Origin of the sequence: Roseiflexus sp. RS-1, assembly GCF_000016665.1 — a bacterium.
Taxonomy (GTDB): Bacteria; Chloroflexota; Chloroflexia; order Chloroflexales; family Roseiflexaceae; genus Roseiflexus.
This window is the reverse complement of record NC_009523.1, coordinates 2996799-3227484: the sequence shown is the minus strand read 5'-3', so window position 1 is coordinate 3227484 and position 230686 is coordinate 2996799. Positions and strand designations below refer to the sequence as shown.

General features: G+C 61.5%; 182 protein-coding genes, 1 pseudogene and 1 CRISPR repeat array (2 of these 184 only partly in view). Of the genes and pseudogenes, 85 read left to right on the top strand and 98 right to left on the bottom strand.

The genetic code is table 11. The features are described 5' to 3' along the window. Window positions 1–41, top strand: partial view of a YgaP family membrane protein gene (locus ROSERS_RS13410; protein ID WP_011957318.1) — the final stretch only. Its footprint begins 181 nt before the window's first position; only the last 41 of its 222 coding nucleotides appear in the window; the start codon falls outside the window, past its left edge; it ends in the stop codon at window positions 39–41. Window positions 42–202: 161 nt separating this feature from the next. On the opposite strand, the gene ROSERS_RS13405 is transcribed toward ROSERS_RS13410, so the two are convergent. The 4 genes from ROSERS_RS13405 to ROSERS_RS13390 are packed head-to-tail and all read right to left on the bottom strand — an operon-like array spanning window position 203 to window position 5349. After that, window positions 203–1699, bottom strand: a complete 1497-nt coding sequence (locus ROSERS_RS13405) for an aminotransferase class V-fold PLP-dependent enzyme (protein ID WP_011957317.1) — start codon at window positions 1697–1699, stop codon at window positions 203–205. A gap of 1 nt (window position 1700) precedes the next feature. Next, window positions 1701–3263 carry a xylulokinase gene (locus tag ROSERS_RS13400; protein ID WP_011957316.1) on the bottom strand — a complete coding sequence of 521 codons (1563 nt, stop codon included), beginning with the start codon at window positions 3261–3263 and terminating at the stop codon, window positions 1701–1703. Between the two features lie 20 nt (window positions 3264–3283). Further along, window positions 3284–3901, bottom strand: a complete 618-nt coding sequence (locus ROSERS_RS13395; protein ID WP_011957315.1) for a Uma2 family endonuclease — start codon at window positions 3899–3901, stop codon at window positions 3284–3286. Window positions 3902–3912: 11 nt separating this feature from the next. Continuing rightward, window positions 3913–5349, bottom strand: coding sequence for a flavin monoamine oxidase family protein (locus ROSERS_RS13390; RefSeq protein WP_011957314.1), 1437 nt, complete (start codon window positions 5347–5349; stop codon window positions 3913–3915). A gap of 707 nt (window positions 5350–6056) precedes the next feature. On the opposite strand from ROSERS_RS13390, the gene cmr1 reads away from it, so the two are divergent. From cmr1 to ROSERS_RS13340, 10 genes are all read left to right on the top strand, one after another. Next, entirely contained in the window at window positions 6057–7127 is a 1071-nt protein-coding gene (gene cmr1, locus ROSERS_RS24225; RefSeq protein WP_011957313.1) for a type III-B CRISPR module RAMP protein Cmr1, read from the top strand. Next, window positions 7124–8413, top strand: coding sequence for an AAA family ATPase (locus ROSERS_RS13380; protein ID WP_011957312.1), 1290 nt, complete (start codon window positions 7124–7126; stop codon window positions 8411–8413). Before cmr1 ends, ROSERS_RS13380 begins: the two co-directional genes overlap by 4 nt. After that, window positions 8391–9098: a hypothetical protein gene (locus ROSERS_RS13375; protein WP_041333675.1), complete on the top strand. Its 708-nt coding sequence runs from the start codon at window positions 8391–8393 to the stop codon at window positions 9096–9098. The genes ROSERS_RS13380 and ROSERS_RS13375 overlap by 23 nt, the downstream gene beginning before the upstream one ends. Beyond that, window positions 9098–10093: an RAMP superfamily CRISPR-associated protein gene (locus tag ROSERS_RS13370; RefSeq protein WP_011957311.1), complete on the top strand. Its 996-nt coding sequence runs from the start codon at window positions 9098–9100 to the stop codon at window positions 10091–10093. Before ROSERS_RS13375 ends, ROSERS_RS13370 begins: the two co-directional genes overlap by 1 nt. A 184-nt stretch (window positions 10094–10277) precedes the next feature. Then, window positions 10278–13109, top strand: coding sequence for a CRISPR-associated protein Csx11 (locus ROSERS_RS13365; protein WP_011957310.1), 2832 nt, complete (start codon window positions 10278–10280; stop codon window positions 13107–13109). A gap of 6 nt (window positions 13110–13115) precedes the next feature. Continuing rightward, on the top strand, window positions 13116–14108 hold the full coding sequence (gene cmr4 / locus ROSERS_RS13360) for a type III-B CRISPR module RAMP protein Cmr4 (RefSeq protein WP_011957309.1): 993 nt from the start codon (window positions 13116–13118) through the stop codon (window positions 14106–14108). Window positions 14109–14122: 14 nt separating this feature from the next. After that, window positions 14123–14539, top strand: a complete 417-nt coding sequence (locus ROSERS_RS13355) for a hypothetical protein (RefSeq protein WP_011957308.1) — start codon at window positions 14123–14125, stop codon at window positions 14537–14539. Further along, on the top strand, window positions 14536–15369 hold the full coding sequence (locus ROSERS_RS13350; protein WP_011957307.1) for a hypothetical protein: 834 nt from the start codon (window positions 14536–14538) through the stop codon (window positions 15367–15369). The genes ROSERS_RS13355 and ROSERS_RS13350 overlap by 4 nt, the downstream gene beginning before the upstream one ends. Beyond that, entirely contained in the window at window positions 15366–16979 is a 1614-nt protein-coding gene (locus tag ROSERS_RS13345) for an amidohydrolase (RefSeq protein ID WP_011957306.1), read from the top strand. The genes ROSERS_RS13350 and ROSERS_RS13345 overlap by 4 nt, the downstream gene beginning before the upstream one ends. A gap of 16 nt (window positions 16980–16995) precedes the next feature. Beyond that, window positions 16996–19596, top strand: a complete 2601-nt coding sequence (locus ROSERS_RS13340; RefSeq protein ID WP_011957305.1) for an FtsX-like permease family protein — start codon at window positions 16996–16998, stop codon at window positions 19594–19596. A gap of 661 nt (window positions 19597–20257) precedes the next feature. Here ROSERS_RS13340 and ROSERS_RS13335 read toward each other — a convergent pair. The 17 genes from ROSERS_RS13335 to ROSERS_RS13255 form a co-directional block, all read right to left on the bottom strand. Continuing rightward, window positions 20258–20686 (bottom strand): hypothetical protein, encoded by a 429-nt coding sequence (locus ROSERS_RS13335; protein ID WP_011957304.1) that lies wholly within the window; start codon window positions 20684–20686, stop codon window positions 20258–20260. Window positions 20687–20688: 2 nt separating this feature from the next. Next, on the bottom strand, window positions 20689–20886 hold the full coding sequence (locus ROSERS_RS13330) for a hypothetical protein (protein ID WP_041333670.1): 198 nt from the start codon (window positions 20884–20886) through the stop codon (window positions 20689–20691). Then, window positions 20879–26023: a tetratricopeptide repeat protein gene (locus ROSERS_RS13325; RefSeq protein ID WP_011957303.1), complete on the bottom strand. Its 5145-nt coding sequence runs from the start codon at window positions 26021–26023 to the stop codon at window positions 20879–20881. Before ROSERS_RS13325 ends, ROSERS_RS13330 begins: the two co-directional genes overlap by 8 nt. Before the next feature lie 570 nt (window positions 26024–26593). Beyond that, the gene (locus ROSERS_RS13320) at window positions 26594–27637 is read right to left on the bottom strand and encodes a hypothetical protein (protein ID WP_011957302.1); all 1044 of its coding nucleotides are present in this window, start codon (window positions 27635–27637) and stop codon (window positions 26594–26596) included. A 761-nt stretch (window positions 27638–28398) separates the two neighbouring features. Next, window positions 28399–31950: an ATP-binding protein gene (locus tag ROSERS_RS13315; RefSeq protein WP_011957301.1), complete on the bottom strand. Its 3552-nt coding sequence runs from the start codon at window positions 31948–31950 to the stop codon at window positions 28399–28401. Window positions 31951–32063: 113 nt separating this feature from the next. Next, on the bottom strand, window positions 32064–32588 hold the full coding sequence (locus ROSERS_RS13310; protein WP_011957300.1) for a type 1 glutamine amidotransferase domain-containing protein: 525 nt from the start codon (window positions 32586–32588) through the stop codon (window positions 32064–32066). A 630-nt stretch (window positions 32589–33218) separates the two neighbouring features. Continuing rightward, window positions 33219–33434: a tautomerase family protein gene (locus ROSERS_RS13305; RefSeq protein WP_011957299.1), complete on the bottom strand. Its 216-nt coding sequence runs from the start codon at window positions 33432–33434 to the stop codon at window positions 33219–33221. Beyond that, window positions 33421–34251 (bottom strand): 2-keto-4-pentenoate hydratase, encoded by an 831-nt coding sequence (locus ROSERS_RS13300; RefSeq protein ID WP_011957298.1) that lies wholly within the window; start codon window positions 34249–34251, stop codon window positions 33421–33423. Before ROSERS_RS13300 ends, ROSERS_RS13305 begins: the two co-directional genes overlap by 14 nt. Continuing rightward, window positions 34233–35687, bottom strand: a complete 1455-nt coding sequence (locus ROSERS_RS13295) for an aldehyde dehydrogenase (protein WP_011957297.1) — start codon at window positions 35685–35687, stop codon at window positions 34233–34235. Before ROSERS_RS13295 ends, ROSERS_RS13300 begins: the two co-directional genes overlap by 19 nt. Beyond that, on the bottom strand, window positions 35687–36421 hold the full coding sequence (locus ROSERS_RS13290) for a 2-keto-4-pentenoate hydratase (protein WP_011957296.1): 735 nt from the start codon (window positions 36419–36421) through the stop codon (window positions 35687–35689). The genes ROSERS_RS13295 and ROSERS_RS13290 overlap by 1 nt, the downstream gene beginning before the upstream one ends. Continuing rightward, window positions 36405–36617, bottom strand: a complete 213-nt coding sequence (locus ROSERS_RS13285; protein ID WP_011957295.1) for a tautomerase family protein — start codon at window positions 36615–36617, stop codon at window positions 36405–36407. The genes ROSERS_RS13290 and ROSERS_RS13285 overlap by 17 nt, the downstream gene beginning before the upstream one ends. A 12-nt stretch (window positions 36618–36629) precedes the next feature. Then, entirely contained in the window at window positions 36630–37175 is a 546-nt protein-coding gene (locus ROSERS_RS13280; RefSeq protein ID WP_011957294.1) for a flavin reductase family protein, read from the bottom strand. Between the two features lie 16 nt (window positions 37176–37191). Further along, window positions 37192–38208 carry a 4-hydroxy-2-oxovalerate aldolase gene (gene dmpG, locus ROSERS_RS13275; protein WP_011957293.1) on the bottom strand — a complete coding sequence of 339 codons (1017 nt, stop codon included), beginning with the start codon at window positions 38206–38208 and terminating at the stop codon, window positions 37192–37194. Further along, a complete protein-coding gene (locus ROSERS_RS13270) occupies window positions 38205–39122 on the bottom strand; it encodes an acetaldehyde dehydrogenase (acetylating) (RefSeq protein ID WP_011957292.1) in 918 nt (305 codons plus the stop codon). The genes dmpG and ROSERS_RS13270 overlap by 4 nt, the downstream gene beginning before the upstream one ends. Next, entirely contained in the window at window positions 39104–39880 is a 777-nt protein-coding gene (locus tag ROSERS_RS13265; protein ID WP_011957291.1) for an IclR family transcriptional regulator, read from the bottom strand. The genes ROSERS_RS13270 and ROSERS_RS13265 overlap by 19 nt, the downstream gene beginning before the upstream one ends. 156 nt (window positions 39881–40036) lie before the next feature. After that, entirely contained in the window at window positions 40037–41044 is a 1008-nt protein-coding gene (locus tag ROSERS_RS13260; RefSeq protein ID WP_011957290.1) for a catechol 2,3-dioxygenase, read from the bottom strand. Between the two features lie 28 nt (window positions 41045–41072). Continuing rightward, a complete protein-coding gene (locus tag ROSERS_RS13255) occupies window positions 41073–42638 on the bottom strand; it encodes a 4-hydroxyphenylacetate 3-hydroxylase N-terminal domain-containing protein (RefSeq protein WP_011957289.1) in 1566 nt (521 codons plus the stop codon). Between the two features lie 349 nt (window positions 42639–42987). On the opposite strand from ROSERS_RS13255, the pseudogene ROSERS_RS27420 reads away from it, so the two are divergent. Beyond that, window positions 42988–43116: pseudogene (locus ROSERS_RS27420) on the top strand (nucleotidyltransferase family protein); the annotation flags it as partial. Window positions 43117–43168: 52 nt separating this feature from the next. Continuing rightward, complete coding sequence (locus ROSERS_RS13245; RefSeq protein WP_011957287.1) at window positions 43169–44278, top strand: DNA double-strand break repair nuclease NurA; 1110 nt, start codon at window positions 43169–43171, stop codon at window positions 44276–44278. A 119-nt stretch (window positions 44279–44397) separates the two neighbouring features. Here the strand turns inward: ROSERS_RS13245 and ROSERS_RS13240 are convergent, their stop codons facing one another. Beyond that, window positions 44398–45486, bottom strand: coding sequence for an STAS domain-containing protein (locus ROSERS_RS13240; RefSeq protein ID WP_011957286.1), 1089 nt, complete (start codon window positions 45484–45486; stop codon window positions 44398–44400). Window positions 45487–45638: 152 nt separating this feature from the next. Between ROSERS_RS13240 and ROSERS_RS13235 the strand changes: the two genes are divergently transcribed. Continuing rightward, window positions 45639–46340 carry a LutC/YkgG family protein gene (locus tag ROSERS_RS13235; RefSeq protein WP_011957285.1) on the top strand — a complete coding sequence of 234 codons (702 nt, stop codon included), beginning with the start codon at window positions 45639–45641 and terminating at the stop codon, window positions 46338–46340. 154 nt (window positions 46341–46494) lie between these two features. Here the strand turns inward: ROSERS_RS13235 and ROSERS_RS13230 are convergent, their stop codons facing one another. Next, window positions 46495–46779: a DUF427 domain-containing protein gene (locus ROSERS_RS13230; protein WP_011957284.1), complete on the bottom strand. Its 285-nt coding sequence runs from the start codon at window positions 46777–46779 to the stop codon at window positions 46495–46497. Window positions 46780–46858: 79 nt separating this feature from the next. Between ROSERS_RS13230 and ROSERS_RS13225 the strand changes: the two genes are divergently transcribed. Genes ROSERS_RS13225 through ROSERS_RS13215 form a run of 3 tightly spaced genes read left to right on the top strand, consistent with a single transcriptional unit; the run spans window position 46859 to window position 52143 of the window. Continuing rightward, on the top strand, window positions 46859–49462 hold the full coding sequence (locus ROSERS_RS13225; RefSeq protein WP_011957283.1) for a hypothetical protein: 2604 nt from the start codon (window positions 46859–46861) through the stop codon (window positions 49460–49462). Window positions 49463–49483: 21 nt separating this feature from the next. Beyond that, window positions 49484–51025, top strand: a complete 1542-nt coding sequence (zwf, locus tag ROSERS_RS13220; RefSeq protein ID WP_011957282.1) for a glucose-6-phosphate dehydrogenase — start codon at window positions 49484–49486, stop codon at window positions 51023–51025. Then, on the top strand, window positions 51022–52143 hold the full coding sequence (locus tag ROSERS_RS13215) for a glucose-6-phosphate dehydrogenase assembly protein OpcA (RefSeq protein ID WP_157041083.1): 1122 nt from the start codon (window positions 51022–51024) through the stop codon (window positions 52141–52143). The genes zwf and ROSERS_RS13215 overlap by 4 nt, the downstream gene beginning before the upstream one ends. Here the strand turns inward: ROSERS_RS13215 and ROSERS_RS13210 are convergent. Both ROSERS_RS13210 and ROSERS_RS13205 read right to left on the bottom strand, forming a co-directional pair. Beyond that, complete coding sequence (locus ROSERS_RS13210) at window positions 52124–52375, bottom strand: hypothetical protein (RefSeq protein ID WP_011957280.1); 252 nt, start codon at window positions 52373–52375, stop codon at window positions 52124–52126. The genes ROSERS_RS13215 and ROSERS_RS13210 overlap by 20 nt on opposite strands. A 12-nt stretch (window positions 52376–52387) precedes the next feature. Continuing rightward, entirely contained in the window at window positions 52388–53464 is a 1077-nt protein-coding gene (locus ROSERS_RS13205) for a LacI family DNA-binding transcriptional regulator (protein ID WP_011957279.1), read from the bottom strand. Between the two features lie 757 nt (window positions 53465–54221). Here ROSERS_RS13205 and ROSERS_RS13200 point away from each other — a divergent pair. After that, a complete protein-coding gene (locus ROSERS_RS13200; protein WP_011957278.1) occupies window positions 54222–55184 on the top strand; it encodes an IS110 family transposase in 963 nt (320 codons plus the stop codon). Window positions 55185–55385: 201 nt separating this feature from the next. Here the strand turns inward: ROSERS_RS13200 and pyrC are convergent, their stop codons facing one another. From pyrC to ROSERS_RS13185, 3 genes are read right to left on the bottom strand one after another with little or no spacing between them, the layout of a single operon-like run. After that, complete coding sequence (gene pyrC / locus ROSERS_RS13195; RefSeq protein ID WP_011957277.1) at window positions 55386–56405, bottom strand: dihydroorotase; 1020 nt, start codon at window positions 56403–56405, stop codon at window positions 55386–55388. Between the two features lie 26 nt (window positions 56406–56431). Next, window positions 56432–58762 (bottom strand): carbamoyltransferase HypF, encoded by a 2331-nt coding sequence (hypF, locus tag ROSERS_RS13190; protein WP_011957276.1) that lies wholly within the window; start codon window positions 58760–58762, stop codon window positions 56432–56434. Window positions 58763–58771: 9 nt separating this feature from the next. Continuing rightward, window positions 58772–59428 (bottom strand): hypothetical protein, encoded by a 657-nt coding sequence (locus ROSERS_RS13185; RefSeq protein WP_011957275.1) that lies wholly within the window; start codon window positions 59426–59428, stop codon window positions 58772–58774. A 113-nt stretch (window positions 59429–59541) separates the two neighbouring features. Between ROSERS_RS13185 and purM the strand changes: the two genes are divergently transcribed. From purM to ROSERS_RS13165, 4 genes are all read left to right on the top strand, one after another. Then, window positions 59542–60567: a phosphoribosylformylglycinamidine cyclo-ligase gene (purM, locus tag ROSERS_RS13180; protein ID WP_011957274.1), complete on the top strand. Its 1026-nt coding sequence runs from the start codon at window positions 59542–59544 to the stop codon at window positions 60565–60567. 80 nt (window positions 60568–60647) lie between these two features. Further along, window positions 60648–61394 (top strand): Uma2 family endonuclease, encoded by a 747-nt coding sequence (locus ROSERS_RS13175; protein ID WP_011957273.1) that lies wholly within the window; start codon window positions 60648–60650, stop codon window positions 61392–61394. Next, window positions 61391–62140 (top strand): phosphoribosylaminoimidazolesuccinocarboxamide synthase, encoded by a 750-nt coding sequence (locus ROSERS_RS13170; protein ID WP_011957272.1) that lies wholly within the window; start codon window positions 61391–61393, stop codon window positions 62138–62140. Before ROSERS_RS13175 ends, ROSERS_RS13170 begins: the two co-directional genes overlap by 4 nt. Beyond that, window positions 62137–63267 carry a hypothetical protein gene (locus tag ROSERS_RS13165; RefSeq protein WP_011957271.1) on the top strand — a complete coding sequence of 377 codons (1131 nt, stop codon included), beginning with the start codon at window positions 62137–62139 and terminating at the stop codon, window positions 63265–63267. The genes ROSERS_RS13170 and ROSERS_RS13165 overlap by 4 nt, the downstream gene beginning before the upstream one ends. Window positions 63268–63605: 338 nt before the next feature. Here the strand turns inward: ROSERS_RS13165 and ROSERS_RS13160 are convergent, their stop codons facing one another. Continuing rightward, a complete protein-coding gene (locus ROSERS_RS13160) occupies window positions 63606–64664 on the bottom strand; it encodes a CehA/McbA family metallohydrolase (RefSeq protein ID WP_011957270.1) in 1059 nt (352 codons plus the stop codon). Window positions 64665–64844: 180 nt separating this feature from the next. On the opposite strand from ROSERS_RS13160, the gene ROSERS_RS13155 reads away from it, so the two are divergent. Both ROSERS_RS13155 and ROSERS_RS13150 read left to right on the top strand, forming a co-directional pair. Next, complete coding sequence (locus tag ROSERS_RS13155) at window positions 64845–66191, top strand: M20 family metallopeptidase (RefSeq protein ID WP_011957269.1); 1347 nt, start codon at window positions 64845–64847, stop codon at window positions 66189–66191. Window positions 66192–66193: 2 nt separating this feature from the next. Next, a complete protein-coding gene (locus ROSERS_RS13150; RefSeq protein WP_011957268.1) occupies window positions 66194–67297 on the top strand; it encodes a glycosyltransferase in 1104 nt (367 codons plus the stop codon). 542 nt (window positions 67298–67839) lie between these two features. On the opposite strand, the gene ROSERS_RS13145 is transcribed toward ROSERS_RS13150, so the two are convergent. Then, the gene (locus tag ROSERS_RS13145) at window positions 67840–69093 is read right to left on the bottom strand and encodes a hypothetical protein (RefSeq protein WP_011957267.1); all 1254 of its coding nucleotides are present in this window, start codon (window positions 69091–69093) and stop codon (window positions 67840–67842) included. A 339-nt stretch (window positions 69094–69432) separates the two neighbouring features. After that, window positions 69433–75870: a CRISPR direct-repeat array (repeat unit 37 nt; unit sequence GTTTCAATCCCCTTCATTGCGGGGCAGTGGTCGCTTC). Window positions 75871–75928: 58 nt separating this feature from the next. Between ROSERS_RS13145 and ROSERS_RS13140 the strand changes: the two genes are divergently transcribed. Next, complete coding sequence (locus ROSERS_RS13140) at window positions 75929–78058, top strand: WYL domain-containing protein (RefSeq protein ID WP_232282603.1); 2130 nt, start codon at window positions 75929–75931, stop codon at window positions 78056–78058. Window positions 78059–78841: 783 nt separating this feature from the next. Here ROSERS_RS13140 and ROSERS_RS13135 read toward each other — a convergent pair. Then, window positions 78842–79999 (bottom strand): thiolase family protein, encoded by a 1158-nt coding sequence (locus ROSERS_RS13135; protein ID WP_011957265.1) that lies wholly within the window; start codon window positions 79997–79999, stop codon window positions 78842–78844. 12 nt (window positions 80000–80011) lie between these two features. Beyond that, window positions 80012–80938, bottom strand: coding sequence for a branched-chain amino acid transaminase (locus tag ROSERS_RS13130; protein WP_011957264.1), 927 nt, complete (start codon window positions 80936–80938; stop codon window positions 80012–80014). A 169-nt stretch (window positions 80939–81107) separates the two neighbouring features. Between ROSERS_RS13130 and ROSERS_RS13125 the strand changes: the two genes are divergently transcribed. From ROSERS_RS13125 to ROSERS_RS27415, 13 genes are all read left to right on the top strand, one after another. After that, a complete protein-coding gene (locus ROSERS_RS13125) occupies window positions 81108–81524 on the top strand; it encodes a hypothetical protein (RefSeq protein WP_011957263.1) in 417 nt (138 codons plus the stop codon). Then, window positions 81521–81796 carry a hypothetical protein gene (locus tag ROSERS_RS13120; RefSeq protein WP_041333661.1) on the top strand — a complete coding sequence of 92 codons (276 nt, stop codon included), beginning with the start codon at window positions 81521–81523 and terminating at the stop codon, window positions 81794–81796. The genes ROSERS_RS13125 and ROSERS_RS13120 overlap by 4 nt, the downstream gene beginning before the upstream one ends. A gap of 21 nt (window positions 81797–81817) precedes the next feature. Then, a complete protein-coding gene (locus ROSERS_RS13115; protein WP_011957262.1) occupies window positions 81818–83941 on the top strand; it encodes a hypothetical protein in 2124 nt (707 codons plus the stop codon). Window positions 83942–84559: 618 nt separating this feature from the next. Then, a complete protein-coding gene (locus ROSERS_RS13110; RefSeq protein WP_198136308.1) occupies window positions 84560–86365 on the top strand; it encodes an ABC transporter ATP-binding protein in 1806 nt (601 codons plus the stop codon). A gap of 146 nt (window positions 86366–86511) precedes the next feature. Further along, window positions 86512–86889, top strand: coding sequence for a hypothetical protein (locus ROSERS_RS24220; protein WP_049767519.1), 378 nt, complete (start codon window positions 86512–86514; stop codon window positions 86887–86889). After that, complete coding sequence (locus ROSERS_RS24215; protein WP_198136307.1) at window positions 86816–87310, top strand: hypothetical protein; 495 nt, start codon at window positions 86816–86818, stop codon at window positions 87308–87310. Before ROSERS_RS24220 ends, ROSERS_RS24215 begins: the two co-directional genes overlap by 74 nt. Continuing rightward, window positions 87307–87699 (top strand): hypothetical protein, encoded by a 393-nt coding sequence (locus ROSERS_RS24210; protein WP_049767517.1) that lies wholly within the window; start codon window positions 87307–87309, stop codon window positions 87697–87699. The genes ROSERS_RS24215 and ROSERS_RS24210 overlap by 4 nt, the downstream gene beginning before the upstream one ends. A gap of 55 nt (window positions 87700–87754) precedes the next feature. Further along, complete coding sequence (locus ROSERS_RS26475; protein WP_198136306.1) at window positions 87755–87904, top strand: hypothetical protein; 150 nt, start codon at window positions 87755–87757, stop codon at window positions 87902–87904. An 11-nt stretch (window positions 87905–87915) separates the two neighbouring features. Continuing rightward, the gene (locus ROSERS_RS26065; protein ID WP_157041080.1) at window positions 87916–88230 is read left to right on the top strand and encodes a hypothetical protein; all 315 of its coding nucleotides are present in this window, start codon (window positions 87916–87918) and stop codon (window positions 88228–88230) included. A gap of 218 nt (window positions 88231–88448) precedes the next feature. Continuing rightward, the gene (tnpA, locus tag ROSERS_RS13095; RefSeq protein ID WP_041333652.1) at window positions 88449–88880 is read left to right on the top strand and encodes an IS200/IS605 family transposase; all 432 of its coding nucleotides are present in this window, start codon (window positions 88449–88451) and stop codon (window positions 88878–88880) included. Window positions 88881–90136: 1256 nt separating this feature from the next. Beyond that, window positions 90137–93046 carry a helicase-related protein gene (locus ROSERS_RS13090; protein WP_011957259.1) on the top strand — a complete coding sequence of 970 codons (2910 nt, stop codon included), beginning with the start codon at window positions 90137–90139 and terminating at the stop codon, window positions 93044–93046. Further along, complete coding sequence (locus ROSERS_RS24205) at window positions 93043–96774, top strand: Eco57I restriction-modification methylase domain-containing protein (protein ID WP_011957258.1); 3732 nt, start codon at window positions 93043–93045, stop codon at window positions 96772–96774. The genes ROSERS_RS13090 and ROSERS_RS24205 overlap by 4 nt, the downstream gene beginning before the upstream one ends. Window positions 96775–96979: 205 nt before the next feature. Then, window positions 96980–97102: a DUF3644 domain-containing protein gene (locus tag ROSERS_RS27415; protein WP_442969646.1), complete on the top strand. Its 123-nt coding sequence runs from the start codon at window positions 96980–96982 to the stop codon at window positions 97100–97102. Window positions 97103–97138: 36 nt separating this feature from the next. On the opposite strand, the gene ROSERS_RS26060 is transcribed toward ROSERS_RS27415, so the two are convergent. From ROSERS_RS26060 to ROSERS_RS25045, 8 genes are all read right to left on the bottom strand, one after another. Continuing rightward, window positions 97139–97294, bottom strand: coding sequence for a YLP-box putative sorting motif-containing protein (locus tag ROSERS_RS26060; protein WP_011957257.1), 156 nt, complete (start codon window positions 97292–97294; stop codon window positions 97139–97141). Between the two features lie 191 nt (window positions 97295–97485). Further along, window positions 97486–97698: a DUF2283 domain-containing protein gene (locus tag ROSERS_RS13080; protein WP_011957256.1), complete on the bottom strand. Its 213-nt coding sequence runs from the start codon at window positions 97696–97698 to the stop codon at window positions 97486–97488. A gap of 567 nt (window positions 97699–98265) precedes the next feature. Then, a complete protein-coding gene (locus ROSERS_RS13070; protein ID WP_041333648.1) occupies window positions 98266–98712 on the bottom strand; it encodes a hypothetical protein in 447 nt (148 codons plus the stop codon). After that, on the bottom strand, window positions 98712–99062 hold the full coding sequence (locus ROSERS_RS13065) for a HepT-like ribonuclease domain-containing protein (protein ID WP_011957253.1): 351 nt from the start codon (window positions 99060–99062) through the stop codon (window positions 98712–98714). The genes ROSERS_RS13070 and ROSERS_RS13065 overlap by 1 nt, the downstream gene beginning before the upstream one ends. Beyond that, complete coding sequence (locus tag ROSERS_RS25050; protein ID WP_011957252.1) at window positions 99059–99373, bottom strand: nucleotidyltransferase family protein; 315 nt, start codon at window positions 99371–99373, stop codon at window positions 99059–99061. Before ROSERS_RS25050 ends, ROSERS_RS13065 begins: the two co-directional genes overlap by 4 nt. 51 nt (window positions 99374–99424) lie before the next feature. Continuing rightward, complete coding sequence (locus ROSERS_RS13060) at window positions 99425–99817, bottom strand: hypothetical protein (RefSeq protein WP_041333644.1); 393 nt, start codon at window positions 99815–99817, stop codon at window positions 99425–99427. Window positions 99818–100048: 231 nt separating this feature from the next. Beyond that, on the bottom strand, window positions 100049–100351 hold the full coding sequence (locus tag ROSERS_RS13055; RefSeq protein WP_049767515.1) for a helix-turn-helix transcriptional regulator: 303 nt from the start codon (window positions 100349–100351) through the stop codon (window positions 100049–100051). A 386-nt stretch (window positions 100352–100737) separates the two neighbouring features. Next, window positions 100738–101052, bottom strand: a complete 315-nt coding sequence (locus ROSERS_RS25045) for a nucleotidyltransferase family protein (protein ID WP_011957250.1) — start codon at window positions 101050–101052, stop codon at window positions 100738–100740. Window positions 101053–101216: 164 nt separating this feature from the next. Here ROSERS_RS25045 and solA point away from each other — a divergent pair, with 164 nt between their 5' ends. The 3 genes from solA (at window position 101217) to bchH (ending at window position 108388) form a co-directional block, all read left to right on the top strand. Then, entirely contained in the window at window positions 101217–102356 is a 1140-nt protein-coding gene (gene solA, locus ROSERS_RS13050) for an N-methyl-L-tryptophan oxidase (RefSeq protein WP_011957249.1), read from the top strand. Window positions 102357–102780: 424 nt separating this feature from the next. Next, complete coding sequence (locus ROSERS_RS13045) at window positions 102781–104229, top strand: MGDG synthase family glycosyltransferase (RefSeq protein WP_011957248.1); 1449 nt, start codon at window positions 102781–102783, stop codon at window positions 104227–104229. Between the two features lie 406 nt (window positions 104230–104635). Next, window positions 104636–108388, top strand: a complete 3753-nt coding sequence (gene bchH, locus ROSERS_RS13040; protein WP_011957246.1) for a magnesium chelatase subunit H — start codon at window positions 104636–104638, stop codon at window positions 108386–108388. Window positions 108389–108469: 81 nt separating this feature from the next. Here the strand turns inward: bchH and ROSERS_RS13035 are convergent, their stop codons facing one another. The 5 genes from ROSERS_RS13035 to ROSERS_RS13015 form a co-directional block, all read right to left on the bottom strand. After that, window positions 108470–108892 (bottom strand): hypothetical protein, encoded by a 423-nt coding sequence (locus tag ROSERS_RS13035; protein ID WP_011957245.1) that lies wholly within the window; start codon window positions 108890–108892, stop codon window positions 108470–108472. Between the two features lie 114 nt (window positions 108893–109006). Next, window positions 109007–109666, bottom strand: coding sequence for an endonuclease III domain-containing protein (locus tag ROSERS_RS13030; protein WP_011957244.1), 660 nt, complete (start codon window positions 109664–109666; stop codon window positions 109007–109009). Continuing rightward, window positions 109663–110004: a hypothetical protein gene (locus tag ROSERS_RS13025; RefSeq protein WP_041333640.1), complete on the bottom strand. Its 342-nt coding sequence runs from the start codon at window positions 110002–110004 to the stop codon at window positions 109663–109665. The genes ROSERS_RS13030 and ROSERS_RS13025 overlap by 4 nt, the downstream gene beginning before the upstream one ends. 307 nt (window positions 110005–110311) lie before the next feature. Beyond that, window positions 110312–111532, bottom strand: a complete 1221-nt coding sequence (trpB, locus tag ROSERS_RS13020) for a tryptophan synthase subunit beta (protein WP_011957242.1) — start codon at window positions 111530–111532, stop codon at window positions 110312–110314. Window positions 111533–111552: 20 nt separating this feature from the next. Next, on the bottom strand, window positions 111553–112902 hold the full coding sequence (locus ROSERS_RS13015) for a vWA domain-containing protein (RefSeq protein ID WP_232282602.1): 1350 nt from the start codon (window positions 112900–112902) through the stop codon (window positions 111553–111555). Window positions 112903–112959: 57 nt separating this feature from the next. Between ROSERS_RS13015 and ROSERS_RS13010 the strand changes: the two genes are divergently transcribed. Beyond that, window positions 112960–113916: a DMT family transporter gene (locus ROSERS_RS13010; protein ID WP_011957240.1), complete on the top strand. Its 957-nt coding sequence runs from the start codon at window positions 112960–112962 to the stop codon at window positions 113914–113916. A gap of 5 nt (window positions 113917–113921) precedes the next feature. Here ROSERS_RS13010 and ROSERS_RS13005 read toward each other — a convergent pair whose 3' ends face one another. After that, a complete protein-coding gene (locus ROSERS_RS13005) occupies window positions 113922–114836 on the bottom strand; it encodes a diacylglycerol/lipid kinase family protein (protein WP_011957239.1) in 915 nt (304 codons plus the stop codon). Between the two features lie 204 nt (window positions 114837–115040). On the opposite strand from ROSERS_RS13005, the gene ROSERS_RS13000 reads away from it, so the two are divergent. Beyond that, the gene (locus ROSERS_RS13000; protein ID WP_232282601.1) at window positions 115041–115199 is read left to right on the top strand and encodes a hypothetical protein; all 159 of its coding nucleotides are present in this window, start codon (window positions 115041–115043) and stop codon (window positions 115197–115199) included. Between the two features lie 76 nt (window positions 115200–115275). Here the strand turns inward: ROSERS_RS13000 and ROSERS_RS12995 are convergent, their stop codons facing one another. The 8 genes from ROSERS_RS12995 to ROSERS_RS12960 form a co-directional block, all read right to left on the bottom strand. Continuing rightward, window positions 115276–116298: a methionine synthase gene (locus tag ROSERS_RS12995; protein ID WP_011957237.1), complete on the bottom strand. Its 1023-nt coding sequence runs from the start codon at window positions 116296–116298 to the stop codon at window positions 115276–115278. 26 nt (window positions 116299–116324) lie between these two features. Continuing rightward, window positions 116325–117116 (bottom strand): SDR family NAD(P)-dependent oxidoreductase, encoded by a 792-nt coding sequence (locus ROSERS_RS12990; RefSeq protein WP_011957236.1) that lies wholly within the window; start codon window positions 117114–117116, stop codon window positions 116325–116327. Next, window positions 117110–117922, bottom strand: a complete 813-nt coding sequence (locus ROSERS_RS12985) for a sugar isomerase domain-containing protein (protein WP_041333637.1) — start codon at window positions 117920–117922, stop codon at window positions 117110–117112. Before ROSERS_RS12985 ends, ROSERS_RS12990 begins: the two co-directional genes overlap by 7 nt. A gap of 20 nt (window positions 117923–117942) precedes the next feature. After that, window positions 117943–119142, bottom strand: coding sequence for a Gfo/Idh/MocA family protein (locus tag ROSERS_RS12980; protein WP_011957234.1), 1200 nt, complete (start codon window positions 119140–119142; stop codon window positions 117943–117945). Window positions 119143–119166: 24 nt separating this feature from the next. Next, window positions 119167–120156, bottom strand: coding sequence for an ROK family protein (locus ROSERS_RS12975; protein ID WP_041333635.1), 990 nt, complete (start codon window positions 120154–120156; stop codon window positions 119167–119169). An 83-nt stretch (window positions 120157–120239) separates the two neighbouring features. After that, window positions 120240–122624, bottom strand: coding sequence for an FG-GAP repeat domain-containing protein (locus ROSERS_RS12970; protein WP_232282600.1), 2385 nt, complete (start codon window positions 122622–122624; stop codon window positions 120240–120242). An 11-nt stretch (window positions 122625–122635) separates the two neighbouring features. After that, complete coding sequence (locus ROSERS_RS12965; RefSeq protein WP_011957231.1) at window positions 122636–123673, bottom strand: glycosyltransferase family 4 protein; 1038 nt, start codon at window positions 123671–123673, stop codon at window positions 122636–122638. Window positions 123674–123697: 24 nt separating this feature from the next. Beyond that, window positions 123698–124771: an STAS domain-containing protein gene (locus tag ROSERS_RS12960; protein WP_041333629.1), complete on the bottom strand. Its 1074-nt coding sequence runs from the start codon at window positions 124769–124771 to the stop codon at window positions 123698–123700. A 237-nt stretch (window positions 124772–125008) separates the two neighbouring features. Between ROSERS_RS12960 and ROSERS_RS12955 the strand changes: the two genes are divergently transcribed. Next, a complete protein-coding gene (locus ROSERS_RS12955; RefSeq protein WP_157041079.1) occupies window positions 125009–126139 on the top strand; it encodes a GGDEF domain-containing protein in 1131 nt (376 codons plus the stop codon). A 389-nt stretch (window positions 126140–126528) separates the two neighbouring features. Then, window positions 126529–128385: a glycosyltransferase family 39 protein gene (locus ROSERS_RS12950; protein ID WP_011957228.1), complete on the top strand. Its 1857-nt coding sequence runs from the start codon at window positions 126529–126531 to the stop codon at window positions 128383–128385. 124 nt (window positions 128386–128509) lie between these two features. Here ROSERS_RS12950 and ROSERS_RS12945 read toward each other — a convergent pair whose 3' ends face one another. Beyond that, window positions 128510–129805: an MFS transporter gene (locus ROSERS_RS12945; protein ID WP_011957227.1), complete on the bottom strand. Its 1296-nt coding sequence runs from the start codon at window positions 129803–129805 to the stop codon at window positions 128510–128512. Between the two features lie 277 nt (window positions 129806–130082). Between ROSERS_RS12945 and ROSERS_RS12940 the strand changes: the two genes are divergently transcribed. After that, window positions 130083–130646 carry a Uma2 family endonuclease gene (locus tag ROSERS_RS12940; RefSeq protein WP_011957226.1) on the top strand — a complete coding sequence of 188 codons (564 nt, stop codon included), beginning with the start codon at window positions 130083–130085 and terminating at the stop codon, window positions 130644–130646. A 92-nt stretch (window positions 130647–130738) separates the two neighbouring features. Here ROSERS_RS12940 and ROSERS_RS12935 read toward each other — a convergent pair whose 3' ends face one another. Further along, the gene (locus ROSERS_RS12935; RefSeq protein WP_011957225.1) at window positions 130739–132244 is read right to left on the bottom strand and encodes an MDR family MFS transporter; all 1506 of its coding nucleotides are present in this window, start codon (window positions 132242–132244) and stop codon (window positions 130739–130741) included. Window positions 132245–132535: 291 nt separating this feature from the next. Between ROSERS_RS12935 and ROSERS_RS12930 the strand changes: the two genes are divergently transcribed. From ROSERS_RS12930 to ROSERS_RS12915, 4 genes are all read left to right on the top strand, one after another. Beyond that, complete coding sequence (locus ROSERS_RS12930) at window positions 132536–133480, top strand: STAS domain-containing protein (protein ID WP_011957224.1); 945 nt, start codon at window positions 132536–132538, stop codon at window positions 133478–133480. A gap of 45 nt (window positions 133481–133525) precedes the next feature. Next, the gene (locus ROSERS_RS12925; protein WP_011957223.1) at window positions 133526–134689 is read left to right on the top strand and encodes a glycosyltransferase family 4 protein; all 1164 of its coding nucleotides are present in this window, start codon (window positions 133526–133528) and stop codon (window positions 134687–134689) included. Then, window positions 134686–135435: a hypothetical protein gene (locus ROSERS_RS12920; RefSeq protein ID WP_011957222.1), complete on the top strand. Its 750-nt coding sequence runs from the start codon at window positions 134686–134688 to the stop codon at window positions 135433–135435. Before ROSERS_RS12925 ends, ROSERS_RS12920 begins: the two co-directional genes overlap by 4 nt. Window positions 135436–135512: 77 nt before the next feature. Continuing rightward, complete coding sequence (locus ROSERS_RS12915) at window positions 135513–136085, top strand: nucleoside deaminase (RefSeq protein WP_011957221.1); 573 nt, start codon at window positions 135513–135515, stop codon at window positions 136083–136085. 12 nt (window positions 136086–136097) lie between these two features. Here ROSERS_RS12915 and ROSERS_RS12910 read toward each other — a convergent pair whose 3' ends face one another. Further along, window positions 136098–138971, bottom strand: a complete 2874-nt coding sequence (locus tag ROSERS_RS12910) for a GAF domain-containing protein (protein ID WP_011957220.1) — start codon at window positions 138969–138971, stop codon at window positions 136098–136100. Window positions 138972–139161: 190 nt separating this feature from the next. Between ROSERS_RS12910 and ROSERS_RS12905 the strand changes: the two genes are divergently transcribed. Continuing rightward, a complete protein-coding gene (locus tag ROSERS_RS12905; protein WP_011957219.1) occupies window positions 139162–140025 on the top strand; it encodes an SMP-30/gluconolactonase/LRE family protein in 864 nt (287 codons plus the stop codon). Window positions 140026–140404: 379 nt separating this feature from the next. Here ROSERS_RS12905 and ROSERS_RS12900 read toward each other — a convergent pair whose 3' ends face one another. The 6 genes from ROSERS_RS12900 to ROSERS_RS12875 all read right to left on the bottom strand — a co-directional run bounded on the left by ROSERS_RS12900 (window position 140405) and on the right by ROSERS_RS12875 (window position 147604). Then, window positions 140405–141523 carry a Gfo/Idh/MocA family protein gene (locus ROSERS_RS12900; protein WP_011957218.1) on the bottom strand — a complete coding sequence of 373 codons (1119 nt, stop codon included), beginning with the start codon at window positions 141521–141523 and terminating at the stop codon, window positions 140405–140407. Between the two features lie 160 nt (window positions 141524–141683). Beyond that, complete coding sequence (locus tag ROSERS_RS12895) at window positions 141684–143543, bottom strand: phosphoenolpyruvate carboxykinase (GTP) (RefSeq protein ID WP_011957217.1); 1860 nt, start codon at window positions 143541–143543, stop codon at window positions 141684–141686. 132 nt (window positions 143544–143675) lie between these two features. Then, window positions 143676–145352, bottom strand: coding sequence for an energy-dependent translational throttle protein EttA (ettA, locus tag ROSERS_RS12890; RefSeq protein ID WP_011957216.1), 1677 nt, complete (start codon window positions 145350–145352; stop codon window positions 143676–143678). A gap of 123 nt (window positions 145353–145475) precedes the next feature. Then, a complete protein-coding gene (locus ROSERS_RS12885; protein WP_011957215.1) occupies window positions 145476–146759 on the bottom strand; it encodes a DUF190 domain-containing protein in 1284 nt (427 codons plus the stop codon). A 15-nt stretch (window positions 146760–146774) separates the two neighbouring features. Further along, window positions 146775–147149, bottom strand: coding sequence for a fluoride efflux transporter CrcB (crcB, locus tag ROSERS_RS12880; protein ID WP_011957214.1), 375 nt, complete (start codon window positions 147147–147149; stop codon window positions 146775–146777). Between the two features lie 191 nt (window positions 147150–147340). Beyond that, on the bottom strand, window positions 147341–147604 hold the full coding sequence (locus ROSERS_RS12875) for a DUF433 domain-containing protein (RefSeq protein ID WP_011957213.1): 264 nt from the start codon (window positions 147602–147604) through the stop codon (window positions 147341–147343). Window positions 147605–148078: 474 nt separating this feature from the next. Here ROSERS_RS12875 and ROSERS_RS12870 point away from each other — a divergent pair, with 474 nt between their 5' ends. After that, window positions 148079–149620, top strand: a complete 1542-nt coding sequence (locus ROSERS_RS12870) for a hypothetical protein (RefSeq protein ID WP_011957211.1) — start codon at window positions 148079–148081, stop codon at window positions 149618–149620. Here the strand turns inward: ROSERS_RS12870 and ROSERS_RS12865 are convergent, their stop codons facing one another. After that, window positions 149621–150049 (bottom strand): EVE domain-containing protein, encoded by a 429-nt coding sequence (locus tag ROSERS_RS12865; RefSeq protein WP_011957210.1) that lies wholly within the window; start codon window positions 150047–150049, stop codon window positions 149621–149623. Then, complete coding sequence (locus ROSERS_RS12860) at window positions 150046–151029, bottom strand: FHA domain-containing protein (RefSeq protein WP_011957209.1); 984 nt, start codon at window positions 151027–151029, stop codon at window positions 150046–150048. Before ROSERS_RS12860 ends, ROSERS_RS12865 begins: the two co-directional genes overlap by 4 nt. A 180-nt stretch (window positions 151030–151209) precedes the next feature. Here ROSERS_RS12860 and ROSERS_RS12855 point away from each other — a divergent pair, with 180 nt between their 5' ends. The 3 genes from ROSERS_RS12855 to ROSERS_RS12845 all read left to right on the top strand — a co-directional run bounded on the left by ROSERS_RS12855 (window position 151210) and on the right by ROSERS_RS12845 (window position 153736). Next, complete coding sequence (locus ROSERS_RS12855) at window positions 151210–151821, top strand: flavin reductase family protein (RefSeq protein WP_011957208.1); 612 nt, start codon at window positions 151210–151212, stop codon at window positions 151819–151821. An 81-nt stretch (window positions 151822–151902) separates the two neighbouring features. Continuing rightward, complete coding sequence (locus tag ROSERS_RS12850; RefSeq protein ID WP_011957207.1) at window positions 151903–152667, top strand: ParA family protein; 765 nt, start codon at window positions 151903–151905, stop codon at window positions 152665–152667. Between the two features lie 7 nt (window positions 152668–152674). Next, the gene (locus ROSERS_RS12845; protein ID WP_011957206.1) at window positions 152675–153736 is read left to right on the top strand and encodes an alpha/beta fold hydrolase; all 1062 of its coding nucleotides are present in this window, start codon (window positions 152675–152677) and stop codon (window positions 153734–153736) included. A 38-nt stretch (window positions 153737–153774) separates the two neighbouring features. On the opposite strand, the gene ROSERS_RS12840 is transcribed toward ROSERS_RS12845, so the two are convergent. The 3 genes from ROSERS_RS12840 to ROSERS_RS12830 form a co-directional block, all read right to left on the bottom strand. After that, window positions 153775–154191: a c-type cytochrome gene (locus ROSERS_RS12840; RefSeq protein WP_011957205.1), complete on the bottom strand. Its 417-nt coding sequence runs from the start codon at window positions 154189–154191 to the stop codon at window positions 153775–153777. 4 nt (window positions 154192–154195) lie between these two features. Next, the gene (locus tag ROSERS_RS12835) at window positions 154196–156382 is read right to left on the bottom strand and encodes a serine carboxypeptidase (RefSeq protein ID WP_011957204.1); all 2187 of its coding nucleotides are present in this window, start codon (window positions 156380–156382) and stop codon (window positions 154196–154198) included. Between the two features lie 124 nt (window positions 156383–156506). Beyond that, window positions 156507–157427 (bottom strand): hypothetical protein, encoded by a 921-nt coding sequence (locus ROSERS_RS12830; RefSeq protein WP_011957203.1) that lies wholly within the window; start codon window positions 157425–157427, stop codon window positions 156507–156509. Between the two features lie 278 nt (window positions 157428–157705). On the opposite strand from ROSERS_RS12830, the gene ROSERS_RS12825 reads away from it, so the two are divergent. The 3 genes from ROSERS_RS12825 to ROSERS_RS12815 all read left to right on the top strand — a co-directional run bounded on the left by ROSERS_RS12825 (window position 157706) and on the right by ROSERS_RS12815 (window position 161306). Next, window positions 157706–158704 (top strand): PAS domain-containing protein, encoded by a 999-nt coding sequence (locus ROSERS_RS12825; RefSeq protein ID WP_011957202.1) that lies wholly within the window; start codon window positions 157706–157708, stop codon window positions 158702–158704. Between the two features lie 222 nt (window positions 158705–158926). Next, a complete protein-coding gene (locus tag ROSERS_RS12820) occupies window positions 158927–160162 on the top strand; it encodes a serine hydrolase domain-containing protein (RefSeq protein ID WP_011957201.1) in 1236 nt (411 codons plus the stop codon). A gap of 13 nt (window positions 160163–160175) precedes the next feature. After that, window positions 160176–161306 carry an ABC transporter permease gene (locus tag ROSERS_RS12815; RefSeq protein ID WP_011957200.1) on the top strand — a complete coding sequence of 377 codons (1131 nt, stop codon included), beginning with the start codon at window positions 160176–160178 and terminating at the stop codon, window positions 161304–161306. 45 nt (window positions 161307–161351) lie between these two features. Here the strand turns inward: ROSERS_RS12815 and ROSERS_RS12810 are convergent, their stop codons facing one another. The 7 genes from ROSERS_RS12810 to ROSERS_RS12780 all read right to left on the bottom strand — a co-directional run bounded on the left by ROSERS_RS12810 (window position 161352) and on the right by ROSERS_RS12780 (window position 168170). Further along, complete coding sequence (locus tag ROSERS_RS12810) at window positions 161352–162713, bottom strand: GNAT family N-acetyltransferase (protein WP_011957199.1); 1362 nt, start codon at window positions 162711–162713, stop codon at window positions 161352–161354. A gap of 314 nt (window positions 162714–163027) precedes the next feature. Then, window positions 163028–163888: an ABC transporter permease gene (locus tag ROSERS_RS12805; protein ID WP_011957198.1), complete on the bottom strand. Its 861-nt coding sequence runs from the start codon at window positions 163886–163888 to the stop codon at window positions 163028–163030. Further along, entirely contained in the window at window positions 163885–164496 is a 612-nt protein-coding gene (locus ROSERS_RS12800; protein ID WP_041335347.1) for a GNAT family N-acetyltransferase, read from the bottom strand. The genes ROSERS_RS12805 and ROSERS_RS12800 overlap by 4 nt, the downstream gene beginning before the upstream one ends. 30 nt (window positions 164497–164526) lie before the next feature. Continuing rightward, window positions 164527–165501, bottom strand: coding sequence for a ribosome small subunit-dependent GTPase A (gene rsgA / locus ROSERS_RS12795; RefSeq protein WP_049767514.1), 975 nt, complete (start codon window positions 165499–165501; stop codon window positions 164527–164529). Then, a complete protein-coding gene (locus ROSERS_RS12790) occupies window positions 165464–166363 on the bottom strand; it encodes an ABC transporter ATP-binding protein (RefSeq protein ID WP_011957195.1) in 900 nt (299 codons plus the stop codon). Before ROSERS_RS12790 ends, rsgA begins: the two co-directional genes overlap by 38 nt. Window positions 166364–166401: 38 nt before the next feature. Continuing rightward, a complete protein-coding gene (locus ROSERS_RS12785; RefSeq protein ID WP_041333620.1) occupies window positions 166402–166617 on the bottom strand; it encodes a hypothetical protein in 216 nt (71 codons plus the stop codon). A 521-nt stretch (window positions 166618–167138) separates the two neighbouring features. After that, on the bottom strand, window positions 167139–168170 hold the full coding sequence (locus tag ROSERS_RS12780; RefSeq protein ID WP_011957194.1) for a GNAT family N-acetyltransferase: 1032 nt from the start codon (window positions 168168–168170) through the stop codon (window positions 167139–167141). A 346-nt stretch (window positions 168171–168516) separates the two neighbouring features. On the opposite strand from ROSERS_RS12780, the gene ROSERS_RS12775 reads away from it, so the two are divergent. The 8 genes from ROSERS_RS12775 (at window position 168517) to ROSERS_RS12735 (ending at window position 177264) form a co-directional block, all read left to right on the top strand. After that, window positions 168517–169620, top strand: coding sequence for a class I SAM-dependent methyltransferase (locus ROSERS_RS12775; RefSeq protein WP_011957193.1), 1104 nt, complete (start codon window positions 168517–168519; stop codon window positions 169618–169620). Continuing rightward, window positions 169617–170822: a GNAT family N-acetyltransferase gene (locus ROSERS_RS12770; RefSeq protein ID WP_011957192.1), complete on the top strand. Its 1206-nt coding sequence runs from the start codon at window positions 169617–169619 to the stop codon at window positions 170820–170822. Before ROSERS_RS12775 ends, ROSERS_RS12770 begins: the two co-directional genes overlap by 4 nt. Window positions 170823–170824: 2 nt before the next feature. Beyond that, the gene (locus ROSERS_RS12765; protein WP_011957191.1) at window positions 170825–171862 is read left to right on the top strand and encodes a glycosyltransferase family 4 protein; all 1038 of its coding nucleotides are present in this window, start codon (window positions 170825–170827) and stop codon (window positions 171860–171862) included. A 140-nt stretch (window positions 171863–172002) separates the two neighbouring features. After that, window positions 172003–172782 carry a DUF4397 domain-containing protein gene (locus ROSERS_RS12760; RefSeq protein WP_011957190.1) on the top strand — a complete coding sequence of 260 codons (780 nt, stop codon included), beginning with the start codon at window positions 172003–172005 and terminating at the stop codon, window positions 172780–172782. 621 nt (window positions 172783–173403) lie between these two features. Next, window positions 173404–174306, top strand: coding sequence for a hypothetical protein (locus tag ROSERS_RS12750; RefSeq protein WP_011957189.1), 903 nt, complete (start codon window positions 173404–173406; stop codon window positions 174304–174306). A 248-nt stretch (window positions 174307–174554) separates the two neighbouring features. After that, window positions 174555–174896: a LapA family protein gene (locus ROSERS_RS12745; protein WP_011957188.1), complete on the top strand. Its 342-nt coding sequence runs from the start codon at window positions 174555–174557 to the stop codon at window positions 174894–174896. A 108-nt stretch (window positions 174897–175004) separates the two neighbouring features. Then, complete coding sequence (locus tag ROSERS_RS12740) at window positions 175005–175532, top strand: Dps family protein (protein WP_011957187.1); 528 nt, start codon at window positions 175005–175007, stop codon at window positions 175530–175532. Window positions 175533–176325: 793 nt separating this feature from the next. After that, a complete protein-coding gene (locus ROSERS_RS12735) occupies window positions 176326–177264 on the top strand; it encodes a hypothetical protein (RefSeq protein ID WP_011957186.1) in 939 nt (312 codons plus the stop codon). A 338-nt stretch (window positions 177265–177602) separates the two neighbouring features. Here ROSERS_RS12735 and ROSERS_RS12730 read toward each other — a convergent pair whose 3' ends face one another. The 9 genes from ROSERS_RS12730 to ROSERS_RS12695 form a co-directional block, all read right to left on the bottom strand. Then, a complete protein-coding gene (locus tag ROSERS_RS12730; protein WP_011957185.1) occupies window positions 177603–178004 on the bottom strand; it encodes a hypothetical protein in 402 nt (133 codons plus the stop codon). 71 nt (window positions 178005–178075) lie between these two features. Next, on the bottom strand, window positions 178076–178246 hold the full coding sequence (locus ROSERS_RS26055) for a hypothetical protein (RefSeq protein ID WP_157041077.1): 171 nt from the start codon (window positions 178244–178246) through the stop codon (window positions 178076–178078). A gap of 18 nt (window positions 178247–178264) precedes the next feature. After that, on the bottom strand, window positions 178265–178477 hold the full coding sequence (locus ROSERS_RS12725) for a DUF2283 domain-containing protein (protein ID WP_011957184.1): 213 nt from the start codon (window positions 178475–178477) through the stop codon (window positions 178265–178267). 31 nt (window positions 178478–178508) lie between these two features. Continuing rightward, entirely contained in the window at window positions 178509–178721 is a 213-nt protein-coding gene (locus tag ROSERS_RS12720) for a DUF4258 domain-containing protein (RefSeq protein ID WP_041333616.1), read from the bottom strand. Window positions 178722–178837: 116 nt separating this feature from the next. Further along, entirely contained in the window at window positions 178838–180334 is a 1497-nt protein-coding gene (asnB, locus tag ROSERS_RS12715) for an asparagine synthase B (RefSeq protein WP_011957182.1), read from the bottom strand. A 27-nt stretch (window positions 180335–180361) separates the two neighbouring features. Further along, window positions 180362–181468, bottom strand: coding sequence for an NAD/NADP-dependent octopine/nopaline dehydrogenase family protein (locus tag ROSERS_RS12710; protein WP_011957181.1), 1107 nt, complete (start codon window positions 181466–181468; stop codon window positions 180362–180364). 19 nt (window positions 181469–181487) lie between these two features. Beyond that, window positions 181488–183152, bottom strand: a complete 1665-nt coding sequence (locus ROSERS_RS12705) for a cobalamin B12-binding domain-containing protein (protein ID WP_011957180.1) — start codon at window positions 183150–183152, stop codon at window positions 181488–181490. Window positions 183153–184064: 912 nt separating this feature from the next. After that, on the bottom strand, window positions 184065–184742 hold the full coding sequence (locus ROSERS_RS12700; RefSeq protein WP_011957179.1) for a hypothetical protein: 678 nt from the start codon (window positions 184740–184742) through the stop codon (window positions 184065–184067). A 19-nt stretch (window positions 184743–184761) separates the two neighbouring features. Next, complete coding sequence (locus ROSERS_RS12695; RefSeq protein WP_011957178.1) at window positions 184762–185550, bottom strand: nucleoside phosphorylase; 789 nt, start codon at window positions 185548–185550, stop codon at window positions 184762–184764. A 222-nt stretch (window positions 185551–185772) separates the two neighbouring features. Between ROSERS_RS12695 and ROSERS_RS12690 the strand changes: the two genes are divergently transcribed. After that, window positions 185773–187188 (top strand): WS/DGAT/MGAT family O-acyltransferase, encoded by a 1416-nt coding sequence (locus ROSERS_RS12690; RefSeq protein WP_011957177.1) that lies wholly within the window; start codon window positions 185773–185775, stop codon window positions 187186–187188. Between the two features lie 184 nt (window positions 187189–187372). On the opposite strand, the gene ROSERS_RS12685 is transcribed toward ROSERS_RS12690, so the two are convergent. The 5 genes from ROSERS_RS12685 to ROSERS_RS12665 all read right to left on the bottom strand — a co-directional run bounded on the left by ROSERS_RS12685 (window position 187373) and on the right by ROSERS_RS12665 (window position 194534). Further along, window positions 187373–187654 carry a PspC domain-containing protein gene (locus tag ROSERS_RS12685; protein ID WP_041333615.1) on the bottom strand — a complete coding sequence of 94 codons (282 nt, stop codon included), beginning with the start codon at window positions 187652–187654 and terminating at the stop codon, window positions 187373–187375. Window positions 187655–187987: 333 nt separating this feature from the next. Beyond that, window positions 187988–189472 (bottom strand): hypothetical protein, encoded by a 1485-nt coding sequence (locus ROSERS_RS24200; RefSeq protein WP_011957175.1) that lies wholly within the window; start codon window positions 189470–189472, stop codon window positions 187988–187990. Between the two features lie 110 nt (window positions 189473–189582). After that, a complete protein-coding gene (locus tag ROSERS_RS12675; protein WP_041333612.1) occupies window positions 189583–189825 on the bottom strand; it encodes a hypothetical protein in 243 nt (80 codons plus the stop codon). Further along, entirely contained in the window at window positions 189812–190114 is a 303-nt protein-coding gene (locus ROSERS_RS12670) for a nucleotidyltransferase family protein (protein WP_011957174.1), read from the bottom strand. Before ROSERS_RS12670 ends, ROSERS_RS12675 begins: the two co-directional genes overlap by 14 nt. A 214-nt stretch (window positions 190115–190328) precedes the next feature. Next, the gene (locus tag ROSERS_RS12665; RefSeq protein WP_011957173.1) at window positions 190329–194534 is read right to left on the bottom strand and encodes an alpha-amylase family glycosyl hydrolase; all 4206 of its coding nucleotides are present in this window, start codon (window positions 194532–194534) and stop codon (window positions 190329–190331) included. Window positions 194535–194918: 384 nt separating this feature from the next. Between ROSERS_RS12665 and ROSERS_RS12660 the strand changes: the two genes are divergently transcribed. Next, window positions 194919–198527 carry a carboxypeptidase regulatory-like domain-containing protein gene (locus ROSERS_RS12660; protein WP_011957172.1) on the top strand — a complete coding sequence of 1203 codons (3609 nt, stop codon included), beginning with the start codon at window positions 194919–194921 and terminating at the stop codon, window positions 198525–198527. Between the two features lie 196 nt (window positions 198528–198723). Here the strand turns inward: ROSERS_RS12660 and ROSERS_RS12655 are convergent, their stop codons facing one another. The 4 genes from ROSERS_RS12655 to ROSERS_RS12640 all read right to left on the bottom strand — a co-directional run bounded on the left by ROSERS_RS12655 (window position 198724) and on the right by ROSERS_RS12640 (window position 205357). Beyond that, on the bottom strand, window positions 198724–200940 hold the full coding sequence (locus tag ROSERS_RS12655; RefSeq protein ID WP_011957171.1) for a heavy metal translocating P-type ATPase: 2217 nt from the start codon (window positions 200938–200940) through the stop codon (window positions 198724–198726). 126 nt (window positions 200941–201066) lie between these two features. Next, window positions 201067–202272 (bottom strand): chromate efflux transporter, encoded by a 1206-nt coding sequence (gene chrA / locus ROSERS_RS12650; protein WP_041335337.1) that lies wholly within the window; start codon window positions 202270–202272, stop codon window positions 201067–201069. 72 nt (window positions 202273–202344) lie between these two features. Then, the gene (locus ROSERS_RS12645; RefSeq protein ID WP_011957169.1) at window positions 202345–202959 is read right to left on the bottom strand and encodes an SH3 domain-containing protein; all 615 of its coding nucleotides are present in this window, start codon (window positions 202957–202959) and stop codon (window positions 202345–202347) included. Between the two features lie 73 nt (window positions 202960–203032). Next, complete coding sequence (locus ROSERS_RS12640; protein ID WP_011957168.1) at window positions 203033–205357, bottom strand: xanthine dehydrogenase family protein molybdopterin-binding subunit; 2325 nt, start codon at window positions 205355–205357, stop codon at window positions 203033–203035. Between the two features lie 168 nt (window positions 205358–205525). Between ROSERS_RS12640 and ROSERS_RS12635 the strand changes: the two genes are divergently transcribed. The 8 genes from ROSERS_RS12635 to ROSERS_RS12600 all read left to right on the top strand — a co-directional run bounded on the left by ROSERS_RS12635 (window position 205526) and on the right by ROSERS_RS12600 (window position 214036). After that, the gene (locus ROSERS_RS12635) at window positions 205526–205942 is read left to right on the top strand and encodes a hotdog fold thioesterase (RefSeq protein WP_011957167.1); all 417 of its coding nucleotides are present in this window, start codon (window positions 205526–205528) and stop codon (window positions 205940–205942) included. A gap of 2 nt (window positions 205943–205944) precedes the next feature. Further along, window positions 205945–206412: a D-aminoacyl-tRNA deacylase gene (gene dtd / locus ROSERS_RS12630; protein ID WP_011957166.1), complete on the top strand. Its 468-nt coding sequence runs from the start codon at window positions 205945–205947 to the stop codon at window positions 206410–206412. A 101-nt stretch (window positions 206413–206513) separates the two neighbouring features. Further along, window positions 206514–206753 carry a hypothetical protein gene (locus ROSERS_RS12625; protein ID WP_011957165.1) on the top strand — a complete coding sequence of 80 codons (240 nt, stop codon included), beginning with the start codon at window positions 206514–206516 and terminating at the stop codon, window positions 206751–206753. 75 nt (window positions 206754–206828) lie between these two features. Further along, window positions 206829–207602, top strand: a complete 774-nt coding sequence (locus ROSERS_RS12620; protein ID WP_011957164.1) for a DUF6754 domain-containing protein — start codon at window positions 206829–206831, stop codon at window positions 207600–207602. 14 nt (window positions 207603–207616) lie between these two features. After that, window positions 207617–208288, top strand: a complete 672-nt coding sequence (locus ROSERS_RS12615) for a hypothetical protein (protein WP_011957163.1) — start codon at window positions 207617–207619, stop codon at window positions 208286–208288. A 60-nt stretch (window positions 208289–208348) separates the two neighbouring features. Then, window positions 208349–211363 carry a hypothetical protein gene (locus ROSERS_RS12610; protein ID WP_157041076.1) on the top strand — a complete coding sequence of 1005 codons (3015 nt, stop codon included), beginning with the start codon at window positions 208349–208351 and terminating at the stop codon, window positions 211361–211363. Continuing rightward, on the top strand, window positions 211360–212007 hold the full coding sequence (locus ROSERS_RS12605) for a hypothetical protein (protein WP_011957161.1): 648 nt from the start codon (window positions 211360–211362) through the stop codon (window positions 212005–212007). Before ROSERS_RS12610 ends, ROSERS_RS12605 begins: the two co-directional genes overlap by 4 nt. 19 nt (window positions 212008–212026) lie before the next feature. Then, the gene (locus ROSERS_RS12600) at window positions 212027–214036 is read left to right on the top strand and encodes a glutamate mutase L (RefSeq protein ID WP_011957160.1); all 2010 of its coding nucleotides are present in this window, start codon (window positions 212027–212029) and stop codon (window positions 214034–214036) included. 2 nt (window positions 214037–214038) lie between these two features. Here the strand turns inward: ROSERS_RS12600 and ROSERS_RS26835 are convergent, their stop codons facing one another. Further along, window positions 214039–214791: a peptidylprolyl isomerase gene (locus tag ROSERS_RS26835; protein ID WP_011957159.1), complete on the bottom strand. Its 753-nt coding sequence runs from the start codon at window positions 214789–214791 to the stop codon at window positions 214039–214041. A 375-nt stretch (window positions 214792–215166) separates the two neighbouring features. Between ROSERS_RS26835 and fni the strand changes: the two genes are divergently transcribed. Next, window positions 215167–216204 (top strand): type 2 isopentenyl-diphosphate Delta-isomerase, encoded by a 1038-nt coding sequence (gene fni, locus ROSERS_RS12590; protein WP_011957158.1) that lies wholly within the window; start codon window positions 215167–215169, stop codon window positions 216202–216204. Window positions 216205–216230: 26 nt separating this feature from the next. Next, a complete protein-coding gene (recF, locus tag ROSERS_RS12585) occupies window positions 216231–217415 on the top strand; it encodes a DNA replication/repair protein RecF (protein ID WP_041335333.1) in 1185 nt (394 codons plus the stop codon). A gap of 301 nt (window positions 217416–217716) precedes the next feature. On the opposite strand, the gene ROSERS_RS12580 is transcribed toward recF, so the two are convergent. Further along, complete coding sequence (locus ROSERS_RS12580; protein WP_011957156.1) at window positions 217717–218205, bottom strand: hypothetical protein; 489 nt, start codon at window positions 218203–218205, stop codon at window positions 217717–217719. A 391-nt stretch (window positions 218206–218596) separates the two neighbouring features. Here ROSERS_RS12580 and ROSERS_RS12575 point away from each other — a divergent pair, with 391 nt between their 5' ends. The 5 genes from ROSERS_RS12575 to amrS all read left to right on the top strand — a co-directional run bounded on the left by ROSERS_RS12575 (window position 218597) and on the right by amrS (window position 226354). Beyond that, on the top strand, window positions 218597–219451 hold the full coding sequence (locus ROSERS_RS12575) for an FHA domain-containing protein (protein ID WP_011957155.1): 855 nt from the start codon (window positions 218597–218599) through the stop codon (window positions 219449–219451). Between the two features lie 45 nt (window positions 219452–219496). Then, entirely contained in the window at window positions 219497–220990 is a 1494-nt protein-coding gene (locus tag ROSERS_RS12570) for a DnaJ domain-containing protein (RefSeq protein ID WP_011957154.1), read from the top strand. 261 nt (window positions 220991–221251) lie between these two features. Next, a complete protein-coding gene (locus ROSERS_RS12565; protein ID WP_011957153.1) occupies window positions 221252–221857 on the top strand; it encodes a Yip1 family protein in 606 nt (201 codons plus the stop codon). Between the two features lie 170 nt (window positions 221858–222027). After that, window positions 222028–222768, top strand: a complete 741-nt coding sequence (locus ROSERS_RS12560) for an ABC transporter ATP-binding protein (RefSeq protein ID WP_011957152.1) — start codon at window positions 222028–222030, stop codon at window positions 222766–222768. 2488 nt (window positions 222769–225256) lie between these two features. Further along, window positions 225257–226354 (top strand): AmmeMemoRadiSam system radical SAM enzyme, encoded by a 1098-nt coding sequence (gene amrS, locus ROSERS_RS12555; RefSeq protein WP_011957151.1) that lies wholly within the window; start codon window positions 225257–225259, stop codon window positions 226352–226354. A gap of 9 nt (window positions 226355–226363) precedes the next feature. Here amrS and ROSERS_RS12550 read toward each other — a convergent pair whose 3' ends face one another. Beyond that, window positions 226364–226912 carry an NUDIX domain-containing protein gene (locus ROSERS_RS12550; protein ID WP_011957150.1) on the bottom strand — a complete coding sequence of 183 codons (549 nt, stop codon included), beginning with the start codon at window positions 226910–226912 and terminating at the stop codon, window positions 226364–226366. Between the two features lie 94 nt (window positions 226913–227006). Between ROSERS_RS12550 and ROSERS_RS12545 the strand changes: the two genes are divergently transcribed. Further along, a complete protein-coding gene (locus tag ROSERS_RS12545; protein ID WP_011957149.1) occupies window positions 227007–227753 on the top strand; it encodes a gamma-glutamyl-gamma-aminobutyrate hydrolase family protein in 747 nt (248 codons plus the stop codon). Here the strand turns inward: ROSERS_RS12545 and ROSERS_RS12540 are convergent. Both ROSERS_RS12540 and ROSERS_RS12535 read right to left on the bottom strand, forming a co-directional pair. Beyond that, complete coding sequence (locus tag ROSERS_RS12540; RefSeq protein WP_011957148.1) at window positions 227736–228614, bottom strand: GNAT family N-acetyltransferase; 879 nt, start codon at window positions 228612–228614, stop codon at window positions 227736–227738. The two genes, ROSERS_RS12545 and ROSERS_RS12540, sit on opposite strands and share 18 nt — an antisense overlap. A 9-nt stretch (window positions 228615–228623) precedes the next feature. Then, a complete protein-coding gene (locus tag ROSERS_RS12535) occupies window positions 228624–230273 on the bottom strand; it encodes an amidohydrolase (RefSeq protein ID WP_011957147.1) in 1650 nt (549 codons plus the stop codon). Window positions 230274–230506: 233 nt separating this feature from the next. Between ROSERS_RS12535 and ruvB the strand changes: the two genes are divergently transcribed. Beyond that, on the top strand, window positions 230507–230686 hold the 5' portion of the coding sequence (ruvB, locus tag ROSERS_RS12530; RefSeq protein ID WP_011957146.1) for a Holliday junction branch migration DNA helicase RuvB. The gene runs 864 nt beyond the window's last position; 180 of the gene's 1044 nt are visible here — the first part of the coding sequence; the start codon lies at window positions 230507–230509; the stop codon falls past the right edge of the window.

Sequence of the window (230686 nt, the reverse complement as noted above, 5' to 3'; positions counted from 1 at the left end):
GCATTGATACCACGCCAACGAAGCCGGCAGCGAAGCACTGAGTTTGTCGGCGGTTGAACCAACGGATGGTTCAACCGGTTGCCCGTAGCAGCTCTGTCGTGCGAGTAGGGACGAGGGTCAGGAGTTCTCTTTTTCGCAACCGCACGAGGCGCGGGATATGTCCTGCGTCTCGTGCGGTTTCTGCTTCGATGATGTGCCGGATCTACGGTTTGTACACCACGTCGAGATAGCGCCGCAGCAGGTCGCCGATGACGCCACGGAACGGCAGTGATGCAGCCATGCCGTACACCGGCGCCATTCCCCCTCTGGCGCGCGGTTCACGGCGAACGGCAGCGACCGAGTCGCGCAGGTCGGCGATGAATCGGTCGGCGACGCCGGGCGCAGTGTGTGGCAGGGTGACGCAGATGTGGACTGCTGGAGGATGGTGCAGTCCGTTGAGGTTCCAGCCGCGTTGCGCCATCCGGTCAAGGATGCGGTAGATGTCCAGGCGCGTCGCTGTGAAGGCGATCACCCAGAGCGGATCGCCGAGAATGCGGAGTTCCGGGATCGCCTCGATGCCGGTGCGGATCCGATGCGCTGTTTCCAGGATGCGCCGCGTTGCTTCCAGATACCCCTGTTCCCCCATGCTGACCATCGCCGCCCACGCAGCAGCGCTCAGTGCGCCAGGACGACTGCCCGCCATCGTTGGTGAAACGTACAGCCCGCCGGGCCAGTCGGCGGCGACATAGTACTGGAAGCGTCGCAATGCTTCGGTGCGGTAGAGAATGACAGAGGTTCCTTTGGGCGCATACCCGTATTTGTGTGTATCAACCGAGATGGAAGTTACTCCGGGGACGTTGAAGTCGAACGGCGGAACCGGATAGCCGAGACGCTGCGCCCAGGGGAGCACAAACCCGCCCAGGCAGGCATCGACGTGTATGCCAATGCGTCGATCATGCGCCAGCGCCGCAAGATCGGCAATCGGGTCAATAACACCGTGCGGGAATGAGGGCGCTGAACCGACCAGGGCAATCGTGTTGCGGGTCAGAGCGCGGCGCGCGGCGGCAACGTCGGCGCGGAAGCCGTCATCAACCGGGATGCGCACCAATCGGATGCCAAAGTAGTGTGCAGCTTTGTCGAACGCTGCGTGCGCGGTGACCGGCGCAACCACTTCGGGATGGCGAATGCCCAGACGTTCACGCGCCCAATCGCGGTAGGTCTTCATGGCGAGCAGAATGCTCTCGGTGCCGCCGGAAGTGACGGTGCCGCACACGCCCGGTCCGCCGCCGAGCATGGTCGCCGTCATTGCAACAATCTCCGCCTCGTATCGCGCAATGCTGGGCCAGAGATCGACGTGTAGCGGATTGCTTACGGAATGGAGCGCATACGCCTGATTCAGAAACGCAAGGTGATCGGGATCGCCGTGGTACACCGCGCCCGACACATACCCGTCGCGCCAGCGCGGTGTTTCGCGTTCGGCAAGCTGGCGCATCATGGCAAGGATATCATCGCGGTTGCGTCCGACCGGCGGGAGGCGGGTATATGCCGGAAATTCGTGGCGGTATGGTTTGAGCGATGGTTCAATATCGGCAAGCAGTGCAGCATACTGCGCTTCGAGCCGTCGCTGAACCGCCGGAATGCGCCGCAGCGCCGCCTCAAATGCGGCAGCGGCACGCGCGCCCAGCGGGTTGATGATCTGGCGAAGGCGGGAACGGGCCATATCACCTCCGGTTCAGTCGGGCGTAAATGTCCCGATTCTGGCGATAGATCCGAATGAACGCACGAAACAGTTCGTCGTAGATGCGCGTATACTCAGGGTGCGGACGGTGGACGGCAGCGATCGGCGCGACAATATCGCTGAACGAACGTCGTCCAATCGCAACGGCTGCGATCAGCGCCGCTCCACGCGCATTCGCCAGGATCGGGTGGGACGCCTGATGGATCGGGCGCCCCAGCACATCGGCGAAGATCTGCCCCCACACGGCTGACTGTGCGCCGCCGCCGGTGATGATGATCGCGCCAGGCGGACGTCGCAGGCAGCGCTGCACTGCGTCGCGCAGCCAGCGCATATTGTAAGCGACCCCTTCCATCACGGCGCGCATCATTTGGGCGCGTGTGGTTGTCAGCGACAGGTTATGGAACCCGCCGCGCACCGTGTGATCTTCGACCGGCGTGCGTTCGCCGTAGAGCCAGGGGGTGAAGATCACGCCACCGCTTCCGGGCGCTTCGCGTTCCACTATTCGATCCAGCAGGTCATAAAAGCGCTCAGGACGCGACGTTGTGAACTCATCATCGGGGAAGAGCAGATTGTCGCGCAGGAAGGTGATGCACGCGCCGGCGCACTCCTGTTCGTTGGTGAGCAGATATTTTCCCGGAATTGCCGACGGCAGCGATGCCATATTGTGGATCAGGTCGGTGCGCTTGAACGGCACGTGGCAGACGAGCCACGATGAGGTGCCAACGTACAGGTTGGCATCGTAGTCGCGCACTGCGCCAGCGCCCACCGCCGCCGAATGAATATCCGATGAGCCAACCGCGACCGGCGCGCCCGGTTCGATTCCGAGATGCATAGCGGCGTCGGCAGTCAGCGGTCCGAGGATATCGATCGCGCGTCGCAGGTCGGGCAACTTCGCCCGTTCGACGCCGGTCAGCGCCAGCAGTTGCGGTGCATAATCCACCCGATCAATTGCACGATTGTCGGTCAACCAGTGAAGGGTGATCGAGTCGAACGACGCAGCGCGCACCCCGGTCAGGCGCAGGTTGATATAATCCTTCGGTTCGAGAAAGACGCTGGTTGCGCGGTACACATCGGGATGGGCGCGGCGCAGGTACAGGATGTGCGCCAGCGGGTCCTTGCCGGCAAGACCGGGCGCGCCGCCGGTGAGACGTATCCAGGTTATCAGTTTTGCGGCGCCGTACCCCGCAATCGTCGGACGACCGGCAACCAGCGTGCGGATATCCGGCGCACCGCGCGAGTCCATCCAGATGATTGCACTGGCGAGTGGTTGATTGTCGCCACCGACGGCGACCGTTCCCGACCACTGTGCCGTTGCACTGACGGCGGCAACGCGGGTGATGCCGGTGGCGGCGGTCAAACGGCGCGCAGCCCGCCCGATCGCCTCCCACCACTCCTCTGCGTGCTGCTCGGCGCCGCCGTTCGGAAGCAGCGTCAATCGCACCGGCTCGAACTCCCACGCCAGAATCTCGCCCGCAACCGTCACCAGCGCAACTTTGGGACCAGAGGTGCCAAGGTCAATTGCCAGGATGGGCATGTCCGGTTTCATCGACTCTGGAGGTGTTCCATTTATGATGCATCAAAAACTGCATCGACACTCACACTGAAGCCCTCGAGCAGCGCCGAATCCGCCTGATCGCCGCGCCGGAAGATGCCGTGAGGTTCGTAGCCGTCGCCAGCAAGCGACAGAACGGTGATCGTCTCGTCCAGTGGATTGACAATCCAGTATTCGGGTATTCCTGCGCCAGCGTAGTCGTGCACCTTATCGACCGTATCACATTCCGGATCGTCCTCACTCACCACGTCCAGCACCAGATCGGCGCCGGACCAGTAGCGGTTTTGTGCTCGCGGATCGTCGGCGTGCAACAGGAGCAACAGGTCCGGCTCACGGAACGCTGCCGGACTGACTCGCAATCGGAGCGGCGCGAAGAGGACCAACCCGCCGCGTGGTTGCAGGAACGCGAAGAACACGCGGTACAAAAACGCCAGAATCATCTGGTGGCGTTGTGTAGGCATCGGCAGCACCTCCAGGTTGCCATGAGAAAACTCCACCAGACAGCGCGTATAATCGGTCAGTTTCAGATACTGATCGACTGTCCAGAGACCCTGCAACGGTGCAAGATCGATGGTGACGCCATCCGTTTCACGCACCAGCAGCAAGGGTGAGTTGCGTGTGACCGTTGTCATAACGAATCTCCCTATGGCGCCCGGTGCACTGCAATCGCCGCGCGCAAGCCGGACTCAATCGCCCCCTGGATCCAGGCATGGTACAGCGATGCATGTTCACCGGCAAAATGGAAGCGCCCCTCCGGTTCGATAATCGCATCGTGAAGCAATGTCTGCTGTCCTGGTTCAAAGAGCGCGAACGCGCCACCGGCAAACTCATCATCGTGCCACATATACGAAGCGCCGACCTCGAACTCTGTGGTGATCTGCGGATGAATGACGGCGACATTCTCCAACGCCTGCTCAATACGGTCGCGCGGTGTGAGCGACCCCCAGCGTTGCGCGTCCTCCGACCAGGTATAACTGGCGAGCAGCACGCCGCGTCCAGTCTCTTTGCCCCAATCGGTGTAGTACAGATTGCGGATGGGCATATCCGTCACCGTTCCGCCGCCATAGATTCCGTCGTCAGTTTCCCAGAAGCGGCGACGGCACTGGAAGAAAATCTTGGCGGCGGCATCGTAGTGCAACTGGCGGATAGCGCGCTGTTTTGCGCGCGAGAAGGGTTTGATCACCTCGATGTGCCGCAGCACCGGGAACGGCGCGGTGATGACGGCATCATCGCCCACTGCCTGAAAGCGCCCTGCCATCGTCTGGTAATGGACAATCGCCTGATCGGGCGTCTGGTCGAGCGCAACCATACGCGCGCCATAGCGAATGCGCCCTTCGAGTTCCGGCAGGAACGCATGGACGAAGCGGTCCATCCCACCGACGATCTGGCACATATTGGTGTAGTAGTTGCCGGCTTCTTCGCGGAAGAGTTCCAGGAAGGAGGAATTCATCAGCGCTTCCTGGTTGTTCAGCAGACCGAACATCTCGATCAGTCCTTCCGACCACCCCTTGAGTTCGAGGAACTCGCGCACCGAGTATGCGTCGTACTCTGCATAGATCGCATCCCAGCCCGCCTGCCCATCCCGCTCGATCTGCGCTACCAGCGGACGAATAGTTTCCGCCCAGATGTCGCCAGCGAGTCTGCCTTTCTCCGCTGGCGCCGTTTCGAACCCGAGCGCATCGGGGTTGGACCGCACCTCCGCCAGACGACGTTTGACCCCGCCGATATGCACCCAGGTCTGATCGCTTTCCATCATGAAATCGGTGGTCGGCAAGCCAAATCGGTCGATATACATCATCGTCAGGGTATGCGCACGCGGAATGCGCATTGCCCCGGCTTCGCCGTACAATCCGTTGGAGAAAGGTTCGCGGAGGGTGCAGATCCGCCCGCCGACGCGGTTGCGCGCCTCCAGGATCAGGGGATCATGCCCGGCGCGCAGCAGTTCGTAGCCAGCAACCAGCCCGGCAACCCCGGCACCGACGATAATCACCCGCTTTGGGCGCGATGGTGGACCAAACGCTGGTACGATCCCACGACGAATCACATCCACGTACTCTGGCGTCGAATACTCTGCTGGCACAGGCGTCCTCCCTGTCTGGTCAAAGCACAATGATCGCTGATGATGTCAGTGTAGCACAGGAGATCAATGAGGGCATTATCGTGGAAGATGGATGGGTGGCGAGAGAGGCGCAGCGCCACCTACGCTGTTTGCCACGGAGCGAGAGCGTCCCGCTCTCGTCGGCGTCTGTGCACCCGGCTGGATGCGGGCGAGACGCCTGCGCCGCTCAAGGGCAGAGTTCTGAGGAGCAATGCGCGGTTTGCTGCATTCCCGCGCCTTTTGCCCCTCATCCCCCCTGCCCCCTTCTCCCACACGGGGAGAAGGGGGAGGTTGGGCGTCCTGATGCCTGAAACGGAAGATGGCACGCAGGGGCTTCCCCAAAAACCTACCCCTGTGAGATACCCCTGCCCCCTTCTCCCACACGGGGAGAAGGGGGAGGTTGGGCGTCCTGATGCCTGAAACGGAAGATGGCACGCAGGGGCTTCCCCAAAAGCCTACCCCTGCAAGGGTGCCCGCGCCCCAGGCGGATATTTGCTATAATCTGGCTTTAGCGCCTTCTTATCAAATCGGTATGGAAGCCCTTCGCGTTCACAGCGGGATGTTTCGTCCGGTAAACTCGATGGGCGGGCAATGGTCTCTGGGTACGGCAGATCAGATTCGAGTCTTACCACCTCATCACGGCGACCACAGCTGGCGCCTGGCATTCTGCAGCAGCGTTGGAGAGCGCTATGGATGTGCAGATCACAACCCTGACCCCTCTCTGGACCGGTGGCGTGGATGGGACGACCGACCGGCTGCACGAAAGCGGTCTGCTCGGCAGCCTGCGCTGGTGGTATGAAGCGATTGTGCGTGGGTTGGGCGGTGAGGCATGCGATCCGAGTCAGAGCAAGTGCACCTTCGACGCTGAGAAGTATAAGCAATCCTTAGCCAGCACTCCTTCGCAACGCCTGCGCGATGCTGGACTGTGCGATGCGTGCCAGGTCTTTGGCGCGACCGGCTGGCGGCGACGGTTTCGTTTGACGGTGGTTGATGATCAGACTCGACCGATCTCGGCGGGTGATCGGTTGAGTGCTCGTTCACCGGGTCGCACACGGGGGTGGTTTTTACCGCAGAGTCGAATGGGCGCCTTCACCTTGCGACTGACCGGCGACCCTGAGGCAGTGCAACGTATCGCGGCACTGCTCCTGTTTCTGGAACGCTGGGGCAACCTGGGTGCCAGAGCACAATTGGGGTATGGCGCATTTCGCGTAGCCAATCTCATCGATGTGCTTGTAGAGGCGAGGAAGGTGAATTGGAATACGACTCGAGCGCCACAACGTCTTCGTCCTCACCCTGATTATCCTGATTTACGGCGATTTCTGTTCTTCCAGTTCGATTTCACGCCTGTCCAGCCAGGCTGGTGGACAGACATTCCAGGGATAAGTCGCGTCAGCATTCAGGTGCAACCATTGGTACAGCGCTACAGCGTCGTACCAGTAACACCGGCATTGAAAAACGCATGGCGCTCTGGTCGGCAATGGAAGCTCAATGATGAGCGGATTATTTTTGGCGCCAGCCATCCCGACCGCCGCCGGGGACGGATCGCAGCAACGTGGGCATATCGTATCGATAGCAAACAGTGGTGTGTTCGTGGGTGGGCATGGTTGCCTGCACAATTGCAAACAGCAAGTACGCTGACTCAGACGTTAGGTAATGCAACAACCTGGAATCAGACGTTGAGTGTCCAGGGCACACTGATCCAACAAACACCGCAAACAATTCAGGATGTGCAGCAACTGCTACAGGGAGCACTGCAATGATTCGATCTCTGACCATCCATCGCTTTCGTGGTATTCGCGAGGGCGTAATCAAAAACTTACGGGTATTCAACGTCTTGATCGGTCCGAACAATAGCGGCAAGTCTGCGCTGCTGGAATTGCTCTACCTGGGCAGCCTGAGCAGACGAACCTGCCAGCTCATCACCAAAACCATTGATCCTCCCGTTCATGCGGCGACAATGCTTGTCACACGAGATTTTCTATCGTATGCGCCAACCGAACGGCTCCGTTGGCGCCATGGATATGCATTGCGTGAGACGGATTCCTTCTTGATCGATCTGGACAAAGAACAGAATCTCATCCTGGAGCTGCCCGATCTTCCGGCAACATACCCGTTGCATCGATTTCGTCTGGCTGCCGAAGCGCCGGACTGGTTGCGCAAGACTGACGTACAACGCACCATTCTGTTTTCGCTCGTGCAACCAGATCATGCACCGCCAGAGTTTATCCCGCCGCTCCTCGCCACCCATCGCCCAGATCTTCCCTATCAGCGCTGGCACTATGTCTGGGATCAACGCTGGGTGTACCGCTGGAACGATACCCATCCCCTGGATCGACTGGCGATATGGGCGGAGGCTGGCGATGGGAGGGCGGAGCATGTGCTCTTCTTTGATTTTCACACTGCTCATGCCCACTTTGAAGGCGCCTTTGCGCAACGCTGCTATCGCACGGTGAGCAAGTGGGAAGAGCGCATTGCGCAGAGCATGGCGCGAGTATTCCCGGATATGGCGGGGATGCGGGTGAATGTGAAACCAACCCCGACCGGCACGACCTGGGGCGGTTACCTGGAACTTCCTGACCGCACCCTGCCGCTTGAGATCGATCAGTTCGGCGATGGCGCCCGTCATGCGTTCAAGGTGCTGGCTGCCCTGATTGCACTGGTTGATCGTGCCGAACAGCAAGAGCCGGGATTGTTCTTGTGGGAAGACCCGGAGTTATTTATGCACCCCGCCACCCTGGGCCGATTGCTCGATGAAGTTGCCCGGCTGGTGGCAGGGAAGCCGGTGCAGGTTTTCATGTCTACCCAAAGCCTGGAAGTCATCGCCCATGTTACCCGTATGCTCCAGCACAACGTCTTATCGCCCGAACAGACGCTGGCGTTTCGCCTGAACCTGCGTGATGGGGTGCTCAGATCATCGTGGTTCAATCGCGAAAATCTGGCTTCCTGGCTTGAATCGGGCCTCGATCCGCGTGTTCTTGAAGACATTGATGCGCCGCTTCAGTTTCAACTGCGAGAGGAAGTTCATGAAGATCCTAGTCTTTGCTGAAGGTAAAACTGAAGAGAAGGTGATTGAAAGGTTAAAGCAATTTTTTCCTGGTTTTGCCTTTCAGACCTTCGATTGCAAGGGAAAGGACAAAATTAACAGTGAAATCGTCACTAAACTCGGCCCACTTGTAGGACAACAGCCGGTTCGGGCGCTCATTCTGCGCGATAAGGATTCAGGAGAGACCATTGCGCGAATTATTCAGAGTGTCGACAATGGATTGAAAGGAATCCTGAAGCAACGTGGTATTAACACATCGTTACAATTCCAGCGTGTTACCGGTGTTTGGAATGCCTTTGTCTGGGATGCGCCGAGTATAGACTTCCGTTTAGTCATTCACATTGCATCTCGCCGCTCGCTTTCCGGGCTTACGAAATGTACTATCGACGATCTGGTGTTGCGATTGGCACTTAATCAAAATGTAGCCGCTAATCTTGCGCAAAGGCAGAGTTTGAATGTAAGAGGACAGGTTATTATTCAAAAAGTGACGCAAGAAATACCGGCACTGCTGCAACGGAACGGCTTTCCACCTCTGTCAGAAGCCAAAGATTATGTGCGCCTGTACGCAGCCGTGCTTCGGATGCATACCTCACCGCCAGTGTTCGCTGCAAATGTGCTGGCAAGCGCGAATAATAATCTTGTGCAACAGAACTTTGCGTCGATTATTGCAGCAATCAGGGCGCTTTAATGAGTTACGAATTCCATGCTTACTTTCCTTATGCTCTTCAAGATGGCACCGTGCAGGCATTTGCCCTGCAATGGCTTGCTGGCGAGACACCGGAACTGCCGAAACGTTGGGGTGATCTGCGCTTGCTGCGTGACCCGACCGCACGGCTGGCAGTGCTGGCGCAGGCAATGATCACACCTCAACTCGAACGCGCGCGCAGTGGCACTCGCACGCAAGCTGGCGGTTACCGCCTGTGGGTTGAGCAGGACGCGGCAGCATTCCTTGCCCGCCAACGCGCTACGATGCAGCAACTCGGTCTGGAACCGACGCTGCCCGACCTGGCAACCCTCCCGTCTGGCGCATGGGCATTGCGTCTCACCTTCACCCTGAGCAAGCCGTATCTGAGCAGAGACGACCGTCTCTTTCACCTGCTGGAAAATCCGGTGAAGAAGGAGTGGGTCTTTGATGTTCCCTACGTTGCGCCGTCGGGATGGAAAGGCGCCCTGCGTGCCGCGCTGCGCCAGATGCGCGGGTATACCACCCCGGAACAGGAAGCGAACGACTCGCAGATGGTGCGGCTGTTCGGCAATATCAGGGGTGACGAAGAGGCATTTTGCGCCGGGTTTGTGCAGTTCTTCCCCACCTTCTTCGACCGCCTCGGTCTGGAGGTGATCAACCCGCACGACCGGGAAAAGGGGGTTGGCGCACGTGGTCCGATTTTGCTGGAATGCGTACCCGCTGGCGCACAGGGTGCGTTGATGCTGCTCTATGTGCCAACCGGCACGGCGGTCGATGCGCAGCAGAGCGCCGACGACCTCGTGGTCGTTGCGCAGGGCATTCAGGCGATGCTGAGCACCTATGGCTTTGGGGCGAAGACCAGCAGCGGCTTCGGCATAGCCGCAGATGACCTGGTGGATGGCGAGATACGTATCATGACAAAGACACTTTCCCTGAAGGGAAAACGGCTGAGTGATCTGGCAGTAGAGGTAGAACATTGGCTGAAGACCACGCCCTAATGCCACCGCTATCCGATCCGATTGCAGCACGCCAGGCTCGAAGCCGAACTGGCGCGTTGCACGGAGGTGCTGCGCACAGGGTACAACAATACATCACGGTAGGGGCGCAGCGCTGCTGCGCCTACAGAATGGGTACGTTCGATACCTATCGGCAATTGTGACAGGTATTCAGAGGAACAGGCCCATGAGCTACGATTTGAACAAATTGGTTACAGCACAGGATAATCTGCTACTGGCAGAGGTAGCAGCATGGGTGCATGACTGGCAGAAATGTATCGATATGAAGGTCGCCTCCGATTGGAACAACAATCCAAATGTAAACAAAGTAAAAATTCGCAATTGGCAGCAAAGAGGTACAACACTAAAGCCAGGGGATTTTGCGGATGTTCTGGAAAAACTCGTTCCGAATCTCTGTGTTTCGGGGAATAATATCAAAGAAATCGCCGAGCTAGGACGACAACCATCCCAGGCGAGAAGCTCGTCAAACCATCTCATCCGAGTCTTGGGACAATCACATGATGTTAGTCATGTTGAGAAAGAACTTGGTGATCATGAGTCAAAAGATCAAGCTACAGATTGGATTGCTTCCCCGTTTGGGTGGGAACCTATCCAGCCTGACAACTTACTGAAGCGGCTTCTAGGAGAGCCAAAAACGCTTTTGAAAAACTTCAGTGCCATCGCACGGAAAAAAATTCTCGTCTCACTCCAAAGTGTCTTCGCAGAGGCATGGGGCGACACTCGCCGCCCGATCAATGAAGTCACACTGTGGGACTGGTCTTCGATTGTTGCTGCGCTCTACAAGGCTGAACTGGCTCGATGTGTGCTTACCACCCAACAACGCAGTCCTTCAGATGTTGCCTGGCGTTTACTGAGTATTCGTGTTGACGGACTGCAATACCTACTTTCAGTCTCACGTATTCCCGACTTGCTGGCGCGTCGCGAGTTGCTAAGCGATGCGTGGAACCGAGTGCAAACGCTGATTGAAGAAACCTACCCGCTAGGGTTGGAGGTGTATCGCGACGAGAATGGACCGGTCTTCGTCGTGCCAGACATTGAGAACCTGCTGGATGAATCCCAAGTTGCTCAAGATGGTGGAGAGAGAAAGACCCTGAGAGATCTTATTCGAGATGCATTTGCTGCCGGAACAGTAAAGAATGATTCATCTCTCGCCATACGGCACGAACGTGTGCCTGAACTCTATCTGGATGACAAGCCGTGGAAGGGTCAGCCGGCTCCACAGGAGTTGCCACCGATTGTGAACCATCTCAAACGGGACATACGCGAAACTACTGACCCTCAATGGCTCGAAACACTCTGGCGTGGTCAGAATGCCGAAGTATGCACTGTCTGCGGTCTGCGTCCGCAAGGACCCGATCCCAAAGCGCAGGAGCGCAAGGTCTGTGATACATGCGAACAGCGACGTACTGATCGAGCGCAGCAGTGGGTAGGCACGCTGCGTTGTGGTGATCATCCGACTATCTGGATTGATGACCTGACTGATATCCATGGTCGCTATGCGCTCATCGTCGGTGCGTTCGATCTAAGCGGCTGGCTCGCGGGTGATCTGGTGCGCACCCTGGTTGTTCGTCAACCAGATAACAAGAATCGTACCACTGACAAGGTTTCCAAAAATCCCTCCTTCGCCCGTCTGCGCCGAATCTGGGAAACGACGTACGCATTCTGGCAACAGGTCGGATCGACAGAGCCGGGCATGTTGTCAGACGCGGTGATTGGTCGCGTGGTGGGGCGCGCCGAACCACGGTTGGAGATTAAGTGTAGCCTGAACGTTCAGACATTGGTGCCCTATCATACGTATGAACTGGTGCTACCTGAAGGTATCAGGCTCAGCGTGTTGTGGGATGGGAACGGTTTTGTCACCTGCGACAATCTGACATACCTGAACGGTCTTATGCGATCGGGAAAGATTCAGGATATCCTGAAACAAGGTAAGACCTTTCTGATCGAAGCATCTGATGATACCGGCAAGCGTCGTCAATTGGGAAACATCACGCTCAGCCAGGATGCAGTGCCGATTGCCAACGGCTCCTTTGTTCCTGCCCTGCCCCTCCTCGCCGAACCACGGGTCTTCATGGCGCTTGTACCGGCGGATAGGGCGTTGGAGGTGATCAGACAGATCAAAACAAAGTACGAACGCGAGATGGGCAAGGTGCGTAATCGCCTGCCGCTGCACCTGGGCGTGGTGTTTGCGCCACGCCCCACCCCACTGCGCGCTGTGCTTGACGCCGGGCGGGCGATGCTGGAGCGCCAGACAGTGGCCAGCGTGTGGGAGGTATTGTGCTGTGCACAGAAAATGGTAAGCAAAGGCGACTCGCTGCCCGCGCGCTTCCAGCCTGATCAGGCGGGTCAATTCGCTGAGTGGTACGAAGTAACCCTGCAGAAGGACGACCAGCGCCTGACCTGGCATATTCCGGCTTTAATGGGTGACAGTCAGACCGAAGACCTCTGGTACCCTTACGTCTTTCTGGACGATCAGGTAGAACCGACGACGCGCAAACGGTATTTCAAGAGTCGCAATCCGTGGAAGGGTTGCGATGGCTGGCTGGTTCACGCCGCTGAGTTGCAGGTCGGCGATCAGGTATGGTTCGCGCCAGCAACGTTCGATTTTGAGTTCCTTGATACAACCACTCGCCGCTTCGAGATTCACTACGACACTAATGGACGACGAGCAAACCGACACACCCGACCGTTTTACCTCGACGACCTGGAGCGGTTCGATAGGCTCTGGGAGGTGTTCCTACGCCTGAGCACCACTCAGCGCCATCAGGTGGTGCGCATGATCGAGGCGACTCGTGAGGAATGGTTTGGGCAGGATCATGGTGGCACGTCGGTCACCGATCAGGTGTTCAGGCAATTTGTGCATGACACGCTGGCTGGCGCTGAATGGGATTGGAAGGCGCTGTCGCAGAACATCCGTGCCCAGCTTGTCGCTGCTGGAACAAAAGGGGAGCTGGCCGATCTGCTCGAACTGCGGATGGAGATTCTGAAGGAGGAATGAACGGTTATGGCGATCTACAAGCGACGACGTTATCTCTTAATGACCCTTGATCCGGTGCACATTGGCGCTGGCAGCTACCGCCTGGGGCGTGTGGACAACAGCATCGTGCGCGAGCCGGGCACACGGGTGCCGAAAATCCCCGGTACCAGTCTCCACGGCGCGGCTCGCTCTTACGCTGCCCAACTGTATGAAACGCCCGAAGCTGCTGGTCAAACGCACGACACGGTGACCAATCCTGAGCAGAATCCAGTGTGTTATACCTTTGGCTACATCAAGAAAAGCAATAACGGACAAGACGTCAAAGCCTACTCTGGCGTGGTCAACGTCTTCGACGCGCACATCGTGCTCTTCCCGGTGCATTCGCTGGTTGGACCGGTGTGGGTCGGCACGGTCGAGCGGTTGCGTGAGGCAGGTTTTGAAATGAGCAACGTGCCCGATGGGTGGGCAAAGGAGGTGGCACTGTTAACATTTGCGCGCCGAGATCCGCTCAACCTGGGATGGTTGATGCTCAACAGGGGCGGGCAGGTCACCGTGAATGCGCCGACTAACTGGCAGACCGATCGCTGGAACGCGATTGAGAACAAGATCGCATTGGTACATGAGTCCATCTTCAGCCACATCGTCAACAGCAACCTCGAAGTGCGCACCTCGGTGAGTATCAACCCCGAAACCGGCGCTGCCGAGGATAAGGCGCTCTTCACTTATGAAGCCATCCCCCGCGCCACGTTTCTAACCGCTGAAGTGGTGCTGGATGACTATCGAGCGAAATTCGAATCAGTTTCGCAAAATAAAAACTCTCTACCCAGCAATGCCGTCTGGCAATCGCCGCTCGATGTGCTCGATGCCGGTCTGCGTCTGATCGAGTGGCTGGGCGTTGGCGGTATGGGCACACGCGGCTTCGGACGGATCGCCATTGTCGGTCAGCCTCAGGAAGAGGATTATGGTCAGCAGTCCAATGCTGCGCAGTCACCATCCGGTGAAGGAGCGACAACGCCGTAAAGCGAGGAGCAACCATGACCAACACGACTTCGATCAATCTTGACTACCTGGCTGCAAAATATGCACAGACCATCATCCAGAAGACGAAGGACAAGAAGGCTTCTGACATCGAAAACACGATCACTAAAGCGCTAGGTGTGCTTCAGGAAGACGGGGTCTATGCCTGCTTTCTCTACTTGCTCGCCAGAGAGAAGGAGAACGGTGCTGTTGTCGTTGATGAAATGCTCAATCTGTTAAGTAGTCTACCGTTCGGTTGGCAGAAGCCAACGAATAATAGCGAGATACTACCCTTCATCAGTGAACAGGTGACGAAAGACCTGGATCGCCTGTTGCTGGCGCGTGAGGTGCTGGAACAGATGCTGATCTATGCACGCTATGGTGCAAAAGCGCGTGACAAGGGGGGAAGCGAGGCGCCAGGAGAATCATCATGAACTGGATCGGGTATCGCGTTGTTTTTCGTTTGCACTCACCGTTGCACATCGGCTGGCGCAAGGTTGGCAATGTGCAGGTCACTCGCCCCTACCTCACCGGTCGCTCCTTCTGGGGGGCGCTGACCGAACGCCTGGCGCGTGATACAGCGGCGCAAAAGGGACAGAAGGCAACCACCTCGAACGATTATCACGAGAGCGGTCATCAAGTGAACGAATACCTGGCGTTCACCTACTTTTACCCGGCGCTACAATCGGGCAATGACTATCAGGTGGTCTGGCCGTGGGATGATGAACGCACCTTTCGCCGACGTTTCCTGAGCAGTTATCAATCTACTGCGCTGGTTTATCCGGAGCATTCAGCCGCCGAAGGGTCACTGCACGAGATAGAGTTTCTCTCGCCCCACACGCTCGATACCGCCGATCCAGTTTACCTGATCGGGTATGTGTTTGCGCACAAAGATTGTTCGCTTCCCTGGCACGACGCACTGACACGTCTGCAATTCGGCGGCGAACGCGGCTACGGCTGGGGTAAGACAGAATTGGTGAGTCTTGAGAAGACAGACGATGCCTTCAGTTGCACCGTTGATTGTAGCGGTCGTCGCCCTGTTATAACCGTTCCGCAAGACAAACGCCTGCTCGCCCACACGAAGCCGGATCAGATAATGATCGCAGGCGAGGTCGAGCCGCTGGTAGGGCGCGAGTGGCATACCAACAGCGGCGCAGGCGCCTCCATAACCCATTTTGGGGTCGTCTATGCGCCGGGCGGCATAGCAACGAATGAACATTGTTTCGCGGTCGAATCGTTTGGTCTGTGGCAGAAGCAACCATGAAGACACCCCGTCTCATCCTTACCGGTGCGACGGTCTATCCGATCATCGCTGAGCCGATCCGTGACGGCGCGGTTGCGATTGGCGACGACCGTATTCTTGCAGTCGGGCGATCTGAGGCTGTCGAGGCGCTGGCGGGAGCCTCCACGCGGGTGGTTCGTCTTCCGCCGGAGTATGCCGTCCTCCCGGCGTTCCACGATTCGCACCAGCATTTGCTGAGTTATGTGCGCAGCCGCACTCGCGTGCCGCTGTGGGATACGACCAGCATTCCGGCGCTGCTGGAGCGCCTGCGCGCGGCTGCGGAACGTCGCCCCGCCGGATCGTGGATTGTCGCCGTCGGGCACGACCAGGGGCGGCTGGCGGAACGTCGCCATCCGACGCTGGCGGAACTCGATGCTGCCGTTCCCGCGCATCCGTTGCTGGTCTATCGCGCCTGCAACCACATGGCGCTGGCGAATTCGATGGCGCTGGCGCGCGCCGGGGTGACGCCAGCGACTCCCGATCCGCCGGGAGGGCGCATCGAGCGCGATGACCATGGCAACCTGACCGGCGTTCTGCTCGAAGCGGCGATGTCGCTGGTAGCCGGTGCAGTCGAAGCGCCCGCTATCGACTGGCAGAGCGGGTTGCGCGATGCAGCGCGCGAGTATCACCGGCGCGGTATCGTCGCTGTCGGCGAGGCGGCGTTGGGGCATGTCAACGGGGTGCGCGATCTGGAGATCGTCGCTGATGCGATCCGTGGCGGCGGGATCGGTCTGCGGATGTATGTAATGGCGTATGGCGATGTCGCAGCGCAGATGCTGGAGGCTGCCGAAGCAGGCGCATGGCGCGAGGTGTGGCGTGACGACGGGTGGTTGCGCTTTGGCGCGATCAAGTATTTTGCAGACGGAACGCTTGGCGGCGGCACGGCGTGGCTGACCGAAGAGTATGGCGATGAGCCGGGCAATCGCGGTTTTCCGCTGCTGGCGGCGGAGGAACTCGATGCGCGAGTGCTCCGCGCGCACCGCGCCGGGTTTCAGGTGGCGATCCACGCCATTGGCGACGCAGCCGTGACCATGGCGCTCGACGCATATGAGCGCGCACTGACCGTGCTTCCTCGTTCCGATCATCGCCACCGCATCGAACATGTCGAGGTCATCCATCCCGGTCTGCCGGAACGTTTCGCGCGTCTGCGAGTCGTCGCTGCTATACAGTCCTGTTTTACCTTTTGGGAAGAGGGGGACGTGACCCGGTTGGGACCGGAACTGGCGCCCTGGGGACACGCCTGGGGCGCATTGCAGCGCGCTGGCGTTGTGCTGGCGAACGGTTCGGATAACCCGGTGTTGCCGGATTTTGCGCCGTTGCAGGGAATCGCGGCGGCGGTGACGCGCATGGCGCACAATGGTCGCCGTATTGCCCCACATCAGGCAATCGGTTTGATGGATGCGATCCGTAGTTATACGTGGGGCAGCGCCTATGCCGCGTTCGCCGAACGCGATCAGGGGGCGCTGGCGCCCGGCAGGTACGCCGATATTGCCGTTCTCAGCGAGAGCCTGCTGGATGTCGAACCGGAGCGTAGTGCTCGTGTTCCGGTTGTGATGACCGTCGCTGGCGGGACGGTTGTGTATGAACAATAGTGTGTGTGGGTGAACGATGCCGTTGACACTTCTGAAAACGTCGATCCGCTACATTGTGCGCCATCCGTGGCAGTTTGGTCTGGCGATCCTGGGAGTTGCGCTCGGGGTCGCGGTTGTCGTCTCGATCGACCTGGCGAACGATAGCGCGCGCCGGGCATTTCTGCTCTCAACCGAGACGCTCACCGGTCGCACAACCCACCGCATCACCGGTGGTCCATCAGGTGTGCCGGAGGAGGTGTACCGCCGGTTGCGGCTTGAATTGGGGGTGCGTCTGGCGGCGCCGCTGGTTGAAGGTGAAGCGGTTGCGCGGGATCGTAGCGGACTGACGCTGCGCATTCTGGGGATCGACCCGGTGGTGGAGGCGCCATTCCGCCCCTGGATCACCGGCGCATCCGGTGATAACGCCGGACTCGACCGCACGCCGTCGGCGCAGGAGGGGTGCCAGGGTTTTGGGTGCTACAGCATACTGATGACGCGCCCCAACGCAGCGCTCATTTCGGCGGAAACTGCGCGTGAAGCCGGCATTGTCAGCGGTGCGCGCCTGCCGCTCATGATCGGCGCAACGACGGTCGAGGCGGAAATTGTGGGGTTGCTGGAGCCAGCCGACGATGCCAGCCGGCGCGCGCTTGACGGCTTGCTGATCGTTGATATTGCCACGGCGCAGGAGTGGATGGGAAGCGTCGGCAGATTGAGCACCATCGACCTGATCATTCCCGATGGCGCTGAAGGGGAGGCGCTGGTGCAGCGCATGACCGCCGTGTTGCCGCCGGGTGTGCGCATCGAGCGCCCCGAAGAGCGCAGCAACGCCGTGCAACAGATGACAGCAGCATTCGAACTCAACCTTTCGGCGCTCAGTCTGCTGGCGCTGGTCGTTGGCACGTTTCTGATCTACAACACCATGACCTTCTCGGTGGTGCAGCGGCGCGGCATGATCGGAACGCTGCGCTGCATCGGCGTATCGCAGCGGCAGATACTGGCGCTGACGCTGGGAGAAGCGCTGCTGATCGGGTTGATCGGCGCGCTGGCGGGTCTGGCGCTGGGGGTGGCGCTGGGGCGCGGTCTGGTCGGGTTGGTGACGCAGACGATCAACGACCTCTATTTTGCCGTCACGGTGCGTTCGGTTGATGTCGCGCCCGGCGTGCTTCTCAAAGGGTTCGCGCTCGGCGTTGCGGCGACGCTGGCGGCTGCGGCGGTTCCTGCTGCCGAAGCGACGCTGACGCCGCCGCGCACCGTGCTGCGCCGCTCATCGTATGAGGATCGGGCGCGTCGCGCGGTGCAACTGGCGGCGCTGGCAGGTGTGGCGCTCATGCTGATCGGGTTGGGTCTGCTCACCGTGCCGGGGCGCAGTCTGACGCTGAGTTTTGGCGGATTGCTGGCGTTGACCGTCGGCGCAGCAGCGTTGACGCCGCTGGTGATGCAGGGACTTGCCACTGTGACACGACCGGTCGCCGGACGCATCTTCGGCTTGCTGGGGCGCATGGCAGCGCGTGACATCGTGGCATCCCTCAGTCGTACCTCGGTCGCTGTCGCCGCGCTCATGATTGCTGTCTCCGTAACGATTGGCGTCGGTCTGATGGTGAGCAGTTTCCGCACGACGGTTGAACGCTGGCTGGAGAATACCATTCGCGCGGATATATTCGTGTCTGCGCCGAGTGCGCGCGGTAACCGCCTCGACTCGCCATTGCCGGAAGAAGCGATCCAGCGCATTCTCGAAGCGCCGGGCATCGAGCGGTACCGGCGCTACCGCAGCGCCACCATCGAGAGCAGCGTTGGACCGCTGTTGACGATTGCGCTGGATGTGGCGCCAGCGGATCATCGGGTGTTCCAGTGGGTCGGCGCTGTCGATGAGTCTGCTGTCTGGCAGGCGTTCGCCGGGGGCGCGGCGCTGATCTCGGAGCCGCTGGCGTACCGCCACAACCTGTGCCCCGGTGATACGCTCACGCTGCTGACCGACCGCGGTGAACGGCAATTTCCGATTGCCGGCGTCTTCTACGATTACGGCAGCGATCAGGGTGTGGCGATGATCGACCTTGCGGTGTACCGCGAACTGTGGGACGACCAGCGACTCTCATCGCTCGGACTGTATGTTGCGCCAGGAGTGGATGTCGATGAACTGGTGCGCGATCTGCGCGCGCGGATGCCGCCCGGTCTTGCGGTCAATATCGTCTCGAACCGTGGGCTGCGCGAGACATCGATGGCGATTTTTGATCGCACATTTGCGATTACAACGGTGCTGCAACTGCTGGCGACGATTGTAGCCTTCATCGGCATTCTTGCGGCGCTCATGGCGCTGCAACTCGAACGGGCGCGCGACATGGGCGTGCTGCGTGCCAACGGGCTGACGCCGCGCCAGTTGTGGGGGCTGGTCATCGGGCAAACCGAGCTTATGGGGTTGTTCGCGGGGGTGCTGGCGATTCCGGTGGGGGTAATGATGGCGGCTGTACTGGTGTACGTCATCAACCGCCGCTCATTCGGATGGACGCTGCTCTTCGAGTTGAACGGCGCGCTGTTTGTGCAGGCGGTGGCAGTGGCCGTCGTTGCTGCGCTGCTGGCGGGGCTGTACCCGGCATGGCGCATGGGGCGAACGTCGCCGGCGCTGGCGCTGCGGGAGGAGTGAGAGGTGAGGAGTGAGGAGTGAGAACCTGCGCGTTGTGTATCGCTGTGGGTTACGCTGCAACCGCTGTATTGTCGTAGCCGGTCCGATTGTGCGCCGCAAGGGAGTGTGGATGGCGGAATAGAACACGGATCGGCACGGATGCAACGGATGGGCGCGGATGTTTGAGTTTGAAATTATGTCTGGCATAGCCCGCGCAGGCGGGCTTCGCCTTGCATAGCCGAGGGCTTGGGCCCCACGGCTGGCGCGGGATAGCGGATTTATTGCTCACTCTCCATCAGCCCGCAGTCTCTGCATGCGGGCGGGGACGCCCGCGCACCCAGGACGCACGTGGTTGATTATGCCGCCCATCGCTCTCAGCGGTGAGAACGCCAGAGCCCCGCAGGGGCTTCCACGCGCTCAGGGAGGGCTTCAGCCCGCACGTGCAACGTCGCGCCCGCGCAGGCGGGCTTCGCCTTGCCTGGCCGACGTCCAGCGCTCCTATCGGCTATCAGCTATCGCCTATCGGCTATCACCTATCGGCTATCAGCTATCGCCTATCGGCTATCACCTATCGGCTATCACCTATCGCCTATCGGCTATCAGTTATCGCCTATCGGCTATCAGTTATCGCCTATCGGCTATCACCTATCGCCTATTGGCTATCACCTATCGCCTATTTGAGTCAGACCTTCCAGAGGATAGCCAGGATCACAGTGACCAGACACGCCGTTCCGATCAGAAACACAATCTGTGCAGTTCGCAGCAGGGTCGCCTTTCGCCGCTGAAGACGACCATACATCCGCTGCATCTCGGTCAGATTGTCCTTCTGATAGACAACACGACGGGGTATCGCCACCAGCATGGCTGCCAGGAGCGAGCCAAAAAATGCGCACACGCCGACCGTACCCGCCCATTGCACAATCGGGTTTTGCAGATACGCCGGCTGGTCACTCAGCGCCAGCACCGCAAAGAGCACGCCATACAGCCCGGTCACCAGCTGAATAATCGTCTGCGCGCCTGCCTCCAGGCGCTCAATATTGCCGCGCTCCTGGCTCTCGAACCACTCGCGCAGCTCCCGTTCATCGGCGGTTTCGGGTCCAAGGATGCGCATGGCTACTTCTCCCGGCGTTTCACCGCGATGCGCATACGCTCGTTACAGCCAGCCGGGTTCTTGCAGCGCAGGCTGTACACGACTTCGTCATCACCACGGTAGATCACCTCCTGCCCGCGCTGGAGGATTTCGTTCCGCGTCCAGACGTTGAGATAGCCGCATTTCGGACAGGTGTATCGCTCAGTTTCGTCGTTACTCATCGCCAGCGCCCTCCAGCATCCGCATCACCAGGCTCCGGTACGGCTCAGGCAGGGTATCAGGCGCGGCAGGGGCGCCCTTCAACCAGCCCGCGACCTGGCGCAGGACACCCGCCGCCGCCAGCCAGGGTGAACCGGCCGTTTCGCCGGTTTCAGCCTGGCTCGCCGCCTGTTCAAGAACCTCCGCGAACCGCCCGCGTTCGGCGGCGGTGAGATCAGGTTGCCGGAGCAGACCGATGCCATGCAGCACCAGCGGCACCACCTGTGCCAGTATCTGGAGTTCGGCGCGCTGCTCCGGCGGCAGGCCGCTCAACATCGCCGCCATCGCTGCCGCAGCCTCCTGCTCATCGCTATCCGCTGGCGGCGCGACAGGTTCACCGCTGATCGCCTGATCCATCATAGCCAGCGCCTGCGCCAGTTGCGCCGGGAGTGTCGCCGCGATCCGCGCCGCCCGTTCTGTCATCCCCGGTTCATCGCGCAGACGGAGCTGAAGCACCGCCAGGAAGTCGTTCGCCCCGGCGACGGGCAGGGGACGGATCGCCCGCAGGTGCGCCAGATCCTCCGCCAGCCGCTCACGCTGATCGCTGCTGCCATCGCTCATCGTCTGGACATACAGGTTGCAGACCAGGTTGAGCAGGTTCACAAATTGCTCGTGATCGCGGTCCCCATCGCGCCATTCGGCGATAACATCAACCAGCGATACCTCCGGCAGACCGGCAGCGTGCCGGCGCATCTCTTCCAGTTTCGCCCGGTCGCTCGCCAGATCAGGGTGACCGGTGCGCTCGTCAAGGGCAACGACCTCTTCGAGCAAGGGCACGGCTGCGGCATGGTTGCCCTGACGGGCATACAGCATCGCCAGATTGTACAGCGCAATGCTCAGGTTCACCAGGGATTGCCGGTCGTCACCCGCCGCGCGGAAGGCCGCCACGGCCGCTTCACGCGCGCGCAATTCCGTTGCGTGGTCATCGAGCAGCGCCGCCAGGTTGCCGATGCCCGCCAGCGCATCGGCGCGTTCAGCGGCGGCGCCCTGAGCCAGCAGCGGCTCAGCAGCGACCAGCAGCGTCGCCGCGGCATCGGCAGCGCCATCAAGCGCCGCCAGCAGCGCGGTGGTGATTGGCGTCAACGTTGCTTCAGCTGACAGCCGCTCAAGATCGGCCCGCAGATCCGCAGCCGGCATCTGGCCACGCTGAACACGCACCACTGCCCCGATGAGCGCACCGACCAGCCGGGCAGGGGTGAACGCCGCAGGTTGGGGCGACGCGCCACCGGCCAGCGCCGCTTCCATTTGCTGAACAATCTCAGCCACCTTTGCCGCATCAGGCGCCGCGCCCATCGCCTGAAGCAGGCGCAGGCTCTCGCGCGCATTGCGCAGCGCCGTTTCGTGATCACCCCGTGCAAACTGTATCTGTGCCATCATCACCAGCGTGGCGCTCTTGCCGCGCACATCGCCCAGGCTTTCCTGGATGGCGAGGGACTGCTCGTAGAGGCGCATCGCCCCGTCGAGGTCGCCGCGCGTCACCAGCACGCCGGCCATTTGGTGGAGCGTGGCGCTCTTGCCGCGCACATCGCCCAGGCTTTCCTGGATGGCGAGGGACTGCTCGTAGAGGCGCATCGCCCCGTCGAGGTCGCCGCGCGTCACCAGCACGCCGGCCATTTGGTGGAGCGTGGCGCTCGTGCCGCGCACATCGCCCAGGCTTTCCTTGATGGCGAGGGACTGCTCGTAGAGGCGCATCGCCCCGTCGAGGTCGCCGCGCGTCTCCAGCACGCCGGCCATCGCGTGGAGCGTGGCGCTCTTGCCGCGCACATCGCCCAGGCTTTCCTGGATGGCGAGGGACTGCTCGTAGAGGCGCATCGCCCCGTCGAGGTCGCCGCGCGTCTCCAGCACGTGTGCCATATTATGGAGCGTGGCGCTCGTGCCGCGCACATCGCCCAGGCTTTCATCAGAGGCGAGGGACTGCTCGTAGAGGCGCATCGCCCCGTCGAGGTCGCCGCGCGTCACCAGCACGCCGGCCATCGCGTGGAGCGTGGCGCTCTTGCCGCGCACATCGCCCAGGCTTTCCTGGATGGCGAGGGACTGCTCGTAGAGGCGCATCGCCCCGTCGAGGTCGCCGCGCGTCACCAGCACGCCGGCCATCGCGTGGAGCGTGGCGCTCTTGCCGCGCACATCGCCCAGGCTTTCCTTGATGGCGAGGGACTGCTCGTAGAGGCGCATCGCCCCGTCGAGGTCGCCGCGCGTCACCAGCACGCCGGCCATTTGGTGGAGCGTGGCGCTCTTGCCGCGCACATCGCCCAGGCTTTCCTGGATGGCGAGGGACTGCTCGTAGAGGCGCATCGCCCCGTCGAGGTCGCCGCGCGTCACCAGCACGCCGGCCATTTGGTGGAGCGTGGCGCTCTTGCCGCGCACATCGCCCAGGCTTTCCTTGATGGCGAGGGACTGCTCGTAGAGGCGCATCGCCCCGTCGAGGTCGCCGCGCGTCACCAGCACGCCGGCCATCGCGTGGAGCGTGGCGCTCGTGCCGCGCACATCGCCCAGGCTTTCCTGGATGGCGAGGGACTGCTCGTAGAGGCGCATCGCCCCGTCGAGGTCGCCGCGCGTCTCCAGCAAGGTTGCCCGCTGGTGGTAGACCCGGCTAAGCAGCTCCTGATTCTCAGTTTCTCTTGCAGTTGCCTCTGCCAGTGTAATGCTCTGGTACGCCTGTTCAGGCTGGCCCAGGCGCTCGAAGACCGAGGCTGCCCGCCAGGCTGCCCAGCCACGCTGTTCGGGGGGCAGGTATGGAACAGCGGCGGCGATGTCGGCGAGCAAGAATTGTGTCTGCGCCGCCACAGCAGGGTCGGCGTCGATGCCGTGTTCCGGATCGTATGCCCGGCTCACCAGGTGATCGCTCCAGGCAGCATAGCGCGCGCGCGCGTCGCTCAGGTCGAGCTCCTGCGCCAGCCGGCTCAGCACGCTGGCGATCAGTGGGTGCAGGCTGTAGGCGTGCGCGCGGTTACGCTGCTCGTCATAGCCCTGGCCCTGCAGGAGCGACGCCTGATGCAACTGCTCCAGGCGGGTGTGGGCCTGGTCGTCAAACCATTGGGTTTCATCTTCCAGCCCCCAGATCACCGCGCCGTGCCGGGGGATGATGACCGGGTTGGCGATGATCGTCAACGCCAGCAGATCGGCGCGCAGGTCGGCAGGCAGCGCATTGAGCGAGAGGCGCACGTTGATTTCGACCGATGACTGCTGGTACATCGGGGCGGCGGGGTCGCGCGCTTTGCTCAGTTCGTCACGCAGGTTGGCAATGAAGGTCGGTTCATCGTCCTGGCTGTTCGCCCAGCGGGCGGCGGCCAGGTTCATCGCCAGCGGGTTGTAGCCGACGGCGGCTGCCAGCTGTTCGAGAAATGTCGTTGAAGGGAGGCGCTGCCCGACCCGCATGCGCAGCAGGCGCACGCTATCGTTCGGGTCCAGCCCGCCGAGCTGGTGGCCCCGTTCGGCGGGCGGGTAGAAGGTTTCGCCTGCCAGCCCGACCGGCGACTGGCGCGAGGTAAAGATCAGGTGCACGCCCTTGTCGGCCAGCAACCGCACCAGGCGCTGCACAGCCGCCGCTTCGGTGCGTTGCGCTTCATCGAAGGGGGCGCTGCTCGGGTCGCTCGCTTCACGCCCCAGTCGCCAGAGCACGGTCTCGTAGTTGTCCCAGATCAGCAGCAGGCGCGGTCGGGCGCGCGCGGCCTCGACCAGCGCGAGTTCCTGCTCTTTCACCGCGTCAGGCAGATCGAACGCCGGATGCTGGAGACCCAGCAGCGTCGCAAGGTCGCGGCGCACCTGAGCCGCGCGCAACGGCGCGTTTTCGCCGGGCAGGAACAGGCTCACCGCCACGATTCCATCGCGGAAGTGAAAGCGCAGCCGTTCGGCAAGCGCGTTGACCAGGGCTGTCTTACCCATCCCGCCCGCGCCGCGAATCGTGACGATCCTTCGCTGCTCGTTGATGAAGAGGCGCGCCAGATCCAGCAGTTCCTTGTTCCGGCCAACGAAACGCCCGGCTGATTGATCGGGGGCGCGCAGTTGTGTGGTGTGTGGTACAGGCGGTTCCAGCGGGCGCAGCGGCTCATTCAGGACCGGGCGTTGCACCTGCCAGGCATAGTTCTGGGCAAGGTAAAGCACGGGAATCGCCCACTCGCGCGGCTCGCTGCGAAACTGGTTCTTGAGCTGCAAACGCGCCCGATAGAGGGCCTGCGCCGGATGCTGGCCTGACGCGAGCAAGCGATAGAAGGTACGGGCAACATGGGCAGCAGCTTCGTCGAGCACCTGGTACTGGGTTCCCAGCACCGCCGGAATGCCGTGTTGCACCAGCGCCAGCGCCAGATTCGCCCCCGGCTCGCGGCTATCGGCGGTGCGGCAGGCGTTCAGGAAGGCAAGATAGACCAATCCGCGCAGATCGGCGGCCAGGTCGTTCACCGGACGCGGGTCCATACAGCCGGTACCGTCGTCGAAGCAGAGCACCGGCGCCCCGTTCTCAACGTCGCCGTGACCGGTATAGTGGAACAGGATCGGTTCGCGCGGGTCGAGATCGTCAATCAGCGCCTGGCGGGTCGGCGCGATGCGCTGCCAGCGGATCGGCGCGGGCGGGTTCTGGCGCAGCAGGTCATCGCGCAGCAGGTCGAGTTCCTGCACAACCTTGAGCCGCTGCATCGGCGCATAGCCGGTGAACAACCCTGTTTTCGGATCACGCACCTCCTGTACCAGCGGGTCGCTGCCCATGACCACCAGCCGCCAGGGCAGGTCAGGCGCAGGCGGCGCAGGAAGCGGCGCATCGGGCACCTCGCGCACCAGCAGATAGTTGAGGATCAGGAAATCGGCGCCGTCGTGCAGGTACTCCCAGGGAATGGACGCCAGTTCCGCATCGGCGGTCTGGATGGCGATCAGGCTATCCATATGCGGGGCGCGCGGCAGGCGCGCCAGCGCAGCGCGGAACGTATCACCGCCCAATGCGGCGAACAGGCGCTGCCCATACGCCCGTGGATCGGCGGGCGCCGGGCGTTGTGAAAAGAGGGGCTGATCAACCATCAGGGCCGCCGGCTCGAAGGATGCCGCCAGCTGCGCATCAATCTGCGCTTCCACGCGATCAATGGCGGTCCGCTGGAAAGAGATCGTGATCGGCATGCAGTCCTCATCAGGCTGACGAGATTGCAATGAAGTCGTGGACACTCAGAATAATCAACGAGTGCATCTCTGCCCATTCGCTTGAATACCGCAATTATAGCATGCGACCCTGCTGCGCAAACGTACCGTCGAGACGAACAGACGGCGCCCTGCAATGATGGAATGCAAAGCAATCGCTCCCAATCGATGAAAGTATAAGCCACCCCGCCCCAGGAGGCAACTCTACTGCGATTTTCTACATTCCCGCGCGCTTTCGCCCCTCATCCCCCCAACCTCCTTCTCCCACAAGGGGAGAAGGGGGCGTTTGGGCGTTCGGACGCCCTATTATTATTTTTCGTGCCGCTGAGCGTGCCCACACATTCGCCGCCGTTTCCACTGTCGGCGATGATGGTGTTCCTGAGCGTCGCGCTGTCGCCAAGAAGAGCATAGTTCGTGAGCCGATGCGACGCATGGGCGTCTGGCGGTCTTCAGAGACAGCACAGCGCCGATCCGCATTGCTCTGCCGGAGATCGGCGCTACGCTAACGCAGCCGCTGGATGAACGATCAGCGCTCCACCCTTCACCAGACCGCTACTCAGAGACCGTGCATGTCCACCGTCCCTTGATTTGGCCAGCCTCGAAGGTTCCTGACTTTCCATCGGCCGCGACAATGACTGTCCCCTCGCCGCCCCGCATTTCGGCAGCATCAGATCGGCCGAGACCGACATCGATTCTTGCCGGGGTTGGTTGGTTCACCGTGACTCCGCCGTTGACCACGAGACTAAAGGAGCCGACCGGCGTCGGCGGATCCTGACCAGGCGGTGCAATGAACGTGACGATGAAGGGATCTGCTAATGGTGTGGATGAGCACATGGCAAATCCTGCGATTGAGACGATCTTCAGGCTCTCCAGTGTGGTTACTCCCGCCATCTCTTTGGGCGTTTCGATCACGACCTCCATCCCGATCAGTGTACCGGGTTGGGGAACAGGCGTCGGCACAAGGTCACCCAGGGATGTCGGCGTGAACGCAATCACTCGATCCGTCAGCAGCCGGCCGATATCGATCACGGTTTGCCGTTCGATGCCATACCCGTACAACACGGCATACCAGCCGTTGACCACCATGTACAGCGAGACGTCGCCGCTGCGTTCTTTCACCGCAGCGACGTCGCCCAGATTGACCGGCTCGACCGTAGCGCCTGATGTCGCCTGTGATGCGATTACCCTGTCGTAGGCCTCTTTGCCGGGGTTGAGCAGGTCCATCTCGAAATCGATCCGTTTCTGGTCGCCAAATTCATACGAACAGGTGAGGATAAATCCAGATTTGAGAGGAACGGTCGTGATCAACGATGAACCGACGATGCCTGCCATGGCCTCCGCATTCAAAACGGCGCACGGTTCGCTTGTCCGGGGATTGATCGGACCGGCAGCGACGGGCGCCTGGGTTGGAGCGGGAGAGGCGGCGGACGGCAGCTGCGTGGGCGTGGTAGCGTTACCTGCTGGCGGCTGCGTGGGCGTGGTAGCGTTACCTGCTGGCGGCTGCGTGGGAGCGCCAGCGCCGCCGCCGGACGTACAGGCGGATAGGATGAACAGGACGGCAAGCAGGAGTAGCAAGTGATGCGCGGTTCGTTGCATGAAAGCACCTCTGAACTGGTTGAATGACACGAACGGTAATAAGAGCCTATCCGCAAAACTGTAACCGTTTCGCCTGTGGCGTGATTGCCGTGCGTGCCGCCGGGTTATTCGGATAGGCGCTAATCTGGTCTGCGATCAGATCCAGGCAATCTGTATCATAGCAATCGAGCGTCCTCAAAACGTCCTCACCAGATTCCCGTGGGCTTTTACCCCTCATCCCCCCAAACCCTGCCTGCTTGCGCAGACGCGGGTGCATAGCGCCGGTTCCGCACCGGGTGGCGCAGGGCGCTGACGCGCCCTTCATCACCTCAGCCCGACGGTTATGGAGATTGAAAATTATAGCGGTTCTCATAGAGGTTGAACCAATTGGACAGGGTTGAACGCTCCCAGAATCGCGCTCCCGACACGGTGACCGAAATAAATTTCGGTCTACACCCCGCTGGACGCGGGCATCTCGCACGACACGGCAGACCCGGACAGGGATCAACGTATCTGAGAACTGCTATAAATCCGCTCTCCCGCGCTAGCCGTGGGGCTGATGGAGATTGAGAATTTATTCCGCTCTCCCGCGCTAGCCGTGGGGCTGAAGCCCTCGGCTATGCAAGGCGAAGCCCGCCTGCGCGGGCTATACCGGATTATGTATTCAAAGACCATCACCGTCGGGCGAGCGTGCGGGCGCCCTGATGCCTGAGACGGATGCGGCAGCGCAGGGACGTGCCAGAATCCCTGGAAAGGGGCGCCCCTGTCGCAATGACGCCGAATTACGACATTGCGCGGCGTTTCCGGGAAACGTTAATGACTGCCGGTTGATTGCTGGCAGATACGCATTGCGCGCTTGACGGGAGGAGAACTTCCAGGCACATCCTGCGCAATGCATGCGCCTGCGGCATAGTCAGGGGGATGGCGAGCGGGGCAAAGTATCGTTCAGCGATCAACCGCGCTTCAGCCAGTTCTGCGTTGTATGCCGCAGAGCGATCGGAGGCAGCCCGGATTTGCGTCAGCAGCGCCAATCCCTCGCCGATCAGCGGTTGATCGGGGCAGGCGCGCGCCATGATCACACCCTTCTCCACCGACAGTACGGCTTCATCGATCTGGCCGAGCCGAAAGAGACCGCCAGCGCGCGCCAGCCATCCGAGCGATTGGATCGGGCGTTCATCGGCGCACCGCGCCTGCTCGATGATCGCATCCGCCCCGGCAAATCCAGCGGCGTCGGGCGCAGCCAGCAACTGGTCGCAGACCTGCTGGGCGCGGGCGTGCAGCACAAATGAAGGCACGTTTGCCGCGTATGCCGCCTGTAATGCGCGTTCGTGCATTTCCATCGCCCGGTGTGGATCCCCCAGCAGACGCCAGAGATGACCCGCCAGCAGACTGGCGATATACACGACCGGATGAATCTGAGCGTCACTGGCGAGCGCTGCCAGGTGCGTCAGTGACATTGCGGGCATGCGCCCCTGCGCAAGATCGACGAAGGTCAGGTAGGTCTGCATCAGCAGCGTCCCGTACTGGCTGTTCACCTGTTCTGCGACCTGTAAACCCAGTGTGAAATCCTGACGGGCTGCGGCGCATTCGCCCATTCTCACATATGCCCAGCCACGCCCGGCATATTTCCCCCACATACCGGGTTTGTACGACTCGCCTGCCACGTCGATTGATCGGGTATAGATCTGAACCGCGTCGTCGTAGCGACCGCAGTTGAGCGTCATCTGACCGATCATGGTCAGCGCAGCCGCTTCTAATCGGCGCAGACCGCTGTGCTGCGCCATCGCAACCGTCTGATCGAGTATCTTGCGCGCCTGTGTGTACTCCTGCGCGAAGACCAGCGCCGTTCCGAGATGATTCAGGCTTTGCGTCGTCTGTGCGACCACACTGCGGAGATCGGCATCATCCTGACGCATCTGATCAATGCTGGCGCAGGCATGCTGCAAGTCCTCGATGGCGTCATGCACCCGACCAAGCATCAGGGCGCTGACGCCGCGAATATTGAGCGCGCGCACGATGCTGGCGGTGTCGTGCAACAGCGTTGCCAGTTCGAGCGCCTGCGACGCGGTTGCATACGCTTCTTCAGCGTGATCGCGGGTGGAGAGCGCGTAGGCATGGGTGACCAGCGCGTACATATAGAGCGAAGGAAACGCACGACTCCGCTCGATTGCGTGCTGCAACAAACTGAGCGCCGACGCCGTCTCGCCCCGATGCAGTGCAATCACCCCGCGTTGCACGGCAGCCTGCGCCTGCACTTCGCGCACCTCACGACTCGTTCCCGCCAGCAGCGATTCGGCGTGCGCAACGGACTTCAATGCCTGATCGAATGCCGCCAGATCGGTGCTCTCGCGGGCATGCACCATCCAGAAACGCGCTGCTGCAAGCGCACACCCTGCCGTCTCGTAATGCGTAGCGATCCTGGCAGCGTATCCGCTCCGACCAGCATGAACCATCTCCAGACTGCGGGCAGCCTGTTCATGGAGGTGGGCGGCTCGTTCGGCAGGAATGTCGCTCAGAATCAGATGATGGATAAGATGGTGCGAAAACGTGTACTCATCGCTGCCGTGAGTGACCGTATCGATCAACAACCGGCGGGCGATCAGGTCGTCCAGCGCCGATGCGTACGCCGATGGCAACCAGTTGAGCATGTGCCGCAATTCGTCATCGGCGAACGAGAAACCCAGGATAGCCGCCGCTTCCAGCATATGACGGTTGCGCTCGCCAATATCGCGCAGTCGCAGCCTGAGCGAATCACGCAATCCTGCCAGACCCTTTTCCTTCGACAGACGCTGCTGCTGCGATTCGCGCAGACTGTCAATCGCCTCGCGCAAAAAGAGTGGTATACCGCCAGCATAGCGCCTGATCTCTTCGAGCGTCGCGGCATCAATGGCGCTTCCGAGCGCCTGTTCCAGCAAGCGGTTGGCTTCAGACGGCGTGAGTGGCTGGACATGGAGGTCGAACGCGCAACGCTGACGGCGCAGGGTTCGTTTGGCGGACAGCAACGAGGGCATCATGAAACCGGATCGGTGGGTGACAATGATCAGCAGCGGGAGCGAGAGACAGACATCAGCCAGATCGATCAGCGCATCGAGCGACCAGGTATCGATCCAGTGCACATCCTCGATGATCAGAAACAGTGGTCGGCGCAGCGCAAGCGCCTGCACACTCCGGCGTATGGCGGAACACAGCGCGGCGGCATCCGGTTGAGACGACGCGATCAGTTCAGGACGCAGCGCCGCCAGATCAGGGACGAGCGGCAACAGGCGACTGAGCCACTCTGCGGCGCTCCCCGCGCTTTGGGCAAGGTGTGTCGCCGCTGCGGTCAGGATATGTCGCCACGGTGCATACGGGCGGTCATCGCGGGCATTGCTCATTGGTTGACAATACCCGTAGAACACATGCACCGGTTGCGCTTTGTTCAGATCGACAAACCTCCGGATCGCCTCCTGCACCAGCGATGTTTTGCCCACGCCGGGCTGACCTGAGACGAACACGATTCGTCCCTGCCCCTGCACGGCGCTGCGCATCAGATCGGTCAACTGGCGGAGTTCATCGGCGCGGCCGATAAACACGGGAACTGTTGAACGATCAGGCTGCGCGGCACACGTCAGGCGGCGGTGCAGGATGTCGTGGTAGAGCGCAGTCGTCTCCGGCGCCGGTTGGACGTGCAACTCACGTTGCAGATCGCGCGCCAGCGTCTGGTACATGTCGAGCGCTGCAGTGCGGTTGCCCGCACGCGCCATAGCAGTCATCGCCAGGCGCACTGCGTCTTCGTCCCACGGCTCGTGCGTCACCAACCGGCGCGCCCACCGCCCGGCGCGATCCCAATCGCCGCGCTCCATCCAGGCGTGCGCCAGTGATCGCAGCAGCGCCAGGTAGCGCTGCCGCAACTCCTCACGTCGAACGAGAATATCGTCGTCGGTGTCGATGCCCGGCGCCAGTTCACCACGATAGAGTCCGGCGGCAGCCTCCATGTCCTGCACAGTCGCCCATTCGCGCTCGAACGCATGCACATCGACATAGCAGTCAGGCGGAGCATTCCAGACAACGTGCTGGCTCGAAACAACCAGCCACTCACGGGCGACAGGCGGCAGGAGCGTGCGCAACAGATGCAGATGACGGCGCAGGTTTGCCAGTGCACTGGCGGGATCATCGTCGGGCCAGAGGGTGAACGCCAGTTGTTTGCGCGCAAGCGGCTGACGAGGTTGGAGCGCCAGGTGCACTGCCAGGCGGCGCAAACTCTCGCGCTGTGGCAAAACCGTATGTGCCTCTGCAACCTCGAAGCGAATATCACCCAGGAGAATAATGCGAAAAGAAGGCGGGATCGATGCCATGAGCGATTCTCGGAACGCAGGTGAGCCGCTTATCAATGAAACTGGTAGTATCTATCGTTAATAGAACGTCCTGTCTGCCACCTTTATCACCGACGAGTGGATGATCCACATCATCACGCCCGTTCCACCAATGCTGCCACCAACTCGCGACAGAAAGCGGGAATATCGGCGACCACTCGCCCCCAGACCAGATGCCCATCACGCAAGGCTGCTGCATCGACCCAGGTGGCCCCGGCATTGATCAGATCATCCTTGATGCCGGTTGAACCGGTCGCCGGTCGACCACGGACAATCCCCGCCGAGATGGCGACCGAGCCGCCATGACAGATAATCCCGATCACCTTGCCGGCTTCGTCCATCGCCCGCACCAGATCGGTCACTGCCGGATAGCGGCGCAGTTTATCCGGCGCCCATCCGCCGGGGATCACCAGCGCGAAGAGATCATCAGCGCGCAGGTCTGCAACAGTGGCGGTGGGCGTGATCTCAAGCCCGTTCTTCCCGCGCACCGGGCGCATGTCGAGACCAGCCGCCACCACCTCGGCGCCTTCTTCCTGCAACCGCATCAGCGGAACGTAAAACTCAAGGTCTTCCACTCCTTCAGCCAGCAGAATGGCGATTCGCCTGCCTGCCAGACGCATACTGTCGCCTCCTCTCAACGATGATCAGTGCTCATCATATCCGGTTCCCGGATACAGACATGCAATTCTATCACAGTGGGAGTCAGGCAGGCGCGCCAACATAGATTCAGACGGCAGACTTTCAGACAACGACAGGTCTTCGCCAAATCCTCGAGAATGAGGGGAACAAGAGGGTGCATTCCTGCCGGAGCGCAACATATCGTCGTTTCGATGACGAATGAGAGGGGCACGGCATGCCGTGCCCCCCATGTTCGACAACGCGCGGTCATCGGCTCCCGCGCGCAGCGCCCTGGGGCGTCTTGGAAAGCGGCGCGCAGGTCGTTTACACATCGGCCCCCGCGCGTCGCGCCCGCCCAAGCGCCGCCTGGGTGCGCGGGCGTCTCGCCCGCATAAGTGACAACCAGGTGCGCGGGTCTCGCCCGCCCAAGCGCCGCCTGGGTGCGCGGGCGTCTCGCCCGCATAAGTGACAACCAGGTGCGCGGGTCTCGCTCGCCCAAGCGCCGCCTGGGTGCGCGGACGTCTCGCCCGCATAAGTACGCGCGTCTCGCCCTCGCTCCGTGGCAAACAGCGCGGATGGTGAACGAATACTGGTGGAACGTACAGTGCGTTCTACCAGATTTGATATTACACTCACCGGTCCGTTCCTTGCGGCGCCTCACCCGCGTCGCCATCTTCGAGCAATCCCAGGCTGTCGTCCGGCTTCAGGTGATGAATGACCAGGCGCAGCCTGCCCGGCGGCGTCCCCAACACCTCGTGAAAGATGGCGACTGCTTCGCGCGCAAATGCGCGTTTGCGCTCCAGCGACAATGGTTCGTCGCTGGCGTAGAGAACTTCAAGGAGTGGCATTGCCCATCTTCTCCTCAACGAATCGCATGCTCAACGGCGGTTGTCCGTGCATTTCAAGGGTGAATACATCGCCCGCGCGAATCGGGATGGCGGGACCGAGCGAACCAGACAGCACAATATCGCCGGGTTCGAGACTCACCCCGAATGAGATCAGTTTATTCGCCAGCCACGCAACCGCGCGCGCCGGGTGCCCCAGCGCCGCCGCACCGATCCCCTGAACCACAGGTTCGCCATTGTGGTGCAGCAGCATACCCACCGTGCGCAGATCGACGTTGCGCATGGCGCGGCTCCAGGGTCCCAGCGTAAATCCGCCATACGATGCGTTGTCCGCCACGGTATCCACCAGTTTGATGCGCCAGTCGGCGATCCGGCTGTCCACGATTTCGATGGCGGCAGCAACCGCCTCGGTCGCCGCCAGGACATCCTGAAGGGTCACGCCCGGTTCACGCAACGAGCGCCCGATGAGAAAGGCAAGTTCACCCTCGACACGCGCCTGCACAAACAGATCTGCTGGCACATCGACACGCCCATCGACCGCCGGGAAATAGCGCGACTCCCACAAACTGCCGTAGTCCGGCTCGTTGACCCCCAGTTGCTGCTGGATGGCGCGGCTGGTCAACCCGATTTTGCGCCCGACGACGCGCTCGCCGCGCGCCTGGCGCAGTTCCGTCCAGCGCGTCTGCACGGCATATGCCTGGTCAGCCGTCAATACCATGCTCTCGCTCAGCGGCGCGATCGGCTGGCGCTGCTCCCAGGCGGCATCGAGTCGCCGCGCTACCGCTTCGATGTCCATGCCGCCTACTGATTGCTCAGGCATACCGTCTTCGCCTCCGTGAAGAACTCCAGGCTGTAATGCCCGCCTTCGCGCCCAATGCCGCTCTGCTTCATGCCGCCGAATGGAACGCGCAGATCACGCACGAAGAAGTCGTTGACCCAGACAGTCCCCGCATCGATGGCGCCAGCGACGCGCACGGCGCGCCCTACGTCGCGCGTCTGCACAACCGCCGAGAGACCATACGCCACGCCGTTGGCGATGGCAATGGCTTCGTCTTCGCCATCGAATGGCGCAACTGTGACGACCGGACCGAAGATTTCTTCCTGGCACACGCGATCCTGCGGCTGAACGCCGACGATGATCGTTGGATTGAGGAAGTTGCCACGGTTGAAGGGCGCGGGCAGATTGGGGCGGTCGCCGCCCAGCACAATCTCCGCCTGCGTACCGCGCGCAATGTCGATATAACTGCTGACGCGCTGGAGATGCTCCGGCGCAATCAGCGCCCCCACCGTCGTCTCCGGATCCATAGGATCGCCGACGCGCAACTGTTGCGTGGCGGCAATGAAGCGCTGCAAAAACCGGTCGTAGATCGGGCGCTCGACGAGCAGACGCGGACCGGCCAGGCAGAACTCGCCCTGGTTGAAGAACGACGACCGCAAACTGATCGCCACGGCCCGATCCAGGTCGGCGTCGGCAAAAATGATATTTGCGCCTTTGCCGCCCAACTCGAACGACAGACGCTTCAATGTGCGCGCCGCCACGCCCATGATCGTCTTGCCGGTGCCGCTTTCACCCGTAAATGAGATGAGATGCACCCCCGGATGCTGCGTCAGCAACGCCCCCGCCGACTCAGGACCGAACCCGTGGACGACGTTGAGAACTCCTGGCGGCAGACCGGCGCTGTGCGCAATCTGCGCCAGTTTCCATGCGCCGATCGGAGTGAACTCGGCAGGTTTGAGCACGACAGTGTTGCCAAAGGCGAGCGCCGGTCCGATCTTCCAGGTCGCCTGGAGCATCGGCACGTTCCAGGGGGTGATCAGCGCCGCCACGCCAACCGGGTGACGCAGCACGTAGTTGATGTAGCCGCTATCCATCGGGTACGCTTCACTGCCGTGGGTCACGGCAACATCGGCGAAGAACTCGATATTGGCGGCGAGGCGCTGCACATACCCGGCGCGATTCTCGCGGATCGGTCTGCCGACATCCCAGGTTTCGATCAGTTCGAGCTCCGCAGTGTGCGCGCGAATGGCATCGGCAAACGCCCGCAGCACACGCCGCCGCTCGGCGGCGCTGGCGCGCCCCCACGATGCAAACGCCCGCGTCGCCGCCTGCACAGCCGCGTCGACCTCTTCCTCCCGACCCTCCGGCGCACTGCCGATCACCTGGTTCGTCGCGGGATAAAAAATCTCGAAGCGGCGTGTTCCTTCGACGAACGCGCCATCGATATAGTGTTGCACATGAAACGATGGATGATCCATCACTCAGCCTCCAATCGAGCAATCAGGCAGTCTGCGCCTGGTCCGATAACTTCCAGCGCCCCCGGTTCGGCAGGCGTCGCGGCAGCCGGCGAACCGAAGAACACCACCTGCCCGGCGCTCAACCCGCCGACCATTGTGGCCAGCCAGCACAGGCGCTCGTGCAGATCGCCAAGCGCCCGCAGATCGCCTTCGGCGCGCAGCGTTCCATTGAGATAGAGACGCAGGACGCCGTTGGGTTGCTGGTCGATCAGGCGCCCGCCGATCAGAAATCCGCCGCCTGAACTGTTATCGGCAACGACTTCGGCGGCGCTGAAGCGGTACCCTTCCCACACACTATCGAGCAGATCGACGCCCAAAAACCATCCGCCAATCGCGGCTGCCGCTGCGCCGGGGGTGGCATCCGGCATCACCGGCGCGCGCAGCACCGCCGCAAGTTCCGGCTCAACGTGCGGCTGAATGAAACGAGTGAGACGCACCGGACTTTCAAGCATCATCGCGGGATAGATTCGCCCGTAGATCGGAGAATCGATGCCCATCTGCGCCTGCTTCGCCGGGCTGAGCAACCCCAGTTTGTACCCTTTGACCGGCAATCCTTCGCCCAGTGCCGCCTGGATCGCATACGCCGCCGCAAGATCGACACCACGCGCACCGCCGCGACTGACAATCGTGCGCCGACTCGCGCGCGCCTGGCGCACATCTTCCAGCAACGCCAGCGCATCAGCGCTCAGTTCCATGACTTGCTCCCTCACGCTCCGCCAGTGACCGCCCACCAACGCCCCAGTGCGTCTTTGGGATTTCATAGATCACCAGGCGAACTTCTTCCAGGGGCAGGTCGAAGTGGCGCGCGGCGCACTCCGAAAGACGCTGCATCAGCGTCGCGCGCTGCTCCGCCGTTCGCCCTTCGACCATCGTTACCCGCAATACCAGCATGAGACGCTCCTGCTACCAGAGATACCAGAAAGGACCTTCCGCCCCGGCGTCACTGATCGTCTCCATCCGCCCGTACTTTCCGGCAAAGAAGAGCAGCGGCGGTCCATCACGGCTCGAAAGATACTCGACCTGACCGATGTACAGGGTGTGATCGCCTGCCGGATGCGCATCGACCACCCGCGCAACGACATGCGCCAGTGCGTTGTCGATCAGCGGAACGCCATGCTTCCAGACGAAAGGAATGTGCAGCCCTTCGATTGGACGCCCGGCGAAGTGACGACTCAGCGCCTCCTGGTCATCCGCCAGGACGCTGACGCCATAATGACAACCCGGCGCCAGCAGCGCGTGCAGGCGAGCGCGCGTGGCGACCGATACCAGCACCAGCGGCGGGTCGAGCGACACCGACAGAAACGAGTTTGCCGTCATGCCGTGCGACTGCCCTTCGTGGTATGTGGTTACAATCGTGACACCGGTAGCGAATTTGCCCATCGTCGCGCGGAACTGGCGCGAGTCGAACGGAACAGACGCGACAGGTGCGATGTCGGTTGGTGCGGTCATGCATTTCTCCAGAGGTTCATACTGGCGTGGTCTGCTGCTGGCGCACCAGTTCGAGCGCCACATCAAGAATCCAGTCTTCCTGCCCGGCAACCGTCTGACGCCGTCCCAGTTCAATCAGGATGGCGCGCGGATCGACGCCCAACTGTTCTCCGATCCGCCTGGCATGCAGCAGAAAGGTCGAGTAGACCCCGGCATACCCGATCGTGATTGCATCGCGGTCGGGGAAGGGCTGAAATGGCATGATCGGCGCCACCACATACTCGGCAGCGTCCATGAGCGCCAGCACATCGAGACCAGGGTTGATCCCCAGCCGGTCGAGCACCGCCGCCAGCACCTCGGTGGCGGCGTTGCCCGCACCGGCGCCCAACCCCCGCAGACATCCATCAATCTGGTCTGCGCCTGCTTCCAGCGCCGCCAGGGTGTTGCCGATCCCCAACCCCAGATTGTTGTGGGCATGGAAACCGACCTGCACCGTGAGCGCCGCCTTGAGCGCCTGGACGCGCGCCGCCGCATCATGCGGCAGCATGGCGCCCGCCGAGTCCACCACGTAGACGCAATCGGCGCCATACGACTCCATCAGACGCGCCTGTTCTGCAAGGAATTCAGGAGGTCTCATATGCGACATCATCAGAAAGCCGACTGTCTCCAGCCCCATGTCTTTCGCCATTTTGAAGTGCTCTTCGCTGATATCCGCTTCTGTGCACTGGGTTGCGATCCGCAGTACCTGAACGCCGCGTTCGACGGCGGCCCTCAGTTCGCGGCGCGTGCCAATGCCGGGGAGGAGTAACGCGGCAATACGCGCCCGTTCCGCCGTCTCACGCGCCTCGGCAATCAGGTCGAGGTCCGGCACGCGCGAAAAACCGTACTGGAGCGATGAACCGGCCAACCCATCGCCGTGGGTCACTTCGATCACCGGCACACCGGCGCGATCCAGCGCGCGAACAATATCACGCACCTGCTGACGGGTAAAGGTATGCGCCAGTGCGTGCGATCCATCACGGAGGGTCGTATCGGTCAGGCGCGGCGCGTTCATACGAGCACCTCCCGACGACTCAGCAATTGTTGTGCGAACACCTCGCCAACCCGGCGCGCCGAAGCGGTCATAATGTCCAGGTTCCCCGCATAGGTCGGCAGAAAGTGTCCCGCCCCCTCGACTTCCAGCAGCGCCGTCACCACCGGCTTCCGTCCCCATGGCGTTTCGCGCATATTGAAGACCGGCGGGTTCGTGAGCCGGTATCCCGGTACATACTGCTGCACCTCAGCGACTATCGCCTCGATGGAATCGCGCACCTGCGCCGGATCGAAATCGCCTGCCGGGATGGCATAGACCGTGTTCCGCATCAGGATCGGCGGTTCCGCCGGGTTGAGGATGATGATCGCCTTCCCCTGCTGCGCGCCGCCGATAACCTCCAGACCGTGCGCGGTGGTAAAGGTGAACTCATCGATATTCTGGCGTGTGCCTGGTCCTGCAGAACGACTGGCGACCGTACTGACGATCTCGGCATAGCATACCGGCGTCACACGGCTCACGGCATAGACGAGCGGAATCGTCGCCTGACCGCCGCAGGTGATCAGGTTGACATTCAGCGCATCGAGGTGCTGCGTGAGATTGACCGGCGGCACAACGTAGGGTCCGCGCGCAGCGGGCGTCAGGTCAATCGCAATCCGCCCGGTTTCATGCAACAGTTTCGCATGGCGAACGTGCGCTTTTGCGCTGGTCGCATCGAAAACGATCTGGATCTCTGGTCGTTCCAGCACTGCTGCGATACCCTGATCGCTGGTCGCCACTCCGAGGCTGCGCGCGCGCGCCAATCCTTCGGAGTGCGGATCGATCCCTGCCAGCAGCACAAGTTCCATTGAACCGGGGTGATCGAGCAGTTTGTACATGAGGTCGGTTCCGATATTGCCGGATCCGAGGATGGCAACCTTTATCGTTTCATCGCCCATCGAGGCATTCCTCTGTGGTAGCCCAGGTTTTCGGAGACACGCTGAGCCGCCTCTACAATGAGTGCAACATAACCGGCGCGCTGCGCCTGGAAGCGATGCGTCGGCAGCGAAATGCTCATCGCTGCGATCACACGCCCTTCAAAGTTGTAGATCGGCGCGGCAACGCAACACAGACCGATCGAAATTTCTTCCTGATCGCACGCATAGCCGCGTTGCCGCACCTGATCCAGTTCGCGTGCCAGTTCTTCCGGGGTGGTGATGGTGTTGGGCGTGAATGCTTGCATGCCCTGCTGTTCGAGGATCTGCGCGACCTCGCTCCACGGCGCATGCGCGAGCAACACTTTGCCAACGCCGCTACAGTGCGCCGGCAGACGCGCACCGACCCCCGAAAGCGAAATGTGAACCGCATGCGTTCCTTCGAGTTTTTCAATGTAGATGACCTGACCGTTCTCCAGAACTGCAAGGTGCATCGTTTCGCCCCAACGCGCCACAACCTCTTCCATCACCTGGCGCGCCTCGGCGCGGAACTCGGTCGTCTTGAGCAGGGTCTGACCGAATTCGAGCAACCGCCACCCCAGACGGTACCGTCCTGGACCGGTGCGGCGCAGTAATCCCTGTCCCGCCATGCTGCTCAACAACTCCGAGGTGCTCGATTTTGGCTGTTCAAGCGCGCGAGCGATGTCACCGACCGTCCACTCAGGATGCGTCGGTGAGAAGAGACTCAGAACTTCGACGGCTTTCTGGAGTGTCTGGAGCATGGCAGGTACACCTTTGTTCCTGTTGGTTGCGTACACATTCTGGTGACGGTCATATTCGGGGACTCGCAGGAGGCGTCCACAAGAGGCGCCCCGACATCCGGGCGCCCACGGGGGGCGCCCCGACATCCGATGGAACCATCACCTTCGTCAGGGGGATCAATTCGCCCCGACCAGCTCCTCCTCGGCGCGCTCCTGCGACTCCTTCTGCACCGGCGGCGTGCCGTACATGAAATACTCGGCAGGCAGCGGCGAACCGAACCAGATGATGCCCTTCGCCAGGTTCGACTCGTGCCAGGTGATCGGCTTCCAGTCCGGATCGAAGATCAGGTAGCCAGCGTCGCCGAACAGTTCGACGCGGTTGCCGCCCGGCTCGAACACATACATGAAGAGCGCCTGACTGATCCCGTGCTTGCCCGGTCCGGCTTCAATTGTAATACCGTAATCGGAGAACACGTCGGCAATGTCTGAGAGGTGCTGCGGAATGCCGTACCAGTAGCAGATGTGGTGCAGGCGACCCTTCGCGCCGGTTGCGTCACGCATGGTCGCTATCTCGTGAACGAGCGGGCTGACGCTGAGCCAGGCGCCGGCTTCGGAGCCATCGTTCAGAATAATGTGCTCGCGCAGGCGAAAACCGAGTTGATCCATCAGGAACTGCTTGTTGGGCGTGACGTTCTGGCACAGCAGGTTGACGTGATCGATCCGGCGCACCGGCACGCCGCGCAGCGGGCGTTTCTGCGGACGATTGAGCAGTTCCGTGCGCATCGTTTCGGGCGCCTGGAAATACTCCACATCCCAGAACAGTTCCATCATATGCCCATCGGGGGTGGTGAACTGATAGGCGCGCCCATGCCCATGATCGCCATCGATCCACCCGCGCCCCAGACCAACCGCTTCAATCGCCTGCACCCGGCGCTCGAGCGCCTGCGGCGACGTCACCCGCCAAGCGACATGCCCCAAACCGGGCTGATCCGCCTCGGTAACCTTCAGGCTGTGATGGTAATAATCCTCATACGCGCGCAAATAGACTGACTTCCCGGAGCGCTCCGTCTCTTCGAGACCCAGCAGATCTTTGAAGAACCAGAGGGTGTCGTTCAGTTTTGGCGTGAGGATTTCGACGTGCGCCAGTTGCGCGACATCAAAGATCGGTTCTTTGTGGTCAGTCATGGTCTGTCCTCCTTCTTTGCAGGAACTCCTACTGTCTGGCGCCGAACCGTTGCATCACGATATTCACATCGTCGGGGTTGATCAGATCGGGAACCGTCCAGCCGTCGAGATCGTACTCGTTGAGACACTGATCGGCGAATCCTTTGTAGCGATCGGCAGCGCCGGTTGCCATCGCCGTCAGCAACACTTCCAGGCGAATGTTCTCGTGGTTGCCGGCATAGTTCCGCTCATAGAGTTCGTGCCGTCCGCCAAACTCCGAACCGATCGCATCCCACAACAACTTCATCAGTTTGACGCGATCCAGCGACGAGTAGCCGTTCGACCCGCGCAGATACTTATCCAGGTAGCCGCGTATTTCCGGCGTCTTGAAATCGACGGCGTGCGAGTTGAGATAGATGAGCGCGCTGGCGACATCATTCTCGATCAGTTCCTTGATGCGCGGATACGCGACGGTGGCGAAGACGCGATACGCCAGACCGTAATCCAGATTCGGCAGCACCGCCCCCTCGTTCCAGGGAATCGGCGTGCGCGCCATGGCGTCGCTGATCGCCCAGAACAGGTTCCGCCAGGCAAGCACCTCGCCGACGCGCGCCTGAACGCCGCGAAAATCCTTCGCCCCTGTTGCGTCGATCGCCTTCAGGAACAGACCGGCGATAAAGTCGAGTTTCACCGCCATGCGGGTGCAGCCGTGGAACGTGAAGCGCGGAATAAAGCCGGAGAGCGGGAAGAAGGCATTCACCTTCTCAACATCGCCGTAGACAAAGACATTCTCCCAGGGGATCAGCACCTGGTCGAAGACCATCACCGAGTCATTCTCATCGAGGCGACTCGAAAGCGGATAATCGAATGGGCTGCCCATCACCTCCGCCGCCATCTCATACGACGGGCGGGCGATCAGTTTGACGCCCGGCGCATCCATCGGCACGATGAAGATCAGGGCGAACTCTTTGCTCTTGATCGGCAGTGGACCGTAGTGGGCAATGAAATTGTAGTGGGTCAGCGCCGAGCCGGTGGCGACCACCTTGGCGCCGCTGACGATCAATCCGGCATCGGTCTCGCGCTCGACGTGCATGTACACGTCACGGACTTCATCCGGGGAGCGGTTGCGATCAATCGGCGGGTTGACAATCGCATGGTTGAAGTAGAGCACTCGCTCCTGCGACTCGCGGTACCAGCGGCGTGCATTTTCCTGATAGGGGGTGTAGAACTCCGCATTCGCGCCGAGCGTCGCCAGAAAGGCGGCTTTGTAATCAGGACTGCGCCCCATCCAGCCATACGTCAACCGCGCCCACTCGGCAATTGCATCGCGTGCGCCAACCAATTCCTCCGCGCTGCGCGACGCGCGGAAAAACTTGTGCGTAAAGCCGCCGTTGCCGGTATCGGTCGGACAGGTCAGCACCGCCTGCTTCTCAGGGTCATGCAGTGCATCGTAGAGGCGGGCAACCATACGGGTTGCGTTGCGGAACGCCGGATGGGTGGTGATATCTTTGACTCGCTCGCCATAGATCCAGATTTCGCGCCCATCCCGCAGACTTTCCAGATACTCCTCGCCGGTGAGGGGCAGTGTCGTTCGCTCTACTGTTTCGACGGTCATTCGTTGACCTCCCTTTGCTCGCACTATCTCCATTGACGCCGTTCAGTGGAAAGGGAATACCAGCCGTAGCCGCCTGCCTCGCGGCACTGTGCCACCTCCTTACGTTCATTCATTGCGTAGACGAAATGATGTGCGCGGAGACGATTGGTTGAGATGAAGTTGTCGTGATGGCTTAAGGCTACCACCAATCCCGCCGGACTTCCAGATCGATGTTCGGTATAGTCGAACGGCGTCTTGATCTGTCGAAAGATCATGCCTGGAAAGGTTGCTGTGACCCGGTAACGTTGCAATCATGGCACGTTTGCTCTACAATGCACACCACATCCTGCGTTATAGAGAAGTTGCCGGTATGCCGCTCAAGATCGACATCCCGCATGACGAGATCGCCGCCTTCTGCCAGCGCTGGGGGATCAGAGAACTCGCGATCTTCGGCTCGGCCCTGCGGGACGACTTCCGCCCCGACAGCGACGTGGATGTGTCCGCCCCGCCAGGAAGATGACTGAAGCGCAAGCCTGCGCCCGGCAACGCTTATGACCACGCCTTCTCCAGTCAAACCCTCGCTCACCACTGCCGACCTTCCGGCTGCGGTCCTGAGCGCAATCAACGCCTGCGTCGGGGCGTGCCGCGCCACACTGATTCAGCTTGAAGGGGATCGTGACCGTTTGCGGGGTGCGCTGGCGCGCCGCATTCATCCTGCACCGGACGGACCGGTGCGCCGCCTGTGCGCCGTCGATGGCGCCCACGCGATGGTGCCGGCTGCTGGTGCAACGTTCGCCGCAATTGCTGCGGTTGCGGTCGAGGACGCTACACTGACCGATCAGGACGTGCTGGTGCAGTTGATGCCGCCGGTCGAAGAACTGGAGACGATCATCGGCGGCGCACGCACGGTGATGGAACTGCGCCTGCTGGCAAAGCGCATCCGTGCTACAACCAGCGGCCTCTTCATTCTCGATGGGTCATTCTATTCGGTGCTGCTGGAGATCAACCGTCTGCTGGTGCGTCACGCGCAGGATGCCCGTCGTGGGCGCATGGCGGCGTGGTGGACGCCATTCGACGATATGCTGACCGCGTTTTTTGCCGACGAAGACTGGCGCGCGGTGCTTTCTTCCCGTCGAGTCATCGCCCATCCCAAACTGGCGACCGCCGCCGACGACGTGGCGCAACTCGCGCCGCATCTCTCAGGGACGGTAACCGACCGGACGTTGTGGAGCACGGTGCTGGAACCGGGGGAGTATACGCTGCCGGTGCCGCTCATCCGCCGTGATCGCCCCCATTTACTGACCGGGTATCGTTCGCCGCGTCTGAAGGATTTTGCCGAACGCCGGGCTGTCATCGAACAGGCGTATGGTCAGTTGTACGTCATCTACTACCGCCCCGACGCTGCTGCGCCAGCCTACCGCATCGAACTGCCGTCCGCCCTGATCGCCCGCGAGCCGCTTGGGGCGGTGCTGGCGACATTCCGCGCAGCGCTCCGCCTGGGGGCGCTCCAGGAGCCGCTACCCCAATTCCTGGCGGACGCCATCTGTCGTCAGACCGGGCGCGCGCTTGAAGCGACCGCCGAAGGCGCACGCACCATGCTCCAGAACGAGTTTGGGCTGAGCCTGGTTCAACGCTACCTGGGATCGTATCGAACCCGGTGATCGGGCGTTGCAGGGGCGCAGCGCCGCTGCGCTCCTACGGCGCATCAACTTGCTGCCGGATATATGTGCCACCTTACCGATATAGTTAATTGATGTAACCACATGATACAGAATCGACGCTATCTGCCGTTTCGGCTGGGTTTCAACGCCGCCTGCAATGTCGCCGCAGTGCGCAGCCCCGCCAGTGACGCGCCAAGCCCGATGAGCGTCTGCGCAACTTCGGGGCGAATCCCGGCAAGAATGGTTTCGGCGCCCATCAGACGAGCCGCCTCCGCCACCTGCACCAGCGCAGCGGCAACGTGACTGTCAATGACTGCCACGCCGGTAATGTCGATGATCAGGGTGCGAGCGCGGGTCTGCTCGATCGATTGAAGCGCCGAGTTGAGCAGGTGGTACACCCGGGCGCTGTCGATGTTGCCGATCAGCGGGATAATGAGCGTGTCGTCGGTGACAGGAATGACCGGCGCCGCAAGTTCTGCGATCATCTGGTTCAGGCGCTGCTGCGCCTCGAGGCTCTCTTCCAGGCGGGCGAGAGCTGCCTGCTGCTCATCGGTGAGACGGCGCAACTCCGCCGTTCGTTCTTCGACCCGCGACTCCAGCGTCGCATTGGCAATCTCAAGTTGCCGGTTCGCTTCCTCGGCGCGCTGACGGGCGTCGTCCGCCGCTGCCAGCGCCTCCGAAAGGCTCTGCGATCCAATGAAGGAAATAAACGCGCTGACGATCAGCAGGACGGTCAGGTTCGCAGCCGCCAGGTTGAGCCTGGAAGCGGCGCGGATCTCAGGAGGAACCACTGTCACAACACCCGCAAGCGCTGCCAGACAGACGCCGAGCACGATCCAGATCTGACGCGGAGGGAGAAGAACGCTGGCGAGCAACACGCTGACAATGAGATAGAACGTATTGAACGGTGATGTAGGATTAAGAATCACACCACTGATCGCACCAATGATGCTGACGACAATCAGCACATACGCTCCGACGCCAACGAATCCCTTGCGTCCCAACACTCCCGCCACAGTAAACACCAGCACGGCAAGCCCCAGATTGACAAACCGCCCGACAGACGGTTGCATCAGGGTCAATCCCATGCCGACACTCAGCAAAAGCGCCACAACGCCAAAACAGATGGTGACCAGAATACGTCCGCGTCGTCGTTTATCGGGGGAGCGCGCGTTAACGTGGGTGAAGGCGGCGATCAGGCGTCTCATAGCAAAACCCTCCGGCGACAGCGCGACTGCACTTCTCATCGTTGCATTCTATCACGCCGCATCCGGTATCGCTATGATGAAACGCATACGAAACCTGATCTATTCTATAATGGTATTGCACACATTGTTTCCTTTCGATAGCGAGCACAGGTATGAACAACAGCCGCGAACGCATCATTGAGCGCATCCGCGCCGGGTTGCGCACCACCCGCCCGTTTCTGGACACCGAATCGGCGCGCGCGCCGCACACCCCACCTCCCTTCGTCCATCCCGTCACCCACGATGACCTGGCGCAACAGTTCGCCGCCGAACTGACGAAACTCCAGGCATACCCGCATTTCTGCGCCGATGACGAAGCGGCGCTGGAGGTCATCGCCGATGTGCTTCAGCAGCATCAGGCGCGGGAAGTTATTGCATGGGACTTCGAGCGGATCAATCTGCCTGGTCTCGCTGAACTGCTCCAGCAGCGCGGGGTGACCTGTCTTGATGGACAGGTTGCAGGTGTGTCGGAGCAGCGCGCGGCGCTGTTGCAGGCGCACGAGCGCGCACCGGTATGTATCTCCGGGGTCGATGTAGCGATTGCCGAGAGCGCAACCCTGGTCATTCACAGCGGCGCCGGACGACCGCGGATGGCATCGCTGCTCGCGCCAGTGTTTATCGCCGTTGTGCGTCGGGATCAGTTCGTGCGCGGGTTGGGTGAAGCGATTGAGCGCATCAAACAGACGTATGGCGATGTGTTTGCCGATGCCAGCGCTCTCACCCTGATCACCGGTCCGAGTCGCACGGCTGACATCGAACTGACTCTGACGCTCGGTGTCCACGGACCGCGCGAAGTGCACACAATAATTATTTGAGTCTCCTGCGAAGAGGTCATTTCACCACAGAGTGGCGCAGAGCACGCAGCGAGCGATCGATGAAAAACGCTTCGCGCCTGGCGTCTCTGTGGTGTGTTTTTCTCGTAGAGGAGCATCGCACACGTTCCACCGGCAACGTCGGGACAGGCGATGCTCAGGCTTCAACTTTCACGCCGCGCCAGAAGGCGATATACCCGGCAATCCGGCGTGCGCCTTCCTTCGGTTCCGGGTAGTACCACGCAGCGTCGCGGTTCACCGCATCGTTGACGACCACATCGTAGTAACTCGCAACCCCTTTCCAGCTACATACCGTATGTGTGGCGCTTTCGCGCAGATACTCCTGCTTGACCGACTCCGGCGGAAAGTAGTGGTTCCCTTCGACGACGATGGTCGCATCGCTTTCTGCGATGACGACGCCATTCCAGATTGCTCGAGCCATAGAGCGCAACTCCCGGTCAGGTTCTGTATCAATTTTGCGTGCTATAATTCAGTACGGATTGAAGCAGAGAAGAGATTTCATGTCCGGGAACGTCACACGATCCAGTCCGTTCGGACTGGTGAGCGGCATTCCACAGTCAGGGAGCGACCTGACGCTCATAGCCGCGCCGTCCAACCCCTTTGCCCCTGAAGCACGCAAGGGGCAACTGCATATCGTGGTCGAAGCCGACCAGGATGTGTCACGCGGGCGCGACGCCTGCCTGCTCGTCATGCGCACGATCCGCAGGGTGTTCTACGAGGATCCGTCGTTCTCGGTGACATCTTCGTTGCGCAAGGCGATCCTGGCTGCCAATCGCGTGCTGTACCAGCAGAACTTCAATGCACCGCCGCAAAAACGCGCTGTCGTGGGTCTGACGTGTGCCGTCATGAAGGATCGTGACCTGTTCATTGCGCAGGTCGCGCCAGCGCAGGCGTATGTGATGGCAGAGGGACGGTTGCGCGCCCTGCCGATGAATGTCGCCTGGGGCGGAACAGCAACGCTCTTCCGCTCACGCGCACTCGGCGCAAGCCTCACCGTCGAACCAGACCTGTACCGCGCTGTTTTGCGCCCCGGCGATGGCGTTATTATCTGCACCAGCAATCTGTCCGACCTTTTCTCGCGCGAAGAAGTCACTCGCCTGCTCCGGTCGCCGGAGCCGGACGATGCAGTTGCAGCGATCACGGCGCTGTGTCGCCATCACCAGGTTACCGACGCGCATGGCATCGTTGCCATGACCTTTGCGCGGTTGAGTCCCGCTGCTCAGGCGTCGCCATTCAGCGCAGCCGGCGTCAATGAGCGGACGAAACTGGCGCTCAGCGGGATAGCAGCCCGCTTTGCGCGCGCCAGCGCCGATCTGGTCTGGCTGGTGCGCGGTCCGGCGGAGCGTGAAGCGCGCAAGCGACGCGAAGTTGCCCGCGCCCGCCTGGCAGAGGAAGAGGCGCGCCTGGAACGCCCCTATGAAGAACCGCCCTACTCACCCGATCCGCCGCCGGTTCCGCGACCACTCGATCCTGGCGAGCCGCTGCGCCCGGATACGAACCATCGCTCCGCACCGGCAATCGGACGCCCACCCTCGCCAGCGCCAATGACTCCCAGTGCATTGCTGGGAGAAGTGTCGTTTCGCGACACGCCAGCGCCAGAACGGGTGCTCGATCTGGGCGATGCTCCAGTAGAAATCACATTTGCGCAGCGACGACGGATGGGAAGAGCGACAGGACGACCGTCACCGTCTTCAGGCGCATTCGAGCGACTGGCAAGCCCGTTCACGCGCTTCAGCGATGCGATCGTCCGGCGTGTGCGCCCGCGCCCGTCTGCGCCGCCACGCGCATTGCCGCGTCAGTACCGTCCTGCCGGTCTCAGTTACCGGCGGCAGAGTCCGCCTTTTCCGTGGGCGCTGTTGCTGCTGCTGGTCTCGCTCATCAGTCTGCTCATTCTGTACGGCATGACCCTGAGCCGCGAGAATGCACTGCGTGAAGCGGATAATGCGCTGACCGAAGCCGAACAGTCGGTCGCTGCGATTCGTGATGCACACGATGAAGCAACCGCGCAGGAACGCCTGATCGCAGCCGAAGAAGCGCTGGCTGCGCTGCGCAGTTCGGAAGTGATTACGGCAACGACGGCAAATCGCCAGCGCTACGATGAGTTGATGCGTGAGTATGTCAGGGCGCTGGCAGCCGTGCAAAAACAAACCTACTTCGAGGATTTGACCGAAGTCACGCGCCATCCGTTGCCGGGTGGGCTGTTCGATACTGTGGTTGTGCCGCCGCCGCCCCGCACTGTGACCGATACCGAATCGTTCGGCGCCATCTATATGCTTGATGCAAATGCGGGCGTTCTGTATCGGGCGTCACGCACCGGCGGCGTGGCGCAGCCGTTCCTCCGCCCTGAAGATACGATTGGACCGCTGAGCGTCGGGCGTGTGCGCGCCACAGCCTGGCGCATCGATAATATTGTGGCGGTGGCGCAGAGCGGCGAGAGTGGTCCGTTCACATTCTATTTTCGCAGCGGCAATGAATGGCGATACAGCATTCTGGCGGGAAGTGAGGAATGGGGGCGCGTCGGTGCGCGTTTTCGCGCGGTCAACTACGAAGGGAACCTGTACGTCCTCGGCGCTTCGCGCAACAATGTCCTGCGCTACCTGAGCGGCGAGTATGGCGCTTTTCCTCTCCCCTGGATTCAGAATGACGGTGGACGCGAGGTAGAAAGCGCCATCGATCTGGCAGTCGATGGCAAGATCAATCTTCTGCTGCCCGACGGTCGCGTGTTGATCTTTGCAACCAATAGCGCCGGAGAGCGCGCATTTGAGCGAGAAATCCCTGCTCCTCAGATACGTCCGCCGCTGGTGACCGCGACCCGCTTTTTTGTCACCGGTCCGCCCGATAGCGGCTCGATCTTTCTGGTCGATAGTTTCAACGGGCGTATCATTCAGATCGACAAGCAGACTGGCGAGTTTGTTCAGCAGATCAGCGCTCCGCCCGATGGTCCGCTCGCGCTCGATCAGTTGCTCAGCATCTTTGTCGATGAGAGCGGCAGTCGACCGGTGATCTACATGGTCAATGGCGGTCAGATCCTGCGCGGATCGTTGCCTGATCGACCGCGTCCCTTCCGTGAACCGGCAGCGCCAACGCCGACTATCGAGCCATAAACACATCACAGGAACGAGAGGATGAACACGCCTGCACTCACCGTCAATCCGTTGCGTTCGGGCATACGGATGCAACGCACACCGCCGCCATGCACGGTGGTCATCTTTGGCGCGACGGGCGATCTGACCCATCGGAAACTCATCCCGGCGCTGTATCAACTTCAGCGAGAACGGTTGCTTCCGCCGGGATTCAGCGTCGTAGGGTTTGCCCGGCGCGACTGGAGCGACGACTATTTTCGCGAGTCGTTGTTGCAGAGCGCGCGCCAGCATGCGCGCGCTGGTATCGATGATGCGTTGTGGCAGGGCTTCGCTGCCGGTTGTTTCTACATTCGTTCGGCGTTCGACGACCCGCAGGGATATATGGCGCTTGCCGGTCGCCTCGATCAACTCGATGCTGCGCGGGGCACAGGCGGTAACCGCCTCTTCTACCTGGCGACGCCGCCTGAGTCGTATGCCGAAATCGTGCAGCGATTGGGTGAAGCCGGTCTGAACCGCTCGCCGAACGGCGGATGGACGCGCATCATCATCGAGAAACCGTTTGGGTCGGATCTGGAGAGTGCAAAGGCGCTCGACCGCGTGGTGCATCAGGTGTTCGAGGAACGGCAGATCTATCGGATCGATCACTACCTGGGCAAGGAGACCGTTCAGAATATCCTGGTGTTTCGCTTTGCCAACGGTATTTTCGAGCCGCTCTGGAATCGCCGCTACGTCGATCATGTGCAGATCACCGTTGCCGAAAGCGTCGGCGTCGAAGGTCGCGGCGGTTACTACGACCGCACCGGCGCCCTGCGCGATATGGTGCAGAACCATTTGTTGCAACTGCTCTCGTTGACCGCGATGGAGCCGCCCGTTGGATACCGCGCCGATGCAGTGCGGGATGAGAAGGTCAAAGTGTTGCGCGCAGTTCGTCCGATAGAGCCGACGGAGGTCGAGCAGGCGACGGTGCGCGGGCAGTACGGCGCCGGAGCGGTTGGCGGCGTGCCTGTGCCGGGGTATCGTGAAGAGCCGGGGGTCGCTCCCGATTCGCATACCGAGACGTTTGTGGCGCTGCGGTTGTACATCGAGAGCTGGCGCTGGGCAGGGGTGCCATTCTTTTTGCGCACCGGTAAACGGTTGCCCAAACGTGTCAGTGAGATTGCTATTCAATTCAAAATGGCGCCGCTCATGCTGTTCGAAAATGGTCCTCTCAGCGGCATCGAGCCGAATGTGCTGGCGATCAACATCCAGCCAGATGAAGGGATCTCGCTGCGGTTCGCGTCCAAAGTTCCCGGTCAGTCGAACATCATCCGTCCGGTCATGATGAACTTTCGCTATAACGCAGCATTCGGCGTCGAGTCTCCCGAAGCGTATGAAAGATTGCTGCTGGATGCCCTGCTGGGCGACTCGACGCTGTTCATCCGGAGCGACGAGGTTGAAGCCATGTGGTCGTTGCTCGATCCGGTGCTCGAGGGGTGGGCGGCAGCGCCGCCGCCAGCGTTCCCCAATTACAGCGCAGGGAGTTGGGGACCCGCGCGCGCCGATGATCTGATCGCGTCCGCCGGGGCGAAATGGAGGCGGTTGTGACCGATCTATTCACCACACCCTCGATGCGATTGACTCAGGTCGATGCTGGCGCCATCGAGCGCGAACTGGCGCGCCTGTGGAGTGCAGCGACGAAGACCGAACAGACGGGCGGCGTCGCACTCATGCGCGCGTGTGTCTTCAATCTGGTCGTCCTGACCGACGCTGCCCATGTTGCACCTGTCACCAATATCATTGCGCGACTGACGGCGCTGCGACCTCATCGAGCTATCGTGGCGGCGCTTGACGGCGATGACGACGCGACTGCGCCTCAACCGCGACTGGAAGCCTGGGTGCAGGCGCACTGCACGCTTGCGCCGCCGGGTCGTCCACAGGTGTGTGGTGAGCAGATTACGATTATGGCGCCACGCGCCGCCGGTCCGTACATTCCGGGGATTGTGCTCTCACTGCTGGAACCGGATGTGCCGGTGGTTCTGTGGTGGACACTCGACCGTCTCCCCGACCATGCGCTGCTGGCGAATCTGCAACCCGTCGCGGATCGTCTGATCCTGGACACGGCGCGGATGCCTGGGGGAGTGGACACGCTGCACGCAGTGCGGTCGTTGATCGATGCGGGAGTCGCGGTGGGCGACTTTGTGTGGGGGCGTCTGACCCCGTGGCGGGAACAGATTGCGCAACTGTTCGATGCACCGCCTGCGCTCCGGCGTCTGCGATCGATTGAGCGCGTCACGATTTCGCACGTTCCGCGTGGAGCGACTGCCGCGCTGTTGCTCGTCGGTTGGATTGCCGCGCGTCTCGACTGGCGCCCGTCCAAGGTGCACCATACCGGCGCTGTTCTGTCACGACCTGATGGCGGATCGGTGCGGATCGAGCGGGTGGAAGTTGCAACAGAAACCGCCGACGATCTGGTGTCGGCGGCATTGGAAACGACTGATGCCCGGTTTACTGTGACTCGCAGCGCGACGGGGAGTCATCTCGTAGCCTGCGCCATTATCGACGACCTGACGCCCATCGAGCGCGCTGTGCATCTGCCGACGCTCGACGCAGCAACGCTTATCGCGGACGAACTGCGCCTGGCGCACCACGACCCGATCTACGAGGCGGCGCTGCGCCAGGCGCTCGACCTGGCGAAACAGCAGCCTACGCCAGCGCCTGAATGACCATCTCAATGATCCGGTATGCCGCGTAGACGCCGAAGATTGTCACAACAACCACCGGAACCCACACGGCAATAAGAGTCAGCGTGCGCTCAGCGCTTCCCGGTCGGTCGGGAGCGAAGCCGGGAATGATCTGTTCGCTCGTCGAACGGGCGCCGCCGAACAGTGTCGCCAGACCGAGCGCAGCGAATGCCACTGCCGCGCCTATTGCGATGAGCACGCCGAGGATGAACATGAGAATCCCTTTCTAGGTGGACACAGGTTGAGCAGACCAGACCGGTGCGCAGGTTGAACCGCGCACGAGCAATTCAGTGGGCAGAAGATGGTGGACCGGCTCACTCTCCTCATCATCAAGCGCCGCCACCAGCATCTCCGCCGCGAGTCGTCCCTTCTCTTCAATCGGTTGGTGCACCGTCGTCAGGGGCGGTGTTGCATATGCGGCTTCCGGCAGGTCATCGAATCCCACAATCGAAAGTTCATCCGGTACGCGCACTCCGTGCGCCTTCGCCGCTTCGAGCACACCCAGCGCTGTAATATCACTCATCGCCACAATCGCGGTCGGCGGTGACTCAGAGCGCCAGAGGCGGGTGAATGCCTCAACCCCGCCCGCGCGACTGGTCGAAACCGTCACCACCTGAATATCGGGATCGTCGATTGTGCGACCATACTCCGCCAGCCCTTCGCGATACCCGGCGAAGCGGGCTGCGAGCGTGCCGGTAAAATCCTCATAGCGATGATGCCAGGACTCCAGCGAGACGATCCCGATCCGGCGGTGACCGAGGCTCAGGATGTGCATTATCGCGGCGCGCGCACCCCGGCGGTCATCGACGTTGATTGCGGGAATGTCCTCCGGGGCGTCGCCGTCAACCATCACGAAAGGCACGCGCCGCCGTCGCAGTTGCTGCACTTCGCCACGGTCAATTTCCAGCCCGATTACGATGAAACCATCGACGGTTGCGTGCGGAATAGCCTTGAGCATCGAACCCCACAACGGCGGCACCAGCATCAATGTCATTCCCGTAGCGCCGCACACTGCACCGACGCCACGCAGAAACAGCGGGAAGAAGGGATTTGCCATCGTCGCCGCAATGTCCAGCGGCAGCAACACGCCGAGCGCATTAGTCCGGCGCGTCGTCATACTGCGCGCAATCGGATCGGGCGAATAGCCCAACCGTTCGGCAATAGCACGAATGTGGTTAACCGTAGCAGGCGAGAGTTGCGACGGATCGTTGAACGCAAAAGATACCGCCGTTTTTGAAACGCCGGCTTCTTTTGCGATCTGGCTGATTGTCACCTTACGCGGCGCTGTGCGTTTTGTCGACATACTCTTCCCCGTCGAGCGCAGGGCGGTGCGTTCGTTGCGGAGCGATGCATTCTTAACGTTTTATGCACCCTTAGTGTATCACAGCAAGTTACGAGACGCAATGTGACGGACGGCACAAACCGGATGTCTGCCCAGACCCATGCCGAAATAAATAGCCGATAGCCGATAGCCGATAGCTGATAGCCGATAGCCGATAGCTGATAGCCGATAAGAGAGCTTGCCGTGGGGCTGAGGAATAGCCGATAGACGATAATCGACAGGAGAGTGCCTCTGGCGGGCTGATGGTCTTTGAGTAAGAGTAATTATTCCGCTCTTGCCCGCACAGGTGGGCTTCGCATTGCATAGCCGAGGGCTTCAGCTCCACGGCTCGTTCGGTAGAGCGGTTTATAGCAGTTCTCAAATACGTTGACCCTCGTCCGGGTCTGCCGCGTTGCGCGAGGCGCCCACTTCCAGCGACGGGTGTGGGGGCACGGCATGCCGTGCCCCCCACGGCGCCGCCTCGAGGTGGCACGTGAAGCGCTCGTTTCCAGCGACGGGTGCAGCCTCGTCTGACAGACCTTGCAAGACCTGCGCGCGCTCTCCGCGCCTAGTATAATCTAACGGGACACGGTATACCGTTCTGCGCCAGGTTCACGAGATCGCCGCGGAGTGTTGGGTAGCCGTGTCCTTCAACGCGACCAAGCCGAACAGTTATCTGGGCCCTCAAACCCGCATATGCTAGCAAGGCTGGCGCCGTTTTCCTCAGGAGGTTCTGTGTATGGCTTCCCGTGAGTCGCTCTTTATCGGCATTGATGTCTCCAAACAGACGCTGGATGTGGCGTTTGGCGCCGACCCGCACGCGCCACTCGAGACGATACCGTCTACCGACGAAGGTGTCCAGCTCCTGGTCACGCGACTCCAGCGCCTGCAGCCGACCCTGATTGTGCTGGAGGCGACCGGCGGGCTGGAGCGCATGGTGTTCGCCCAACTGCTCCAGGCTGGCGTGCCGACGGCGCGGGTGCAGCCACGCCGCGTGCGCGCCCTGGCGCACGCGGAAGGACGCCAGGCGAAGACCGACCGCCTGGATGCCCGGTTGCTCGCCCGCTTTGCCGAACGGGTGCGCCCGCCGCACCACCAAGCGACGGACGAGCAGCGCGCATCCTTGCGCGACCTGCTGGTCCGGCGGGAGCAGGTGATTCAGATGCGGACGGCTGAGATCAATCGGTTGACGGCTGCCGCGCCGAACCTCCGCCCGGGCATCCAGAAGCATATTGATTGGCTGGATCAGGAGATCCGTGCGCTTGAGCAGGAACGCGACAACGAGGCGGAGCGCACCGACGAGGTGCGCCGGAAACGGGAGCTGCGCGAAAGCGTGCCCGGCATCGGCGCGATCACCGCACGGAACCTGCTGCTCCGCCTGCCCGAACTGGGGACCATCAATCGCAAGGAAGCGGCGGCCGTTGTGGGCGTTGCGCCGTATGCCAATCAGAGCGGCGCACAGCACAAACCCCGGCATAGCTCCGGCGGCAGGAGGGATGTGCGCAGCGTGTTGTACATGGCGACCCTGGCGGCCACGCGGCGCCGTCTGGTCAGGCGCGCCTTCGATCAGCGCCTGTGTCAAGCTGGCAAGCCGCGCAAGGTCGCCATCGTCGCTGCGATGCGCAAGCTGCTGACTATTCTCGGCGCAATATTGCGTCAGCAAAAGCCCTGGGATCCGGCTGTGCATACGAGCGCCCCTTGACAAGCAACACAGTTACTCCGCGTGAGCCGGTCCGATGCACGCGGAGACGCGGAGCACGCGGAGGGATGTTGCACAAGGCGTCTGCTTTCGATGGCGGGTGCAACCCTGTCCAACAAGACCAATCTTTGTGAGAACTGCTATAATTCGCAATCTCCATAATTTTGGCGAACTCTCCCCGCTGCTCCGCATCGGTGAACGGTTTCAGGAGTGACCAACAGGATCGTAGCGGCTCATCACCACCCGCCACGCGACCGTACACCCGGCACGGTATGGCGTCACATCGCCGTACCGCAGCGGAACGCTCCATTCCTCACGTCGGAGGAGCACGGTTTTCTGCGGCGGTGTTATGCCATAGATCCGCTGCGCATTGTCCGACACGAACGTTTGCAACCGGTCGAGCGCGTCGTGCTGCGCAAAGATCTCGGTCAGCAGCGGCAGCGCAACCGGTGCGCTGAAAATCCCGGCTGCGCAGGCGGCGGCTTCCTTGGCGCTGACCGGATGGGGTGCGGAGTCGCTGCCGAACATGACTTTCGGGTGGGGTGCAAGTGCGGCACGTAGCAGTGCGTCGCGGTCCTCAGGGCGTTTGGCAATCGGTTTGCAGAACAGGTGTGGTTGCAACAATCCACCCGCCACGTCGTCGAGGGTGATCTGCAGATGGTGCAGGGTGATCGTGGCGTACAGGTTGGGGTGCTCATCGAGCAGCGCAACGGCTTCGCGGGTGGTAATATGCTCCATCACGATGGTCAGGCGCGGAAAGCGCCGCGCCAGATGTGCATAGATCGGCAAGAATTCGCGCTCGCGATCAAGCACGAAGCCGCTGGTTTCGCCATGAACCAGGAGCGGAATGCCGAGTTCCTCCATCGTAGCCAGGGTCGGCTCGGCGTCGCGGATGCGCTGCACCCCCGCCTGGCTGTTGGTCGTGACGCCTGCCGGGTAGAGTTTGATCCCGATGATATGCGGTCGTGCGGCGCGCAACTCGGCCTCGCTGTAGGCGCGGAAGAACAGCGTCATGTAGGGAGTAAATCCCGTGCCGCTTATCGCCGCGTCAATCTCAGCCCGGTAGTGCAGCAGGCGTTCGAGGTTGTCCACCGGTGGAACCAGATTGGGCATGATGACGCCGCCGGCAAAGTCGTGCGCCGACAGGGGCGCAACCGTCTGCAACATGGCGCCTTCACGGAAGTGGATGTGCATGTCGAGCGGTGAAATGAGCGTGTGTTCCATATGTGTTCTCGCATATGCGAATTGCTTCAACCCTGCTCCAGCAAACGCGCCGCAGCGACGGCCGCCTGCCCCAGGCAGAGACCGCCGTCGTTTGGCGGGACGCGCCGGTTGAGCAGCACACGAAAACCGGCGCGTTCCAGGCGCTGCACCAGCAGTTCGGTCAGATGCCGGTTCTGAAAAACGCCGCCGCTGAGCGCCACCACATCGGGCGCGCCGGTCGCGCGCGCCTGTTCGCACGCCTGCGCCAGCATGTCGGCTACTGTGCAGTGAAATCGCCCGCCGACCCGCGCGACCGGCGCGCCCGCCCGGATATCCTCCACAATTGCGTGAATGGTCGGCGTGACATCGATGCGCATTGGCGTTCCCGGAAGCAACGCAAACGGATAGGGATGCGGATCGGGGGTCGCTGTCGTCTCCAATTCGATTGCCGCCTGACCCTCGTACAACGCAACATCACGGATGCCAGCGATCGCGGCAATCGCATCGAACAGGCGTCCCAGGCTCGAGGTTGGTGGCGCGTTGATGCCGCGCTCGATCATGCGGGCGATCAGTCGCCACTGTTCGCGGTCGATCCGCCGCACGAACGGGATGTCCAGGTCAAGGAACCCATTACCGAAGGCGCGGTGCAGATACGTCGCGCCGATCCGCCAGACCTGCCGCACGGCTGCATCACCGCCAGGCAACGGCACATACGCCAGGTGCGCAAAACGGGTGAAGTCGCGCAGATCGACGATCAGCACCTCGCATCCCCAGATTGCGCCATCGAGACCGTACCCTGTGCCATCCGCCGCCACGCCGATGACCGGTCCCGCGATGCCATGTTCTGCCAGAACGCTGGCAATGTGGGCATGATGATGCTGCACCCCGATCTTCAGTGGAATGTCCGACGCCAGCGCCTCTTTGGTCGCCAGATACTCAGGATGCAGGTCGTATGCCACAACTTCTGGTTCGCAATCGAAAAGCCTGGCAAAATGCCGCACCCCTTCACGGAAGGACGTCAGCGTCTCCAGGTTTTCCAGATCGCCAATGTGATGGCTGAGAAACGCATCGCGCCCTTTCGCCAGGCAGAAGGTGTTCTTCAAGTGTCCGCCGGTCGCCAGGATCGGTTTGGGAACGTTGAGCGTCAGCGTCACCGGTTCGGGAGCATACCCGCGCGACCGGCGCAGCAGTTGCACTCCGCCCGCAACGATGCGCGCCACCGAGTCGTCGCAGCGCATATGAATGTCGCGATTGTGGGTCAGCGCGCCATCGGCGATCGACCTCAGTCGCACTGCGGCATCGTCGTCGCGGTAGGCGATCGGTTCATCACTCAGATTACCGCTGGTCATCACCAGCACCGCCGGTTGATCTGGCATTGCAGCCGCGTATGCGCGCAGCAGCAGATGGTGCAGCGGTGTGTACGGCAGCATGATGCCGAGCGTTGTGTACCCTGGCGCAACGGACGGTGCAACTGGCGCACCGGGCAGCGCGTCGAGCAATACGATTGGACGCTGGCGCGCTTCGAGGAGCGTCGCCTCTTCTGGTTTGACATAACATAACTGCCGGATTGTCGCCAGGTCGGGCGCCATCAGCGCGAACGGTCTGGCTTCGCGCTGTTTCCGGGCGCGCAGGCGCGCGACCGCATCATGATCGAGCGCATTGCACGCCAGATGGTACCCGCCCAGCCCCTTGATCGCCAGGATTGCGCCATGCGCCAGTGCGAACACCGCCTGTTCGAGCGGAGACGCAGCGGCGGGAAGGTTCGGGAGCGGCGCCGGCGACCACCAGTGAAACGTCAGTGAAGGACCGCACACAGCGCAGGCGTTGGGTTGCGCGTGGAAGCGGCGGTTCAGGGGATCATCATACTCCGCCTGGCATGCCGGGCACATCGGAAAGACGCGCATCGTCGTCTGCGCCCGGTCATACGGCACATCGAGCACAATTGTGAATCTCGGACCGCAATTCGTGCAGTTGATAAACGGGTAACCGAAGCGCCGGTCATTCGGATCGAACAACTCACGCAGGCAATCATCGCACGTAGCGACATCCGGCGAGATGAGGGCATTGCGTGCGGCTGCGGCGCGGCTCGTTTCGATATGAAAGGATGTTTCACCACGCGGCGCGACCGTTGTGGCGATCACTGCGTCGATCCGCGCCAATGGCGGCGGTGCGCTGCGCAACGTCTGCTCGAACGCATCGAGCGCGCTGACGGAACCCTCGATCTCCAGGGTAACGCCGTCGCTGTCGTTGAACACGAACCCGCCCAACCCGAAGCGCTGCGCCAGCCCGTAGACGAAGGGACGAAAACCGACCCCCTGCACAATGCCGCGCACCACCAGGCGGCGACGGGCGACAACCGATTGCTGCCAGGATTCCATATTGTTCGTTCACCGATGGATCATCATGCCAGGCAGCAGGCGCATCACACGGTTGCGCAGTGTGCGGTAGGCGACCCATCCGAGCAGCGCAGCGCCGCCAAGCACGATGGTTTGTCGCAGCGCCCAGAGACCGGCGCGGGTATACCAGGGGCGTGGTTCCTGTTCTTTTGGCGGCGGAGCGAAACGGCGCAACAGATAGGCGACCAGTGGGAAGAAGATACCGATGGCTGCGCCAAACAGCAGCGCATCACGTCCGCTCAGCACCACGCGCGTCTGATCGCCGAGTGTTGCCGAACCTGCCAGCAAGACCCCAACCATGCCCGACTCAACACGCGCCTCACGGGCAGTCATAACTGCTGCCGAGGAATTGTTCAGCCGCACATCACGCGCAGCCATCACCAGCGGAGACGCGCTTCCGGCCATACTCACATCGCCGCCGGCACGCACCGACAGTGCGCTGCTCAGCGTCATCGCAACGTCATCCTGCGCAGTCACCGCCCGTACCAGCGCACGTGATACCGTCGCCTTCTGTGCATCGACCGATCCGATCGACACATTCTGCAATTCAACAACTTCGGATTCGATATGATCGTGCGACTCTGACCGCTCGATCCGCAGCAACCGGTCGAGCAATCCAGGTCGATGGTTCGACGTCTTCTGCGCCATGATTGACCTCCTCGCCATTTCGCAGGACGCGGACAGTATAGCATACGGCGTTGGGAGCGACATGTTCGTGGTAAGATACAGGAAGCGATCAATCACCCTGACGGAGTATCGGCATGACCGTGTATCGTGAAGCAGGCGTCGATATCGATGCGGCTGCGCGCGCCAGACAGTTGATGGCGGAAGCCGTCCGCTCGACCTACTCAGCCGCAGTCCTGGCAGGTATCGGAGCGTTCGGCGGATGTTTCGACCTGCACGCCGCTGTGGGGGACCAGACCGACGATGTTGTTCTGGTAGCATCGACGGACAGCGTCGGCACCAAAACGCTCGTGGCGGCAGCGCTCGGTCGCTATGAAACCCTCGGCTACGATCTGGTCAACCACTGCGTCAACGATATTCTGGTGCAGGGAGCGCGTCCGTTGTTCCTGCTCGACTATCTGGCAGTTGATCGCCTCGATCCGCAGCGTGCGGCAACGCTGGTGGCGAGTGTTGCAGCGGCGTGCCGTGAGGTCGGATGCGTCCTGCTTGGCGGCGAAACCGCTCAGATGCCGGATGTGTACCGTGAGGGAGCATTCGAACTGGCAGGAACGATCGTCGGTGTTGTCCGACGGGCGCAGATGCTCCCGCGCAACGTTGCGGCGGGCGATGTGATCCTGGCGCTGCCGTCGAGCGGATTGCACACAAACGGGTACTCCCTGGCGCGGCGGGTGCTGGGTCGCGGCAGCGCCTGGGGCTACGATGCACGACCGGCTGAACTGAACGGCAGAAGCATCGGCGAAGCGTTGCTCGAACCGCACCGCGTCTACCTGCGCGCCTTCGAGCAACTTGAAGCGGCTGGCGTCGCGGTGCATGCAATGGCGCACATCACCGGCGGCGGCATCTACGAGAACCTGCCGCGTGTGCTTCCAGAGGGATGTGGCGCCGTCATCCGACGCCGAACCTGGACGATCCCGCCGATCTGCACCCTCGTGGTGCAGGCTGCCGGTCTCGATGAACGCGAAGCATTCCGCACCCTGAACATGGGACTCGGCATGCTGGTGATCGTCCCATCGGACGCCGCCGACGCCGCGCGACGCGCCGTTCCCGAAGCATCGCCGGTCGGTGAAGTCGTCACCGGCGGCGATGTCCGGTTGATTGACTGATGCGAACATATGTTTGACAACCTGCCGCTTCTATGATACACTTCTTCGTGTAGACGTGGCAGGCACAGGAGCAACAGCCAATGAGCGCTTCAACCGCAACCGATCCGGCGGCGCCCCACACCGAGACTCAATTGCCGTGGGGGGTGCTGATCTCGCCGCCGCCGGGCGACCTGCCATACGACGATGGAGGACGTATGGAGTCGCCCTGGCATGCGCACAGCGCCGTGATCCTCAAAGCCGCCTATGTTGCGGCGCATGGCGGCGTGATGACCGACTACTACATCGGCGTCAACATGTTCGTGTACTACAGCTGGAAGCAGATCCGCAACGACGAATACCGTGGCCCCGATCTCTACGTCGTGAAAGGGGTGGACGGCACAAAGCCGCGGCTCTACTGGGCCATCTGGGATGAGGACGGGCGGTATCCCGATGTCATCGTCGAACTGTTGTCGCCAGGTACAGAGAGCGTTGATCTTGGGGCGAAGAAGGACCTGTACGAACAGCGGTTTCGCACTCCTGAGTACTTTTGCATTGCGCCGGAGGTCGAGCGTCTTCTGGGGTGGCGGTTGGGACCGGATATGCGCTACCATCCGCTGGCGCCGAACGAGCATGGGCGGTTGTGGAGCGAGCAACTCGGTTTCTGGATCGGTCCGTGGCGAGGTGTGTATCTGGGAGAGGAGCATACCTGGCCGCGTCTGTTTCACGCCGATGGTTCACTCGTGCTGCTGCCGGAAGAGGCGGAGCGACAGCGCGCCGAGGCGCTCGCCGCGCGGGTTGCGGCGCTCGAAGAGGAACTGGCGCGTCTGCGCAAAAGGAGCGACCGATGAATCTGGGAGAGAAACTTGCTGAAGGCAAGACCAAAATCGTCTATGCGCACCCTACCGATCCGACGCTGGCGATCATTGTTCACAAAGACGGGATCAGCGCGGGCGATGGCGCCCGTCGTCATACCATTCCCGGCAAAGGGGCGCTGAGCGGGCGCACCACCGCCAATGTGTTCACCATGCTCAACCGCGCCGGTGTCGCTACCCACTTCGTCGCTGCACCCGAGCCATCGGTAATGGTTGTGTACCGTTGCGCCATGATCCCGCTCGAAGTGGTGAACCGGCGGATCGCAACCGGATCGTACATCCGGCGGAATCCCGATGTCGCTGAAGGAACGCGCTTCGATCCGCCGCTGCTCGAGTTTTTCCTGAAGGACGATGCGCGGCACGATCCGCAGATGACGCCGGACGAGATCATCGCGCAGGGGATCGCCAGCGCCGATGAAGTCGAGCAGATGGCGTCCGAGTCGCGGCGCGTCTTTCTGCTGATCGAAGAGGCATGGGCGGCGCAGGATGTCGTGCTGTGCGACCTGAAGATCGAGTTCGGGCGCGACACGTCGGGCCGGTTGCTGGTCGCCGATGTGATCGACAACGACTCGTGGCGCATCTGGCCCGGCGGGGTCAAGGAGCGTATGCTCGACAAGCAGGTATACCGCAATATGCCGGTTGTCACCGACGAGGGTTTGGAACAGGTGCGCCGGTTGTACGAAGAAGTAGCGCAGCGCACCGATGCCTGGGTCAACCAATGACTGCCGCGCCGCGCCTGACATTCTTCTGCGAACTCGAGAGGGCAGCGTTCGCCCGGCTTTTCGCCGAACCGACGGTTGTCGATCATGTGCGGGCGTTGGAGGCAGGAGTCTGCGTCGGTGTGCTGGACCTGAGCGCGGAACGGGCAGCAGTGCTGCGTCGTCTGAGCAAAGCGGGCGTTCCGCTGACTGCCTGGCTATTGCTGCCAGAGGATCAGGGGTACTGGTTCAATATCAACAATTATCGTGAAGCGGTTGCGCGCTACGCTGCGTTCCAGGAATGGACGGCGGAACACGGGCTGATCTGGCGCGCGATTGGGCTGGATATCGAGTTCGACATGCGCGATCTGCGCGCTATTCTCGCGGATCGTCGCCAGATGGCGCGGGTGATGCTGCGCAACCTGTTCGATCACCAGCGTCGGCGCCGGGCGGTTGCCGCGTATCACGCGCTGGCGGAGCGGATCCGCGCAGACGGGTACCAGACTGAAAGCTACATCCTGCCGTTCGCACTCGATGAGCGGCGCATCGGTGCGACGTTACTGCAACGCCTTACCGGGTTGTTGGATGTGCCGGTTGACCGCGAACTGCCCATGCTCTACAGTAGTTTTCTGCGTCCCTTTGGTGCGGGCGTGCTGTGGATCTACGGGCGCGACGTGCAGGCGCTGGCGGTCGGCAGCACAGGCGGCGGGGTGAGCGTCGGCGGCGCTGACCGGATCGCGCCGCTGTCGTGGGAAGAACTGGCGCGCGATCTGCGCCTTGCACACCGTCTGTGCGATACGATTGCCGTTTTCAGTCTGGAAGGATGTGTGCGCGCGGGGTATCTGGAGCGTTTGCGCTCGTTCGATTGGGACGCGCCGGTTGATCTACCGGTGCGTGAAGCGATGCAGGTCGAACGCTTTCGCGCGCTGTTGCGCAGCATTCTGTGGATAAGCGCTCGTATGCCGCAGATTACCCTGGCTGCGGTTGGTGCGTCTGCGGTGGTGTGGTGGGCGCAGCGGGGGCCTCTCACGTGTAGAGTTTTTGGGAGAGATGAGCGATGTTCTGCATTCCCGTGCGCCGTTGCCCCTCATCCCCCCTGCCCCCTTCTCCCACAGGGGGAGAAGGGGGAGTTTGGGCGTCCTGATGGCTGAAACGGGAGATGGCACGCAGGGGCTTGCCAAAAAATCTACTCCTGTGAGGCAGCGGGGGCGCCGGGTATACACGTGATACGACTGCCCCCGCTGCCGGTGCGGGCGCACATGTCGGTGTACCCCTACACGTTGTCGTCCGACGTTCAATGTGCAACGTTCAACCCTCAACCTCAGGATGTGCGACGCCCAAATCACACGAGTCGGCGTCCGACGTTCAACGTGCAACGTTCAACCCTCAACCTCAGGATGTGCGACGCCCAAATCACACGAGTCGGCGTCCGACGTTCAACGTGCAACGTTCAACCTTCAACCCCTCTCGCCTCACGCCTGATCCCCTCTCACCTCATCCCCTCTCGCCTCTTACCTGTCACATATACCGGATTGGTGTACAGCCACGGCATCCCGCGACGATACGCTTCCAGACGATAGACGCCGGGCAGGATGACGGAGTGCCGCAGGATGCGCAGCCCGCGCGCCAGGATGCGTCCGTCGTGGATTAGATGCACTTCAGCGTCGCATCCTACATCGGCGACGAAGGTGAGCGGTCCGCCGTGCAGGCTGGCGGTGTCACCCGGATGCCAGCGTTCGGCGCCGCGTACTGCGTGAAACGTCAGGTCCGGGCAATCGCCGTCGAGACGATTGACGAAATAGGATCGCCCGTTCGCCAGAGCGTCGAGGATGGTGTGAATTGCTGCGGCCGGATCGAGCGGCAAACGTTCTGGCAGGATCACATAGTTGGTCAACGTGCCAAACATCCAGCGGTAGGGAAAGACTTCGACCTTCCCCCAGAACGTTTGACGGATGAAGGCATGCGCGTCAACCCCACCGACGCCAAAGGTGCGCCGCCCCGCCATGTTGAGCCGGTCCCACCATGCCAGGGTTTCCGGGGTCGGACCGCTGATGCCGAGTCGCGGAAAAAAATAGATCAGTTCCTTGTTGCGTGGTGTGAGATGCTCGCCCCAGTCGCTCATCAGGTTCCACAGTTCGATCCCGACGGTGCGCCCGTTGCGGTGGCGCGGACCGTCGATGCCCCAATCGTCCCAGCGGTAGATGTCCTTGAAACTGTTCTTCACCCGCTCGTCGGGATGGGCGATGATGCCGAATCCGCCAGCGTCGTACACCTGATCGATGAACGTCTGGGGCGGCAGGCGATTGTCGATGACGCGATCAATGCCGAGCGCAAGAAAATGATTACGCGGCGGCGTGATCTCATGACCGACGATCACCAGCACATCGTGCAGCCAGCCCTCATACTGCTTCGCCTGGAGATCATCGTGGTCGGTGATGATAATCCAGCGCAACCCGGCATCACACGCCGCGCGCGCCAGGTCTTCGACGCTGCCGCTGCCGTCGGAGAAGCGGGTGTGCATGTGGAGCGCGCCAGGGTAGTGGTACATAGAACCAAGAACCGAAAACTGAGAACTGAGAACGGGGAACTGAGAGCCGAGAACCGAGAACTGAGAACCAAGAATCGGGAACCGTGGTACACTGTGCGGCAATAGTATAAACGATCATCAGTGGCTTCTGAGAAGGATCGTTGCACCTTTTGTGAGGTTCTTTTGTAAAGGTGTCGTGCTATGAACCGCTTTGATGCGCACATCGAAGAGAACAAGGGACGCTATTTCGATGAACTCTGCACGCTGCTGCGTCAACCGTCGATTGCGGCTCAGGGTATTGGCATTGAAGAGACGGCGATGCTGGTGGCGCAGCGGCTCGAACGGCTTGGTGCGCAGGTGGAGATATTCCGCATGCCCGGCGCGGCGCCGGTGGTGTACGGCAGCATTGGCGACGGCGCGCGGACGCTCCTGGTCTACGACCACTATGATGTTCAGCCGCCGGAACCGCTCGATCTGTGGCATTCCCCGCCTTTTGAGCCGACCTTGCGCGACGGCAAACTGTACGCGCGTGGTGTTGCGGATAACAAGGGCAACCTGATGCTCCGCATTCAGGCTATCGAGTCATGGCTCGCCACGCAGGGCGATCTCCCCTGCCGCATCAACTTTCTCGTCGAAGGAGAAGAAGAGATCGGGTCGGTCAATCTCGAGTCATTCTGCCAGAGCCATCCTGAACTGTTGCGCGCCGATGGGTGTCTGTGGGAAACCGGCGGAGTGAATGCGCTTGAGCAACCCACCATTGCGTGCGGCGCAAAGGGCATCTGCTATGTTGAACTGGTGGTGCGCGGTGCGGCGTATGACCTGCACTCCGCTAATGCGACCATGGTTCCCAACCCGGCGTGGCGCCTGGTATGGGCGCTGGCGACGCTCAAGGCGCCCGATGAGCGCGTGCTGATACCGGGCTTCTACGACCGCGTGCGTCCGCCATCGGAAGCGGACATGGCGGCGCTGGCGCGCATCCCGCTCGACGACGATGCATTGCTGGCGGATTTCGGCATTCCGCAGTTTCTCGGCGGCTTGCGTGGCATTGAACGTCTGAAAGCGCATCTGTTCAATCCCACCTGCACGATCTGCGGGTTGTTTGCCGGATACACCGGCGAAGGATCGAAGACGGTGCTACCCTCCGAAGCGCGCGCCAAGATCGACTTCCGTCTCGTGCCCGATATGGACCCGGCAGATGTGGTCACGGCGCTGCGCCAGCATCTCGATGCACATGGTTTCGACGATATTGCGATCATCGAGTACGGGCACGAGAAGCCAGGGCGATCCGATCCCGATTCGCATATTGTTCGGGCAATGACGACTGCCATTCGCGTGACGTACCACAAAGAACCCGTCATTTACCCCACCATGGCGGGCACCGGTCCGGTCTACCCGGTTTGCACCGCTGTCGGCACGCCCATGGCGTCGGGGTGCGGCACAGGATACCAGGGGTCTCAGGTGCATGCGCCAGACGAAAACATTCGCCTGGACGACTACTGGACGGCAATGCGCTGCATGGGGGCGTTCATTCAGGCATTTGCAGCATAGCGGTGCATATCCTTCACATCTACAAAGACTACCCGCCGGTACTGGGGGGTATTGAGGGACACGTGCGCGACCTGGCGGAGGGACTGGTTGCGCGCGGGTATCAGGCAACGGTGCTGGTGACCAGTACGGATCGCGGCACCTCGATTGAGCGACCGTCGCCGGGTCTGACCGTGATCCGGGCGGCGCGGATGCTGCACCTGGCATCGACGCCGCTCAGCCCGGCGATGATTGCGCTGGCGCGGGGCATTCGCGCCGACATTGTTCACCTGCAGTTTCCCTACCCGCCGGGTGACCTGGCAGCGCTGGCAGCGCCTGGATCGCCGCCGCTCGTCATTTCGTACCAGAGCGATATTGTGCGCCAAAAAACGCTGTTGCGCCTCTACCGACCGTTGCTGGCGCTGACCTTGCGACGCGCAGCGCGGATCATCACGTCCAGTCCTGGGTACATCGCCTCATCGCCGTTTCTTCGCCCCTATGCCGCAAAATGCGAGGTTGTTCCGATTGGCGTCGATGTCACGCGGTTCACTCCCAACGACAGGCGCGCCAACGCCGTGCCGCGCCTGCTCTTCGTCGGACGACTGCGGTACTACAAGGGGCTGCATTTCCTGATAGAGGCGCTGCGACAGGTCGAAGGGGCGGAACTCTGGATTGCCGGGAACGGTCCAGAGCGCACGCGACTGGAGCGACAGGTTGCCGATGCCGGGTTGGGTGATCGGGTGCGCTTTCTCGGCGATGTGGCGGATGAGGACCTGCCCGCGCTCTACCGGCAGGCGGATATCTTTGTGCTCCCATCGCACCTGCGCGCGGAAGCGTTCGGCATTGTGCTGGTCGAAGCGCTGGCGAGCGGGTTGCCGTGCATCAGCACCGCGCTCGGAACCGGCACCGATTTTGTGAACGTCCACAACGAGACAGGGCTGGTTGTTCCGCCAGGCGATGCGACGGCGCTGGCGGAGGCAATCCGACGCCTTCGGGACGACCCGGCGCTGCGTGCAAGGTATGGTCAGGCAGCCGTACATCGCGCGCGGACACTCTTCTCACGCGAGCGCATGCTGGATGCGGTAGAGCGGGTCTATCGTCAGGTGGTGCGCGAGAGAGGTCAAGCCTGAGGTAGATTTCTTGGAAGAGATGAGCGGTTTGCTGCATTCCGGTGCGCATTTGCCCCTCATCCCCCCTGCCCCCTTCTCCCACACGGGGAGAAGGGGGAGTTTGGGCGTCCTCATGCCTGAAACCGGAGATGGCACGCAGGGGCTTCCCCAAAAACCTACTCCTGTAAGCCCTACCTTCTGAATCCCACACGGGGAGAAAGGGGAGTCTGGGCGTCCTGATGCCTGAAAACGGGAGATGGCACGCAGGGGCTTCCCCAAAAACCTACCCCTGTAAGCCCTACCTTCTGATCCCACACGGGGAGAAAGGGGAGTCTGGGCGTCCTGATGCCCAGAATGAGCGAAGGTGCACAAGGGCTTTTCAAAAAACCCGCCCCCGCGAGCCACGACAGGGGCGTAGCCACGCTGCGCCTGACCTTCCCCGTCCTTGCAGCTCCCAAGGGTAGATTTCTTGGGAGAGATGGGCGGTTTGCTGCATTCCGGTGCGCATTTGCCCCTCATCCCCCCTGCCCCCTTCTCCCACACGGGGTTGAAAGGGGGGGGATTTAGGGCGATTTCAGGCATTGGGACGGGTCATAGATATGCATGGTTACGCTGTCACCTATTTTGGGCAAGGGCTCCGGGCGCAACCACAAGCGGACCCAACAACGCCCTTGCGCCAGCAACCAGCGCAGGCGCCGACCTGCCCCCCGCCGGAGCAGGCTGATCACCCGCTGCGCCGTGCCGCTCCAGCGACGGCGCGGCGGCGCGCCGGTCGTCGGCGGCGCCCGGCGCAAGCGACCGGGCGGAACCCCCTGCGGTTCTGCATCGTCGATCCGCGTGCCGACGGCCACCGTCCACAGCGTGACCGTCGCCACTACCAGATACTGCCAGGCGACGGCATCCGGGTCCGTCACCTGACCGCGTTGCCAGTCCCAGCCCATCGACGTACTTTGGCGGAAGCCCGCCTCATCCCAACTGCGCAGGGCATACCACGCGGCATCCACCCGCGCGGCTGAACGCTCGACGAGCGGCGCCCACGGTTCCGCATGGTCGGCGCCCCACGCCACCGCCAGCGTGCCCGCAATCCGCTTGGGTGCGTGCGTGAAGGCGACCCCCACGCCCACCCATCCATGCCCCGGTCCGGGCGCCAGGCGCAGCACCGACTGGCGCGCCTGACCGGTCGGCGCGAAGGTCGACGTGGTGCGCACCCGCATGATGGGATGGAACTGCTGCGACCGGATGGCGTGCCACAGCCGGGGGCTCCACAACCCCTGATCCGCCAGCGTGAGGACCTCCTGGTCGCGCGGCAGCGCGCTGCGGGCCCAGCGCAGCATCCGCTCCCAGTGCGGTTCCCACGCACCCGGTTGGTTCGCCGGGACGATCACCCAGGCGACCGGCAGGGCGGTGCCCCGATAGAGGACGCTCATGCGCAGCAGAACGACGTCATCGCGCCGATGGGAGGCATCCAGCCCGAGCACCAGCGGTCCGCCGGTCCAGTGCGCGCGAATCCAGCGGAGCAGGTCGGCGCCGCACGCCAGCGGACGGACCACCGGTGGCGCACCCGCTGCGGGTGGGTCGGCGGTGTTTATGAGATGGGCCGGGGCGGCGATCCAGGCATCCCAGGCGTCCGCCAGGGTGGCGGCGCGGGCGATCCCGGCAGTGGCGAGCGCTGGCGCCAGCGCGGGACGATTGGCGCTCCCCGCCAAGAGGGCGCCCAAGACCCAGCGGGCCAGGGCGCGGCGCCGGTGACGCGACAAGCGCGGGAAGAGGGTCTGGATCTGCTGCTGCAGCAACCGTTCTGTGGACGTGCGGGACATACCATCCTCCGTGTCTCGCGATCCTTCCATGATCATGCTACCGACGGATCGGCCCGTGCGTTCGGTGGAACGGAAACGGTTGACAATCTGCCTGCGAATCCCCCCCCTTTCAACCCACACGGGGAGAAGGGGGAGTTTGGGCGTCCTGATGCCTGAAAACGGGAGATGGCACGCAGGGGCTTCCCCAAAAACCTACTCCTGTAAGCCCTACCTTCTGAATCCCACACGGGGAGAAAGGGGAGTCTGGGCGTCCTGATGCCCAGAACGAGCGAAGGGGCACAAGGGCTTTTCAAAAAACCCGCCCCCGCGAGCCACGACAGGGGCGTAGCCACGCTGCGCCTGACATTCCCCTTCATTGCGGGGCAGTGGTCGCTTCTCTCGACGAGCCGCCCGGGTGGCGGCTTGTCATCCTCGTGTCTCAATCCCCTTCATTGCGGGGCAGTGGTCGCTTCAGGCTGTCGCCGTCGTCGCCGCGCTTGCGGCGCGCGACGGTCTCAATCCCCTTCATTGCGGGGCAGTGGTCGCTTCGGACCCGGACCTCCACGGAGTTAGGTTGTCCTTGGCGTCTCAATCCCCTTCATTGCGGGGCAGTGGTCGCTTCTTCGACTCGGGGGGTGCAACCTCCAATGTGGGATCAACGGGGGTCTCAATCCCCTTCATTGCGGGGCAGTGGTCGCTTCGTGTCAGCCCCGCCCCGCCGAAGGCGGGCGGGGTTTCGTCTCAATCCCCTTCATTGCGGGGCAGTGGTCGCTTCCCGTCCAGCTCCGCAAGGGGCTGGACGCGACCTCCGAGTCTCAATCCCCTTCATTGCGGGGCAGTGGTCGCTTCAGGCGGGGGGGCAAGGAGGAAAAAGAGATGGAAGTCATGTCTCAATCCCCTTCATTGCGGGGCAGTGGTCGCTTCGGTATCCCGATTAGACGACGCTATCCTTATATTAGATGTCTCAATCCCCTTCATTGCGGGGCAGTGGTCGCTTCTTGCTGGCTGCGTTAGCAGCGGTTATTTTTATGCTAATGTCTCAATCCCCTTCATTGCGGGGCAGTGGTCGCTTCTAAGGCTGTTGGTGAGTTAGTAAGTTGGACGGATAGTTGTCTCAATCCCCTTCATTGCGGGGCAGTGGTCGCTTCTTGACTTTGCTCCTTTTCCCCTCAAGGCACTTCGTCTAGTCTCAATCCCCTTCATTGCGGGGCAGTGGTCGCTTCCGGACGCGGCGGCGGCGGCGGCGGCAGCGCCGGAGACGTCTCAATCCCCTTCATTGCGGGGCAGTGGTCGCTTCCAGCGCCTGCGGCACGTGTTGGAAAACGACCCGTGTCTCAATCCCCTTCATTGCGGGGCAGTGGTCGCTTCAAGGAGGACCACCACATGGAAGTCGGAGTCATCATCTCGTCTCAATCCCCTTCATTGCGGGGCAGTGGTCGCTTCGCTCGCCGCAAGGCGGGGGGCAGCAAGGAGGACCACCAGTCTCAATCCCCTTCATTGCGGGGCAGTGGTCGCTTCTCTCTCGACGACGGCGCTGGTTGTCGCAGCGCTCGCCGTGTCTCAATCCCCTTCATTGCGGGGCAGTGGTCGCTTCAAAGGAGGGAGTATGGACGACATCGAGGAGATCTTGTCTCAATCCCCTTCATTGCGGGGCAGTGGTCGCTTCCTGGCGCTCAACGATGACCTCTGGCACGCCGTCTGCGAGTCTCAATCCCCTTCATTGCGGGGCAGTGGTCGCTTCTCGCCGTATGGCGGGCGCATGCGGAGGCGCAGGCGCGTCTCAATCCCCTTCATTGCGGGGCAGTGGTCGCTTCATCGTGAAGCGTGTCGACGAGCGCACGCTCGTCGAGTCTCAATCCCCTTCATTGCGGGGCAGTGGTCGCTTCGGAACGCCTTAGTTGTGCTGAGAGACGCCGTCTCGCAGGTCTCAATCCCCTTCATTGCGGGGCAGTGGTCGCTTCTCCGGCGCGCGCCGGCGGGTCCGCGGCGCGCCTCGCCGTGTCTCAATCCCCTTCATTGCGGGGCAGTGGTCGCTTCCAATGATGCTGCGGCATCGGGAGAGGGGGTCCGGGAGGTCTCAATCCCCTTCATTGCGGGGCAGTGGTCGCTTCAATCTGGATCGGGCGAGGTCCTCCCGCGACATCGTGTCTCAATCCCCTTCATTGCGGGGCAGTGGTCGCTTCATGTTGAATGCCCGCCTCGCCGCACGGCGGGGGGGCAAGGAGTCTCAATCCCCTTCATTGCGGGGCAGTGGTCGCTTCTTGTCCCTCCCCCGCTCCCGGCGCCGCCGGGGGCGCGTTGTCTCAATCCCCTTCATTGCGGGGCAGTGGTCGCTTCGTGGCGGGCGTGGCGCGCGGAGGCGGCGCGGGAAGCCGGTCTCAATCCCCTTCATTGCGGGGCAGTGGTCGCTTCGTTACACGTACGGGTTACGAGTGCGAAGGGCGGCGGTGTCTCAATCCCCTTCATTGCGGGGCAGTGGTCGCTTCCTGCGCTCCGGATCCCGGTCGATTAACCCCACCAGGTCTCAATCCCCTTCATTGCGGGGCAGTGGTCGCTTCTTGCGCTTGAAGGGTGCCTTAGCCTAGTTGTGACTATGTCTCAATCCCCTTCATTGCGGGGCAGTGGTCGCTTCCTTTGGCGATGCACTCTAAATGTACAATCGTGAGCTAGTCTCAATCCCCTTCATTGCGGGGCAGTGGTCGCTTCCATTTGCTGTATACACAGGCGTACCTGCAACAAAACAGGGTCTCAATCCCCTTCATTGCGGGGCAGTGGTCGCTTCGTCCAGGTCGCATCGAGCGCCAGCAGCGTCTGGCGACGTCTCAATCCCCTTCATTGCGGGGCAGTGGTCGCTTCGCGCGCGGTCGCCGGCGCGGACGAGGATATCGTCTGGTCTCAATCCCCTTCATTGCGGGGCAGTGGTCGCTTCTGGGATCATTCGTGATCCCGCCCCCCCTGCTGCTGCAGGTCTCAATCCCCTTCATTGCGGGGCAGTGGTCGCTTCACCTCCTCGACCGGCTGCGGGGCGAGGAGGACGACGCGTCTCAATCCCCTTCATTGCGGGGCAGTGGTCGCTTCATCTGCGCCCGCTGCGCGGCCCGATCTCCCCCTCGCGTCTCAATCCCCTTCATTGCGGGGCAGTGGTCGCTTCGAGGCGCGCCCGGCGTGGACGCTCGTGGAGGAGGCGGAGTCTCAATCCCCTTCATTGCGGGGCAGTGGTCGCTTCTCCAGAGCGTCGCCAGCGACTCGAGAACCAAATCGAAAGTTTCAATCCCCTTCATTGCGGGGCAGTGGTCGCTTCCCTTCGCCGTCACAACACGCATTCTTCTTTTATTTGTTTCAATCCCCTTCATTGCGGGGCAGTGGTCGCTTCATATTGGGGACGGTGAAGACCGGGCATGTCGTTGACCGTGTTTCAATCCCCTTCATTGCGGGGCAGTGGTCGCTTCTCCGGGGAGGGGCGCCGGCCATGGGGATCTCCCCGCCGTACGTTTCAATCCCCTTCATTGCGGGGCAGTGGTCGCTTCTGGGCGGAGGCGGGAGCCCGTGCGGTTGCGGAGGAGCAGGTTTCAATCCCCTTCATTGCGGGGCAGTGGTCGCTTCGAGGGAGGATTAAGGTCGTCATCCAAAGCGAGAAGGTTTCAATCCCCTTCATTGCGGGGCAGTGGTCGCTTCTGGAAGACGGTTACCAGACAGTGGAACCGACTGGCAGCGTTTCAATCCCCTTCATTGCGGGGCAGTGGTCGCTTCTCGCACTCACTCGACTCTGGGTACGCCAGATGAGTTTAGTTTCAATCCCCTTCATTGCGGGGCAGTGGTCGCTTCCATCCCGCCGCACGGCGGGGGGGCAAGGAGGAGAAAAGTTTCAATCCCCTTCATTGCGGGGCAGTGGTCGCTTCGCGCGCGCAGCAGGAAGCGGCGGCCCGCGCGGAGGCAGGTTTCAATCCCCTTCATTGCGGGGCAGTGGTCGCTTCTCTCCCGCGCGGAGGCAGAGCAACGGGCGCAGCAGGAAGCGTTTCAATCCCCTTCATTGCGGGGCAGTGGTCGCTTCAAGAACAAGAAGGCGGAAGAGAAGAAGGCGGAAGAAAGTTTCAATCCCCTTCATTGCGGGGCAGTGGTCGCTTCCGTCTGCCGAAGGCGGGCGGGGTTTCGGGGCAAAGAAGTTTCAATCCCCTTCATTGCGGGGCAGTGGTCGCTTCGCGGCCGCTCGGGCCGAGGCGGAAGCGCGGGCGAAGTTTCAATCCCCTTCATTGCGGGGCAGTGGTCGCTTCATGCTACGCCGCGTACCTCCAAAAAATAGATCCATATCGTTTCAATCCCCTTCATTGCGGGGCAGTGGTCGCTTCCTCACGGAGGCGGAGGCGATCATCGAGCGGCTGCGAAAGTTTCAATCCCCTTCATTGCGGGGCAGTGGTCGCTTCCGAGCGGCTGCGAAACGCTGTGGGGGGGGACCCCCTGTTTCAATCCCCTTCATTGCGGGGCAGTGGTCGCTTCTTCAGCAGCGCCTCGGCATCAAATTCCGCCTTGGCTAGTTGTTTCAATCCCCTTCATTGCGGGGCAGTGGTCGCTTCCAGCTGGACAAGACTGGCGCCGCCGCACGGCGTGCCTGTTTCAATCCCCTTCATTGCGGGGCAGTGGTCGCTTCTCCAGAGCGTCGCCAGCGACTCGAGAACCAAATCGAAAGTTTCAATCCCCTTCATTGCGGGGCAGTGGTCGCTTCCCTTCGCCGTCACAACACGCATTCTTCTTTTATTTGTTTCAATCCCCTTCATTGCGGGGCAGTGGTCGCTTCATATTGGGGACGGTGAAGACCGGGCATGTCGTTGACCGTGTTTCAATCCCCTTCATTGCGGGGCAGTGGTCGCTTCTCCGGGGAGGGGCGCCGGCCATGGGGATCTCCCCGCCGTACGTTTCAATCCCCTTCATTGCGGGGCAGTGGTCGCTTCTGCAGGGCGTGAGGTTGTCCCTCGCCTGGGGGGTCCGGTTTCAATCCCCTTCATTGCGGGGCAGTGGTCGCTTCTCGGAGCCGACCTCGCCGAGGAACGCTGCAACGTTGTGTTTCAATCCCCTTCATTGCGGGGCAGTGGTCGCTTCCGGAGCGCGCGCAGCGTGAAGCGGCGGCGCGAGTTGGTTTCAATCCCCTTCATTGCGGGGCAGTGGTCGCTTCAAGGATGCCTGGTGGCTGCTATCTTCCTCGTCGTCTTGTTTCAATCCCCTTCATTGCGGGGCAGTGGTCGCTTCGATGACGCCGTGGAGGTCTACCGCGGCGCGGTCCGCTGTTTCAATCCCCTTCATTGCGGGGCAGTGGTCGCTTCCCGCGCCAAGCCGCGCGGCCCGGCGCTCGGCGTCGCGTTTCAATCCCCTTCATTGCGGGGCAGTGGTCGCTTCGAGAGGCGCGCGCGCGACGCCGAGCGCCGGGTCGTTCGTTTCAATCCCCTTCATTGCGGGGCAGTGGTCGCTTCGCGGGCAAAGGAGGAGAAACATGACGGACCGGTATCGTTTCAATCCCCTTCATTGCGGGGCAGTGGTCGCTTCCTTCAGGCGAAGTTAGCCAAGTGCGAGTCGGATGCGGGTTTCAATCCCCTTCATTGCGGGGCAGTGGTCGCTTCGCGTAGTCACTTATACGCCTCCCTCCACTTTAGTGTTGTTTCAATCCCCTTCATTGCGGGGCAGTGGTCGCTTCCCACGGACCGTATATATGGAATGGGACCGAACGTTAATGTTTCAATCCCCTTCATTGCGGGGCAGTGGTCGCTTCGAACGCATTCGGAAAGAACTGGCCGCGGTCTCCGACGAGTTTCAATCCCCTTCATTGCGGGGCAGTGGTCGCTTCCGCGACCAGGCGCAGCGCCTGGTCGCGGAGACGGGCGGGTTTCAATCCCCTTCATTGCGGGGCAGTGGTCGCTTCTCGCTCTGGCTTGCACTTCTAAATGAACAAGAAGGAGGTCTTCAATCCCCTTCATTGCGGGGCAGTGGTCGCTTCTCCGCAGGTTGTCGACGAGAGCACGTTGATTGAGGCGCTCTTCAATCCCCTTCATTGCGGGGCAGTGGTCGCTTCTCAGCTGAAGAAGGTCGAGGGAGACGCGGAGGCGCTGAACTTCAATCCCCTTCATTGCGGGGCAGTGGTCGCTTCCAGGCGCTGGGCGTCGCGCTGTCGCTGACGTCGCAGGACTTCAATCCCCTTCATTGCGGGGCAGTGGTCGCTTCGTATGATCCATATCCGGGTTACGAGTGCGAACCAAACTTCAATCCCCTTCATTGCGGGGCAGTGGTCGCTTCGGCGTCCGCCGCACCCGCCGCGTCCGGCGGCGCCAGGTCACTTCAATCCCCTTCATTGCGGGGCAGTGGTCGCTTCACCGAGATCGCGCGGAGCATCTCCGAGAGTGAGCTCGTCTTCAATCCCCTTCATTGCGGGGCAGTGGTCGCTTCCCGCTGCTTCCCGCCATGCGGCGAGGACAGCGAGCGCGGCTTCAATCCCCTTCATTGCGGGGCAGTGGTCGCTTCACGCACAGTCCGCAGTTTGGTCCGGAGCCAACACTGAGCTTCAATCCCCTTCATTGCGGGGCAGTGGTCGCTTCCCGGAATCGCCGCCGTGTGGCGGGCGTGGTGCGAAGCTTCAATCCCCTTCATTGCGGGGCAGTGGTCGCTTCGCCTTAGGAACATCCTGGCAAACGACCCGTCCCTCCAGGCTTCAATCCCCTTCATTGCGGGGCAGTGGTCGCTTCCCAGATTGGATCGGGCGGGGTAGACCCCGCCCCCGTGCTTCAATCCCCTTCATTGCGGGGCAGTGGTCGCTTCTCCCTCGCACAACGCCCTCCTCATTGTTCGGCGTCCTGCTGCGGAAGAGGCGACTTCCGTGCGACCACATCATCTGCACGCGCTTGCCGTTTTGACCCAAACCCGGCATCATTCCCTGACACGTGCAGTATACCAGGTCATTCCCCGGAGGTCAAGCATGAATCGCTGGTCCCGCTGGCTCGCCGCCGCCCCCGCCGTCGCGCAGCGCCTGATCGCCCGCACCCATCGCATTTCCCTCCCCCGCGCCGGTTCCGCCGATGAGCGCCTCCGCCGCCTGCGCCGCGCCCTCTGCACCCCCGCCGCCGTGCGCGCCGTCTACGCCACGCTCGACGCCGATGTCCGTGCTGCGCTCGCCGATCTGCGCCGCTGCCGGCGCGGTCTCGATGCGGCGACCTTCACGGCGCGCTATGGCGCGGTGCGTCCCTGGCGCCAACTGGCGCGCGACCCGCAGCCGCGCTCGGTCGCCGAACGCCTGCTGCTCCTCGGCTGGCTGCTGCCGCGCCCCGCCGCTCCCGGACGCGCGCCGCGCTTCGCGCTGGCTCCCGAAGTGCGCCGCTGGCTGCCGCAGCCGTTGCGGCTCGCCGATGACGGCCCCGCGCCCCCGGCGCCGCTCCCGCTGGCGCAGCGCGCCGCCCTCGCCCTGCTGCTCGTCGCCGCCGCCGCGCCGCTGCCGCTCCGCCGCGATGGCGCGCTGCGCCGCGGCGCGCTGCGCCGCCTGCAGCCGCTGCTGCCCGACGCGCCCGCACCGGAGCTCGAGGCGCTCTGCCGCTTCCTGCTGCCGCTGCTGGAGGCGCGCGGGCTGGTGCAGCGCCACGGCGGGCAATGCACGACGGCGCCGGGGGCGGCGGCGTTTCTGGCGGCGCCGCTTGATGACCAGCGCGCGCGCCTGGTCGAGGCGTGGTTGCACAGCGCCGCGCCGGACGCCTGGCTGCGCCGCTTGCGCGTGGCGGACAGCGGGCTGGACGCACCGGCGCTGCGCCGCCGCCTGGTGCAGTGGGCGCAGGCGCTGCCGCCCGACCGCCTGCTCGCGCCGGAGGCGACGTATGACGCGCTGGCGGCGACGTTCGGGCCGCTCGCCGATGCGCACACCCACGGCTTCCGCGTCGTCCGCCGTCCGCCGTGGCGGCGGCGCAGCGAGGCGCGGGTGTGGCAGGCGGCGCTGCGGGGACCGCTCGCCTGGCTGGGGGTCGTCGCCTGGCACGACGGACGGGTGGTGCGTCCGACGACGTGGGCGCTGGCAGACGGCGCCTGGCGCTACGGCGCGCCGGGGGAGGTCACGGCGCCGTTCGGCGCGCTCGACGCCGCAGCGCTGACGCTGGCGCAGGGGGGACGCTGGGTGCGGGGCGATGCCGGAGGGTTGACGGTGCAGGTCGCGGCTGCGCGCGGCGTGCTGGGGGCGCAGGTGCGGGAATTGCTGGCGCGCCGCGCGGGGGACGCGCCGGACGGGTGGGGGACGCCGACAGACGAGGCGCCGGCGTTGCGCCTGGCGGAGGGGGCGCTGCTGCTGGCGGATGCGCCGGGTGACCTGGAGCAGGCGCTGCGCGGGCGGAGCGTGCGGCGGTATGCGCAGCGGCTGGCGCCGGGCGTCGCGCTGGTGCGGGCGGAACACGTCGCGGCGGTGACGCGGGCGCTGGCGCGGCAGGGGATCGCGGTGGCGGTCGCGGCGGGGAGCGGGGCGGCGGCGGGCGGGGCGCTCCCGGCGGCGCCGCTGGCGCCGGGGGAGTGCGCGGCGCTGCTGGCGGCGTGCGCGTATGCTCGCCGGTACGCGCCGGAGGGGCTGCCGCTGGTCATCCCCGCCACGCTGGAAGCGCGGTTGTGGCAGGGGCTGACGCCGCCGCTGCGCGCGGCGGTGGAGGCGGCGCTGGCGGGGATCGAGGCGCCGGAGGGGCCGGCGGCGGACGGAGGGACGGACGCGGCGCCGCTGCCGCCTGCGGACCCGGACGCGGCGCTGCGGACGGTGCAGCGGGCGCTGACGCAGCAGCGCCTGGTGACGATTGCCTACGACACGGGCGGCGAAGGACGGGTCACGCAGCGCACGGTGCGACCGCTGGCGCTGGAGCGGCGGGGCGACCAGTGGCTGTTGCACGCCTATTGTTTGCAGCGCCGCGCGGAACGGACGTTTCGGCTGGACCGGGTGCGGGGGTGTGCGCTGGCGCCGCCTGCGGGGCGTTGGGCGCCGGCGGGCTGATGAAGGTTGAACCTCCCAGGACAAGCGCAGTCACGCTCGCGCCCCAATGCGGCGACCGCTGTGCGTGGCGGTCGGAGAGAAGCCATCCGCCATTGTTCGTCGTCGGGCGCGACCGCGTGTGCGGGCTAAAAGCCCTCCCTGAGCGCGTGGAAGCCCCTGCGGGGCTGGCGTGTCCGTCACCCTTCCCTCTGCCGACGGGCGCCGGGTTGATCCAGTCCGCTGTCCGGGTCTGCCGCATTGCGCGCGGCGCCCGTTTGCGGCGACAGGTGCAGCCCTGTCCAAACGGCCGTGTGAGCGCTGCGCTCCGCCTCTCGGCACCCTCGGCGTCTCGGCGGTGTATGTATTGTTCACCGCCGAGACGCGGAGCACGCCGAGGGATGGTGCACAAGGCATCTGCTTTCATTGGCGGGTGGAACCCTGCCCAACAAGACCAATCTTTGCGAGAACTGCTATAATCCGCTCTGCGCCTCGTGCCGTCGGGCCAATGGAGATTGAGCATTTAGTCCGCTATACCGAACGAGCCGTCGGGCTTTGCCCTCGGCTAGCCAGGGCAAAGCCCGTCTGCGCGGGCTATACCGGCTTATTTACTCAAAGACCGGAAGCCCTCCGCTAGACCACCACCCCCTCGCGTGCGCCTAAGGCAACGCCCTCCTGCGCGTAACACGAACTCCAACAGCGACCCTATCGACCATCGGCTATCGGCTATCGGCTATCAGCTATCGGCTATCGCCTATCGGCTATATGACCAGCTCCTTGCTGAAACAGGCGACAGAGCCACCCACATTATACCCGCTCGATGATCGTCGCGTTTGCCATGCCGCCCCCCTCGCAGATTGCGATCAGTCCGTAACGCCCGCCGCGCCGCTCCAGTTCGTGCAGCAGTGTCGCCATGATCCGTGCGCCGGTTGCGCCCAGTGGGTGTCCAAGCGCAATTGCGCCGCCATTGACGTTGACCCGTTCCCAGGGTGCGCCGATCTCTTTCTGCCACGCCAGCACGACCGGCGCAAACGCCTCGTTGACCTCGAACAGGTCGATGTCGTTCACGTGAAGACCGGCGCGCTCCAGCACGCGCCGCGTCGCCGGGATGGGTCCGGTCAGCATGGTGACCGGATCGACGCCGACGACGGCGAAGGAGACGAACCGCGCCTGCGGACGCAGCCCCAACGCCTGAGCAGCGGATGGCGATGCGATCAGCGTCGCGGCGGCGCCGTCCGAAATCTGGCTGGCGTTACCAGCAGTGATCAGTTCCAGGTCGGGAAAGGCAGGTTTGAGCGCGGCAAGTTGATCTGCCGATGTATCGGGACGGATGCCTTCATCGGCTTCGAAGTGCGTGCCGTCGGTCAACGATACCGGGATGATCTCGGCGGTGAAACGCCCGGCAGCGCGCGCTTCGGCAGCCAGGCGATGACTGCGCAGGCTGTAGCGGTCGAGATCTTCGCGGGTGAAACGCCATTCGCGCGCCATCCACTCCGCGCCGCGCGCCTGGTCGAACCATCCGCGCTCTAATCCGTAGCGGGTCGCCAGCCCCGGACTGAGCGGCGTTCCAGGACCGACCATGATCGAGGCGCCGATCGGTACGCGGGTCATCGACTCGACGCCTGCGGCGATCACCAGGTCGTACACGCCTGCCATAACCCCCTGAGCAGCGAAATGGATCGCCTGTAAACTCGATCCACACTGCCGGTCGATTGTGGTCGCCGGAACTGATTCGGGCAGACCGGCGGCAAGCCAGGCGTTGCGCGCGATATTGGCGGATTGTTCCCCTGACTGACTGACACAACCGGCGATCACGTCGTCGATGGCGGCGGGATCGACACCAGTGCGCGCCAGCAGCGCCGCGATGTGCTGTCCCAGCAGATCGACCGGGTGCATGTCGCGCAACGCTTTGCCGCGCTTCCCGATCGGGGTGCGCACAGCATCGATGATCAAGGCTTCCGGCATGGCTCTTCCCCCTTATTGCTGAGCATACACCGGTGTGCACCAGGCGCGATACGTCGGCGCCTGACCACGCACCACGGTGCTGTACAGTTCCACCAGACGCGCCGTTATGCTGCCAACCTCACCGTTCCCGACCGGTCGCCGGTCGATCTCGATAATCGGTTTGACTTCGGCGCCGGTGCCGCAGAAAAATGCTTCTTCGGCAACATACAGTTCGGTGCGGTCAATTGGTCGCTCGATCACCTGCACCCCCAACTCCGCCTGCGCCAGTTCTGCGACGACCCGACGGGTAATCCCTTCCAGAATATCGCTGGTGATCGGCGGGGTGACAAGTGCGCCATGACGCACAATATACAGGTTCGCCGCGCTTGCCTCCGATACCTGCCCATCGCTGCCGAGCACAATCGCTTCGTCATAACCGTTGAGCAGCGCCTCGGTCTTCGCCAGCGCCGAATTGACGTACCCGCCCGACACCTTCGCCCGCGACGGCATGATGTTGTCTTCGATGCGGCGCCACGAAGAGACGCAGGCGCGCACCGCCGATCCGGGAATGTACTGTCCGAAGGGCACGGCATAGAGCGCGAATGCGTCAGTCATGTTGTTGAGGCGAACGGCAATCGTGTGATCACTTTTGAAGACCAGCGGACGGATGTAGGCGTCCTCACGAAATCCCTCGCGTCGCAGGAGTTCGATGGTCAGATTGCACAGGTCATCGACGCTGTAGGGCAGTTCCATGAACATAATTGCGCATGAACGCTTCAGGCGCTCCATATGTTCGCGCAGATGAAACACGTAGAGTTGCGCGTCGTCCGCATTCCAGTAGGCGCGAATGCCTTCGAACACGCCAAGACCATAGTTCAGCGCAGCCGTCATCACGCTGACCTGCGCCTGCTCAATCGGAACAAATTCGCCGTTGAAGAAAGCAAAGCGGTTGGCGCTCATGGATGACACCCCGGTAGGATGATGAATGGCGGATCGGCAATGGTTCGTCTATCATATCACAGAGTCGGTCTTGCAGAACTATCGGTCTGCCCGTATCATACGCCAGCGCTCCAGTCCTCTGGACAATCGAAGAGTCTCCTGCATCCTGTATGCAGCATCGATATTCGCCATGCCATTGCTCATCGAACTGACGATCATCGTGGCATCTGCCGCGCTTCTCTGCATCTACGTCGGATGGGGTGTGGCGCGCCTTGCGCTGCCGCCATCGCTGATGCCGTTCCGCGCTCCGTTGACGCCGCTGGTCGGCTATGCAACGGTACTCTGGGTCGGGTTCATACTGGCGAGCCTGGCATTGAACCTGCGCTGGACGCTGGTGGTTCTTCTGGCAGGCGCGACCATGCTCAATGTCCTCGCCTGGCGCGCCGAAGGACGACCGCGACCGCTGACGTGGCTGCGCGCGCAGCCGGAGGCGCTGATTCCGCCGCTGCTGGCGCTGTTGACCGGCATTCTGCCTCTGCTGAGTTACGGATACCTGACTATCATCGGGCGTTGGGGCGAACAGGATCGTTCTTCGGCGCACTGTTGACCACGCTGGCGTCGCTGCCACTCTGGATCGGCTATTTCAACTTCGGGATGCAGATGTCCGCCTGGTGCCTGTTGCCGCTGGCGCTGACCGTCGGATTGGCGGCAGTGGACGAACTGGCGCAGCGTCGTACAGCGGCATGGCGCGCGGCACTGCTGGCGGCGATCATACTGGCGTCCATCCCGGTTGCCTACTACCCGGCGCTGGTTGTCGCCGTGCCGCTGATTGCCGCAACCGGCGCAGCGCGCCTGCTGGAAATCCGGCATTACCCGTAGCGCCAGATCACTCCAGTCGCGTTGATCCTGGCGGCGCTGGCGCTTGCCGTCCCGACGTTCGCTGCCGCGACACTTGCTATCCTGGACTATTTCGAGGGGTTTAGTTTTCGTTATTCGCTGATTGAGCCGAAGATCGGACCTGACCGCTTCATCGGTCTGGAGGAGATCATCGGACTGACCGTGTTTCGCCTGACGACCGGCGGCGCGCAACCGCCGGCGCTGCTGGTCGGCGCTGCGGCGCTGGCGGCAGTGCTGCTTTGCGTTGCAGGGCTGGCGCTGCCATCGCGCGGCAGTGGCGCGTTTCGCTGGCGCTGGATACTCGCGGGGGCGGCAATTACCGCAACGCTGTTCTGGTTGCGCTTTGGGAGACCGTATGAGTACGGTTTTATGAAAGGCGCCGCCTATACCACATGTGTGCTGTGGGGGCTGGCAGCGCACGGGATCGAACGGCTCGTCGAACGCGCTCGCCGAACCGACGCCGTGCTGGCTTCCGGCGCTGCGTTTCTGATCCTGGTCTGCACCGGTTGGGCGCAGGCGCTCACGGTTGCTGACCATATGCGCGGACCGGCGATCTTCACCCGCGATCTGGTGGCATTCGAACCGATAGCAGCGCGCCTTCCGCAAGGAGCGAAGGTGCTGCTGAGCGGTGATGAGACCCTGACCGGTCCGATCAATGGGTTGCTGGCAACGATGCTGTACGGTAAGGAAATCTGGGGGCGTGTGCCTGCCGCGTATACCTCACAGTCCTCCTGGACTCCCGGCGGAACGCCGGACTATGTTGTGCTGGCAGCACGCGAGGCGCCGTGGCCCCTGGAGATCGGCGGACGGGAACTGTGGCGCAGCAGCGTCGTTGCGCTGTACGATCTGCCGACCGATGTCGTGTTCCTGCCGGGGCGCAGTGAGATTCATCGCAACACTCCGGTCGATCCCAAATCGCCTGCCTCGCTGGCGATCTGGCGTCGCGCCGGGCACAACCGCATGCTGACCCCTGAAGACCCTCTGAGCCTGAACCTTACGCAGCGCACGACCATTCATCTGAAGCTGGCATCGCTGACACCGCAGCGCCTTCTGGTGCATGATGACGAGAGTACGCAGACGCTCGCAGTGCAGGCGGGAATAACGACTGTCGAAGCAACCGCTGGTTCGACGGTGCGGGTGATACCTGAAGCGCCGCTCGCGCTGATTTCTGCCGTTCTGCGTCCGGCGGTCTCTCCATCGCCGCTGCCCGCCGCCGCTCTCGACGCAACCCAGGGCGCATGGAGCGTCACTGCCGAACAACAGGGCAATCATCAGTTGGTGATCACCACGCGCCTGGCAAATCCAGGTCGGTATGCACTGCGCTACGAAGTGACAATCATCGAAGACACGTTCAACGCGCCGCGGCGCATTGTGCGTGTGCTCGGCGCTGCGCCGCTGGAAGGCGAGTGGCGTCTGGCGCTCGACCTGGCGCGTGGTGCGTCCGAGGCACGGATGAACGGCAGTCCCACGCCGCTGCTGGAAGCGGAAGTCGCAGCGGCGCCACCCAACGGGCGCTACTTCGGCGTCCTGACGATCTACAGCGGCGGTGCAGCGGTCGCTCAGGCGCCAATCGTTGTGATAAGCGTTACAGACGGCGCGATCACCACCTTCGAGCCGGTGGCATTCTCGGTGGAAAGCGTCCGTGCCGGGTCTGAACCCCTTCCCCTGCCTGCCCACCGACGCGCACTGCTTGACGGAACGCCGCTGATATGCGATCCGTTACGCATTGTGATCGAACAGGCAATCCTTGAACGACACGCGCCTCCTCCCGGCGTCACCCCCGACATGCCGCTTGCTCCCGGCGAACGCCTGACCGTGCAGATATACTGGCGCGCAGCAGCGGATCACGCTTCCTCTGCGGTGATGCCCATGGTGTCGGTGCAACTGCTGGATGATGAGTACCGCAAATGGGCGCAGTGGGACGGATTGACCGGCGGAGACTGGCGACCTGTGCCGGTGTGGACGCCAGGGGAAGCCGTGCGCCAGGATGTACCGCTGACCCTCGATACCGCCACGCCCCCTGGCGATTACCGCCTGATCCTGGTGGTCTACGATCTGGCGACCGGTCGCCCGTTGCCGCTCGATGGACAGGACGCGGCGCCGATCGGGTGGGTGCGGGTACGTTAACGTTGCGCTGTTGCCCCTCACCGTTACGCTCAGCGCGCTTGATCCAAGCGACCCGGGTGCGGGTACGTTAACGTTGCGCTGTTGCCCCTCACCCTCCTGCCTTGCAGGGGCAGGTTTGTTGGAAAGTCCCTGCGTACCATCTTCCCGTTTCAGGCATCAGGACGACCACACGCCCCCTTCTCCCCGTGTGGGAGAAGGGGGCAGGGGGGATGAGGGGGCACAGACGCCTCCCCCTTCTCTCCGTGTGGGAGAAGGGGGCAGGGGGGATGAGGGGGCAAACGCGCACGGGAATGCCGAAAACCGGTCATCTCTCCGACGGTTGAACATTCAGCGTCGATCATGGTATCATAGCCCCATGCCTGACGCATTGGTATAAGACTGATGCGCATATGACCAATCCAGGCTCGATCGTGCGGTTCCGTCAGCGGTTGTGAGCGCGGCTCCCCTCGGCATCCCCCAATCACGTGACGTTGCGCCCGCTCACCGGCAGCAATGATGAGACTCTGCCTCTCTACTGTCGTCTGGAGATGTGGTGGTGAGTTATCACGCGCAACGACCAGAAGACCTGCCAGGACATATTGAGTGTTAAGAACAAGTGTTCACACAATATACTTTGCCTTGCAACTCGTCTGGCGAACGAACTGGCGCGCCGTTGTCGCTCTTGCGGTCGTCATTCTCCTGGAGAGTCCGATTCTTGCGTTCCAACTATGGATTGGCAAGTTAATCATCGATGCGATTGTCGCAGCGATAGGCGGCACTCCTATCTCCCTTACGCTTATCTTCGGACTGGTTGCCGCTGAGGGCGGATTGAAAATCCTGAGCATCTTGTTTCAGCAGATAAACCTGGTCGTACAAAAACGACTGAACGATCAACTAAGTGAAAAGATCAATGGTGATATCCTGGATAGAGTCAATCAGCTCGATCTACGCTTTTTCGAGACAGCTGAATATTACGATAGCCTTGCGCGCGCTCAACAGGAAGCACTCTATCGCCCAACAGAGATACTATTATACAGTGTTCAGATGTTACAGAGTCTGTTGACTCTTGTAGCCCTTATCGTCATACTTTTACAATTCAATCCCATTATCTTCATAGCACTTTTTATTGGCGCTTTTGTTTCGATTTTTGGACAATCCCGACTTGCTGCGTGGGAATTTTCTGTTCTCGATCATCAAATACCCGAAACACGCAAGCTCGCCTATTTGAGTTCCCTGCTTACCACCAGTGGAGCTACAAAAGAAATTCGGATCTTCGGGTTAGGAAATCTCTTTCGTACTGAATATCTAAATCTACTTCGAAAGCACAATGAGGAGAAACGCAATGTTGCACATCATCGTGCCCGGATTGGATTGTTGAGCGGCACAATTGGGGCGCTGATCTTTGCTGGTGTATATTTGTATCTTATTACTGCCGCTCTACGCCGGGATTTGAGCGTTGGTGATTTGACCATGCTCACAAGCACGTTCTTTCAGAGTCAGATATACCTTTCCTCACTTATTGGTACGACTGCCGCCCTCTATCAGGCTGGTTTGTTCCTCAACCATCTTGAAAGATTTATGTCATTTTCTCCAGGTATAGTTAGTCCTTCTGAGCCGCAACCAATCGTCCATCCACTGGAACGTGGTCTAGATTTGATCAATGTTTGGTTCACGTATCCAGAAGCTAAAGATCCCGTCTTACGCAATATCAATCTTATCATTCAACCTGGAGAGATCGTTGCGATTGTCGGAGAAAATGGTGCAGGCAAAACCACGCTCATCAAACTCCTCTGTCGGCTCTACGATCCTACACAAGGCGTGATTATGCTCAACGGTGTTGACATAAAATCATACGATCTTGATCAACTAAGACGCCAATATAGCGTTATATTTCAAGATTTCGTCAATTATCAGGCCACAGTGCGCGAGAATATCGGCTATGGTTACATTCCTTCTTTATCCGATCCTGAACTGGCAGAGATCAAAAAAGCTGCAGAAAGATCCGGAATACATTCATTCATCCAGGACTTACCGCGAGGATATGACACTCTGGTGGGTAAACTCTTTGAAGAGGGGCACGAACTCTCCGGGGGGCAATGGCAAATGCTTGCAGTGGCGCGCGCATTGGTACGTCCAGCAACTGTTGTTATTCTGGATGAACCAACGGCTTCGCTTAGCCCTGCGTCAGAGGTTGCGTTTTTCCATCATCTCAAGCGTAGTCTATCGAAAGACCAGATCGGTATTATTATTTCGCATCGTTTCTCAACAGTTCGCATGGCGGATCGTATTATTGTACTGGAAAATGGTGAGATCCGTGAGAATGGACGACATGAGGATCTGATGGCTCAACAAGGAATTTATGCTCGACTCTACCGTCTGCAAGCGGCATCGCTGGAAGAAGGCGCCTCTTCCTTGAGTCTCTGCAGCGAAGTGCAAAACAGTTGACCGCCGGAATTGCGCGCCTGGTATCATAGCCACACGTCCGACACATTTGTATAAGACTGATGCGCATATGACCAATCCCGGCTCAATTGTGCGGTTCCGTCAGCGGACGCTGCCCCGTCCGCTGTGGCAAGCGGTGGTTGGCGGGTGTGAGAGGAGAGGGGCTGGCGATTGAAATCGCGCCGTGCGGGCGTGCCGCTGAAGGGCTGGCGATTGAAATCGCGCCGCGCGGGCGTGCCGCCGGGCGTCCACCTTCGTGGACGCCGCCCCGTCTGCTGCGGGGCTGGCGATTGGAAATCGCGCCGCGCGGGCGTTTCGCTGAAGGGCTGGCGATTGGAAATCGCGCCGTGCGGGCGTACCGCCGGGCGTCCACCTTCGTGGACGCTTCCCTGTGCGCTGCGGGGCTGGCGATTGACATCGCGCCGTGCGGGCGTGTCGCTGAAGGGCTGGCGATTGAAATCGCGCCGCGTGGGCGTGCCGCTGAAGGGCTGGCGATTGGAAATCGCGCCGCGCGGGCGTTCTGCTGAAGGGCTGGCGATTGAAATCGCGCCGCGCGGGCGTGCCGCCGGGCGTCCACCTTCGTGGACGCCGCCCCGTCTGCTGCGGGGCTGGCGATTGAAAATCGCGCCGTGCGGGCGTGTCGCTGAAGGGCTGGCGATTGACATCGCGCCGCGCGGGCGTGCCGCCGGGCGTCCACCTTCGTGGACGCCGCCCCGTCTGCTGCGGGGCTGGCGATTGACATCGCGCCGTGCGGGCGTGCCGCTGAAGGGCTGGCGATTGACATCGCGCCGCGCGGGCGTGCCGCCGGGCGTCCACCTTCGTGGACGCTTCCCTGTGCGCTGCGGGGCTGGCGATCGGAAATCGCGCCGTGCGGGCGTGCCGCTGAAGGGCTGGCGATTGGAAATCGCGCCGCGCGGGTGTGCCGCCGGGGGAGGGGCTGGCGATTGACATCGCGCCGTGCGGGCGTGTCGCTGAAGGGCTGGCGATTGGAAATCGCGCCGCGCGGGCGTGCCGCCGGGCGTCCACCTTCGTGGACGCTGCTCTGTGCGCTGCGGGGCTGGCGATTGGAAATCGCGCCGCGCGGGCGTGCCGCTGAAGGGCTGGCGATTGACATCGCGCCGCGCGGGCGTGCCGCCGGGCGTCCACCTTCGTGGACGCTGCCCTGTGCGCTGCGGGGCTGGCGATTGGAAATCGCGCCGTGCGGGCGTGTCGCTGAAGGGCTGGCGATTGGAAATCGCGCCGCGCGGGCGTGCCGCCGGGCGTCCACCTTCGTGGACGCTGCCCTGTGCGCTGCGGGGCTGGCGATTGGAAATCGCGCCGTGCGGGCGTTCTGCTGAAGGGCTGGCGATTGGAAATCGCGCCGCGCGGGTGTGCCGCCGGGCGTCCACCTTCGTGGACGCTTCCCTGTGCGCTGCGGGGCTGGCGATTGACATCGCGCCGTGCGGGCGTGTCGCTGAAGGGCTGGCGATTGAAATCGCGCCGCGCGGGCGTGCCGCTGAAGGGCTGGCGATTGGAAATCGCGCCGCGCGGGCGTTCTGCTGAAGGGCTGGCGATTGAAATCGCGCCGCGCGGGCGTGCCGCCGGGCGTCCACCTTCGTGGACGCTTCCCTGTGCGCTGCGGGGCTGGCGATCGGAAATCGCGCCGTGCGGGCGTGCCGCTGAAGGGCTGGCGATTGGAAATCGCGCCGCGCGGGCGTTCTGCTGAAGGGCTGGCGATTGACATCGCGCCGTGCGGGCGTGTCGCTGAAGGGCTGGCGATTGGAAATCGCGCCGCGCGGGCGTGCCGCCGGGCGTCCACCTTCGTGGACGCTGCTCTGTGCGCTGCGGGGCTGGCGATTGGAAATTGCGCCGCGCGGGCGTGCCGCTGAAGGGCTGGCGATTGACATCGCGCCGCGCGGGCGTGCCGCCGGGCGTCCACCTTCGTGGACGCTGCCCTGTGCGCTGCGGGGCTGGCGATTGACATCGCGCCGTGCGGGCGTTCCGCCGGGGGAGGGGCTGGCGATTGGAAATCGCGCCGTGCGGGCGTTCCGCCGGGCGTCCACCTTCGTGGACGCTGCTCCGTCCGCTGTGGCACATGGAGGACACCATGCGACGCAACAAACTTGCTCTCTTCCTTCACCTGGTCTGGGCGACGTGGGATCGCCTCCCGCTCATCACGCCGGACATCGAGCGACGTCTGTACCGCAACATCGAGAGCGAGGCTCGGAAACAGGGTTGCACCGTTCTCGCGCTCAACGGTACGGAGGACCATGTACACTTGTTGGTGATCTTCCCAACCACCATCACCATCGCCGATTTGCTCAAACACGTCAAAGGCGTGTCATCACGTTTTGTCAATGAGACGTTGCGGCCGTCGGCGCAATTCAAGTGGCAAGGCAGTTACGGCGCGTTCACTGTCAGCCGCTGGGACGTTGCCAGGATCAAGGAGTACATCAAACGCCAGAAAGAGCATCATCGGAGCGGTGAACTTGTGCCAGAGTTTGAAGAAACCTTCGAGGAAATAAAGAGTGATGAATAGGACGCTTCCTCACCCGCGCCAGCGGGTGACCGGCCGGAGGCCCGCCAGGGGCGATGTCAATCGCTGGTGCGTGAGGCGGTGAAGGAGGATCGCCCGCGCCGGCGGGCGAGCGGCCGGAAGCCCGCCAGGGACGATGTCAATCGCTGGCGTGTGAGGCGGTGAAGGAGGATCGCCCGCGCCGGCGGGCGAGCGGCCGGAAGCCCGCCAGGGACGATGTCAATCGCTGGCGTGTGAGGCGGTGAAGGAGGATCGCCCGCGCAGGCGGGCGACCGGTCGAAGGCCCGCCAGGGGCGATGTCAATCGCTGCTTCCTCGCCCGCGCCGGCGGGCGACCGGTCGAAGGCCCGCCAGGGGCGATGTCAATCGCTGCTTCCTCGCCCGCGCCGGCGGGCGAGCGGCCGGAAGCCCGCCAGGGGCGATTTCAATCGCTGGTGCGTGAGGCGGTGAAGAAGGATCGCCCGCGTAGGCGGGCGACCGGTCGAAGGCCCTTGAGGGGCGATTTCAATCGCTGGTGCGTGAGGCGGTGAAGGAGGATCGCCCGCGCCGGCGGGCGAGCGGCCGGAGGCCCGCCAGGGGCGATGTCAATCGCTGGTGCGTGAGGCGGTGAAGGAGGATCGCCCGCGCAGGCGGGCGACCGGCTGGAGGCCCTTGAGGGGCGATTTCAATCGCGGGTCCTGCCGCGCCCGCGCCAGCGGGTGACCGGCCGGAAGCCCGCCAGGGGCGATGTCAATCGCTGGCGTGTGAGGCGGTGAAGGAGGATCGCCCGCGCAGGCGGGCGAGCGGCCGGAGGCCCGCCAGGGGCGATGTCAATCGCTGCTTCCTCGCCCGCGCCGGCGGGCGACCAGTCGAAGGCCCGCCAGGGGCGATTTCAATCGCTGGCGTGTGAGGCGGTGAAGGAGGATCGCCCGCGCTGGCGGGCGAGCGGCCGGAGGCCCGCCAGGGGCGATTGCAATCGCTGGTGCGTGCGGCGGTGAAGGAGGATCGCCCGCGCCGGCGGGCGCGCGGTCGGAGGCCCTTCAGGGGCGATTGCAATCGCTGCTGCGCCGCGCCCGCGCAGGCAGGCGCGTGGTCGAGTGCCTGCGTACCATCGCCCGTTTCAGGCATCAGGACGTCCACACTCCCCCTTCTCCCCGTGTGGGAGAAGGGGGTCGGGGGGATGAGGGGGCACAGACACCTCCCCCCTTCGATTGAACATTCAGCGTCGATCATGGTATCATAGCCACACGTCTGACGCATTTGTATGAGATTGATGCGCATATGACCAACCCCGGCTCAATTGTACGGTTCCGTCAGCGGTTGTGGGCGCTGCTCCCCTCGGCATCCCCCGATCACGTGACGCTGCGCCCGCTCACCGGCAGTGATGATGAGACCCTGACTCTCTACCGTCGCCTGATCGACCTGATCGGCTATACGTTGCCTTCGGAACGTATCACGCCAGCTGCGTTTCCTCCGCCGGACGCCGACCACGTTGCTGACGCTGCCAGCGCGCATCTGCTCTGGCAGGCGGCCCGCCTGTCGCTGCGTGAAGGCGCCACGCCGTTTCGTTCGCTTGGACGCATCTCGATCCGTCCGCGCACCTATCAGTTTGTGCCGCTCCTGATGGCGCTGCGCCTCGATCCGGTGCGATTGTTTATCGCCGATGACGTCGGTGTGGGGAAGACCATCGAGGCGCTGCTGGTTGCCCGTGAACTGCTCGACCGCGGTGAGATCGGTCGGTTCTGCGTCCTCTGTCCGCCCGCGCTGTGTGAGCAGTGGTCAAAAGAACTGGCGGAGAAGTTCAACCTGGACGCGGTGATCGTCCGCTCTGGCACGGTCAGCCAGCTGGAGCGCCAGGTTCCTCCCGGCGCAACGATCTATGAGTCGTTCCCGGTGCAGGTGATCAGCATCGATTTTGTCAAAACCGAGCGGAATCGCCACCAGTTTCTTCAGTTTTGCCCCGATCTGGTGATCGTTGACGAGGCGCACGGCGCAGCGGCGGCGCAGGGGCGCGGTCAGCAGGAGCGCCATGCCCTGGTGCAGGATGTCGCCAGGAAGCCGCGGCGCCACCTCATCCTGCTGACCGCCACGCCGCACTCCGGTATCGAGGAGGCATTCCGATCACTCCTGGGGCTGGTGCGTCCTGAGTTCGCCGACTGGCGCCTCGATGCGTTGAGTGATGCGCAACGCAGCGAACTGGCGCGCCACTTCGTGCAGCGCACCCGCCGCGACATCGAGCAGGGGTGGGAAGCGATCACCTGTTTCCCGCAGCGCGAACCGCAGGACGAGACCTACGAATTGTCCGATGGCTACCGTCGTCTCTTTGAGCGCACCTATCAGTTTTGTTTCGAGATCGTGCAGACCGGTGAACACCTCGACGCGCGCCGCCGTCGGGTGCGATCCTGGGGCGCGCTCTCGCTCCTGCGCTGCGTGATGTCGAGTCCGGCAGCAGCGGTTGCGACCCTCGCCAGCCGTGGCGCGCTGGTGTTTGATAGCGATGAAGAGGCGGATTTCCGTCCATTTGTGTTTGAAGTGACCGAAGAACGCGCAACGGACGAGTCGCCGACACCGCCGCTGGAAGCGACGGTCGAAACATTACCGGACGCCGACCGGCGGCGGTTGCGCGACCTGGCGCGGCTGGCGCGCGACCTCTACGGATCGGAGCACGACGCCAAACTGCGCCGCGCTGTCGAGTTAACGCGCCACCTGATCGATGAAGGCTTCCACCCGATCCTCTGGTGTCGCTACGTCGCCACCGCAGAGTATGTCGCCGATCAGGTGCAGCGCGATCTGCCCGATGGTGTCCAGGTTGCGTGTGTGACCGGGCGGATGGGGGACGAAGAGCGGCAGGCGCGAATTGCGGAACTGGACGCCGACCGTCCGCGGGTGCTGGTGGCAACCGATTGTCTCTCCGAAGGGGTCAACCTCCAGTCGCTGTTCACCGCCGTGGTGCATTACGATCTGCCCTGGAACCCGAATCGCCTGGAGCAGCGCGAAGGGCGCGTGGATCGCTACGGGCAACCGGCGCCGCGTGTCAGGGTCATCCGTTTTTTCGGGCGCGACAATCCGGTGGATGGCGCGGTGCTCGATGTGCTGCTCAACAAAGCGCGCACGATCCATCGCACCCTCGGCACGTATGTGCCGGTGCCGGAAGAGAGCGAGAGCGTCACCCAGGCGGTGCTCGAAGCGCTGTTCCTCCGGGGTCGGCGCACGCCAGGCGCACAACTCACCCTCGACCTGGGCATACCGGCGGTTGAAGAGTTGCACCGACGCTGGGATCGCGATGTGGATCGCGAGCGGGTCAATCGCACCCGGTTCGCTCAGCGCGCGCTGAAACCCGAAGAAGTGCAGCGTGAACTCGAAGCGACCGACGCAGTGCTCGGCGATCCGTCCGCCGTGCGCGATTTTGTGCTGGAAACCGCCCAACGCCTCAACCTGCCGATCACGCCAGACCCGAGGCGCGCGGATGTTTTCCGCGTCAGCCTGGCGCCGGATGTGCTGCGTGCTCTGCCCGATGCTATTCGCATGGAACTGCCCGACTCTTCGTCGTCCGCCGCGCGCCGCGCCAACCCCTTCTGGTCGATCAGTTTCATTTCGCCGACGCCGGAGGGTGCGGAGTATGTCGGGCGCAACCACCGCTTCGTCATGGCGCTGGCGCAGTTCCTCTTCGAAGAGGCGCTGGAACGATCCGAGACGGCGATTGCCCGGCGCTGCGGCGCGATCCGCACGCACGCGGTGCAGGAAACGACGACCATCCTGCTGCTGCGGGTGCGCTACATGCTCGAATATCCCAACGCTCAACCCGTGCTGTCCGAAGAAGTGCTGGCGCTCGGCTACCGCGACCATGGCAGCGAGATGCACTGGCTCGACCATGGCGAAGCGCTGAGTCTCCTGGCGTCCGCCCGACCCGCCGCCAACATGCCGCTGGAAGAAAAGCAGACCATCCTGCGTCAGGCGCTCGCGCGCATTGGTGAATGGCGCCCGGTGCAGGGAGGAAGATGGGGCGACGACCATCCGATCCAGTCCGGCATCCGGCAGTGGATCGACCGTCGCGCCGCCGACCTGACCGAAGCGCACAAACGCATCCGCCAGGCAGTGGCGCTGCGGGTGCGCGGGCTTGAGATGACGCCGCAGTTCCCGCCCGATCTGCTGGGAGTGGTCGTACTGGAACGCGCCAACACACGCCTATGAGTCACATCCACGCACCAACTCCGGCGATCCGTCTCGAAGGCGGTCTGCTTGGTCCCGACATTCTGGACGCGGCGCTTGCCGGCGATCTGCCAGGGCAGCAACCGCGCGATTTCGGGCTGGACGGGTCGCGCTCCCTCACCGATGAGATCGCTGGCGCCTTCGCCGACGCCCAGGCGCAGTGGGCGCTCTTCCGCCGCCGCCTGGCGCGCCTGCCGGACGATGACCCGGCGACCGCAATCACCCGCGATGCCTGGGTCATCCCGTTCCTCAGTCTGCTCGGCTACGACCTGCACGCCAACCCGCACCCGTATGCGATCGACGGGGCGCGCTTCGCCATTTCGCACCGCGCTGGCGCTGCGGACGACGCCCCGCCGGTGCATATCGTCGGGGTGCGCCAGGACCTGGGGCGCGTCCCGCCCGCACCCTCCCGAACCGGGGGGGTGCGGATGGCGCCGCACGTGCTGGTGCAGGAGTATCTCAACCGCAGCGAGCAGGTGTGGGGGCTGGTCGCCAACGGGCGCACCCTGCGTCTGCTGCGCAACAGCACGTACCTCCGGCGGCAGGCGTATGTCGAGTGCGACCTGGCGCAGATCCTCGATGAGCAGCGCTTCGCCGACTTCGCCGCGCTCTACCGGCTGATCCACCGCACGCGCCTGCCGCAGACCGCTGCGGACGCGCGCGACTGCTGGCTGGAACGCTACCATCAGCACGCGCTGGAACAGGGCGGACGGGTGCGCGACCGCCTGCGCGACGGCGTGGAACAGGCGCTCCTGATCCTGGCGAACGGCTTCCTGGCGCACCCGGCGAACGGAGCGCTGCGCGCCGCGCTCCGTCTCCCGCCGCCGGGCGAACCGGTCCCGGATGACGTTGCCGCTGCGCTGTATCGCCAGGCGCTGCGCATCGTCTACCGCGTGCTCTTCCTGCTGACCGCCGAAGATCGCGGGCTGATCAGCGACGACCCGCACTACGCGCACTATGGCGTCGGGCGACTGCGGCGACTCCTGACGCGCCGCAGCGCCTTCACCGATCACGTCGACCTCTGGCTGGGGTTCCAGACGCTGCGCCAGATCGTGAGCGATGCGGCGCTGGCCGCGCTGCTGGGCGCGGCGCCGCTCAACGGCGACCTGTTTGCGCCCGTCGATCTCGACGCCGCTGTGATTACCAACCGCGACCTGCTGCACGCCTTCCGCCATCTCGCCTGGTACGGCGATCCGCCGCGCCGCATCAACTATGCGGCGCTCGACACCGAAGAACTGGGGTCGGTGTACGAAAGTCTGCTCGAACTGCACCCGACCATCGCCTGGCGCGGCGCGGTTCCCGTCGTTGCCTTCGCCGCACGCAGCGCCGAACGGCGCGCCACCGGCTCGCACTACACTCCGCCGGAGCTGGTGGCGCCGCTCGTGCAGCACGCGCTGGAGCCGGCGCTGCGGGCGCGTCTTGCGCCATGCCCCACACCTGCCGAACGGGAAGCGGCGCTCCTTGGACTGACCGTGCTCGATCCGGCATGCGGCAGCGGGCATTTCCTGCTGGCGGCGGCGCGGCATCTGGGGACCGAACTGGCGCGCATCCGCAGCGGCGACGCCGCCCCCGCCCCGGAGATCGTCCGTGACGCAGTGCGCGACGTGATTGCCCACTGCCTGTACGGGGTGGACAAAAATCCGCTGGCGGTCGAACTCTGCCGCGTCGCGCTCTGGCTGGAAGGGCATGCGCGGGGCAGGCCGCTCACCTTTCTCGACCACCGCATCCGCTGCGGCGATTCGCTCCTGGGGGTCGCCGACCTGCAGGCGCTCGAAGCCGGCATTCCCGATGACGCCTACCGTCCGCTGGGAACCGACGACCGCGCCCACGCGCGGCAGGTCAAGGCGCGCAACGCGCGCGAGGCGCGCATGGATCTCTTCCGCCACGGGTTCGTCACCGCGCCGCTGGCAGACCTGGCGGCGCAGATGCATCAGGTCGCCGCGATGCCGGATCGAACGGTGGAGCAGGTGCATGCCAAGAGCGCCGCATACCGACGGGTGATCACCCAGGACGCCTATCGCCGCCTGCGCCTGGCGTGCGACGTGTGGACGGCGGCGTTCTTCCAATCCTTCGCACCCCCCCAGTCCCCCCCGCCAACCCCCCACGCACGCGGGGGGGGCATGGGGGTGGTGGGGGTGGCGCTGACGACGATGGCGGTTCAGGAGGCGCTGACGCACGGCGCGCTGAGCGACCCGCGCCAGGGAGCGTTCGTGACCGTCACGCGCGACGAGCGCGCCTTCTTCCACTGGTCGCTGGAGTTCCCGGACGCGGCGGCGGCAGGCGGGTTCGATGTCATCCTCGGCAACCCGCCGTTCATGGGGGGATTGCGCATCAGCGGCGTCGCGGGCGAAGCGTACCGGCGCTGGCTGGAAGCGGCGCTGGTGCCGTTCGGCGGCACAGCCGACCTCTGCGCGGCGTTCTTCCGGCGGGCGTTCGCGCTGCTGCGTCCCGGCGGGCGGCTGGGGATGATCGCCACCAACACCATCGGGCAGGGGGACACGCGCGAAAGCGGGCTGAAGGTCATCCTGGCGCAGGGCGGGCGCATTGCGTTCGCCCGCCGCTTCGTGCGCTGGCCCGGACAGGCGAGCGTCGAAGTCAACCTGGTCGTCATTGAAGCGCCGCGCGCCCGCCGCACGCAGGAGGGGACTGGGGGAGACGGCGGCGCGCTGCTCGACGACCACCCGGTTGCGGCGATCTCGTCGCGGCTCGATGCCGAACCGGACGGCGAACCGGCGCGCCTGCGCCAGAACGACGGCAAGGCGTTCATCGGCGATTTCGTGCGTGGTCTCGGCTTCGTGCTGGAGGCGGCAGAGGCGGAGGCGCTGCTGGCGCGCGACCCGCGCAACGCTGACTGCCTGTTCCCCTACCTGAACGGCGACGACCTGAACACCCATCCGGCGCAGCAGCCGGGGCGATGGGTGATCTGCTTCCACGACTGGGACCTGGCGCGGGCGCAGCAGTACCCCGACCTGCTGCGGATCGTGGAGGAGCGGGTGAAGCCGGAGCGGGAGGGGCTGCGTGGTCCGGGGGACGCGCGCAACCGCGCGGCCTGGTGGCAGTTCGGCGCCTACCGCGCGGGCATGCGTCACGCCATCGCCCCGCTGCGCCGGGTGCTGGCGCGGAGTCGCATCAGTGAGATGCATGCGCCGGTGTTTGTTCCCAAGGGTTGGATATACAATGAGCAACTGGTCGTCTTCGCCTTCGACGACGACTATCACTTCGCGCTGTTGCAATCCGGCGTGCACGAGGCGTGGGCGCGCCGCCAGGCGTCCAGTCTGCGCACCGATCTGCGCTACACCCCCACCGACTGCTTCGCCACGTTTCCCTTCCCGCCGGCGGAGGATGCTGCTCCCGACCTGGCGCGGGTGCTGGCGCACCCGGCGTTCGCGCATGCGGCGCAGATCGGAGCGGCGTACCACGAGCGGCGCCGGGAGGTGATGCAGGCGCGCCGGATCGGGTTGACGAAAACGTACAACCTGCTCCACGACCCCGCCTGCCTTGATGCCGACATTGCAGACCTGCGGCGGCTGCACGCGGCGCTGGATGCGGCGATCCTGGCGTGCTACGGCTGGGACGATCTCGATCCGGGGCACGATTTCCACGCGAACGCGCGCGGGCAGACGCGCTTCGGCATGGCGCCGGCGGTGCAGCGCGCGGTGGTGCAGCGGCTGCTCGACCTCAACCTGGCAGTGGCGACGGGGCGGGTCTGACGCGGTTTTGTTGCATTCCGGTGCGCGTTTGTGCCCCTCATCCCCCCTGCCCCCTTCTCCCACAAGGGGAGAAGGGGGAGGTTGGGGCGTCCTGATGCTCCACATGGGGAGGACGGGGACAGGAAGCGCCAGAGATGCGCAATCCTGGTGGTCAACTGTTCTGCACTTCGCTATAACGCATCCTTAAAAGTGCCAGGCTTATACTATGAGGAACCTTAGAAAAAAACTGCTGGATCAGGCAATCGCTGCAATGATTGCCGCAATTGAGGTATACAACAAACCTGATTTCAAATATCGCGATGAGTGCATTTGTTGTCAACCTGTATGAGAACTGCTGTAGTTCAGCTTTATGCATTGCTGCCTATCAGGCTTCCCCGGCGCGCAGCACCAGCGGCAGATACACCGTCGCGCCGCCGTACATTTCGATATGTGCGCGCAGCACGCCGGGATGGCGATAGAAATAGCGCCAGATGAAGCCATTCTGGTGGTTGACCAGTGCCAGGAACAGCCACTCCTGCACCAGGGCGCTGTAGCGGTCGCTCCACCAGCCGTAGTTGGGGTCGGATGGGTGGACTATCAGCGCGTCGCGGAAGCCGTAACCGGGCGTATAGGCGCAGCCGAGGGTGATGGAAGGCGTTTGCAGGTTTGGTGATGGATGCGGTCATTATCAGGAAAATTGTCTATCAACCAGTGGGTTGGTCCGCAAGGTGCTCAGACAGTGACCGTCTCGAAAGCGACCCGCAGCGGCTCCAGGGCGGCGACGGAGAAATTCAGCCGTTCAAAGCCAATGACCTGTCCAGATTGGTCTTTGATCAAGATAACTTCGTTCCCGGTTTCCTCGCAGACATGCTCGTCGAGCGGATCGCCAAACCAGACTGTGAGCGTATTGCCAGCACGATCGTAGAATACCTTTACTTCGGCCATATACGTGTACCTTCCTTGATAGAGTCTGTCGGGTAAGTCGTTATCAAGAAGCCGTCACCGTTCAATCGCCTGGCTACGGCACAGAACCAGCGCTGCCCTCTAGCACGGTAGAAGAGATGCACAGCAGGATCGCTACGGCTCTGCCGGATTTCATCCGGTTGTTCCAGCACTTCCTGTACTGCTGCCTCTTGCCCGGCCATAACGGGATGCTTGATGGTGGTGATCAACTCCCAGTAATCGCGGGTCACACGGACCCGAAAACCAAAGAGGTGTCTCGACCTCAAATAGCACTGTGCCTGCAAACATGTTCTCCGTCATACTCCTGATTATATCACGTCGTGCCTTTTTCTTCCCATTTTTGACCAACACGAAGGAGAGCGACCACGTCCGCCTATGCCCGCCTGTGCTGTGGTAGATGGATACATGTTTGTCCAGACTCCCGTGCGCTTTTGATCCCTCGTGGGAGAAGGGGGAGTTTGAGCGACCTGATGCCTGAAGCGGGAGATGACGCGCAGGATCTTTCCAAAACAACTACCATTACGCAAGGAGCAGCGTGCTTTGTGCTGCTCACACACTGGCTATGTCAATGATAAGCAGCCCGCATACAATCAGGGCGGCTATGGATGAGACCAGCGTCACCAGACCGGTGCCTGTCAGAAGATGCAATTCGATGGCAGTTGTTCTTGACAGATCGGGCCAGCGCTTCCGGGGCGAACGCGGCAAGGCTTTCCACTGGTAAACGACGCTGCGGATGCCGAAGCCGCTCCATAAACTGAACGTGATCAACCAACCGACCAGCGTTGCAGACAGGTCCCAGGCGGCCCGGTCGAGGGATGCGCCGACGATGGCGAAGATCGGCGCAAGGAGCCAGACGACGAAGAAATGCAGCGTTGGGTCACGCAAGAGCCGCATGTTGGTTTCACCCCAGGCAGGCTGACGTGACGCGAAGAGACGCGCTCCGCAATAGTCCCGCCGGTGCAGCGCACTACGCGAATAGAGTGGCAACCGGCTCATCAGGGTTTCATTGTGCGATATATATGCTGTATCTGTGGTAAAAGCGCCGGAATATCTTCCGTCGCCGTCTTCCATACGACTCGGAGATCAACTCCCATGTACTGGTGAATCAGCTTGTCCCGCATGCCTGCCATCGCCTTCCAGGGGATCTGCGGATAAGCAGAGCGGAATGTATCAGGGAGGCATTTTGTTGCTTCGCCAATAATTTCGAGCGCTCGAATGACCGCAAAGGCGGTTTTATCGTCCTCTTGAAACTGTTTCTCACTTAATCCTTCGATAAAACGACCGATTTTCTCCATTGCGTCAATAATATCGCTGAGATAATCGCTATATGAACGCTCTGATGTCATAGATAGTGTACCTCAGTACGGATACGTGCACCAATTTCTGGTTTTAATGCACTTTCCATAACCAAATCAACACGCATACCTAATAAATCAGAAAGGTACTGCTCCAGTGAGATGTACTTTAACAACCCAGGTGTACTACGAAACGATACAAGAATATCAATATCGCTCTCAGCGTGTTGCTCATTTCGTACATACGATCCAAAGACGCCAAGCCATTCTACATCATATTCCTCGCGGAGTTGAGGCAAGATATTCTGTAATTGCTGGATAATGGGTTCAATCGGTGGTGGTCGGCGTACAATAGTTGCCATAGGAGTTCTCGTCCCTTGAGCGCCACGAGTAGTGTCAGTAGTATACCACGTTCAAATACGTCTGTTGGCTATCCCAACGATAAGCAGCCCGCAGACCATCAGGGCGGCTATGGATGAGACCAGCGTCACCAGACCGATGCCTGTCAGAAGATTCAATTCGATGGCGGTTATTCTCGACAGATCGGGCCAGCGCTTCCGGGGCGAACGCGGCAAGGCTTTCCACTGATAGACGACGCTGCGGATGCCGAAGCCGCTCCATAAACTGAGCGTGATCAACCAGCCGACCAGCGTTGCAGACAGGTCCCAGACGGCCCGATCGAGGGATGCGCCGACGATGGCGAAGATCGGCGCAAGGAGCCAGACGACGAAGAAATGCAGCGTTGGGTCACGCAGGCGCCGAGTCCTCCGGTTATCAACAGACCTGTTCTTCCCGAAATGTCTCATCGACCGCGCTCTGCACCCTTCGACAGGCTCAGGGCCAACGGACTGACCGTTGCCTGAAGCGATGCACTTCCCCGACCACGCAGTGAGTTTCACCGACTGACTTCGCCTTGCCGGCGCCAATGCGTCTTCAGGTCTCCGCCCTCTGATAGCATCGTGCGTTGGTTTCACCATAGGCGGGCTGACATGAAGCAGTGTATATCAACTCACACTCTCTGTAAATCGAATGAGCGATTAATCGGCTGCCTGCCCTGAAGCGCTGCGATAAGCGATGGGCGCAACGCCCATCAGTCGCTTGAACGCTTTGCTGAATGCCGCTTCGGAGCGATAGCCGACGCGGGCGGCAATGTCACCGATACGCAGAGAGGGGTCTTCGATCAACAGGCGAGAAGCAATCTGCATCCGCCAGCGCGTCAGGTATTCCATCGGCGGTTCGCCGACCAGCGCAGTGAAGCGGGACGCAAATGTTGAACGTGAGCATGCCAGCGCGCGCGCCAGGGATGCGACCTGCCAGGCATGGTGTGGCTGTGCATGCATGAATGCCAGCGCCTTTCCAATCTATATCTGGGAAGCGGAAGACGGCACGCAGTTCTACGGCTTTCCCCACCAGGAAGGACCGCCCTTGCATCGGACGCCCGACCGGGAATTGCTTTGATATCTGTGCCTGGCGACAAGACAACTTGCAGATGGCGGTCGGCGTTTTGGCGACGTAGAGCGTGTCTGGCGCCTGCGGATCATCACCAGCGCATTGAACAAGGCGCTGCTGTCAGGCGGTAGCTCCCAGTCGTGGTCTGGGGCAATATGAAGGGCATATACGTCATCAAAATTTTACTGTTGCTCACTTAATCCTTCGATAAAGCGGCCGATTTTCTCCATTGCGTCAATAATATCGCTGAGATAATCGCTATATGAACGCTCTGATGTCATAGATAGTGCACCTCAGTACGAATACGTGCACCGATTTCTGGTTTTAATGCACTTTCCATGACTAAATCAACACGCATACCTGATAAATCAGAAAGGTACTGCTCCAGTGAGATGTACTTTAACAACCCGGGCGTACTGCGGAACGATACAAGAATATCAATATCACTCTCAGCATGTTGCTCATTTCGCACATACGATCCAAAGACGCCAAGCCGTTCTACATCATATTCCTCGCGGAGTTGAGGCAAGATATTCTGTAATTGCTGGATAATGGGTTCAATCGGTTGTGGTTGGCGTACAATAGTTGCCATAGTAGTTCTCGTATCTTGAGCGCCACGAGTAGTGTCAGTAGTATACCATACCTGGTCGGCACACTGCGGTTCGTAGCCGCGCCAGCGCGATGTCAATCGCCCGCCCCCGCCCGCCGCCGCGCCCCCACTCCTCTGCTGGCGGGATGTGCTACAATGCACGGCATATGACACCAGCATACGACGTGATCATCATCGGACTCGGCGGTATGGGGAGCGCCGCAGCATACCACGCAGCACGGCGCGGGCGGCGCGTCCTTGGCATCGAGCGTCACACGATCGCCCATACCCTTGGCTCCAGCCACGGTCGGTCGCGCATCATCCGTCAGGCGTATTTTGAGGACCCGGCATACGTGCCGTTGCTCTTGCGCGCCTATGAACTGTGGCGGCAGATCGAACGCGACAGCGGCGCGCATCTGTTGACCATCACTGGCGGGTTGATGATCGGTTCTCCTGAGAGTCATACCGTCGCCGGGGCGCTGCGTAGCGCGCAGGAACACGGGCTGGAGTACGAACTGCTCGACGCCGCCACGATACGGCGCCGTTTTCCGCCGCTCCGTCCGCCGGAGGGAACCGTTGCCCTGTACGAACACCAGGCTGGTTTCGTCCGCCCCGAAACCAGCGTCGCTGCGCACCTGCGACGCGCTGTGGCGCTCGGCGCCGACCTGCGCTTCGAGGAGCCGGCGCTGGCATGGGAAGCCGACGCAGGTGGAGTGACGGTAACAACGACGCGCAACCGCTATACCGCCGAACGCCTGATCGTTGCGCCCGGTCCGTGGGCGCCGCGTCTGCTGGCGGATCTCGGCGCGCCGCTGGTGGTGGAGCGACAAACGCTCCACTGGTTTGCGCCGAAGGGCGGCGTTGAGCCGTTTCTGCCCGACCGCTTTCCGATCTATATCTGGGAAGCGGAAGACGGCACGCAGTTCTACGGCTTTCCCCACCAGGAAGGACCGCCCGGCGGCGTCAAGGTTGCGCTCTTCCGCGCCGGTGAACCGTGCGACCCCGATACCGTTGATCGCGCGGTGCATCCCGCCGAGATCGCCGCCATGCGCGCAGCCATCGCCCATCTCATTCCGACGCTCAACGGCAAACATCTGGCGTCGGCAGTCTGTATGTACACCACAACGCCAGACCAGCACTTCGTCGTCGGCTTGCACTCGCAGCATCCCAACGTCGTCATCGCCTCACCGTGCTCCGGTCATGGCTTCAAGTTCGCCAGTGTGATGGGAGAAATCCTGACCGATCTTGCCCTTGACGGCGCCACTCGCCACCCGATCCGGTTGTTCGATCCGCAGCGGTTTCACTGAATGATGAAGATGGGAACGTCGAACCGGCTCACGCGGAGGCGCGAAGGCGCGGAGAGAGGGAGCGCAGTGCTCATATGGTGGAGATTGAGAATTAAGTCCGATATGCGCCTCTTGCCGTCGGGGTGAACCCCTCGGCTAGTCAAGGCGAAGCCCGCCTGCGCGGGCGAGAGCGGAATAATTACTCAAAGACCATCAGCCCTCGGCTATGCAAGGCGAAGCCCGCCTGCGCGGGCTGCAGTGAGCCTATCGCCTATCGCCTATCCAGGGCGAAGCCCGCCTGCGCGTCACGCGACCTCCAACGGTGACCCTCTCGACCATCGACTATCGGCTATCGGCTATCGGCTATCGGCTATCGGCTATCGGCTATCGGCTATCGGTCATCCGGGGCAAATCCCGCCTGCGCGGGCTAGCAAAGTGAGGCACAGTGAAACATCGCGTCCTTATTCTCTCCACCAGCGCCGGTTCCGGGCACAAATCCGCCGCAGCCGCGCTCGAGAAGGTCTTTCAACGTTCGCCGCAGGTCGAAGAACTCGTCAATCTCGATGCGCTCGAACGCACCAACGAACTGTACCGCGCCTTCTACTCCGATCTCTACCTGCGGTTGGTGCAGGAGCGTCCGCAACTCGTCGGTTGGTGGTATCAGGCGAGCGACGAACCGTGGAAGACCGACACCTTCCGCCTGCTGTTCGACCGGATCAACGCCGACCCGCTGACCCGCTTCATTCGCGAGTTCCGTCCCACGATCACCGTCTGCACTCACTTCATGCCCGCCGGCATCGTGGCGCAGTTGCTAGCAGAAGACGCCATCGACACCCGGCTGGCAATTGTGACCACCGATTACGACTTCCACTCGATGTGGCTCAGTCCGAGATTCAATCGCTACTTTGTCGCGCTGGAAGAAACAAAGGTGCATCTGATGGCGCTCGGACTGCCGGAGGATCGCATTACCATCTCCGGCATCCCGGTCGATCCCGCTTTCGAGGCGCCGATCAACCGCGACGAGGTCCTGGCGCACTACCACCTGCGCCCCGACCTGCCGATGATCCTGGTGTCGGCAGGTGCAGCGGGCATTGGTCCAGCGCGCGACGTGGTGCAGCAGATCATGACGATGAAGACGCCATCACAGGTCATTGTGGTATGCGGCAGGAATGAAGAACTGCGCAAAGAACTCATTGAATTGACCGAACCGCAGGCGAAACGCTTCCGTTTACTGGGATTCACCGACGATATGCCATCGCTGATGAAGATCGCAACGATCCTGATCGGTAAGCCGGGCGGATTGACTTCTTCTGAAGCCATGGCTGCCGGATTGCCGATGGTCATCATCTCGCCTATTCCCGGTCAGGAAGAGCGCAACAGTGATCACCTTCTCGAAGAAGGGGTGGCGCTGCGCTGCAATCAGATGACCACCCTTGCCTACAAAGTTGATCGTCTGTTGCAGAACCCCGAACGCCTGGCGCGTATGCGCGAAAACACCCGCAACATTGGACGTCCCGACGCTGCGCGCGTGATTGTCGATACATTGCTCCACGAAGTGAACGAGCCGGTGGTGATCGAGGAGTCGCCGCCGATCAGGATTCTGCCATTTCGTATCAATCTCGCCGACCTGTTTGACCCGCCGCTGGCGGACGATGACCGGTTCACCATTGTCGATGCGCTGAGCGGCGAGCTGATCGACGAAGTGACCGGCAAAGAGATGCGCGTCCTGTTCGACAACCTGGAGATCGAGAGCACCACCGACGCCGATTTCTACATCAACCGCGATACCCTGGCGCTGCTCGCCGATCGCGGCGCGAGTCCGCACCTGATTGACGTGTTGCAGCGCGCCCTCGGCAACCGCGACGAGTGCGACATCCGCTGGCGACGCCAGTAGGGACGCTCCTGGAGCAGCACCCCCTGGAAGCGCGCGCCGCCGATGCCCCTGGAAGCGCGCGCCGCCGATGCCCCTGGAAGCGCGCGCCGCCGATGCCCCTGGGAGCGCGCGCTGCCGATGCCCCTGGAAGCGCGCGCCGCCGATGCCCCTGGAAGCGCGCGCCGCCGATGCCCCTGGAAGCGCGCGCCGCCGATGCCCCTGGAAGCGCGCGCCGCCGGCGCGCCCCGCTCCGCAAAACCTCCACATCCCACACCCACAACCTCCACACATCCTCTGCAGATCGCATGGTTGTGTTTTCTTAACCAACAGTCATGCCCCGCTTCCGCTTCACCCCGCGCATTGCCGGTGGATACCCTGTATACTTAAGGTTGCGCACTGTCTGCAACCATCGTTCGGCGAGGACGCTATGAGAACGCTCACCTTCATTCTTGGCATGGAGCGGTTCAACGCTCATATCTGGGAAGAAGTCGAACAGAACCTGCGCCAGTCTGGTGTCGAGGTGCGGCTGCTCCGCTTCCACGACGGGCACGTCGAGCGACGCGATCCGGCGCTTGCGGAGGCGATTGCGCAGGCGGATGTTCTCTTCATCACCCTGATCAACATGCGCGACCAGGCGCAGTGGTTGAAGGAACAGATCGACCGTGCCGGTACGCCGACGGTGTTCGCGTTCGAGAGCATGCCCGAAGTCATGGCGCTCACCCGCGTCGGCGAATATCGGGTTCAGAATGGCGGGCGGGCGTCGATGCCGAAGCCGATGCAGGCAGTCCTGCGCCTGATGACTCGCGGACGCGAAGAAGACACCCTCTACGCCTACACCAAACTGACCAAACTCACGGCGAAACTGTTGCCGCTCATGCCCCCCAAACTGAAGGATTTCCGCACCTGGCTCAGCGTCAATATCTACTGGAACCAGCCCGACCCCTACAACCTGACGCAGATGGTCCGCCTGATCCTGCGCGACTGTCTGGGGCAACGCCTCGACGTGGCGCCGGTGCGCATCATCCCGATGATGGGGTGCTTCCATCCCGCAACCGACGAACTCTTCCCCAACCCCGACGCCTACCTGAAGTGGTATCGGAAACAGCGCGACCCGAAGCGCAGAAGGGGCGCTGCGAACCCTGCCGATGCACCACTGGTGGCGATCCTCACCTTCCGCAAGCATATCGTTCAGCGCCAGCAGTATGTCGCCGACCTGATCGAAGCGCTGGAGGCGCAGGGGATGGCGGTGCTGCCGATTGTGGTCAGCGGCATCGAGATGCACGTCGCAGTGCGCGAATGGGTGGCGCGGCAGAAGGTCGATCTGATTATCAACACGATGGGCTTCCCGATCATCGGCGGACCGGCAGGTTCCACCAAACCGGGGCAGCACCGCGAGACGGCGATCAACCTGCTGGCGGGCATCGATGTGCCGTACATGATCATTCAACCGCTGCAAATGCAGGAGATTGAGCACTGGCATACCCATGGCGTCGCGCCAATGCAGGCGGTGATCATGTACGACCTGCCGGAAATGGACGGCAGCACTGCGTCAGTTGCGCTCGGCGCAATCCACGAACAACGGATCGTCGCCACACCTGATCGCCTGGCGCGCGCGGCGCGTCTGGTGACCGGATGGGTGCGTCTGCGGCGCAAGGCGAATGCCGAAAAGCGCGTGGCGCTGGTGATCTACAACTTTCCGCCCGGTCTGGGGAAACTCGGTACAGCGGCGCTCCTCGACGTACCGGCAACGTTGCACGCGATCCTTCAGCGTCTCGCCGCCGAAGGGTACCGCGTGGAAGGCGTTCCGGCGACGGTTGAAGAACTGGCGCGGCAGATCGCCGCTCTTGATGTCGCCGATGAACCGCAAACCCTCGCGTCAACGCGCACAGTCGTGCCGCTGGCGGAGTATCACGCCATCGTTCCTGCCCCGCACGCAGAACGGATTGATCGCAAATGGGGGTCGCCTCCTGGAGAAATCGCCCCGCATGGGCGTGATGCGATCCGCCTCGATACCCTCTCCTTCGGCAACGTCATCGTTGCGGTTCAGCCGCCGATGGGCGTCCCCGGCGACCCGATGCGCCTGCTGTTCGACCGCGATTTCACGCCGCACCACCAATATGTGGCGTTCTACCGCTGGCTCACGCAACGCTGGCGCGCCGACGCCATCGTGCACGTCGGGATGCACGGCACTGCTGAGTGGATGCCGGGGCTGCAATTAGGGTTAACCGAAAATTGCTGGCCCGATCTGTTGCTCGGCGATGCGCCGCACCTCTACCTGTACCCGCTGAACAATCCGGCGGAAGCGGCAATTGCCCGGCGACGCGGCTACGCGACGATCATCAGCCATCTGACGCCGCCGTATGCGCGCGCGGGGTTGTACCGGCAACTGGCGATCCTCCGCGCCGAAATGGAACAGTACGAAGCGCGCAGCAACGACTATGACGCGCACACCCTCTACGAGCGGCTGCCATTCCTGAGTTCACAGTTTCCCGATCTGGCGCCGCTCCCCGGTGAAGCTGCCGACGCATTCCTGCGGCGTGTCCGCCGGTATCTGGATGATGTCGAGCAGCGGTTGATCCTTGACGGACTGCACATCTTTGGCAAAGCGCCAGCGCCGGATCGCGCAGCCGCACTGATCGAAGCAGCTCTCGATGTGTCACGCGAGGGTCGCCTGGGGCTTGCCAGCGCATTGCGCGGCGTCGGTGTGCCTGAAACGCAAATCGCTCAGGCGCGCGCCGATTTTGTGCGGCGCTTCATCATCGAACGGCAGACGCTGCATCTCGATGAGTGGCTCTCCACCTTTGGACGTCCTGCCGATGTCGGCGTGCTGTTCGATCCGCAGTTCTACATCGATTACGGGCGCGCCATGCTCGATGGTCTCTTGCAGGCGCCCGGCGAACTCGACGCACTCATCCACGCCCTCGACGGCGGGTATGTCCACCCGGCGCCCGGCGCAGACCCCGTGCGCGCCGGTGTGGCCGCTCTGCCAAGCGGACGCAACATTCACAGTATCGATCCGTGGCGGCTCCCGTCGGACGCTGCGCTGGTGCGCGGTCAGCAGATGGCGGAGCGCCTGCTGGAGCAACACCTCCAGCACTCGTCGAACGGGGCGTACCCGCAGATGATCGCACTCACGCTGTGGGCGCTTGACACGATCAAGACCGAAGGTGAAAGTATCGGTGCGGTGCTGGCGCTGGTCGGTGCGCGTCCTGAGCGCGACGGGCAGGGCAAAATCTGGCGCTATGACCTTATCCCGCTGGAAGAACTCAGACGTCCGCGGATCGATGTGCTGCTCGATGTCAGCGCCATTTTCCGCGACACCTTCCAGATCAGTCTCGATCTGCTCGACGATCTGTTCCGCCGCGCGGCGGAAGCGGACGAACCGCCGGAGCGGAACTTCGTCCGGGCGCATGCGCTGGAACAGCAGGCGCGCGGCTTGAGTTGGGAACAGGCGACGGCGCGCATCTTCACCCAGGCGCCCGGCAGGTACGGCACCGGCGTGGACGAACTGGTGGAAGAGGGTCAGTGGCAGAACACGCACGACCTGGCAGACATGTATGTCCGCCGCAACGGGTACGCCTATGGCGGCGGGCGCGGTGGGCAGGAAGCTGCCGAAGCGCTGCGCGGTCTGCTCGGCGCCGTCGATCACGTCTTCCAGGCGATCGACAGCGTCGAGTATGGTTTGACCGATATGCAGCACTACTACGGACACAGCGGCGCGATCCGACTGGCAGCGGGGCGCGAGCGTGGCGGCGACGTGCCGTTGAGTTATGCGGAAACCCACACTGGCGTCGTGCGCATTGGGTCTGCGGATCAGTTCATTCGGTTGGAGGCGCGCACCAAACTCCTCAACCCGCGCTGGTACGAAGCGATGCTTCAGCACGGGTACGCTGGCGCAGCCGAGATCGGCAACCGCTTCACCTATCTGCTGGGATGGAGCGCCACCACCGGCGCCGTCGAAAAATGGGTCTACGACCAGATGGCGGAAACGTTCGTGCTTGACGAAGCCATGCGTGAGCGGTTGGCGCAGGCGAACCCGCGCGCTGCGCGCAACGCCGTCGCCCGTCTCCTCGAAAGCCACGGGCGCGGGTTGTGGCAGGCTGATGATGAGACCATCGAACGCCTGCAGATGATCTACGCAGACCTGGAAGATCGCCTGGAAGGGGTGACGTTCCCGTAGGGGCGCTGCAGCGCCCCGACTGCGGCGCAGCGCCTCTACGGGCATCGGGGGCGCCAGGGGCGCTGCAACGCTGCGCCCCTCCTACACCTCGATACTCTCGGCAGCCGTATCGATCATGCGGAGCAGTTCATCGCGCGAGACGCGCCGACCGCGCGAGCGAATCCAGCGCGCAAACCAGCGCAGGTTGTTGTGGAACGCGATGATCGCTTCTTCTTCTGATAACTCCGGCACCTTCTGACGGAGCAATGCCAGGATCGCCTCACGCTCCTCGCTATCGATCTCCGGGATGCTCATAAGAATGCGCTCTGCGCGCAGGAAGAAGATCTCGCGCTCCAGCGGCGGAAATTCATCGCCGATCTGTCGGATATTCCCCAGATAACAAATAGTTCGCTGACGTGGCGAGTCGTTTTCGTCACGATAACTTTCCACCAGATACGCATCGTGGAACGAAACGTTTGCCGCACCGGCGTTTTTGTGTTTACGAACGATCCAGCGTATGTACATGGTTACCCCTGTGACCCTTCTCCAGCACGCGGTTTCCTGAACAGCCTTGCAAATACTCCCTGCTTCAGTAGTATAACATGCTCTTCAGAAAGCGCTCCGGAATACAAATCGCTGCTAACGACGGCGCTCCACACCGATCCGCGCGCAGAGATGCGCCAGCGGACAAACACTACAGCGCGGCGAGGTCGGGTGGCAGATATTCTGCCCAAGGGTCACCAGCAACCCGTTAATCTCCTTCCAGTATTCCGGCGGCAGAATCTCACGCAGTCTCATTTCCGTCTCTTCAGGCGTTCTGGTTTGCACATAGCCCCAACGATTACAGATGCGGTGAACGTGGGTGTCAACACAGATCCCCGGCAGATCGAAACCGGCGGTAAGCACCAGGTTGGCGGTTTTCCTCCCGACGCCGGGCAGTGCCAGTAACGCATCGAGATCGGCAGGAACCTCGCCGCCATACTGATCGATAAGGATTTGACAGATCGTGCGGATCGTGCGCGCTTTGTTGCGGTAGAAGCCGACCGGATAGATCAGTGCGGCAATCTCGTCTTCGCCAAGCGCCAGCATCTTCTCCGGCGTGTCGGCTGCTGCAAACAGACGTGGCGCGACCACAGCGGTCATGGTATCTTTGGTGCGCAGGCTCAGGATCGTGGCGATCAAAATACGAAACGGGTTACGCGCCTCTTCCTCGCCCATGCCGTCGATCAGCGGCTTGGGGAAACGCGGCATCTCGGCGCGCAGGATCGCCATCGCAGCGTGGATGTCGAATCCGGTCAACGTTCGCCTTCCTGTCTCACCTCAATCGCAAGCAGACCAATGAGCGCCACTTCGATGAGTTTGTCGAGGTACGCGATCAGGGAGCGTTCGCCCACAACCGCCCATCCGACGATGGTTATCGCGGTGTAGCCGATCAGCGCCCATCGCAGGCGGCGACGATATACAGCCAGTTGAGGCAGATAGAGCGCCGCCGTCAATCCGATATACCCCGCGCCGTTGAGGTAAAACATGATCAGGTTCGTCGGCAGCGCCAGAACAATGTGGATGATCGCCGTCGCCAGCGCCAGCAGGACAACCCCGACTTGTACCGGACCGACTGTTGCCTGCTTTTCCACCATACGCCCCTCGTCTCTCATCGCCGACGTTCACCCCCCGACGCGCACCGTTCACCCCCCAACGTTCAACGTTCAACGTTCAACGTTTACCCCGTTCACCGTTCCACCTCCCCAACGTTCAACGTTCAACCTTCACCGTTCACCCCCCAACGTTCAACGTTCAACCTTCAACGGTTCAACGTTTACCCCGTTCACCGTTCACCAAGGCGCAACCTTCAACGGTGCAACGTTCAACCTTCAACGGTGCAACGTTCAACCTTCAACGGTGCAACGTTCAACCTTCAACGGTGCAACGTTCAACCTTCACCCTTCAACCCCCAACCTCCACTCCCAGCGCCCGCGCAACAGTGAAAATGTCTTTGTCACCGCGCCCCGACAGGTTAATCAGGATGATCTGATCCGGGCGCATGGCAGGCGCGATCTTGATCGCTTCGGCTACCGCGTGAGCGCTCTCCAGCGCCGGGATGATCCCTTCGAGTCGCGCCAGCGTCTGAAAGGCGTCGAGCGCTTCTTCGTCATCGGCTGTGGTGTAGGTGGCGCGCCCCTGATCGTGAAGCAGCGCGTGCTCCGGTCCAACCGCAGCATAGTCGAGACCAGCCGAAATGCTGTGCGTCAATCCGATCTGCCCATCGTCGTTCTGCAACACATACGTGTAGGTTCCCTGCAACACTCCCGGTCGCCCGCCGGAGAAGCGCGCGGCGTGGTCACCAAGGGTCGTACCGCGTCCCCCTGCCTCAACGCCGCGCAGTTCAACCCCTTCATCGGCAATGAACGCACTGAAGATGCCGATGGCATTCGAGCCGCCGCCAACGCATGCCAGCACAACATCGGGCAAACGCCCGGTCGCCGCAAGAATCTGTTCGCGCGCCTCTCGTCCGATGATGCTCTGAAAGTCGCGCACCATGGTCGGGTACGGATGCGGACCGAGCGCCGAACCGAGCAGATAATAGGAGTCCGGATTGGTCACCCAGTCGCGCATGGCTTCGTTGATGGCATCCTTAAGGGTACGGGAGCCGCTGGCGACCCCACGCACCTCCGCACCCAGCAGGCGCATGCGGAAAACATTCGGTTGCTGGCGCGCCATGTCATCGACACCCATGTAGACCACACATTCCATCCCCAGCAGGGCGCACACAGTCGCCGTCGCAACACCATGCTGCCCGGCGCCGGTTTCGGCGATGATCCGCCTTTTGCCCATACGTTTTGCCAGCAACCCCTGACCGAGCGCATTGTTGATCTTGTGCGCGCCGGTGTGCGCCAGGTCTTCTCGCTTGAGATAGATCTGCGCTCCGCCAAGGTATTCCGTCAGACGCCGGGCGAAGGTGAGCGGTGTCGGTCTCCCGGTATAACTGCGGTGCAGACGATCCAGTTCCGCCCAGAAGGCGGGGTCCTGACGCGCAGCCGCATACGCCTGCTCGAGCGCCGTAACTGACGTTGCCAGCGTTTCGGGAATGTAGGCGCCGCCGTAGGGACCAAAACGACCGGATCGGACAGTATCAATGGTCGGATCCTGATGCACGCTCGACGTCATATATGCTCCTCAGCAGAAGTTCAGGATGCATCGCCAAGTCGGCGAGTCGCATAGATTAATTCACGGGTGACGATGCTGGCGGCGCGCCCGTTGCGCTCGATGGTCGCCGCCTGTTCACGAGCGGCAGCGGCAAGCGCCGGTTCGCCGAGTTCATCGAAGCGCGCGGCAGCGGCGCGCATCAGACGCGCCGCTTCGATCGAGTCGGATGCGGCGATTGCACGACGCATCAGGCGAGCTGCCATTGCCCGCGCCGCTGCCGCGCGCACATCGTCGCTCAGTGGCGGGGCGCCGTGTGCGATGGTCGCCCTGATGTCCGCTTCCGCCAGACGCACCCCCGCCGACCGCGCCGCAACTCCGGCAATCCATAGCGGCCCGGGGTTTGCTGCCGGTACGAGGAATTCCAGCAGCAGCGTCACCGGCGATCCGGCGGGCAGATCCCCCAGGAGAACGGAAACGACATCAGATGCCCCGGTGCCGGTCGGCTCGGCGAGAATTGCCAGCACCGGTCGCGTACGGGTGACCCGCCGCAGCATGACGCCACGCATCGGGGCGATAGCAATGTCCACCCCTGGCAGAGCGGCTGCGCGCGCCGACTCGAGTTCGGCGCTGATAGCGCGCGGGATGGCAGAAGCGCGCTTCAAAAAGAGAGCATTTCCCCCGCTCCGGTCGGCAATCCCTGTCAGCAGATCGTCCTGAAACTCACCACCCAGACCGATGGTGGTGATGGCGATATGCTCGTCAGCCGCCTGGTCGGCCAGCGTCAGACAGGCCGCCGGATCGCGGGTGAAGCCATCGGTCAGCAGCAGAACCCGGTTGGCGCGGCGTGCGTCGCGGTTGGCGCGGATCTGATTGAGCGCCAGCGCAATCCCGTCTGCCAGATTTGTGCCATCCCCCAGATCAAGACCGGGCAACCGTTCGATGGCACGTACCAGCGTGACCCGATCCGAACCGACCATCCCCGGTATCAGGAGGAGGGCGTGATCGGCAAAGACGACCAGCGACAGCCGATCATTCCGGTCGAGCCGTTCGACCACGGTGTGCAGCGCATGGACGACATGATCGAGGGCGCTCGATGCTGCCTTGCGCACCTCCTGCGGCACCGAACCGCTCAACTGCCATACCGGAACGCCATCAACCAGCGTCTCCTGCGCTGAGCCGTTGCGCAACAATGAGCGAAACTGGGTTTCATCAACGATGGGAATGCGCATTGAGCGGCTCGCGTCTGCGACCAGCGCCCAGTTGACCGGGCGCACGCCAGCGTCGCCGGTTGCCGCAGCACGCACCGTGAGTAACACGTAGCAGACCTGCGGTTCGCAGCGCGCTTCGAGGATCAGTGGTCCTGGGCTGGTGGAAAGTGTCAGGGTTGGCATGCTATCCATTATACTATAGAGACCGCAGACCTCAGTATGATCGGAAAGGGTGCAAGCGTGTCCGAATCTTCGGTTCTCGAACAGGCGACTGAACGCCCTGTCACCCGCCTGGCGCGGGCGCTGCCATATCTGGTGCTCTTCGGCGGGGTGATGGTCGCTGCCGCTGCTGCGATCATGATCCGCTATGCTCAGGCAATGGAGATGCCCTCGATAACGATTGCCGCCGGTCGGTTGGGGCTGGCAGCGATCATCCTGCTGCCCATCGCCTGGTCGCGCGCGGGGAATGAACTGCGCCGCCTTTCACGGCGCGATCTTCTGCTCGGCGTCGCTTCAGGCGTCTTCCTGGCGGTCCACTTCGCCGCCTGGATCTCATCACTGGCATACACCTCGGTCGCGTCGTCGGTTGCGCTCGTATCGACCAACCCGCTGTGGGTGGCGCTGCTGTCGGCGCTGCTGCTGCGCGAACGTCCGTCGCTCCTGACCATGGCGGGGGTTGTCCTGACCATCGCGGGCAGCATCCTGATCGGCATCAGCGACAGCGCCGGTCCTGACAGCGGCAATGCGCTGTTGGGGAACCTGCTGGCGCTGCTTGGCGCACTCGGCGGCTCGATCTACTTCCTGGTCGGGCGCAGTCTGCGGCGACACGTCTCGGTGCTGGCGTACATCTGGCTGGTCTACACAAGCGCCGCTGTAGTGTTGCTGCTGATGGCGCTGGTGTTTGCCGGAACGGCAAACCCGCTCACCCTGTTTGGCGGCTACCCGCCGCTTGCCTACCTGTTGCTCCTCGGGCTGGCGGTTGGACCACAGTTGCTCGGACACACCGCCTTCAACTGGTCGTTGCGCTACCTCTCCGCCACCTTTGTCACCGTTGCGCTCCTGGGCGAACCGATCGGATCGGCGGTGCTGGCGCTGATCCTCTTTGGCGAATGGTTTGCGCCGCTGCAACTGGCAGGCTTCGTGATCCTGCTGGCGGGCATCGCCGTTGCAGCACGTGGAGAGCGTGGCGATCAGTAAGTGTGCTACGCAAGAATATCGATGGCGGCGGGAATAAGTTCCGCCGTTACCGAACGGGCACGGACGGAAAGCACCTCGCCGTCGGTGGCAACCGGGATCGGCGCAGAACTGCTGATGGCAACGTGCCGCACACGCGCCATCGTCACCTGGCGCAGTTTCGTGTGCGTCCCTTCGAGCACTTTTGGAATATGGCGAATGATCTCATCGATGCGCAGATTATCGACCAGGCAGGCGTCGAAGTACCCGTCATCGATGTGTGCGTCGGGAGTGAGCAAAAACCCGCCCGCCTGGTAGCGACCATTCGCAATGCTGGCGAAGAGCAACCGCCGCTGAACCCGGCGCCCATCGAACTCGACGGTCATCGGATGCGCCTTGTAGTTCGCCATCGCCCGAATGATCGCCAGAAGATAGACGGCAAACCCCTTGACACGGGTGATCTTCAAGGCTTCGGCGGCTGCCTGCGCATCAAAGCCGGTGCCCAGCGCATTGATGAACCACCGCTCCTGTTCGTTGTCCACCCGGACCAGACCCAGATCGACGGTGCGCGTCTGCCCGCGAACGATGCGCTGGACGCTGCCATAGATGTCATTTGGCACAAAACCATCGAGCGCCTTGATAAAATCGCAGCCGGTGCCCAGCGGGATAATCCCCAGCGGCACACGTCGCCCGCCTGCCGCTTCTGCGCTCTTGATGCCGTTGACGGCTTCGTTGAGCGTCCCATCGCCGCCGACAGCGACGACGGAACTGTAGCCGCGTTCGATTGCCTGGCGCGCCATTTCGATCGCACCGCCCCGCGTGTGGGTCATCACCATATCGTAATCGACGCCAGCCCGCTCGAGCGCCAGATCCAGATCGTGTCGTCGTTCGCCAGCAAGACCCCGCCCGGCCCAGGGGTTGAGAATGATCAGCGCCTTGCCCATATGCTCCTGCTCACTGTCCTGACGACGCAGAACACGCCGCCGCAGCGATTATACCGGATGTGAAAAGTTCCCCTATCTTTTTCAGGGGAATTCGTGTATAATCATCCAAACTTCCCCTATCTTTTTTTGACAATTTCGGGTATAATCTGTGAACCCTGGCGCGATGGCGCGTCTGTCAACCGCATGGATAGAAAGGGGGGCACAATGACGAACGAGGATCTTCTGGCGCTCATTGAAGAGGGCGTGGAAAACGGTCGGATCTCACCGGCGCTGGCTGCGTTTATTACTGCAGAATTGCTGGGTGTCGAGGCTGCTGAGACGGAGTATGCTGAAGATCGGTTGATGGAAACGACCAGCGCATAAGTGGCATCAGCCATAGCAGCATGAGGGAGCCGCCCGATCAGGCGGCTCTTGTCGTTGTCGCTCCTGCGACCCGGAATCACCCGGTCAGTTCGCGTCGAACAATGCGCGCTCCGTCCACCATCGCCTTCAGTTTGGCGCGCGCCGCCCAGCGCGCCGTCTGGCTGAACCCGCAGTCGGGCACGATCGTCAACTTTTCCGGCGGGACATACTGTAGTGCGATCCGGATCCGCCCGGCAACATCCTCCGGTGTTTCGATATAATAGTTCTTCACGTCGACCAGTCCCGCAGCAAGTTCCTTCTCACTCGGAAATTCATGCCACAGGTCGATCTCAGCCAGTTCGCGGTTGGCGAATTCCAGCGCATATTGATCGGCGCACGCGTCGAGAATGTGCGGAAAGAGCGGACGATAGGTGCGCTTCGCTGTGGGACGCCCGACATAGTTGCCGAAACAGAGGTGTAGTCCAATCTTCGCATCGACCCCGGCGACCGTGGCGTTGAATAGTTCCACGAATGCGCGTGGATTATCGGGACGCACCGCTATCGAGGGTTCGTCGATCTGAATGAAGGTGCATCCTGCGGCGACCAGCGCCCTGAGTTCGGCGTTGATGATCGGAACAAGGGCTTCTGCTACATCCCACCGCGTTTTGTAGACCGCGCCGGGTTTGATCCGCCCGGCGAGCGTGAACGGTCCGGGACACGGCATCTTGATCGGGCGTGTCGTGCGCTGCTTGACATAACTAAACTCGGCGAGCAGGCCAAGACCGTTCGGTGCGGTGATCGGCTCAACGGCTTCGTAACTCTCCCGCTGATCGTGACCGGCGACGCCGATCCGGCGCTGCGGCGGCAGTTCGCGCAGTCCTGTCAGAAAACCGTAGAACGCCGCCGTGAAAAAACCGGCGCGCCGCATTTCGCCATCGCTGACGATGTCCACGCCAGCATCTTCCTGATCGCGCAACGCCATATCAACCGCATCGTCCTGAGTTTCGCGCATGTCTTCCGGTCCAAGTTCGCCGCGCTGCGCCGCCCAGAGAGCGACGTGCAACCACGCGGGCCAGGCATAGGAACCAATGACACTGGTTGGGAGAAGGGGGAGATCCATGCATCACCTCATTGAGCAGTGCGCCTTCACCACGCAGTCCAGCCGCCATCGACCGGCAACACCACGCCGGTGACGAAAGCGGCGTCATCAGATGCCAGATACACGGCCGCTCCGGCGACATCGTCGGGTGCGCCCATCGCGCCGGTCAGCGGTTGCAGGTGCGCCAATCGCTGCTGAATCCGTTCATCCTCCTGTGCCCGTCGGCTCATCGGCGTTGCAATCAGTCCGGGGGCAATCACATTGACCCGCACCCCGTGCGGCGCGTAGTACACCGCCATTGCGCGCGACAGTCCGATGATCCCTGCTTTTGCAGCGGCATAGGCATGGGTGGCGAAGTCGGCATCGCCACCGACCATGCCCAGCACAGAGCTGAGATTGATGATCGATCCGCCGCCAGCCGCCAGCACATGCGGCAGCGCAGCGCGACACATCAGGAAGACGCTGGTCAGGTTCACGTCCAGCGTCCGTTGCCATCCTTCGAGCGTACAGGCGCCGACGGGTCCATCACCCCAGCGCCGTCCACTTGCGCCAGCACCGTTGAAGACGACTGTGAGACGTTGCAGGGTCGCCATCGCGTGTGACACGCCCTGATCCACCTGTGAGGGATCGGTCAGGTCGCACACGACCGGCAGGAACGCATCTGCCGCGCCGCTCTGCGCGCGCGTCTCATTCAAACCATCGGCATTGATATCGAAACCGGCTACCTGCGCGCCCTCGGCGAGGAACCGCAGGGCGACCGCGCGCCCGATGCCGCTCGCCGCGCCGGTTACCAGCGCTGTTTTGCCTGCCAGACGCATCGCACACTGGATATTCAACACGACGCCTGATCCTGGTCGCGCTTTCCGCCGTAGACCTGCGCCACCCGCGCCCGATAGTCGTCGTATGTGCGCTCGAACAGTTCCGCCGACGCAGCGTTCCCGATCAGCACGCTACTCGTCAGCACCAGCGGCGGCTGACCGCGTTTCGTCAGTTCGGCGGCAACCAGGCATTTGAGCGCATTGACCACTGCCGCGAACCCGATTGTCGAGCCAGGACCAACCGGGTATGCCAGTCCTTCAACCGTCACCAGCGCATCGCCAGCCGGTGAACAGGTATCGATCGTCACATCGGCGCAATCGATCAGGCGCCTGCCGCTGCTGTGACGCGGCGACGATGCCAGACAGTGGGCGACCGACACTACGGCGATCACCGGCATGCCGCGCGCTCTGGCTTCGAGGGCCACATCAATCACCACCTGATTGACCCCGCTATTCGAGAAGATCATGAAACTGTCGTGAGGACCAAACACAAAATTGCGCAGGATCACCTGACCAAACCCCTCAACCTTTTCGAGGAACATCGCCTGACGTTGCCCGTTTGCCCCAACCACCGGGTTGTGGTAGGTGAGCGACAGTTCGACGATTGGATGAAAGCCGGGGAAACTGCCGTGGCGCGGAAACATTTCCTCTATCGGAATGCGCGAGTGCCCGGTGCCGAACATGTGCACCAATCCACCGGCGGCGATCGAATCGGCGCAGATCTGCGCTGCTCTGATAATCGCATCGATCTGGGTCTCGCGCACCCGGCGCACGATCGCTTCAGCGCGTTCCAGATAGTCGAGTGCGGGGGCGGGGTCGAGGGTCATAGCATCTCTCATCCGGAAGATCACTGGATATCGATCACCCGTTCGATGATCCGACCGGTGGTTCTATCGGAGAGGATCTGTTTCAATTTGTTGCCGTGCATGCGCTCTTCCTTCACCAGCGCATACCCGTCGATCTCCTGCGCAACGCGGCGCAGCGGCTTCATCGGCTCAGTTGCGCGCCATTCGATATCTACCGCTTCCCACTGCCGCGACTTCGCCGAACGGTAAGCGGCGTCCAGGATGGCGTTGACCACATAGCCATCGTAGAACGTCTCCATCGGCGCGCGGTTGTTGTCCATCGCCTCGAACATGTCGGTGAACATGTGGTTGTACCCCAGTTCGTGCACTTCATCACCGACCGGGAAGAGCCAGCCGGTTTCGGTCTCCGCCTTTTCGGCGACGTATCCGCCGCCAGCGGCGGTAAACATCTCGAAGCCGGTGCGCAGAAAGTGGTTGAGCCAGATGGTGCCGTTCGTTCCGGCAACCTCGTCACGCAGGTCCATGCCGCCGCGGAAGGTCCAGCTGACTTCAAACTGTCCGACAGCGCCGTTCTCGAATCGGATCAGCGCAATTGCGTTATCTTCGGCAGCGATCGGATGCACCAGCGTGTCCGCCCAGCACATCACCTCTACCGGTCGGTTGTTCTTACCGGCGAAATTGCGAATGATCTCGGCGCAGTGGCATCCCAGGTCGATAATTGCTCCGCCGCCTGCCACGTGCGCATCCCAGAACCAGGCGCTGTGCGGTCCGGGATGCGTCTCACGCGAACGCACCCAGAGCACGTCGCCCAGTGCACCGGCTTTAACCGACTCCAGCGCTTTGAGCGTTTTGGGGGTATAGACCAGGTCTTCCAGGTATCCGGCGAACACACCCGCCTTCTCGACCGCTTCGAGCATCTGTCGCGCTTCGGCTGCGGTGCGTCCCAGCGGTTTGGTGCAGAGCACTGCTTTACCGGCTGCCGCCGCCATTTCGGTCGCAAGCACATGCTGATCGTTGGGCAAACCGATGATGACCGTATCGGTATCGGGGTCTTCAATCGCTGCTTTGAGGTCGCTGGTGGCGTTCGCAATGCCCCACTGCGCAGCGAACGCCTCAGCGCGCCCGGGCGTGCGTGAGTAGACCGTCGCAATCCGATCACGCCCACGATGCCCGTGGAGCGTCATGGCGTAGAACATGCCGATCAGTCCTGTGCCGAGGAGTGTGATGGTGTGCGATTTCATACGTGCTCCTTTGCTCACCGTTCATCACCGAACGTCCATTGACCATGCAGGGTAGCGTTGCGCTGCCCACACTGCTGCGCCGATCACGCCCGCCTCGCCGCCCAGTTGCGCCAGCATAATCTGAACGCGATCGAGCGGAGTGAGATGGCAACGCGCTGTCACCTCAGCGCGCGCCGGTTCGAGAAGCCACTCACCCAGGCGCGACAGTCCGCCGCCGATCACGACACGTTCGGGGCTGAAGATCGTGATCAGGTTGGCGATGCCGATGCCGAGATAACTCCCGGCGCGCTGAAGGATCTCGCGCGCAACCGTGTCGCCATTCTCGGCGGCGCGCGCAATGACGCCGGGCGTGATCTTGTTCAGATCATAGTCCACCAGCGCGCCGATCTGGGTTGTCATTCCCTGGGCAACAGCGCGCAACCCCATCGCCGTGATCGAAGGACCGCTGGCGAATGTCTCCAGGCAGCCCCGGTTGCCGCAGCCGCAGCGCGGTCCGTACGGGTCGATCGTCATATGCCCGACCTCGCCAGCAGTGCCGTCGATGCCCAGGTGCAGTCGCCCATTGAACGCAATACCGCCGCCAATGCCGGTGCCCAGCGTGATGCCGACGACGCTGGACGCATCGCGCCCGGCGCCAAAGGTCGCCTCCGCCAGGGTAAACGCGCGCGCATCATTGATAATTGCCGTCGGGCGACCGGTAAGATGAGTAATGTTGGCGGCGAGCGGAACATTCCGCCAGCCTGATGGCAGATTGGGTAGCAACACTGTAACTCCGCGCTCCAGATCGATGACGCCGGGTACGCCAATGCCAATCGCCGGAATATGTTCGAGCGCAACATTGGCTTGAGTGCAAACCTGTGCCGCCAGCGCTGCCATGCGCTCGATGACCGCCGCCGGTCCCTCGTGGGCTTCGGTGGGGACAATCAGTTGCAGCAGGCGCTCGCCGGTGCGTACATCAACGGCGGCTGCGGCGATCTTGGTGCCGCCCAGATCGATGCCGAGGTAGACACTCATTTTCTTCTCTATTTTGAAGATTTTGCAATGCATCGATACTAGCGCACCGACGGGAGGCTGTCAAGCGGGACCCCGCGCCCGGTCTATGGCAGCGTCATAATCGCCGGAAGATGCACACGATGTTGATCGCGCGGGGTGGGTGATTCCGGTGTAGGGACAGGCGGATGCGGCGATGGGGTGGGAGCAGGCGAGAGCGGCGCCGCCAGGTTTTCATACAGCATGACGCGATTGTGCGACCACCCAATCGAAATGATGTCGAGATCGCCATCGCGGTCGATATCAACCAGAAGCGCACCGTCGTGGTGCTCATCGCCGGTAAAGACCACCCAGCGCCGCCATCTCGATCCGTGCCCGTCATCATTCTCGAAGATCAGCAGACGTGCACGGTCTGGTCGGTACGGATCGTGCTCGCCGACCACGATGTCGAGATCGCCATCGCCGTCGATGTCGCCAACATCCAGGCTCATGGGACCGATAACATCGACGGCGATGATATGCTCCGTCCATCGCGCCGCCGGGTCGTCCCCCTGCTCATACCAGGCGAGTTTGCCGGGAACGCCGATCGCTTCGAACCCCACCACCGCGTCCAGCCGTCCATCACGGTTGATATCCGCCAGACGGTTGCGATCTGGATTGCCGGAACTATCACTCAACACCAGCGATGTCCACGCACTACCATCGTTGCGCAACCAGCGCGTGCCCTGGAGCAGGTCGAGATCGCCGTCCCGGTCGATATCGTCAGCACTGAGGTCTTCGTCCTGCGATAGTGATGAGATCGTGCGCAGTGTCCACACCGTGCGATCCGGGTCGTCCGGGACGTGTATCTTCTGAATGCCGCGCCCGGCTTCGTGCCAGGAAAGCGCGATTTCGAATGGACCTTCAGGCGTGAAATGCGCACCGACCGCTCCCTGCAAGAAGTCGCCGCTACCGGCATTCAGGTTGGTCAGAATCGTAAATGTGCCATTATCGTTGCGCGCCCACGCCAGCTGCCCGTTTCGCTCTGAACCGCGACCCTGCGTGCCGAAGATATCCAGGTCGCCGTCGCCATCCATGTCCGCCAGAAGCGCGGCATTGCGCAGTGGCTCGCCGATAGCTGAGCGCACCCACACGCCATCGGCGCGTCCCGGATTGCGATACCGCCACGCACCACTGACCACATCCGGGAAACCATCGCCGTCAAGATCGCCGTGCAGCACAAAAATCGCGCGATCCGGTCGGGCATCGTCGATAACATGCCGCTGCCAGCGCGACAGACTGAGTTTGGTCGGGTTATTTGTTCCGTTTAGCCAGATATCCAGCCTCGGCGTCTCGAAGTTGTACGGCTTGCCAAGAATATCCAGGTCGCCATCACCGTCAATGTCGCCCAATCGCGATTCGTGGTGATCGACCCCCGGCGGTCCTTCGGCGAGATGGAAATTGCCTGCGCCATCGCCGAAAAGCAGGATCATGCGCGAATCGGGGTTGCTGCCATCGAGACGCATTTCCCCGCAAAAAATATCCAGCGCGCCATCATTGTTGAGATCGGCAAGCGCCAGGCTATGGGCATCCTCCACGCGATCGATCAACACCCGACGCTCCCAACCGGCGCCTGTCCAGCGATACAGGGTAATCGTCCCCTGCCCGTGACTGGTGCTCGTGACGACTTCCAGACGACCGCCGGGGATGATCTGACCGGCGACAACACGAATACCGCGCTGTCCGGCGTCGATCGCTTCAGCAACGTACCTGCCGTTCTCGAAACGAAACCAGTACCCGCCGCCGACCAGATCGGTCACGCCATTCCCGTCAATATCGGCGGCGGTCAGACCCTCGGCATAGACGGTGGACGTGAAGATCGCAGTCGATGACCAGAGGGTCGCCTGACGCGGATCGGGTGGAATCGAAGCGATGTACAGAATCGACGGCTGATTCCGATTTCCCTGATTCCAGAACGCCAGTTCCATTCGTCCGTCGCCGTTAAAATCGCCGAACACCTGGTCGTGGTGCCGATTCTGCCCGCCGCTTTTGATCGTTCGCCTGGTCCAGCCGGTGTTTGGGTCGTTGTGCGGGTACGGATTTTCCCACCAGAAAACGCGGTTGCTGCTGTAATCCTCTCCGGCAACAATGTCCAGGTCGCCGTCGCCGTCGATGTCTGCAAATGCACCGCCAGCTTCGATGCTCAGGCTTTCCGGTTCAATCAGGGAACGCTGCCATCCGCTTGCCGTGTAGCGCAACCAGACAAGCGCTGGCGCTCTGCCACGCCCTCCGACGACAATATCATCGCGCCCATCGCGGTCAATATCGAGCGAGAGCATCATCGTTTGCTCAAGAGGACCTGCCATCGGAGGAGCGTCGCTATCCGCCAGATAGGTCCATTGAACCAGTTCACGGGCGGAAGCGGGAGGGAGCGACGGGGAAGTGCTGGCGGGCGCTGAGCAGAAACCGGTGAGCGTTATGAGCATCAGAATGCTGATGATAGCGGAACGCAATAGTTTTCTCCTTACAACACTAATGCCTGAAGAACCCGATCCCATGAAATATCCGCCACGCGCGCCGGTCCGGCGGCGCCGAGGCGTTCTGCACGTGCAACATCCTCGAACAGCGCATCGATATGCGCCGCAAGCGCATCGGGATCCGGCGGGGCGACCAGCCCTGTGACGCCATGGTCGACAAACTCCAGCACGCCGCCTGCATCACTGGCAGTGATCACCGGGCGTGCGGCAGCCAGCGCCTGAACCGCAGTGAACCCGTAGTCTTCATCGAACGGCGCATAGTAGACGGCGCGCGCCGAGGCATACAGGTCGATCAATTCGTCATCGGGCACAAAACCGCGAAACTCGACGCGTGAACCCAGGCGCAGGTCGGATGCCAGGCGTTCCAGCCGTGCGCGCTCCTCACCGGCGCCGATGAACACGCAGCGCACGGGAAGCCTGGTGCGGGCAAGCGCCCGGAGGAGCAGATCGAGGCGTTTGGCAGCATCGAGACGCGCATCGGAAAGGAGGTAATCGCCATACGGACCAGATCGCAGACGCCCGACATACCGGCTTGGCGGGTAGAGCGGTTGCGCGTCCAGACCAATGAACCGCTTGAGGCGCGTTGCGACATTCCGTGAAATGGCGAACAGCCGCTGCGCCTCACTCAGCGTCGTGCGGTCCATTCGCAGCAGTTGATCGCGGATTGCACGGTCTTCCGGAGTATTGGCGAAATCGGAGAGCGGTGTGCCGTACCAGTCGTATGCCTGACGATGCTGATGAACCAGCCAGACGACCTTGCGCGGATGGCGCGCCGCATACGATGGGAATTTGGTGCAGATGATCTGATCGACCGGCACGCCGTTGACATGCTCGAGATCGAGGAGACGCCACGCCAGCGCCGATGGGATGAGGCGTTCGTGCGGTTGCCAGGCATAGGGGAGCGCAACCACATCCACCAGATGACCGCGCGCCTGAAGGGCATCCCGCAATCCATCGACCAGCAGTTCAGCGCCGCCACGCGCAAACGGCACCTGCGCCGTGCAGATTACAATGCGCTTGGGCATATGCCCAGTATAACCGAAAAGAGACTACTGGGTGCTGTTCGCATACTCGATGCCGCTCTGAAGGGTTCCGCGTGTGACAATACCCTGCAGACTCACCCCCATGCCGACGAGCGTCTGGGCGACTTCGGGGCGGATACCGGTCAGCACCACTTCCGCTCCCAGCAATCGCACCGCCTGCGCCGCCTGCATCAGCGCGCTTGCCACGTGCGTATCCACAATCGGCACGCCTGTAATATCGAGGATCACCACCGACGCATGGTATTCAGCAACGCCGTGTAGCAGGCGATCAACCGTCAGTTGCGTGCGCTGCGAGTCGAAGGCGCCGATCAGCGGCATCAGCAGGACGCGCTTATTCAGCGGAATGAGCGGCGTCGAAAGTTCAGCCAGCGTGCGCGCCTGCATTGCGATAATCTGCTCCTGAAGTTGCAGGCGCTCTTCGTTCGCCTTCTGAAGTTCCAGCGTCTTGGCGGCGATTTCGTCGAGCAGGCGTTGCTGGCGCTCACGCTCGCGCGCCTCGCGCAGGATGGCAATCTCACTCTCAATCGTGCGGTTCGATTCATACACGTGGAACTCAACAGATGTCTCATCCCCGTCGGTCACCATATTCTTCTCGTCAGCCCAGCACGGGACGCCGAAGGCATGCGTGAACAGACCGATGATCTTGCCCTGGAGGAACGGGCATCCCCAGTTCACCGCCTGCCCGCGCTGCATGTCAAGTTCCCACGGGTTGCGAATGCGCACAATCGCCCGTCGTTGCTGCATATCACAGAATGGCAACTCCAGGCGCCCCCATCCAATCGTACTGATGACCTCCCCCCAGGCGAGGAGTCCTTCCTCGAATGTGGCGCCCAGCGCTTTCACCACGTCGTGATAATCTTCGGCAGTGCCGAAACTTCCACTATGCGCCACCAGCAAGCGAAAGAGCGGAATGCCGATCTCATCTGCCAGCGGGCGCAGAATGTTCAACAACGAGGGATTCAACCACAAGAGCGCAGACGGTATGCCAAAAAACCGCAGTCGCCCTTCGTTGACCGACCACTCGAACGGTGCGCGATTGAGCACGACAGCATAGTGATCGGTAAACACTTCGTTCGACATCGGACGCCTCCCGCAACCAAAAATGAACCAGACACGCTCGTATGGTAGCACAACGCAAACGACAAAATGGACTCGAATTTGAAGCGAATCCATAGCGAACCTGTTACGCCAGTCGCCTTTACAATGCTTTGTCGGATGTGGTATGATCCCCGAAGTCATACGTCAGCGCCGCACAGGTTGCCCTATCCCTCGCCTTTTTCAGCAATGGACATTCCAGTTTCACCCCAGCCAGCTACGATGAAGCAGATCGAACAGGAACGCCGCTCCTTCGAGCAGCAGCGTCGGCGCATCTACCGCGTTGCAGGAGTGCTCGGTATGCTGGCGATCCTGTATACGCAGTACATTATCTACATCGGAACCGAAGAGTCCCCGCTGTACGAAATCATCTACACCATCAACCATATTGCGTTTGCCGGCGTTTGCTTTGCAATTGTCTGGACGCTGGGACAGCAACAGATACCGCTGGAGCGCGTCGAACGGTTCATGCTCTTCTTTTTCATCTTCCAGTCGCTTGTCTTCAACAGCATCGTTCCGGCGTTGTTGCGCCAGCATCTCGACAATCTCTTTCTTGACACGATTGGCGACGACATCTGGTTTCTGCTGATCGTCTGCGTGCTGGCGGTTCACCTCTATGATCTGCGGCGTGGCGCATTGATTGCCGGAATCGTGTATAGTCTGTCCTTTGCGATTGTCGTAGTGCAGATCGTGTCCTGGAATATGCCCGGCATCGACGGCGAGGACAGTGAACATGTCCTCAGAGCCTATCTGATGGGAGGTGCATTGCTGGTGTTTCTGGTCGTCCTGGCGATGTACCGTTCGCATATCGAGCGTCTCCACACCGAATACGAGGTTATGGCGAATCTCGCCTATACCGATACCCTGACCAGCCTGCCCAACCGCCGTCGTCTGTACGAAGATGTGTACCGCCTGATCGCACTGGCGGAACGGTATGGGCAGGAGTTCTGCGTCTGTCTGTTCGATCTGGACCACTTCAAGCGCCTGAATGACACCCATGGTCATCTGGTCGGCGATCAGGTGTTGCAGGAAGTGGCGCAGGTGGCGCGGCTGCATCTGCGCGCTGCTGATCTCTTCGGGCGCTGGGGCGGCGAAGAGTTCGTCGTCCTGCTGCCGCAAACACGTCTCAACGATGCGCAGACGGCGCTGGAGCGGGTGCGTCTGGCGCTGCACACTATTGCTCTCCCCAATGTGCACGCTATCACCGCAAGCTTTGGCATCGCAGCGTATCTTCCCGGCGATACCTCCGAATCACTCCTGCACCGCGCCGATCAGGCGTTATACCTTGCCAAAGCCACCGGGCGCAACCGGATCGTTCTGGACAGCGATCCGGTCGAGGCGTGGGGTGTATAGTGAGGCGCGGGGCGCGAGGCAAGGGGCGCAAGGGGTGAGGCGGGAGGCAAGAGGCGAGAGGTGAGAGGCGAGAGGGGATGAGGCGAGAGGCGAGAGGCGAGAGGCGAGAGGGGATGAGGCGAGGGGCGAGAGGCGAGAGGGGATGAGGCGAGAGGCGAGAGGGGATGAGGCGAGAGGTGGGAAAGGTTGAAGGTGGAAGGTGGTTGTCGCCCGTTCAACGTTCAACGTTCAACCTTCAACGTTCAACCTTCAACGTTCAACGTTCAACCTTCAACGTTCAACCTTCAACATTACAACGTTCAACGTTCAACGTTCAACCTTCAACGTTCAACCTTCAACGTTCAACCTTCAACGTTCAACCTTCAACGTTAGCCATTCATCAGTATGAGATGGGTCACACTCCACATCTGACATTTCCCGCCCCCGGTCTCGCGGCGCTCTTCGCAATTGCGCTGGCGCTGCGCCTCTACCGCATCGATGCCCAGAGTTTCTGGTACGACGAAGGGCTGACGATTGCGCTTGCCGTCCAGCCGCTCGACGCCATCGCGCGCGCCGCCGCCGCTGATGTGCACCCGCCCCTCTATTACTGGTTGCTCCACGGGTGGGTGCTGCTGATGGGGACCGGCGAAGCGGCGGCGCGCGCGTTCAGCGCAGTGTGCGGTGCAGCCGCTGTGGTTCTGACGACGATCCTCGGACGGCGCTGGTTCGGCGAGAGCGCCGGATGGCTCGCCGGCATCGCCGCCACAGTCTCCCCTTTCGCCATTCATTACAGCCAGGAAACCCGCATGTACGCGCTGGCAATGCTGCTGGCAATCTGTCTCTGGCTGGCGTTTGACGCTGCAATCCGCGAACAGTCAACGCCGGACACACCGCGCACGCTGCGACAATCACGCTGGATGTGGTGGATACTCTACAGTCTCACGGCACTGGCAGCCCTTGCGACTCATTACTTCATGGTAGCATTTGTGGCAGCGACGGCGCTTGCGGGTGCGCTGGTTCTGCGACGCAATGCGTTGCTGCTGTGGATTGCCCTGCACCTGACTCTCGCCGGGTTCTTCCTTTTGCTTGTCTGGGGAAGTCGGGAGCGTCTGGCAGTCTGGACATTCGCCAAACAACCGACCGACCCGCTCTTCATCCTGTCTGATGCGCTGCGCGTGTTCAGTCTTGGACCGGCGGCGGCGCCAGTGTTCTGGTTCTGGCTCATCGGCTTCGTGGCGCTGCTGGCGCTGGCGTTGACGACGTGGCGCACATCGCCGCGCGCGACCGGCATGGCGCTCGCCTGGCTCGTGGTTCCGCTGGCAGCGATCATCATCCTTTCCCTGAACCAGCCGTACTACAAAGCGCGCTTCCTGCTCCCGGCGCTGCCGGCGTTTCATCTGCTCCTCGGCGCTGGCGGATCAACGCTGGCGCGCAGCGCGCCAGCGCATTCCGGCGCGCTGCTGACCGCAATCTGGCTCATTGCCGCCGCTGTGACGCCACTGCGTAACGAGTGGTTCGATCCCGCCTTCCAGCGCGACGACTACCGCAGCCTGACGCGGGCAATCGCGGCGACTGCACGCCCCGACGACGCTATCCTGCTGATCGGTCCGGGTCAGATCGATGTGTTCGACTATTACTTCCACGGTTCACAGACCCGCTATCTCCTGCCGCGCTTCCGACCTCTCGATCCATCCTCCACGATCGCCGAACTCGAACAGATGGCGCAGCAGCACCGGCGGGTATACGGCGTCTTCTATGTTCCCTACGAAGCCGACCCGAATGGCGTGGTGAACGCCTGGCTCGCCGACCACGCTTTTCGCGCCGAAAGCCGCTGGTACGGCGGCGTCGAACTGGTTGTCTATGAACTCGGATCGGTCGGCGCTCCGCTACGTGCGATGAACGCGCGTTTCGGCGACGCCTTGCTGCTCGAACGCGCCGCAGTCTCGTCGCTGAAGATTTCGGGCGGCGATGCCGTGCGGATCGAACTGCACTGGCGCGTGGTTGCACCACCCGGACGTGACCTGATGATCTTCGTTCATCTGCTTGATCCGAATAACCGGATCGTCGCGCAACACGACGGTCCCCTGGCGCCAGTTCCCACAACTGCGTGGCAACCCGACGAAACCCATCGCAGTCGGGCAGCGGCGCTCGTCCCGCCCGACGCGCCGCGAGCGACGTACCGCCTGCTCATCGGGGTCTACGACCCGCAAACCGGCGAACGGCTGCGACTCGACGATGGCAGAGATGGGGTGGAAGTGGGTGCGTAGGGGGAAGTTGATCCCCATGCTGCCTGTACGGGCGCAGCGGTGCTACGCCCCTATCTCCCCCTTCTCCCCTTGTGGGAGAAGGGGGCAGGGGGGATGAGGGGGCAAAGACGCATCAGAACGCACCTCACCCCACCCGCTCCTCTGCCAGCGATGTCGTCACGGTCGGGCGCGGCACGCGCAGGCGCATCCACCCCAGCCCGGCGATGCCGATCAACAACAGAACAACGAACAACGTCTCGTACCCGGCGATTTCGGCGAGCCACCCGGAGAGTAGTGGTCCGGCGGCTGCGACTGGCGCCATCACAATGTTCGAGACGCCGATGTAGGCGGGTCGTTGAGCGGAAGGAGCAAAACTGAAGACCAGTGTAAACCCGGAGAGAATATACCCCGCCTGCGAAAAGCCGACCAGCACAAAAATGACGAGGAACCAGACCGGTGCCGGCGCAACCAGCGCCATCAGGATCGCCGCCAGCCCCACTGCTGTCGCAAGTTCCAGTACCTGTTTGTGTCCCCAGCGGTCTGCCATCCCACCGAGAATGGGATCACTGATCGCCTGCGCTGCCAGCAGCGCCGCTGTGAATCCGCCCACCTCCGCGCCGGACAGGTTGAAGCGTTCGAGCGCCAGCGCAGTGATGAAGTTGTGCCCGACCAGCGCGAGTGCGATGCTGACCCGCCCGATCAGGTAGTTCCGAAAAGGAACATCGCGATCCAGCAGCGGACGCACGCCGCGCAGGAATGCCGTCAACGGCTGCGCTGGTTGCGGCGGCAGGGCTGGTTCGACCGTCGCCGCAAGGAAGATAAACGACACAACCATCGAAGCAAAACAGATCAGCGACAGGATACCGACACTCTGCGGAAACGGAAATGCCGTCAACACCCATGCAGCAACCGCCGCGCCGCCAATGCCGAGCAATCCGCCAAGCCCGCTCTGCAACCCAAAGAAGATCCCCCAGCGTTTGCCCGGAATGACCCGCGCAATGAAATCCTGCCAGGGAATGGATGCGAAACCGGCGGCAACCGCATGCATGGCATAGCAGCCAAAAAAGATCGCCAGCAGGCTGGCGCCCGGCAGATCGCTCCAGAAGAGCAGCACCAGCCCAAGGATCAGAAACGGCAGGCGCTCGAACAATGTCGCCGTTAACAGGATCGGCTTGCGCCGCGGCATCGCTGCAATCAGCGGCACAATGAACAGACCGGGCAGAAACCATCCGGTATAGTTGATCGCCGGGATCAACCCTTGCAACCAGCGATCGGGCGAGAGGCGCTCGACGAAGAGCGGCAGCACGGTGAAGCGCGACACCATGCTCAATCCCAGATAGAACGTGCCGCCGTCGAGAACATTGAGCCAGAAATTGCGCGCAGCATGGCGCCGGACAACCGCTTCAGCCTGAGCGGTCATCGTTGCAATCGGTTCGGTCATACCTGCCTTCTTTGTGTCTGCGGAGCGTCAGAGTGGCAACAGGACGTGCCAGTTGATCGGTCGGGGATCGCTGTACTATCCCGCTTCGGAAAATTGCCGTACCTGTACGTGCAGAGCCGGTTATCGTTTCGTCCCTGCATCAACACCAATAGCGCGCATCATCATAGCACATCCGGCGTATGCCGGTGCGGGTCTGTGCTGTCCTGCCGGAGTGAAATGCGTATAATAATGCAGTCGGCACGTTCAGAGCGGAGGTATGCGAACAAGGAGAATGGCTATGACAACCCGGATCGCACCGCAGACAGAACGGATGATGACCGGCGAAGAACTTGCGGCGCTGAACGATACGGGACCATGTGAACTGGTTGCCGGGAGCATTGTGCCGATGACACCAACGAGCGATGAACATGGCGGGTACGCAGCGAATATTACCAGCATCCTGCTCTCATTCGTGCGCGCGCACGGTCTCGGAAAAGTGCGCGCAGGCGAGGTCGGCGTCTACACGCGCCGGGATCCAGATACCATTCGCGCCGTTGATGTGCTCTTCATCTCGCAGGATCGGTATGACCGGAGGGGAGAAACCGTGTTTCTGGACGTTCCTCCCGATCTCATTGTCGAGATTCTCTCACCCGGCAACACCTGGTCTGAGACCATCCAAAAGCTGCGTGAGTACTTTTCGATAGGGGTGCGTCTGGTGTGGCTCGTCAATCCGTCCTCGCGGAGCGTGTTTGCATATCGCTCGCTTACCGATGTCCGCGAGTTTACCATTGACGATGATCTGCCGGGGGATGATGTTCTACCGGGCTTCAGCGTGGCGGTCAGAGATATCTTTGCCGATTGAGCGGGACATCCCGTGCGACGGTCATTTCCACGTTGGGGCTATGTTGTTGCAACTGATGTTCACCGGCGCCCCTGATACATTCGGCGACGGTATCAACGTCCGTGTTCTGCTGCCGGATGTACCACACCCTCACGACGTTCACGCTCAGCGCTCATCTGCGCGATCTGCCCGCGTGGCGCAAGCAGCGTCACCAGCAATCCCAGCACGGATGCAATGAACCCTACAATGAACACGCTGCGGATACCGGCGCTCAACGCGTCGCGCAGCATCGCCTGCACTGCGGAGTCGCTTCCCGGCGAATCGATCAGACTGTTGAGCGAGGTAGAGGCATCGAGACCGGCAGCAACCAGATGTGCGACCACAATAGCGCTGAGAATTGCCCCCATGATGCCAATGCCGAACGCGCCGCCGATGCTGCGACTGAACTGAAGGGTCGAGGTGGCTGTCCCCAGCTTGCTGCGTTCAACGGTGCTCTGAACTGCGATCAGGAACGCCGGGATCGAAAAGCCCATGCCGAATCCCATCAACCCCAGACTTGTCATCAGCAGTAGACGGTTGGTTTGCGTATCGAGGAACATGAGCGGAAAAGCGCCGATAACCAGCGCCACCATGCCCGCAAGTGCAATAGTGTGGTATCCCAATCGAAGTAACAGCCGCGTGCCGAGAATGCTCGAAAAGACCCACGCCAGCAGCATCGGCATAAGCGCCGCTCCTGCCTCGGTTGCGCTTGTGCCCAACACTCCCTGCACATACAGGGGCACGAATGTCGCACCGCCAAACACGGCGCAGCCAGCGAGGATGCCGTGACCGCAGGCAACCAGGAACATCCGGTCGTGGAACAGCCCAATCGGCAACACCGGATCGCTCGCGCGGCGCTCGACCCACACCAGCGCCCCAAACAGCGCCAGCGCCCCCGCCAGCGTCGGCAGCGCCCACGACGCGCTCAGATCGGTCAGGCTCATGAGCAACGCAACTGCTCCGGCAGTCAGCAGCAATGCTCCGGCGTAGTCGATCGAACGTGGCGGCGCGTCGTGGGCGCGCGCGCGATCGATCCAGGCGAACCAGACAATCGCCGTCGCCGCCAGACCGGGAATGATGTTGATCCAGAAAATCCACTGCCACGACGCCTGATCGACAATAAAGCCGCCCAGCAACGGTCCTGTGATCGACGATATGCCCCATACTCCCGAAAACAGCCCTTGCAACCGGGCGCGCTGCTCCAGTGAAAACAGGTCGCCGATGATGATGAACACCAGCGGCAGCAACCCGCCAGCGCCGATCCCCTGAATAGTGCGGAAGGCGATCAGTTGCGGCATCGTCGCCGCCAGACCGCAGAGCGCCGATCCGATCAGAAAGATCGCCATAGCTGCGACGAATACTGGTCGTCGCCCGAAAAGATCGGAGAGTTTGCCGTACAGCGGAACGGTCGTTGTTGAGGCGAGCATGAAAGCGGTGAATACCCAGCTGTAACTTTCGAGACCTCCCAGCTGGCTGACGATTGTTGGCATGCCGGTGCTGACAACCGTCGACTCCATCGATGCGAGAAACAGGCTGAGCATCAGCCCGGCAGTGATCAGGATCGTGCGCTGCGTTGACACCTATTGATCTCCGGATAAAATGGCGAAACTCATATCATTGTACCATGGGAACTGCTATGGTCCCCGTGTGTATGCAGGACATCCAACGTGTGATCCCTGGTAGCAAGCCGGGTGTGTCACTGTTCACACCTGGGGAACACACGCGCCTGGGCGCGAGGGCGTCTCGCCCTCGTCGCGTCTACGAGGGCACGATGCCCTCGCGCCCAGGAGAAATGCGAACACTGACCGGGTGTCGAGATTTTGTATATAATCGATACAGGACATCAGACAAAAGACGACTGTGAGCAAACCATGGGCTGGACGCAACGCCAGATCAACACATTCCTGTTTATCCTCCTCCTGACAGGCGCCCTGGTGGCGCTTATCGACGTGCTGACCCGCGACACGCCTCAGATGACGCGGATCGGGTACGCTTTCGCTGCTCTCTGCGCCGGAGGGTTGTTGATTGCGTATCGGCGCGGATGGGAGTATGCGCGCCATACGCTGGCGCTTGCGATCATGCTGGCGGTTGCATTCTTCACCAGTGAACCGTATGTTTCGCAGCAGATGGATCTGTTGCACGCAGTTCCAATGGTGGTGGCTCTGGTGCTCACCGGTCCCCGCTGGCTGTTGGTGAATGCGATTCTCTTTCTCGTGATTATGCTTGTCCGGAGCGGGTGGAGCGGCGTCTACACCTCGATCCCCAACCTGGTTGCCTACGGGGCGCTTGCGGGCGGTATGATCCTGAGCCGTCTGGCGGTCGACAACGCACAGCGTCTGGAGGAAGCGCGTCGCTTTGCCGAAGAAGAACGACTGCGCACTGTTGAAGCGCTGGCGCTGGCGCAACAGCGCGCCGATGAACTGGCACAGCGCAATGCCGAACAGAATCGGTTGCTCCAGCTCGTATCGGAACTGGAAACGCCCGCGATTGCGATTGCCGATGGCGTCCTCCTTGCGCCGGTGGTGGGAAATCTCGATACGCGCCGTGCCCAGGCACTGAACAAACGCCTGCTGGAAACAGTTGCGCATCGGCGGACACGCCTCGTCATCCTCGATATTGCCGGTGTGACGCACGTCGATACATCAGTCGCGCAGAGCCTGGTTCAGGTCGCGCAGGGGTTGCGGTTGATCGGGTGCCGCGTCGCCATCAGCGGGATGACGCCAGCAGTCGCCGCCACGCTTGCCTCCCTGAACGCGACGCTTCCTGATATTATGACCTGTCGCTCGCCGCAGGATGCGTTGCTGCTGCATCCGTGAACAATGGTATAATCCGTGTAAGCCTCATTGTGATGGAATGCTTCTATGCGGATTGCCATTTTCACGGAGACCTTTCTGCCCAAGATCGATGGCGTGGTCTCGGTTCTATGCCTGGCGCTCCAACATCTGCGCGATAAGGGTCACGAGGTTCTTCTGTTCGGTCCGCCCGACATGCCCGAAACCTACGCCGGTCATCGTCTGGTGCGCACCGGCGGACCACGCTTCTGGCTCTACCCGGAACTGCGGATCAACCTGCCGAGCGGCAAAATCGTGCGCGAACTCCGCGCATTTCAGCCCAACGTTGTGCATGTCGTCAACCCGGCATTTCTCGGACCCACCGGTATTGCGCTGGCGAAATGGTTCGACCTTCCGCTCGTCGCTTCGGCGCATATGGATATTACCAGTTACACGACCCATTATGTGGGAGCGTGGGGCGTGCCTATCGCCTGGTGGCTCTTCCGTACCGGACACAATTTTGCCGATCTGAACCTGGTTCCTTCCAGTGCGATGCTGCACAAGGTGCGCGAACGCGGGTACCGCCGTGTGCGCTGGTGGCATCGCGGTGTTGATACCGAGCGATTCCGCCCCGACTTTCGCAGCGCTGCGATGCGTGAGCGACTCAGCGGCGGTCACCCCGATGATTTTCTGGCGGTGTACGTCGGGCGGATCACGCGCGAGAAAAATGTCCATCTGCTGCGCGATGCGATCTGCGGGCTGGAAGGGGTGCGCCTGGCGCTCGTCGGTGGCGGACCTGAACTGGAACAGATGCAGGCGTACTTCGCCGGTACAGGAACGGTCTTCACCGGTTATTTGCGTGGCGATGACGTTGCCAGGGCATATGCGTCGGCGGATGTGCTGGTCTTTCCTTCGACCAGCGAAACATTCGGCATGGCGCCGCTCGAAGCGATGGCGTGCGGGCTGCCGGTGGTCGGCTCGTTGACCGGCGGGCTGGTCGATACGCTGCGAGATGGGGTTAATGCGCTGGTCTACGATCCGGACGATCCGTTGCAGATCCGGGAACGGGTACGACAGCTCCGCGATTCACCCGCGCTGCTGGCACAGTTGCGTCAGGGCGCTCTCGAACATGCGCGCAGCCGTTGCTGGCAGGCGACGATGGATCAACTGATCGGGTACTACGAACTGGGAATCCGCTACCATCGCCAGTCGAAAGTACGGCGTCGGCTGCGGTTGATTCGTGCACCGGTATGACCGAGGCGGAACAGGTCACGATTGTCCGGGTGCGCGGGCGGTTGCGTGACATTACGCTGCCGCCGCGTTGCCCTTCCTGTGGCGGGGCAGCCGGGGTGACGCTGCGCGTCGAGCGCGTCTTCGCCCGTGAACGTCGCCGTCGAGGGATTACGACTGATATGCCGCGTGGTGTGACAACCTTCCACGTCGCTTCGATCAATGTGCCGTTCTGCACTGCCTGCGCCGCTCGTCATATGGCGGAAAGAGCGTCCGCCGAACCTGTTCCTTCGCCATTACGCACAACAGCAGCAATGTATGGCATTGTTGCCGGGGTTGCACTGGTTGCTGCGCTGATCTTTGCGCTCTTTATCTGGAACGCAAGCGCAGGCGGGTGGCGTCCAACGCTGACTTTTGCCGCGTCGGTTGCGGTTGGTTGCGCCGTGTTCGCCGGTTGGTTCACGGTTCAGGCGATCAACGCGCTGCGCGCCGGCGCCACGCTTCCGCCGACATCGATTACCGCCGCCTTCGATTTCAGCGACCGGCATGTGCGTCGCTTCGAACCGGAGTGGCGCGAGTATCGCCTGCGACACGCTGGCTATGCCCGTCTGTTCATGCAGGCGAATGCAGCGCGTCTGTGGGACGAGACCGGTCCGCTGGCGATGCGCGCCGCACGATTGCGCCGTATCGCCGACTCCCTGCGCGTCGCCGCTGCGGCTGCACTGATTGTCTTGTTTGTGCTGCTGGCGCTTCAGGCTGGCACTCCCTGACCGTTGATCCTCGCCGCCTTTGATGTCCCTCTTCTTTCTGGCGCCCATCGAGAAGGGGGCGTATAATACCGCACACTATGAACACAAACGCACACGTCCTGACCATCACGCTCCCCGACTGGCTGCAACGGCGTCTGGCGATGCCCGTGCATCTCCATGACGACGAATCGCGTATGCGCCTGGTCATCGACCTGGCGCGCGAGAATATCACGCACGGCACGGGCGGTCCGTTCGCCGCCGCCGTCTTTCGTGCTGGCGACGGTCTGCTGGTAGCTGCAGGGGTCAACAGTGTCACACGGTTGAACAACGCGATGCTGCATGCCGAGGTTGTGGCGCTGATGTTCGCCCAGGCGCGGGTGGGGTCCTACTCGCTGCGCGGCGCCGGTGCACCGTATGAACTGGTGACATCGTGCGAACCGTGCGCTATGTGCCTGGGCGCCACGCTCTGGAGCGGCGTGCAGCGCCTGGTCTGCGGCGCGACCCGTGATGATGCTGAGCGGATCGGGTTTGATGAGGGTCCGGTGTTTGCCGAGTCGTATGCGTACCTGGAGCGGCGTGGCATCGCCGTTGTTCGCCAGGTGCTCCGCACCGAGGCGGCAGACGTGCTCGACTGGTATCTGCGCAGCGGCGGGATCGTGTACAACGGCTAGATAACACGCCGATCAATCGCTGCCGATCTGCACCACGACCAGCGTCATATCGTCGTGCTGCGGAACATTCCCCATGAAGGCTTGCACCTCGGCGATAATGCGATCGATCAACGCATGCGGCGAAAGCGCGGTGCACGTTGACAGGATCGCATCGAGCCGCTCAAAGCCGAACAACTCGCCGGATGCGTTGTGCGCCTCGACCAGACCGTCGGTAAAGAACAGCACTGTGTCGCCCGGTGCAAGATCGACCGCCAGCGTCTCATATCCCATATCGGGCTGAATGCCGAGGGGCAATGTCGGTCCTGGCGGATAGAGATACTCGATGCCGCCATCAGCGCGTACCAGCACCGGTGTCAATTGCCCGGCATTCGCCACCGCCATGCGTCCGGCAGGATCGATGGTGGCGTAACAGAGAGCAACAAACGTGCCACGCGGCACATCGTGCGCCATACTGCGGTTGGTTTCGCGCAAGACCAGCGCCGGCTCTTCGTGATCGATCGCTTCGGCGCGCCCGACCGAGCGCGCCATCGCCATCAACAATGCGCCCGCCACACTCTTGCCCGACGCATCGCCGATCATGACGGCGACTGCCTTGCGTTCGCCAAGGGCAAAGCAGTCGAAGAAATCCCCGCCCACTTCACGCGCCGGAAGGCAGCGCGCCGCCAGCGCGATCCCCTGCCGGCGCGGGAGTTCGCGCGGAAACAGGTTCGCCTGGATACGACGCGCAATCTCCAGTTCCTGCTCGCGGCGCGCAATCGACTCGGCGTACAGACGCGCATTCTCAATGGCAATCGCAGCATTGTCGGCAAAAACCTGCGCAACTGCGACATCGCGCTTCGTGAAGCGCGCTCGTTCGTTTGCGTCGATATTCAGTACGCCAAGCACATCGCCTCTGACAACGAGCGGGACGCCGATCCACGAGCGAATTTCACTGATATGCGGTTCAGGCGCCCAGATCGACGACGTGCGGACATCATCGATCAGCAGCGGTTGTTTGTGTTTCACCACCCAGACCGCCGCGCCGGGTTCGTCTAACGGGCGGTTCATCGTATCCAGCCGCGTCGCTATCGTTTCCGGCGCAACGGCGGCAGCGCGCAGAATCCGACCCTCGCGCAGCATGATCGAAGCGCTGTCATACGGAATGACCTTCTTCAATTCACGCAGAATGACCTTTAACACCTCGCCTGAACTGAACGCGGCGCTCAGCACGCGCGCCACTTCCCGCAGGGTATCGGCAGTGCGTCGCGCTTCCTGTTCCGCTGCAAACAGCATCACATTCTGCACATGCAGCGCCACCTGGCGCGCCACTGCCGCCAGAAACTGCTCGTCGCGCGCGTCGAAAGCGGCAGGTGAGTACGCCTGCACCATCAGCACGCCAATCGGTTGCCCCTCACGCCCGATGAGTGGCATGCCGAGCCACGATAATGCCGTGCGCTCCGCGCCGATGATATGCACGCTCAATTCCGGGAAACGCTCAATCTCCTCGATCAGGTTATCGAAGCGCAGCGCGCGTCGGTGCCGTAAAACCCACGCGGTCAACGAATCGGGCGGCGGGGGTTGGCGCTGCCAGAACGTGTGCTCTTCACCTTCATCGATGGACAGACCATCGCTGATGACATCGTGTTCGGCGTCGTACACGACCACCGAGAAAACATCGGCGCGCATGAAGCGCGCCAGCGCGCGCGCAATGTGGCGTAACAGGGTGCGCAGTTCCAGCGTTGTGCTGGCAGCATGGCTGATGTCGCTCAGCGCCGAGAGTTCCGCGACCTGACGTTCCCGTTCAGCAAACAACCGGGCATTTTCAATCGCAATCGCAATCTGGTGACCGACAGCGCGCACAAACTCGATTTCCTGATCCTGGATCACGCGCTGGCGATCATCAACCAGCAGCAGGGTTCCCAACACCCGATCGCCGATCTGCAACGGCACGGCGATCAATGCGCGATAGTTCAGACCGATGCGCTCCCAGTGGCTGCTATGCGCCAGATCATCGATAATGAGCGGACGACGCTCTTCGATGACGCTGTGCATCAGGCTGCCAGCAACCGGCAGGCGCGCCAGGCGTTCTGAGTACTCCTCCGGGAAGCCCTGAGCAGCAGCCAGGATCAGCTCGGTGCAGTCCGCGCTCAGCAATCGCACTGCCCCGCCTCGCATGCTGAGGTGTTCCGTGAGCAGCGCCAGCGCACGATTGAGCAACTCATCGAGTGGTCGCTGGAGCGCCAGTTCTTCTGCAAGCGCCGTCAGTGTCTCCAGTTCGCGCGTCCGGGCGGCAATGCGTCCGGTTAACGCATCGCTCAACGCACGCTGCTGCTCGACAAGCGCTGCATTTTCCAGCGCGACCGCCAGCAGATTGCCGATGCGCTGCAACAGATCAAGACTATCCTGATCGTAGATGCCTGGACGGTAACTCTGAACGGAGATGACGCCAACCGTTTCGTAGCCGAGGATCAGCGGCGTTCCCATCCAGGAACGTGATCGCTTTTGCGGGTTGCCAAACCGCTCCGGCTCAACACCCAGCGAGTCGCGCTCCCGCTCCAGATCCCGGACCAGTAACGGCTTGCGCTCCCGCACCATCAAACCTGTGAGCGGTCCATACGGCGTATTCTCCAGATACTCAACGCTCTCTTCATCGACGAGCAGCGCTGCCCGAAATGTTTCGCGGTTGGAAGGATCGCAAACGGCAAAATACGCGGCATCGTAATGAAACACCGGCAAAAGTTCACGGTGAATGGCTTCAAAAATCGCACGTGCGCTGACTCGTCCCAGGCACGCGATGCTGACGTTGCGAATAATGTCAAGCGCACGAAGGTTACGTTCCCGGTCGATGCGCAGCGCTGCGAGTTCCTGTTGCAATTCGGCAATTTGGTCTTTCACAGGTAGAGTCACGATACTGGTTCCTGATACGCTCAGCGGGCGCCATTATGCATTGCGGGTCGCTCCTGTCTCGGTATGCAGGCGCGCAACTGTATCTTCAGAGTCTAACGGTTATAGCAGATTTGCGCAAACGCCTCGAACGTTGTCAGTCCGGACTATCCATGCTACGATAAGCGGCGAACCGCGTCATGCATGAAAGTATATGCCTGCCATGAAGCTGAAAGCGCTGATCGAACCGGGCGATCCTGAACGCATCGCTGGCGGTTTTGAGTTTACTGAAGGTCCGGTCTGGCATCCAGACGGTTTTCTGATCTTTTCGGACATTCCTGCCAACCGTCAGTACCGCTGGCATCCTGTCCATGGCGTATCCATCTGGCGCGAACCGAGCGGTCACTCGAACGGACTCACCCTGGACCACGAAGGACGCATCATTGCGTGCGAGCACGGTGGTCGGCGCGTCTCACGCGCTGAGCCGGGCGCCGAACCGGTGACGCTGGCGGATACGTATGGCGGGAAGCGCCTTAACAGCCCGAATGACGTCGTGGTCAAATCGGACGGCACAATCTATTTTACCGATCCACCCTACGGCATTGCGCCCGAAGAGCGCGAACAGCCGTGCAACGGCGTGTATCGCATCTTGCCCGACGGAATGGTCGAACTGCTGGTCGACGATTTTGATCGCCCCAACGGACTGGCATTTTCGCCTGATGAAACGATCCTGTATATCGATGATTCCCCGCGGCGTCATGTGCGTGCGTTCGATGTCCTGCCCGACGGTCGGCTGGCAAACGCACGTATCTTTGCCGATATGGACCATCCGCAACCCGGATCACCGGACGGAATGAAGGTCGATGTCGAAGGGAACCTGTATGTCACCGGCGCAACCGGGGTATGGGTCTTCGAGCCGGATGGGACGTGGCTGGGGGTGATCGCCACGCCGGAGCGCCCGGCGAACTGTGCCTGGGGCGATGCCGATCGCCAGACTCTCTACATCACGGCGCGCACCTCGCTCTATCGCATTCGCACGCGGGTTCCCGGTCTGCCGGTGATTCGTGAGCGGACGTAGGGCGTGAATAGTATCATTAACAATCATCGCCCTGGCAGATGCCAGGGCGATGATCTCCGACTTCGTGCTCAGGCTCCTGCGCTGCGTAGCAACGTACTGGTACCTGGTCAGGCGGGCTGGCGCGTTTGTACGAGATGGGCTGCGATGTTGACTGGATTGTCCTGCTGCGACGTACGTGCCGGGTTGTTGGAGTGCGACGTCGGGTGCGTGATCTCGGGAGCCTGAGCGTCCTGTCGTAGCCGGTTGGGTTGATTGCAAGCATTGATGACCGACTACGCTTCTAGTGTACTCGACATACATCGCAATCGCAATGACGCAAAGGTATCCTTCTGCCATGAACAGAGGTACTATGCCCGACACTGCCTATAGTACTACTTCGTTAGAATGTGGTTGTTAACTCCTGGGTACATCCTGTGGCAGCAGCGCGGTAGGCAGACTCGATAATATCAATGACGTGTCGCGCATGTTCGGCAGTGACAATGGTTGGCGTCCCGTCGCGTATCCAGTCAATCAGTTGCATGATATCCTCCCATACGTGCTGCTCTTCGATCTCACGATGCACACCAACTACGTGGGGCAACAGAATTTGATCGCCGTGGGGATGCGCTTCTGCATCACTGCGTCCCGGATAGTCGAACGGCTGCCCATTGAGTTTTCGTCCGGTAATCGATCCGGAAACGCCAAAATAACTCCCTCCGAACCCTTCGGTCAAACTCCCAGCCGGTGTACCGTATGCCAGCGCAAAGATAGTATCGCCAAAGTCGATCAGGATCAGCGTATTATCGTCTGCTTCGACTGGATGCATGACGCCAGCGAACTCACGTTCACGCAACCGCACGCCAGACATTGCCGTTACGCGCCTGGCGGGACCAAGAATGCCTGTGAGAGCATGCAGGCTGTAGACGGTCATGTCGTACAGTGGGCCGCCGCCGGGTTTCCGGTAATACCACGTCGGATCGATGTTCATGAGGGGATCGGCGCCCTGACGCACCGGTTCTTCTTCATGATACCGTCCAAATGCTGCGCCGCACGCTGCCCAGCAGAGCGTGCCGATAGCGCCTTCGGCGATGAGCTGTTTAATGCGCTGATTGTGCGGGCGCAGCATCTCTCCCGGTGATGCAACTATCTTGAGGTTACGTGCTGCGGCGCGCTCGATCAGGTCGGTAGCTTCTGCGACCGTCGTGGTCATTGTCTTGTTGAAATGGACGTGGACGCCTGCTTCAAGCGCCATCCGGCCCTGCTCGTAGTGCAACCCTATCGGTGTTGCAATCGTAAGAGCATCAACCACACCGGCGGCGAGCATGTCGCTGTAGTCGGTGAAAGCATACTCGCACCCGAAGCGGGCGGCAGCCGCAGCGGCACGACCAGGCGCCGGGTCGCACACAGCCACCAGGCGCAGCCGATCGTGCAGATCCGGCTGGCTCAGGTGGGGCAGCAAACCGCGTATCGACACGCTACCCGCGCCGACAATACCGAAGCGAACGATGGTATCGTGCATCGTATCCTCATATCCGGCAATTGATCCGCACAATATTGATTGAGCGCGATTGTACCATGGCGCGCAAGTGTCGGGAAAGCAACGGGAGATCCAGGAGTAATCGGGTTGCTGAAGCCAGGCTTCAGCAACCCGGGCAGGAACGGTGCGCCTTCAGAGGGCATCAGTGCCCGCCGTCGAGCAGATCCCAATGCTCGGGTGAGCGCCAGAGCGCCGAGAGGAGCAGGTCGCGAACGGAGCGGAATTCCTTGGGCAGGCGATCATAGAGTTTCAGGAACAACTCTTCGTGCAGCAGGATTTCATGGGTCCACTGCTCGCGATCGACCGCCATCAGTTCGGTGAACTTCTCTTCGCTGAAATCTTCCAGTCCGCGCCAGTCGATATCGTCGTAGCGCGGCATCCAGCCAATCGGGCTTTCGATGCCGACCGCGCGACCATTGGCACGCTCGACGATCCACTTGAGAACACGCATATTCTCGCCGAAGCCGGGCCAGAGGAAATTCCCCTCGGCATCTTTGCGGAACCAGTTGACGCTGAAGATGCGTGGCGGGTTGGGAATGGTACGACCGAACTGCAACCAGTGATTGAAGTAGTCGCCCATGTGATAGCCGCAGAATGGGAGCATCGCCATCGGATCGCGGCGCACTTCACCAATCTTGCCAAAGGCGGCAGCCGTCATCTCCGATCCCATAGTGGCAGCCAGGTAGACGCCAAACGTCCAGTTGAACGACTGGTAAACCAGTGGCACGACGGTGCTGCGGCGACCGCCAAAAATGAATGCGCGAATGGGAACGCCATTTGGATTTTCCCAGTCGGGATCGATCGCCGGGTTCTGCGACGCCGGAGCAGTGAAGCGTGCATTCGGGTGCGCGGCTTTTCTGCCTGAATCGGGCGTCCAGTGCTTCCCCTGCCAGTCGATCGCTTCCGGCGGCGGCTCTTTGGTCATTCCTTCCCACCAGACGCCGCCATCGGGCGTCAGCGCAACATTGGTGAAAATGGTGTTGCGCGACAGCGCCGCCATTGCGTTCGGGTTCGTTTCATACGACGTGCCGGGTGCGACGCCGAAGTAGCCGCTCTCCGGGTTGATCGCGTACAATCGCCCATCAGGACCGGGTTTGATCCAGGCGATGTCGTCACCAACCGTCGTTACTTCCCATCCCTCTTCTGTGAAGGGTTTGGGCGGGATGAGCATGGCAAAGTTGGTCTTGCCGCAGGCGCTGGGGAAGGCCGCTGCAACGTAGGTCTTGCGCCCTTTTGGATCCTTGACCCCCAGGATAAGCATGTGCTCCGCAAGCCATCCTTCATCACGGGCAATGACCGATGCGATGCGCAGTGCCAGGCATTTCTTGCCCAAGAGAGCGTTGCCGCCATAGCCGCTGCCATACGACCAGATCATGCGCTCTTCCGGGAAGTGGACGATATACTTGACTGTCGGATTGCAGGGCCAGGGAACATCCTTCTGTCCGGGTTCAAGCGGCGCGCCAACTGAGTGCAGACACGGAACAAAGTCGTTGTCGCCCAGCGCCTCAATCACCTTTTGCCCGATCCGTGTCATGATCCACATATTCACGACAACATACGCCGAGTCGGTGAGCTGGACGCCGATCTGGGCAAGCGGCGACCCGATCGGTCCCATGCAGAAGGGAATGACATACATCGTGCGTCCGCGCATCGAACCGTCGAACAGCGGGATGAGCGTCTCCTTCATCTCCCTGGGCGACATCCAGTTGTTGGTTGGTCCGGCATCGCCACGACTGACGCTACAGATGAAGGTGCGATCTTCGACACGCGCGACGTCGCTCGGATCAGAACGCGCCAGGAAGCAGCCGGGCCACTTCTCCTGATTCAAGCGAATGAACGTCCCTGCCTGGACGAGTTGTTCACACAGCGCGTCATACTCCGCCTTTGAGCCGTCACACCAGTGAACGCGATCCGGTTTGCACAGATCGACCATCTCCTGGACCCAGCGGATCAGTTTTTCATTCTTCACATACGCTGGCGCCTCTACGACTGATGTCTCCATGGGCAACTACCTCCTCTTGACATCTCGTGAAACACATCACGATACGGCTCGACGCAACTGTACCTTAACCGGCGAACCGGGGCAGTAATAGTTGAGCAACACATGGAGAAGGAACAGTAACGATGCCCCGTTTCATCCCCGTGTCAGACGGCGGTACACGGTGCGGTGCGGCTGATCGGCTGCCTTGCCAAGGCGACGTCGGCGGTCCTCCTCGTATTCGCTGTACGTGCCGGGAAACCAGACAACGCTCGATTCATTCTCGAATGCCAGGATATGGGTCGCAACCCGATCAAGGAACCAGCGATCATGGGAAATGATCAGCGCGCATCCGGCGAAATTGATGAGGGCGTCTTCGAGCGCGCGCAGGGTGTGGACATCGAGATCGTTGGTTGGCTCGTCGAGTAATAGCACGTTCGCGCCAGAACGAAGCACTTTCGCCAGGTGCACCCGGTTGCGTTCGCCGCCGGAAAGGGTTCCCACCTTCTTCTGCTGATCGGCGCCGGTGAAGTTGAAGCGCGCCACATACGAACGCGAGTTGACCTGGCGGTTGCCAAGCATGATCACCTCATCGCCGCCGGAGATCTCTTCCCACACCGTGCGATCCGGGTTCAGCGAGTCGCGACTCTGATCGACATATCCTAACTTCACCGACGGACCAACGATCAGGGCGCCGCTGTCAGGCTGCTCCTGCCCGGTGATCATGCGGAACAGGGTGGTTTTGCCGGCGCCATTCGGACCGATGATGCCGATGATCGCGCCAGGCGGCACATCAAATGTCAGGTCATCGTACAGAAGTTTGTCGCCATACGCCTTCGTCACATGCTCAGCGCGAATGACAAGGTCGCCGAGGCGCGGACCGGGAGGGATATAGATTTCCAGGTCGCGCTCGGCGCGCTCGGCGCTCTGACTGAGGAGTTGTTCGTAGGCGGCAATGCGCGCTTTGCTCTTTGCCTGACGTGCGCGGGGTGAAGCATTGATCCACTCCAGTTCGCGCGCCAGTGTTTTCTGCCGCAGATTCTCGGCTTTCTCGGCAGCCGCGATCTGCTGCTGCTTCTGAACCAGCCACGATGAGTAGTTGCCGCGCCAGGGGATGCCCATGCCGCGGTCCAGTTCCAGGATCCATTCAGCCACATTGTTGAGAAACCGGCGATCATGGGTGACGCAGATCACCGTGCCAGGGTATGCTTGCAGGTGACGTTCGAGCCAGGCGACCGATTCGGCGTCGAGATGGTTGGTCGGCTCGTCGAGGAGCAGGATGTCCGGTTTCTGGAGCAACAAACGGCAGAGCGCCACCCGTCGGCGCTCCCCGCCCGACAGCACAGCAACCGGCGTGTCACCCGGCGGGCAGCGCAAGGCATCCATCGCCAGTTCCAGCCGACTGTCGAGATCCCAGGCGTCGAGATGATCCAGTTGTTCCTGCAACGCTGCCTGCTCGGCAATCAGCGCGTCCATGTCGGCGTCCGGATCGCCGAACCGTTCGTTCACCTCGTCGTAGCGTCGCAAGAGATCGACAATCGGTTGCACCCCCTGCTCGACCGTCTGCCGGACGGTGAGCGAGTCGTCGAGACGCGGTTCCTGTTCCAGAAAACCGACGGTGTACCCCGGTGCGATGACCGTTTCACCAAAGAAATCGCGGTCAACGCCCGCCATAATGCGCAACAGGGTCGATTTGCCAGCGCCGTTGAGTCCAATCACGCCGATTTTGGCGCCGTAGAAGTACGAGAGCGAAATATCCTTCAGCACCTGCCGGTTTGGCGGCACAATCTTCCCGACCCGAATCATGGAATAGATAATTTTGGTGTCGGTCACGGTACGACCTCACGCTTTACATAAAGTACGATTGCAGGAGTGATATGTGGGTGCAGGGTTGGCGTGGAACAATCGGTGTAATAGTAACACAGGTTAAGGGGATGTGGGGAGTTATCGAAGCCCCTATCCCCGACTCAACGCCGCCAGCACCCCTGCGCGCCCGACCATCCCGACCAACCGCCCGTCAGCATCGATGATCGGGATTCGCTTGATCTTATGCGCCATCATCAGGCGCACAGCATCGGCAATCGGCGCATTGGTCGGCAGCGTCACCACCGGGGAGGTCATCACATCGGCGGCGGTGCGTCCCTCAGCAGCGACTTCGAGTCCGGGCGGGCGGGCGCCGCCACCGAACCACGCCGCCAGAGCGCGCAATGCACCAGGACGCACCCGTTTTGCAGCGCGCCGCATGACATCGCCATCAGTGATAATGCCGACGACCCGTCGCTCACCATCAACGACGATCACGCGTCGCTTGTCGGTTTCCAGCAGGCGGTCGAGCGTCTCTGCGAGCGGAGTGTCGGGTTGGACAGTCGGAACATCGGTGATCATGATCTCACCAACCGTTTTGGGGGCGCCATCTGGCTGCCTGATGGGTGTGGCGGGACGCTGGCGCAACCCTTCTGCGACGGTGGCAAGGAGATCAGAACGGCTGACCATGCCGACCAGACGTTGCTGCGCATCAACGACCGGAATGCGTTTCAAGCCGCGATCCGCCATGACCGCCGCCGCCTCCGCCAGCGGCGTGGTCTCCCGTAACGTGACCGGATTGGGGGTCATCAGATCGGCGGCGGTGTGCCGGTGCGTGGCAAGGGTTTCGATCGTCGCTGCGCGTTCCGCCAGCGACAGTTCGCGCTGCAATGCCAGCGGCAATTCGGTTGCACCGCGGGTGAGCAGGTCGCCGTCGGTAATAATGCCGATTACGCGGTTCTCCGCATCGACAACCGGCGCCGAGCGCAGCGCACGGTCGATCAACAATGCGACAATCTCGGCAACTGGCGTATCGGGACGCACACTGACGACCTGACGGGTCATCACATCGGCGACGGTGAGGTGCGCCGGGAACGGACCGATCGCGCGCGAGGTGTATTTGATCACCTCAACCGGCGTCGTTGTGATCAACCCTTCACGCACCATCTCCAGGATGTCGGGCATGACCCGCGCGATACGGTCAGGTCGATCCACGAATGTTACCACGATCGGCAGGTCGCTGCTCAGTTCGACGAGCGATGCGGTATGGATGAAACTATGTGCGCCATACCCGGCGATGCCGCGCAACACGGTGCCGCCGGCAATCCCGTTGCGCTTGAGGAGTTCGAGGAGCGCGAGCGAAAGTGGGCGCCCATGCCACTGATCGCTTTCCCCCAGAAAAATCCAGACTTGTTGTGCATTGCCGCTCAGATCCACGTTGATCCTCCTTGCCTACGGCAGTACCCGCGCGACACCCGCGCCCAGAAAAACGCCTGCAATCCCTAACCCGAAACTGCTGAGCACATACAGGCCGGCTGCCATCCAGCTGCCGCTCGTCACCAGCGTATAGGTCTCGAAACTCAGGCTGGAAAACGTGGTGAAGCCGCCCAGCAATCCGGTGACGATCAGCAGTCGCGCCGTATCGCTCAGGCTCAGGCGTGTTGTTGCCAGAACCAGCACAAACCCGATGGCAAAACTTCCAATAACGTTGACGATCAGTGTACCATACGGAAACGACGCCCCCCAACGCTGCGCCGCCCAGATCGACAGACTGTAGCGCAGATTGGCGCCGATGGCTGCTCCCACAGCAATGGCGATGATGTTCATGAAAGCGCTGTTCACCACGATACGTCTCCCCGCCAGCCTCACAGGCGCTTCTCCTCTTCAAACAAAAAACCTCTACGGCAGACCGTGACGGTCGTTTTCCGTAGAGGCTATCAGCCGACGCGCGGCATTCTGCGAGCCTCATCGCGTGAACTCTGCCTCAGTATACCGCCGGGTTGCAGCAACGTCAAGCATCAGTGTGCAGCAATGGAAGCCGACGGATCTACTTCATACGTTACCGGCGACTCGACGATCCGATCATCAAGACAGGCGGCAGCGTAGAGCAGGGCTTGTCGAATATCTTCGTCTTCGAGTTCAGGATATTCCCGGCGCAGGTCATCACGGTCAGGGTAAAGCGCCAGCAATTCAATAACACGGCGCACTGTCAGTCGCAAATCGCGAATCGATGGTTGACCATTCATACGTGCCGGGTTAATTGTTATACGGTCTAATTTCATCACACCTCGCCTCCCGCTTCACAGGATGATACTTTCCCATACGTTGTAGCGATCGCCGTACCTCCGCTTCACGTGCTCTTTCCGGGTCAATTGTACGATCCCGCTGCTCGACCGTCAATGAGAGCATCGCTTCGCGCAAGGCGTATGCAACGTCGGGAGAGATAAAAACATGAAGCCTATCATTGAGGCTGGCGGCAGTCTCCGGGTTGAATTGCATCCTGCCGCCTCCAGACTGTCAATCGAGCAATCGTGCTGGCAACAGGTCGCTTCCGAATTGCAAAATAATCTGTCGAACTCTGCGTCGGAGCGTCTTCGACAACACCGATCCACGGGTGAGATGAGAGCCAGAACGATGCCGCGCCTCGTCCTGACGTTCAGCGCGCCGTCGCAGGATAGAGCGCTTCTGCTCACGTCTCCGGCGAATTCGTGTATACTGCGAACGAATATGCCGCCGATCACCGGAGACCAGCCTCTATGACTGCTTTTCAGCGCTCACCATGGACGCGCATGATTGCGATGGCGCCACTCCTGATAGGTATTGCCGTCGTGGCGTTCGGGTTCATCACACCGGTTGATACCCTTGCCCAGACGGCTTCAAGCAATCCGCCCTCCCTGACGGTTGCCGGAACGCTGGGCGATCCGCCGCAGGAGCGGGTGCTGTTCATCAGTGCGTCGACCCCGGTTTCAGGCGTCGAGGTGCTGGTCTCCGATTTTGTGCGCACCGACAATGCTGCAACCCTCTCCGGTCTGCTAAGCATTGCGCCGCCGCCGCAACGGGTCGAAGCAGGGAAGCCGTTGACGCTGACGGTGACGATTTCGTTTGCCCAGGCGCGCAGCGGGGCGTACAACGGCACGATCTGGGTGAACTATGATGCTGGCGGCATCCCGGCGTCGCTGCAAATCCCGGTGACGGTAACAATCAAAGATCCGCCGTGGACTCCGTTCCTGACCCTGATTGCGGGTGTGGCGGTCGCCGCGTTGATTTCGACCTATCTGGGAGGTGGGCGGCAGCGTGACGATCTGGCGGTACGGATCGAGCGTCTGGCGGCGCGAGTCATGGCGACGTCCGGGTTGCCCGATTCGGTGCGTCGCACGCTGCGCCAGGAATTGAACCTGGCAGAAGCCTGGCTGCGCGCCAGCAAACTCGACGATGCGCTTCAGGCGTATAATCGGGCGGAACAGCTGCTGACCCGCTGGCTCGGCTGGCTGGAACCGTGGCGTCTGCTGCACGAGCAACTTGATCGTGCACGCACGCTGCTGCAACCCGATGCGCAGGGCAGACCCGCTTATGCTGTCGCAATCCACCGTCGTCTGCGCGAGATTGAGGAGTCGGCGCCATCAACGACCGATCTGAACAGTATTCAGGAGAGCCTGAACGGCGTTATTGCGCAGATCAACGACTTTCTGAACCTCGATACGCGCTGCAAGAACCTGCAAACGATCCTGGACGCGACTGCGCTGATTCCAGCAGAGAAGAGCGCCTACCAGGCGCAGATCGATCAGTTGGCGCGTCGTATCGAAACTCTGTTGCCGGAGGCTGCGGATAACCGCCCCAACTACAATGAGATTGACCAGGCACTGTCCGATCTCAATCAGCGCTTGAAAGCGCACCTGCCCAGAGGTGCGCCGGAATCCGCGCTTCTCGGCGGGCAGGCGGGTCAGGCGACAATGGCTGCGGCGGTGTTCGAAGCGAGCGCGCCGCAGTTCCCGCGTCTAACGTTCACAATGCCGCAGCCGGAACAGGCGGCGCACCGTGAAGTTGCTGCCGGGTGGTCGGGGCGCCTGCCCTGGGCGCGCATCCGCCTCTACGGTTTCCGCCTGGCGCAGTTCCTTATTTTGATTACGCTCTGGGGATGGACCGGGTATAACGAACTGTACATCCAGAATCCCACCTTTGGCAGCGATTGGATGTCGAACTACTTCACTCTGCTCGCCTGGGGTTTCACGTCGGAGGCGGCGCGCGCCACGTTTACCTCGCTTGCCGGGCGGGTAGGACTGTCTGTGGAACAGGGGTGATCAACCGGCATCGCTTTCCATCCCCGCCATCGCCAGTAATCGCCGCCAGTGCGCTTCGGTCACCGGCACAACCGACAGACGTGACTGACGCACGAGCGCAAAGTCGGCGAACGCCGGGTCGGCTTTGATCGCCGTCAGGGAAACCGGGCGCGGCAGCGGCGCCAGCGGGCGAATATCAACCACCACCATGCGCGGGTCGTTGTGCTGCGGATCGGGGTAGGGTGCACTGATCACCTCAGCCCGCCCGACGGCGCATCGCTCGTCGCCGGTATGATAGATCAGCGCCTCGTCTCCCGGTTGCATCTCCCGCAGGTATTTGAGCGCCACATTGTTGGCTACGCCGTCCCATACCGTGCGACCGTCGCGTTCCAGATCGCTCCAGGCGTAGCAGTCCGGTTCGGTTTTCAGCAACCAGAAACGTTTGCTCATACGTGCTCCAGAATAATGTCGGTCATCCCCAATCGCAGGCGCGTGCCGACCGGAATGGTGCGCTCTGCGTGACGAATGTGTTCGATTGGTCCGTCCGGCGGCGTGACCCAGACGCCATTTTTGCTCGTGTCGCGGATCATCACGCTTGCTGGATCAGCATGACACACAATGTGCAGATGATCACTCGACACCAGTTCATCGTTGGAGAGCGTGATGCGTCGTTCGATCCCCTGCGCCGATTGTCGTCGCCCCACGACCGTTTCGCCTTCGTACAGCGGCGCCGTCACCGGCGCACGACCGGGCGCCGTGATGCGGAGTTGGAACCGTGGCGGCGCAAGTTCGAACAGCAACCGTCCATCGTCGTACCACAACCGACAGCCGAACAGATCAGCGAGGATCGTGTGGATGATCTCAGTTGACATAACCAAGCCACTATGCGCCAGCGCCGCAACGCCCGGCAGTTCTTCGAAACTGCACACCTTCAGATGATCACGGTGATCATCGACATCGAGTGAGATGCGCGAATCGGCGGGTATCGCCGGCACGCCGACAATTGCGCCGATCACGCGCCTGAACGGACGTGGATCGGCGGAATCAAGACCGAGGCGCGCTGCGGCAGTGTTGAGGCTTAGCTGCACCGCGTCGCGCTGCACACGGATGCGGTGCAGCGGGTGGGACCCATCCGCTTCCAGGATCGGCTGTCCGCTGGCGCGATCACGCCAGACTCCGCCTGGCGGTGCGTCGATAGGACCGGCAAAGGTACGCAGCGCCCCGACAATCACCGCTGTCGTCCGCATGACGATCAGGTCAATCCCTGTCAGCGGCGACTCTGTTCCGACCGTCATATTGAATGCGATGGCGCATATGCCTTCCGTCGGTGAACGGCGAACGGCATTCGCCAGCATCAGCGCCCGTTCACGCAGAAGAATCCGCTCATCCGTCGTGTCCGGCGTGTGTCCGACATAGATCCGCGGTTGCATGGGTTTCCTGTTCGACCGCTGTGTCAGAGATGCCGTCCCACGTCTACGATTGTATCATATGCGCCAATGCAGCGGCGCGTGGCGGCGTCGCAGAGCAAGGCGAGCAAAGCGAGAGCGAGCGGATCTGTTCCTGGTATAATCACTGCAAGAGAAGCAACAGTATCGATACCCGACAACGCTATGGATTTTGTTTCGTTCGTTCCTGAAACCATGGCGCCGCGTGACGCCTATCGCCTGCTGGTCAGCAGCGTCGTGCCGCGCCCCATCGGTTGGGCGTCAACGATTGGCGCCGACGGTTCGGTCAATCTGGCGCCCTTTTCGTTCTTCAATGCCGTTGGCGGTCCCATGCCGTTCGTGATGATCTCGGTCAGTCGCCGTGCCGGTGCGATCAAGGACACGCTGCGCAACGCCAGCGAGACCGGCGAAATGGTGCTGAACATTGTTGATGAGGACCTGGCGCCGCAGATGAATATCACGTCAGGCGACTGGTCCTACGGCGATAATGAGTTCGAGCGCGCCGGTCTCGCGGCGGCGCCGTCGGTCGATGTGCGCCCGCCGCGCGTTGCAGCGGCGCCGGTGGCGATGGAAGTCAAAGTCACGCAGATTGTGCCGGTCGAGGGCAGCAGTTACACCATGATCATCGGGCGGGTGGTGCGTTTCCATATCCGCCGTGACCTGTTGCGCCCGGATGGGACGATCGATCCGCTGCGGTTGCGACCGGTGGCGCGGCTGAGCGGCGATGAGTATGCCCGCCTTGGCGAAGTGTTTACCCTGGAACGACCAGGGGCCTGACGCAGTGCACCATAAACCTGGTATAATGGCGGTTGGAATGCCCGGCGCCGCATCGGGTTCTCCCACGCCCAGGAAAAATGTATGAGCCACGTGATCGCACTGGCAATGCAGAAGGGTGGGGTCGGTAAAACCACCACTGCGTTGAGTCTGGGAACGGCGCTTGCCGCACGCGGGAGGCGCGTCTTGCTGATCGACATCGATCCCCAGGCGAACCTGACGCAGGGGTTCGGGGTCGATCCGTCGCAGCTGGAGTACAGCGTCTACGAAGTGCTGCTCAACCCGGAGCGGGGCAGCGCATTCGCAACAATCCGCGTCGATGAGGGGGTCGATCTTATTCCCTCATCGCTGCTGCTGGCAGGCGCGGAACTCGAACTGGCGGGACGGGTCGGGCGGGAACTGCTGCTACGCAAGGCGCTGCGCACCGCGCACGAGACCTACGATTACATTCTGATCGACCCGCCGCCTTCACTCGGATTGTTCTCGCTGAATGCGCTTGCGGCTGCACACCGCGTTCTGGTGCCGTTGCAACTTCACGCCTATGCGCTCAAGGCGATGCCGCAACTCGAGCAAACCATCGACCTGGTGCGCGAGATCAACCCCGACCTTGCCATCGGCGGCATTCTCTGCACCCTTGCCGATCGCCGCACCGGTTTGAGTCACGAGATCGAACGTCAGGTGCGCGAACGGTATGGGTCACTGGTGTTTCACACCGTTATTCCGATGAATATCAAACTTGCCGAAGCGCCAACTGCGGGCATGCCGATCCACCGCTATGCGCCCGGCAGCGCTGGCGCGCAGGCATACCGCGCACTGGCGGACGAACTTGAGTCGCGATTGACCCACTGAGGTGACCATGAGCGCCGAATCTCCTTCAGACAACCCGACTCCCATCCGGCGCGGCAAGGGGCTGCGCCTCTCGGTCACATCGTCACACGACGATGCACCGACCTCCGAATCAGGAGACCCAACACTGCGGCGTGGTCAGGGGCTGCGCCTCTCGATCCACGACCAGGCATCTGCACCGCAACCCGCAACGCTCTTGCGCGAATTGCTTGGCGCACCCCAGGTCGTTGAACTGTCACACGGTCCGCTGGCATACCGCGCCGCCGGGCACGGTCCACCGCTGGTCCTGTTGCACGGTTGGGCGGCATCGTCACGCTACTGGCTCACCACGCTCGCTGACCTGTCGTCGGATTTTCGGGTCTACGCGCCGGATCTGCCGGGGTTCGGCGACTCGCCTGCGCTTCCCGAACCTGCGACGGTCGCACGGCAGGCGCAGGTCGTGACCGAGTTCGCCGATGCGCTTGGGCTGACGACGTTCGACATTAACGGTCACTCGTATGGCGCAGCAGTGGCAGCGTCGCTGGCAGCCGCCCAACCGCTCCGAGTGAAACGGTTGGTGATGACATCCCTGGGGGCGATAGGAAATGAGATCGAGCGCCTGATCTTCGCGCTGGCGCGCGCGCCGCTCGATCTGTCGCTCCGCGTAGGGTACCCGTGGCTCAACCTGATCGCACCGTGGGTCGAACTCTGGCGACCGTTTGCAACGGCGCTGCTCTGCATTCCGCCGCTGCCGCAGTTGATGGCGGCCAGGTTTATCGCAAACGGTCTGCGCGAAAAGTGGATGCTCCAGGAGGGGATCGTCGATCTGACGAAGATGGACCTGCGGGCGCATCTGATGGCGGTCGCCAGTGTCGGCGACCCGCAGGTGTTCGATGCGCTGCGGAGCGCACCGCAACCGGCGCTGCTGATCGGCGGCGTCGGCGACCAGATCATGCCGCCGGATTCGCTTCAGGCAGCGGCGCAGATCATGCGCCAGGCGCGTCTGGCGCTGATCGATCAGTGCGGGCATATTCCCATGATCGAACAACCGGAAGCGTACCACGCAGCGCTGCGATCATTCCTGCTCGAATGATCACCAGGGGCGTGCTGGTTGACATAACATTGTAACCCTTACCTTCTCAGCGTTCGCAAATACGCAAGAAGATCGGCCATCTGCTGATCGTTCAGGGCGCGCCCTGGCATCAGTCCGATCTGCCCCTGATTGGTCGTGCGGATAAAGGCGGCGACGTTCTCCTCGGTGCGCGGCGCGCCGTTGGGGAGCGCGCCGCGGTAGTCCACTCCCGGCGGATAGACCGGACCTTCCGGTTGCAACACGCCCGCCATGCCGGTCCCGACGCGAAATTCGGTCGTGGGTGCGTGGCAGGCGCTGCATCCGGCGCGCTCAAAGACGATCCGCCCGCGCTCAGGGTCGCCGGCAACCGGTCCGCTTGCAGGCGGACCGGAGCGATTGCCGAGCGTATTTGCCGCCAGCAGGAGCGCCCCAAGCACCAGCGCCACACCAATTGCCATGCGCATTAATGGTTGCATACCACTACTGCATCCGTGCCTGGCGTCGCAGCGCGATCAGGCTCAGCGCGACTGCGCCGACTCCCGCCCAGCCCCACGCTGCGGAATGTTTGCTGCGTCGTGCAGCGCGCACGCCCTTCGCCATCTCCGGGATCGATTTCAGGCGTTCCTTCGCTTCCGCTTTGCGCCGCGCGAACAATTCGGGATCGGCGCGCAACTCCTCCGCCAGTCTGCGCTTGTGCATGATCTGCTCTTCGGTGATATATTCCTCGAACGAACGCAGCGGCGCCAGGCGGTAGCCATGCTTGCGGAAGAGCCGGTAGATCTCTTTCACCCGCTCGGGCGAGATATTGCGCCCCAGCGTGTAATCCTCGAAACGCCCTTCCATCGCCAGCAGCGACGTTTCCGCCAGACAGGCGTAGACCGTCTTGGGCGGCAGGCCAATATCATACCCGATTTCAACGTCACCGGGGATCAGCACCTCGCCGCTCTCGATCACCAGCACATCAGGGCGCAGCGCCGCTTCCGCCGGGTTGATGTCCGGCGGGCGCGCCACATCGCAGATGATGGCGCCCGGCTTGCACTCCGTCACATCAAGGACGCGCTGACCAAAGGCGGAGGTCGCCGTGATGATCAGGTCGCACTCGCCCGCCAGATCATTGGCATGGGTCGCAATCACCACCCGCGCCCCTGGCGTTTCGCGCTCGATCAGGCGTTTCAGGTCGATCAGTTTCTCCGGCTCGATCGAGACCAGCGCCACATCCTTCGTCGCCTGCGCCGCCAGTCGCGCACAGGCGGAACCGATCGAACCGGTGGCGCCAATGACCATGATCCGCCCACGACTCAGATCGCGATATCCCATCATGCGCGCTGCAATCTTGGCAGTTTCCAGGGTTGCGGCGACGGTCAGACTGTTGCCGCTGGTGATGGCGATATCCGCTTCGTTGGCAACAGTAATGCCCGCATCTCCGACAACGCTGGTAAAGGCGCCCAGCCCCATGATGCGTGCGCCGAGGCGTTCGGCGAGGTGCGCCGCCTGATTGAGCAGATTGTAGGTGAAACGCGGGCTGTGCTTCATCATCTGACGCGGCGTTGCGCCAAGCGAGATCAGATACCCCTCGATGCGCTGCCCGGTCGTCGGCGAACGTCCGCCGGTGATCTTCCCGACATAGATCGGCGGCACATACGCCGCCGCCGCTTCGACGATCGTATCCGGAACGTAGCGCGTCCAGTAGAACGGCGGATAGTCGTGGATGAACCTGACGCTCAACGGGTGGATGACGAAGGCGAACTTGTTGACGCCGGCCGCCTCTGGTTGCAGGGTCACGACGGCGGGCGCCCAGTCGAGATCCGCCAGCAGGTCGAGGTAGGTATCCTCGGTGAGCGGCGCCTGCGGATCGGGGCGAAGCGCGACGAGCAGCGCTTCGATCGTGGCTGCCGGATAGCGCGCAATTTCCCCTTTGCCCTGAAGTGACGGCATCAGCGTGATCAGGGTTTCGACGCCGCGTGCGCGCAGGTCGGCGATGTCCTCGTCGCTCGCCGACTCGACGATCACCATTTTCCGGTCCAACCGTTCAGGCGCGAACCGGCGAATGGCGGCGATATTGCCCGCCAGAATGTCCGCCCAGACAAAACTGCCCTGGTGGTGCGGCGCACCGGTGATGCCAGCAATCGTCTCGAACGACGCCTCCTTGAGCGCCTCCAGAGTCGGTGCGGCTGCCTGGTCGAGGGTTTGCGCACTGCCGACTCCGGGTGCATCGGGCAGACCAAAGAACAGCTGCGGATCGGCGAAGCGTATTGCCGAACTGCGCCGCGTCAGCGCCTGAGCCAGCCCTTCGTGATTAACGCCTGGGGCAAAGAGTACACGTTTGTGGTTGAAGATCAGCGGATGCGCGCGCTCGGCAAGGATGACGCCCCAGCGTTCAAGTTCGGGGCGCACGCCGCTGCCATCCACAACTGGGGTCACCCGTGCGACGGCGGGCAGTTCCGCGCCAATGGCATGCTGCACCTGCGCGCTCCCCAGACGCAACACCGCTGGCATGCCTTCCAGCCCAATCGCATCAACAGCGCCGTCATATTCGGCGATCAACGCCCGGGCGCGCGCCACGTCGCCGCCGCAGCCGACGCGCCGCACCTCGACATCCTGGTCTAAAAAGGTGACCGGCAAGAGCATTTCGCCTTCGCCGAGATGAATGATAAGGATCTTCTTCATACCGTCTGTCCTCCTTGCAGCGCCATGCCCGACGTGATGGCGCCGACGACCGCGTTCTCCGTCAGGGTAGCACGGCGACGCATCCCAAGGCGGAAACAAATGGCGACGCAGGGTTTACAACCTGCTACTGTCTGGTGAGAGGCGAGAGGCGAGAGGCGAGAGGGGATGAAGGTTGCAGGTTGCAGGTTGCGGGTGGGACGTGGGACGTGGGACGACCGTTGCAGGTTGCGGGTTGCACGTAGGACGACAACGTGAAGGGGTGCACCGACGTGTGCGCCCGCGCCGGGAACTCCGTCCAACTTATAAAACAACATAAGCGATGTGATGTTGTTTTACATTCGGCAGAATCGCGGAGCAGGAGCGATTGACATCGCCCCTGGCGGGCCTCCGACCGGGCGCCCGCCGGCGCGGGCGAGTCCTCCTTCACCGCCTCACGCACCAGCGATTGACATCGCCCCTGGCGGGCCTCCGACCGGGCGCCCGCCGGCGCGGGCGAGTCCTCCTTCACCGCCTCACGCACCAGCGATTGACATCGCCCCTGGCGGGCCTCCGACCGGGCGCCCGCCGGCGCGGGCGAGTCCTCCTTCACCGCCTCACGCACCAGCGATTGACATCGCCCCTGGCGGGCCTCCGACCGGGCGCCCGCCGGCGCGGGCGCGGAAGCGTCCTGCTCATCCGTCGTCCAGACCAGGTAAAGACAGAGAGCAAGTTTGTTGCGTCGCATAGCGTCCTCCATGTGCCGCAGCGGACGGGGCGACGTCCACGGCGGACAGGGCGACGTCCACGAAGGTGGACGCCCGGCGGCACGCCCGCGCGGCGCGATTTCAATCGCCAGCCCTTCAGCGGACGGAGCAGCGTCCACGAAGGTGGCCGCCCGGCGGCACGCCCCCACGGCGCGATTTTCAATCGCCAGCCCTTCAGCGGCACGCCCCCACGGCGCGATTTTCAATCGCCAGCCCTTCAGCGGACGGAGCAGCGTCCACGAAGGTGGCCGCCCGGCGGCACGCCCCCACGGCGCGATTTCAATCGCCAGCCCCTCCTCCATGCATCCTGCTGGTCAGGAGGAGGAATGAAGCGCAGCAAGGTCGCTCTTACTTATAGGGATACGCCACACCAGTGACAAATCTAATATGGAGAGAGGGATGCAACCCGGTGTGGAGAAAGCGGGGTGAGGGGTATTGCGTCTTCGTCCGGGTTTTGTTTATGTCAATCGCTAAAGTGTAAGAGAAACGTTAAGTGATCTGCATCCTGTTGCACTTCAGCCATGTTACAATGCAAGTATGTGCCGGTCTCTCGGATCCAACGCATGCAAGGAGGCACGGGATGGACCTCGCCGACCTGAGCAAACTTTCCAGCGCCGATGCGCTCGAACTCGTCTCGCGTCTGCACCAGGCCAATGAACAACTCCAGGGCAGCGCCGTCACGCTCTCGCGTCTTTCAGTCGCCTTGCAGGATTCGCTGGGTCCGGCGCCCGCCGGCGCGATTGGCGCATTGCAAGCCATCGGGCAGTTTCTGACGGTGCAGCATTCCTACGAAGAACTGGCGACGCTTGTGCATCAGCAGAGCGTCGAGGTTTTCGGCATGGATGGCGGTGCGCTCTTCCTGCTCGACGAGAGCGGACTGCTCACTCCAGTCGTGCCATCGGACGCTGTGTTACCCGATCCGTCAGCGCTCGAGCATATCGCCGAAATCGCTCGACGGGCGCTCGATGCCGAGGCGATGATCAGCGCGCCTGGCGAAAGCGGCGCCTACCCGGCGTGCATTGCGCTGCCGCTCTCGCGCATGGGGCGGGATGTAGGAGTGGCGGTCATGTATCGCGCGGCGCTGGAGGAACCGGCGCTTTCTGCGGATATGTGGGCAAACCTGACGATCTATGCCGGGACGCTGGGCGCAATCTGCGCCGGGATGCGTCAGGCGGAAGCGCTGCGGCGCGATGCGCGCCTGCTCGAAAGCCTGCTTGCCGAACGCGCCCGTCAGGTGCAGAACAGTCGCGATCTGCTGCGCGTTGTGTTCGATCACCTGCCAGAGGGCGTGCTGCTGCTCGACGCTGATGATATGGTGCTCGCTGTCAACCGTTTCTTCTCAGATCGCATCGTCGGCGTACATCCGCGCGAACTCGTCGGCCGGTCGTATGCCGAACTGCGTCAGCGACTCTGCCTGCACGGCATGCAGCGTATCAGCCAGGATGACGAGGGGCGCGCCGAGGTGGCGTTGCCCGATGCCGGCGGACGAGTGCATACCTACGAGGTCGAACGCATGTCCACTCAGACCGGTGATGGCGCGGTGCTGGAGTTCTGGCGGGAGTTGAGCGTTGAGCGTTGAAGGTTGAACGTTGAAGGTTGAACGTTGAACGTTGAGCGTTGAACGTTGAGCGTTGAAGGTTGAACGTTGAAGGTTGAACGTTGAAGGTTGAACGTTGAACGTTGAGCGTTGAACGTTGAACGGTTGGTGGATGAGCGTTGAGCGTTGAGCGTTGAGCGTTGAACGTTGAACGGTTGGTGGATGAGCGTTGAGCGTTGAGTGTTTGATAGGAGAGGACGCCTTATGAGCGACACAGCCGCATCTCCCGAAAGCGTCGGCATCAGTTCTGACCGTCTGGCGCGCATTCGTCCGGCGATGCAACGCTGGATCGACCGGGGAACTATTGCTGGCGCAAGTATGATGATCGCACGGCGTGGCACGATCGTCTACGCCGAGCAGGTTGGGCGGATGAGCAAGGAAACCGACGAGGCGTTGCGGAGTGATGCCATTTTTCGCATCTACTCGATGACCAAGCCGATCGTCTGCACCGCCCTGATGACGCTCTACGAGGAAGGGCGTTTCCAGTTGATCACACCGCTGGCGACGTTCATCCCGGCGTTCGCAAACGTCAAAGTATTGCAACAGGATAAAGAAGTCGCGCCGCAACGTCCGATCACCATTGGCGACCTGATGACCCACCTGGGCGGGTTCACCTATGACTTCCTGATCGACTCGCCGGTCGGCGAGTTGTACCGTCAGCACGAACTGATGCACAATGCACAGCGCACGCTGCAACAGTTCGTCGACGAGCTCGCCCGACTGCCGCTGGCGTACCATCCCGGCACGAAGTGGCACTACAGCGTCTCGATCGATGTCGCAGCGCACGTGATCGAGATCATCGCCGACCAACCCCTGCGTCATTTTCTCCGCGAACGGATCTTCGATCCGCTCGGCATGGTCGATACCGACTTCTACGTGCCGCCGGAGAAGCGTCACCGCCTGGCTGCCATGTACGGCGTCGGCGATCTGGGGGCGCGGGGTATGACGATCCTGCAGATGTTCTTCAACTGGCAACAGGGGATCCTGGAGCGGATCGATCCGCAGGAGAGCTATCCGGTCGATCAGCCGGAGACCTTTGCGCGCGGCGGTCATGGACTGTTCTCGACAGTGCAGGACTACATGCGGTTCGCATTGATGCTACTCAACGGCGGAACGCTCGACGGGACGCGCATCCTGGGACGCAAGACGCTGGAACTGATGCACGCCAACCACATCCCGCCGGCGCTTCTGCCATGGGATATTGCCGGCATCGCATACCCCGGCTACGGGTTTGGTCTTGGATCGCGCGTCTTGATGGACGTCGGGCTGTCGGGCATGCCGGGAACAGCAGGCGAATTCGGATGGGCTGGCGCTGCCACGACCTACTACTGGGTCGATCCTGCCGAGTCATTCGCTGGCGTCTTCATGACGCAATACCAGGGACTGGATGAACCGCAGCGCGACTTTCGTGCGCTGGCATACCAGGCAATTGTGGACTAGCGTCATCGCCGTTATGAACCGCATCCTGCCGATCATTCGCAAGGAATTCATCCACATTCTGCGTGACCGGCGCGCGCTGATGATCGCCTTCCTGACGCCGGTGATCCAGATGGTCATCCTCGGCTACGCTGCAACGACCGATGTGCGCAATGTGCCGCTGGCAGTCCTTGATCAGGATCGCACCCGCCAGAGCCGCGCGCTGATCGACGCCTTCGTGCAGTCCGGGCAATTCACAGTCTATCGTTATGTCATGTCAGAACGTGATCTGGCGGCGCAGATTGATAGCGGTCAGGCGCGCGCCGGGCTGATCATTCCACCGGATTACGGGCGCACCGTCACTGCCGGGCGTGACGTTGGGGTTGTTTTTGTGCTCGACGGATCTGATCCATCGGTTGCATCGAATGCGCTGTCATCGGCACGGCTGATCGGCGTGGCGCTGGCAACCAGGGTGCGCGAAGAGACGCTGGCGCGACGCGGCGCGACGACCACGCTCATGCCCGGTGTGCCGCAGGTGCGTGAGCGTGTCTGGTACAACCCAGACATGGACAGCGCCGTCTTCATGGTGCCGGGGCTGATCGGACTGGTGCTGCAATTTCAGGCGACCCTCCTGACGGCGTCGGCAGTGGTGCGTGAACGGGAACGCGGCACGATCGAACAGTTGATCGTGACCCCGATTCGCCCCTACGAGTTGATGCTGGGAAAAATCCTGCCGTATGCCGTGATCGAACTGCTCGTCGTCGGCGAGGTGTTGCTGGTAGGAACGCTCTGGTTTGGCGTTCCAATCCGCGGCAGTTTGATCCTGCTGGTGGCTATCGCGTGCCTGTTCCTGGTTTCGACGCTGGCGCTCGGACTGCTGATCTCGACCATTGCGCACACCCAGTTTGAAGCGTTCCAGTTGTCCTTTCTGACCCTCTTGCCGTCGGTGTTCATTTCCGGCTTCATCTACCCGATCGATGCCATGCCTGCTGCGCTCCAGCTGATCAGCAAGATCATCCCGCTGACCTACTTTCTGGTCGTTGTGCGCGGCATCATCATCAAGGGTGTGGGCATCGAAGCGTTGCTGCCGCAGATCGCAGCGTTGACAATCTTCGGCGCGGCGCTCCTGACCATCGCATCACTGCGCTTCAGAAAGCGATTGGATTGAGGCAAGGCAGCAGCGCTGCGGCAGCGCCGCTGCGCCCGTACAGGTTCAATCCAACGGTAGCACCCACGATGGCTGTTTCGGGAAGAGGGTATTCAACACCATCGCCGGTTCGTCATCCGCCCACACATCGTCATGCCAGGCGCACAACTCCTCCAGACTGCGCCGTCCAAACATCAGTTGCAAGAACACCAGCGGCGGAAAGCCAGCGCTGGCTTCATCACCGTACACCGGCGGTCGCCACGGCTCGATGAAGGCTATCCGACCCTGGTCGAAAACCAGGCGCAGACCGCTTTTGTAGAAATCAATGTTCAGTTCACCGGTGTATCCTGCCAGGAACGATCCCGCCAGACGTCGCTCCAGTACAGCGCGAATGTGGCGCAAGAACAGCGGCACATCCGGCACGCGCACATACCACCCATACGGCTGCTCCGTCCGCATGATCAGATCGCGCCCCAGCGCCTCGTACACCGGGTGCGCTGCGCCCAGGCTGAAGACCAGTCGGCGCGGTTCGCCGGTCTTCGGCGGAGCATTCGGCACCGTCGGCGCAATCGTACGCAGCGCACGCAGCACCGGCGGCATCACAGCGGTCAGTGGTATGCCCGGTTCGACCATCATCCCCACAACCCGCACCTGATCCGGACTCCAGCGCACGCGCCCGGTCAGCACATACCCGACGGGTTGCCCATCGGGGCGGACAATCATCCGGGTATTCCATCCTTCACCCGCATCAACCGTTTGCCCGCTCAGCGTCCAGCGCCAGTGGTCGTGATCGAACGGGGTCGAGACGAGGATGGGCAATCCATTGACATTGCGCGACCGCTCCCGTTCGTACAGCATCCGGATCTGCGGCAGGTCATCGATAGTGGCGTCGCGCAGCGTGAACGGTTCGGGCTGCCCTTCTTTTGCGTCGGGGATCATGGTCAGCGCCACACTGCGTGAGCCGCCTAGATCGACCGCGTACTCATAGCCGAACTGCCGGTAGAAATAAGGGATTCCGGTAATGCACTGCGCCAGGTCGCCGCGTTCGGCGCTGCGGGCGTGCATCAGATCGAACGTGGCGCGCACCAGACCGCGGTTGCGGTACTCTTCGTGTGCAGCGACCGGCTCGGCGCGGCTGAGCGTAAACGGGACGCCAGCATACTCCCAGCGCTGCCGCATCACCGACGTTGCCGCAACCACGATCCCGCGTTGCGCATCCTCGACCAGCGCGATGTCGTTTGGTCCGATCAATGGATGGCACCCACTCATCTGATGCTGCACATACGCGATCATACGCGCATTTGGCGGATCATCGGCAGAGCGACGAAAGACGTGGGAAAACAGATCGGCGATACGCTCCTGATCGGCGGCGGTTGACCAGCGTACGACCAGGCCATCGCCGCGATCAATTGTTGACTGGACAGGCATGGTGCCTCCTTGTAGTTCATGGATGAGTATCGCAGGCGCCTGTTCGCCTGCGATACCCCCTGTCACGTTGGAGAGGTTCAATGGAGATTGGAGAACTTAATCCGGTATGCGCCTCTTGCCGTCGGGCTGATGGAGATTGAGAAATAAATCCGGTATACCGCGCTAGCCGTGGGGCTGAAGCCCTCGGCTAGGCGAGGCGAAGCCCGCCTGCGCGGGCTATACCGGATTATTTTTTCAAAGACCATAAGCCCTCGGCTATCCAAGGCGAAGCCCGCCTGCGCGGGCTGGAGCGGAATATTTCTTCAAAGACCATATTATCCGTTCCGTTTGAGTCTGCCGGTCGCCTTGGCGTAACGCTCAGCGCGCATGAACGCCAGCAGCCCGGTTGGGATCGTCAGCAACCCGGTCAGCAGCAGCGGTAACACCCGCCCCGACCAGAGCGTTCCGACGCTCGCGCCTTCAAGAAGCGCCGCGCGAATGCCGTCGAGCATGTAGGTTGCTGGTGAAATATATGCCAGCGGTTGCAGCCATTCCGGTAGAACGCTAACCGGATAGTAGACGCCGCTGACGAGCAACACCATCGCCTTGATGATATTCGTCATCTGCAACCCCTTTTCTGGCGAAAGGAGCGGCAGAATGGCGGCAAACATGCCCAGACCGATGAAACTTGTGCTGCCAGCGATCAGCACGACCAGCATCGCGCCAAAATCCGCCCGACTCAGATCGATACGAAAGAACGCCGACACGACCGCCAGAATGATCGCCGTATGCACAACGGCGAACAGCACCGCAAATGCCGCCTGACCGAACAGGTGAGTCAGACGCGAGATTGGCGCCATAAAGGTATACTCGATCGTTCCTTCCCAGCGTTCCCACTGGATCGACTCACTGATCAGGTCGAACACCACCGAGAGGTAGTGCCACACCAGCGTTCCGACCAGCAGAAACAGGATAAACGTATTGATCTGCTCCGGCGCGATAGCCACGCCGGTAATCTCGCCCGACGCACGCCCGATAAAGGTGATCGACAGGGCATTGACAATCGAGTACGCCAGCCAGACCAATTCCCAGGCCCAGTACCGTTTGATCAGATTGGCGTTGCGCTCGATGAACGCATAAGCGCCGCGCAATTCACGTCCAAGGACGCCGCCGCGTCGCTCTGATATGGTCGTCATACATCACTCTCTATCTGCTGAACAAGATGAGCCACCCCTGAGGGTCCAAACTCATCACGCGTTATTTCCATCAAGACCTGATCATAGCGCCGACCGTTGAAGAGCGGACCGCAGCGCAGTCGGCCCGCTTCGCGGAGGCCGGCTTTGAGGTACGCCTGATGCGCGCGCCGGTTGAAACCCGAGTGCCACAGATAGATGGCATACAGGTTCAGAAAGGTGAATCCGTAGTCGCACATCAAACGCACCGCTTCGCTGCCGTACCCTTTGCCCCAGGCAGATGTATCGCCGATGGCGATCCCCAGTTCGGCGCACTGACGGCGATGGTCAATATTCATCAGGCTTACCGTTCCGATCATGCGCCGGTCATCGCGCGTCATGATCGTGAATGTCTTGCTGCCAGCATCGCGCGACACGCGCGCATACCACTCTTCCTCCTGTTCCAGGGTATACGCCATTCCCCCCTGACCGAGGTACGCGGTCAGCTCCAGGTCGCTGAACCAGCGCGCAAAGACCGGCACATCCTCGCGTTGCAGCACACTCAGGAAGATCCGCGCTCCGGGAACAACCTCGGGGCGCCAGGCGCCGTTGCGTTGGTTGGCGTCCGGCATATTCATCATCTCCTCACCGGCGCACATCGCTCATTCTCCTTCAAACAACCGCACATAACTGTCGTAGCGCTCCGGCGTAATCTCGCCGCGCGCCAGCGCCGCGCGCACAGCACAGTCCGGCTCGTGGATGTGCGTACATCCTGCAAAGTAGCAATCCCCCAGGTATGGACGAAATTCGCGGAAACAGCGCGCCAGTTCGTCCTTCGGGAAGCGCCACAGCCCCAGTTCACGGATGCCCGGCGTATCTGCCAGATATCCGCCGCCCGGCAGATCGAGCGGGATCAGTTCAGCGACGCGGGTTGTGTGACGCCCTTTGTTCAGCGCAGTGCTGATGGCGCCGACTGCCAGACCCAAACCCGGTTGTACGGCATTGAAGAGACTGCTCTTCCCGACCCCTGATCGCCCCGTGACTACGCTGATCCGTCCTTCGAGCCGCTCACGCAGCGCGTCGATGCCATACCCGGTCACGGCGCTGGTGTAGATCACCGGATATTCCAGGCGTTCATACGGCGCAAACAGACGATGCGCTTCTGCTTCGCCCACCAGGTCGACCTTGTTGGCGACAATCACTGCATCGAGATCACTCGTCTCGATCAGCACCAGATAGCGATCGAGCATCCGTGGAGAAAATTCAGGGCTGGCGCACGAAAAGACGAGCAGTGCCTGTTCGATGTTCGCCGCCAGCACATCTTCTTTCCAGACCCCCTTCGAAGCCGGTGCGCGTCGCGCCAGTTTTGTGCGGCGCGGCAGCACCGCCTCAATAACGCCGTGCCCCGGCATCGTTGGGGTAACCTCGACCAGATCGCCAATGACCGCAATGTCGGTGGACTGTCGCTCCTTTTTCAGGCGACCGCGCAGCGTACACATCAGGATGCCCTGGTCGGTCTCGACGCGGAAGAAGCCGCTCTGTGCACGCAGCACCCTGCCGATCAGACGTCCGGTCTCCGGCTGCCCGTCGTGATCGCGGTCAACTGCAATCGCCTGTGATTGTCGCTTCGTTCCCATCGCTGCTCTCGAAATCGTCCGAAGACTCAAAATCGTCGTCGAGACTCTCGCCGGTCAGCGCCATAAACACGTCCTCCATCGTTGCGCTGCCGTTCTTGCCGCCAGCGCCAAGCGAACTCTTTAAGCCTTGCGGCGTATCGAGCGCCACGATCCGACCATTGTCGATGATCGCAATCCGGTCGCACAGACGGTCCGCCTCGTCCATGTCGTGTGTTGTGAGGAACACCGTCGTATCATGCTCCGCGCGCATCCGCAGAATGAAGCGCTGCACATCGTGCTTCGAGCGTGGATCCAGTCCGGTTGTCGGCTCGTCGAGCAACAAAAGCACCGGCGATGTCAGCAGCCCACGCGCAATAGCGACCTTCTGCTGCATCCCGCGCGACATATGCTCGAGCGGTTCGTAGAGTCGTTTCTCGCTCAAGCCGAGGCTGCGCAGGATCGTGATCGAACGCTGGCGCGCATACGCTCTGGGCAGGTCGTAGAGACGCGCCGCGTACATCAGATTTTCCAGCGCCGACAACTTCTTGAAAAACGACGCTTCGACGCTGACCCGATTGATCAACCGCCGCACCGTCCGTTCCTCTCGCTGGACATCGTACCCAAAGACGCGGATCTCGCCGCTATCGGGAATGAGCAGCGTCGAGATCAGCCGGATCAGGGTCGATTTACCGGAACCATTTGCGCCGAGGAGACCGAAAATCTCACCGCGACGCACACTGAGCGAAATATGGTCTACCGCCACCGTCATCTCTGGCGGCTTGCGGGCGCTGCGTTTCCAGAACGGCTGTCCCTGCGTCGTTTCGCGCCCGAAGCGTTTCAGAGCGTCACGAACTTCGAGCGCGACAGTCGTTTGCGCAGCCATACGCTGAATATCCGGCGACGATGCCGTTTGTTCTGCAATCACAGTCCTGCTCCTGCTTCTTCATCGCCTGTCGTGACGCGCACTTCCAGGAAGCGCGCTCCCAGCGTTGTGAAAGCGTACTCGATCAACCGATCGAACAATGTTGCCTGTTCTTCCACATTCTCCAGTGGAACTTCCACCTGAATCGTGCACCGATCGTCACCCGGTGGCGCGAGCAGGCGCACAATAGTGCCATCACGTTCCTGGATCAACACCGCTTTTCTCCCTTACTCGACTGCTGCCCCCCCTGTTATAGCACACAGGTTCGACATGTACGGTCACTTCTGGTTCTCGGTGCTGCTGGATGGAACCACGGCGGGGCACGGGCGCAAAAAGACCGCGGGTTCCATCGGGACGCCCGCGGCCTGATCGAAGGAATCAAAAAGCCGTGGACGCCTCGTTTCTGTCGCCCACGGCCCGGTTGCTCATCTTGTTGTGCGTTTCAACGCTTGAGCCTCCAGAATGTGGGCGCATGGCGATCATCAGCAGCGCGTGGCGAAACCCCAATAGTTCCGCGCACCCGATTGCTCATGCTCATGATGATGAGCTTACTCATGCTGAGTGTCATCGCTTTTGCCGCCTTTCTTCCGGTCAGTATTCACCAGAAATAGGATGGGAACTTTTCCCACGCGGAGAGCATAGCACGAACCATCGGTGTTGTCAAGCGGCAAGTAGGGGATGCAGCGTCGCTGCGCCCCTACCCGCGCTGCACCCACATCCGCGCCGCCGCACCCTGTCAGGTAAGGTCCTGCCGATAAACCACCAGCCCGGGATGGCGGGTAAATCCCAGACGTTCATTGATCGCCAGCATGCCGGTATTCGTTGATTCGACCCACGTGCTGATCCGGGTGAAGCCGCAGCGCTGAGCATATTCAATCGTCAGCACCTTGAGCGCCATCGCCACGCCGCGCCCGCGATACTCTCGCAACATACCGGTCATCCGCTGATTGAGCAATCCCGGTTGCCGGTCATCCGGATGCATGAAACTCTCGCCAATGTAGCGATCACCATCGAGCGCCACAAAGAACGCCTCCGGACAGGTGAGCGCGAAGCGCTCGAACCACTCGCGCGTGATGTTCGGCGCATCAGGGAGCGGCACATCACGATTGAGCACAAGATGCAGGGCGTGCAGCTTCGGCAGCCAGTCGGGATCGACGGTGCGCAGTCTATCGAGCGTCGTCAGGCGAATGCCCGACGCCTCGACGCGTTCAACGTAGCGGCGGAGGGGCGCCACATCGACGGTGCGCGTATCGAGACGCATTTCCCAGCTGCGCAACATTTCCACGAAGCCGGTTTGCTCGGCGAAATCGGTTGCATCCGCGAGTTGTTCACGGACCTGCGACAGTGCGAACACGCCGCCCGCCGCATGCGCTTCACCAAGGGCGCGAGCAAGCAATTGTCGCCCGATCGTCCGGCGACGGTAGGCAGGCACAACGCGCACTGCCGCCCAGAAACCGCCAGGCTCGGCTATCCAGGTTGTGGGGAAGGTATGCGCGTACCCAACGAGGGCGCCGTCAGGGGCGACGGCAACGTAGCGACGCGGTAAAGCGTCAGGGGCGAACCCTTCATCGAAGGCGCGCAGATCGGCAGGGTGGCCATACTCGAAATCACACAATTCACCGGCAGGCGCGCGGGCCACGATCGCTGCGACTGCCGCATACTCTTCGTCCGTTCGCCGGAACGGCCGGATACGAATCCCGATACATCCCTTGATCGGCCGTTGACGCGGTCGGACGCGGACGCCTTCGTCCCTCCACGTATGTAACATACACCCTCACTTACTATCCCCCTTGCCCCTGCACCCCATCTCGCGCGAGACTGGGGCCCCTCTCGCAAGTGCGGAGAGAGTATGGCTGCACAGATCCGCTGCGCACTCCACGAACAACGCTGCCGTGGGCAGAAAACAAGAGGGCGCACGAAACCAATTTGCGCAGGCGCCGATCTGGTGGTATCCTCTGGCGCGCCTGCGCACCTCTTATTCTAGCCGAAGACAGGGGGGAAGCGCAAGTGCCGTTTTTGTCATTTTTATGCGCTATTCGGGCATGCGGTCGCCACGGGGCGGCAGTTGCCCGCAGCGCCTGCTTCCCTTGCAAGGGTGAACTGCCGACGTCCATATGGTTCCTTACGATCTCTACCGTTTGCTTCAGTGCCCGACGTGCGGTTCGCGCGATCTGATCGTGACAGACGGCGGGGTTGCATGCGCTGCGTGCAGCGCCGACTACCCGCGCCATGACGGGTATATCGATTTTATGCCGCGCGGTCTTGCGTTCGATTATGTTTCGAAGTATGTCAGCGAAGAGGAAGAACTCGCGCACGAACTCGATTATCGTGACCTTGCGCCGCCGTTGCTCGCTGCGGGGGTGCGCAATCGGACGTTGCGACGCCTGCTCGACCTGCGACCAACAGATATCGTGCTCGATAGCGGCTGCGGTAACGCAAAGTTCGCCGCGTGGAACGCCGACCGCGTGCATCTGATGGTTGGCGTCGATCCGGCGACATTGTTCGCCGACGATGCAGTGAAGACGGTTGCGCTGATTCAAGGGGATGCGCGCCGCCTGCCCTTTGCCGACTGCACGTTCGATAAGGCGTTTTCCATCGATGTGCTCGAACATTTTCCGCGCGACGTTATCGATGCGTATCTGGCTGAGACCGCGCGCGTGCTCCGTCCCGGCGGGCGCTTCCTCGTCTTTTCGAACACGCGCGAACCGTCACGCCTGCAACCGCTTGTCGATGCCAGTCGCTGGCTTGGGCGACAGTTTGTTCGCGCCGGTGTGTACGATTTCGAGCGCGAGGCGCGACGCAAGTCGGATCACGTGAAGGCGCTGGCAACCTGGGAGGATGTGCTGGATGCCGTGCAACGCGCCGGGTTGCGCCCGGTGCGGGTAGTGTTCTGGAACAGCGTATTTACCAGTTTTGTCGAACATGTGCTGATGAAACTGGGTGAGGCATTCGTGGGACGTGGTCGGAAAAAAGGCGCTAACCACGCAGGCGAGGCGTCCTCCGACCTCGCTGCGCCGGTCGGCGAGGGCACGGCGCGCGAGATACGGGCGCGGCGGCGGATGCGCGCTCATCTCCAGCGCCGTGGACTGGTCTACTATGCATTGCTGGCAGTAACGTTGCTCATGGAACTCGATCTCTGGCTATTTGGTCGTTTGCGCTCCGGCAGTTACTTTGTGGTGGTCGAGAAGCCGGGAAGGGCGGAGAGGAAAGAGCGATGACCACGGTCGATCTCCAGTATCGCGCCGTTGCGGTTGATGACGATCAGTTCGCCTTCAATGCAGCGCTGGCATATAACATATCGCTCGACGAGGCGCGGCGCAATCTGCGGGCTCATGCGCCCGGCGATCATCGCGGATTGTACCGCAATGATCGCCTGGTGACGCAGTGTATTCTGTATCCACTGCGCCTGGCAAACGGCGCAGGCGGGATGATCGCAGCAGGCGGCATTGGAGCGGTTGCCACGCCGCCCGAAGAGCGACGACGCGGGTATGTGGAACGTCTGCTCCGCGCGGTGTGCGACGAACTGCGCAGCCAGAACGTGCCGCTGAGTATGCTGGCTGCGTTTAAGGAGTCATTCTACCGGCGCTACGGATGGGCGACCTTTTATGAGGCACGGCGGTTGAGTGGACCGCCGGATCGGTTTGCTCCGTTTTGCGCGCATCGATCAGGGGAATGGGTGCGCCTCGACGATAGTGTGGCGGCGGCTACGGAACTGGACGCAATCTATCGCGGCGCGCTGCGTGGGCGCTTCGGTCCGCTCGAACGCGATGCCCTCTGGTGGCAAACGCGCGTATTCCGTTCGGGAGACGCTTCCCCACGCTGGATCTATGTCTGGCGTGACGACGCCGGTCACGGACGATCCTACGTCATCTTTTCCGTCGAACGCGGTGAGCAAGGGCGAGTAGTGCGTTGCCGCGAAACGGTGGCGCTCGACCCGCAGGCGCGTGCGCAGATCTTCGCGTTCTTCGCGGCATTTGCCGATCAGTGCGCCGAGGTAGTTTTCCATGCACCCGCCGATGCTCCGGTGCAGATGCTGATGCCCGATCCGCTGGAATGTACCATGGAGCCGGGCAGTATGCTGCGGATCGTGGATGTCGCGCAGGCGCTGGAAGCATACGCCTTCCCACGCGATGTCGCCGGTCGGGTGACGCTGCGCATCGCCGATGACTGGCTGGAACACAACAACGCGGTTTTTCAGTTGGAGATCGAAGGAGGCGTGGCGCGAACGACCCGTCTGAATGATGGGATCAATGCCGATGTGCGCTGCGATATACGAACATTGACGCACATCTACAGTCGCGCCATCCGTCCACGGACTGCGGCGGCATTTGGTTTGCTCGATATCCATACACGCCCGGCGCTGGCGCTGCTCGAACGTCTGTTTGCAGGGCTGGCGCCGTATGCGTCGGACTGGTTTTGACGATGATTCGTCCCCTCTACATCTCGCCGGTGGGTCGTGGCGGCGTCGATTTCGGCATTCAGAACATTACGCACGCCGTGCGACGCTATGGAGCGCCGCGCGCCGAGTTGCTACGCCTGCCGGAAATCTACAATTTCATTCCCGCCCTGATTCCGCGCGGTCTGCCCCGCGGATGGTGGAAGGGGTTCGACCTTATTCAGGGACGTTCGCGGGTTGCGTTTGCGCTGCGCGCTCCGGGACGCCCGCTGGTGACAACCGTTCATCACCTGACGACCGATCCCGATCTGCAACCCTACAGCACGCTCGCACAGCGTCTCTTCTACCGCCTGGTCGAGTCACGCTACGATTGGTGGTCGATCAGATCCGCCGACGCCGTGGTGTGTGTCTCGCGCTACACGCAGCAACAGGTCGCCCGAACCTACGGGTACACCAACACCACCATCATCTACGACGGGATCGACACTGATGTGTTCGTTCCACCCCCGGATCTGAAACGGCGTGACGATGGTCTACCCGATAGGGGCGGGCGAATCCGACTGCTCTTCGTCGGCAATCGGACGCGCCGTAAAGGGTTTGACCTGTTGCCGGGCATCCTTGATCGCCTGCCGGAAGCGTATGTGCTGTACTATACCAGCGGCTTTCAGGGGATCGATGAAGGACCGCCGCACCCGCGCATGGTTCCGATCGGCGCACCAGACCGCGATGGATTAGTGGCGGCATATCAGTCGTGCGACATGCTGCTGGCGCCATCGCGTCTGGAAGGATTTGGCATCGCTCAGGCAGAGGCGCTGGCATGCGGACGTCCGGTCGTGACAACACGCATCTCAGCGCTGCCCGAAGTCGTCGATCACGATCAGTCTGGCTTCCTCTGCCCGCGTGATGATGTGGACGCCTATGCAGAGGCGGTACGCCGGTTAGGTGAGGATGAAGCGTTACGACGACGTTTCGGCGAGCACGGACGCGAAAAAGTTGTGCGCAACTTCGGGCTTGAGCAACTGGGGCGCGGTTTTCTGGAACTCTATGATCGCCTGTTGCGCTAAAACGGAACCTTAACCATCGATGAGATTCTGCCGGGAAACAGATCCGATTTCGCACCTCCTTCGTTACCTGTTATGAGTGTGAAAAGCAGCTGCACAGATATGGACTGGCAGCACGGTTATTGAAGGAGGACAGGTCTATCATGCGAAGCAAGTCGTGGATCCTTTTCCTGCTCGGCGCGCTGCTCGCGCTGACCATCGCCCCGGCAGCGTTTGCCCAGGCTGGCACGGCAAAAGTACGTGTCGTTCACGCCTCACCCGACGCACCAGCGGTTGACGTGATTGTCAATGGAAACAAGGCGCTTACCAACGTTCCGTTTTTCGCCGCCAGCGCCTACCTTGATCTGCCAGCAGGCAGCTACGACATCCAGGTTGTGCCGGCGGGCGCCACTTCTCCGGTCGTGATTGACGCCAAGGGAGTGCGGATCGAAGCTGGCAAGGCGTACACCATTGCTGCAACGGGCAAACTGGCTGAGATCAAGCCGACGATTCTGATCGATAATCTGTCGGCGCCGGCGGCAGGCAAGGCGCATGTGCGCGTGATCCACTTCTCACCCGACGCACCGGCAGTGGACATCAAGGTTGCGGGTGGTCCGACGCTGATCTCCAACCTGGCATTCCCGCAGGCAAGCAACTACCTGCCGGTCGATGCTGGCAGCTACGATCTGCAGGTCACTCCGGCTGGCGGCACCGCAGTCGTGCTCGATCTGAAGGGCGTTCGCCTGGAAGCAGGCAAGATTTATGATGTGTTCGCCGTCGGCGAGCTGGCAAGTATTAAGGTCGAAACAGCTGTGACGACTCCTCCGGCAGCTCCGGCAGCCCTGCCACGCACCGGCGGTGAGTCGAGCATTGCGCTGATCGCGCTGGTCGCAGCGGCTACGCTGATCGGCGCTGGTCTGGTGCTGCGCCGCCGCCTGGCATAACCTGCTACGACATTCTTCCAACGCACAGGGATAGAGGAAGGCCTCTATCCCTGTGTGCTGTTGGAGGACGATCAGAAAACCGGATTTGTTGTATTATAATAGTGACCATGCCGTCCTGGTGAGGAGCAATGTGTCATGCCGCACCGTGCGCGTCGATCCTATCCAACCAAGGATGCGATCGATCTGACCGATGAGAATTGGTCGTCACCCCGTCGTCCAACGGCGGGCGTCCGACCGACATCGATCGCCGCGCGATCGTCAACGCACTGCCGTATGAACATCGCACGGGCTGCCAATAGCGCATGCGTCCGAACGATGTTCCGCCAATGCATTCGGTTCGATCCTCTTTTGTGACCCATGGAATCGCGATGGAACCTTGTATCACCATCAATGATACGCTGCGCAAACCGGCGCGACAAGCGCTGAATCGCGACCAGAGCCGTCCATCAGCGTCCTGGACTCCCCATCCGTCACAACCACCGAAGCAGGCGGTGAGCGCGGCTATCGGCACGGTTGGTATCATAACACCACAAATCCGGATTTCTGATCGCCCTCTAAAGCGTATGCCGTTAGAGTACTCGGCCAATTAGTGCGTCGTGCTACAGCGTTCAGGAGGTTGGGATGGCGAACGTAGGACCACCTAGATCATCGGGGAGCCAGCTTCCATGGCTGGTGGGCGGAGGATGTGCCGGGCTGCTGCTGCTCAGTTTAGCCCTGGTTGCCCTGGCGATGTGTGTGGTGGGAACCATTATGCTTAGACGCAATAATCAAGCCCCGCAATCGGTGCAACTCAAAACTCCCGCTGTCCAGCCTGCGGGCACGCCGGGTCTCCCCGATCAAGCCCCGCAACCGGTGCAACTCAAAACTCCCGCTGTCCAGCCTGCGGGCACGCCGGGTCTCCCCGATCAAGCCCTGCAACCGGTGCAACTCAAAACTCCCGCTGTCCAGCCTGTGGGCACGCCGGGTCTTCCTGGCGACGTGCCAGGCAGCGAACCGGGTAACGGGGTCGGCAGCGGGGAAGCAGGGGGACCGTTGGGTGAAGCAGCAGGAAGCAGTTTCACGCTGATTCGGACCGGTGGCTACACCTGTGACATCAATGCGAACCAGTGCCGCCCACTGACCTCCGGGACGGGGGAAACCATCAAGGTGCGCACTTCAGGTGGTGGGACTATCGAATTGCAGCAAGGCACGATGACCTTGGTGGTCAACGCCGATTGCTCGCTGGTGAACCAGCCCGCTTACACACTCTTCCCGTGTCCCTTCTTTCCCGGGGTGCAGCAGTTCCAGGGAGTAATGATTACCGCGCAGGGAACTCAGCCAATCTATTCGCCCTTCCAGTATGCGCTGATTGACATTGACTACGATCAGGACGGGGTAGTGAATGAGCCAGGCTATTTCAGCCTAGGCGCTGGCTCCACAGCCTTCGAGGCCTACCGAGAGGACGGCAAGCTCAAATTCACAGGGTATACCGTTGACACTGGTAATTATACCTACCTGTATGTGATCACCTTCCAGGCGCGCTGAGCGCCTGAGGTGGCGCCTTCGTGGTTCGACTAACAGTGGGACCAACTCATTACCAAGACCTGCGCAGGCGGTCGGGCGACTGCGCTCGCGGTATCGGCAATCGTCGAGCAGGCAGCTCCAGCAGCCCGGCAGCGCACCGGCGACGTAAATCACACCTTTGAGAAGGGCGTTGGAGCGCAGCTGTCTTGCCTGCAATTTCCTATGATAAGATTGCCCCTGATTGATAGAGACACTGAATGAGGCAACCCATGCGGGTGTTCATGTTCATCCTGATGACCGTACTCTCGGTAATGCTGGTACTGTTTGGCGTACAGAACCCGCAGCCGGTCGAGGTGCGATTCCTTACCTTCACCTCTGGACCGATTTCACTTTCGCTGGTCATGATCCTGGCGGTTATCGCCGGCGCCACGCTCGTTGGTCTCTTCACTGGATACAGCGGCATCCGCCACTCGTTGCGCGAGCGACGCCTGAGCAGGTTGCAGGCGGACCTGGAGCGGCGGATTGCGCAACTCGAAAAGGAGAACGAGCAACTCCGCGCGCAGGCGCCGCCACGAAAGGAACCGGTTGAAGAAAAGCGCAATTACGGATAGATCAGATACAAAAGCTTTTGCTTGCTTTTCGTCTCAATTTCTGGTACCGTTATACATACCACCACAGTACAACATCTCTGGGTATGAATACAGGAGAAAGGAAATCCGATGAGCGCCGAAATCGGAACCGGACGCATAGCAACAACCCCCAGGCCCGACATTGGCTTGAGTGAAACGAGCGTTCAGGGCGTCACTGCCATTCTGAGCCGCCTGCTGGCAGATGAACACGTGCTCTACACCCGGCTGCGCAACTACCACTGGAATCTGGTCGGCATGGGGTTCGGTTCGCTGCACGCGCTGTTCCAGCAGCAGTATGAAGCGCTCGCCGATGAGATCGACGATATTGCCGAGCGGATTCGTATGCTGGGACCGGCAGCGCCCGGCACCATGACGGAGTTCCTCCAGCTGGCGACGCTTGCCGAGAAACCCGGCGATCTCCCCGATGCGCGCGGCATGATCGAGCAACTCGTCGCCGATCACGAGGCGATCATCCGCCACCTGCGCCAGGACCTGCGCGCCTGTGATGAGCAGTATGACGATATGGGGACGAGCGATTTCCTTACGACGCTCATGGAAAAGCACGAGAAGATGGCATGGCTGCTGCGCGCGCATATCGAGGAGCGCAGCCAGAGCTAGATCGCTCATATGTGACCGGTGAACGGGGATTGCGGTTCGGAGGGTACGTCTGCCCTCCGAACTAAGCCTTACCGGACGTTTCAAAAAAGGCGCTTTCTTAAACCGGGTCTTGTACGAGCGTCTGAGATGTAGTATAACTAAAACCAATAGATAACATGTCACGACAAGTGATACATATCTATTCTAGCTCGACAATACCAGCGCAGAGATCGGCAACCCGATAACGTCGTAGACCAGAAGTACGCCTTCAGAGTCACGATATCGACACGCAAAGATCGCAGTGTGCGACCAGATGCGCCGTTGTGTAATCAGTCGCTGCAACGTTGCTTCCATCGTTACGTAAAGTCAGACGCCTTGCCAGACATTGCGAAGTGTCATCGTTATGTAGACCTGTCTGATCCTGTTACGTCGTTGTCGTCCCGTCGACCTGCCCGTTCCTTCCAGATACCGCACGTCGTTGTCGTCACGTATAGACCTGCCCGTTCCTTCCAGATACCGCACGGCGTTCTCGTCCCGTCGACCTGCCCGTTCCTTCCAGATACCGCACGTCGTTGTCACGTAGACCTGCCTGTCCTTTGCTACAGCGAAGCGCAGAACAGTTGACCGCCGGGAATGCACACATTGGGCGCGCATAACGCCCGTGCACCGGGCACGCGCGCGGTTCAACAATGCCGCGCGTCGCTCTGACGTCATCCGTATTTGCGGTAACCATCCGGTGCGCTGATGCACCGGGGCGTTTCTCCCTATCCGGTTCCGGGAGGAAATGTTGAGAGAAATCTCAATAGGAGGATATATGAAAGACAAACGCATTCAATCAGCGGTAGAGGCGCTGGGATATCTGGCGCTCCACGAAGGAAAAGAACGTGTCCGACTTCCCAGGGCGTTCGCGGCTGCGCTGGCAATGGCCCGGGTGACCTTTTTCAGTTGCAATGGAACAGTGGAAGTCAGCCGCAGTGAGGCGGTGCAGCGGCTGGTGGCGCTGATCAATGAAACCGGCGACCATTCAGCGCCTCTGGAACGCTGGGAGTACCGCATCCAGCGGAGTGGCATACCGGTGTGGACGATGCAGTATCCGATAGTGTTCGATCATCACCCGTATGTCGAAGTGGTGTTGCCGTTGCAACCATTCGACCGGGGACCCGCATGGGTCGAGCAGTACACCGGCGCCTTTATCGAGACGCCTGAAGAGAACAGCGTGCGCTATGGCGCTCAGTGGTTCGTACCCGCAACGCCCCTCGATGCCATCTACCGGCGTTGTGTCATTCAGGCGCGCTGGCGGGGGAAGAACGAGGCATACGCCCGCGAACTCTATCTTCAGCATCTCGCCCGTCTTGTGGCGCTCCAGAGGGAATACCGGCATACGTGGGTGTTCTACGAGATGACCGTGACAATCCGTGACGATGCAATCACGTATGCCCGCGAGGACATCCTCGTTCCTTCGTTCTGGTCCTGGAGCGAGATCGAGCATATGATCGCCAGTGTGGTGCGAGATTACTGTCACATCCTCCCACAGCAGGTCGAGGGGCGGGAACTGTTCGATCCTCCGGCGTTGCAGCGGATACTCGCCGATCTTGCAGAGCGGACGTCGGCGCTGCTCGATGACGAAGAGACGGAGGCGGCGCTGCTTCCTCCCGATATCAAGGCGCCACACGACATTCATCTTGCCGGTGACCAGGGGCAGTGGCCGACAGACGACGACCGGTTCATGCCAGGAGAAGCAGAGATGAATTGATCAGGGGAGGTGTGTGATACGGAAGCCCGGCTGCCCATCATGAGAAATATGACGCAGACGATAACGCATCTTCCTGGGCGCCCTTCTGAGAGGAGGGTACCTGTGCACCCCTGGTAACACACGCGCCTGGGAGCGAGGGCGCCCCGTTCTCATCGCGTCTACGAGGGCAAGATGCTCTCGCTTCCAGGCCAGGAGAAATGCGAACGCTCATAGAGAAGGAATCCGGTCATCCTGTCGGTCATAAGGAACAACTCGCCCTGAGGCTAGCCAGAAAAGCCCTCTCCCGCACGCCTCTCATGCTCTGGTACGCGTCGCCGGGCGCAAACCCGACGCGCGTATCAGTTCCGGTGGTGTCCTCTGCGCGGCGACGCGATAAACTTGCGGTAGCCAATGCCGAAGGGCGCTTTCGGCTGGCGGCACAACGGACGACAGAGTTCCTCGACCACCGCATTCACCAGACTCATCAGCATCTGCACGTCCTGGCGACTCAACCAGAGACCGGCGGTGTGCACCCACAAGTGACACCCGCCCTCCGGGCTATGGGTCAGGCGATAGTAGCCACGCCGCAGCAGCGCAGGCTCTTCTTCCAGCAACCACAGATCGAGAAGCGACGCCAGGTGTGGCAGGTCAAAGATCGGCAGGCGAATGATCGCGTGATCCCACACCAGACGCAGGTCGCCGTCTGGCGCAACACCGATCAGTCGGCCATGAGCAATCTGGGTGATTGTTGTCAGTTCCATAGAAGACCTTTCTCGTGATAGCAGGAACAAAGATAACATGCTCCCCGCCGCCTGCGCAAGAGAAACATTATTCATCCAGGGTTACGATCTTCCGCCATTTTCCATTCTGACGGCAGACCGGGCGCTGGCGCCATCGACGCCGTCTCCAGGAACGGCGCGCGCCGGCGGGCATAGCACTGGTAGCGCTGCAGCCCCTCGGAGGACGGGTTGGTGATCGGACAGGTGATCGTGATGCAGCGCATTGCAATAGCCAGACCCGTTCAGGCGACTTCCGGGACGGTCTCGAACAACAGTTGCTGCACATTGGCATCCGGCGCCCGTCTGGACAAATACAGCATCTCAATGCCGACGACGCGGTCTTGATCGTCATAATCCACGATGATGCCGGGCGAGACTTCCTCTGAACGACTCGCAGGCGCCTCACTCAACGTCAGGTAAAGCGCGTCGGCTTGTCGGTCTACTTTTAACTTCATGGAATGGTTCTCCTCCTATCAAAGAATACCGTTACAATATGTGGCGGTGTTCTCCTGGTGTTACAATGACCCGTAACACGCGATGCCCAAATTCAGGGATCCGCGCGAGACGGTGTTCCAGATCCGCGTCCACTGGGTCGGTCTCAGTCACCTCTGGACGGGTCAATGCACGTTCCATCCAGGCGATCTGAATATGCCGCTTCTTGAGCGCGTCGCGTGCGTGTTCCGTCAGAACATAGTCCATCTTTCGCTCCTGCCGTGGCGCCGAGCAGGATTGATCACAAACGACCGGGCGCATAATGGGGCTGACACCCATGCTGAGAGCGATGACTCATAGAGCAGCACATTAAGCGCCTGTTCTCAGAGGCTCCGACTCATCCCCATCTCCGGCATGATCAGGCGCTCTGGAAGCACGGCGCGCAGGGTATCGAGATAGTAGAGCGCTTCTTTGTTTGGAAGGCGATAGTTCCAGCGCTGCATCAGGCGCTGGCGCTCCCGCGCAAACGTCTGGTCATCAAACCGTTCTTCAGCAACTCTGGCAAGTTCGTACATTGAGCCGGCGCCGGCAGAGAACTTCTGCTTGGGGCGCTGCACAATCGACTCGGGCAGATCGCTGGCGAACGCCTCGCGGAGCAGCATTTTCGTCGGTTCGCCGGGCGCTGCCAGTTTCCATTCCGGCGGCAGACTGAGCGCCAGCGCAATCGACTCCACGTCCAGGAACGGCACGCGCCCTTCGACGCCGAACGCCATGAACATGCGATCAGCGCGTTGAAGATTGGTGCGATGCAGTTCGCGGATCGCTATTTCAAGCTCACGATGAAGATCTTCCGGCGTTGTCAGCGCACGCATGTAGTCGTACCCGGCGTACAGTTCATCGGCGCCCTCGCCGGTGAGAATCACTTTCACCCGCTCGGAAGCCAGTCGCGCCAGGAAGTAGTTCGGTACAGCGCTACGCACCAGCGCCGGATCGGCCGATTCGAGATAGTAGATCACGTCGGGCAGCACAGCTTCCATTTCGGCGCGTGTATACACATACTCGTAATGACGTGTTCCCAGATACTGCGCCATCCGACGCGCCGCTTCCAGATCCTCGCTGCCCTCCATCCCAACGGCGAACGTTTCGATATGATCGAGTTCTGCGCATGCCAGGAGCGCGATAATGCTGCTATCGAGTCCGCCGCTGAGACTGACCCCCACCGGAACATCCGCCAGCAAACGCTTATGAACGGCTGAGCGCAGTACCGCGCGAATAGCGTTCTTCGCCTGTTCGACAGTCTCGAAGACGCCGTTTCGGGGCCAACCCTGAGCAAACTCGTAATAGGCATGGCTGCCGAAGCGCGAGTGATACCATGTCCCTGGCGGAAACGTCGTCACCTGATCGGCTTGCAGCGCGAGCGCTTTGATTTCCGAAGCAAACAGCAACGTGTGGTCGCGCTGTGCCAGATAAAGCGGCTTGATGCCGATCGGGTCGCGCGCGAGAAAGAGATCGTCGCCATCGAGAATGGCAAACGCAAACATCCCTTCGAGCAGGTTGACAAAGCCGGGACCGAGTGTGCGGTACAGGCGCAACAGCACCTCGGTGTCGCTATCGGTTTCGAGTGTCTGATCACGGAGATAGCGATCACGCAAGATGCGGTAGTTGTAGATCTCGCCGTTGAAACAGATCAGCGCGCCATCGTGCTCCATCGGTTGCCGACCGCCTTCCAGATCGATGATTGCCAGGCGTGTATGCCCCAGAACGCCTGTATCGGTGGCTACCACGCCCTGTCCATCAGGTCCTCGGTGGGTTAGCCGGTCAAGCATCTGCTCGATGCGCACAGTGTCTGTGGTTCGATACGCGCCTGCAATACCGCACATTGTCTATCCTCCTTTTATATTCAACTGCTACTCCAGTGTTCCCTCCTCGACGTAGCGGGTCAATTCACTCACGCTCAAATTGGCGATGCCCAGTCGATCCAGCGTGCGTCCACGACGCCAGTAGTCGGTACGGTGAATGATACATGCCAGACGAATAATGCTGTCGATGCCAGCGACGGCAACGCCGTAGCGTTGACCGAGCGCTGCAATCGGCACCAGGCTCATCGGCACATCCTCGAAAATGTAGCGATGGTTGAGCGTCGGCGGGGCTTTGATGCCGTAGTAGCCCGGTTGGTTCTGAATGGCTTCATAGAGTGAGTCGCCAGTTGCATTGTACGCCAGCGCCAGCCACTCCTGCGCCGTGCGGGCGCGAATACCGAGCGCAGCCGCAACCGTCACCCGCTCCCGGTCGATCACTTCGAGCACGCGGGCTACCGAAGGTGTAACGCCATCGATATAGAATTGAAAATCGCCACGGGTCGACTCGATGCGTCCGGCGTTCAACAACGTTAGTGCCGGGTGAAAAATAGCGCCCATGTTGTTCAAACCGGTGCGCAATACATTGCCGCCGTCGATATACTGCGGGAATGCGTCGTGGATCACACCAAGCACATCGCTGGTGCGATACGCAGGGAGCGCCGCCAGCGGCACCGCTTCCTTGATGCGGAAAATACGCGCCTGCGCCGGACCATCCGACCGGCTGGCGTAGATGAATGTCTCCGCTTCGGCAACGGTCACATCCGCCCGGCAACGTTCATCACGCAGCACTTTAGCAACCTCGATAGCGCCGCAGGTGCGACCGGGATGCAGAATAATAATCTGCCCATCGCGCAGATGCGGCGCCATAGATCGCGCCACTTCGGCGTGCGCCGACGAAGGAACGACCACCATTGCCACATCGCAATGATCAAGCGCCTCTTTCATATCCGATGTTACCAGCGCAAGCTGGCCAAAACCGCGCGGCCCGGTTTCACCGGACTCCAGCTCAATGCCGCGGCGCTGCCGGATAGCTTCGATATGGGCGGGAGTGCGATTGTAAAGGGTTGTCTCGAAGCCCATCAGCGCCAGATGCGCTGCCATCGCCTTCCCGCCATTCCCGGCGCCGATGACGGTGTAGCGGGTTGAGGGTGCCATACATGGTTCTCCTTTTATGTCAAGTCGTTACAAGCGTCGTATGATGATCCAGAATCTGCCGGATGCGTTGCTTTTCGTCGAGCGGACGACCCTGATCATCGACCGCCACGCACATGCCGTTGATAAAGCGCGTAACGACGCGACCGGGTGCAAAGGGATTGTTGCGCAACTGGGGTGCATCGAGCAACCCGACGGCAACGGCTTTCGTCAGGGTGGCGGGATCGGACAGCGGATCGGTGACGCCCGGCGGTGCAAGTTGCGCAATCGCATCGAGGAGCAGATGCGTCTCTTCGACCAGTTGCGCTGCCCGCGCCCGCACCGCCGGATCCGCCGTCATATCGGGTTGACCGCGTAGCGCATTTTCGATAGCGCGGCGCGCCATATCGCAGGCTTCGATCACGTCATCGGCGGTTGCGGCGTGGTGTGCTTCGGTATGACCCACAACATGCACGATATGCGGACGAAGCGCCATCTGGAGGTAGATACTCGCCGAGAGGTGTGCGCGCGATGCTGCCGGATCGACCGGGTAACTCAGCAACCCGGTGCGGGTCTGCTTCCAGATGCGGAAATCCGGTCCCGCCAGCGGCGCGGTGATCTCGATCACCGCCAGCATTTTTGCCAGGTCCATGGCGTCGGAAAGACCGGGTGGGCTGTTGAACATCAACTGTGCAATGTAATCGCGCACGCCAAAGGCGCGGGCGTTGTACGCCGAGAGGTAGGCGCTGGCGACGAAGACCGTATCAGGCGCGTCGCGCATGCCCCAGTGATGCGGTTCGTTGAGTTCGACCGGGATATCGCGCTCGCCGTACCAGCGCATGATCGTCTGATGCTCACGGATCGATCCCTCCAGATCCCACGGTCCACGTCCATCCATCCGGTTGAACCAGAAGAGCGGGATGGCGCACCAGGCGATGTTGATCGTCTCGACATACAATTCCGCCAGGCGAACGAAGTCGTCGGTGCCGGAATACGTCCTCATCAAGGGGTAGTTCCCCCGCCGACTGGCAGCGTAGAGGGCGCGGTAATCGTCGGCGCTGCGCACCGGGACGCCGCCCGCTCCGGTGCGCGCCGGGTCCTGGCGTTCGGGGTGGAAGAAATTCTCCTGGGCGTCCTGATCGGTACCGAGGGAAATGACATCGAGGCGCCGCGACTCGGCGATTTTTGCAATCCCTGCGATGGTCGCCTGCATGGTCGGCAAACCAAAATGGTGCCGCAGCAGAGGGTATGGCGACTTCCAGCGAATGCGGTCAACCGTGCGTTGCGGAAAATCCGCTTCGGTTGCCGTCGCCGGGTTTTGCCCCCTGAGATACGCCAGCACCTGATCGGCAGGTTCGCTTCCGTCGAACACCTGCTCGAAAAACCCAAGCGTTGCCGCTTTTTCCGCCAGCGGCGGCGTCCCGGCGAAGGCGAAGCGCACTCCGGCAGCGTGCAGATCATCGGCAGCCTCGGCGAACCGTCCCAGCAGATGCGCGCCGGTTTCCGGCGTCAACCGGTACGATACGCCAACCAGGTCAGCCTGTTCGCGTCGCGCCGCTTCGAGAACCCGCTCGACCGGCGTCGCCGGACCGAGAAATACGGTGCGCCAGCCAGCTTCCTCTGCCAGACGCAGAAAGTTCATCACGCCTGCGACATGGACACATTCGCCAAGCGCCGCTGCAACCACCGTTTTCTGTTTTTCTGCCATGTGTTTTCTGTCGCTTTCTACGTGCTCAAAAGCACATGCTTTTGATCCCGATAGAAATTCCTGCTTTGCGGGGCGGTCGAGGGCGTGATGCTCTCGCTCCCGTGATGGGTCGCATCGCTGCATGCGAGCGAGACGCCTGCGCACCGTGTCTCTCTCCTCCGATAAGCCGGTTGACTTCAAGTCGCATCGCTGCATGCGGGCGAGACGCCCGCACCGTGTCTCTCTCCTCCGATAAGCGGGTTGACTTCAAGTCGCATCGCTGCATGCGGGCGAGACGCCCGCACCGTGTCTCTCTCCTCCGATAAGCGGGTTGACTTCAAGTCGCATCGCTGCATGTGGGCGAGACGCCCGCGCACCCAGGCGTGCCGGGGACGCGCTGCAATGCCCCGCCGTCACTGAACCAAACCTGTCGCGCACCCAGGCGTGCTGCCGTTGGGGCACGGCATGCCGTGCCCCAACACTCCAGCAGTACTCCAGAACGACCAGAGATTGCTCCGGCAGACATTCATCCTATCAATAGATTTGATAGTATTCGCACCCGATGCGCGATCCCGACGGTCAACTGCTCTGCACTTCGCTGCTGCGGGCGTGTTGTCTCAGGGAGTGCAAACTTGCTGCTCCCGCAGCGCTTCCGGGCGTATGTGCGCTATCTGCCGGCCTCGTGCCTGTTCGCGTTCTTTTCGGTCGTCTGAAAGCCCCGTCTCAGCGCTCGAAATGGAAGTCTTCCGATCGGTGCAACGGGAGGGATCGACCTCAGGTTTCACGACGGAACGCCCCTCCGCCGAACCGGGCAGGCAGACGGGGACAGGTGACCGGCTGCGCCCTTTATGCCTGCTCACTGTATGCGCCTGTATTGTACCATCAATCATCGGAGATCGGCGTTCCCGTCTCTCATACACGGATGCGGGTCGATCAGCCACGGAAGAGCAACCAGATGCCGCCGAGCAGGATAAGGAGACCAACCCCTCCGAGCACCAACCCAATAATTGGTGAGATCGACGCCGTTGTGCGCTGAAATGCAATATACCCGGCGCGCGTGCCGCCGAACATGAGTTCGGCCTCAATGGCGCGCCCTTCGACTCCATCAACGATTCGCCCGATCACCATTGCAGGACTGCCGGACTCAAAGCCAGCGTACCGTTTCGTACCCTCACCGCTAAAACTGTTCCAGCTCAGATTGTCCGACTCCTGCCATTTTACCGGCGGTTCTTCCACTCGATAGGTGTCGTTTGCCACCTGCACTGCGCCATCTTCGGTCGCAATAAGCAACGGCGGCGTCCAGCGCTCATCCTCCTTCCAATCTGGGTTGTCGTTCGCGTCGAGTCCCCGATACTCTTCGCGGATATACGCCACGAAGTTGCGGAAGCGAGTCGGGTTGCGCGGATCGATGAAGCCTTCGACGATCATCTCTGTGCCGACACTGCCGCGCTCAATGTCGCCTGCTGTCATCACCGGCAGGCGCTCGGCGCGCTCCGCCGCTTCTCGCGCCGTGCGTGCGCCAACAATGCCGATGCTGATGCCGCCGATAATGAAGAAAATCCCGGCCAGAAGCAGAACAATGGCGTTACCACGCCCTGAACAACCTCGCATAGCAGAACCTCATCGCGTACTATTGCACTCCGACGGCAAGGGTCATCGCGGCGCGCACTGCAACTGCAATTGCGCGCTCGACGGCGACCGCTTTCTGTTCGAGAACGATCGCTTCACCGGCAGTACGCTGTGCAACGATGCCACACACGCAGCCGGCGGCAAATCCGTAGACCAGTCCCATTTTGAAAAGCGTTCCGGCTTCCATTTCGTAGTTCAACACGTTCAGGCGTCGGTATTCATCGGTGATGCCGCGCAACCAGCGCAGCAGATGCGGGTTCGCCGATTCGGTGCGCTCCTGACCTTCGTAGAAGGTGTCCACCGATGCTGTCACGCCGACATAGTGCTCGATCCCTGCGGCGCGCGCGGCTTCGGCAAGTGCGACAGTCACGAATGGATCGGCGGCGGCAGGGAACTCACGCGGCGCGATGTCGTCGGCTGCGCCCTGACGACACAGCGCTGCACTGGAAATAACGATGCTGCCGGGCGGAATATGCGCTTGAATCGAACCGCTGGTGCCAACACGAATGATGGTGCGGATGCCGACCTGCACCAGTTCGTTCACGACGATACTGAGCGAAGGGGCGCCCATGCCGCTCGTGGCGGAGAGGAGCGGCGCACCGTTGGGCAATGTTCCAACATAACTGTGCAGCCCGCGGTGTTCCGAAAGCGTGCGCGCATTACTTAATGCCGTATGTGCAATCAAACGCGCGCGCTCCGGGTCGCCGCTCAGCAGCGCGATGCGCGGCGGGTTGTCTCCCAGGTCGTGGCGACCGAAACCAATGTGGTACAGGCGATCATGGGCGGTCATAGACGCTCCTTCGAGGCGGCAATCCTCGCAGCAATAACAGGTACGATCCATTAGCGCTTCCGTTGCATCAGTGCGGAGAGCAAACGGTATACTGAGCATACCCGCCCTTTTGACAATGGTCAACCCTTATCGCTCTGTGGCAACTTCTCACCTCTGCTGCTACCGCCTGTCGTGTACGATGAACCCACCGCAGTGGTTCTGGTCGCTCACGGAGGGCATACGATGGCTCAGGCTTCCCATCCTCTCAGCGCCGTCGACAGCGCCTGGTTGCATATGGACGATCCGACCAATCTGATGATGGTTACCGGAGTTGCGCTGCTCGATGGACCGATTGATGTCGAACGCTGCTACAAGACGTTTGAGTCGCGTTTGTTGTCTTTTGATCGCTTTCGCATGCGGGTGACGGATCACCGTGATGCGTTGAACGCTCCCCGGTGGGAACCTGATCCTTATTTCTCGCTCCGCTCCCATATTCACCGGGTGGCGCTGCCATCGCCCGGTGATATGACCACTCTTCAGGAATTCCTCGGTGATCTGGCAAGTACGCCGCTCGACCGCACCAAACCACTCTGGCAGGTGCATCTGGTCGAGAATGTCCTCGGTGGCTCAGCGATTGTGATGCGCTTCCATCATTGCATCGGCGACGGCACTGCCATGAACACGGTGATGCACCGGTTGATGGATACCACGCCTGATGCGCCGATCGAGCGCCCGACGCCGCACTCCAATCATGACCACACACTCGGTCCGTTGCTGGAGCCGCTTGTCTCGACGATTGAAGGAACGATCAAACTGGCGGACGATCTGGTTCACGAAGGGATGGAGTTCCTCCGTCATCCCGAACATCTGCTCGATCTACCGGCTCAGGCAGCCAGCGGGGCGCTGGCGCTGAGTCGGGTGTTGCTGCTGTCGCCCGAAACAAAGACGCCGTTCAAGGGACCGCTCGGCGTGCAAAAGCGCGTCGCCTGGTCGGCGCCTGTACCCCTGGATCAGGTGAAGCAGATCGGGAAGGTTGCTGGCGCAAAAGTGAATGACGTGCTGCTGGCAGCCGTAGCAGGGGCGCTGCGCGCCTATCTGATCGGGCGCAATTTCAAGGTGGACGGACTGGAGATCCGCGCGGTGATTCCGGTCGATCTACGACCGCCGTCGCGCGCTCACGATCTGGGGAATGAGTTCGGACTGGTCTTCCTGTCACTGCCGCTGGGAACGCCCGGTCCGGTCATGCGGCTCGCCGAGGTCAAGCAGCGGATGGAGGCGCTCAAACGCTCACCCGAAGCGTATGTCTTCTACGGTCTGCTCAATTTCTTCGGGCGCACGCCAGCGCAGGTGGAGGAGCAGGCGGTCAATCTCTTCGGCAGCAAGGCGACTGCCGTAATGACCAATGTGCGCGGTCCGACGGAGCAACTGTATCTGGCCGGCAATCGGATCAAGAACATCATGTTCTGGGTGCCGCAATCCGGGCGACTCGGCATGGGGATCAGCATTATGAGTTACTGCGGACAGGTGACGCTTGGGGTGATCACCGACACAGGGCTGGTTCCCGACCCGCAGACCATAACTGAGGCGTTCGAGCGAGAGTTCCACGTGCTCTATGATGCTATCGTGGCGAAAGAGCACGGCATCGAATCGGCTTCGTGATGCAAGTCGTTTCGATAACGAATGAGACAGAGGATGGGCACGGCATGCCGTGCCCATTCATGTTCGACAAAGCACAGTCATCACGTCCTATCGAAGGATGCAGTATGTCTCATATGTATTCGGAATGACGATGCAGTGACGGAAGGGGGAGACGGAACACTGTCCCGTCTCCCCCTTCGTATGGTTACGGTTCGCGACGGATCGGCTCACCGGTGTACGGATCGTATTTCCACTCCTCAACCGGGCGTGGGTGCTGCGGAAGTGTCGGCTGCGCCCGGATTGCGCTCTCCTCCGGCATGACGATCCACAGAATGATGTAGACCAGCGGGCTGATTCCACCGAAGAGCACTGCTACCACAAACACCAGCCGCACGATCACCGGATCGATATTGAAGTAGTTTGCCAGCCCGCCACATACGCCAGCGATCATCCGATCACTTTTGCTGCGCGCCAATTGTCCGCTCATTGAGGAACCTTCCTTTCCGTTCTTCTGTTCCTGCAATGTGTGACGAGTGCATGCGGCGGAAGGTTGCGCGTGCTGATGAATCAAATCTACTTGTTGCGCTTTCCTCGCTCTTGATGGCAGCACAAGAATTGCGCCTGGGTATATGTCTGCGTTATGGGATGAGTGCAAGTAGCACCATTTCCAGACAATGCAGGCTAGCAGTCTTGATGAAGGATGAGAACAGGCGCAAACGGGATCATGGGCTTGATATAGTTGTGCTGCGCTGTCAGTCGGTCAGGGGCGTTGAAGCTGACTTCAACCGTGCATCGAGTGGACAGCAGGCCGGGCATTCCTCTAACTATGATCGGGTGCAGCGTCTGGTCTAAATAGCTGTTCTCTCAATTTGCTGATCGTCGTCATATCTGGCGCCGTGCCACCAACGACTCGTTGAAATTCATCGATGTTGCTTGGGTTCTCGAAGTAGGTTGGTTCAGTGAGTAACACTGCTCGAACATAGCTTTCGATGCACTTGCTCTCTATGACCGCCGGGTCATGAGATACCAGTTTTGAGAAGGGAGAAGTGAAGGACGAGACTGTCAGTCCATTATCGTCCAATAAGCATCCACCTCGTACTATTGCGTTGAGTATGTCCTGCAATTGACTTTTTGATGCCTGTACCTTTTCAGCCAGAACAGATTTTACTTCAGTTATTGAGACAGGTTGATTAAGTGAACTTACCAGTGTAATCAACTCATTTATTACTTGCTGTCGATATTCTGGAACAGGACGCAGACTGGCTTTGTTAAGCAGTGTAGAAAGACCGCCTGGAGTTGCGGTAATGGTGGGATAAGATGGCGCAACGGATTCTTGATCTTGCGAAAGTCCGACAGCCGCGAGTACTGCCTTGGTGAAGTTGTTCTCGTTCGCTACGGTTATATCGTACAAACTGGTGAGGTTTTCACTGATATCTTCAGAAATGTCTAGAACAACAAGAACTGCTCTTTGCTTTGGTATTCCTAACACCTTTCTCGCATTTGAGTACTTGGCTACGTGAGTCTGATATTCTCCGGTCTTACACTCCAGCCATAAAGGCTGGTTATTCACTAAAAAAAGCACGTCAAGCTCAAAATCGTCACCATTTGGGAAGGTGATTTGTGGATTGAGCAGGCAGGTAAACTCCAGTCTGTTTTGGACGAGAAAGGAGAAGATCTTCAGGTAGATATATCGCTCGAACCATCCTCCAGTGAAGAAATTAATGACTTTTCCGACTCTTTGTGGAGCTGCGTATATCGTCTTTGTAGGCTTGTTATAGTGGTAGGATGACAAAAATGCGTATGAATACAGCATTGTGCAAAACTGGGTAGAGTCTGCTATCTCTGATTGACTGCTAGAGGATAAATTTAGTGTAACACTGCCACCCTGTGATAGACTGCGCTTGATGGATTCATAGATGCGTGACAGATTTTTGAATCTTTCCCCCAGGAACATCGCTAGCTGATCAAATACCGCATCCACCGCACTTTGTTCGCGGTAATTTTTGACAGTAATTCCCCTGGCGGTGAGCCAATCATAGACAGCTAAAGCCTTTTCTTCTTCAGTCTCGTCAGGGGAATCCACAACCTGTCCGGGTGAACCAGCTAAAACAGTCTCATCAGACCTTTCTCCTTCAGTCTTTTCGAGGGAGTCCACCACTTGTCTGGGTGAACTGGATAAAACAGTCTTTTCAGATCTTGCATAAGGCGATAATCTCAACTCACTTCTCAAAAGTTGCAGCTCCGCCGTTATGTTTTTGAGTTCCTGCAGGATTGATTCAAGAAACTGATTTTGCTCATTGCTCATAGCAGTCGCTCACTTCCTGTTTTGTTGCGCAACCTGTTGTCATATAAGACTATATATCAACACGTGATCAATGTCAAGGGGCTACCAGGCGCAGCGACCGCCAGACCTCTTCAAAATGCAGATTCATAGAGGAGTCTTTCTTCCTTGCGCGTCCGGTACAGCGCAGCGCCCTGCGTCCGGCTGCGTCGCTGGCATTCCGCCTCGGAATAGACCAGCACATCAGCTTTGACCAATGCCCACGTAAGCTGGCGATCGTGATCCAGATCACCCCGGTTACGGTGGCGAATAAATCCTACGGCCTCGCGAGCGGCATCCAGCATGTGCTGAAGTCGGATCAGATCATCCGGCTGCATACTGTACTTCTGCTTCAGCGATGACTTGACTTCGGAAATACGGACTGAGATCCTCCGGCGTGCGCAGGTCAACCGTTCGTCCTCCCAACAGCATTGAGAGTTCCTGTTCCATGCCAGCAATATCAAAGAGGGTAGGAATGCGGTCTGGCTCGAACTCGACCAGAATATCCACATCACTATCCGGCCTGAAGTCGTCCCGTAACGCTGAACCGAAGACCGCCAGCTGCCGGATGCCGTGCTTCCGGCAGAATGCTGCAATACATTCAGGAGAGAGATGGATGTTTTTCATAGCTTGATCTCCGTGTCAGGGGCACCGGATGCGCAGTCCGTTATGAGAGAGAATTGTATCACAGCGCATACGCGGTGCAAAGAGATTTCCGCCGGGACCAGGAGGCGCCAGAAAACGCTCCATCTGTCAGGAATACTATATCCGCTCAAAATGCGGCGGAGGCGGTTCAGTGCACCGCCTCCGCCACGCCGATGGATCGCCCCCGGATTGGTTTTCAGTTGCCGCACGGCGCAACATTGCGCCAGTTTGGTACGCTATCGTTCACGATCTGCACACCGCTCACACCATAGGTGAGAGTCAACTGGCGGTTGGCGATCTCGTCGCACGCCGCACCCTTCTCGACGTAATCCCACGAACCAAGGGTGTACTTGTACTCGATCTGGGTTGTCTCCTTACCGGTGAGTGTGATCGACCACTGGTTCGGACCGGTCTGGGTCAGCGCCACGCCGCCGGGATTCCACTGCGGCAGGTTGCCGTCGAGACGGTCGAGGAACCCGGCGATGTAGACTGTACTGCCTGCCGGGGTCGTGGGTGGTATAGTCACGGTAAATGTGACGCTCACCGTCCGCAGTTCGGCGGTCGCCGCGACTTCGGCGGAATTGGCGGAGCGGTTGAACGACGTATCCACCGCGCGAACGACGTAGTAGTAGGTTGCGCCCTGGGTGATGGACGTGTCGGTGTACTCGACGCCGGTGACCGTCGCAATCGTGGTGTACGGTCCGCCTGCCACGCTGCTGCGACGCACTTCGTAGCCGTAGAGGGTCGGATCGCCAGTCACCGCGTTCCAGCGCAGGGTAATGCCTGCTGGCGAAGCGGTGACGACAGTCAGACCGGTTGGCGTCGCTGGCGGCGTGGTGTCGCTGCTGGCGACGACCGTGAGTTTGCCCGCCTGTGATGGGCTGTAGCCGTTGCCGATGCCGTCCAGGTCGGCATAGGTCCATTCGCGTCCATTGGTCGTGCTGTAGCGATAAGCGTAGTCGAAATCTCCGGTTTGATCAGGCAGCAGACTGGCTTTGAACTCGTCGTTGTTGCCAGCATCGACGTTGAACTCAGCCTCGATCCAGATCCATGCGGGGTTGCCTGCCGGGTCGCTGTCGCGTGGACCATACCCGAGTTGCGCGCGCAATCCTTCCGTCGCTCCCGGACGGTTGGTAACGCCATCGATCCAGACCTGACCGAAGATCAGCGGGGTGCGGTTGATTGCGCTGATGGTGTGGGTAATCGATGGGGGCCATTGCAGGTTCGCCCATCCGATCTGGAGGCGAGGCATCGCCTGGACTTCGTTCGAGAATGCGCTTTCGTTCCCTTTCTCGTCCAGGGATGTGACGACGTAGAAGTAGTCGCGCGCATTGCGCAGCCCGGCGTCGGTGTAGGCGGTTGCGCTCAGCGGCGCATTGTTGACCTTCACGAAACCGCCGCCGCTCAACGGACTGCGGTAGAGGTTGTATCCGGCTGCACCGGGGACGCTGTTCCACGCCAGGCTTACCTGCCCGTCGCCCTCACCCGTCACCCGCAGGCTGGTCGGAACCGGCGGCGGCGTCAGATCGGCAAGGTAACTGGTCAGCAGCACGGCGCTCATCGGGTTGAGCGTCACCCGCACTGTGCCGTTCTGAACATTCAGCCAGTCCTTCAACTGGTCATTGGCAACGCAGTACGAAGGGAAGAAAGCCGTACCGTCGGGAACAACGCCAGCGACCGGAATATCAACCGTGCGCGATTGCGAACTGCGATTGATCGCCACAATTGCCGCGTCATCGCCGCTGATGCGCGCATAGGCAACCGTTCCGGCAGCATCGTCTGCCATCAGGAAGCGGAGATTGCCGGCGTGCAGCGAGCGGTAGTGATGGCGGATGCGCGCCAGGTCGCTGTAGTGACGCAGCAGCGATCGATCGGGATTCCCGCCGGTCTCCACCCACGGATAGGTGCGCCGGTCATCGGGATCGTCATCGCCGGTGACGCCAACCTCATCGCCGTAGTAGATCGTCGGAGCGCCGGGCATGGTGAACTGAATGAGCGAAGCGATCCGCAGGCGTTGTTTGCCGTTCGCCAGATTGGCGGCGTTGAACTCCTTATCGGCGCGGGTCTCGGCGCCCGGCGTCAACGTCCACAGGATGCGCTCGGTGTCGTGGCTGCCGACCAGGTTCATCAGCGTCAGATAGGCAGCGTCGGGGTAGTCTTCACGAATGGAACTGATACGGTTGGCGAACTCCGACGGCGTGATCTGGCGTCCGCTGTCGGCGAACCCTTTCGAGTCGAAAGGTCCTGGCGTCAGCAAGCCGATGATCGCATCGCGCAGACGGTAGTTCATCGTTGTGTCGGCAGTATCGCCGCGCAGATGTCGGAGCAGCGTGCTATCTTTCTGCCACAACTCGCCGATGATCAGCGCATCGTGGCGCGTTTCGCGCACCACCGTGCGGAAGGTGGTCCAGTAGTCCGGCGGGAAGGACGAATCACCCATCACATCGAGGCGCCATCCGCTCGCTCCCTGGCGCAACCAGTAGCGCGACACGCTGTTCGGTCCGATCACGAAATAGTTCAGCACCGCCGGATTTTCTTTCCGTATCTCCGGAATGCTGTCGAAGCCAAACCAGCCGACGTAGTAGGTATCGTCGCCGCCTGGAGTCGATGGCGCACAGGGTGACGGTTCGCCCGGTCCGGGTCGGCGGAAACGGAACCAGTCGCGGTAGGGCGATGCAGCCGACTCACACGCGCCGAGGGTGGCGTAGTACCCGTAGCGGTCGAACTGCGGACTATCCGATGACATGTGGTTGAAGACGCTATCGACGATCACGCGGATGCCGCGCCGTTCCGCCTCGCGCACCAGACGCCGGAAGTCGGCGAGTGTGCCGAGCGCCGGATCGATGCGGAAGTAGTCGTAGGTATCGTAGCGGTGGTTCGACTTCGCGTGGAAGATCGGGTTGAAATAGATCACCGTCACGCCGAGATTCTTCAGGTAATCGAGCCGGCCGATCACACCGCGCAGATCACCGCCATAGTAGTCGCGTCCACGTGGACTCTCCTTCGTTGGACTCCATGACGGCGGCGTGTCGTCGAAGCGCCACGGGCAGTTGGTGGCGGCGTCGCTGTAGTTGCGGCAGTATCCCTCAGGCAACTCCCCCCACGGCAGCGCGATGACCGGATCGTCATACCGGCTGTCGCCGGTGCGCGGGTCGTTGCGCGGGTCGCCATTGCGGAAGCGATCCGGGAAGATCTGGTAGATCACGGCGTTCTTCGCCCACTCCGGCACGGTAAACGCCGGATCGTAGAACATCAGCGCCCAACTGTGATCCTCCTGATCGTCGGTCATTCCGCCCAAACCGCCATCGAGCGCAGGGGTATTGTCGTCGTAATAATCTGTATCGCTGCCATCGGTCACAATGAACCGATACCAGAGATTATTCGGCGACGCCTCGTTGAGTGTCACCTCCCAGAAGTCACAGGTTTTACCGTCAAGACCTTCCTGATAGCACGCCACGTCGGTTGCGGCAGGCGCCATATCGTAAAACCGTTGCGCGCTGGCATTCAGGTCGTACACCCGCAGACGAACCGACGTCACATCGTTGTGGAAGGTGCGCAGACGGATGGTGACCGGCGTCCCGGCTGGAACCGCTCCACCCGGCGTGCGGTAGAGCGGATCGCGCGAGTCGTGGCGCACGCCATCCCACTCGACATTGTTATCCGGCTGCGCCCCGGAGCTGACGACCGTCACCGACGGCGTGTTGGTCGCCGAAACGAACCTGAACGTCACCCGATAGCCAGGTGCAGGCACACTGAACGGAATATTCGCCCCGCCAGGAGTGCTGCCAGCACCGTAGTTTTCGCTCCAATTCTCATCGATGGCGATCTTGAACTGGTAATGACCGGCGGGCAGACCGGTTACCGTCGCACTGAAGGTTCCATCGCCATCAGGGTCCTGCAACCAGGAGCGCAAACAATCCGGTTGCCAGTCGCCAGGGCAACCCAGTTCGCTCTGGTAGTCGCCGGGCGCGGTGACGATGCGGGTATTGCGGTTGCTGGTGACCCAGTGCGTTTCGTGGTCGTAGTAGAACCTGACAGGGGCGGGTGAACTGAGTGACAGGGCAATGTTGGAACCATTGCGCTGCGCATTCGCGCCATAGTTTTCGTCCCATGATCCATTCAGCGCTGCCTTGTACTCCCATGAGCCAGCAGGAATTGTAAAGGTCGCCTGCCAGACCTGATCAGTTGCATCGTACACCAGGCGGGTGACGGTGCATTCAGGCTGCCAGTCGCCGGGGCAACCCAGTTCACTCTGAAAACTGCCGGCAATTGTGACCGATGCGGGTGTGGGAGTGTCGGAGGCGCGCACCACACGTGGTGCGCCGGGGAGAGCGAAGGTAGCGATAACCAGACCAAACAGGGCGAACAGCGCAGTCCAGCGGTAGCGACGATCGTGGCTCATTCGTAGCTCCTTTGCTCGAGCGGATAACAAGGGGCAACCGCCCCAGGAAGCATGCCGCCATCCAACGCACATGATCGAGCGCGTGGCGCTAAAAAAGCGCAGCACCACCTCTACCGCAACCTGCCTGCGAACGTACGTCACGGATCGCGTGCAGATGCGCTATATGCGTTGACGACCGATTGATGTCCCTGGATGCGCCGAGTATAGCACAACCGACTAAACCGGTCAAGAGGAAAGTGAACAGTACCGGTACTACCGGAAAAATAGGAACATCGTCTCAGTTCCAAGGCGCTTGACAGCCCTCTACAATCATTTTTGAACAATAAGGCATTCCGCCGCCAGCATGCGACACTGCCGCTTCGTCTTACCAGGAGGAACGTCGTTATGCTCGTCGTCGCTCACTTCCGCAGACTGGCAGGCATGCTCACCTTCCTGAGCATCTCCCTCGCGCTACTCGTTCTTCCATCGCTGGTGCAATCATCGTCGCACGATGTCATCGTCACGCTGGATCATGATGGAACCAGGATTACCCTGACCGATGGGCAACGCCTGATCGTCAAACTGGAGGGACATCCCGCAACCGGCTACGTTTGGGATAGTGAACAATCGTCGTCGTTATTGCAACCGCTGGGCGACCCGGTATTCGAGGCGCCGTCTCCGACGGGAGGGGAAACGGGCGCACCGGCATTGCAGGTGTTGACGTTCCTGCCGGTACGCGCCGGGGAAGAGACGCTCACCCTGGTCTACCGCCGACCGTGGGATCGCGCTGTTCAGCGCACCTTCAGCATTCGGGTCGAAACCCTCGGTCGCTTCACCGTCCTGTCGCCTGCGGCGCAACCGTCATCCGGTTCCACACCTCCACCGGTGGTGATGGGGGCACAGGAGGGTTTGCCCGCAGCCTTCAACTGGTGTGATCAGGGCGCCTGCACGCCGGTGAAAGATCAGGGGGTATGCGGATCCTGCTGGGCATTCGCCACGACGGGGGTGGTCGAGTCCGCGCTCAAGCGCATCGATGGCGTCGAACGCGATCTGTCGGAGCAGTACCTGATCTCGGCGGGAACACACGGTACGTGTAATGGAGGGGGACCGGCATATGACCTGTTCATCGGTGATCTTCCAGCGCATCAAACAGAGGCGGGCGCCGTCTATGAAAGCGACCTTCCGTACCTTGGTCAGGATGTGCCGCTCACCCGCGCACTGCCCCACCACGAACGTCTCCTGGCGTGGAACCAGGTCTTCAATGCCGACATCGCTACCATCAAGCGCATCATCTATGAGCACGGTCCGGTGTCCGCCTATGTCTGCGCGGGTTCGCGCTTTATGTGGTACCGATCAGGAGTCTTCGAGACCGATGAGTCAGCCGCATGCAACGGAGGCATCAACCATGCAGTGGTGCTGGTGGGATGGGACGATAGCAGAGGCAGTCGGGGCGCGTGGCGTCTGCGCAACTCGTGGGGCAGCATGTGGGGTGAAGGCGGATATATGTGGATCGGCTACGGGGTGTCGGGTATCGGTCGACGGATCGACTATGCGTACTATGATCGCCTGGCGCCGGGCACGTCCGCGATTTCGGGACAGGTAACGTCGCTGGGGAGTGGCATAGCGAATGTTGTGGTGTCTGATGGCGTCCGGAGTGCATTCACCGATCAGTATGGCATGTACGTTGTGAAGCATGTTCCTCCGGGCACATATACCCTCACTCCATCGCGCAGCAGTCTCGTCTTTTCTCCATCCAGCCGCACGGTGACTATCAACGCGGGCAGAAATCTGAATCGGCAGGACTTTGCGATCCTTCCAACCTACACCGTCAGCGGGCAGGTGACCGATGGCGCAGGGAACGGCATCGCAGGCGTGACCATCTCTGATGGAACGCGCAGCGCCACAACTGATGCCCAGGGGCGCTATGCTCTGACGAATGTGCCGCAAGGCGGGTATTGGCTCACTCCATCCCACAATACCTATGTGTTCAATCCGACTCAACGCTGGATCACGGTTAATGGCGATCTCAACGGGCAGGATTTTGTCGCAACCTGTCTCTCCTGCACCATCAGCGGGCGGGTGACCGATGGCGCCGGAAACGGCATCGCAGGCGTTACCATCTCTAATGGGACGCGCAGCGCCACGACCGATGCCCAGGGGCGCTATGCCTTGAACGTACCGCCGGGCGAGTATTGGCTCGTGCCGTCTCGCAACGGCTACACGTTCAATCCAGAGCGGCGCCGGATTACAGTCAACCGCCATCTGAGCGGGCAGGATTTCACGGCGACCCTTGCGACCTATGTCATTCGCGGGCGGGTGACCGATAGCGCAGGGAACGGCATCGCAGGCGTGACCATCTCCGATGGAACGCGCAGCGCCACGACCGATGCCCAGGGGCGCTATGCTCTGACGAATGTGCCGCAAGGCGGGTATTGGCTCACTCCATCCCACAATACCTATGTGTTCAATCCGACTCAACGCTGGATCACGGTTAATGGCGATCTCAACGGACAGGATTTCACGGCGACCCTCGTGACCTATGTCATTCGCGGGCGGGTGACCGATAGCACAGGGAACGGCATCGCAGGCGTGACCATCTCTGATGGAACGCGCAGCGCCACAACTGATGCCCAGGGGCGCTATGCTCTGACGAATGTGCCGCAAGGCGGGTATTGGCTCACTCCATCCCACAATACCTATGTGTTCAATCCGACTCAACGCTGGATCACGGTTAATGGCGATCTCAACGGACAGGATTTCACGGCGACCCTCGTGACCTATGTCATTCGCGGGCGGGTGACCGATAGCACAGGGAACGGCATCGCAGGCGTGACCATCTCTGATGGAACGCGCAGCGCCACAACTGATGCCCAGGGGCGCTATGCTCTGACGAATGTGCCGCAAGGCGGGTATTGGCTCACTCCATCCCACAATACCTATGTGTTCAATCCGACTCAACGCTGGATCACGGTTAATGGCGATCTCAACGGGCAGGATTTTGTCGCAACCTGTCTCTCCTGCACCATCAGCGGGCGGGTGACCGATAGCGCCGGAAACGGCATCGCAGGCGTTACCATCTCTAATGGGACGCGCAGCGCCACGACCGATGCCCAGGGGCGCTATGCCTTGAACGTACCGCCGGGCGAGTATTGGCTCGTGCCGTCTCGCAACGGCTACACGTTCAATCCAGAGCGGCGCCGGATTACAGTCAACCGCCATCTGAGCGGGCAGGATTTCACGGCGACCCTTGCGACCTATGTCATTCGCGGGCGGGTGACCGATAGCGCCGGAAACGGCATCGCAGGCGTGACCATCTCCGATGGAACGCGCAGCGCCACGACCGATGCGCAGGGCTTCTACGCGCTGAGCGGCGTCCCGGCGGGCGCATACACGCTCACTCCATCCCGCGACGGGTACGCTTTCGCGCCCGCCTCGCGCACCGTGACGGTCACCGGCGAAGTGAGCGGGCAGGATTTCACGGCGACCCTCGTGACCTACGCGATTCGCGGGCGGGTAACCGACGGCGCGGGGAACGGCGTGGCAGGGGTGACCATCTCTGACGGCACGCGCAGCGCCACGACCGATGCGCAGGGCTTCTACGCGCTGAGCGGCGTCCCAGCGGGCGCATACACGCTCACTCCATCCCGCGACGGGTACGCCTTTGCGCCCGCCTCGCGCACTGTGACGGTCACCGGCGACCTGAGCGGGCAGGATTTCACGGCGACCCTCGTGACCTACGCGATTCGCGGGCGGGTAACCGACGGCGCGGGGAACGGCGTGGCAGGGGTGACCATCTCTGACGGCACGCGCAGCGCCACGACCGATGCGCAGGGCTTCTACGCGCTGAGCGGCGTCCCGGCGGGCGCATACACGCTTACCCCTTCGCTTGACGGGTACGCCTTCGCGCCCGCCTCGCGCACCGTGACGGTCGCTGGCGATCTGAGCGGGCAGGATTTCACGGTCTCTTCTTCAGCCGGGCAGTACCGGGTATTCCTGCCGCTGACCGTTCGCTAGAGCATAGAACCGCCTGCGTGCCGGGTGCGCGGGCGTCCCGCTCATGTGCCCCTCATCCCCCCGACTCCCTTCTTCCACAAGAAGGGGGAGTTGGGGCGTCCTGATGGCTGAAACGGGAGAAAGAACAAAGAACCTGCCTCTGAAAGCGCATACGCTCCCGGCATGCGCGCTCAACGCGAGTGTTCTGAAAGGGTTTTCACGCCTCTCCCTGGTGGCGCATCCCCAGCAACCGCAGACCGTTCAACGTTACCAGCAGCGATGTCCCCATATCGGCGAACACCGCCATCCACATGGTACTCCAGCCTGCTGCAACAATCACCAGAAACACCGCCTTGACGGCAATGCTAAAGGCGACATTGACCATAATTGTGCGGCGTGTGGCGCGCGCCAGCTCGAACACGAATGGCAGGCGGCGCAGGTCATCGCTCATCAGAGTGACATCAGCGGTTTCCATTGCCTGATTCGTTCCGCCGTGCGCCGCACCGATGGCAATGCCGACAGTTGCCGATGCCAGGGCGGGAGTATCGTTGATGCCGTCGCCGACCATTGCCACAGCGCCGTAGGTGGCGCGGAGGTTTTCGACCATCTGCGCTTTGTATTCGGGGAGCACTTCAGCACGCACATCATCGATGCCAGCGTCGGCGGCGATGGCCTGCGCCGTTTCACGGCGGTCGCCGGTGAGCATGACGGCGTGTTGAATCCCTGCTCGTCTCAGGCGCGCAATCGCTTCGCGGGCTTCAGGGCGAATGGCGTCGGCGACGCTCAGCATACCGGCGAACGTCCCATCGATGCTGACCATCAGCGGCGTGCGACCGGCGCCAGCGTCCCGTTCCGCGCGATCACAGAAGGCGAGCGGGTGAGGCGCTGTTTCATCGAAGTAACGATGGCTGCCGATGAGGACCGTGCGCCCATTCACATCCCCCACAATCCCGTGACCCGGCAGCGCCGTGACGGATGTGGCGCGTGGCGCGTTCTGCATGACTCCCCGCACGCGGGCGGCATCGACAATCGCGTGCGCCAGGGGATGTTCGGAGCGTTGCTCGACGGCGCAGGCAAGTTCGAGCAGCGTTGTGCATGCGTCGCAACGTGCATCCTCGTTCTGTTCCGGCTCGCGGCATTCCACCGAGCGTACTGCAACGAGCACCGGTCTGCCCGTGGTCAGGGTGCCGGTTTTATCGAATGCGACAGCGCGCACCTTGCCAAGCGCCTCCAGCGCCGCACCGCCTTTGATCAGCACGCCAGCGCGCGCTGCAGCGCTCAACGCACTGACCACGCTCACCGGCGTGCTGATGACGAGCGCGCAGGGACAGGCGACGACCAGAAGCGCCAGACTACGGTAGAACCAGCCGAATTCGTCCGGCGACGGGTTCCAGAACGGTTGCCCGAACAGCAGCGGCGGGATGACGGCGATCAGCGCAGCAATGGCAACCACTGCCGGCGTATACCATCCTGCAAAGCGATCAATCAGGCGCTGCACGGGCGCACGGCGATCCTGCGCCTCCTGCACCAGGCGGATCATGCGACTGATCGTGTTGTCGCTTGCCAGATGCGTGACAATCACCTCGATCACGCCTTCGCCGTTGATGCTCCCGGCATACACTTCCGCTCCCGGCGTCTTGACGACCGGCACACTCTCGCCGGTGATCGGCGCCTGGTTGATATGCGTCGCGCCGCTGCGCACGACGCCATCCATCGGCACACGCTCGCCAGGGCGCACAACGATGACGTCGCCAACCTTCAGTTCGGCGACCGGCGTCCTTGTTTCATATCCGTCGCGGAGGCGCAGAGCAGTTTCAGGAACAAGCGTCATCAGCGAACGAATGGCATCGCGTGCGCGCGCAGCGGTAAACCCTTCGATCGCCTCGCCAATGGCAAATAATACCATAACCAGGGCAGCTTCGACATGCGCTCCAATGATCACCGCCCCAATTGCGGCAATGGTCATCAGCGCATTGATCGAGATCGTGCGACTGCGGACGAGTGAACGCCAGGCGCTGCGCGCGATCGGCAGACCGGCGGCAATCAGCGCAGCAAATGCCAGGGCGTCGATCCAGAAGGCGCGCCATCCGAGCAGTTCATGCAGGACAACGCCTGGAACGATCATTATTGCGCCGATCAGCGCCAGGCGCGTTTCAAGGCGTTGCCACATGAACTCAACAAACGACACCGATGCGTCGGGGGTCGTCGGCGTTACACCGTCGTTTTCCAGCAGCGTCGCCTCATACCCCAGCGAACGCACATACGTAATAATTGCATCAGGTTCGACGGCGCCGCGCACACGGAGCCGACCGGTCGTCGCGTTGAGTTCGCACGCCTCGACGCCATCGAGACGAGCGACGCTCACCTCGATGGTGTTCGCGCAATGCGCGCAGTCGATGCCGTGAATGGCGAAGATGTAGTTGCGTGTCTGCATCTCCTTGTTCCGTGTAGTCGTGAGACCTCACAACGTTGGTTCTCGGTTCTCAGTTCTCAGTTCTCAGTTCTTAGTTCTCATTTCTCAGTTCTCAGTTCTTAGTTCTCAGTTCTCAGTTCCCAGTTCTCACACACGCACCACCCAACCGATCCCCCCTGCAACAACGACAACCAGCCAGGGCGGCAGTTTCCACAACGTCAGCATGCCAAAGCAGGCAAGCGCAAGCGCTGCGTCGAGCGGCATCATGATAGCACTGGTCATCACCGGCGTGTACAGCGTGGCAAGCAGAATGCCGACGACTGCGGCATTAATGCCGCGCAACGCTGCCTGGACCTCCGTTCTGGCGCGCAACCAGTCCCAGAACGGGAGCGCGCCAATCACCAGCAGCCAGGCAGGCAGAAAGATCGCCAGCAACGCCAGAATCCCTCCTGCCCAACCGTTGGGCGTTGTGGTCTGAATTGTTCCCAGATATGCCGCAAATGTAAAAAGTGGTCCTGGCACTGCCTGCGCCATGCCGTAACCGGCGATAAATTGCGCATCACTGATCCATCCAGGCGACACGACTTCAGTATGGAGCAGCGGCAGAACGACGTGCCCGCCGCCGAAGACCAGTGCGCCAGCGCGGTAGAAACTGTCGAAAAGTTCGAGTGCATGGAACGGGAAGACCGTGCGCGCCAGCGGCAGCGCGATGAGCAACCCGAAGAACGCGATCCAGCACCCGATAGCCAGGCGATGATCGAACGCCGCCAGCGACGACGGCGCTGCCGCTGGCGCGCCGCTACGCAACAATCGCCAGCCGACAATTCCGCCAGCAGCAATAATGGCGATCTGCGCCAGCGCATTGCTCCAGACGAGCAATGCTACAGCCGCAAGAATCGCCATTGTCGCGCGCTCGCGGTCGGGGCAGAGCGTGCGCGCCATACCCCACACCGCCTGAGCCACGACAGCCACAGCGACGACTTTCAGTCCGTGTAACGCCGCTGTGTCTGCACTAAGCGACGCGACGCCATATGCGGCTACGATCATCAAAATCGCCGATGGAATGGTGAACCCGACCCACGCCGCGAAGCCGCCCGGCAAACCGGCGCGCAGGACGCCGAGCGCAATGCCGGTCTGACTGCTTGCCGGACCGGGCAGAAACTGGCAGAGCGCCACCAGATCGGCGTAGGTCTGATCATCCAGCCAGCGCCGTCGAACGACGAACTCTTCCCGAAAATACCCCAGGTGGGCGGTCGGTCCGCCGAACGAGGTCAAACCCAGGCGAATAAATGCTGCCAGCACTTCGGCAACCGACCCCTGCGGCGTTGCGACTGGTTGTACGTCTTCTCTCACGTATGCCGCTTGAATGACACGATGATGCACCGCAGGGGTCTACCAGGATGCCACACTATTCTACAAGGGCTGTTACTCAGGAGCGGTCACCAGTTCTTCGCCTGCGACCCATCCCTCTCGTCCATCGGCGGCGCGGATCCGCCACCAGTGGTACCCATCGGCAGCGACCGGACCTTCGAGCAGGGTCAGTTGCGTGCCTGGCGCCAGACCATCGTGCACCTCAGAATTGAGACCGGGTGCGCTGCGGCGACGCAGGTTCTTCCCGCCTGCCTTCTGCACCCAGGCAGTCGCACCGACCGCCAGACCCGGTTTGCCGCCCGCCATTTCGGCAATGGCGGCGCCTGCGCTCTTTGCCTGCTCTTCCATCGCAGCCTTTTCTTTCGCCAGTTGCCCGATCTGCGCTTCGAGTTCGCGCATGCGTGCGTTGGCGTCGCGCAGTGCATCTTGAGTTGCCGAGAGCGTCAACTGTTCTACGCTCGCAGCGCCTCTGGCGGCTTCCGCCTGTCGCTGCGCCTCGGTCAGTTGCATCGTTAACTGATCGATTTCGGAGTTGCGCTGTTGAAGTTGTTTCTGGAGTTCGTATATGCGGTCGCTGAGGTTCTTGATCGTCTCGCCGATCTTCTGCTGATCCGACTTCTCTTCTTCCTTCTTCTCCTTATCCTTGCCGAACAATTGACCGAGACCCATGAGGGCGCTCCTTTCTTGAGCGCCGACGCTGCAAAGCGCCAGCACTGGAGATAAATGACGCCTGCGTTCCGCTTTACGCCTGATTGCAGGCGCGCCAGACCTTCTCGGGTCGCAGCGGCATATCGATATGCCGTACGCCCAGATGCTTCAGTGCATCCACCACTGCATTGACGATCGCCGGTGTCGAGCCAATTGTCGCTGCTTCACCAATTCCTTTGGCGCCCAGCGGATTGTGCGGCGTCGGCGTAATCGTTTGTTCAACCACGAACGAGGGCAGATCATCGGCGCGAGGAAGAGTATAATCCATAAGCGACCCACTGAGCAACTGTCCGTTTTCGTCGTACACAACTTCCTCGAACAGCGCCTGCGCGATACCCTGCGCCAGCCCGCCATGCACCTGACCGGCGACAATGATCGGGCTGATGCGTGGACCGCAATCATCGACGCTGACATAGTCGCGCACGGTGACGATACCGGTGTCGGGATCGACCTCCACGACTGCCAGATGCGCGCCGAAGGGGTAGATCAATGCTGGCGGCTTGAAGAAATCGGTCGCCTCCAGTCCGGGATCGACATCATCGGGCAGGTCGTCGGAGTAGGCGCGTTCGGCGATCTGCGCCAGGGTGAGACCGCTGTCGGGCGAACCTTTGACGTGATACCGTCCCTCTTCAAAGACGACATCGTCGATCGCGGCTTCGAGCATATGAGCGGCAATCCGGCGCGCTTTCTCGCGCACCTGCGCAAGCGCGCGCACCAGCGCACCGCCGCCGACCGCCAGGCTACGGCTGCCCATCGTGCCATTGCCCATCGGGGTCATCGCCGTATCGCCGCTGATCACCACCACGCTGTCAAAATCGGCGCCCAGTTGATCGGCGACGATCTGGGCGAATGTCGTGGCATTCCCCTGACCGTGCGGCGAGATACCGGTCATAACGGTGACTGTTCCAGACGGTTCGACACGCACGTGCGCGCTTTCAAAGGGACCAAAGCCGCACATTTCGACATAGCAGGCAATGCCGATGCCCAACAACGGCACACGCTCGCCCGCAGCGCGCGCTGCAAGGCGTTGCTGCTGCTCAGCGCGCAGATCGGTATAGCGTCCGACTTCGAGCGCTTTCCTCAACGGCTTGTCGTAGTCGCCGCTATCGTACAGCGGACCGGTCGGCGTTTTGTAGGGGAAGGCATCGGGTGGAATGAAATTGCGCCGGCGCACATCAACCGGATCAAGGTTCAGTTCAAGCGCAATTGTGTCCATCAGACGCTCGATATAATAGGCGGCTTCCGGGCGACCCGCGCCGCGGTAGGCGGCAACCGGCGTGGTGTTGGTGTAGACGCACGTGATCTCGTAATCAACAGCCGGAATCTGATACACCCCCACGGCCATCATCCCGGTCAGGTCGGGAATAGCCGCCGATACCGGATACGCGCCGAGATCGGCGATCACACGGGCGCGCAACGCCGTTACGATGCCGTCGGCGGTCACTGCCGCCTCGTAATCAGCAATTTGCGCGCGCCCGTGCGTGGTCGCCTGCATGTGTTCCAGGCGCGTCTCGACCCAGCGCAGCGGAATGCCAAGGCGTCGCGTCAGCGCCGCCAGCGCCGCTTCTTCGGGATAGACGCCGATCTTGACGCCGAACCCGCCGCCGACATCGGGGGCGATCACGCGGATCTGATTTTCGGGCATCCCCAGCATCTTCGCCAGATCGCGTCGGATCCAGTGCGCCGCCTGGGTGCTGGTCCAGACCGTCAATCCACCGGTTGTCGGATCGGGTGCGGTGAGCACGGCGCGCCCCTCCATCGGCACACCCGACAGACGCTGACTGACCATGCGGAGTTTCACAACCCGATGGGCGCCGGCGAAAGCCGCTTCGACATCACCACGCTTGCGCTGCCACACATGGTCGATATTGTTCTGCGTCCCCTCGAACAAAAGCGGAGCATCAGGACGGAGCGCCTGTTCCATATCGGCGACTGCCGGCAGTGGCTGCCAGTCCACTATAACTGCGGCAACGCCATCGGCGGCGGCGGCAGGAGTGGTCGCAATGACTGCTGCAACGATTTCCCCCACGTGACGCACCTTCTCGATTGAGACAGGATAGTGTGAGTGGCGCGGCGGCGCTTCGCCGGATACGTCCGATCCTTCGCTGCCTTCGAACAACATCTCGGTGTATACGTCGCGCAGATCTTCACCGGTCACAACCGCCGTCACCCCGGAAACGCGGAGCGCCTGCGAAGAGTCAATGGCGCCGATACGGGCATGCGGGTAGGGACTGCGGACGAAAGCGACGTACTGCATGCCGGGCAATGTTATGTCGCCGACATAACGCCCTGCGCCGGAAATCAGACGCGGATCCTCCTTGCGGCGCACCTCTGCGCCAATCAACGATGCATAAGCCATAAGCCCCTCAGTTCTGGAACTCGGAGAGCGGATCGTTCATGTACAGTATAGCAAAAGCGGCAAAGACGACAAGTGCAGATTGTTATCCATGCTACAATAATAAGGGTCAGAAAGTCAGTTCTCAGTTCTCAGTTCCTGGTTCTCAGTTCTCAGTTCCTGGTTCTCATCATGTCACACCTCGATCTTTCCCAACTCACCAGCGGCGGTCTGGCTTCCCGGCTCGGCATCGAGATTGTGGAACTATCACCACAGCGCATTGTTGCGACGATGCCCGTCACGCCGGATCATCACCAACCGCTTGGTTATCTCCATGGCGGGGCATCAGTCGCGCTCGCCGAGACGGTCGCCAGCATCGGCGCGTTCTTCAATTGCCCGCCGGGAAAAGCGTCGTTTGGTCTGGAGATCAACGCCAATCATCTTCGCCCCAAGCGTGACGGCAGGGTAACTGCCACCGGTACGCCGCTACACATTGGCAAATCGACCCAGGTATGGGATGTGCGGATCGTCGATGAGCAGGATCGCCTGATCTGCATTTCGCGCTGCACAATTGCTATGGTCGATCTGGCGCAGGCGATGGAACGGTGATCATGAGAGCAGTTGTGCAGCGGGTCAGCCAGGCTTCGGTGACGGTTGGCGATGAAGTGGTCGGCGCTATCGGGCAGGGATTGCTGATCCTGCTTGGGATCGGCGTCGGCGACAGCGAAGCAGAAGCGAGATTGCTGGCGGAAAAGACCGCCAACCTGCGCATTTTTGCCGATGAGGAGGGACGGTTCAACCGCTCCTTGCTCGATATTGGCGGCGAGGCGCTGGTCGTATCGCAGTTTACGCTCTACGCCGACACGCGGCGTGGGCGGCGCCCCAGTTTTTCCGATGCCGCACCACCGGAGATCGCCGCACCGCTGGTTGATGTCTTCGCGGGTGAATTACGCCGTTTGGGAGTTGCGGTCAGCACCGGACGTTTCGGCGCGATGATGCGTGTCGCATTGGTGAACGATGGTCCTGTCACCATTCTGCTCGACAGCGCCATCTTCCGCGAACCGCGCAATCAACACTAATCTCAGTTCTCAGTTCTCAGTTCTTGGTTCTCGGTTCTCGGTTCTCGGTTCTCAGTTCTTAGTTCTTGGTTCTTGGTTCTCAGTTCTCAGTTCTCAGAAACATGGAAGAACCGCACACCGAACCAATCGAGCAACTTGCCAGAGCGATTGCACAACGCGGGTTGACGACACCGGCGCGGATCATGCTCGACATTATCGCTCCGCTCGACTTCCTCGCCAGTCAGGTGACGCTTTTTGCGCGTCCGTTTATCCCCGGAAATCGCTGGACATGCACAATCGATGCGCTCTGCGATGCACGCGGCTGGCGCATGTTACACGATCTGCTGAACCGCGACTGTTGACAAACGATTTGATTTGAATTACACTCAAAGCCAGCACAGCGCACGACTGTGTAAAGAATTGTGCGGAGGCGATTCGTGGATCTCCCCCTGCAGACGCTCGCTCTGCTTCTGATCGTTTTCATTGTCATCATCCTGACGCTCCTCTATCATGCCCGTGCACTCGACCGACGGCGCACCTTCGGTCGTCGCCCGCTTCCTGCGCTCGACGCACTCCGGCAAGGGTTGGGAGGCGGTGCTGAAACCGGGCGCGCCATTCACCTTTCACCGGGCAGCGGCACGATTGGTGCACGCGCCACGACGGCGGAAACGATTGCAGGGCTGCTTGCCGCTGAGCGTACTGCCACCGAAGCTGCGTTGAGCGGCATTCCGGTGGTTGCCAGTTCCGGCGACGCAGTGGCGCATCTGGCGCTTCGTGGAACCCTGCGCCAGGCGTATCAGCGCGCTGGTCTGGGTCAGGATTACAATCCTGGCAATGTGCAGTTGCTGGCGCAGCAGGATCCAATGGCATATGCGTCCGGCGTGAGTATGCTGTACGGGCGACAGCGTTTTGAAGCGAGTCAGTTGATCGGCAGTTTCGGGTATGAAGTGCTGCTGGCAAGCGGGGCAGGTGCGCAACAGGGCATACCGCAGGTAGCCGGTGCTACCACATCGACGGCTCTGCCCCTGCTTTATCTGACCAGTGAGGGTGTGCTGATCGGCGAAGATATGTATGCTGCCGAAGCGTATCTGTCGCGCGCGCCGGAAGCGCAGGGACGTCTCCTGACCCATGATGCGCTGCGCACGGTCGCAATTGTTGCGATTGTTACGCTGGCGCTCTGGCAGGCGGCGCAATCGTTTATCGGGACGTAACGCGGAGTGATGCGATGTCCTTTCTGCGCGATCCAAAACGCCTGGTCGCCACTCTGGTCGCCGGTGTCGTTGGACTGCTGGTGCTGCTTGATTTCACCGGTCCGTTGCCGGTCGTCAGTTTTCTGGCGCAAACGGTGCTCGACTGGGCGGCTCTGATTGCTGCGCTGGCACTGGTGGTCGGTCTGGTGAATGTCGCTGGCAATCATATCGGGCGCGTTACACGGCGTGACACGGATTGGGGGTATAGCCTGATCCTCCTGGCAGCAATGGTCGTTGTCATTGTTGTGGGAACACTGTACCCATTGCAGAACCCGGATGGCAGCCTCACGTTCCCGTCGAGCCTGATCGAACAACCAGTTCGCATTGTTTTCAGCGCAGTCTACACGCCGCTGGCAAGTTCGCTGCTGGCGCTGCTGACGTTTTTTAGCCTGAGCGCCGCGCTGCGTGCCGCGCGGCGCCGTACCGCCGACGCGCTGGTGATCATTATGGTGGCGCTGGCTGTGCTCGTTGCGACGGCGTTGCCGCAACTGGAACTGGCGCCATTGATCGGTGACGGTCTGCGCTGGTTTTCGGATTATGTCGTGCTTGCCGCTGCACGCGGCTTACTGATCGGCGCTGCTATCGGCGCATTGGTTGCAGGGGTACGGGTGTTGCTCGGGTTCGATCAACCGTACCTTGATCGTTGATGAATGGACGCTTCCAGGCGGTTCGCCGCTTCAGAAATATCAGCGTCCAGGGAGCGGGTGGTGAGCCAGTCGAAGCGTAATCCTCATTTGCCGCCCTGGCTTCAAGATGTGCCGTTGCCGCCAAAGCCGCCGGATGTTGATCAACCGGCGAGCGGCGACCCGCTTTTTGCTGGCTTGCCTGAGTGGCTGCGCGATGAGGACGAAGCACCCCCGTCTGCCACTCCTGACTGGTTGAGTCAGACGCCCGAACCGTCGCATCCAGAGCCAGATTGGTTGCCTGTTCCCGATCAAACGGTTCACCCATCCACTGAAACGACCGCGCCACCAGAGGTATCGCCACCTTCCTGGCTTCAGTCGCTGCGTGCAACTATCGTACCACCCGAAGAGGAAGCCGGGACTGAACCGCCCCCCTTCACATTCGCCGGTGAGCCGGGGGATGTTCCGCAGACCGGGACAGGCAGCGACATCGAAGCGCCATCGTGGTTGATCGGCGAACAACCGACCAGGTCAGACGGCGGCGAGGACGTCGAAGCGCCATCGTGGTTGATCGGCGAACAACTCGACCACGGATCTGATGAGTCGCCGGAACAACCTGCCGGTAGCACCTTTCCCCCCGCGTCTGGCGCTGTTGATGAGTCGATTGAACCGGTCGATCTCCCGGCGTGGTTGCGCGAATTGCCGGTCGATAACGCATCGCAGGCGTCACCTGCCCCGCAAACCGCATCGCGTGGGGAGGAACTTCCTGCCTGGCTGCGCCAGGATGAACCAACGAAAGCATCACCGGAAGAATCCCGATCTGCTGGCGACCTGCCCGACTGGATGCGTGACATTGCCGCCCAACCGCCTGCATCTCCCGCCGCGCCAGATGCGCCGATGCCCGCAGCACCACCCGCTGGCGACCTGCCTGACTGGTTGCGCGACATCGCCGCCACGCCGTCGGCGCCTCCCGCAGCACCGCCCGCCAGCGACCTGCCCGACTGGTTGCGTGACATCGCTGCTCAACCGCCTGCCGCGCCATCTGCGCCGGTTGCGGAGACCGCGCCGCTGGCTGGCGACCTGCCCGACTGGTTGCGTGACATCGCCGCTCAACCGCCTGCCGCGCCATCTGCGCCGGTTGCGGAGACCGCGCCGCCCGCCAGCGACCTGCCCGACTGGTTGCGTGACATCGCCGCTCAACCGCCTGCCGCGCCATCTGCGCCGGTTGCGGAGACCGCGCCGCCCGCCAGCGACCTGCCCGACTGGTTGCGTGACATCGCCGCTCAACCGCCTGCCGCGCCATCTGCGCCGGTTGCGGAGACCGCGCCGCCCGCCAGCGACCTGCCCGACTGGTTGCGCGACATCGCCGCTCAACCGCCTGCCGCGCCATCTGCGCCGGTTGCGGAGACCGCGCCGCCCGCCAGCGACCTGCCCGACTGGTTGCGTGACATCGCCGCTCAACCGCCTGCACCTCCCGCCGCGCCGGTTGCGCCGGTCGCGGAGACCGCGCCGCCGGCTGGCGACCTGCCCGACTGGTTGCGCGACATCGCCGCTCAACCGCCTGCACCTCCCGCTGCGCCATCGGCGCCGGTCGCGGAAACCACGCCGCCGGCTGGCGACCTGCCCGACTGGTTGCGCGACATTGCCGCCGCGCCGCCTGCACCTCCCGCTGCGCCAGTGGAGACCGCGCCGCCGGCTGGCGACTTGCCCGACTGGCTGACCGGCGCACTATCCACTCCCGACATTCCTTCGGTGGAAGAGAAACCTGTCGCACCCCCGTCAACACCGTCCGATCTGCCAGACTGGCTTCAGGCGCCCGATGCGTCGCCAGGAGCGACGGGATTGCCGGACTGGTTGCGCGGCGCTGAAGTCCCTGCGGCAACCGATGCCTACGATGGTCGGTCCTACACAACCGAACCTGCTGCACCGCGGGGATCCAGCGATCTGCTCAGCGGGATGGATCTGCCGGAATGGTTGCGTGTCGAGCCGGAGCCAAAACCGGAACCACCTCCGCTCAGCGGACGCGATCTCGACTGGTTGACACGTCTTGGCAGCATTGCAGAGGATGAGACGATTACCGGCGTGACGGTCACCACGCCAAAACTGCCTCCTCCTCCGGCGCCAAAACGCACTGAAGAACAGGTTGCAGCGCTCAACCTTCTGAGTCGTCTGGCTGCCGAGCCAATCCCGGCTGCGACGCCGTTGCCGCTTCCTGAACCGATAGGCGCGCTTCAACGCATTGGTCTTGAGCGCATGATCTCGATGGTTCTGCTCATCCTGGTTATCGTCGCCATCATGGTTCCGGGGCTTGTCCCGGCGCTTGAAACGCCGCCGGTTATCCCTGGCGCATCGGGGATATACCAGCAAATCGCAGCACTTGGCGCAAACGACGTTGTGTTGATTGGCTACGAGTGGGATGCCCGGCGCGTCGGTGAATTGCGACCCCTGGAACAGGCGGTGATCGGACAGTTGATAGCGCAGAATGTCAAGCTGATATTGGTGAGCACTGATCCCCAGGGAACATTGTTACAGTTTGATCTTCTCGATACCCTGCGCCAGGCGGGTTACCGCCAGCAAGGAGAAGGGTACCTCCTGTTGGGTTACAAACCCGGCGGCGAAATGGCGCTACGCATGGTGGGGCGCGATTTTCAAACTGTGCTCCGCAGCGATTACCGCGGTGATGATGCCACCGGCAGCGTGCTGATCACAGGCGTCGACACCGGTCATCCTATCGCGCGCCTGAATGATCTGTCGCTCATCATTGTTCTCGCAGACGATACACCCGACGTCCAGGGATGGATGGAGCAGGTCTATCCTCAGGCGCAGACGGGTGACCGCCCGGTGTCACTTGTCTTCCTGCTGCCGGAAGAGGCGGCGCCGATTGTGCAGCCGTATATGCGTCAGCCTGGTGTTACGGCGCTTGCCGGTCGCCGTGGCGCACTGGCGTATGCTGCGCTTGGACAGAATGCCGGTTCATTCGATCCAATGATCGCCAGGTCTATCGCACAACAGCGGCTGGCAACTCTGCTGTTCGCCCTTGTTCTGCTCTTCGGTCTGGCAGGTGTCGGTGTTGCTGCACTGCGCAGGAGACGATCATGACTCAGGACATCATCGTCAATATCGTTGCAGCAGTACTGACGCTGATGGTTCTGAGCCGCATCGCAGGCGACAACCCATTGTTTCGTATCGCGCAGTATCTGTTCGTTGGCGTATCGCTCGGTCTGGCATTCGTGGTAGCCTACCATCAGGCGCTCCGTCCTGCAGTGGTGGCGCTGTTGAGCGCTGAACCGCCGATGATCTGGCTCTATGGCGTGCCGCTGGCGCTCGGCGTGTTGCTGCTGCCTCGTATCACCGGTGATCAGCGCCTGTCGTGGCTGGCGAACATTCCGCTGGCGCTCGTCTTCGGCGTTGGAGGAGCGCTGGCGATCGGCGGCGCGATCATCGGCACATTACTGCCACAGATCCGTGATACCGCACGCGCACCCTCTGGAGACATCGGTGCGATCGCTGGAGTTACAGTGCTGGTCATCGGGACTGTTCTGACGCTTGCGTCCTTCTATTACACGACGCCGCCGGAGAGCCGCAGCGGACGCATGATCAGAGGAATAGCCACGATCGGGCACTGGTTGATCATGGTCGCGTTCGGCTTTTTCTTTGCCGGTGCGTTGCAGAGTTATCTGAGTGCATTGGTTGAACGGTTGAACTTTGTGCTGGCGGTCGTTCGCAGTTTCTTTGGCGCCTGAGAACAGGAAATCGCATCGCATGTCCGAGCCAAAACTCCACGCTCTTCTGGTTGCCGACATTGGTAGCGTGATGACGCATGTCTGGCTGGTTGACGCTGTTGATGGCGAAACGCGCCTGATCGGTCAATCCGAAGCGCCAGGCGGTCTCGCACCGGCTGATGATCCGGCGTCTGCCATTCTTGAAGCAGCCCGCCATATCGAGGAGCAAACTGGTCGTCGCCTGATCGACAATGGCACACTCGTTACGCCAAAGAACGCAGAGGGTCAGGGGATCGATGGTGTGGTCGTGTGCAGCAGCGCCGCTGGCTTGATGGGTCTGGTGATTGCCGCAATCGCTGGCGACATTTCGGCGCGGAGCGCCCGGCGTGCTGCACGTGCAACATACACGCATGTGCTCCAGACGATCACGCTCGACGATGCGGTACGCCAGGAACAGATCGGAGTGATCGGTGATTCTGGATTGACCTGGATCGAGCGGCAGGTGCAATCGCTCCTTGGTGTGCGCCCCGATGCAGTGTTGATCGTCGGCGGGATCGAGGGGGGTGCGCAGGAAGCGCTGGTTCGCCTGGCGCACATTATCGGATTGGCGTCGTTGAACATTCAGGTCGATACGCAGGGTCAGCAAATGCGCAGTGTTGCACGGCGACCGGTTCTTTTTGCCGGGAACAGCCAGGCGCGTGACAGGGTTGCGGCTGCGCTTGCGGATCGCGCCGATCTGATCGTTACCGACAACATCCGACCGACGCTCGATGTCGAGTGTCTCGAACCGGTGCGCCGTGAGATCGTCCGTCTGTATGATCGTTTGATGATGCCCCGGCTCGCACGCATATCGGCATTGACACGTGTGCCAGCGCGCGCTTCATGTGATGCAGCAGGCGTAATGACGCGCTTTATCGCCGGGCAGACCCGGAGCGGCGTTCTTGCTCTGGATGTCGGCGGAATGAGCACAACTGCGCACCTGTGTAGCCAGGGGCGTTACAGTCCGGTGGTGTTGGGCGGCGTCGGCATCGGGTATGGGATCGGTGCAGTCCTGGCGCGTCGGGGAGTCGAAGCGATTCGACGCTGGCTGCCATTCCCGATCAGTGAGCGTGATCTGGTGCACTGGCTGCTCAACAAGATGCTGCGTCCGCACATTCCGCCGCTCACCCGTGAGGATCTTTTGATCGAGCATGCTGTTGCGCGCGAGGCGCTGTCGTGCGTGCTGGAAGAACTGCTGGACGAGCACCCTGACGCTGCTTACGACCGTGTCTTCATCGGCGGCGGGGTCTTCCGGCATGCGCCGCATCCCGGACTGACGACGCTGACCGTTCTCGACGCCTTGCAACCAACATCGAAAGAGAACATGATGGCGCTCGATCTCCATCTTGATGCGCTCGGTCTGATCAATGCCTGTGGTGTGCTCGCTTTCTCCGAACCTGATGCTGCATTGACCCTTTTTGAACGCGATCTGATGCACAACTCTCCGCTGGCGACCGTTGTAACAACGCTGGGTGAAGGTCACGCAGGGGAACTGGCTGTTGAAGCCGAGTTGCGTGTAGAAGGAGGCGCAACGCACACGGTGCGCGTCGCTCACGGCGAAATTGCGCGTCTAAACCTGTCTCCTGGTCGGTACGGCACGTTGACGCTGCGCCCGGCTGCTGGCGTGCGGATCGGCAGAAATGCGCCCGGTGCGGAAGTGTCTTCAGAACTGGCTGCCATCCATGGCAGCACCCTCGGTGTGGTCATCGATGCCCGCGGAAGACCGTTGCGCCTGCCGGAAGACGCGCAGGCGCGTCAGCAGGCGCTCTGGTCGTGGCTGATGGCGCTGGGCATCGAGCGCGAACCTCTGCCCTACCCTGCGCTCGATAGCGTCGTTGAGGCGTCGCTCCCCGTGCTGACCGCGCCGGTCATCCCGGCGCCGCTGCGTCCCGGTGAAAGCCGTCCGACAACTGAAATGCCTGTTGCGAGCGGCAGCATCGAGAGCGACCTGGCAAAACTGCGGCAGACGGTCGAAGAGCCGAAGAAACGCGGATTCTTCCGCCGCAAGTAGCATCATTGCTCGGTGATCGTCACCTTGAGCATCTGTTCTCCCGGTTCAGTTGGATTGGCATCCGGGTCACGCAGCGGGATTCCGTTGACGATCTCCTGCCCCTGGATCACCTCGCCGAAAATAGTGTACTGACCATTCAGGTGGGGCGCCGGTGCGGTAGTGATGAAGAACTGCGATCCGGCGCTGTTGGGCATGGGCGTTCGCGCCATCGCCACAATTCCAGGTCGGTCGAAGATCATGTCCGGACTGAACTCATCCTTGATCGTATATCCGGGTCCTCCTGTACCGGTTCCGGTCGGATCGCCCCCCTGCGCCATAAAGCCGGGCAACACCCGATGCCAGGTCACGCCATCGTAGAATCCTTCACGCGCCAGAAAGACAAAGTTGTTGACCGTTTCCGGCGCAAGATCAGGACGCAGCCTGATAACAATATCGCCGCGAGGCGTAGTGATTGTCGCAGTGTAGGTCCGCGCCGGGTTGATCGTCATCGGCGGGGGCGCGGTATAGAACCCATTGCGCGCAGCAACGTCCGCTGGCAGCCTGCCAGGCATGCTGCCAGATGCCGGTGGCGCAGCCGCAAATGGCGCTGGCGTTGGTTCAGCGACCTGTTGCCGGGCATTGCTGCCAGATTGCGCCAGCATAATCCCCAGCGCGACGAAGAGGACGATGATGGCGACCGCAGCCACAATCCCGGCTGGCGAGACGCCCTGCGGCGCCGGTTCATGCGTTTTTTTGCTCCGGGAAGTCTGACTCACACATCTCCTCCTTATGGGTGTATGTTCACTGTTGCATCATCGTGATTTCAAATCACAGAGCCACAGGGGGTACAGAGGAGCGCAGCGGCGCAGTGACGTTGCGGTGCAACGTTGCTCCCTGCAACCCCCCCTGTAACTTTCAATCCTCTTGCGCCTCATCCCCTCGCGCCCCCACCATTGCCCCGCTGCCGGTACGGGCGCAGCGGCGCTGCGCCTACGTCGTCCCACCACTCTGCCCCTCGCCCCTCGCGCCTCGCGCCTCAGACAAACCGATATTATAGCCGATCATGCTGACGCTTCCGCCATCGAACATCCAATGCGCAGCGCTTCCAGTAATCTGGTATCATGACGGTTACGCATCCGACGAGGAAAACTATGAGCGAATCTGAACAGACGAGCAGCCGCAAGCTCGATCACGTGCGCATTGTGCTGGGTGAAGATGTTGCCGCCAAAGGGGTCACTACCGGTTTCGCCGCTTACCGCCTGCCGCACGAAGCTGCACCTGAACTCGACCTTGCCGAAATCGATACCAGTGTGACGTTTCTGGGAAAACGAATGCGCGCGCCGCTTCTCATCAGTTCAATGACCGGCGGTGCGCGTGATGTGGCGCGGATCAATGTGGCGCTCGCTGAAGCTGCCGAAGCGCTTGGACTGGCGATGGGGGTCGGTTCGCAGCGCGCAGCACTGGTTGATCCGCGCCTGGCGGACACCTATCGCGTTCGCCACGTCGCGCCCACGATCCCATTGCTGGCGAATCTCGGCGCCGTACAGCTCAACTACGGTTTTGGCGTGGATGAATGTCGTCGCGCGGTCGATATGATCGAAGCCGACGCGCTGGTGCTGCACTTCAATGCGTTGCAGGAAGCCGTTCAACCCGAAGGGAACACCAACTTCAAAGGATTGTTGCGGCGGATCGAAGAAGTGTGCCTGCGCCTCGATGTGCCGGTGATTGCCAAAGAAGTGGGAAACGGCATTGGTGCAGCGACGGCGCGACGTCTGGTTGATGCCGGCGTGAAAATTATCGATGTCGCTGGCGCTGGTGGCACCAGCTGGAGCGAAGTCGAGCGATACCGCCATACTACCGGGCGCGGTGCACAGGTGGCTGGCGCTTTTGCCGGATGGGGCATTCCCACCACCGAGGCGATCCGTCAGGTGCGCGCTGCGCTTCCCGACATTACGATCATCGGCAGTGGCGGTGTGCGAAGCGGCGTCGATGTGGCAAAGGCGATTGCGCTTGGCGCCGACCTTGCCGCCACTGCGCGACCCGCGCTCATTCCTGCGGTCGATGAACGTGGCGCGGTGGCAGTCATCGAAAGTTTGCAGACCTATATCGACGAACTGCGGATCGCAATGTTTTGCACCGGGTGCGGCGACCTGACAGCGCTGCGGCGGTTGCGCCTCGAACGGGTCTGAGCGCTGTACGTCCAATGGTCGCTGGTATGCATGTGTCACACCTCAGTCTACGCGACTTCCGCAACTACGAACGGCTCGATCTGACGCTCGAACCGGGTGTGATTCTGCTCTACGGTCCGAATGCCGCCGGTAAAACGACCGTGCTCGAAGCGATTTACTTCCTGGCGACGACTCGCTCGCCGCGCGCCGGAGCGGATCGCGAACTGGTGCGTTTCGAGGCGCAGGGGGACATTGGCGTTCCCCCTTTTGCGCGACTGGTGTGTGACGTCGTGCGCGCAGACGGGCGCGTGCGTCTCGAAGTGGTGGTGCAGCGTCGCTCCGACGAAGAGTCACCCGGCAGCATTTCCCCGACGATCAAGACCGTGCGGGTAGACCGTAAGACCGTGCGCGCGCTCGACCTGGTGGGCAACCTGCGTGTGGTGCTCTTCACCCCAGCTGATATTGCGCTGGTCACCGGCGCACCTGCCGAACGTCGTCGGTATCTCGATGTGACCCTCTCGCAGATCGAAGGGCGCTACGTCCGCACCCTGGCGCACTACCAGAAAGTGGTTCAACAGCGCAACAGCCTGTTGCGCGCCTGGCGTGACGGGCGCCGTCCGTTACGGTATGCTGGCGACGAACTGGCTTTCTGGGATCGGGAACTGGCGATGGCGGGCGCCTATCTGCTGCGTGAACGGCTCCGTGCAGTTGTTGATCTCAATGCGCTGGCGGGACCGCTCTACTGCCGGATGTCCGGCAGTGATACGCCGCTCGTTGTGACCTACCAGAGTAGCGTGGCAGGCATCGATCCAGCGTCCGACAGTCGAATGATCGAGCAGGCGTTTCTGGCGCACCTGGTACATCTGCGCGACGACGAGATCGGTCGGGGACAGACGCTGATCGGTCCGCACCGTGACGATCTGCTGATCACTGTCGGCAACATCCCGATGGGCGCATACGGTTCGCGCGGACAGCAACGCAGTGCGACGCTGGCGCTCAAACTTGGCGAGGCGGAACTGATGCGGGCGCGCACCGGCGATACGCCGGTGCTCCTGCTGGATGACGTGCTTTCGGAACTGGATGCCGAACGGCGAGCGTATGTGCAGGATGTTATTGAACGTCCCGGTCAACAAACGATTGTTACCGCCACCGGCACCGACGACTTTAGCGTTGAATTTCTCAAACGCGCACGTCGCTGGCGCGTCGAGGACGGTCGTCTCTATTCTGCCTGATGCGTCCGGGCGCTGCGGCGCAGCGTGTGGACGACGTGGGAGCGCTGCGGCGCAGCGTGTGGAAGCCTTAGGAGCGCTGTGCCACAGCGCCCCGCGGCGTCCACAAAACCTGACCCCTCTTCTGTGTTACGGAAGAGGGGTCAGAGGCAGGAGTGAAGGCGCACAACTCCTCACATCCCTCACGCCACGACGCCAGGGTTCGAACGGTATGGTTGCAACATTGCATCGTGCTTTCCACCGCCCGCGCCAGCATATGCGGAGACGCAGTCACGGCGGCGGGAGTGAGGATTGCTCGAAGGAATTACTCCTTCTTGTCACCCGTGCTGGACATCCATGTTTCCATCATTTTGCGCTGTGCTTCGATTGCGCTGTTGACCGTCTCGCGCCATGCATCGAACGCCTTGCGCGTTCCCTCGTCCCAGTTCTGCGCCATAGCAGCGGCATCAGCCTTTGCAACTGCATCCAGCCAGTTGCTCCAGATCTCGTTCTGCACATTCGTCCAGCGCTGGGTGGTTTCGACGATCAGGGTGGACATTTCCTCCATTTGCTTGCCCATGAGCGGCATAGCGGTCATGCTTTCCGACCAGAACTTGACGAAGTCAGCCTGGGCGTTGAGTGAGCGCTGCATGACATCTTTCCAGGCCGATACCGCCTGCTTCCACTCCTCGCTGGCAGGCTGCGCGCTCATCGTCGGCATCAGCGAGCGCCAGTTCTCCCACAGCGCTTGCTGCGCCTTCGTCCAGGTCTGCATCAATTCCTGGGTCTGAGTCAGCCAGTCGTTGTTCGCCATGGAATGTCTCCTTTTTTATTCAACCTGTATGCTGGTACGCCGTGGTTCGTATAATCCGTTCGGATGCAAGATCAGTATACACACACGAAGATTGCTCACAGTTACGTGCTCCTGCTCCAATCGACACATTGAGAGGCGCATCAGTGCGCGATTGGGGTCAGGCGAAACATTCTGCCGTTGTGCAGCGTCGCATCAATGGTACAGATCATCATAGTGGTAAAAACGGGCCTCCTGCAAATAAGGATGTCACCACTGCAGCACAGCGGACGCAGTGAGCGATTGATAGAAACCTCTGCGCGCTCGGCGCCTCGGCGGTGAGTTTTTGCAGGAGAGTCAAAAATGGTATACTGGTAGCAATCATGCGGATTGCATCCCTCAGAGGAGCGTCGTTATGCCCTTCTGTCCTCAATGTGGCGTTGATAATCCCGCAGGTGCGCGTTACTGCGATCAGTGCGGCGCGATGTTGATACCGGTTCCGGCGCAAACCACAGCGCCAGCATCTGCTCCGGCAACATCCGTCCCGGCGATTGGTCCAACTGTTTGCCCGCAATGCGGTCAGGCTGCAATTCCCGGCGAGGCGTTCTGCGATAACTGTGGAGCGCCGTTGAGCGCCCCATCGCGTCCGGTTGCTCCGGTTGCACCGCCGCCGCACAGCGCTGCACCGCCGCAACCGGTGTACCCACCGCCGACGCCGGTCACGATTCCTCCGACTGCGCCGGTGTCTCCCGCGCCCACCGCGCCACCGGCGTCCCCCCCGCCTGCCGCGCCCGCCGCACCGCCGTCATACCAGGCGCCGCCGGCGTCCCCCCCGCCTGCCGCGCCCGCCGCACCGCCGTCATACCAGGCGCCGCCGGCGTCTCCCCCGCCTGCCGCGCCGCCGGTGTCGCCTCCGACACCTGCGCCTGTCAGTGGACGAACATCTCTCGCTCCATCGGTGCTGGTTGTCGTCGGCGCCGGCGCTTCTCTGCCGCTGCCCGCAGCACCGCAGGCGATCATCGGGCGAAGCGACCCGGTCAGCAAGTTTTATCCTGATATCGATCTCAATCCGTATGGCGCACTCGATCAGGGCGTCGGGCGACGCCATGCGCGCATCTTCGTGCAGGGCGGACAGGTGCTGATCGAAGACCTCGATAGTATCAACGGCACCCTGGTCAACGGTCAACGGGTGCTTCCCTTTCAATCACGCGCACTGGCTGACGGTGACCAGATCACCCTGGGACGGATGCTGCTGCGCTTCAAGGCGTGACAACACAATGCTGCACAACATTGCGAGCAAGAACAGGTCTGCAGTATGACGCTTGATCGAGCCTGTCCATCGTGTGGCGCAACGCTGGGCGATGATGGTATCTGCGTGTCGTGCGGTTCGCTGTCACGAGGCTTTTTTCGCGGGCTGGACCTGGGTGCGCCGCAGGTTGCCGCAGCCGTGGCGCACGGTCTTGATTTTTACCGCCTGCTCGACGTTGATCAGCAGGCGGAAGCGCTTGCAATCGCCCGCCAGTACCGGCGACTGCGGGCGCTCTTTCCCGATGACCCATCATCGCTGGCGCCGGAACCGCGCCGCAAGTTTGAGTTGCTCCAGGTTGCCGGTCGCGTCCTGACCGATCCTGCGCTGCGTGCTCTCTACGATCAACTGCGCACCTCTGCCAATCCCCACATCCAGAAGGATGTGGTGCGCTGTTCCGCCTGTGGCGCTCCGCTCCGTTCAGAAGAAGTGCGTTGCCTGTACTGTGGTTCGCCGCGACCAGCGCAGCCTGCGCCGCCAGTTGTCCCGCCGCTCGCCGGGCCGCCTGCTGTCGAACCGCTAGACTTCTACGCAATGCTGGGGCTTGCGCCTATGCATCTCATAAAGCGCGATACAGGAATGTCGCGCACAGTGATGCCTTATTCGTCAGAGGAGACCGGTGTGGCGGAGATCGTGCGTCCCCCGACGCCGGAGGAGGTCGATGCTGCTTCTTACGCATTGCAGCAGGCAACGCTCCTCCGTCCGGGTTTATCGCCTGCAGAGCGCGAGGCGCGCGTTCGCGATCTTGAGATAGCCCGACGTGTGCTTGGAAACGAGCGGCTCCGCAGCCGGTACGATGGTTTCTGGCAGGCGTTTCACCAGGGACGCTTCGATCACGGTCATCTCGAAGGATTGCGCGCATTGATCGAAGAAGTGCGCACCGAAGACGATCCGACCGCGACGCTCTCGCCCGATCAGGCGGAAGCGCTGCTTCAGCAGGGACGCGGACTGATCGCCGCCGGACTGCCGCGTGAGGCGCTCGAACCATTGCGCCGGGCGTGCGTAGCCTTGCCCGGTCGGGCGGAAGCGCACGCCCTGTATGCCAGCGCGATACTGGCATCTGCCGATCCGCTCGATCTCGGCGCTCACGCGCTACGCCAGGCGCTGACAGCGATTGAAACCGCTGCGCGCCTCGGTAATCCGCTGCCCGAGAGCGCCGCGCTCCTGGCGCTCTGTCGCGGTCTCCTGGCGCGTGACGCTGGAGATATGCATCAGGCGGAAAGCGAACTATTCGCTGCAGTGCAGCAGAACCCTTCGCTTGCCGCCGCCTGGCGCGCGCTGGCAGCGCTGGCAATCGGGCGCGGGGCGCACGGTGATGCCATTGAACACTGCCAGCGCGCGCTGAAGATCGACCCACGCGACGAGCGTGCCTGGTTGATGCTGGCAGGCGCCTGCCTGCGCGCCCGTCGTTACGCAGAGGCGCGTACCGCAGCGGAACAGGTCGCCGGATTGCGCGGCGGCGGCATAAGCGTCGACGCAATTCTGGCGGACATCGGAAACTGATGGTTGCACAACTGCCATCGTGTGATATACTCGATAACGGACTACGGCGCTGTCCGCCAGATCTCCGCCCACAGTAGAGCATTCTTTGCAAAGAAGCACGTCTGCCTATCCGAAACATTTCATAGCGTAAGGCGTATAAGGTATCAGGGAAACGCTTCATCGGGACGCGGCGCACACGTCGCCCGGCGCACCGGTACAGGTAACAGGTTTCCTATGTCGGTCTGTCATTCAACAGCACACAATTGAGAGGAGGAACCGACGATGATGGTACAGGGAGTTTCGATCAACGAAATGCTCAACCAGAGCATTCAGGTCCTGACAAAGCCGGGCGTCGAGACGTTCGAGCGCTTCGAGCGGCACGGCGGTCAGCGCGAGGCGACGATCTACATCATGATCGCGGCAGCGATCAGCGCCGTAGCCGCGCTGGTCTTCGGGCTTCTGAACGGTATCGTGGCGGCGTTGCTGAACGCCGCTTTGGGCTTTATCCTTGCGGTGGCTGGTTTCTACATTTTCGTCTTTCTGGTCTATTTCATTGGGAAACAGCAGGGCGGCACCGGCACGCAGGACGAAGTGTTCTACACCATGGCGCTGTTCGTTGCGCCTATTCAGGCGGTTACCGGCGCGGTGAGCGCTATTCCCCTGATCGGTTGTCTGGCGCTGCCGGCGACGCTTGCGCTGGGCATTTACCAGATCTATCTGGGCTATCTGGGCGTGCGTTCGAGCATGAACCTTGACCAGAGCAAGGCAATTATCACGCTGGTGCTGGCATTCATCGCGCAGTTATTCATCGGCTTTATCATTGGTGCAATCTTTGCCGCCATTTTCGCAATGTTGGGCGTGGCCAGCGGCTCGATTGAGTTCAACTGACGACCTGACTCAACTCAAGACAATGAATGCCGGGGGAGCGCGCGATGCGCTCCCTTTGTGATCTCTCACACTGTTCTGCGCCATCCGCATCTGTCGATAAGCCGTACTGCTATGTAATAGATCGATCAAACGAGAAGAGTGTCGTTGATCCTATGTCGTTTTCCTCGTGTATGCACGCTGAACCACTGATAATTCTTGATCGCGTCTCGAAGAGTTATGAAGAAGCCGGACGCGAGCGCTTCGTGCTGCGTGATGTCAGCGCCTCGTTCGCGCGCGGCGAGTTCGTGGTGCTGGTCGGCAAGAGTGGAACGGGCAAAAGTACGCTCCTGAACCTGATCAGTGGCATCGATACGCCGACCTCCGGTGAGATCATTGTGAATGGTCAATCGTTGACTCGCCTGCCGGAACGTGAACGAACGCTGTTCCGGCGCCGCTCGATAGGCTTCATCTTTCAGTTCTACAACCTGACGCCGACATTGACGGTGCTGGAGAATCTGCTCCTGCCGCTCGAGTTGAACGGTCGGGTAACGGCGCGCGACCGCGCGGCTGCGCTCGATCTGCTGGCGCAGGTTGGGCTTGCCGATCGCCGGAATGCTTACCCCGACCGTCTTTCTGGTGGAGAACAGCAACGGGTGGCGGTTGCGCGCGCGCTGGTGCACGATCCGCTGCTGGTACTGGCGGATGAGCCGACCGGGAACCTCGATAGCGAGACCAGTCAGCAGGTGCTCGATCTGCTCGATACCCTCACCCGCCGCGCCGGGAAAAATCTCGTGATGGTCACCCACAGCCCTGAGGTGGTCGGTCTGGCGGATCGCCTGTTCCGGATCGTCGAAGGGCATCTGATTGAAGAACAGGCGCCGGTAGCGCGTTCGCTTTCCTCATCCTCCCTGCATCCTTCCTCTCACGTGTAGAGTTTTTGGGAGAGATGAGCGATGTTCTGCATTCCCGTGCGCCGTTGCCCCTCATCCCCCCTGCCCTCTTCTCCCACAAGAGGAGAAGGGGGAGTTTGGGCGCTTTTGCCCCTCATCCCCCCCGCCCCCTTCTCCCACAAGGGGAGAAGGGGGAGTTTGGGCGTCCTGATGACTGAAACGGGCGATGGCACGCAGGGACTTGCCAAAAAGTCTACCCCTCTCCCTCACGGGAAGAAGGAGATGTCTGGACGCCCTGATAAGCCATTTCCCCAATGTTCCCTTGCTCTACCGGATGGTGATGGTCTTTGAATGCATCATCCGCCATAGCCCGCGCAGGCGGGCTTCGCCCTGCATAGCCGGGGGCTGATCGTAGGCGATAGGCGATAGGAGATAGGCGGTAGGCGATGGCCGATAGTACTACATCGTAGCTTTGCTGATTGTTATGCTGAGGCGCGACAACCGAATATATCCGCCTATCGCCCTCAATTGCGTGAGCACTGATGGTCTTTGAGTAATTATTCCGCTCTAGCCCGCGCAGGCGGGCTTTGCCTTGTATAGCCGAGGGCTTATGGTCTTTGAAGAAATAATCCGCTCTAGCCCGCGCAGGCGGGCTTCGCCTTGGCTAGCCGAGGGCTTCAGCCCGACAGCTAGCGCGGGATAGCGGATTTAATGCTCAATCTCCATCAGCCCGCACGAGCAGGTCAGTCCCGGAATGCTTAATCACGGTTCATCAGCCCCACGGCGCGCCGTCGCCCTGAAGGGCTCGGCTAGCAGGACGAAGGCCGCTGTCGCGGCCTGTTGGTCGAACCCGCACAGGCGGGCTTCGCCTTGCATAGCCGAGGGCTTATAGTCGTTGAATAATTATTCCGGTATAGCCCGCGCAGGCGGGCTTCGCCTCGTATAGCCGAGGGCTTCAGCCCCACGGCTAGCGCGGGATAGCGGATTTAATGCTCAATCTCCATCAGCCCGCACGAGCAGGTCAGTCCCGGAATGCTTAATCACGGTTCATCAGCCCCACGGCGCGCCGTCGCCCTGAAGGGCTCGGCTAGCAGGACGAAGGCCGCTGTCGCGGCCTGTTGGTCGAACCCGCACAGGCGGGCTTTGCCTTGTATAGCTGAGGGCGTATGGTCTTTGAGTAATTATTCCGCTCTAGCCCGCGCAGGCGGGCTTTGCCTCGCCTAGCCGAGGGCTTCAGCCCCACGGCTAGCGCGGGATAGCGGATTTAATGCTCAATCTCCATCAGCCCGCACGAGCAGGTCAGTCCCGGAATGCTTAATCACGGTTCATCAGCCCCACGGCGCGCCGTCGCCCTGAAGGGCTCGGCTAGCAGGACGAAGGCCGCTGTCGCGGCCTGTTGGTCGAACCCGCACAGGCGGGCTTCGCCTTGCATAGCCGAGGGCTTATAGTCGTTGAATAATTATTCCGGTATAGCCCGCGCAGGCGGGCTTCGCCTCGTATAGCCGAGGGCTTCAGCCCCACGGCTAGCGCGGGATAGCGGATTTAATGCTCAATCTCCATCAGCCCGCACGAGCAGGTCAGTCCCGGAATGCTTAATCACGGTTCATCAGCCCCACGGCGCGCCGTCGCCCTGAAGGGCTCGGCTAGCAGGACGAAGGCCGCTGTCGCGGCCTGTTGGTCGAACCCGCACAGGCGGGCTTCGCCTTGCATAGCCGAGGGCTTATAGTCGTTGAATAATTATTCCGGTATAGCCCGCGCAGGCGGGCTTCGCCTCGTATAGCCGAGGGCTTCAGCCCCACGGCTAGCGCGGGATAGCGGATTTAATGCTCAATCTCCATCAGCCCGCACGAGCAGGTCAGTCCCGGAATGCTTAATCACGGTTCATCAGCCCCACGGCGCGCCGTCGCCCTGAAGGGCTCGGCTAGCAGGACGAAGGCCGCTGTCGCGGCCTGTTGGTCGAACCCGCACAGGCGGGCTTTGCCTTGTATAGCTGAGGGCGTATGGTCTTTGAGTAATTATTCCGCTCTAGCCCGCGCAGGCGGGCTTCGCCTCGTATAGCCGAGGGCTTCAGCCCCACGGCTAGCGCGGGATAGCGGAATAAATTCTCAATCTTCATTAGCCCCACGGCAAGTTCGGCATAGCGGATTAAATTCTCAATCTCCATTAGCCCGCATCACGCCCGACGACGGATGATGTCGGATTGCTTCTCGCGTAGACCGAAATTCATTTTCGGTCGCCGTGTGGGGCGCGCGATTCTGGGAGTGTTCAACCTCGTCCAATTGGTTTAACCTCTATGGGAATTGCTATATATTCTCAATCTTCATCCTGCCCCGGTCAACCTGCGAGGGCGTCCCGCCCTCGCTCCAGGCGGGGGACGCCCGGCGATCTGCCTGCGCAGCACCGGTGTTTCGGCACGTCCTCGCTTCCTGGCAGGCATACCGGATTGTGAACAGTCACACTGCCCGCTCTTGATTCTTTCTCAGAAAGGAGTAGACTCTGAGAGAGCGCATTTCACCACGAGGAGGTCGCTATGAGCAAGCGTACATTCCTTGCGCCTGGCGTCGTTGTAGGCGATTGGTGGCATCGCACCGCCGACGGACGTTTGCAGTGCGATCTCTGCCCGCGCGGTTGCACGATGCGCCCTGGCCAGCACGGGTTTTGCTTCGTGCGTGAGGCGCGTGAAGAGGGGGTTGTGCTGACCTCGTATGGGCGTGCATCGGGCTTCTGCGCCGATCCTATCGAGAAGAAGCCGCTCTTCCATTTCCTGCCCGGTACAGGCGTCTTTTCCTTCGGCACTGCTGGATGCAACCTGGGGTGCCGCTTCTGTCAGAACTGGTCGATCTCCAAAGCGCGCGAGATGGCGCTGCTCGATACGAGCGCCACTCCAGAGGAAGTCGCCGAAGCGGCGCTTGCCACCGGATGCCGGAGCGTTGCATTCACCTACAATGATCCGGTTATTTTTGCCGAGTATGCCATCGACTGCGCCCGCGCCGCGCATGAACGCGGTCTGGCGACGGTAGCGGTGTCGGCGGGCTACATTTCACCTGAGGCGCGCCCCGCCTTCTTCGAGCATATCGATGCGGCGAACATCGACCTCAAGGGTTTCAGTGAGGAGTTTTACCGGCGGTTATGCCTCGGTTCGCTGGCGCCGGTGCTCGATACGTTGCGCTGGTTGCGTCACGAAACAAAAGTCTGGCTGGAAGTCACCAACCTGATCATTCCGGGCGCCAATGACGCACCCGATGATATTGCACGCCTGTGCGACTGGTTCGTGCGCGAACTTGGACCTGATGTGCCACTGCATTTCACTGCGTTTCACCCTGATTATCGCATGCTCGACACGCCGCCAACCCCGGTTGCAACGCTGAAACGCGCTCGCGAGCAGGCGCTCGCCGCTGGTATTCGCTACGTGTACACCGGAAATGTGGACGATGCCAGAGGGCAATCGACCATCTGCGCTAGCTGCGGCGTGCGGGTCATCGAACGTGACTGGTATCGCCTGAAACGCTGGCGCCTCGACGCATCCGGTCGGTGTGTTCGCTGCGGCTATCCGGTTCCGGGGCGCTTCGAGGGTGCGCCGGGACGCTGGCAGGGACGTATCATGCCGGTGCGCATTGTTGCTGCATAAACGCCTGCGCTACACACCCAACCGTCGCGCAGCGTGCAGCACCGCCGTGACTGTCATGCTGTCGCGGATGTCGCTGCGCAGTACCATGTCCAGCACCTGCTCAAAAGGCATGGCTTCGATTTCGAGAAATTCGGTCTCATCGGGCGGCAGGCTCGATGGCGTCAGATCGAAGCCAAGAAACAGGTGCGCCGTTTCTTCCACAACACTCTTCGAGGTGTAATAACTGCTGATCCACTCGAAACGTCCGGCGCGATAGCCGATCTCCTCCTGCAACTCGCGCTGTGCGGCTTCTTCCGGCGTTTCTCCCTCGTGCATCCCGCCAGTCGGCATCTCCCAACGGTGCCCTTCGCCGTAAACATAGCGATACTGTCGGATCATGACGACCCGTCCATCGGGCAGAAACGGGAGCACGCCAACGCATTGACCAATGCCCGGCGTGAGGACGCTGTAGATCGTTGTGCGACCATCAGGCAGTTCTGCGATGTCTTCACGCAACCGCACCCACGTATTGCGGTAGATGTCGCGTGAGGCGCGTGTGCGCCAGGGTTGGGGCGCCATCTGTTCTCCTTCCTGCTGCACTGATACGAACATGGTATAATGCCGTCCACATTTTCCTGGCGCCGCGAGCGGCGCTTCAGAAGGGTGCGTTGTTATGAGCAGAGTGTGCATCGGCATTACGTGTGGAACATTCTACGACCGCGACTGGTGTCCGCCCTCGATCGGGCACCGTAAGACCTATATTGACGCCGTCGTTGCCGCTGGCGGCGCGCCGTTCCTTATCCCGTCCATCGACGACGAATCGGCGTTGCGTGCATTGTACGAACGGATCGATGGGTTGTTGCTGGCAGGCGGCGGCGACATCGAGCCGCACCATTACGGCGAAGCGCCGCTTCCCGCGCTTGGCGTCGTCGATGCGCTGCGCGACCGCACCGAACTGCCTCTGGTGCGCTGGGCAGTCGCTGAAGGGAAACCGGTGCTCGGCATCTGCCGCGGCGCGCAGATGGTCAACGTTGCACTTGGCGGCGCCCTGTACCAGGATATCCCTTCACAGATCGACACATCGCTCAATCACTCCGATTCGTATGCCCGCCAGGACTGGACATATCTGGCGCATACGTTGCGCCTGTCGCCCGATTCGCGCCTGCGACGGATCCTTGGCAGTGATGAACTGCCGATCAACTCGTTGCACCATCAGTCGATCAAAACGGTTGCACCCGGGCTGGTTGCCGTCGGTTGGGCGCCGGACGGCGTTATCGAAGCCATCGAGGGCACGAATGGTCACTTTCTGATTGGCGTCCAGTGCCATCCCGAAGCGCTCCAGAGCGAGGTCGATCCACGCTGGCGCGCGCTGTTCCGCCGCTTCATCGAGGCATGCGTGCAGTCAAAGATCACGGCGTAGGATGATCTGTCGATCACCGGTGCGCCGGAACCCAAACCATTCGTACAGGCGTCGGGCGTTGCGGTTGTACGCCTGGGTGTTGAGCGTGAGCCGCTGCGCTCCAATAGCGGTGGCGTAGGACACCACTTCGTACAGTAACCGCGCGCCAATCCCGCGATGCTGCCGGTCGGGGAGCACGGCAATCCGCACCAGGTGCACCAGACGCCCCTCATGGTGGATCGTCACGAAGGCGTAACCGACCACTTCCAGGTTTTCTTCGACGACCAGGAAACGCGGGGTTTCGTGCAACGCCAGGCTGATCTGCACGTCGTCCTTGCGCCACTCGACGCTGAAGCAGCGCGTATCAACCGCCAGGATCGCCGGTATGTCGCCGACGGTCGCTGCGCGTACCCGCACCGTCGGGTTGCCCTGCGTTGGAACATTCATGCGTACTTTTTCATAGACGATGACGTCGGTGTCATGGGTGTAACCGGCATTGCGCAGCGCCGCCATCGCCCATGAGTCGCCCGGATCAGCGCAGGCGGTATAGATATGTGCAACGCCTCTGGCGCGCAGTGTCTGGTGAAACGGCGGCAGCAACGTATCGATGGCGCGTGTGGTCGATACCCCGCCACTCAATGCCAGCAGCCGCAGCCACGCCACCGTTTCGTGGGGCCAGTCGGACAGAATGATACCACGTGGTCTGTCGCCGGCGAGCAGCAACAGCGCTGGCGCCCCGGCGAGCAATCCGGCTGCTTCATCGATGCTGACGCTCATCAACCAGCGGTCAGCATCGTCGAGCAGACGCAATGCAACCTCCAGGTCGTCGGGCGACACCGGGCGCGTGGTCAGCAACTCGGAGGAAGGCGATGGGTGCAACACGGCTTATTCTCAGCGTGATCCATTTCGCCAGTACGCCACACATCCATCGATCACCGTCATATCCACCTGAATCTCCCTGATCTCCTCCGCCGGGCAGGTGAAATAATCACGGTCGAGCACAACCATGTCTGCCAGAAAACCGGGCGACAATCGCCCTTTGACGTGCTCTTCACGGGTCAACCAGGCGCCGGCTGCTGTGCAGGCATAGAGGGCTTCTTCGCGGGTGATCGCCTCCTGCGGCGCGATGAGCGTTCCCTTCCACGTTTTGCGCGTCACCAGGCTGTAGAGACTGATCATGGGATTGTAATGCACTGTGCTGGGAATATCGCTGGTTGCGATAACCGGAATGCCGCGGTCGAGGTAGGTGCGCACCGGTTTGTACTGATGCGCCAGACGCTCGCCCACATCGCGGAAGAGATCATCCCCTTCGTAGTAGATGAAGGTGGGCTGAACAACAGCGGCGATCTGATATGTTGCCATATGCCGCAGGCTTTCTTCAGTGGCGAAGTAGGCGTGGATCAGGTTATGCCGGTGATCCTTGCGCGGCGAGGCTTCGATGACCTCAGCGAAGGCGCGCGCCGCTTCGTGGTGCGCCCGGTCGCCAATTGCGTGAATGCCGATGTCCCACCCCAGCGCGTGACCGCGGGCAAAGAATTCGCGCAGGTCTTCCGGGTCGAGCCGGTTGTAATCATAGACCTTCTCTTCGCCAACGAATGGCTGGAACATCCAGGCGGTGCGGCTTGTCGTCCCACCGTCAATCGCCATCTTCAGCCCGCCCAGACTGAGCCAGCGATCCCCCAGACCGCTGTACACTCCCAGTTCGGCAGCGCGTGCATCGAGTTGATCGCGGGTCTCGTCTTCACGGAAGCCGTGCCAGGAGGGCATCAGGTTGACCCGCACCGGCAATCGTCCGGCGCGGCGAGCATCCAGATATGCGCGCATTTCCCATGGTTGCAGCCCCGGATCAAGGATACTGGTGATACCAACCGCCAGATACGCGCGACCGGCAGCTTCAAGCGCTGCGACTGCCTGCTCAGGGGTCGGTCGGGCGATCAGGCGTCGGCAGAAGAGTTTAGCGGATGCCCGCAGAATGCCGTTCGGAGAACCATCGGCAAACCGCTCGATCCTGCCGCCCTGCGGATCGGGCGTCGTCGCATGCACGTCCGCCAGTTCGAGCGCGCGGCTGTTCACAACATCCATATTGAAGAAACGCTTCAACAGCACCGGATGATCGGTCGTTGCCGCATCGAGATCGAGACGGTTGGGCAAACGCCCTTCCGCGAAGAGCGACTCGTTCCATCCCTCGCCGATGATCCATTCGCCGCGCGGGGTTTTTGCCGCCTGATCGCGCACCATTGCGACCATCTCTGCAATTGACGTGCAATGCTCAAGTTGCAGGCGGGTGAACTTGATCCCCAGTTCGAGCATATGGTTATGCGCGTCGTTGAACCCGGGAACAACTGTGCGACCGCCGAGATCGATCTGTTCGGTTCGTGGACTGGCAAGCGCACGAACATCGGCGTCGGCGCCGATTGCGACAACCTGCCCATCCTTGCAGGCAATGGCGGAGCAACGCGGCAACTCGGGATCGAACGTTGTTATCGCACCGTTGAACAGGATCAGATCGGGCGCGAGATCGCGGGCACGCAGCGTGGGCATCGTTATCCTCCAGATTGTGCGCTTACCGGTGCGCAGGTTCGAGCCTGCGGAGAACGAGATGATATCATCGACAACCTGTGCGCGTCAGGGAATGCACCGCCCGTGGCTCGTAGCCGGGTCATGTTGCATACTGGCGGCATCCGTCCGGCGCAGGGCGACGCCGGGCATTATACCACAGGCGTCGTGCCAGAAGCGATATGGTATAATGACCGCACACGTGTGCGGAGGCGTCTATGAGCAGAGAACGGGTTGTCACGCCGAAAGCTGGCGAAGAAGATCAGCAGATTGAGAAAAGCCTGCGCCCACGCCGTCTTGCCGAGTTCATCGGTCAGGAAAAGGTCGTCGAGCAGTTGCGCATTGCGATCATGGCTGCGAAAGGGCGTGGCGAACCGCTGGATCACACACTGCTCTAC

Bases quoted from the DNA above. Each gene is read 5' to 3' on its own strand.
- ROSERS_RS12730 (WP_011957185.1), bottom strand. From the start codon at position 178,004: ATGGAACTGACAACAATCACCCAGATTGCTCATGGCCGACTGATCGGT.
- ROSERS_RS13130 (WP_011957264.1), bottom strand. From the start codon at position 80,938: ATGAGCGCCAACCGCTTTGCTTTCTTCAACGGCGAATTTGTTCCGATT.
- ROSERS_RS13155 (WP_011957269.1), top strand. From the start codon at position 64,845: ATGAACCGCTTTGATGCGCACATCGAAGAGAACAAGGGACGCTATTTC.
- ROSERS_RS12940 (WP_011957226.1), top strand. From the start codon at position 130,083: ATGACAACCCGGATCGCACCGCAGACAGAACGGATGATGACCGGCGAA.
- ROSERS_RS12625 (WP_011957165.1), top strand. From the start codon at position 206,514: ATGGAAGAACCGCACACCGAACCAATCGAGCAACTTGCCAGAGCGATT.
- ROSERS_RS12675 (WP_041333612.1), bottom strand. From the start codon at position 189,825: ATGCAGCCGGATGATCTGATCCGACTTCAGCACATGCTGGATGCCGCT.
- ROSERS_RS12790 (WP_011957195.1), bottom strand. From the start codon at position 166,363: ATGGCTGCGCAAACGACTGTCGCGCTCGAAGTTCGTGACGCTCTGAAA.
- ROSERS_RS25050 (WP_011957252.1), bottom strand. From the start codon at position 99,373: ATGGCAACTATTGTACGCCGACCACCACCGATTGAACCCATTATCCAG.
- ROSERS_RS12825 (WP_011957202.1), top strand. From the start codon at position 157,706: ATGGACCTCGCCGACCTGAGCAAACTTTCCAGCGCCGATGCGCTCGAA.
- ROSERS_RS12690 (WP_011957177.1), top strand. From the start codon at position 185,773: ATGGCTCAGGCTTCCCATCCTCTCAGCGCCGTCGACAGCGCCTGGTTG.
- tnpA (WP_041333652.1), top strand. From the start codon at position 88,449: ATGCGACGCAACAAACTTGCTCTCTTCCTTCACCTGGTCTGGGCGACG.
- ROSERS_RS13200 (WP_011957278.1), top strand. From the start codon at position 54,222: ATGGCTTCCCGTGAGTCGCTCTTTATCGGCATTGATGTCTCCAAACAG.
- ROSERS_RS12965 (WP_011957231.1), bottom strand. From the start codon at position 123,673: ATGCCCAAGCGCATTGTAATCTGCACGGCGCAGGTGCCGTTTGCGCGT.
- ROSERS_RS12665 (WP_011957173.1), bottom strand. From the start codon at position 194,534: ATGAGCCACGATCGTCGCTACCGCTGGACTGCGCTGTTCGCCCTGTTT.
- ROSERS_RS13280 (WP_011957294.1), bottom strand. From the start codon at position 37,175: ATGACCGCACCAACCGACATCGCACCTGTCGCGTCTGTTCCGTTCGAC.
- amrS (WP_011957151.1), top strand. From the start codon at position 225,257: ATGAGCAAGCGTACATTCCTTGCGCCTGGCGTCGTTGTAGGCGATTGG.
- ROSERS_RS12925 (WP_011957223.1), top strand. From the start codon at position 133,526: ATGCGGATTGCCATTTTCACGGAGACCTTTCTGCCCAAGATCGATGGC.
- ROSERS_RS13290 (WP_011957296.1), bottom strand. From the start codon at position 36,421: ATGGAACTGAGCGCTGATGCGCTGGCGTTGCTGGAAGATGTGCGCCAG.
- cmr4 (WP_011957309.1), top strand. From the start codon at position 13,116: ATGGCGATCTACAAGCGACGACGTTATCTCTTAATGACCCTTGATCCG.
- dtd (WP_011957166.1), top strand. From the start codon at position 205,945: ATGAGAGCAGTTGTGCAGCGGGTCAGCCAGGCTTCGGTGACGGTTGGC.
- solA (WP_011957249.1), top strand. From the start codon at position 101,217: ATGACACCAGCATACGACGTGATCATCATCGGACTCGGCGGTATGGGG.
- ROSERS_RS12545 (WP_011957149.1), top strand. From the start codon at position 227,007: ATGAGCAGAGTGTGCATCGGCATTACGTGTGGAACATTCTACGACCGC.
- ROSERS_RS13365 (WP_011957310.1), top strand. From the start codon at position 10,278: ATGAGCTACGATTTGAACAAATTGGTTACAGCACAGGATAATCTGCTA.
- ROSERS_RS12975 (WP_041333635.1), bottom strand. From the start codon at position 120,156: ATGAGTGTCTACCTCGGCATCGATCTGGGCGGCACCAAGATCGCCGCA.
- ROSERS_RS12905 (WP_011957219.1), top strand. From the start codon at position 139,162: ATGCCTGCCATGAAGCTGAAAGCGCTGATCGAACCGGGCGATCCTGAA.
- ROSERS_RS12955 (WP_157041079.1), top strand. From the start codon at position 125,009: ATGAAGCAGATCGAACAGGAACGCCGCTCCTTCGAGCAGCAGCGTCGG.
- ROSERS_RS13335 (WP_011957304.1), bottom strand. From the start codon at position 20,686: ATGCGCATCCTTGGACCCGAAACCGCCGATGAACGGGAGCTGCGCGAG.
- ROSERS_RS13330 (WP_041333670.1), bottom strand. From the start codon at position 20,886: ATGAGTAACGACGAAACTGAGCGATACACCTGTCCGAAATGCGGCTAT.
- ROSERS_RS24205 (WP_011957258.1), top strand. From the start codon at position 93,043: ATGAGTCACATCCACGCACCAACTCCGGCGATCCGTCTCGAAGGCGGT.
- purM (WP_011957274.1), top strand. From the start codon at position 59,542: ATGACCGTGTATCGTGAAGCAGGCGTCGATATCGATGCGGCTGCGCGC.
- ROSERS_RS12850 (WP_011957207.1), top strand. From the start codon at position 151,903: ATGAGCCACGTGATCGCACTGGCAATGCAGAAGGGTGGGGTCGGTAAA.
- ROSERS_RS12580 (WP_011957156.1), bottom strand. From the start codon at position 218,205: ATGGCGAACAACGACTGGCTGACTCAGACCCAGGAATTGATGCAGACC.
- ROSERS_RS12635 (WP_011957167.1), top strand. From the start codon at position 205,526: ATGTCACACCTCGATCTTTCCCAACTCACCAGCGGCGGTCTGGCTTCC.
- ROSERS_RS12570 (WP_011957154.1), top strand. From the start codon at position 219,497: ATGACGCTTGATCGAGCCTGTCCATCGTGTGGCGCAACGCTGGGCGAT.
- bchH (WP_011957246.1), top strand. From the start codon at position 104,636: ATGAGAACGCTCACCTTCATTCTTGGCATGGAGCGGTTCAACGCTCAT.
- ROSERS_RS13355 (WP_011957308.1), top strand. From the start codon at position 14,123: ATGACCAACACGACTTCGATCAATCTTGACTACCTGGCTGCAAAATAT.
- ROSERS_RS12685 (WP_041333615.1), bottom strand. From the start codon at position 187,654: ATGAGCGGACAATTGGCGCGCAGCAAAAGTGATCGGATGATCGCTGGC.
- ROSERS_RS13175 (WP_011957273.1), top strand. From the start codon at position 60,648: ATGAGCGCTTCAACCGCAACCGATCCGGCGGCGCCCCACACCGAGACT.
- ROSERS_RS12705 (WP_011957180.1), bottom strand. From the start codon at position 183,152: ATGGCAGAAAAACAGAAAACGGTGGTTGCAGCGGCGCTTGGCGAATGT.
- ROSERS_RS12820 (WP_011957201.1), top strand. From the start codon at position 158,927: ATGAGCGACACAGCCGCATCTCCCGAAAGCGTCGGCATCAGTTCTGAC.
- ROSERS_RS12640 (WP_011957168.1), bottom strand. From the start codon at position 205,357: ATGGCTTATGCATCGTTGATTGGCGCAGAGGTGCGCCGCAAGGAGGAT.
- trpB (WP_011957242.1), bottom strand. From the start codon at position 111,532: ATGACGTCGAGCGTGCATCAGGATCCGACCATTGATACTGTCCGATCC.
- ROSERS_RS12760 (WP_011957190.1), top strand. From the start codon at position 172,003: ATGCGAAGCAAGTCGTGGATCCTTTTCCTGCTCGGCGCGCTGCTCGCG.
- ROSERS_RS13135 (WP_011957265.1), bottom strand. From the start codon at position 79,999: ATGCCGGAAGCCTTGATCATCGATGCTGTGCGCACCCCGATCGGGAAG.
- ROSERS_RS24200 (WP_011957175.1), bottom strand. From the start codon at position 189,472: ATGAGCAATGAGCAAAATCAGTTTCTTGAATCAATCCTGCAGGAACTC.
- ROSERS_RS12810 (WP_011957199.1), bottom strand. From the start codon at position 162,713: ATGCCTGTCCAGTCAACAATTGATCGCGGCGATGGCCTGGTCGTACGC.
- asnB (WP_011957182.1), bottom strand. From the start codon at position 180,334: ATGTGCGGTATTGCAGGCGCGTATCGAACCACAGACACTGTGCGCATC.
- ROSERS_RS12800 (WP_041335347.1), bottom strand. From the start codon at position 164,496: ATGCCGGACGCCAACCAACGCAACGGCGCCTGGCGCCCCGAGGTTGTT.
- ROSERS_RS13245 (WP_011957287.1), top strand. From the start codon at position 43,169: ATGACCACGCCTTCTCCAGTCAAACCCTCGCTCACCACTGCCGACCTT.
- ROSERS_RS13235 (WP_011957285.1), top strand. From the start codon at position 45,639: ATGAACAACAGCCGCGAACGCATCATTGAGCGCATCCGCGCCGGGTTG.
- ROSERS_RS13060 (WP_041333644.1), bottom strand. From the start codon at position 99,817: ATGAGACATTTCGGGAAGAACAGGTCTGTTGATAACCGGAGGACTCGG.
- ROSERS_RS12725 (WP_011957184.1), bottom strand. From the start codon at position 178,477: ATGAAGTTAAAAGTAGACCGACAAGCCGACGCGCTTTACCTGACGTTG.
- ROSERS_RS12995 (WP_011957237.1), bottom strand. From the start codon at position 116,298: ATGGATCTCCCCCTTCTCCCAACCAGTGTCATTGGTTCCTATGCCTGG.
- ROSERS_RS13035 (WP_011957245.1), bottom strand. From the start codon at position 108,892: ATGTACATACGCTGGATCGTTCGTAAACACAAAAACGCCGGTGCGGCA.
- ROSERS_RS13375 (WP_041333675.1), top strand. From the start codon at position 8,391: ATGAAGATCCTAGTCTTTGCTGAAGGTAAAACTGAAGAGAAGGTGATT.
- ROSERS_RS12740 (WP_011957187.1), top strand. From the start codon at position 175,005: ATGAGCGCCGAAATCGGAACCGGACGCATAGCAACAACCCCCAGGCCC.
- ROSERS_RS13225 (WP_011957283.1), top strand. From the start codon at position 46,859: ATGTCCGGGAACGTCACACGATCCAGTCCGTTCGGACTGGTGAGCGGC.
- ROSERS_RS13000 (WP_232282601.1), top strand. From the start codon at position 115,041: ATGACGAACGAGGATCTTCTGGCGCTCATTGAAGAGGGCGTGGAAAAC.
- ROSERS_RS12660 (WP_011957172.1), top strand. From the start codon at position 194,919: ATGCTCGTCGTCGCTCACTTCCGCAGACTGGCAGGCATGCTCACCTTC.
- ROSERS_RS12645 (WP_011957169.1), bottom strand. From the start codon at position 202,959: ATGGGTCTCGGTCAATTGTTCGGCAAGGATAAGGAGAAGAAGGAAGAA.
- ROSERS_RS13350 (WP_011957307.1), top strand. From the start codon at position 14,536: ATGAACTGGATCGGGTATCGCGTTGTTTTTCGTTTGCACTCACCGTTG.
- ROSERS_RS13055 (WP_049767515.1), bottom strand. From the start codon at position 100,351: ATGCATGCACAGCCACACCATGCCTGGCAGGTCGCATCCCTGGCGCGC.
- ROSERS_RS12875 (WP_011957213.1), bottom strand. From the start codon at position 147,604: ATGAAATTAGACCGTATAACAATTAACCCGGCACGTATGAATGGTCAA.
- ROSERS_RS12615 (WP_011957163.1), top strand. From the start codon at position 207,617: ATGTCCTTTCTGCGCGATCCAAAACGCCTGGTCGCCACTCTGGTCGCC.
- rsgA (WP_049767514.1), bottom strand. From the start codon at position 165,501: ATGGGAACGAAGCGACAATCACAGGCGATTGCAGTTGACCGCGATCAC.
- ROSERS_RS12895 (WP_011957217.1), bottom strand. From the start codon at position 143,543: ATGGAGACATCAGTCGTAGAGGCGCCAGCGTATGTGAAGAATGAAAAA.
- ROSERS_RS12920 (WP_011957222.1), top strand. From the start codon at position 134,686: ATGACCGAGGCGGAACAGGTCACGATTGTCCGGGTGCGCGGGCGGTTG.
- ROSERS_RS13185 (WP_011957275.1), bottom strand. From the start codon at position 59,428: ATGGCGCAGAAGACGTCGAACCATCGACCTGGATTGCTCGACCGGTTG.
- ROSERS_RS12700 (WP_011957179.1), bottom strand. From the start codon at position 184,742: ATGCGAGGTTGTTCAGGGCGTGGTAACGCCATTGTTCTGCTTCTGGCC.
- ROSERS_RS12765 (WP_011957191.1), top strand. From the start codon at position 170,825: ATGATTCGTCCCCTCTACATCTCGCCGGTGGGTCGTGGCGGCGTCGAT.
- ROSERS_RS12855 (WP_011957208.1), top strand. From the start codon at position 151,210: ATGGATTTTGTTTCGTTCGTTCCTGAAACCATGGCGCCGCGTGACGCC.
- ROSERS_RS12915 (WP_011957221.1), top strand. From the start codon at position 135,513: ATGAACACAAACGCACACGTCCTGACCATCACGCTCCCCGACTGGCTG.
- cmr1 (WP_011957313.1), top strand. From the start codon at position 6,057: ATGGATGTGCAGATCACAACCCTGACCCCTCTCTGGACCGGTGGCGTG.
- ROSERS_RS12865 (WP_011957210.1), bottom strand. From the start codon at position 150,049: ATGAGCAAACGTTTCTGGTTGCTGAAAACCGAACCGGACTGCTACGCC.
- ROSERS_RS13015 (WP_232282602.1), bottom strand. From the start codon at position 112,902: ATGCCAACCCTGACACTTTCCACCAGCCCAGGACCACTGATCCTCGAA.
- ROSERS_RS12900 (WP_011957218.1), bottom strand. From the start codon at position 141,523: ATGCACGATACCATCGTTCGCTTCGGTATTGTCGGCGCGGGTAGCGTG.
- ROSERS_RS13160 (WP_011957270.1), bottom strand. From the start codon at position 64,664: ATGTACCACTACCCTGGCGCGCTCCACATGCACACCCGCTTCTCCGAC.
- crcB (WP_011957214.1), bottom strand. From the start codon at position 147,149: ATGAACATCATCGCCATTGCTGTGGGAGCAGCCATCGGCGCCAATCTG.
- ROSERS_RS13240 (WP_011957286.1), bottom strand. From the start codon at position 45,486: ATGAGACGCCTGATCGCCGCCTTCACCCACGTTAACGCGCGCTCCCCC.
- ROSERS_RS12550 (WP_011957150.1), bottom strand. From the start codon at position 226,912: ATGGCGCCCCAACCCTGGCGCACACGCGCCTCACGCGACATCTACCGC.
- ROSERS_RS26055 (WP_157041077.1), bottom strand. From the start codon at position 178,246: ATGCGCTGCATCACGATCACCTGTCCGATCACCAACCCGTCCTCCGAG.
- ROSERS_RS13070 (WP_041333648.1), bottom strand. From the start codon at position 98,712: ATGAGCCGGTTGCCACTCTATTCGCGTAGTGCGCTGCACCGGCGGGAC.
- ROSERS_RS13005 (WP_011957239.1), bottom strand. From the start codon at position 114,836: ATGGGCAAGGCGCTGATCATTCTCAACCCCTGGGCCGGGCGGGGTCTT.
- ROSERS_RS12605 (WP_011957161.1), top strand. From the start codon at position 211,360: ATGACTCAGGACATCATCGTCAATATCGTTGCAGCAGTACTGACGCTG.
- pyrC (WP_011957277.1), bottom strand. From the start codon at position 56,405: ATGGAACACACGCTCATTTCACCGCTCGACATGCACATCCACTTCCGT.
- ROSERS_RS13170 (WP_011957272.1), top strand. From the start codon at position 61,391: ATGAATCTGGGAGAGAAACTTGCTGAAGGCAAGACCAAAATCGTCTAT.
- ROSERS_RS13295 (WP_011957297.1), bottom strand. From the start codon at position 35,687: ATGGATCATCCATCGTTTCATGTGCAACACTATATCGATGGCGCGTTC.
- ROSERS_RS12535 (WP_011957147.1), bottom strand. From the start codon at position 230,273: ATGCCCACGCTGCGTGCCCGCGATCTCGCGCCCGATCTGATCCTGTTC.
- ROSERS_RS13325 (WP_011957303.1), bottom strand. From the start codon at position 26,023: ATGCCGATCACGATCTCTTTCCAGCGGACCGCCATTGATCGCGTGGAA.
- ROSERS_RS12960 (WP_041333629.1), bottom strand. From the start codon at position 124,771: ATGTCGAACGAAGTGTTTACCGATCACTATGCTGTCGTGCTCAATCGC.
- ROSERS_RS12735 (WP_011957186.1), top strand. From the start codon at position 176,326: ATGAAAGACAAACGCATTCAATCAGCGGTAGAGGCGCTGGGATATCTG.
- ROSERS_RS12870 (WP_011957211.1), top strand. From the start codon at position 148,079: ATGACTGCTTTTCAGCGCTCACCATGGACGCGCATGATTGCGATGGCG.
- ROSERS_RS13210 (WP_011957280.1), bottom strand. From the start codon at position 52,375: ATGTTCATCCTCGGCGTGCTCATCGCAATAGGCGCGGCAGTGGCATTC.
- ROSERS_RS12600 (WP_011957160.1), top strand. From the start codon at position 212,027: ATGTCCGAGCCAAAACTCCACGCTCTTCTGGTTGCCGACATTGGTAGC.
- ROSERS_RS13315 (WP_011957301.1), bottom strand. From the start codon at position 31,950: ATGGCATCGATCCCGCCTTCTTTTCGCATTATTCTCCTGGGTGATATT.
- ROSERS_RS12720 (WP_041333616.1), bottom strand. From the start codon at position 178,721: ATGGACTATGTTCTGACGGAACACGCACGCGACGCGCTCAAGAAGCGG.
- ROSERS_RS13395 (WP_011957315.1), bottom strand. From the start codon at position 3,901: ATGACAACGGTCACACGCAACTCACCCTTGCTGCTGGTGCGTGAAACG.
- ROSERS_RS12815 (WP_011957200.1), top strand. From the start codon at position 160,176: ATGAACCGCATCCTGCCGATCATTCGCAAGGAATTCATCCACATTCTG.
- ROSERS_RS13310 (WP_011957300.1), bottom strand. From the start codon at position 32,588: ATGCGTCTGGCAGGCAGGCGAATCGCCATTCTGCTGGCTGAAGGAGTG.
- ROSERS_RS13320 (WP_011957302.1), bottom strand. From the start codon at position 27,637: ATGCAACGAACCGCGCATCACTTGCTACTCCTGCTTGCCGTCCTGTTC.
- ROSERS_RS12745 (WP_011957188.1), top strand. From the start codon at position 174,555: ATGCGGGTGTTCATGTTCATCCTGATGACCGTACTCTCGGTAATGCTG.
- ROSERS_RS13205 (WP_011957279.1), bottom strand. From the start codon at position 53,464: ATGTCGACAAAACGCACAGCGCCGCGTAAGGTGACAATCAGCCAGATC.
- ROSERS_RS12840 (WP_011957205.1), bottom strand. From the start codon at position 154,191: ATGCAACCATTAATGCGCATGGCAATTGGTGTGGCGCTGGTGCTTGGG.
- ROSERS_RS12985 (WP_041333637.1), bottom strand. From the start codon at position 117,922: ATGACCCTCGACCCCGCCCCCGCACTCGACTATCTGGAACGCGCTGAA.
- ROSERS_RS12845 (WP_011957206.1), top strand. From the start codon at position 152,675: ATGAGCGCCGAATCTCCTTCAGACAACCCGACTCCCATCCGGCGCGGC.
- ROSERS_RS13285 (WP_011957295.1), bottom strand. From the start codon at position 36,617: ATGCTGGTATTGCGGGTAACGATGGTCGAAGGGCGAACGGCGGAGCAG.
- ROSERS_RS13340 (WP_011957305.1), top strand. From the start codon at position 16,996: ATGCCGTTGACACTTCTGAAAACGTCGATCCGCTACATTGTGCGCCAT.
- ROSERS_RS12655 (WP_011957171.1), bottom strand. From the start codon at position 200,940: ATGCAGACACGCAACTACATCTTCGCCATTCACGGCATCGACTGCGCG.
- hypF (WP_011957276.1), bottom strand. From the start codon at position 58,762: ATGGAATCCTGGCAGCAATCGGTTGTCGCCCGTCGCCGCCTGGTGGTG.
- ROSERS_RS12945 (WP_011957227.1), bottom strand. From the start codon at position 129,805: ATGACCGAACCGATTGCAACGATGACCGCTCAGGCTGAAGCGGTTGTC.
- ROSERS_RS13305 (WP_011957299.1), bottom strand. From the start codon at position 33,434: ATGCCACTCCTTGAAGTTCTCTACGCCAGCGACGAACCATTGTCGCTG.
- ROSERS_RS12775 (WP_011957193.1), top strand. From the start codon at position 168,517: ATGGTTCCTTACGATCTCTACCGTTTGCTTCAGTGCCCGACGTGCGGT.
- ROSERS_RS12930 (WP_011957224.1), top strand. From the start codon at position 132,536: ATGGGCTGGACGCAACGCCAGATCAACACATTCCTGTTTATCCTCCTC.
- zwf (WP_011957282.1), top strand. From the start codon at position 49,484: ATGAACACGCCTGCACTCACCGTCAATCCGTTGCGTTCGGGCATACGG.
- ROSERS_RS12695 (WP_011957178.1), bottom strand. From the start codon at position 185,550: ATGACCGCCCATGATCGCCTGTACCACATTGGTTTCGGTCGCCACGAC.
- ROSERS_RS13230 (WP_011957284.1), bottom strand. From the start codon at position 46,779: ATGGCTCGAGCAATCTGGAATGGCGTCGTCATCGCAGAAAGCGATGCG.
- ROSERS_RS13260 (WP_011957290.1), bottom strand. From the start codon at position 41,044: ATGACTGACCACAAAGAACCGATCTTTGATGTCGCGCAACTGGCGCAC.
- ROSERS_RS13065 (WP_011957253.1), bottom strand. From the start codon at position 99,062: ATGACATCAGAGCGTTCATATAGCGATTATCTCAGCGATATTATTGAC.
- ROSERS_RS27415 (WP_442969646.1), top strand. From the start codon at position 96,980: ATGAGGAACCTTAGAAAAAAACTGCTGGATCAGGCAATCGCTGCAATG.
- ROSERS_RS12835 (WP_011957204.1), bottom strand. From the start codon at position 156,382: ATGAAGAAGATCCTTATCATTCATCTCGGCGAAGGCGAAATGCTCTTG.
- ROSERS_RS13270 (WP_011957292.1), bottom strand. From the start codon at position 39,122: ATGGGCGATGAAACGATAAAGGTTGCCATCCTCGGATCCGGCAATATC.
- ROSERS_RS12950 (WP_011957228.1), top strand. From the start codon at position 126,529: ATGGGTCACACTCCACATCTGACATTTCCCGCCCCCGGTCTCGCGGCG.
- dmpG (WP_011957293.1), bottom strand. From the start codon at position 38,208: ATGAACGCGCCGCGCCTGACCGATACGACCCTCCGTGATGGATCGCAC.
- ROSERS_RS13025 (WP_041333640.1), bottom strand. From the start codon at position 110,004: ATGGTGGAAAAGCAGGCAACAGTCGGTCCGGTACAAGTCGGGGTTGTC.
- ROSERS_RS13380 (WP_011957312.1), top strand. From the start codon at position 7,124: ATGATTCGATCTCTGACCATCCATCGCTTTCGTGGTATTCGCGAGGGC.
- ROSERS_RS12980 (WP_011957234.1), bottom strand. From the start codon at position 119,142: ATGAAATCGCACACCATCACACTCCTCGGCACAGGACTGATCGGCATG.
- ROSERS_RS12860 (WP_011957209.1), bottom strand. From the start codon at position 151,029: ATGCAACCGCGGATCTATGTCGGACACACGCCGGACACGACGGATGAG.
- ROSERS_RS13345 (WP_011957306.1), top strand. From the start codon at position 15,366: ATGAAGACACCCCGTCTCATCCTTACCGGTGCGACGGTCTATCCGATC.
- ROSERS_RS12750 (WP_011957189.1), top strand. From the start codon at position 173,404: ATGGCGAACGTAGGACCACCTAGATCATCGGGGAGCCAGCTTCCATGG.
- ROSERS_RS13400 (WP_011957316.1), bottom strand. From the start codon at position 3,263: ATGAAACCGGACATGCCCATCCTGGCAATTGACCTTGGCACCTCTGGT.
- recF (WP_041335333.1), top strand. From the start codon at position 216,231: ATGCATGTGTCACACCTCAGTCTACGCGACTTCCGCAACTACGAACGG.
- ROSERS_RS13265 (WP_011957291.1), bottom strand. From the start codon at position 39,880: ATGCTCCAGACACTCCAGAAAGCCGTCGAAGTTCTGAGTCTCTTCTCA.
- ROSERS_RS12805 (WP_011957198.1), bottom strand. From the start codon at position 163,888: ATGACGACCATATCAGAGCGACGCGGCGGCGTCCTTGGACGTGAATTG.
- ROSERS_RS12575 (WP_011957155.1), top strand. From the start codon at position 218,597: ATGCCCTTCTGTCCTCAATGTGGCGTTGATAATCCCGCAGGTGCGCGT.
- ROSERS_RS12670 (WP_011957174.1), bottom strand. From the start codon at position 190,114: ATGAAAAACATCCATCTCTCTCCTGAATGTATTGCAGCATTCTGCCGG.
- ROSERS_RS13370 (WP_011957311.1), top strand. From the start codon at position 9,098: ATGAGTTACGAATTCCATGCTTACTTTCCTTATGCTCTTCAAGATGGC.
- ROSERS_RS13080 (WP_011957256.1), bottom strand. From the start codon at position 97,698: ATGGCCGAAGTAAAGGTATTCTACGATCGTGCTGGCAATACGCTCACA.
- ROSERS_RS25045 (WP_011957250.1), bottom strand. From the start codon at position 101,052: ATGGCAACTATTGTACGCCAACCACAACCGATTGAACCCATTATCCAG.
- ROSERS_RS13165 (WP_011957271.1), top strand. From the start codon at position 62,137: ATGACTGCCGCGCCGCGCCTGACATTCTTCTGCGAACTCGAGAGGGCA.
- ROSERS_RS12770 (WP_011957192.1), top strand. From the start codon at position 169,617: ATGACCACGGTCGATCTCCAGTATCGCGCCGTTGCGGTTGATGACGAT.
- ROSERS_RS12780 (WP_011957194.1), bottom strand. From the start codon at position 168,170: ATGTTACATACGTGGAGGGACGAAGGCGTCCGCGTCCGACCGCGTCAA.
- ROSERS_RS13300 (WP_011957298.1), bottom strand. From the start codon at position 34,251: ATGCCTGAGCAATCAGTAGGCGGCATGGACATCGAAGCGGTAGCGCGG.
- ROSERS_RS13090 (WP_011957259.1), top strand. From the start codon at position 90,137: ATGACCAACCCCGGCTCAATTGTACGGTTCCGTCAGCGGTTGTGGGCG.
- ROSERS_RS12710 (WP_011957181.1), bottom strand. From the start codon at position 181,468: ATGGCACCCTCAACCCGCTACACCGTCATCGGCGCCGGGAATGGCGGG.
- ROSERS_RS13405 (WP_011957317.1), bottom strand. From the start codon at position 1,699: ATGGCCCGTTCCCGCCTTCGCCAGATCATCAACCCGCTGGGCGCGCGT.
- fni (WP_011957158.1), top strand. From the start codon at position 215,167: ATGAGCGAATCTGAACAGACGAGCAGCCGCAAGCTCGATCACGTGCGC.
- ROSERS_RS13125 (WP_011957263.1), top strand. From the start codon at position 81,108: ATGCCATTGCTCATCGAACTGACGATCATCGTGGCATCTGCCGCGCTT.
- ROSERS_RS13145 (WP_011957267.1), bottom strand. From the start codon at position 69,093: ATGTCCCGCACGTCCACAGAACGGTTGCTGCAGCAGCAGATCCAGACC.
- ROSERS_RS13255 (WP_011957289.1), bottom strand. From the start codon at position 42,638: ATGACCGTCGAAACAGTAGAGCGAACGACACTGCCCCTCACCGGCGAG.
- ROSERS_RS12565 (WP_011957153.1), top strand. From the start codon at position 221,252: ATGATGGTACAGGGAGTTTCGATCAACGAAATGCTCAACCAGAGCATT.
- ROSERS_RS12560 (WP_011957152.1), top strand. From the start codon at position 222,028: ATGCACGCTGAACCACTGATAATTCTTGATCGCGTCTCGAAGAGTTAT.
- ROSERS_RS12830 (WP_011957203.1), bottom strand. From the start codon at position 157,427: ATGGAGGAGGGGCTGGCGATTGAAATCGCGCCGTGGGGGCGTGCCGCC.